The sequence below is a fragment of the Bacteroides zhangwenhongii genome, assembly GCF_009193325.2.
GTDB classification, from domain to species: domain Bacteria; phylum Bacteroidota; class Bacteroidia; order Bacteroidales; family Bacteroidaceae; genus Bacteroides; species Bacteroides zhangwenhongii.
Genome location: NZ_CP059856.1, coordinates 4,897,713 through 5,128,398, shown reverse-complemented (window position 1 = coordinate 5,128,398; position 230,686 = coordinate 4,897,713). Strand labels below are relative to the sequence as shown.

The following is a 230,686-nucleotide window of genomic DNA, read 5'->3' as shown; positions in this document are numbered from 1 at the left end:
AGATTTACGCTAAAAACAATCATCACCTGTTGAGCATTATTCATGATAAATTACAGCCGCTTGGTCTGGCTCGTACTGAAACATTAATATCTTTCCATGAAGCCATCAAGCGACAGATGCCGATAGATATAGACTTTGATGATGAAGATTAGTCAAATCATCTCATCAACCGATAGTGACAGATGAGATGATAAGATTGCGCTAAGCGGAAGTCAGTTATTTCCTTGTGTAATCGACAAAAGCATACGAGCAGAGATGTTTCTCGTCCGCAGGGTGAGTCTCTCTGCTTTTTTCTTGCCACACGGCCGGAGAGACCTCCGGGAAGTACACATCCGCTTCGGGAGCCGTACTGTCTATTTCCGTCAGACAAAGTTCGTCGGCGAATGGTAACGCTTGTTGATAGATACTTGCTCCTCCTATGATATATACGTGTTCATCTTCTTTGCAACTCTGCAAAGCGGCGGTGAGCGAAGGAAACACTTCCGCACCGGGACATTGCATTGCCGGATTGGAAGAGATAACTACATTTCTGCGATTCGGTAATGCACCTTTCGGAAGTGACTCAAAAGTTTTCCGTCCCATAACTATGGTGTTTCCGGTAGTCAATGCCTTAAAACGTTTCAAGTCGTTGGGCAGCCAGAACAAGAGTTTATTTTGGAAACCTATTGCTCTACGGCGGTCTACGGCAGCAATTATTGATATTTTACTCATATTGTCATACAGCTACTGCACCCGCTATGTGAGGATGCGGGTCATAATTTACTAACTCAAAGTCCTCGAATTTGAAATCGAAAATGCTTTTTACATCTGGATTGATGTTCATTTGCGGTAACGGACGAGGTTCGCGTGTAAGTTGTAGTTTCACTTGTTCCAGATGATTCAGGTATATATGAGCGTCCCCCAAAGTATGGATAAAATCTCCCGCTTTCAGTCCCGTCACTTGCGCCATCATCTGCAACAATAATGCATACGACGCGATATTGAAAGGAACACCTAGAAAAATATCGGCGCTGCGTTGATAAAGTTGCAGGCTCAATCGGCCGTTCGCCACATAAAATTGGAAAAAGGCGTGGCAAGGCGGCAAGTTCATGTTGTCTAAGTCCGCTACATTCCAGGCGCTAACAATGATACGACGTGAGTCCGGATTGTGTTTGATCGTTTCCACCGTTTCACTGATTTGGTCGATAAATCCCCCGTTGTAGTCAGGCCACGAACGCCACTGATACCCATAAATATGCCCTAAATCACCGTTTGCATCCGCCCATTCGTTCCAGATGCGCACTCCATGCTCTTGCAGATACTTCACATTGGTATCTCCTTGCAAGAACCAGAGTAATTCATATATAATTGATTTTAAATGCAATTTCTTGGTCGTCAGGCAAGGGAAACCGTCCTCAAGGTTAAAACGCATTTGATGACCGAAGACGCTGATGGTTCCGGTTCCGGTACGGTCACTTTTCTCTGTGCCTTCGGTTAATACACGATTTAATAAATCCAAATATTGTTTCATAATGAATAAATTTCAAATACTATACGTACGCTTGCGCAAAATTATATATACGTTCGCTCAAGACTATATACGCTTGCGCAAAATTACAAAAATGGAGTGAATAAATTAGCAAACCATCCTACGAACTTCTTCCAGGGCGAACGCTTTTTCCAGAATTCGGGAGTCAGCTGGGTGCAATCCCGGATGTCTTCGTGAAACATCGTGTTCAGTTCGCCCGTTATCCGTTTGTCAAAAATAAAAGCATTGGTTTCGTAGTCATACCGCAGGCTGCGGCTATTCAGATTGGCAGTCCCCACTGTGCAAAACAGATCATCGACCATCATGATTTTAGAGTGATGGAACCCGCCGTTGTACATATAGACCGTTGCCCCTCTTTTCATCAGTTTGTGAAGTTTGTAGAGTGCAGCGTCTGGGGTAAATGGAATATCGGAAGCGGAGGAAACCATGATTGTCACATCCACCCCCCGATCAATGGTTCGGTAAAGCGCCTTTTTGATTGAAGAGGTCGGCACGAAGTAAGGATTTACGATGTGAACGTTTTTTTGTGCCGAATAAATACTCATCGCATACGCATGGCTCAGCATTCGGCTGTTCTTTTTCGGAGTACGGTCGACGATTGCGACAATGATGTCGGTACTATCCGTCTTGCTCTCGTGGAGTGGAAAGTAGGCAGCTCCTCCTACATTTTGTTTGGTCTCTTTGTTCCAGATTGTCAGGAAGATTTCCTGTAAGTCATTGACCGCGCTTCCCTCTATGCGCATATGCATATCACGCCAGGTCCCTATTTTAGGCAGACCGTTGATATAGTAATCTGCTATATTCATGCCTCCCGTATAAGCTATTTTCCCGTCGATGACAGCTATTTTCCGATGGTCGCGGTGGGCAGCGTGGTTGATATAAGGGAATGTGAACGGATCGAACTTTACAATTTCAATGCCCTGCTCACGTATTTTCTTGAGATGTTTCTTTTTTAGAGGTTTGTTGTTAGACCAGTTGCCAAAAGCATCGAACATAGCACGTACTTCAACTCCCTCTTTCACTTTCTGAGCCAGCAAGTCGAATAGGGCATTGGCGATGGAATCGTTGCGGAAGTTAAAGTATTCCAGATGAATATGATGTTTGGCTTCCCGGATAGCTTCGAATAAATCGATAAACTTTTCCCGTCCGCTTTTCAGTAACTTTACTTTATTGTTGTCGGAAATGGGTATGCCGGACTCTTCCAGAAAACGCAATACAAGTGAGTCACTTGTAAGTCCGATCGAGTCTCTGGGTTGTGTCTTTAGACTGTCTATGATGTCTGCCTGAGCGTGTAATAAAGACAGGAACAGGAATAAAATAAATATACGTAATTTCAAAACTTTTCTCTCTGTTTTAGTTTACAGTTCAACAAAGATACGACATCTATGTTTGGGCTTGCTTGGGAGAAAGGGTATATTTATTATTGTTTAACAGACGAGGTGCTTTTATAACTCTTATGCTGCTGATAACTTTTATGCCTTTAATAATTCTTATGCCATCGATAACTTTTATGCCATCGATGCAACTTTTCGTGTCGCCATAAATGCCAGGACGACAGAGGCGATAATAATCGATTTCGGATCTAGCTCCGCAGTGCCTTGATTAATCATGCTTATGAACACTTCTTTGATTGTTCCCCAAGCAGCTTCCAAGCCGCCCATCCAAATGAAAAGCACAGCTCCCGCAACCACCACAGCAGCGTTCCAGATGCGTGCCAACCGATGACTACAATTGGGTAAGCGATGCATGACACGGCGGCTGAAGCCATTATCAGCTATTTCCTGTTTGTTAGCCGTGAAGAAATCCTTCAAAAGCTTCTCGTCATTTTCAATTTTTGTCATAACCGTTTTGTTTTAAATACGTTGCCAACTTTTCTTTTCCACGCGACAGATGGCTTTTCACCGTTCCTGTCGGTATTCCTGTAATTCCCGCAATCTTTTCGATGCTTAAATCTTCCATATAAAAAAGCGTGATGCAGGTTCTTTCTATTTCTTTAAGCGTCTTAAGCGATCGGTAGATATCCATCTTTTGACCGACGTTTTCCTGTTCGGCACTGTTGACGGCATCTATTTCTCTGGCGTCAAGGTCTGCCGTTTCTTTGCGACTGCGAATATAATCATAAAATATATTGTACGCAATTCGATACAGCCACGTGGAGAAACTGGACAAATTTCTGAAAGAAGCAATATTTGTATACGCTTTGATAAATGTGTCTTGTGCCAGGTCGTCACTCAATTCGCTGTCTCCGCAAGTCAGATTCAGGAAGAACCGCCGGACCGGTGATTGGTACTTCTTCACCAACTGGTCGAAGGCCTTAGTGTTTCTGAACACCACGACCTGCGCGACTAGCGATATATCATTGAGTTGATTCATCTTTGACTGTCATTCTCTTGATTTTCATCTTTCTTTCTACCGATGATCCACTGCCCGATTCCCATGAAAGTGATTAGCAGACCGATAGTGCCGATTGAAAATTCACCGGTAATAGCCCAGAGGAAGATGAAAAGTCCGATTCCTGTAAAGATGTTTTTGATGCCTTGCGTACGCGGATCATTCGGCTTGTCCTCTTTGAGAAAATCTTCCGGAAGCGGCTGTCCGGCAGCAAGAGCCTGTTCGACAAGGCGATAGCGTGCTTTCCGGTTCTTGTAGCGGAAGAAGAAAATGATGAATAGGATAAACACCGGAAAACCGAAGACTGCAATGATTGCGATGATAGGAATCAGAACATCCTCCATCGCATTGGATAGGCTGTACAGAACACTATGATTACTTGTGTCCGTAGCAGTAACATTCTCTTTGGCGATAGAGTCGGTTGTGTCTGTGTCAACTACCAGAGTCGGTTCCGCCTGACTGATGGAGTCGTGGGCAACAGGATTCTGATTTTGAGCGACAGCCAGTGTGCAAGTGGTCAATACAACCATCAAAGCAAGTAGAAAATTTTTCATATAGATCGTTTTTTAATTTGTTTCTTTGTTTGTTAGACGTAGTTAATGACTTAGAAAGTTGCAAAGAGACGAAATATTTTTGATATTTGCGGAAATTAATAAATGAAAAATGGAATTACCCGCTTCTTTTGTAGACTATACCCGCTCTTTATTAGGTGAAGAAGAATATGAAAAACTGGCCGTTGCCCTGCAGCAAGAACCACCTGTCAGTATCCGCTTTAACAATGAAAAATGGAAAATGCAGGATGAAGGGTTATCTGCTGTCCATTCTCCCTTCGGCCGAGTTCCTTGGTCGTCCGAAGGGGTTTATCTGGACGAACGCCTGACTTTTACATTCGATCCGTTGTTTCATGCCGGTTGTTTCTATGTTCAGGAGGCCTCCTCGATGTTTGTAGAGCAGGCATTACGCCAATACATCAAAGAACCGGCAATAATGTTGGATCTTTGCGCCGCTCCCGGTGGAAAGTCTACCCATGCCCGTAGCGTGCTGCCCGAAGGAAGCCTGCTGGTGGCTAATGAAGTCATACGAAACCGTTCACAGGTTTTGGCGGAAAATCTTGCGAAGTGGGGACATCCGGATGTGGTGGTTACCAATAATGATCCGGCGGATTTCGCGGCTTTACCGTCTTTTTTTGATGTCATTCTTACCGACGTTCCCTGTTCCGGTGAAGGAATGTTTCGCAAAGACCCTGTGGCAATAGAAGAATGGACTCCGGAGAATGTAGAGATTTGCTGGCAGAGACAGCGGAGAATTATTGCAGATATTTGGCCTTGTCTGAAGCCCGGAGGCATTCTTATATATAGTACCTGTACATTTAATACAAAAGAAGATGAAGAAAACGTACGCTGGATTCAGCAAGAGTTCGGGGCGGAACTGTTGCCGTTGGAAGTTCGGGAAGAATGGAATATAACAGGAAATCTGTTGAAAGATGAATCGACCGGGACCGTTCATTGGGAGGACATTCCCGTCTATCACTTCTTTCCTCATAAAACGAAAGGAGAGGGATTCTTTCTGGCTGTTCTTCGGAAACCGTGCATAGAAACAGATGAAAACGAAACGAAGAAGGTATGGGAAACCATCAATTCAGAGAAGTCTGCAATCTCAAAATCTACGATAGCGCGAGCTGCAAAGAAAAAAGGGAAACACGCTGGGAAAGGAGTCCCGTCTGTCGCTAAAGAGTTGATGGATGTAGCCCGGAGCTGGGTGAGGGACATCGGCAACTATTCTCTTCTGACCGATGCAGAAACCGTTTACGCCTTTCCCAATGCTCGTCTGGAAGAGTTGGAAGCACTTCGACAGAATTTGAAAGTGATCCAGTCCGGTGTGTCGGTGGGTGAAGTGAAAGGGAGAGATTTGGTTCCCGCTCATGCGCTGGCACTGTGCCCTGTGCTGTTGCGTGACGGCGCTTTTGTCGTTGAGGACATTAGCTATGAGCAGGCGATAGCTTATTTGCGCAAAGAAGCTATTGTACTTCCTGCTACGGTGGCTCGCGGGTTCGTGTTGCTTACTTATAGAGGCGTTCCGTTGGGCTTCGTGAAAAATATCGGTAACCGGGCTAACAATCTTTATCCGCAGGAATGGCGCATTCGTAGCGGCTATCTGCCGGAGGAACTTCGGATACTGTAAATTTTTCGGCACAATTAAAGCAAAAGCCTGTTTTAATTTTCCTTATTAAGTTTCTTCCCAATTAAAACAGGCTCTTGTTTAGGTACGTTGTATTTATTCGCCTAAGGCAAAATCCCTACCGGCATTTCAATTTCGGAAAATGCAAAGATGACCTTGCTCGTTTCGCTTTCTTCAATGCTGTTGGAAGCGGGAGGAGTGACAGGAGAAGTGCGTGTACTGTTTAGCGGTGGTGTCCCCCAATTCAGTGCCAGATTTTTGTCGAGTCGGTGAAGGCCGTATGCATTGCATCGCAGGGTGTATGTATAGCGTTTGGTGGCGGCATTCCCTTCTTCTTCCGGCAGGACAAAAGCGAGTGAAACTTTCTCATCTGCCTCCTGTGCTAGTTCGTAAGTACCTTTAACGAGGAGTTTCAATCCGGAAGAAAAAGCCGTCTGTTCACCCCGTTCAAAGAAGTAAGCTTCACGGCTCGGAGTGTTGATCAGAAAGATAAAATCTACCCCCTGCAACGGTTGGGGCGTTGTGATACCTTCCTCGCCTAAATAATCGGCAGGAAGCAACTGCAACGCTTCGTAATTGTCCACCACTTTGATATTGAGCACACAACTCTCCGAAGTCGCATAGTCCGTCACCCGCAGGCGAGTTTTCCCGGTGAGGTAGCCGCGCACATATATATTCGTGCCGTTTGGCACTCCGCTCCAACCTTTTTCAATTCCCGCGGCGGCAATTTGTGTGTGCTCCATCTCCAGATTGTAATCACCGTTTCCGCTTTTCGGACCAATATACCGTATACCGCCCATAGGTACTTCGTAGTAACTGTCATAAAATTCGAGTGGCTGGTTGTCCTCGTCTTTACAAGCATTCAATGAGGCTAAAAGACAAAATAATGTAGCTAAGTAGTAGAGTTTTCTTTTCATGGCAATTTAGGTTGTGTATTAGGTGCAAATATAGGGAAATAATTAAAAAACAGGATAAGATCAGTTCGATAAATCTTATCCTGTTTACTTTCATAAGTAGATAAATACCTCTTATATTTATAATTTGCTCTTGTAGATCCGCGCCATTGCCTTCTGGTATTGATTCTCCAGTTGCAGATAATTCTGGTGGCTCTGATAGAGCACGGACACCTCCACAAAGTACTCAATCATGCTGATTTGTCCTCCGGTCAAGGCCTGTTTGAGCAAGGCAAGATCTTGTTGCGACCGGAAAGTCCTCGTGTACTCCTCCATAGAAGCATGAAGCGTTTTGGCTTCCCGGTAAAGCTGTGCCAGTTCGGATTCTACCTGCAAGGCGGCATTATCCCTTTGCAGATCTATGTTCAGAGCCTGTGCTTTGGCAATCTTCACCTTGTTCCGGTTTTCAAAAAGAGGGAAAGAGAATCCCACCACTAGGCCGTTGAAAGGAGTACCCGATTCCGTGTTCCGGCGGTAGCCCAGCTCCAGTTTCGGCAACCATTGCGACTTGTTGACAGCAATTTGTTTGCGGGCGACGAGGCTCTCGTTGCCAAGCGCCATCAACGTGCGGTCTGCCGATAACACCTCCGATTTCAGTATCTGATAATCAGTCGGGAAAGGCACGGCCGGGTATTGGCTCTCCTCGAAAACAACCGGAAGATTTCCGTTCAACGTACTCAGTTCCTGCAATTTATTGCGCAGCGCCGTTTCGTTCAGAGACACTTCTGTCTTGACATTCAGCAACTCCAGATTGATCTTGTTCGTTTCGAGCGCATTGGCATCTCCTGTCTGCAGGCGTTTGGCGTACATTTTAGCAAGTTCTTCCGCATTGCGCAGGCGTTCTTCTAAAATCTGCTTCTGCTGGCGAAGCATGATGATGTCCAGGCAAAGCTCCTTTGCCTGCAATAACTTCTCCTGCCGAAAAACATCCGCCTGGCTGTCGTAAGCTCCGATTTTCAGACGGTTCAGCTTGTTGCGCGTGGCATATAAGCTGGGGAAGTCGAAGCTCTGCGAAACCACCAACTCACCGATTGTTTCACTTTTATCTTTCGAACCCCAGAGGTGTGCATAGGAAAGCGTGGGATCGGGCAGATTGTTGTCCGTTCTAGCCTCCAGCTTTTGCGACTGAATCAGCTGCTTGTTAGCCTGCAACTCCTTGTTGTTCGTTTCGATATTTCTCAAAACCTGCTCAATGCTGTTTTGGGCTTGCGCACTGCCTGCGGTCAGGAGCAGAAGTGCCGCGCCGATAGTTATGATTTGTTTCATTTTCATCTTCTTTATTGGTTGTAAATTGCAATTACAGACTTGCTGAAGCCTTCTTGCGGTGCATCATCAGATAAACAATCGGGACGATGAATCCGTTCAGGAAAGTAGAAGTTAACAAGCCTCCCAGAATCACTTTTGCCATCGGACTCTGAATCTCGTTGCCCGGAAGATCACCTCCCAGAGCCAGCGGAATCAATGCCAGAGCAGAAGACAAAGCCGTCATCAGGATCGGGTTCAGACGGTCGAGCGAGCCTTGCATCACGCTGTCGTACACGTTCAACCCCTCCACTTGCTGGAGATGATTGTAATGGCTGATGAGCAGCATACCGTTACGGGTAGCAATTCCGAACAGAGAGATGAACCCGATGATAGCGGGTATACTAACTTCCCCCGTTGTAAGTACCAATGCGAAAACGCCACCGATCAACGCGAGCGGCAGATTCAGCAGGATGACTCCCGACTCCTTGACGCTGCGGAACTCATGGTAAAGCAATAGAAAAATCACAACGATGCTGATAAATGAAGTCAGCGCTAATGTTCTGCTCGCCGCCTGTTCGCTCTCAAACTGCCCGCCGTATTCGATGTGGTAGCCTTCGGGCAATTGCACGGATGCGTCGATCTGCTTCTGGATGTCGTTTACCACACTGCGCAAGTCGCGGTCGGCAACGTTGGCGGAAATCACGATTTTCCGTTTCACGTTCTCACGGTTGATGGTGTTAGGCCCCATAGCCGATGTCACTTCCGCCACATAGCTTAGGGGGACTTTGCGTCCGTCGTTCGTGTCCACCATCAAGTTGCGGATTTTCTCCATCTCGTCACGGGCGTCGTTCTTCACCTTCACAATCAGGTCGAAACTCTTGCCTTGTTCGTACACCTGCGAGATCACTTTTCCCGCCAGAGCGACATTCACGTACTCGGAAAACTCCGGCAGTGTGATTCCGAACTTGGCCAGCATTTCGCGTTTGGGCTGTATTTTTAACTGCGGACGTTCGATCTGCTGTTCCACATTCAGGTCGGCAATGCCGGGAATTGCGCCGATCGCCTCTTTGATCTGATTGCCGATGGAAAACATCTTGTTCAGGTCGTCGCCGAATAGCTTGATGGCAATATTTGCTTTCGTACCGGACAACATGGCGTCAATCCGGTGGCTGATCGGCTGTCCGATTTCAATGTTTGCTCCTGTAATTGTGCCCAGCTTTTCACGTACATCCGCCACCAGTTCGCTGCGCGAGCGCTCGCCCAGTTCAAACGGAGCCTCAATTTCGGACACGTTCACACCCAATGCGTGCTCATCCAGTTCGGCACGTCCCGTTTTGCGGGCAACGGTTTGTATCTCCGGAATGGTCAACAGCAACTCTTCCGCGCGCTGTCCCATTTTGTTGCTCTCTTCCAGCGATATACCCGGCAGAGAACTGATATTGATTGTGAACGAACCTTCGTTGAAAGAAGGGAGGAAGCTACGTCCCAGCGTGAAGAACACACCGAGCGCCACGACGAAGAGAGCGATAGTTCCACCCAGTGTCACCCGTTTGTGCGCCAGCACCCAAGACAGTGCCTTTTCATAAATCCCTTTCATCCAGCGGGCTACGAAAGATTCTTTCAGTTCCTTGTTCGTCTTGTTGCTTCCCAACAGATAAGAGCAGAGCACCGGAGTCAGTGTCAATGCTACCACCGTCGAGGCGAATAACGCCACGATGAAAGCAATGCCCAGCGGGACCAGCATTCGGCCTTCCATGCCACTCAGGAAAAATAGGGGAACGAAACTGACTACAATAATTAAAGTTGAGTTCAAAATCGGCATACGAACCTCCTTCGAGGCGTTGAACACCACTTCGAGCGTGCTCAATCTTTCCGCTTCCGCTTTCAGCCGGTTTTCACGCAAGCGCTTGTATACGTTCTCCACGTCAACGATGGCGTCGTCCACCAGCGAACCGATGGCGATTGCCATACCTCCGAGACTCATAGTGTTGATAGTCAGTCCCATATAATGCAGTGTCAGGATCGATACGAGCAGTGAGAGAGGCAGTGTCACCAGCGAAATAAGCGTAGTGCGCACATTTGCCAGAAACAAGAACAGAACGATAACGACAAAGATACCTCCTTCAAAGAGCGATTTCTTCACGTTGCCGATAGAACTTTCGATGAAGCGGCTTTGGCGGAAAATGTCCGTAGAAACCTTTACATCCGGTGGCAGGTTCTTCTGAAGGTCTTTTAGCGAAGCCTCCAGCTTGTCCGTCAGTTCCAGTGTACTGGTGGCGGGCTGCTTGGTCACAGTCAGCAGGACGGCAGGTTTTCCCCGTTCCGAAGCCGTACCCAATTTCGGCGCTTTGGGGCCTATCGCCACGTCTGCTATATCTTCCAGAGTGACCGGAAAGTTGTTCACCGTCTTTACCACCGCCTTGCCGAGCTGTTCCGTCTGAGTGGTGGAAAGCACGCCTCGCACTATATATTCATTTCCGAACTCGTAAAGCACTCCGCCGTTGGCGTTCAGGTTCATGTCTTGCGTCACCGCCATCACCTCACCCATCGAAACACCGTAGTGGCGCATCCGCTCGGGATCAAGCTGAATCTGGTACTCTTTGATGTCTCCTCCGAGCACCGCTACTTGCGCCACTCCTCCGGTAGACAGCAGACGCGGACGGATAGTCCAGTCGGCAATCGTACGGAGGTCGAGCATGGAGGTAGAGTCGGCCGTCAGCCCGACAATGAGCATTTCGCCTAGAATAGAAGATTGCGGGCCGAGTGTCGGTTTTCCAACGTTGACCGGAAGCGATTCACTGACTACAGCGAGCTTTTCACTCACAATCTGTCGGGCAAGATAAATATCTGTTCCCCAGTCGAATTCCACCCAGACAACAGAAAAACCATTGGTGGAAGAAGAACGGACACGGCGTACACCGGTAGCTCCGTTTACGGCGGTTTCCACAGGGAAGGTCACGAGTTGTTCAACCTCTTCGGCGGCCATACCATTGGCTTCGGTCATGATGACAACCGTAGGCGCGTTGAGGTCGGGAAACACGTCTACTTCCGTGTGCATGGCAGTGTAGCTCCCCGCAATGAGCAGAAGAATGGAGGTGCAGAGCACCAGCAATCGGTTGTGCAGGGAATAATGTATGATTTTATTAAGCATCTTTTTAAATTAAGAATTATGAATGAGGAATTAAGGATGAAGATTCATTCTTCATTTAATCAGTGTTCGTGGCTGTGTGCGGGGATGGCATTGCTTGCACTGGCCAGTCTTACCTGGTACGCTCCTTCGGTCACAACGCGGTCGCCCGCTTTCACGCCGGATAGGATCTGGACATTTTTTCCGTTGTCGGCTCCTACGGTCACTTCCTGTTTCTTGTACCCTTCCTCATCCAGTTGCAGATATACAAAGTAGATCCCTTGTTCCTCCGTCAATGCGGTGCGTGGAAGGGAAATTACGTTTTCCATTGGCGACGAGAGCAGGAAAACCTCTACGAATGAGCCGGGAATCACTTCACCTTTGTTATCGAACTCGAAGGTGACAGGCACGTAGAAAGAATTGTCTCCGGCAGTTTTCCCGAAAGACAGGAGTTTGCCGTTGAGCGCTTGCAGTTCATATACCTTATTATTATAAGGAGTCTGGAAATTGGCGGAGCTGATTGTGTGGAGGTACGGGTAGTACTTTTCCGACACTTCGGCGCGGAGGAACAGACGGCGGTTCTGCGTCACGCTAACCAGTGGTTGTCCGATGGTCACGTAGTCCCCCTCTTTCACCAGTATACTTTTCACATAGCCTGCGATGGGAGCTGTGATATTTTGTCCGATAGCCGAATGGTTCTTCGAAAGGGCCTCGTAGCTGATGCGGGCGTTCTCGTAATTCTGCTCCGCCTGTGCAAATTCCTTGTCGGATACGATTTTGTTTTTGACAAGGGCTTTCATCCGTTCGTACTCTTTCTTCGACACTTCGTAGGCGATGCGGGCACGTTGCACCGGGTCACCGTCGGCTATATTGTTTGAAGAAATGGTGACCAACGGTGTGCCGCTGCCGACGCTCATTCCTTCCGTCACTTTTCCACGAAAAGAAACAACGCCGGCTACGGTAGCTACGGCAACCGATTCGTCCCCCTGAGCAGCAAGTACTTGTCCGCTGGTTTTAATGACCTGTTGGAAAGGAGCGGGCTCGATGATACTAGCCTTTACTCCGGCTGCTTCGGCTTTCACTTTCGGAAGGATGATCTCGTCACTATGCGCTTCGGCCGTTTCGAGGTGGCTGTCTGCTGTTTCGTGACTGTGCCCTTCACCGGATTCATTCCCGTGGGCGCTGTGGTCGTGATCTTCTGTGGCATGATTATGTCCTTCCGCCTCATGATCATGCTCGTTGTGTGTATGTGTGACGGTACTATTACAAGAGGCAAGGATAAATAAACCCAGCACTCCGAAAAAAATAAGTTTCTTCATAAATGATATTTCCTACTTAAGTTTTTTGTTTTCTTTTTGTTGTTGCAGATTCATACTGCAAAAATACGGCAAGGTTCTTGCAACTGACTTGCAAAGATGAATTGACGTTCCAACTGACTTGCAAAGATTAGCTACAACGCCTTTGCAACTGACTTGCAAGAGCGTTTTTAAGCGAAAACAGAGTAGGGAGGTGCGCGAAGCGAGGTGGCACGGTAGAAATCCGTGCCATGCAGAGAGTCTCGGAAGACGTAATAGTTCTTTACCCGTTTCTCCTGCGGGCGTAGTAAATGTTCGATAATGACATCGGTGAACAGCGTAGCGATAAATACATAATCCGGACTGCTATAGCTGTGTATGGATGGGATGGACGACTGAAAGCGTGTCAGACACTCGCTGTTGCAACAGGTGTCGCTTCCCGGATGATGATGATGCTTGGGGCATTGTTGCTCTACGGGCAAGTCCTGCTTCATGCAAATCATTCCGTTAGGGTGGTGATGATGGGGAATAACGGCTGCCACCAACATGATAATGTTGATAAAAAACAGCAGAGTTACTATGATTCTTTTTTTCCCTTTCATCCTGCGCAAAGATACAAATTCTTTATCTTCTCCCGGAAGCCGACCCCTTCTTTTTATTATTTATTATTTCTTTTCCAGCTCTTGCAACGAATCCATCTTTTTCTTTTCGAGGAATTCATAGATACCGCAGAGGTGTTCCGTCACCTTCTGATTGCCAAACTCATAAACCTTTGATACCAGTCCGTCGAGGAAATCACGGTCGTGCGAAACGACAATCAGCGTGCCGTCAAAATCGAGCAACGCCTGTTTCAGGATGTCCTTTGTTTTCATGTCGAGGTGATTCGTCGGCTCGTCCAGAATGAGAAGGTTGACCGGCTCCAGCAATAGCTTGATCATTGCCAGGCGGGTACGCTCTCCACCCGAAAGCACTTTCACTTTCTTCATCGACTCTTCCGGACCGCCAAACATGAAAGCACCCAGCAAGTCGCGGATCTTGTTTCGGATTTCCCCTTTCGCTACGTCGTCAATCGTCTGGAACACAGTCAGATTCTCGTCCATCAGTGAAGCCTGATTCTGTGCAAAATACCCGATTTGTACATTATGTCCCAGCGTCAGCGTGCCATCGTGCTCTATTTCCCGCATGATACATTTGACAAGCGTAGACTTACCCTCGCCGTTCTTGCCGACGAACGCCACCTTGTCTCCGCGCTCAATCGTCAGATTGGCGCCCTTGAACACCACCTTCTCTCCATACGTTTTCCCAACATTCTCCATGATGACCGGATAACTGCCCGAACGGGGGGAAGGCGGAAATTTCAGACGCAAAGCGGAAGTGTCCTCTTCGTCCACCTCCAGCAATTCCAGTTTCTCCAGCATTTTCACACGGCTCTGTACCTGCAAGGTCTTCGAGTACGTCCCCTTGAAACGTTCGATGAACTCCTTCGTCTCGGCGATGAACTTCTGCTGCTCATCGTACGCCTTCTGTTGCTGTTCGCGGCGTTCCTTGCGCAGTTGGAGATATTGTGAGTAGTTTACTTTGTAGTCGTAGATGCGCCCCATCGTCACTTCGATGGTGCGGGTCGTGATGTTGTCGACAAACTTGCGGTCGTGGCTGATGACAATTACCGCCTTGCCGTTATTGATCAGGAAATCTTCCAGCCATTGGATAGACTCGATGTCAAGATGGTTCGTCGGCTCGTCGAGCAGCAGCACGTCCGGTTTCTGCAACAGCAACTTCGCCAACTCGATGCGCATCCGCCATCCGCCACTGAAATCACTCGTCTGACGTCCGAAGTCTTCCCGGCGGAAACCGAGTCCGAGCAACGCTTTCTCTACATCCTCCTCGTAGTTCGTGGCGTCGATTGAATAATACTTCTCGCTTAGGGAGGACACTTCCTCGATCAGAGCCATATAACTGTCGCTTTCGTAGTCCGTCCGTGTTTCCAACTCCTTGTTCAGTTTCTCGATTTGCGCTTCCATCTCGTGCAGATGCGCGAAAGCCTGTGCCGTTTCGTCGAACACCGTGCGTCCGTCCTCCGTCATCAAGTGTTGGGGCAGATAGGCCACCACGCACTCTTTCGGTGCAGAGACCTTGCCGCGTGTAGGTTGCCTCACGCCTGCCAGAATCTTGAGCAGTGTACTTTTTCCCGCTCCGTTTTTCCCCATCAGGGCGATGCGGTCTTTTTCATTAATAACGAAAGAGATATCACTAAATAAAGTCGTGCCGCCAAATTCTACGGCCAGTCCGTCTACAGAAATCATATTATTCTTTTAAATTGAGGCGCAAAGATAGCGAAATATATGAATATTTTTTATATCTTGCGGGCTGAAATAGGATATTAACTTGTTGAGACAGGATATAAGCTTGTTGAAATAGGATGTTGGCTTAAAAAGATATAGATGGAAAATAATATACTAAACAATATGGAAGGTACGCAAACATATGAATTCAGACCGCTTATACTTGTGGCTGAAGACGACGACAGTAACTTTAAACTGATTAAAGCGATCATAGGTAAAAAATGTGATATCATGTGGGCACGGAACGGAGAAGAAATGGTAAATTTATTTCAAACACACGGGGAAGATGCCAAAGCGATGTTGATGGACATTAAAATGCCGCTGATGAATGGGCTGGAAGCGACGAAAATTATTCGTGAGTCCAACACTACGATTCCCATTATCATGCAAACTGCCTACGCTTTCAGTTCGGATAAGGAAAATGCGATGAAGGCGGGAGCTACGGAAGTGCTGGTGAAGCCGATTACGCTAGGGGTTCTTCGCGGTACACTGAGTAAATATCTGCCCGATTTGCAGTGGTAAATGAATAATAAAACGCAGATTAACGCAAATTATCATAGAAAAGATTCTATAAGTCATTGATTAATATGTCAATTGAATATCAATTGACATATTAATTGAAATGAATTAGTCAAGACTTGGAGTCTGTTTAAATAATCTATGCTAACTTGCGTTAATCTGCGTTTTGATATATCCCCCCCTTTTTTTGAGGGGGGAGAAATCAGTTCTTATGGTTGAGAGCCGGATGCATCATCGTCAGTAGTAATAGGTTCAACCCACGTTTCATCGTCATCCCATCCGGTGCGGCGGAAGCCTTTGATGGTGTACGTTTTGCCTTCCAGCGTATATTTCACTTCGATGCCGTCCGCTTTTCCGTTTGTCGGAGTCGTAACGCTTTCTAAAGTGACTTTTCCGGAAGTGACTGTAAATTCCCCTACGGGAGTCGTTCCGTCGGCAACCATATTGCCTGCTGTCCCGTTAAAGGTGAGTTCTTCCACATTACAACTGATTTTGCCTAGAATACCTTGTTTGAAAAGGCTTGTATTCGGCAACTTGATCCACAACTTGTCCTTATCATTATCCGCTGTATTGTACAGATACATATAAATTCCGTAGACGTTGTATGATTCGTCATCGTCCTCTATTGTGCTCATAACCAGTTCCTCATTGTTCTCGTCCAGCACTTTGACGTAATATTGTCCGCTCAGCGGGTATATAGGGGCAAACTCCTGCTCGTAGTCTCCATAAGTGTCGCATGACACGAAAGTGACCATTGCGAACATCAGGACTAATAAATAATTAATAGGTTTCATGTATATATCCTTTCTTTCTATTGTTCAATATCCTTATTATTTTTTATGCCACCACAGCGGTTCGGTAATTGCCGGAACTTTCGTAGGCGCATTCGTATTATAGTCCAATGACTCTTTTGAGTAGATGAAGCGGTGAGCAAACTGACCCTTAGCTAACGAACTGTTGGGGTTATATGCCAGTGTACCCAAAACGTAATCATCCGGATCACCGTCTGTTGTGTACTCGCTGACTTCCGGAATACCGGTGCGGTTGATATCGAACCATGCATCCCAAGCCTGGCAACGGGTGCTGGCAATCCATTTTTGGGTAAGGATACATTTCAGCATACTTTCTTCGTCGGCGTCTTGGAATTCGTAAGGTTTTCCAACTGCAATAAATTCATCGATTTCATTGTCATGGTTCCATCTAGCGAAAGAGAGTTCAACAGCATCGTCATAGTGAGTCTTTGCATTATCTTTGTCTCCCAACCGTGCATAGCATTCCGCCAACAGGTATTCGGCTTCAGCCGCTGACATATAATAAACAGGATCGGTAGCACCGATTACGGCACGCGAAGTTGCTGAAATGCTATATGTACTGGAAGTTCTGTTCCCATAAGGAATCGCTTGGTATTTGGTTCTATCAGTTGCGGCAGTCTTCTCGTAAAAATCTCCAATGCGCGGATCGTCATATTCGTTTAAAAAATTATACAGCGTCGTACAAGCGCGTACATTATTTGTCGTATTCAACTGTCGGCGGTCATTTTCATAGAACGGATTGGACTTATTTACGACGTCCTCGAAGCAGTGTACCGTTGCGTCGTCTTTCAAGAAATCATCGGCAGCGAGCAGGGTTTCTATCTCCGCCTTATTCGTGTCAAAGTCTCTCATGAGCAACTTCAACTTTAAAGTTTTGGCAAATCTGATCCATTTCGCGATATCCCCGTCATAAATATAATCTTCCACGTTCATGGTTTTCAGACCTTTGGCAGAGGCTTCCGCTTCCTTGTCGATAGCGTCGTTCAGCATTTTGATAATGCCGGGATAAACCACCGTTTTACTATCATCGTATTTGCAGTTCTGACCTTTCAGAGCTTCGGTGAAAGGAATATCTCCATAAGCGTCGGTGAGCACGTGATAAGTAAACGCGGTCATGATTTTTCCGACCACCCAATAGTTCCACGCACCTTCCTCTTCTGATTTCTTGATAACGAGATCGAGATCAGGCAAAACGTCCGCGTACGGAATTCTCCACAGACGGAGGTCGCTGGAAGAAGTCATTGCATAGTTGACCAGCGTGATATATTGGCTGGATGACGGATTCTGCGTGTAGTGCTGTGACCACATAGAACCGTAGAGTTGGTACAAATACCCCATTACGGCAGCCGAGCCGGTGAATGCGGACGGCAGTAACGTCGTTACCGTCACTTGTGATTCGTCCGGATAATTCGGATTCTTGTTGACGTCCAGATAGTCCTCGCAAGAGGTGAACGTGCCGGACAGGATGGCGCTTAATACACCTATATATAAATACTTGAATTTTTTCATCTTCGATCGTTTTTTTAGAATACAACTTTAATACCTCCACCTATATTGCGCGTAGAAGGCAAGGCGGCAAATTCTCCCAGTTCGGAAGCGATATCGTTACCGAAAGTTGTGGTTTCCGGGTCTACGTAATTGTTAGCTTTCGGAGTCCACATAAAGAGGTTGCGTCCGATCAGGCTCAGGTCTAGCTGCTGGATACCCAGTTTGGAAATCCATGCTTTCGGGAATGAGTAAGACAAGACCAGTTCCCTCAGTTTCACATAACCTTTCGGGATGATGAAGTTCTCGAACTGGCTGTCCGAGTAAGAGTCGCTGTAATAACTGCTCATGTTGTCGCTGGTCACGGGACGGTTGTTTTCGGCGTAGCCTCCGTCCTTGAGGGCGATTACGGAGTTGGGCACGACGAACGGTTCGCGGTTGTTGAACAGCGAGCGGGTAGTGTTGCCGACGAAGTGCATCAGCTGTGCGGTGTAGGAGTACATATAACCGCCTTTACGCCAGTCGGCCACAGCGGAAAGGGTGAATCCTTTGTAGCTCACGCGGGTGTTGAAGCCCATATTGAAGTCGGGAGCGGACGAACCGATCGTCTTCATTTCGCTGTTGCTGGTAGTCGGGATACCGTTGGCATCGACAATCACTTTGCCGTAGTAAGGGCTGTTCTCGTCCTGTACGGTAGCGAGGGCGGGCACTTGGAAGATTCCGAGCGGTTCGCCGACTTTGGCAACGAAGTTAGCGCTGTAAGCCGTTTTCAATACGTATTCGGTCACAGGCTTGTCCCCCTCGTTCCACAACTTGTTCACCTTGCTCCAGTTCTTGCTGAAGGTGACTCCCAAGTCCCATTCCACCTCTTTGGTGCGGATCGGAGTCAGGTTGAGGGCGATTTCGATACCTTTGTTGGAAATTTCGCCAACGTTGCGCACGGCACTGGTGTAGCGTGTTTCCGGGGCGACGTCTGCCGCGATGATCTGGTTTTTGGTCAGCTTGTCGTAGTAGGCGAAGTCAATGCCGATGCGGTTGCTGAGGAAGTTGGCGGTCAAGCCCAATTCCCATTCGGAAGTCTTCTCCGGTTTCAGGTTGTTGTTGGGCTGGCGGTTGTATTCGGTCAGTCCCAGCGCCCCGTTCAGCGGAGTGTCCAGATAGCCGTAGCCGGATGAAATATGATCGGGGATGTAGTATGCCAGCGTTCTGTACACGTCGGCGTCGTTACCCGTCTGTCCCCATGCGGCGCGCACTTTCAGGAAGTCTATCACGTTGTTTTTCAGCGAGGGGAACATATCGGTCAGGATGACGGACGTGTTGATTCCTCCGTAGAAGAAACTGTTGTGGTGGATAGGCAGTGTAGACGACCAGTCGTTGCGTCCGGAAAGGTTGACAAACCAGAAATTCTTGTACCCGAATTCCACCTGTGCGAAGGCTCCGATTGTTCTGCGCAAATCGCTGTAATTGGTGCTGACGGGCTTGTCGGTCCCGTTCTGCAGATTGTACCATCCTTCCATGAACAGCCCTTCGAGAAACGACTTCAGATAAGACGATTTCCGTTGGTTGAGGTTCCATCCCGCCGTACCTCCGAGAGTGATGTCCGTGCCGATATTGTAGTTGGCGCTCAGAAAGAGGGTCGCGTCGATCTGGTCGTAATTGTCGGTACGTTCGGTATAAGTACCCTTTTCTTCGGATTTGCCTCCGATGCTGCTGTACGAATTGTCGGCGTACGTCAGTTTCGCCGTGCGCAGCTTCTGGCGGGAGTTGGTGAAGTCACCTCCGAGACGTCCTACGGCCTTCAGACCGGGAATGACCTCGTAAGACAATTCCAGCTTACCGTAGATGCGGTCGTCCTGATAGTTGTTCTTATTGTTGGCGAGTACCCAGTAAGGGTTCTGCGCGTACCACGTGTAATAGTTGTCTCCGTTGAACCGTTCGTCGTTGAAATCCTTCATGACGGAATAGTCGATGTCCACCGGGTGCTGTATCAGTTCCTGCTGCATGGTGGCTCCCGCGTTTCCTTGTCCGGCGGCGGCTTTCGTCATGTCTTTGCGGATATACGTGATGCTGGCGTCGGCGGCGAACTTGCCGAATTTCATGTTGCCGCGGAATGACAGGGTGTTACGTTCATATTTGTCGGCATTGTTGGGCAGCACGCCGTTAGAGGAGGTGTTGCCGTAAGAAAGCATCAAGCCCATCTTTTCGTTGCCGGTGCGGACGCTGATGTTGTTGTTCATCTCGAATCCGGTGGTGTAGAAGTTGCGGAGATTGTCTTTCACGAACGAGTAGTGCTTTTTCATCGGGGTAGTCAGTTTGCTGGAGCCCCATTCGTTGAGCCGGCCGTCCAATGCAGGTCCCCACGATCCGTTCTCGCTTCTGTCCCACGTTCCCCAGCCTTGTCCGAACTTGTCCTGTTCCTGCGGCACGCGGAGCACGTTGGAAGCCATGAAAGAGCCGTCGTACGAAACGGTCAGTTTCTCTTGTTTGGCGCGTTTGGTGGTGATCATCACTACACCGTTGGCGGCACGCGAGCCGTAGAGAGCGGTGGCTGAGGCGCCTTTCAGTACGGTGACGGATTCCACGTCGTCGGGGTTGATGTCGTTTGCCCCGTTACCGAAGTCGATAGCGTCGCCGGCCGCAATGACACCGTTGCCCTGGTCGTTGGAGAGGCTGGTGTTGTTGGACATCGGCACGCCGTCGATGACGTATAGCGGCTGGTTGCTGGAGAAAGAGGAGTAACCGCGCACGATTACTTTCTGTGAGCTACCGGCCGTTCCGGAGCTGGAAATGTTTACACCGGCTATTTTTCCGGAAAGTCCGGACATCACGGAACCTGACTTGGCTGCGACCAAATCGTCATTTTTCACTGTAGAAGCGGCATAACCCAGTATTTTCTCGCTTCTTTTGATACCTAAAGCGGTAACGACCACCTCGTCCAGCGCCTTCGCGTCCGAACGCAGCACGATGTTTAAAATTCCTTCTTTGATTGTCACTTCCTGGGGGATCATTCCCACATAAGAAACACGTAAGGTTTTGGAGGAACTTGGTACGTTGCTGATTGTAAATTTACCGTCAATATCGGTGATTGTACCAAGAGTGGTGCCATTGACTAATACTGAAGCACCTACGACAGGCTGTCCATCTTCTTCGGATGTTACCAATCCGGTCACTTTGGATGTCTGCGCTGTCGCCAGACCTATGCCTATAAATAGGAAGGTCATGAAGAACATCAATTTTCTTTTCATAAATTCTCTCTTAAGTTAAACTAAAAACACATTCTCTCTAACAGGATGCAAAGATAATACAAATTATAATAATCTAAGAAAAGTAATGCGTTTTTAACTAAATGCTGTCATATTGAAAGTGAATTTTGGATTTGATGTAGGAGTTTGAAATGTTGTATAGATTATTTGCTTGCTTTTAGATTATTTGACGTGTCATAAAGAAAGCGCTGCGAACGTTTGTTTTGATAATAAAATATCATTGATCCCGCAAAATGGGTGGCTTTTTATTATTTTAGCTCCTTCCCCTCACCATTTACATGCAGACGCCGTAAAGAGTAGATTATTGTTTGTGGAAAAATGAAGCTGGCTCGCTTAGTATTTGTAAGTGAAGAGATGAAAAAATCCCCCTTACTATTACCTTAATCCGTTGTGATATTAAGGAATGGTAAGGGGGGATTTTTTTGTGGAGAAATCAGATCAGTCGGTCTCGATCTGGAACTTACGGCTTACTTTCATTAGATTGATGGTGTAAGTCACCACGTTTTGGGCTTCCTGAACCATCGTCAGGTATACCATGCTGACGCGGATACTTCCCGACTGGCTTTGGATGCGCTGCAGTTCTTTACGTTTCAGCAGCGAGAGTTGTCCGTTAAGGTCGTTGGCGCGGCGGATTTCTTCTTCCATGTTATTGTAATCGTTGTTTTCCAGTTTTCTGCGACATTGCTGGATCAGGTAAGTGATGTCTTCGGCCGTGTCGCTGAATTCGCCTTTTTGGATAGCGTCCAATGGGTTGAAGTTGTTGTCGATGTGCTCCAGACACGGTTCGCAGAGACGGGAAATGCTGTACACCAGTTCGCTGGCGAAGTCGTTGCCCTGGTAGTAGTAAAGCCCTTTTTCGAGCACGGTGTTGTTGTCGAGACGGCACATGGCGACGGTTCCGGTACGCTTCATCTGCTTGACGAGCTGCTTCTCGAATTTGGTGGAGCCCATCGCGCGACGCAATCCTCGCAGGTTTTCGTGGAGGAAGGAGGTGACGGTGAGTTCGAAGTTCGTTTCCGCGTATTCCAACACTTTGCCGAGCTCTTCGCGGGTGTGCTTGCGCATCAGTTGCAGAGCTTCTTCGCTGTCGGTGGTCTGCATCAGTTGTTTCAGGGTCTCGTTGCCTTGCTCTTTCGCTTTGCGTTTCTTGTACATCACTTGGCTGCGTATCAGGATGAACACGGCGATGCCGATGAGGGCGATGATGGAAATGTTTCCTCCGTAGTGAAGTACGAGGGCGACGAAGAAGCAGATGGTGAAGGCGGCTCCGGCGGTGATGAACCAGCCGCCGATGACGCTCAGTACGCCTGTGATACGGTAAACGGCGGAGTCACGTCCCCAGGCACGGTCGGCCAGTGAGGTTCCCATAGCTACCATGAAGGTGACGTAGGTGGTGGAAAGGGGAAGTTTCAGTGATGTTCCTAAAGCGATGAGCAGGCCTGCCAGCACGAGGTTGACGGAGGCACGGACAAGGTCGAACGCTGCACCGTCGGCTATGATGGCTTCGTCTTTGCGGAAGCGGGTGTCGAGCCATTTCTTGGTGCTGTTCGGAGTGATTCGTGAGATTCCGTTGGCGAGCGCCATGCTGAAACGGACGATTGTACGGGCTATCGGGGTGCTTCCGAAGGTTTCTTCGCCTTCGTCTTGGCGGGAGAGGTCGACGGAGGTCTTGATAACGGCGTGCGCCTTTTTGGAGGTGCAGAGTGCGTAGACCATGATTGCTCCGGCTCCGATCAGGAAGTACCACGGGGTTTTGGCGGGTCCTAGCAGGGAGGTCATCAGGAAGTTGTCCGGGTTGCCCGATCCGTTGGCGGTGTAGTCTATGAAGGAGGAGAAACCGGCGAGGGGAACGCCGATGAAGTTGACGAGGTCGTTGCCGGCGAAAGCGAGGGCGAGGGCGAAGGTGCCCATCAGCACGACTACTTTGAAGACGTTGACTTTCAGCCAGTGGAGGACTTGCATCAGCAGGGTGAAGAATACGAAGAACACGGTGATGAGCGGCAGGGTGTTGTCTTGTATCCAGTGTTTGTTTTCGGGTGTCATGAAGGAGCTGTCTTTCAGCCCTTTGATGAGCATGAAGTAGATGATGGAGGTGGCGGCGATGCCTCCGAAGAGGGCTATGCTGTACTTCATCTTTTTAGTGTAGTTGAAGGTGAATATCACACGGGCAATCCACTGCACAAGCATTCCGAAGAAGAAGGCGATGGCTACGGATACGAAGATTGCCATGATGACGGAAAGGGCTTTGTCGGTGTTGATGAGGTCGCCCAGCGCGAGGGTGTCGCTGTTGTGCACTTTGATGAGCGCGAGGGCGAAGGTTCCTCCAAGTAGCTCGAAGACTAGTGAAACGGTGGTGGAGGTGGGCATGCCCATTGAGTTGAAGACGTCGAGAAGCACTACGTCGGTCAGCATGACGGCAAGCAGGATGCACATGATTTCGGCAAAGTAGAAGTGCTCGGGCTGGTAGATGCCGTGACGGGCTATGTCCATCATCCCGTTGGACAGGGAGGCGCCGATGAAAATGCCGACACCGGCTATGAACAGGATGGTCTTGAACGATGCGGCTTTGGCGCCTACCGCGGAGTTCAGGAAATTGACCGCGTCATTGCTCACGCCGACAATGAGGTCGAACACGGCAAGGACGAACAGGAAAATGAGGATGCATAAGTAAATTGTCTCCATAAATGTATGTAGTATGTAATTTCGACCGCAAAGGACGGAATTCGAGGTTGCAGGGAAATGTCATAGATGTTACATTTGTGTTACAATCTTCTTTCTTTTGTCTTGAAACAAAAGAAAGAAGCAAAGAAAAATTCAAGGCTTACTTTTTTCTCCTACTCGCTTCCTGCACTCCGCTGAAGGGCAGAAACTCGCTTCGCTCAAACAGTCTGCCCTTCTTTACGCTCCGTTACGGGAGCTCGCTTGACGGAGAAAAAAGTAGGCCGGGGGAAACCATGCGGATGGGGTGGGGAGGAGACGGGGCATGGTGCTGGTCTTTGGGGTTGCTGGGTGTTGTTGGGCATGGCTGGGGTGGTTTTTTTGGGGGGGGACTGGGTGTTATTGGGGCATGGCTGGTTGGTCTTTGGGTTGCTGGGTGTTATTTGAACAAAGCCAGTTATATAGGGTGTATTGCGCTCGGATGGCGGGTGTTCCGGGTGTTCTTTTTTTGAATATGTTTTGTAGCTTTGCGTCTACTCGGCAGGCTTTTTGGTTGTCGGCGAGTTGGATGGTAAGCATTTCGATCAGGCTGTTGCGCAGGTCGGGGTCGAGGACGGGGGTGATGGCCTCGATGCGGCGGTAGAGGTTGCGACGCATCCAGTCGGGTGAGCCCATGAAGACTTTGGGATTGCCGCCGTTGCCGAAGTACCAGATGCGGGCGTGTTCCAGAAAGCTGTCTACGATGCGGGTGATGCGGATGTTGCGGCTGTACGGCTGGTCGGGGATGAGGCAGCAGATTCCGCGAATGATAAGGTCTATCTGCACACCGTGTTCGGAGGCTTCGTAGAGGCGGTCTATCATGGTGGGGTCTTGAAGGGCGTTCATTTTTAGGATGATGCGGGCGGGTTTGCCTTGATCGGCTAGGGCAATCTCACGGTCGATGAGGCGGTTCAACTCTGGGATGAGGTTGAAACGGGCGACAAGGAGGGTGGTGAACTTCGGGGCTTCTTTGCCTTGAAGGGTGCGGAAGAGGTTGTAAAGGTCGTTCACTATTTCTTTGCGACAGGTGAATAGTCCGCAGTCGGCATAAAGTGTGGCGGTTTTCTCGTTGAAGTTGCCGGTGCTGATGTAGGCGTAGCTGGGGATTTTCTCACCGTTCAGTCCATGACGGCGGATAAGGGCTACTTTGGCGTGCACTTTCAGACCGGGAATGCTGTATATGATTTTTATGCCGACAGCTTGCATCATTTCGGCCGTGGCTAGGTTGTTCTCTTCGTCGAAACGAGCTTTCAACTCTACAAATACTGTGACTTTCTTGCCGTTCTGGGCTGCGGCTATCAGGGTGTTGATGACGGCGGAGTTCTCCGCCACACGGTATTGCGTCACCATGATTTCACGGGTTTCCGGATTGTGCACGGCTTCGTAAAGGAAGTGGATGAAGTGCTCGAAGGAGTGATAGGGGTAATAGAGCAGCAGGTCTTTCCGGGCGACGTAGTTGAAGATGGATTCTTTTTCGTCGAGGATGGTGAGTTTCATCGGCTTCGGCTTTTCGGGGCTGTGGAGTGACTTGCCGCCGGAATTAGGGGACGATTTATCATTGCTAGGAAGTGATTTGCCTGTACTAGGAAGTGGTTTGCCGGTGTTGGGAAGTGACTTGTTGGGGCTGGGGAGATGACGCAGGTCTTCCAGGTTCAGGTGTTTGTCGCCGGGAACGAGTTCGTCGCGGTGAATGTGAAACGCGTCTACGAGAAAATCCAGAAAGTCGTGCGGCATGGCACGGTCGTAGACGAAGCGGCAGACGTCTCCTATTTTACGCTTCTTTACTTTCTTCTTGAGCTGGGCTACGAGGTCGGCACTGCTGGCGGTGTCGTCAATTAATATGTCGGCGTCACGGGAGATTTTTATACTGTAACACGACTCGACATCATAACCGGGAAAAATTAGATTGAGGTTCGCCTTGATGATGTCTTCGACAAACATCAGGTAATGATTTTTTTCATGACACGGCAACTCGATGAAACGGGGGACTTTTGCGTAGGGCTGCTTCATCACGAAGTAAAGAGGAGGACGGGAGGATTCGAGGATGGGGAATCCTTTTTTTTCTATTCCTTCTTTTGCTTCTATTCTTTCTCTTTCTTTTCCTTCTTCTCCTTCTTTTCTTTCTTCTTTCGGATAGAGTCGGATAGCGAGATAGAGTCGGTTATCTCGTAAGAAAGAGACGATTTTGTCTTTGGAAACGGGTACGGGTTGCAGGTAGGGGAAGATTTCTTCTTTGAAGAAGTCTTTGATAAACTGCTGATGGAACGGTTCTACATGGCTGTCTTGATAAAAGATGATGTGGTTCTTTTGTAGGGCAGGCAATATTTTTTGTTCGTAGATGCGCACACGGTCATCTAGTTGCCGGTTGACTTCCCTGTTGATTTCCTCTACAAGTTCGCGGGCGGATTGTACGCTTTCTTCATCACTTTCCGTTGCGCCGGAAGCAACAGCTTTGTGGTCTGCTACACGGATTTTATAAAATTCTTCGAGGTTGGAAGAGTAGATGGAAATAAAGTTGATGCGTTCGTAAAGGGGGAGACGCTCGTCCAAAGCCTCCAGCAACACGCGGTAGTTGAACGATAGCCAGCTGATATCTCGCTTGAAATATTTATATTTGTTTTCCATGTGCTTTAAGATTTTTCCAAATATAACACCTTTATAGGATTAAACAAAAAAATAAAGATGAAAAACAAGAATCCTATTCTTTTGTTTGTATGAATATAGCAGGATGAAGGATAAATTGATGAAATAAATTGTTTATTGAGGATTAATTCGTATTTTTGCATAAAAATGAAGCCGTTAAAACGATGACAATTAAGAAATTTAAATCGAAAGAGGAAGCGGTAAAAGCTATTAAAGAGGCTGCTACACGCAAACGTATTTGGACTGAACAGGTTCAAAGCGGACGCTCTGTGTCTGAATTGAAGGACAAGGATTTCAAGTTGGTTAAGTTCTGCTGATGTATTGCCTTTCCATAGAACAGATTAACCGAATCTCACCTTACAAAGTAGAAATTGCAAGCGATGGTAACTCACTGCTATTCCATACCCCGATATGGATTGGTGTATGAGGTGGGGTTTGTGGAGGATTATACTTTCTTTGATAAAAATACTTATCAGTTTTTTATTGTAGAGAAGAATGGAAGTCGTTTTCTCAAAGATCCACTGGTGAAAGAAACTGTATGGGCTATTATTGAGGTGTTCTTTCGGGAGAACAGTAATGTTTTGCTCTATGTTTGTGATACATCGGATGGTAGGCAGGCTAGTCGTGACCGATTGTTTGATATTTGGTTTTATGAATATGAAAAACAGGAGGAATATATACATTTGACTGCCAAAGTGGAATCGGATTCGATTTATTATTTTGCTTCTGTGATATTAAAAATAACTCATCCTCATTTGGATGAGATAAAAGAGGCTTTTGACGTTTTTACGGAGGATATGAAAGATAAACTTTCTTAAGGAGATATGATAAGAATTGGATTATTATCCGATACCCATGCTTATTGGGATGAGAAATACCTGGAGTATTTTGAGCCGTGCGACGAGATTTGGCATGCCGGCGATATCGGTTCGGTGGAAGTGGCGGAGAGGTTGGCGGCGTTCCGTCCTTTCCGGGCAGTCTACGGAAATATTGACGGACAGGCTATCAGGAAGCTGTATCCGCAGGTGAACCGTTTTACGGTGGATGACACCGAAGTGCTGATAAAACACATAGGAGGTTATCCGGGAAAGTATGATCCTTCGATAATTGGAAGTCTGATGACACGCCCGCCTAAGTTGTTCATTAGCGGGCATTCTCATATATTAAAGGTGAAGTACGACAAGACGTTGGATATGTTGCACATCAATCCCGGAGCTGCGGGGATGTCAGGATTTCATAAAGTGCGTACATTGGTGCGCTTTGTCATCGAGCGGGGGACGTTTAAGGACTTGGAAGTTATCGAGTTGGCGGATAAATAATTTTTCATATTATTTTTGTCATCTCGGATTTCTTTCCGACCTTTGCACTCAGTTTATGAATAACGAAGACGAACATGAAGGGAATTATTCTTGCCGGTGGTAGTGCCACTCGCCTCTATCCGCTTTCTAAAGCGATCTCCAAACAGATAATGCCTGTCTACGACAAGCCGATGATTTACTATCCGCTGTCTACACTGATGTTGGCGGGGATTCGTGAGATTTTGATCATCTCAACTCCGCGTGACTTGCCGATGTTCCGCGATTTGCTGGGGACGGGTGAGGAATTGGGTATGTCTTTCTCTTACAAAGTGCAGGAGCAGCCTAACGGGTTGGCGCAGGCTTTCGTGTTGGGAGCCGATTTCCTGAATGGAGAACCGGGCTGCTTGATTCTTGGAGATAATATGTTTTACGGGCAAGGTTTCTCCGCCATGCTTCGCCGGGCTGCCAATATAGAGAAGGGAGCTTGTATATTCGGCTATTATGTGAAAGACCCTCGCGCGTACGGCGTGGTGGAATTTGACGAACAGGGAAAGGTTATTTCGCTGGAAGAGAAACCGGCAGTGCCGAAAAGCAATTACGCCGTTCCCGGATTGTATTTCTATGATGCCACCGTGACGGAAAAAGCGGCGGCTCTTCGACCCTCAGCACGTGGAGAATACGAAATAACAGACCTCAACCGCCTGTATCTGGAAGAAGGCACTTTGAAAGTGGAACTTTTCGGACGCGGATTCGCGTGGTTGGATACGGGAAACTGTGACAGTCTGCTGGAGGCGTCCAACTTTGTTGCCACCATCCAAAACCGACAAGGTTTCTATGTCAGTTGTATTGAAGAGATAGCCTGGCGTCAGGGGTGGATTCCGACCGAACAACTGCTGCTGCTGGGACAACGCCTCGAAAAGACCGAGTACGGCAAATATTTGATAGAACTGGCGAAACAATCCTAAAATCAACATAAAAAGTAAAATATGAAAACTTATCTAGTGACCGGTGCCGCAGGTTTTATCGGTGCAAATTACATCAAATACATCTTAGCGAAGCATAGCGATATAAAAGTCGTGATATTGGATGCATTGACGTATGCAGGTAACTTAGGGACAATTGCGAAAGACATTGACAATGAACGTTGTGTCTTTATCAAAGGTGATATCGGGAGCCGCGACGTGGTAGACAGCCTATTTGCTGAATATCGCTTTGATTATGTGGTGAATTTCGCTGCCGAAAGTCATGTTGACCGTAGTATTGAGAATCCGCAACTGTTCCTGATAACCAATATTTTAGGAACACAGAACTTGCTGGATTGCGCACGCCGCGCATGGGTGATGGGTAAGGATGAACAAGGATACCCCACTTGGAGAAAAGGAGTGCGTTATCATCAAGTGTCTACCGACGAGGTGTATGGCTCGCTGGGAGCCGAAGGGTATTTTACGGAGACAACTCCGCTCTGCCCTCATAGCCCGTACAGCGCATCCAAGACGAGTGCGGATCTGTTTGTGATGGCTTATCACGACACTTATAAAATGCCGGTAACGATTACCCGTTGCTCCAACAATTACGGTCCGTATCATTTCCCGGAAAAACTGATTCCGTTGATTATCAAGAATATACTTGAAGGAAAACATCTGCCTGTTTATGGCGATGGAAGTAATGTGCGCGACTGGCTTTATGTGGAAGACCACTGTAAAGCTATCGACCTTGTTGTGCGTGAAGGACAGGAAGGCGAGGTGTACAACGTGGGTGGGCATAACGAGAAGACAAACCTCGAAATCGTGAAGTTGACAATTTCTACTATTCATCGGCTGATGACGGAACATCCGGAATATCGCCAGGTGCTCAAGAAACGGGTGAAAGATGAGAACGGGGAGATTTCCATCGATTGGATCAACGAAGAACTGATTACCTTCGTCAAAGACCGTTTGGGACATGACCAACGTTACGCCATTGACCCTACAAAGATAACAAACGCACTGGGCTGGTATCCCGAAACGAAATTTGAAGTCGGCATCGTGAAAACCATCGAGTGGTATCTGAACAACCAAACTTGGGTGGAAGAAGTGACCAGCGGAGATTATCAGGGATATTACGAAAAGATGTACGGAAAGTAGATTAAAAGAACTGATTAAATGGGGAATGATCTCGTTTTCAAAGAATCATCCCGATAGCTAAAAGAATTCCCATAAACAGCATATTACGTGAGGTCTCGCCTAATATGCTGTTTAATTTTTTACCGCTGTGTATTTTTACCATTCGCCTCCAGGTGAGGACGTGGGGAACCAGGTAAAGTTGTGGAAGAAGGGCAGCGTAAATATGTCCTTCGCGTAAGAAATATAGGCAGAGTAGGGAAGCCGAAATGCCTAGCAGCAGATAGAAATAGCGTCCGAACTTCTCACCGAAACGGACGATGACGGTCCGTTTTCCGCTACGTGCATCCGCTTCGCGGTCTCGATAATTATTGACAACTAACAGTGTGTCGATTAATAGTCCGCAAATGATGGAGGCGATGGTGACATCCGGTGTCCACGTCAGTGCCTGCACGTAGTAAGTTCCGCCTACGGGAACAAATCCGAAGAAAATGATGACTAACACGTCTCCCCAACCGTTGTAGGAGAGGGGATAAGGTCCGGTAGTGTAAAGGAAGGCGAATAATACACAAAGCGCTCCTATGATGATCAACTCCCATCCGGCAAAAAGTAATAGCGTGCAGCCGATCAGGCAGGCAAGTGTGACGGTAACGGCAATTCCGGTTTTCATTGCCTGCGGTGAGATCCATCCTTGTGCGCAAGCACGTTCGGGACCCAACCGGTCTTCACGGTCGGTTCCTTTGAGGAAGTCGAAAAGATCGTTGATGAAATTCGCGGCTATTTGCATCAGACCGGCAAACAGGCAGCAGACAAGGGCAGGCAACCAATGGAAACGTCCGTCCATTGCCGCCAGGGCTGTACCGATTAAAACCGGAGTGATAGCTCCTGTGAGAGTCTTAGGCCGTGCGGCTAATAACCATGCTTTCAGTGAATTACGCTTTACTTCTTCCATGCTTTAATATTTTATAAAGAGTTTTGACGGACAAAGATACATGATTTTTCGTATCTTTGCACCCCTAAAAACTTCAAACTAAGAGAAGATGAAGAAATCTATTTATCCGTTTCTACTGCTGACGCTGCTTTTACTTGTTTCCTGCAAGTCGAAAAAGAGGATGGTAGCAACCTTGCCGCGTCCTGTTTTGAACACAGACTCCATTGTTGCGGATACGTCCAACGTCATAGCCGGACTGTTTGCTCCGGACCACTCGCAACTCAAAGATCTGAACGTTTCGAAAGGCAGGAAACGCAGAGCCAAGAAAGATAAATCTTCTGCTGATGCATATAAATCGGAGGATTGGGTACTTCGCGGTACGAAAATAACTTCTTCCGAAGTGGACGTTTCCTCCGTCTATTCAGGGGTGGATCGTGTCGTGAAATATGACTTTACCCACCGGGACGTTCCCGAAGCCTTCGAGGGTTTTCGCATCGCTTTTATCTCCGATTTGCATTATAAGAGTTTGTTGAAAGAGAAAGGGCTGAATGATTTGGTTCGTCTGCTGATTGCCCAAAAAGCGGATGTACTCTTGATGGGCGGCGATTATCAGGAAGGTTGTGAGTATGTAGATCCTTTGTTTTCGGCGCTTGCACGGGTGAAGACACCGATGGGGACCTACGGGGTGATGGGGAATAACGATTACGAGCGTTGTCATGACGAGATTATCCGCACGATGAAGCATTATGGAATGCATCCGTTGGAACACGAAGTGGACACACTCCGCAAGGACGGTCAGCAAATTATCATTGCCGGTGTGCGCAATCCTTTTGACTTGGGGCAGAACGGAAAGTCCCCCACGTTAGCCCTTTCTCCCAGAGATTTCGTTATCATGCTGGTGCATACTCCGGACTATGTGGAAGATGTTTCTGTAGCCAATACAGATCTCGCTTTGGCAGGGCATACGCATGGCGGACAAGTACGTGTGTTCGGGATTGCTCCGGTGTTAAACTCGAATTACGGCACACGTTTCCTCACCGGCCTGGCTTATAATTCGGCTAAAATTCCTTTGATTGTAACCAACGGGATCGGAACCTCCCAATTACCGATCCGTATCGGTGCTCCGGCGGAGGTTATAATGATTACTCTGCATCGGTTGAAGGAGTAAGTACACTTTCTATTTGCTCCCACACCTTCGGATGCAGGAAATACCGGACATCCTTTCCCGCCTTCAGCGCCTCACGAATGAATGTGGAGCTGATTTCAAACACTGGGGAATGGACGAGGCGGACAGTTTCCGGCAATTCTTCCGCTGCTACGGGAAAGCCGGGACGGGGGTAAATAATGATGTGGTTCTCTTTAATGATGCGCTCCGACTGAAACCAGCGGTCGAAACGCGCCCAATTGTCCGAACCGATGATGAGGTGAAACTCACGGTCGGGATAGGCTTCGCGCAATTTTTCGAGCGTATATACACTGTAAGAAGGACGGGGAAGATGAAATTCAAAATCCGAAGCACGGAAATGGGGGTAATCGCTGATACACAGTTCTACAAGCCGGAGACGCAGTTCGTCACTCCACAGTTCATCCTGCGTTTTCAGAGGGTTTTGAGGAGTAACCATGAACCAGATTTCATCCAAGCCTTCGTACTCGCAAAGGTAATTGGCCAATGCGAGGTGTCCGATATGAATCGGGTTGAAAGACCCGCTGAATATTCCGGTTTTCAGTCGATGGCTTTTTTTCATTGGTTGCTTCCTTTCATCAGTTCCTTCCTTTCGTTGGGTTCCTTCCTTGTTATAAACTACTTTTTCCATTGGATTGGTAACTGGAACTCCCTTTTCCAACTTTAGTTTATTTCTCCAGAAACTCCTTAATCACTTTCAGCGTTTCGGCTTTGGCCGTTTCTAGGTTATCATTCACGATGATGCAGTCAAATTGCGGAGCGAAGCTCAATTCATATTCCGCTTTGGCGATGCGGCTTTCTATCACTTCGGGAGTGTCCGTACCTCGTCCTTCCAACCGGCAACGCAATTCCTCCACCGAAGGCGGCTGGATAAATACCGACAACGCACGCTCACCGTAAAACTTCTTGATATTGCATCCGCCTACCACATCAACGTCGAACACAACATTCTGTCCGGCTTCCAATTGCTTTTCCACCTGCTCTTTCAGCGTCCCGTAGTAACGGTCTTTATACACTTCCTCGTATTCCAAAAATTCGTTGTTCTCGATGCGGCTACGAAACTCTTCCGGAGTAAGGAAGAAATATTCCACCCCATGCTGTTCCGTTCCGCGTGGAGGACGGCTGGTGGCGGAGATAGAAAACGCAAGATTCAAATTCTGCGTCAGCAGATAATTGATGATTGTAGATTTCCCCGAACCCGACGGAGCGGAGAATATAATTAATTTGCCAGTCATAGTTAAATTAAGAATGAATAATTAAGAATTAAGGATGAAGGATGAGAGATGAGAGACGTTCGTCTACATCACGTTCAGTACCTGTTCTTTAATCTGTTCCAGTTCATCTTTCATCTGAACCACGATTTTCTGCATTTCGGCATGATTGGACTTGCTGCCCAGCGTATTGATTTCACGTCCCATTTCCTGAGCGATAAATCCCAATTTCTTGCCTTGTCCGTTGCCGCTTTCCAGCGTACTGATAAAATATTTCAGATGGTTGCTGAGGCGTTGTTTCTCCTCGTTGACATCCAGCTTTTCGATATAGTAAATCAACTCCTGCTCCAGACGGTTTTTGTCGTAGTCCACACTCAGCGTCTTTTCGAGAGCGTCTGTGATACGTTCTTTCACCTTTTCCACACGTTCTTTCTCGTAAGGAGTAATCTTTTCGAGCAGGCTTGTGATGTTGGCAATCTTCTCGCGGAACTTCTTTTCCAGTGCAGCCCCCTCCTGTTTGCGGAAATCCACCAGATGTCCGATCGCTTCCGCTACGGCAGCGTGCACCGCTTTCCATTCTTCCTCCGTAAGTTCCTGAATTTCAGTCTTCGTCATCACGTCCGGCATGCGGAGCAATGTCTGAAACCAGTCGGCAGGAAGAGGAATATTAAGATTTTCCGAGATAGCCAGAATCTGTTTGTAGTAGCCCTCTACAAGAGCCTGATTGATAGGAGTAGCGCTTTCCGCCCCCTCTTTCTTCTCGATCCACAGGCTGAAATCCACCTTGCCGCGTTCCAGCACTTTGGAAATCTCGTTACGGATTTCGATCTCTTTTTCACGATAAGCCGGAGCGATGCGAGTGGAAAGATCCATAGCCTTGCTGTTGAGCGACTTAATTTCTACATTTATTTTTTTATCAGGGAGTTCGGCTGTAGCTTTGCCGTAACCTGTCATCGATTGTATCATAAATCTTAAAGTTTTGTGCAAAAGTACACGATTATTTTAAGAATTGGAAATTATCATGTAAATTTGCGACAATTTAATAAGCTGATTTTTATGTCGTGTATACTGAATATTGAAACCTCCACCTCCGTTTGCTCGGTGGCAATCAGTGAGGACGGAATGGTTCCGTTTGTGGAAGAAGACCTGAAAGGCCCTTCACACGCCGTTTCTTTAGGAGTTTTTGTCGATGAGGCATTGTCATTTATCGACAGTCATGCTATCCCGTTGGATGCGGTTGCGGTCAGTTGCGGGCCGGGATCTTACACCGGACTCCGGATCGGGGTTTCTATGGCGAAGGGAATTTGTTACGGACGCAACATTCCGTTGATCGGGATTCCGACGCTTGAGGTGCTGTGTGTTCCGGTCTTGCTGTATGAGAATCTTCCCGAAGACGCTTTGCTCTGTCCTATGATCGACGCCCGCCGTATGGAAGTTTATGCAGCCGTTTACGACCGTGCCTTAGATGTGAAGCGTGCCGTTGCAGCTGATATAGTGGACGAAAATTCCTATCTGGAGTTCCTGAACGAACGACCGGTTTATTTCTTCGGTAACGGAGCTGCCAAATGCCGCGAGAAGATAACGCATCCCAATGCGCATTTTATCGACAAGGTGCATCCGTTAGCCAAAATGATGTTCCCGCTTGCAGAGAAGGCAATAGCGAAAGAGGATTATAAGGACGTGGCCTACTTCGAACCTTTCTACCTGAAGGAATTCGTTGCTTCCACACCGAAGAAACTCCTTTGATGAATTGGTGATGAGCAATTAATTAGTTAATGAACGATTGGTAATGAACGATTAGTTAATGAATGATTGGCAATTAGCAGTAACTTGATTGGCAATTAGCAATAACTTGATAAGCAATAAACAATTAATAATGGACGAAAGTGATTTTCAACTTTCAACTTTTTAAGATTATGCAATATAATACCCAACAGAAAAGAATGCCGCTTCCCGAATACGGGCGCAGCATACAAAATATGGTTGACTATGCGTTGACTATACAAGACCGTGCGGAACGTCAGCGTTGTGCCAACACGATTATAAATATCATGGGCAATATGTTCCCTCATTTGCGTGACGTGCCCGATTTCAAGCATAAACTTTGGGATCATTTGGCCATTATGTCCGGTTTCGAGCTGGACATCGATTACCCTTACGAGATTATCCGCAAAGACAATCTGGTGACCCGTCCGGAACACATACCTTACTCTACTACCCGTATGCGTTACCGTCATTACGGTCACACTTTGGAGATACTGATCAAGAAAGCCATCGAATTTCCCGAAGGAAATGAAAAGAGGAACTTGATAGCCTTGATCTGTAACCACATGAAGAAGGATTACATGGCGTGGAACAAAGACACGGTGGACGACCGGAAGATAGCCGAAGACCTTTATGAACTGTCCGACGGCAAACTCCAGATGACCGATGACATCATCCGCCTGATGGCTGAGCGTTTGAGCCAGAACTACCGCCCGAAGATGAACTACAATAACAATCGTCAGAATAACAAGAGACGATATTAAAAAATTTAATACCCCGAACATCAATGGCTTCATTTGTAATCGAAGGAGGACACCGGCTCTGTGGCGAGATTCATCCGCAAGGTGCCAAAAACGAAGTTTTGCAGATCATCTGCGCTACGTTGCTGACTGAAGAGGAAGTGACGGTGAACAATATACCTGACATTTTGGATGTCAACAACTTGATTCAGCTCTTGCGTGAGATGGGAGTGACGGTTGCAAAGAAAGGCATTGATACTTATAGCTTTAAGGCCGAAAATGTAGACTTGGCTTATCTCGAAAGCGATGAGTTCCTGAAGAAATGTTCCAGCCTGCGGGGTTCTGTCATGCTGATAGGTCCGATGGTTGCCCGTTTCGGCAAAGCGCTGATCTCCAAACCGGGAGGGGACAAGATTGGTCGCCGTCGTCTGGATACCCACTTTGTCGGGATTCAGAATTTAGGGGCAGACTTCCGCTACGATGAGGAGCGTGGAATCTACGAGATTACCGCCAAACAACTTCGGGGCAATTATATGTTGCTGGACGAGGCTTCCGTCACCGGAACAGCCAATATCGTGATGGCTGCCGTGCTTGCCAAAGGCACTACCACTATTTATAATGCAGCCTGCGAGCCTTACGTTCAGCAGCTTTGCCGCTTGCTCAACCGGATGGGAGCGAAGATTAGCGGTATCGCGTCCAATCTGCTTACCATCGAAGGGGTGGACAAACTGCATGGCACACAGCACACCGTACTGCCCGATATGATTGAGGTCGGCAGCTTTATCGGTATGGCAGCCATGACGAAAAGTGAAATCACCATTAAGAATGTTTCTTACGAGAATCTGGGAATCATCCCCGAGAGCTTTCGCCGCTTGGGCATCAAGCTCGAACAGAGAGGCGATGATATTTACGTTCCCGCACAGGAAACATACGAGATAGAATCTTTTATCGACGGCTCCATCATGACGATAGCCGACGCCACCTGGCCGGGACTCACTCCGGACTTGCTGAGTGTCATGCTCGTTGTGGCGACACAAGCCAAAGGCAGCGTGCTGATTCATCAGAAAATGTTTGAAAGCCGCCTGTTCTTCGTAGACAAGCTGATTGATATGGGAGCTCAGATTATTCTCTGCGACCCTCACCGTGCCGTAGTCATCGGCCACAATCACGGCTTCAAGCTGCGCGGCGCCCGCCTGACTTCACCGGACATACGTGCCGGTATCGCCCTGCTGATTGCCGCCATGAGCGCCGAAGGAACTAGTACCATTAGTAACATCGAACAGATAGACCGTGGTTATCAGAACATCGAAGGGCGTCTGAACGCCATCGGAGCCAGAATCACCCGAATATGATAAAGAAAGAAGAAGTATATAAAATAGGATTGTTCAATAAGCCGCACGGAATTCACGGTGAGTTGCAGTTTACCTTTACGGATGATATTTTTGACCGTGTGGACTGCGACTATCTGGTCTGCCTGCTCGACGGAATTTTTGTACCCTTTTTCATTGAAGAGTACCGTTTCCGTTCCGACTCCACCGCTTTGGTGAAGCTGGAGGGGGTCGATACCGCCGAACGTGCCCGGACGTTTACCAATGTCGAAGTCTATTTCCCTGTGAAGTATGCGGAAGAAGCCGGAGACGGTGAATTGTCCTGGAACTTCTTCGTCGGTTTCCGCATGGAGGACACTCGTCACGGACTTTTGGGTGAGGTGGTGGAGGTGGATACCGCTACCGTCAATACCCTTTTCGTAGTCGAGAAAGACGGTGAGGAACTGCTGGTTCCCGCCCAAGAGGAATTTATCGTAGGCATAGACCAGAGACGGAAACTCATCACCGTAGAGCTTCCCGAAGGGTTGCTCAATTTGGAAGATTTGGACGCGGATGATACGGATTGTCCCATATAATCCGTATCTGAAGAGGAACATAAATCGGTCCTCCTTTTTAATTTTTAATCTTTAATTTTTAATCTTTAATTTTTAATTGTTCAAATGCCAAAGAGAAGACGAAGCAAAGCTTTCTGGAAAAATTTCAAGTTCAAGTATAAACTGACGATTGTCAATGAAAACACGCTTGAAGAGATTGTCGGGCTTCGTGTGTCCAAGCTCAATGGCCTTTCCGTGTTACTCAGCGTACTGACGGTGTTGTTTCTGATCGCAGCCTGCATCATCGCTTTCACCCCTTTGCGCAACTACCTTCCGGGTTATATGAACAGTGAGGTCCGTTCCCAAATCGTGGGTAACGCCTTGCGGGTGGACTCTCTGCAACAGGTGCTCAACCGGCAGAACCTCTATATCATGAACATTCAGGACATTTTCAGCGGCAATATACCCGTCGACAGTGTGCAGACGCTCGACTCGCTGACTACCGTCCGCAAAGACACCTTGATGGAACGCACCAAGCGCGAAGAGGAATTCCGCCGTCAATACGAAGAAACAGAGAAATACAACCTGACTTCCATCACCTCCCAGCCGGATGTGACGGGACTTATCCTGTACCGCCCGACGCGGGGAATGGTTTCCGACCGCTTCGATGCGGAAAAGAAACACTACGGAACGGATATTGCCGCCAATCCCAATGAAAGTGTGCTGGCAACGATGGACGGAACCGTTATTCTGAGTACCTACACCGCCGAAACAGGCTACCTGATCGGTGTGCAACATAGTCAGGATTTGATATCGGTTTATAAGCATTGCGGCTCTCTGCTCAAGAAAGAGGGTGACCGTGTGAAAGGGGGCGAAGCCATCGCTTTGGTGGGTAACAGTGGAACTCTCAGCACGGGTCCGCACCTGCATTTCGAGCTTTGGTACAAAGGCCATCCGGTGAATCCTGAGAAGTATATCGTTTTTTAGTGAGGAGAATATATAAGAAATGAATATAGAAACTAATAAAAAGAAGAAACAAATAGCCATTTTAGGCTCTACCGGGTCTATCGGCACACAGGCATTGCAGGTGATAGAGGAACATCCCGATCTGTACGAGGCATACGCGCTGACGGCCAACAATCGTGTGGAGCTGCTGATAGCTCAGGCGCGGAAGTTTCAGCCGGAAGTTGTCGTGATAGCCAACGAAGAGAAATATACCGAACTGAAAGAAGCTTTGAGCGACCTGCCTATAAAGGTATACGCGGGAACTGACGCCATCTGCCAGATAGTGGAAGCCGGTCCGATTGATATGGTATTGACGGCGATGGTCGGCTATGCCGGACTGAAACCTACCATGAATGCGATTCGGGCAAAGAAAGCCATTGCATTGGCGAATAAGGAGACGTTGGTCGTGGCGGGAGAACTGATTAATGAACTGGCACAGCAATACCGTACACCGATTTTGCCGGTGGACTCCGAACATTCCGCTGTTTTTCAGTGTTTGGCAGGAGAAGTCGGCAATCCGATAGAGAAAGTCATACTGACCGCTTCGGGGGGACCTTTCCGTACCTGCACGCTGGAGCAGCTTAAGTACGTGACCAAGACGCAAGCCTTGAAACACCCCAACTGGGAGATGGGGGCCAAGATTACCATCGACTCCGCTTCTATGATGAACAAAGGTTTTGAGGTTATCGAGGCGAAGTGGCTGTTTGGCGTTCAGCCCAGCCAGATTGAAGTCGTGGTGCATCCGCAATCCGTGATCCACTCTATGGTGCAGTTTGAAGACGGGGCGGTGAAAGCGCAGCTCGGTATGCCTGATATGCGTCTGCCTATCCAATACGCCTTCTCCTATCCGGACCGTATCAGTGCCTCTTTCGACAGGCTCGATTTCTCCAAATGCACGAACCTGACGTTTGAACAGCCCGACACGAAACGGTTCCGCAACCTCGCTCTCGCTTACGAAGCGATGTATCGGGGAGGGAATATGCCTTGCATCGTCAATGCGGCCAACGAAGTGGTAGTCGCTTCTTTCCTGAAAGACGGTATCAGCTTTCTCGGCATGAGTGATGTGATAGAGAAGACGATGGAACAGGCTACGTTTATAGCCAACCCCACGTACGATGACTATGTAGCGACCGATGCGGAAGCGCGGCGAATCGCTTCCGGACTGGTGGGTCGGCAAAGTCTTTAGTTCCTCCCCGAAAAACTATTCATTCGTGTGGATAGTAAAAAGTAAATAGTAATTCGTAAAATATAAATTGTAATATAATAAACATGGAAACATTTTTGATTCGTGCCCTCCAATTGATTATGAGCTTGTCTTTGCTCGTTATCATTCATGAAGGCGGGCATTTCCTTTTTGCCCGTCTGTTTAAGGTGCGTGTAGAAAAATTCTGCTTATTCTTCGACCCCTGGTTCACTCTGTTTAAGTTCAAACCCAAGAAAAGCGAAACGGAATATGCCGTAGGCTGGCTGCCGTTGGGCGGTTATGTGAAGATTGCCGGTATGATTGACGAGTCGATGGATACCGAGCAGATGAAGCAGCCTGAGCAACCGTGGGAGTTTCGTTCCAAACCCGCTTGGCAACGCCTGCTCATTATGGTTGGCGGGGTGCTGTTCAATTTCCTGTTGGCGCTGTTCATCTATTCGATGATTCTTTTTGCATGGGGCGACCAGTATATAAAGGTACAGGAAGCTCCTCTCGGTATGGACTTCAACGAGACCGCCAAGTCTGTCGGCTTCAAAGACGGTGACATACTGCTTTCTGCCGATGGTGTTCCTTTCGAGCGATACGACGGTGATATGTTGAGCCAGATTGCCGACGCCCGCGAAGTAAGCGTACTGCGCAACGGTGCGAAAGCTTCAGTCTACATTCCCGAAGACTTTATGCAACGCCTCCTGGTGGACAGTGTCCGTTTTGCCTCCTTTCGTTTTCCGTACGTTGTAGATAGCGTCATGGTCAACTCTCCTGCCGCGCAAGCGGGTATTTTGCCGGGCGATAGTATCATTGCCCTGAACGGAACGCCTATCTCTTTCTCCGATTTCAAGGAAATGATGGCGGAACGTAAGAAAAACGAGGCTGCGCTTCTCAATGACAGTATCGACCCGCGTTTGATCACCCTCACTTATGTACGTGGCGGCGTGGAGGACACACTGAGTATGCGTGTGGATTCCGCTTACCTGATGGGTGTGACCGCTTGCGTGTTGACCGATCGTTTGTTGCCGATGGTGAAAAAGGAGTATGCTTTCCTCGAATCTTTCCCCGCAGGTATCTCACTCGGTGTCAAGACGTTGGAAGGCTATGTCGGAAATATGAAGTACCTCTTCTCTAAAGAAGGAGCCAAGCAACTGGGTGGCTTCGGAACGATTGGCAGTATTTTCCCCGCAACGTGGGATTGGCATCAGTTCTGGTACATGACAGCTTTCCTGTCCATTATTCTGGCTTTCATGAATATACTGCCTATTCCCGCATTGGACGGTGGTCATGTGCTCTTCCTCTTCTACGAGATGATAGCCCGTCGCAAACCGAGTGACAAGTTTATGGAGTATGCCCAGATGACTGGTATGGTCCTGCTCTTCGGTCTTCTTATATGGGCGAATTTCAATGATATTTTGAGGTTCTTCTTCTGAATCTCTTGAAGGAAATCCTGTTTTCATGAAGTTGCGATTTCAGCAACTTCATGAAACTTTATAAAAGTGGAAATACCTTCCGATTACAGGGAATCAAGAGCGTATTTGTATAGCAAATAGCTTATAATCAGTGAACTAACATACCCGTTCTCTTGAATACAAAAAAGGCGTTTTAACACTGTGTTAAAACGCCTTTTTTGTATTCAAGGAACCGCCTTTTCTCTCTACCAAGAACCGCCCTTTCTCCATTTCCCTTCCCGCCTTGTCCTGCGAAAAGCCGGACTCTATGTTAAAATTTAACGGTTCAGCTTCAGAATCCTTTGATTACTGCTTCCTCTGAACTCCAGATAGGGAGAGAAAAGCGACTGCTCAAAACGTCCGTCCACCAGTACGTCGATATAGGTTAGTATTGCCTTCAAGCGGGGTTGTTCCTGAATCTCTTCGTACGTATAACCAGTGTAGCACCATACGTTCATCCCGGTTTCCTCCTTCACCCGCCTGACGAGCGACAGGAATGCTTCCGGATCATAGAACGGATCTCCACCGGAGAATGTCACCCCATCCAGCAGCGGATTGGCTTTAATCTCCTTGATAATGCTTTGAATCTTCTCCTCTGTCAACCGTTCCCCCGCTTCCGGATTCCAGCTTTCCGGATTGTGGCAGCCGGGACAGTGATGAGAACATCCGGCAAGGTAAATAGAATACCGGATCCCCTCACCATCTACTATCGTCTCCGGATAGACCGTTAATAAGTTGAGAGTGGAGAGTTGAGAGTTGAGAGTTTTCATAATTGGTTGAGATAAAGTAATTTAAATAAAAAAAAGTGGGAGATAAGAGTTAAAAGCTAAGGGTTAAGAGCTAAGAACTTGTAGAAGTTGAGAATTAAGAGTTAAGAGTTGAGAGTTAAGAATTAAGAGTTAAAACATCATCTCCCTTCACTCTCAACTCTCCCCTCTCAACTCTCCCCTTCTACAAGTTCTTTACCCGGTCCTTTTCTTCTGCTCGTTTGGCAGAGTTCCACGAGCTTAAATCACCGGTCAGATAGCCTGTGATGCGACGCATACGGAGGATGCTTTCGCTTTGGCAAACCGGGCATTTATCAAAAATCACCCCTTTGTAACCGCAGTTGTGGCACGTATCCACCGGATGATTGATCGAGCCGTAGCCGATTCCCTCGTCGTGCATCACTTTCACGATTTTGGCGATGGCGCGTACATTTTTCTGTGCTTCGCCGTCCAGTTCTACATACGTGATATGCCCACCGCGTGTGATGGCGTGGAAAGGAGCTTCGCACTTGATTTTCTCTACAATGCTAATCTGCTCTTTTACATCCACGTGGAAAGAGTTGACATAATAATCCCGATCCGTCACTCCGGGAATCTTCCCGTACTTCCGTCTGTCCATTTTGGTGAAACGTCCGGAGAGTCCTTCAGCGGGAGTAGCCAGAACAGAGTAATTCAAGTTGTATTTCGCTTTGTATTCGTCTACTACCTTATTCATTTCCATCACCGCTTCGTACAACGTGTCCCATGCCTTCCGGCTATGTCCGTGACCCTCTCCGTAGAGTGCCATCATCGCGTTGTGTCCGCCGATGAATCCGATTCCCAACGTTCCGCTGCGCAATACGTCGCCCACCTGCTCGTTCGGGTTCAAGTCCGCACCGCCTTTCCATACATTATTCCCCATCATGAAAGGGAACTGGCGTGCAAGAGCTGTACGTTGGTACTGATAACGTTCGTAAAGCTGGTCTGCCACCAAAGCAGCCATAGAGTGCACGGATTCAATGAAAATCTCCTTCGCCTTCTGTTCTATGGCAGCCGTGTTGCGTTCGTCCTCTATCAGATTCTCCGCCTTGATGCGGGCTTCGATGGCGAGTCTCGGCATATTGAGCGTGGTGAAAGACAGATTGCCTCGTCCCAATGATGACTTTTCTCCTACCACGTTTTCAAACACACGGGTGCGGCAACCCATCGTTGCCAACTCGTAGATGTACCGTTTCGGATCATCCGCTTTCCATTTCTCGTTCGTGTTGAAAGGCGTGTCGAGGAACATGAAGTTCGGGAACAACGCTTTTGCGGTTGTCTGGCAGGCTTTCAGCAGCAGATCGAAGTTGGGAGCTTCGTAACGGTCGTTCATGGCCTCTTCTATGTTTTCCGCTTTCATAGCCTTTTCAAAATCCTTTTCCGAGTAAGACACCCCGTCCTTCACCTTGAAAATCTGAATGGGGAAGACGGGCACTTCGCCTCGTGTGCCCAGTCCCTCGATTGTGGCTTTCAGTAACTCTTCAATTACCATGCGGCCTTCGGCGGAAGTGTCCGTACCGTAGTTTATCGAGCTGAATACCACCTGGTTACCTCCGCGAGAGTGCATCGTGTTCAGGTTGTGGATAAATCCCTCCATCGCCTGATGCGTGTCCTTGCGAGTCTGCTGATAAGCCTTTTCCACAATTCTTGCGAGGTGTTCCTTGTCTATGATGATCTGCAAGGCTATCAGAGCGATGCGTAATGTCTCACGTTCGGTTTCGGTGGACTTGATGGAGGGAAGATACTCCTCGATCAACGTGCGGATAGCCTTTTCGTCCGCCTGGCTTCCGTTTTCCATCGCCACGTAGAAGTTGATGAACGAAGCCAGATGTTTGCGGAACGACTTCGCTACTCCTTTCGCCATGAAGAAATCGAAGGCGGGGATTGCCTGTCCTCCGTGTTGCTCGTTCTGGTTGGTTTGGAAAATGATGGTTGCCAGCGTGGCGTAGCTCTGAATGCTCTGTGGCGTGCGGATACTTCCGTTCTTGGTACGGAATCCGCGTTCAAAGAGGTCGTCCATGTCATACTGGATGCAGGTCGTCGTCTTTGTCGGATAGTAATCCAAGTCGTGGATGTGGATGTCGCCCAATTGGTGTGCTTCCGCAAAACGTTTCGGCAACAGGTATTTATAGGTATAATCTTTGGTCACTTCGGAGGCGAAAGTCATCATTTGCCCGGCAGGCGTGTGGCTGCTCATGTTGGCGTTGCTCAGATTGACATCGTTCTTGTCGATGGCGACGATACCGTCCATCACGTGCTTCATCTGGGTTTTCTTGTCCCGTTCCGTGTTCCGCCATTCGCGATAGATAATGTACTTCTTCGCTACTTCAGGGCGCACCTTCATCAATGCTTTTTCCACCAAGTCCTGAATCTCCTCTACGGTAATGGTAGGGGTGGCAAATTGGCTGATTACGTTCATCGTGATGTCAGCCACCAACTGCTGTTCATCCTGGATACCGGTTGCATTGAATGCCTTACTGATCGCATTCTTGATCTTACTGATAGAGAAATCTTCTCTTTTACCATCACGTTTGATGATACAAATTTCCGCGTAGTTCATAACTTTAACTCCCGAAAGTGATTAATAATAAGTTGATTCTGATTCCGGCAGGTCTTCTGACTTATCCCTCCCCCGCAACACCTTCCCACATCCGTTGTCGATGCAGTGGCTTACCGTGCGGATTCTTAGAGAATTACAGCAGCGGGTACTGTCGCCGATTTGCACAGCGTTCCCTCATTGACTAAACCTCTTTTTAGTTCCGAAACCGGATACAAAGATAGAAGATAATCCAATAGCTTGGTTCGCTTTTAACATTAAATTTTGGGAAACTTTTCTTTCTTGCTGATACAGAAAGTTTTCCGTTTTGGAAAACTTTTCTTTAAGTTATTCTTTAAAAGTTGTGTGAAACTCTCCGTTGTTCTTCTTGTCTATATTATGATGGGCCATTCGTTAATTTTTAGATTTAACTACGTTAAATGTTAACGAATATCTGATATCTATTAAACCGTGTTATAAATGTTCCTGCTTTGCCTCGAAAATTTGGAGATATGAGGAAAGTCCGTATCTTTGTAGTGTGTTTTTCATAGTATTAGATTTAAGGTTAATAAAGATTGGCTGTCTGGGATAGATGGCCTTTTTTTTTGTCCGTATGCGTCCTTTATAAAACCAGCCAGATCGCCACGATGTGCCCTACGCTTCCGCCGAGACAGAACAGATGGAAAGCGGCGTGCATATAAGGCTTGCGCAGCGAATAGAATACAGCTCCTGTAATGTATGAAATGCCTCCGCCTATCAGCCACCAGAAAGCGGGGGAGGCACCGGTCATTTCCAACTGATCGAGAAGAGGCTTCATTGCCACCAGTATACATGCCCCCATACCCACATAACAAACCGTTTCGAGATTGCTATGTTCTTTCAGCTTTTTGAAACTAAGGATGAAACCGGCAATGGCGGACAGCCAGACAAATGCGAAAATACCCCATCCCCAACCGCCTGCATGGCGCAAGACGAGTAGTGTGAACGGAGTATAAGTGCCTGCTATGTGCAGATAGATGGCTCCGTGGTCAAATTTACGGAGCTGTTCTTTCAGTGCTCCCGGACGACTGCCGTGATACCAGGTAGAACTGACGTAAGAAGAAAGCATTCCCGCCAGATAGACAATCACGCAGGGCACTGCCCATTGCGGATCAGCAGCAACGGAAGCTTTTCGCAGTAAGAAATATCCTGCTACGATTCCGAGAAGAATGCCTGCCCCATGGCTGAGGGTGTTCGCCCATTCTTCCCGGTTGCTATATCGTTTGTTTTTCAATGTCGCTCGACTAAACCCGACTACACCAAATGTCCGATCCACTCTTCGCGGTCGCCCGGAAGGAGGTCGATTACCGGAATTTCTACCATTGTGTAACATCCCGGTTGCTGTTTCATGGAAGCGCGCGCCACGCACACCAATACCTGTGCGGTCAGTGCGGGGTTGTTGATACGCATATTGAATTCGAACAACTGGTTCTGGGTTTTGCCGGATACGCCCTTGCGGGTCAGGTTCACGCCGTGTCCCATGTCGAGCAGGGCGTCTACGCTCGGAACGAGTTTCACGTGTGTTTCATCGTTCACAAAGTAAGGATCTGCTTTGATGGCAGCAGCTACTTCTTCGAATTTATATCCCTCTTTCAGTTCGATGTATACCATACGGCGGTGGATTCCCGTTCCGGTCGGAATAGTCATGGAAAGGGCAGCCTTCACTCCGTCAATCGCTTTCACGGCTACGGTGTGTCCCATGCTCATACCCGGACCGAAGTTCGTGTACGTGATGCCTTTCGGAGCGATCGCTTCCAGCATGGTGCGTACGATGGAGTCACTTCCCGGATCCCATCCGGCAGAGATGATCGATACGGCTTTATGCTCTTTGGCGGTAGCGTTTAGTGTACGGCGCAAGTCTACGATGCCGGTATGGATATCGAAACTGTCCACTGTATTAATGCCCATCGCCAAGTATTCTTTGGCATATTTCTCTACGCTGCGGGTCGGCGTGCAAAGAATAGCTACGTCTACCTCTCCCAGCTCTTTTATGTCCTTCACTACTGCGTAGTTTGCTAACTCTTCCGGTTTGTTCTCTGCTCCGGCACGGCGAACGACTCCGGCTATTTCGAAATCAGGTGCTGCCTGAAGCGCTTCAAGTACATAATGTCCAATGTTGCCATAACCAACGATGACAGCTCTTACTTTTTTCATTCTTTTCTTGGTTTTAATGAACAAATTTCTTTCTTTTGCCTGCAAAAGTAAACAATTTACTACTAACTTTGGTTCATCTGCTTTAATATTTTTATTTTTTTCATATTCTTCGTATCTGATGTACAAAAGAATAATCTGTGAGAATCAGTGTAATCTGTGGTGAGAAAGTTTTATCTTTGTACCCGTTATGATAGAATACATTAGAGGCGAGCTTGCCGAACTTAGTCCGGCAACCGCAGTGATCGACTGTAACGGGGTGGGCTATGCCGCCAATATATCTCTGAACACCTATTCGGCCATTCAGGGAAAGAAAACCTGTAAGTTGTATATATATGAAGCCATTCGTGAGGACGCTTATGTGCTCTACGGATTTGCCGAGAAGCAGGAGAGGGAGATTTTCCTGTTGCTGATTTCCGTGTCGGGCATTGGCGGGAATACGGCGCGTATGATCCTCTCCGCCCTTTCGCCTGCCGAGCTGGTAAACGTCATCAGTACCGAGAATGCGAACTTGTTGAAGACGGTGAAGGGAATCGGGCTGAAGACTGCGCAACGGGTGATTGTCGACCTGAAAGATAAGATAAAGACAATGGGAGCGTCCGCTGCCGGTGGAAGTGCCGTTGGCGGTATGCTGCTGCAGGCTGCCAACGCGGAAGTGCAGGAGGAAGCTGTGGCTGCATTGACGATGCTTGGCTTTGCTGCTGCGCCTTCGCAGAAGGTGGTGCTGGCTATCTTGATGGAAGAGCCGGAAGCTCCGGTGGAAAAGGTTATTAAACTGGCTTTGAAACGATTATAATGATGAGGCAATCAAAGATTTATATGCGCCCGTGGCTTGAGATTCACCACCGGACGAAGAAAACGGATACGGACGAGTGGTACATGGGGTTGGCCAATGAGCTGTTGCCGTTGGTGATGACTTTCCCTTTGTATGAAGGAAACCCGGACGTAGCGGAAGACCAGCGTCGGTTGGCTCTGACGTGCGCTCTGTATCTGGAGGACTGCGTGGCGGATGCGGGAAACTGGCGGGAGTTTATCCATTGGCATAAGAGGAGTTATGGTCGTTATCTGCCGTTCTATTCGTTGACGGAGGATTACTTGCCGGACGAGATTAACCGTGAGGATATCGCTTTTCTTCTGTGGGCGCTCAGTTCGACGAGCAGTGACAGTTTCCCGTTCAACGACGTGGAGAATCCGTTGGATGAGACGTTGCTTGAGTTGGCGGACGTACTTTACGAACGTCTGGATGCGGCTTTCGAGTCGGCTCCTATCAGTGATGAACTGGCTTCGAACTGGATGATGGACAGGAGGCTGATGGAAAAGGAACGTGAACCTCTGCCTGAGATTGTGCCGGGAGCGGCATTGCCGGCGGATGTGGAACATTTTCTGGAAGCCGGTAAGGGCGAACCGCTCATGTTCTTTGACTCGTATGATGCCCTGAAGTTTTTCTTCGTCCATTCTCTGAAATGGGAAGACGATGAAGAGGCTTTGTTGCCCGAACTGGCGGAGTTTGACAACTTTGTTGTCTATGGCAATCTGAAAGGCGTGCTGGTGGCTCCGGATGTTGCCAAATACTTTGCAGCGGGGAATAATCCGTTGTATGACGCTGCGACAACGGAGGAGGAAGCATACGAGATGTTCTGTGAAGGGGGATTGTGCCCGTTCGATTTGTTAAAGTATGGCATGGAACATAACTTGTTGCCGGAGGCGCAATTCCCGTTTGAGAACGGAAAGGCATTGCTTCACGACAACTGGGACTTCGTGGCTCGCTGGTTCCTGAGAGAATTTTATGAAGGGGACTAATAGGTAGCGTTATGCCGATCAAGAAAAGTAACAACCCTTTTGCCGGAAAGGCTAATAATCAATTGAACAGACGGGTGAAGTGACCCGTCTGTCTTTTTATCTTAGAGTGATGGCTTTCATTATTTATCCGTCGGTTCTTCCTGTGCTTTCCGTTCTTTCTTCTTATTGATAAATCCGATTTTCAAGTTGGCGGCTTCCTGTTCTTTCTTTATCTCCTGCATGGCGGAGAGGATTTGCGCCAATTCGTAGACATTTGCCGCAGCCTGGCGGTCGGTCGGGCTCATAGTCGTTTTATAGGAGCGGTCGCCGATAAATTCCACACGGATATTCTTGTCCTTGTTGAAGTTGATGAAGCCGATAACGTTACCGTCCTCCCCCAGTTTATAGTCCGCTTTCTCTATTTTCTCGTTCATGTCGGCTGTCTCGTAGCTGTCTTTGGAGGCGGGAGTTTCTGCGAAGCTGCCGTCGGGAGCAATCACTTTGACCCCTACGTGATGGATGTTGCCGGAACCGCAGTAGATGGAAGTCATGCTCATCTTGCCCAGTTCGTCCACCTGAAAGCGGAGGAAAGAACGGTGCATGTTTTTTTCGACAGTCTGCGTAGGCCATAGATAATTGCCCACCTGTTGGTATTCCGCATCTTTCTCAAGGATGAATTTGTCTTTGATGGCGTTAAACTCCTCAGTCTTGGCCCGGAGGGCGCTGTCCAGGTAAGCAAGCGTTTTCTGCTGCGCTTTCGTCTCTACATCCAGCATCAATGCCTGTCCCGCTTTGCGTGCCTCGAACGCTTTGGGATACAAAATCTTGATACTGTCGATCTGCGACTTGGCTTCTTCATAGTCGCCACGTTCGTAGGCCGCTTGGGCGACCATCAGTTTCTCATTGGCTTTTTTCTCGATTCCATTTCCGCAGGCAGCCAGTGCCAGTGTTCCGCAAAAGAAGATTGTTAGTTTTTTCATCACAAATTCTGTTTACTATTTGGTTATTTAGGGCAAAAGTACGAATATATCCCTTATTTTTGTAATTTTGTCCCCTCAAAACTTATAACTAAGAAGAATGATAGAGTTGACTCAAGAGGAATTGAAGCAGCATTTTAGCGAGCCCATCTTCGGGAAGATAGCCGAAACGGCCGATACGCTCGGTCTGGAGTGTTACGTCGTAGGCGGCTATGTTCGTGATATTTTTCTGCAACGTCCCTCTAAAGATATAGACGTGGTGGTGGTAGGCAGTGGGATAGCGATGGCGGAAGCGCTCGGAAAACATCTGGGACGCGGCGCTCATGTCTCTGTCTTCAAGAACTTCGGAACAGCACAGGTGAAATATAAAGGTACGGAAGTGGAATTTGTGGGGGCGCGCAGAGAGTCCTACCAACGGGATTCCCGCAAGCCGATTGTGGAGGACGGGACGTTGGAAGACGATCAGAACCGTCGTGACTTCACAATTAATGCCCTCGCCGTCTGCCTCAATAAGGGACGCTTCGGTGAACTGGTAGACCCGTTCGGAGGACTGGAGGATATGAAGGAGAAGACGATCCGCACTCCGCTCGATCCGGACATCACCTTCAGTGACGATCCGTTGCGGATGATGCGTTGTATCCGTTTTGCTACGCAGCTGGGATTTTATATTGATGATGACACGTTCGATTCTCTTTGCCGCAATAAGGACCGGATTGAAATTATATCGCGTGAGCGTATTGCCGACGAACTCAATAAGATAATTCTTTCACCGATTCCATCGAAAGGTTTTATCGACTTGGACCGTAGCGGACTGCTCCCGTTGATTTTTCCGGAGCTGGCTGCCTTGCAAGGGGTGGAAACCCGGAACGGGCGTTCGCATAAGGATAATTTTTATCATACGCTCGAAGTGCTGGATAATATCAGCAAAAAGACCGACAATCTTTGGTTGCGTTGGGCTGCCTTGCTGCACGACATTGCCAAACCTGTGACTAAACGTTGGGAACCGAAGGCGGGGTGGACTTTCCATAATCATAATTTTATCGGTGAGAAGATGATTCCGAATATTTTCCGGAAGATGAAGTTGCCGATGAATGAGAAGATGAAGTATGTGCAGAAGATGGTCAGTCTCCACATGCGTCCTATCGTGATAGCGGATGATGTGGTGACGGATTCGGCTGTCCGCCGTCTGCTTTTTGAGGCGGGGGATGACATCGACGACCTGATGACGCTCTGTGAAGCGGACATCACTTCTAAAAATATGGAACGTAAGCAACGTTTCCTGAATAACTTTCAACTGGTGCGGCAGAAGCTGAAAGACCTGGAGGAAAAAGACCGGATTCGCAATTTCCAGCCCCCTGTGAGCGGTGAGGAGATCATGGAGACTTTCGGATTGCAACCGTGCCGGGAGGTGGGGACTCTGAAAAGTGCGATAAAGGATGCGATTCTGGATGGAGTGATCCCGAATGAATATGAAGCTGCCCGCACCTTTATGTTGGCACGGGCAAAGAAGATGGGGCTGACACCGGTTATCGGCTAGGTTTCGCTGTTTAATAAAAAAAAGAGGGAAGTGAGTTGACTACAAATTGTAGTCAACTGAAAATGAAATTGGCTGACGGGAAGATGTATTTGGCTGATGTTGTGACGCAATTACTGCGTAGGTAATGTTACCGAAAAATGCGGATTCGGAGTATGTTGCTCAAAGATGATGGCTTTCATCTTTTTTACAATGTCCGGGTGCTGGAGGGCTATATCGTTGTCTTCGTGAATGTCCGTCTTCAAGTTATATAATGAAGGACTTCCTTTTTTTACGATTAGCTTCCAGTCGTTCATGCGCACTGCTATCTGGTCTGTCTCGTCGAATTCCCAGTACAGGAATTTATGTTGTTTTTGCTTTTTCTTTCCCAGTAATGTCGGCGCAAAAGAGATTCCGTCAAAATAGTCGGTCTCCTTCTTTTTATTGCGGTATTTCTTTTCATAATTCTTGATACCCGCCACTTCGCAGAAAGTAGGCATTAAGTCATAGAAAGCGCAGATGTGGTCGCTCACTTTACCGGCGGGCACACGTCCCGGCCAACGGGCTATGAACGGAATGCGGATACCGCCTTCGTGGCACTGGCGTTTCAATCCGCGCAGCTTTCCGTCTCTACCGAAGAAAGTAGGGTCGGCTCCACCTTCCTCATGAGGACCGTTGTCGCTGGAGAAAATGACTAATGTGTTCTCGTCCAGTCCTTTCTCTTTCAGCTTTTTCAGTACTTCGCCTACATAATAATCCAGACGGGTAATCATGCCGGCGAATTGAGCGTGCGTATGAGTAACCGCATTATAACGTGACCATTTACTACCTTTGAAAATTTTATCAGGACTAAACTCCGCTTTGTATTCGTTCAGAATCGAGTCCTCCGGCTGTACAAGTTCCGCATGGGGAAGAGTGTAGGTGAATATGCCGAAGAACGGTTGCTTGCCATCTTGTCTGTTCAGCCATTCCAAAGCTTTTTGATGGATAATGTCGGCGGAATATTGAGGACGTTTCCGGTATTCGGGACCGAACATCGGATACTTGATGTTTTCGTCCATAACTACGCGTACCACTCCGGTATCACCCAATGCTTTACTGTAACGGTTTAAGAAATTAGGATAGTAGAGGTGCGCTTGAAACTGGCAGATGTAGCCATAGTATTCGTCTATACCCCGTTTGTCGGGAGTGGAGCAGGAGCCCTCATAGCCTCCTGCCCATTTACCGAACATTCCTGTAGTATATCCGTTGTCTTTCATTATTTCCGGCAGTATGATGTGCTCCGGATCGTATGGATGTTGCCCTACTACTGCGTATTCTTTATTGTCCCCATACATCACGGTGGGAGCATTTTTCCAATATTCTTTGTTTCCCCGCACTTCGCAATGACCGCTGTGTTGTCCCGTCATGACTGAAGCTCTTGAAGGTGCGCTGACAGGGCTACCGGCATACGCCTGTGTGAAGCGCATCCCTTCATTTGCCATAGCGTCGATATGAGGGGTGCGGATAAACGGTTGACCGTAGCAGGCCAAATCTCCATATCCCATGTCATCGCAGAGAATAAATAAAATATTCGGTTGGGCGTTCCTTTGCTGCGCATGGATGGATAATGCAGGCAAAAGTAAAGCACTGCCGATGAATGAAACAGATATGTAATTCATTTTATTGGGTTGTTTGAATAAGGTTTGTGTCCGGACGAGTTTAACTCAGCTCAATGATTTCTTCACGGCAGTTCGTCAGTTTCTCGATGCCTTCGTTCGTCACCACCCAAGAGTTTTCTATACCTACAGGACCTACTCCCGGAAGTACGATTTTCGGTTCGAGGGCAAACACCATGCCCGGTTCGAGTTCCTGCTTCATGCGGGGGGCCAGTACGGGAGCTTCGTTGATTTCGAGGCCGATGCCGTGGCCGATAAACTTCGCTTGCTGGTTGGTTCCCATGAATTTGTCTCTGAATCCGGCTTCCGTCGCTATTTGGATGGCGGTGTCATACAGTTGCTCGCAGGCAACACCCGGACGGGCAATGGAAGCTATCTTTTCCTGAATATCCAGACAGACCTGATGTGCCGCATAAGCTTCTTCCGGCAGTTTCCCGATAGAGAACACCCGGCTCATGTCGCCCATATATCCGTTGAAGTTGCCTCCTAAATCGACCATGACGCTTTGTCCTTCTTTCAACGGAGTCTTGTTGGCTCCTCCCGGCAGGGCAGGGTCGAGACCTTGTCCGCCCAGTGCGAAGTCGTATGGAGAAGGATATCCGGCGTTGTCTCCCGTGAGTACGCTGCCCATGAAGATTTCCATGCTGCGTCCGAACACCCGGAAAATGCCCAGACACCCTTGCAGGCGCATCAGACGTTCTATCTCGATAGAGAATTCTATATCCGTCATTCCCGGACGGTATACGCTCGGAATCTGTTCGTAAGCTTTCGCATGGGCAATGCCCGAACGGCGTAACATTTCGATTTCAACCGGTGTCTTCACACTACGCGCCTGACGGATCAGCGGAGTGCCGTTCACCACTTCGGTTTCGGGGAAAAGACTTGCCAGACGGCAATATTCCGTGTAAGGAAGTTCGTCGCCCTCCAACATCAGCTTGGTCGGCATGGGCAATCCGTTTTCTTTCAGCAGATCGACAATCTGTTCCGGTTTGCGGATAGGGAACGAATGTTCGCCTGTGATATTATTGGGACGTTTGAAAAACAACAATGCGGGTGAATGGAGCGGAAGATAAAGGTAACCGCTGACAACGCAGCCGTATGTATAAATCAGATTTGTATTACAAGTAATGAGCGCAGCGTCAATGCCCTGCAACGCCATCAGACTGCGAATCTTATCGCGACGGAATTTTAATTCGGGTTGTAGCATTTTTATTTAGTTATTTATTTATTCGATAATGCCGCAAAGATAATTAATTCCCATCGAAAATAACGTTAATCTCATAAAAATAGCGCCACCCGCGTCCTGTCACAGGAGGCGAGTGGCGCAAACCACAAATACAAATACAACTAAACAAAGTCTTCTAAATGAATCTAGAAATTAAAAATTAGAAACTAAAAATTAAATAATTTGTGAATCCCAAGCCAACCAGCTCCCGTCCACCTTCTATTTTTCTGCCTTTTAATTTTTAATCTTTAATTATCAAATGACGCCTTGTCCCATCATTGCATGGGCTACTTTCATGAATCCGGCAATGTTGGCTCCCTTCACATAGTTAATGTATCCGTCGGGCTCCGTGCCGTATTTCACACATTGGGCATGGATGCCGTGCATGATTGCATGAAGCTTTTCATCCACTTCTGCGGCACTCCAGCTGAGGTGCATGGCGTTTTGAGACATTTCCAGTCCGGATGTGGCAACACCGCCTGCGTTGACTGCTTTACCCGGTGCGTACATCTTTTTATGCTCGATGAATAAATCGATGGCTTCCGGCGTACAGCCCATGTTGGAAATTTCTCCGACACAAAGTACGTCATTTTTTATGAGATTTTGTGCATCTTCTCCATTTAATTCATTCTGAGTTGCACAAGGAAGTGCAATATCAGCTTTTACTTCCCACGGACGCTTGCCCTCGACGAAGGTCGCACCCGGATATTTTTCCGCGTATGGAGCAACTATATCATTGCCCGAAGCTCGAAGCTCCAGCATGTAGTCTATCTTTTCGCCACTGATGCCGTCGGGATCGTAAACGTATCCGTCCGGTCCGGAGATTGTAATCACTTTAGCACCCAGTTCGGTGGCTTTCGTGGCTGCCCCCCAAGCTACGTTTCCGAACCCGGAGATAGCGACGGTCTTACCTTTTATATCAATTCCTTTTGCCTGTAACATCTGATTCACGAAATACAAACCGCCGAAACCGGTAGCTTCGGGACGAATCAGAGAACCGCCGAACTCCAATCCCTTGCCGGTGAAAGTTCCTGTAAATTCACGCGTCAGCTTCTTGTACATACCGAACATATAACCCACTTCGCGTCCGCCTACGCCGATATCACCGGCGGGAACATCCATATCCGGACCCAGATGACGCCACAGCTCCAGCATGAACGCCTGGCAGAAACGCATGATTTCAGCATCGCTCTTACCGCGTGGTGAGAAGTCGGAACCGCCTTTGCCGCCACCCATAGGCAGAGTGGTCAGTGCGTTCTTGAAAGTCTGTTCGAAGCCGAGAAACTTCAGGATGGAAAGATTGACGGAAGCATGGAAACGGATACCGCCTTTGTACGGGCCGATAGCGTTGTTGAATTGTACGCGGTAGCCGAGATTGGTCTGCACTTCGCCTTTATCGTCCACCCACGTCACACGGAAAGTAAAGATACGGTCGGGTTCGACCAGTCTTTCTATGATTTTGGCTTTTTCAAATTCAGGATGTTGATTGTATATATCTTCAATGGACAGAAGAACCTCTTTGACAGCTTGAAGATACTCAGATTCACCGGGATGTTTTGCCTCCAGAGAGGACATGATTTTTTGGATGTTCATGATACTATAGTTTAAAAGGTTAATTCTGATAAAATGTCAACTAACTATCTGCAAATATAGGGAAATATTTGAAATGCGATTATTTTTAAGGCGTTATTTTGATTAAATAATGATAAAATGATAGTTTTTGGGTCCAAGAAGCGCAAAGCCCCGCCACCTGTGATGTAAAAAACAGGTAACGGGGCTTCTATGTGTTCGCAAATAGAAAGCCGGTCTTTAGAATTTCGGTTTCATGCCCAGATTATACATGATGAATCCGTAAATGTCGGCTTGCTCTTCCAGTACCTTTGCCATAGGTTTGCCTGCACCGTGTCCGGCTTTGCTGTCGATGCGGATCAAGGTCGGATTGGTCCCGTCATTGTCGGCTTGCAGGGTAGCGGCAAACTTGAATGAGTGGGCGGGGACTACCCGGTCGTCATGGTCGGCAGTGGTTACCAGAGTTGCCGGATATTTTGTGCCCGGTTTCAGGTTGTGCAATGGAGAGTAACCTCTGAGGTATTCGAACATCTCCTTGCTGTCTTCACTGGTGCCGTAATCGCTGGCCCAGTTCCAGCCGATGGTAAACTTGTGGTAGCGGAGCATATCCATCACACCTACTTGCGGGATGGCTACACGGAAGAGGTCGGGACGCTGCGTCATACAGGCGCCTACCAACAGACCGCCGTTGGAACCGCCGACAATCGCTATCTTGTCTTTATCGGTGTATTTCTGGCTGATGAGATATTCAGCGGCCGAGATGAAGTCGTCGAACACGTTCTGTTTCTGCATTTTGGTTCCGGCTACGTGCCAGTCCTCACCGTATTCGCTGCCGCCACGCAGGTTGACTTGGGCATAGATACCGCCGTTTTCGAGGAACGGGATACGGTTGGAGCTGAAGCCCGGATTGAGACTGATACCGAAACCTCCGTACCCGTAGAGGAATACCGGATTTTTGCCGTCTTTCTTCAAGTCCTTCTTATAAGTAAGGAACATCGGAATCTTCACACCGTCCTTGCTGGGGAAAAACACCTGTTCCGTTACGAAGTCGTCCGAGTTGAACTGCACTTTCGGGGCACGGTACAGTTCGTAGCTGTTCTTGTCCATATCATATTTATAGGTAGCGCCGGGAATGGTGAACGAGGTAAATCCGAAGAAGCATTCCTTGTCATCCTTGTTGCCGCTGAATCCTACCGAACCGAGTGAGGGCAGTTCGATTTCCTGCAATTGCTTGCCGTCGAGGTCGTAAACGTATGCGTGATTGGAGGCGTCTTTGTCGTATGTGAGGAACAGTTTGCCACCGATCACTTCCGCGTTGGAGAGCACTGCTTCCGATTCGGGCACGAGCTCTTTCCAGTCTTCCAGTTTCGGATGGTTGATGTCCGCCACCATAATCCGGTTTTTCGGTGCGCCGTAGTTGGTGTAGATATAAATCCGGTCGCCGATTACTTCAATTGGGTAATATTGGTAATCGAGGTCGGTGGTGAGCTGGATGAAAGGAGAGGCGGGCTTTTTCAAATCCCGTATGAACAGGTTGTTCCCTCTTCCGGCTCCGGATTCGGTCAGGAATAGAATACGTTCATCCTCGCTGGTGCCGGAGGTGTAGAAACGTTTCGGATAAGCCGGATTCTGGTAAATCAGCTTGTCTTTCGATTGGGGTTCGCCGATCTTGTGGTAATAGATCTTATGATTCTCGTTCACGTTGGAGAACTCTTTTCCTTTGGTCGGAGCATCGTAAGCGCTATAATAGAATCCGTCTCCCTGCCAGGCAGCGTCGGTGAATTTGGCCCATTCGATGTGGTCTTCGAGCAACTTGCCGCTTTCGGTGTCCATCACGTAGATTTCAGACCAGTCGGAGCCGCTTCGCGAGATGGTGTACGCGGTGTATTTGCCGTCGTGTGAGAAATAAAGTCCCGTGAGGGCCACTGTGCCGTCGTCCGACAATTTGTTGGGGTCGAGGAACACGCGAGGCTCGCCGTCCAATGAATCTTGTACGTAGAACACGCTTTGATTCTGCAAACCGTCGTTCTTGCTGAAATAATATTTGCCGTGTTTCTTGACAGGAGCGCTGATCTTCTCGTAATCAGCCAGTTCCGTCAGCCGTTTCAAGAGGTTCTCCCGGAAAGGTATTTGGCTCAGATACTCGTTTGTCACTTTGTTCTGCGCTTCTACCCAAGCGGTGGTAGCTGCGCTGGTATCATTTTCCAACCATCTGTAAGGGTCGGGAACTTGCGTACCGAAGTACACGTCTACAGTGTCTACTTTTGCCGTCTCGGGGTAGACCGGCTTTTTTTGTTGGGGAGCGCATGACATTACCATGATTCCACTCATTAATAAAGTTACTTTTTTCATGTAAATAAAAAGTCTTTTTGAATAAACTTATTGGTACAAAACTACAAAATAATAAGAGATAAACAAGTAAACTTTATAAAGAAGATGATGGAAAATGAGATTTAAAGAATTAACTTTGCAAAATGTGATTTTGAAACAAGACGATTTGGTATAAGAAAGGAGAATAATTCTATGCTTAGTAAATATAAATTAAACCAGCTTTACTTCAAAGATACCCAGTTCGCCAATTTGATGACCCGGCGAATTTTCAACGTGCTGCTGATAGCCAATCCGTACGACGCTTTCATGCTCGAAGATGACGGACGTATCGATGAGAAGATTTTTAATGAATATACTTCGCTCTCTCTGCGTTATCCGCCCCGTTTCTCGCAGGTGTCTACCGAAGAGGAGGCATTGGCGCAGTTGGAAAGTATGTCATTCGACCTGGTGATTTGTATGCCGAGTACGGGAGATAATGACAGTTTCGACATCGGACGGCATATCAAGGAGAAATATGAACACATTCCTATCGTCATTCTGACTCCTTTCAGTCACGGTATTACCAAACGGATTATCAATGAGGATCTGAGTGCTTTCGAGTACGTTTTCTGCTGGCTGGGCAATACCGATTTGCTGGTTTCTATCATTAAGCTGATGGAGGACAAGATGAATCTGGAGCATGACGTGCAGGAGGTAGGAGTACAGTTGATACTTGTTGTGGAAGACGGCATTCGCTTCTATTCTTCCATTCTTCCCAATCTGTATAAGTTCGTGTTGAAGCAGAGTCAGGAGTTCTCTACAGAGGCTCTGAATGCGCACCAGCGTACGCTTCGTATGCGCGGACGGCCTAAAATCGTGTTGGCGCGTACGTATCAGGAGGCAATGAATATTTACCGTAAGTATCAGAATAATATATTGGGGGTGATCACGGATGTACGTTTCCCGAAGGTGGAGCGGGGAGAGAAAGACGGTCTGGCGGGTATCAAGCTGTGTGCCGAGATACGTAAGAATGATCCGTTCGTACCCTTGATTATCCAGTCGTCCGAGTCGGAGAATGCTTCCTATGCGGCAAAATACGGCGCCAGCTTTATTGACAAGAATTCCAAGAAGATGGATGTCGACCTGCGCCGTATCGTTTCCGATAACTTCGGTTTCGGTGATTTTGTTTTCCGTAATCCGGAGACGGGGGAGGAGATTGCCCGTGTACGGAATCTGAAAGAGTTGCAGAATATCCTGTTTGCCGTTCCTGCGGAATCATTCTTATATCACATTAGCCGTAATCATGTGTCCCGCTGGCTTTATTCGCGGGCTATGTTTCCCGTGGCGGAGTTCTTGAAACCGATTACATGGAGCAGTCTTCAGGATGTGGACGCCCATCGCCGTATCATTTTTGAGGCGATCGTGAAATATCGCAAGATGAAGAATCAGGGAGTCGTTGCCGTCTTTAAACGGGACCGTTTCGACCGTTATTCCAATTTCGCGCGTATCGGTGACGGTTCGCTCGGAGGTAAAGGGCGCGGACTGGCTTTCATAGATAACATGGTGAAGCGTCATCCGGAGTTTGATGAGTTTGAGAATGCACGGGTAGCCATTCCCAAGACGGTGGTGCTTTGTACGGATGTGTTCGATGAGTTTATGGACACGAACAATCTGTATCAGATTGCCCTTTCGGATGCGGATGATGATTTGATTCTGAGGTATTTCCTGAAAGCGAAGTTGCCGGACCGGTTGGTGGAAGACTTCTTTACTTTCTTTGATGTGGTGAAGTCACCGATTGCCATCCGTTCTTCTTCTCTGTTGGAAGACTCCCATTATCAGCCGTTTGCGGGGATTTACAATACGTATATGATTCCTTATCTGGACGACCGCTATGAGATGCTGCGTATGCTTTCCGATGCCATCAAGGGAGTGTATGCTTCGGTATACTTCCGTGACAGCAAGGCTTATATGCAAGCTACGTCGAACGTGATAGACCAGGAAAAGATGGCTGTCATTTTGCAGGAAGTCGTTGGTAACCAATACGGAGAACGTTATTATCCTTCCATGTCCGGTGTGGCACGCTCGCTCAATTATTATCCGCTAGGTGATGAAAAGGCGGAGGAAGGAACGGTGAATCTGGCTCTTGGATTGGGAAAATATATTGTGGATGGCGGTATGACGCTTCGTTTTTCTCCTTATCATCCCAATCAGGTGTTACAGACCAGCGAGATGGAAATAGCTTTGAAAGAGACTCAGACCCGTTTCTATGCGTTGGACTTGAAGAATGCAGGGCATGACTTTTCGATCGATGACGGCTTTAATCTGTTGAAACTTCATGTGAAAGAGGCGGAAAATGACGGTGCTTTGCAGTATATCGCTTCTACATACGACCCGTACGACCAGATAATCCGGGATGGCTTGTATCCGGGAGGACGCAAGGTGATCACGTTTGCTAATATCCTGCAACATGATGTTTTCCCGTTGGCTCGTATTTTGCAGTTGGTCTTGAAATACGGGGAGCAGGAGATGCGTCGTCCGGTTGAGATTGAGTTTGCGGCAACGTTAAGTCGTGATCAGGATAAGACGGGTACTTTCTATCTTTTGCAGATCCGTCCGATTGTGGATAGCAAGGAGATGCTGGATGAGGATTTGAACGATATACCGGATGATGAGGTGATTCTTCGCTCGTATAATTCGCTGGGACATGGCATTATGAACGAGATTCAGGATGTTGTCTATGTGAAGACGGACGGCTACAGTGCTTCCAATAATCAGGCTATTGCTTGGGAGATAGAAAAGATCAATCAGCAGTTCTTGAACGAGGGGAAGAACTATGTGCTTGTCGGTCCCGGACGTTGGGGAAGCAGCGACACGTGGCTGGGTATTCCGGTGAAGTGGCCGCACATCTCGGCAGCCCGTGTGATAGTGGAGGCGGGACTGACTAATTACCGCGTTGATCCCAGCCAGGGTACGCATTTCTTCCAGAATCTTACCTCGTTCGGAGTGGGTTACTTCACGATCAATGCCTTTATGAATGATGGTGTCTACAACCAAGAGTTCCTCAATGCGCAACCGGCTGTGGAAGAAACGAAGTTCCTCCGCCATGTCCGCTTTGAGAAACCGATAGTGGTCAAGATGGATGGAAAGAAGAAACTTGGGGTGGTGCTGATGCCAGGAGTGTAGAACCCTGCATCTCTCATTCTTTCTCGATTCATCTCTCATGATATCCCGGAACTGGGATATAGATTGTTGTGTAGGTTTCACAGACCTTTTTCATCGTGTTTTCTGCCTCTAATTTAATAGTGGTTTATATGTCAGTTTACTTATGTTGTTGGCATATTTAGCCTTTGTTTTTGGATTATTTTACCAACATCATAACCTTCCACTCTAGTGAACAGTTTTGTGTACTCTAGTGAACGGAACTGTTCACATTAGTGCACAGAACTATCTACTGTAGTGGAACGGTTGTGATATCTTGTAGAAAATGTGACGTTATATGCTGAAAGACAGGAGATTAAACGGTAGTCTTTATATAAAATCCCATTAGTTGTTTTGCAAAATACGGCTTACGATGAGAGGTGTAAGGCGAAAGCATGAGAGATATAGCGAGAAAGCATGAGAGATGCGGGGCGAAAGTATGAGAGATGTATAATAAAAAAAGATCTCTCATAATGTAAATGTTTGGTAATCTGATGTTTATGTTGCTTTTATGAGAGATGAAAAATACTTTTCTAGTATGAATCGGTGCATTGTTTCTATGAAATATTTGCAGTACATTTTTCTTTTCCTAGAATTGATCATGTTGGATTGGATGAATTTTTAATCTCTTTTTGTTTGAATAAGTAGGTTTTTATTTGAAACATGAGATGGAAACGTTCTGTTTTTCATCTAAAAAGCGGAAATCTTTTGTTGTATGCTTAAAATTATGGTCTTTTTTTTAGGTCAAGCAAACAAATTGTGTTCTCATTTTCAGATTTCGGGATAAATCTTTCTTTGGATACTTTATTATAAAGAAAGAAAACTGTACTTTTGCGCAAAGTTTTAGAGAGGAAGAGTACAAAAGAAGATGTCACAAGGAGAAATAGATATATTTATTCCGGACTAATTTAGAGATATAAACCAATATGAGAAAAGTTTTTAGAGTATTGTTGTTGATGGCAATAGTACTGTCTGCTTGTGAAAGCGAACAAAAGCGATCCAATATGGCAACAGGTATGCTTGCTTTGAATCTGGCTACTAGTCAGGATGTCATTGACGCTACTACTACACGTGCTGAGGTCGGTGATAGTGGAGAAGAGAATACAGAGGAAGATGATTTAGTACCTGATGTTGGAGACTTTACGATTGCTTTGATGGATGGAAATGTCGTTAAAACTTCGTGGGATAAGTTTAGCGAGTTTCCTAAATATGCTGTTGTTCCGGTGGGGACTTATACATTGAAAGCGTATTGCGGTAATCCGGAAAAAGAGGGCTTTGAATCTCCTTATTATGAGGGAACGCAAGAAATTACGGTGGAAGATGATGAGACTGTTGAAGCTAGTATCACCTGCTATTTGACGAATGTGAAACTGTCTGTGGAATACACAGATGCATTTAAAAAGTACTTTTCTGATTATTCTACTGTCATCCAGTCTGATGGCGGAAGTTCTATTACTTTTGTTAAAGATGAAGTGCGTGCGGCTTATGTGAAGCCGGGCGTTATTACTATATATGCCGATGTCGTGAATCAGAACGGGCAGACTGCCAAGTGGGAAGTTGGGGAAATTGATGAGGCCAAGCCTCGTGAGTTTTATCATATAAAATTGGATGTGGATGCGGGGAGCGCTACATTGAAGATTTCATTTGACAAAACTACTGTGGAGAAGCCGGTGGAAATAGATGTCTCTGATGAAGCATTGAACATACAACCTCCATTTTTTACTCGTTCCGGATATGAATCCGGTGTGGTGCAGGATGTGAAAGAGGGTAGTACGATTTTTCCTCTTTCTACGCTTGTTACTGCACGTAATGGGATTAAAAAGTGTGTGTTGACTACGGTGTCGCCTTCTTTACTTGCACAAGGTTGGCCGACTTCTGTAGATTTGGTCAATCTCGCCGGAGAAACATTAGAGAAATTGAAATCATTAGGCTTGTCCATGCGGGGATTGAGTACTAATGTGGAAAAGATGGCTACGTTGGATTTTGCTGAGGTAATACCCTATTTATTGAGTGATGATGGTGAAGTCTCTTTTTCTCTTGTGGTGACTGATAAGGCAGGAAGAGTCAATGCTGTTGATGAAGTCATAAAGGTGAACGTGCAGGATAATCAGTTTGCAGTAGGGACTGTGGATAATGTAAATGTCGGACTTCAAGCAATTACTATTCCTGTTACGTTGGATGGAGATATTTCCAGAGTTAAGTTCCAATATCTAAAGGAGGAAGTCTTAACGGATATAGATGTCTCTGGTGTACTTACAGACGGTATTCAACATCAAGTAACATTAGCTTTACCTTTTATAACGTCGCATAACTTCCTGGTTTATGTGACTTGCGGTGTGCGTACTTTATCTGTTTCTGTTGGAGTCAATCCTCCTGTATTTGGTCTGGAAGCTTCTGAAGGGGATGTATGGGCAACAAAAGCTACTATACATGTTGTAGGGAAAGATAAGGAGTATATGAAAACTCAACCGATTGTTATTGAGTATATTAAGTCTTCGGAGTATGAAACTGGAACATGGGTGACACCTACTCAAACAAAAGATGGTGATGTCATTGAAATAACGGGATTGCCTGAAGATCCTCTAAATACTAATAAATATACGTTGAGAGCTGTATCGGGAGATGTGAAAGCGGAAAATGAGTTGGAGATAACGACGGAAGTCGCTGCACAAATACCTAATAGTGATTTTGAGGATTGGACGGGAAAACAGGTTTGGTATAAGACTATTGTGCTCAGTGGTGGAGAAAAAGTATGGGCTTTTTATCCGAGTGCTACTAGTTGGTGGAGTTCGCGTAATGATAAAACAACTCAATCGTATGATGGAGTTGCTTCTTGGTTCTATGCATCGTATCCAAGTACAGTACCCACATCGTACGATGGTTGGACGGCTTATAATCATCTTAATAAATTTGGAGGGCAATCGTTAACAATCGCATCACATAGAGGAACGTCTGCAATGGAAATTTCGACAGTCGGTCATGGGGCTAATAATTGGCTGAGTCAAGAAAGTGCTCAAGAGGATGTAGACTATAGAACGGCAGGATCGTTGTTCATCGGTACTTATGACCGGGCATCTCAGAAAGAAACTTTGGGGCATACCTTTAATTCTCGTCCTTCCGCAGTTGAGTTTTATTATAAATATTATTCATACAATAATGAATCCGCGAAAGCTTATGCTGTGTTATATAATGCAGAGAAGAAAGAGATAGCTAGAGGAGAATTGCTTATATCGAATCCTGTGGATACTTATGAGAAAGGTACTGTTTCTATAGCTAAGACAACAGAAAAAGCTGCTTATATAACTGTTGTCTTTTTATCCAGCAGTTTGGATTCTCCTGCGACATTAGCTATTCAAGGAAGTAAAGGTGCTTGGAGGGCAGGCTATGGCGATTCTCGCCATGTCGGTAGCGTATTGACAATTGATGATGTAAAATTGATATATTAAAACAACGAAATATGAAAAAGGTAACATACATACTGTTTATCGCATTGGCAGTAATTCTTTCTTTTACAGCTTGCGATCGTGAGAAGATGGATAATGATACAGTAGAATTGGGTGAGGGTTCTGTGAATCTGGCTTCCTTGAAAGGCTTGTCGGTTGAGGTTTCCTCTTCTACTCCTATCACTCGTGCGTCCGAAGTAAATACGGATAATTATTTGATTCGTATTTACGATGCGGAACAAAATTTGGTACGTGAATGGAAATATAGCGAGTTGCCTGAGATATTTACGCTCAGAGTAGGGAGCTATACAGTACAAGCTTTGTCACACGAGGTGCAACCGGCAGAGTTTGAAGTTCCTTTTTATTATGCCGAAGAATCTTTCACTATTGAGGCTAATAAAGTAAAGGACTTGGAACCATTGGTATGTAAGTTGAATAATATCAAGGTGTCTGTGACATACGATGATAAGTTGAAAGAAGTGATGGGCGAGGATGTGAAAACCACTGTTACTGTGGGAGACGCTTCCTTAGCATTTGCGTATGACGAAACCAGAAATGGATATTTCAAGTCGAATGCAGATGGCAATAATATTATGAAAGCGGTGATGACCGGAACTATTGATGGGGTGGCAAGGGAAGTGCCTTATCCGATTAAGAATGTAAAGCCTGGTCAACATCGTCTCATAAAATTCTATTTGAAGTATGTCAATGATGATGGCTATATTGAGGGAGGATTCACTAAACTCAAACTGGTGATTGTTGCAACGTGTACAGTAATAGAGAAAGGATTTACAAATAGAGAGGAAGAAGAAACGATAATAGATCCGAATCCGCCTACGCCTAGCGGAAAAGCGCCGACTATTGTGGGAAACGGGTTCGATATCGATGAGAGTTTGGATGTGCCTATCAAGAGAGATGAAGGTGGAAATCTGATTGGTATTACGGTGGTTGTAAACATTGAAGCGGAGAATGGATTCTCGAATCTTAAAGTGAAGATTGATTCGGAAACATTGACTCCGGAGCTATTGGAGGAAGTTGGACTGGCTTCTGAATTTGATTTGGCCTATCCGGGAGATTTGAGAACGGGATTGGAATCATTAGGCTTTCCTGTAGGTGACCAGGTTTTGGGCAAAACGACTTTGAAGTTTGATATTACTAAATTCACGCCACTACTTGGCATTTATGGTCCGGCTACTCACAAATTTATTATTACGGCTATCGACCAGTCCGGAAATAGTGTAGAGAAAACATTAACATTGATTTCGGTAGCGGAAGGAGAATAAGGATGAGGAACGCTTACTATATATTGGTGTTTCTGACGTATGTGCTGTTAAATGGATGTACGGAAACAGAACGTTTGGACGGAGAGGGAATACTACGTATGAAAGTCAACGTGGATTCGTCCATTAAAGTAGTAACTTCGCGCACTGTGACCGATGATGAACAGGCGGAGTTGGAAAAGAATTGTGAGGTTCGCCTTTATAATGGCAAGGGGCTGATTCGTTATTATAAAGGACTTTCTGAAGTACCCGAAGAGCTACAATTGAAGTCAGGAGCCTATAATGTTAAGGTTACCGCAGGAGATTCGGTCCCTGCTTCTTTTGATAAAACTTATTATAAAGGGATGGTTCCGTTCGAGATAACGAATGGAACTGTGACGGAGCAGAATGTGAAATGCAGTATTGCCAATGTATTGTCTACAGTAAGTTTCAGTGATAATGTGAACGAATTATTTAAGAATTATACGATGACCGTATACACAAAGTTCGGTTCATTGGACTTTACGCAGGAGAATGTCGGTGCTATAGGTTATTATATGTTGTCTGAGGGGGACAGTTCGTTGAAGTGGAAGTTTACCGGAGTGTTGCAGAATGAAAAAGAATTTGAGAAAGAAGGTGAAGTTTTGGCAGAATCAGCTACGCACTATACTTTCAAGCTGAATTTTGTGGATGATATTGAAGATGGCGGTGCTAGTTTGCAAGTGACTGTGGACGAGACTCCTTTGGAGACGATAGAAGATGAGGTGGAGGTTAAGCAACGTCCGTCTTTTAGAGGAGTAGGCTTTGATTTTGGTACACCTTATATATATGCTTTGAATGCGGCTAGTGAACTCTCTTTTAAAATAGCGGTCACTTCAGCTTTAACGGAGGCTACTCTTGCCTGTGATAAACTGACCGAATGGGGATTTTCGGGTAATACGCTTCAATTGGCTAATCTTGGTGAAGATGAAATATCTGCTTTAGCCGCTAATGGACTGCAGATTGTTTCTGCTTTTGATGAGACTACAAAAGCTGGGGTGTTGACATTGACATTGACATCTTCTTTGGTTGGAAAGATGACAACCGCAGAAACTTCCTATGCTTTTGCTTTGAGTGCGATTGATGCGGAAGGGTTGAGCAATACCGGGATTTTGTCAATCGTTGTTTCTAACGCTTCTGTTCTAACAAAGGATGTAGTAGTGGGAGACGTATGGAGTTCAAGAGCCGAATTGAGAGGAGAAATCATACATGAGACAACGGAACCCTTGAGCTTTAATTACCGGAAGAAAGGCGAAAGTAATTGGACTAATGTAGAGGCGGTAAAAGGGGAAGATGGAGTAACTTTTACAACAAAACTTACTGGATTGGAAGACGGTACAGAGTATCAGTATCAAGCATTGGCCGGTAATACTCCTTCGGCTGTGGTTTGTTCGTTTACAACGGAAGAAGCTGCGCAATTGCCGAATAGCGGCTTTGAAAACTGGTCAGGAAGTTCACCTTTGTGGGTTTATGGAGAAGGTGAAGCAATGTTCTGGGATAGTGGTAACAAAGGCTCTTCAAAGATGAATATAAACGTGACTACTTATATTGACAGGGTAGGATTGAATGGTGGAAAACGTGCCGCTCAATTAAAGTCGCAATTTGTGAGCTTCTTGGGTATTGGGAAGTTTGCTGCAGGGAATTTGTTTACCGGAAAATTTGTTGGTGTAGAAGATGGGACTCAAGGTATTCTTGATTTTGGACGTGAATTTGCATCCCGCCCTTCGGAACTTTCTATCTGGTATCGTGCGACTTTAGGCACTATTGATTATTCCGAAACGGTTGATGCGCCTAAGGGTATACAGGATACTGCTATTGTATATGTAGCATTAACTGATTGGGATAAACCCATTGTAGTGCATACTAAGGATAAGACAACATTGTTCAGTAAAGACGATTCTAAAATAATAGCTTATGGAGAGTTGATTATTGATGGTAATGTAAATGCCTGGACTGAACATAAGATAAAACTAGAGTATAGACGGAAAGATGTTAAACCTAAGTATATTCTTGTAGTTGCGTCAGCTAGCAAGTATGGAGACTATTATACCGGAAGTACAGGCAGTACGATGTGGTTGGATGATTTGGAATTGATTTACGAATAAAATAAAATACGTGAAAAAAATAGCTTTTATCTTGTCACTTGTGTTTTTAGGCATATTCAGTGTTCGGGCGCAAGACTTCAAAAGAGATATTAAATTGGGAACCTTTATACCTAAGGGACAGTGGATTGTAGGTAGCTCAGTTTCATATTCGGAACATAATGAGCAGAACTATCAGTTTTTGGTACTTGATGGATTTAATTCTGATGGGTATACTTTTAAAGTCAGTCCGATGGTCTGTTATGCGTTTAAAGATAATATGGCTGCCGGAGGGCGTTTTGCCTATGGACGGACATTAACAAAGTTGGATGGATTGTCTATCAATTTGGATGAAGAAAATCAGTTTGACGTAGACGATCTTTATCAGTTGAAACATTCGTATTCAGCAATGGCTGTCCTCCGTAATTATGTGACATTGGGAAGTAGCAAACGTTTTGCACTCTTTAGTGAGACACAATTGGGAATGGGGGGAAGCCAGTCGAAAGTAGTAAATAAGGGAGGTGATTCCGTTACCGGAACCTATTCTACAACTACAGATTTCAGCATTGGTGTAGCTCCCGGTATTGTAGCTTTTATTAATAACTATACGGCGGTAGAAGTTAGTATTGGTGTGCTTGGGTTGAACTTTAGTAAGGTGAAACAAACTACAGATCAAGTCTATGTTGGTGAACGGTCGTCTAGTAGCGCTAATTTTAAAATTAATTTGTTTTCTATCGGCTTGGGAATTGCCTTTTATTTATAAATGAAAATGTACAAAGTATTATATATATGTATATTGGGCTTGTTGGTCGGGATACCGGGTATACAGGCACAGCAACGCGATACTCTCCGTACGATGGATGGAAGGGATTCTTTAATTGTCGAAAGGGTTATTGTTCGTGATACTGTTTTTCTTCTGAAGGAGGAATACGAAGAACAGCTGGATTCAACAGATATTATTCATACGAGAGCTATCGGACGTTTTGATCGCGGAATCAAAAATTACCGTTTCATTCCGAAAGGTAAATGGATTGGAGGTTTGACTTTCTCGTATGTCAATTTTGATAGTGACGACAGTCGGTTATTGTTTTCTATTCTGAAAGATTTTGATTGTAACTTCCGTACCTTCTCCGTCAAGCCTTTCTGGGGCTATGCAATTCGGGACAATTTGGTAGTAGGTATGAAGTTGGGATATAACCATACAATTGCTCAATTGGATAATGTTTCCCTTGCAGTTGAAGATTTGGATGTTTCTTTGAAAGATATGCGTTATGCGGAAGATACCTATTCGGCTGCAGTCTTTCACCGTTCTTATGTCGGCTTGGATCACGGTAAGCGTTTCGGTTTATTTAATGAAACTACTCTTTCTTATAATAGAGGTACATCTAGTTTTTCTCGTGGAACGGGAGATAATTTGAAACGAACGGAAACGACGTTAAATGAACTTCATTTGGGGATAAATCCGGGTTTGGCGGTGTTTATTATGCAGAATGTATGCGCTGAAGTCTCATTTGGAGTTGTCGGATTTAAGTACCGGATAGAGAAGCAGAAGAATAATTTGGGAGAAACTGGTAAGCGGAGGAGCAGTGGCGCTAACTTCAAGATTAATCTGTTTAATATCAACATTGGTATTACTCTTTGTATGTAATTTTAGAAACGTATGAGAAGAATATATATAAATGGCTTAATGGTGGGGATGATGTTGTTAATTACATCATGCATAGAGAATGATATAGATTATCCGGTCGTTAAGTTACAGTTTTTAGATATTGTTGTGGAAGGTCAATCCGGTAATGCTATTATTAATACGGAAACCAATACGATAACATTGAATTTGGATGAAACTGTTAACCTGAAAAAGGTGAAAGTTACAAAGCTTGAACTAACAGAGGGAGCTAAAACCGATTTGGCAGTTAATTCAGTTCTGGATTTGACAAAGCCTCGAAAGGTTACTCTGTCTTTATATCAAAATTATGAATGGACAATTGTTGCCCGACAGACGATAGAACGTCGGTTTGTCGTAAATGATCAGATTGGAGAGCCCATATTTGATGTTGAAAATCGTTTAGTGGTAGCTTATGTGACCACTTCTACTAGCCTGCGTACTATTCAAATAGAGGATCTGAAACTAGGTCCTGAAGGATGTACGATGGCACCGGATTACTCAGCTTTGCATGATTTTATGTCCGGTCAGACGGTCACTGTGAGCTATCACGACATAACGGAGGTTTGGACTTTATATGTGTCGCCTACTAGTGATGACGTTGTTACGTCTTCGGCTGATGCTTGGACAAATGTGGTGTGGCTGTCCGGACAAGGGAAAAAAGGGGCTGTTTTCGGATTTGAAATCAGTGAGGTCTCAACAGGAGAATGGAAAACTGTGGATGAGGCTTATATAACGGTAAATGGGGGAACTTTCACCGCACGCGTTCCCCATTTGAAAGCTTCTACCGCTTATAATTGCCGTGCAGTTGCTAACGATAAATATGGCGAAATTCTAACTTTTACAACGGGAGAAGCGGTAGTATTGCCGGGAGGTTCTTTGGATAATTGGCACCAAGTTGACGATGTCTGGAATCCATGGGCTGAAAATGGTGAGCAGATATGGGATACAGGTAATAAGGGAGCAACTAAAATGGGGGATAGTAATTCTATACCGACTAGTGAAACTTGGAATGGAAAAGGACAGGCTGCAAAACTGTCTTCTAAATTTGTAGGTTTGGTAGGGATCGGAAAGTTTGCAGCAGGTAACTTGTATGTCGGCAAATACTTAGAAACGGTAGGTACAAATGGAAAGTTGGAATTTGGTAAACCGTTTACGGCAAGACCTACAAAGTTGAAAGCGTATTATAAGTATACAACGGCTCCGATTGATAATTTGCCGAGTGAGAAGAATGCCCCGCTTGATTATAAACGTTTTGTTTCTTATAAAGGTAAGCCTGATACTTGTGCTATATATATAGCACTAGGTGATTGGGATAGTCCGGTAGGAGTTTATACTAAATATTCTGAAAGGAAACTGTTTGATAAGAATGATTCTCATGTGATTGCCTATGCTGAATTTAATACAGGAAGGACGGTAAGTGAATATCAAAAGCTTGAATTAGAACTGGAATATCGAGCAGTTAATCGTAAACCGAAATATCTTCTGGTCGTATGTTCTGCCAGCAAGTATGGCGATTATTTCACTGGAGGGGAAGGTGCTACTCTTTGGGTGGATGACTTTAGTTTGGAATATGACTATGATGATTAGTTTTATCTCTTATTCAATGTATTCCTTCCGGTTGTGAACTGTAATAGTGCGTACCTTTTATTGCAAAGATAGTTGTGACGACACCCGGGACTCATGTATACTGAGATTCGGGTGCCGTACAAGTTGCTTGTGCATAAAATGTGAAAGGGATTCGGTGGAAACTCTTGTGGTACTCTATGTTATCATTTTCTCATTATCCAATTCTCTGTCTTAATGTTGGGAATACGTGATAGATGCTTTAGGTTTTCTGAAACTAGAGTCATTTTATTGGCTACTGCTGTGACTCCGATTAATATGTCAAAATCATCAATTAACTGTCCCTGTTTGCGCAATTCTGCTTTAGATTCAGCAAAAAATGGTAATATTGGATAAATAGGCAGGACAACAAACAAGTTTACAAATTCGTTGACTTGGGCGAGATGTTCTTCTTTTTTGCTACTACATACAGCACCATACAATAATTCTCCCACTGTTATTTCTGAAATATAACAGTTTTTTCGTCCTATTTCTTTTATACGTGCAGGAACGTTATATTTTCCTTGCAGGAAGAATATACAAATATTTGTGTCTAATAAATATTTGGTCATTCGTCAAATGGTATCAGGTTACGTGTCTTATTACTTCTTCGCCCTGTCAAGACAGATTTCTCTATTCTGTCAATATCCGGATCGTTAGCCCATATGCCAGCCAATTTATGGAAAGCATTATCTTTCTCAGCTTCTTTAATTTTTTCAGTTTTATCAGCACTATTTATTAAGGATTCTGTTAGTTTATTCACCAAATACAACTTTGCTTTATCACTCAGAGAATTGAGGATAGAAAAATAATAATCAGCTAAGTGTATATTTACATCAAACGTTTTCATGATCTGTTCCTTTCTTTTATGTACTTGAGTATTACAAAGATAACTATTTGCGCTATACCGACAATTCTTTTTGTGCTTTTTATCTTATTTATTGATAAAAAAACTCCCGTTCTTCCTTTCGGAAGGCGGGAGTTTTTAACTATAGCTTATTTATATCTGTGGCTGATTATACGATACCTTGTGCCATCATTGCTTTGGCAACCTTCATGAATCCGGCTACGTTAGCACCTTTCACATAGTTTACGTATCCGTCAGCTTCAGTACCGTATTGAACGCAAGCTGCATGGATATTCTTCATAATGCTCTTCAACTTCTCGTCTACTTCTTCAGAGCTCCAGCTCAGTTTGATAGAGTTCTGAGTCATTTCAAGACCGGATACTGATACACCACCTGCATTGGCAGCTTTACCCGGAGCATAAAGGATTTTGGCTTCTTGGAATACGCGGATAGCTTCCGGAGTAGAAGGCATATTAGCACCTTCGGATACAGCTATCACACCGTTAGCAACCAATTTCTTAGCATCGTCACCATTCAATTCATTCTGAGTTGCAGAAGGCAGAGCGATATCTGCTTTCTCACCCCAAGGACGAGCACCTTCTACATATTTGCAGCCATATTTTTCTGCGTATTCACGGATACGGCCACGATACAGATTCTTCAATTCCATGATGTAATCCAGTTTCTCACGGTCGATACCGTCCGGATCATAAACGTAACCGTCAGAGTCAGACATAGTCAGAACCTTACCGCCGAGTTCAAGAACCTTTTCTGCAGTGTATTGAGCAACGTTACCGGAACCGGAAATCAAGCAAGTCTTACCTTTCAAGTCAGTACCTTTGGTTTTCAGCATTTCCATCAGGAAGTAAATGTTACCGTAACCTGTCGCTTCCGGACGAATCAGTGAACCTCCGAATTCGCGGCCTTTACCTGTGAATGTTCCAGTGAATTCGTGAGTCAGTTTCTTGTACATACCGAACATGAAACCTACCTCGCGGCCACCTACACCGATATCACCGGCAGGAACGTCCGTTTCAGGACCGATGTGACGCCACAATTCCAACATGAAAGCTTGCACGAAGCGCATTACTTCTGCGTTTGATTTACCACGGGGAGAGAAGTCGGAACCACCTTTACCGCCACCCATAGGCAATGTAGTCAGTGAGTTTTTGAATGTCTGTTCAAAGGCAAGGAACTTCAAGATAGAAAGATTCACGGATGAGTGGAAACGGATACCACCTTTGTACGGGCCAATCGCGTTGTTATGTTGAACACGGTAACCCATGTTAGTCTGAATGTTACCTTTATCATCCATCCAAGTCACGCGGAACTGATATACTCTATCAGGGATACACAAACGTTCGATCAAGTTTACTTTATCGAACTCAGGGTGTTTGTTGTATTCTTCCTCAATAGTAGAAAGTACTTCTTCTACTGCCTGATGATACTCCGGTTCATTGGGAAATCTTCTTTTCAGATCGTCTAATACCTTTGCTGCATTCATAATCTTTTTTTCTTTTATTGGTTGTTTAAAATTCGATTATCTATTTCTCTTATGCGGTTGCAAAAGTAAAGATAAAAATTAAACTAGCAAACATTTTATAAAGAAAAATGCGATAAAACATCAAATTTGATATTTTATCGCATTAAAAATGGGAAAAAAGATATTTATTTATTCCTTTTTATCGACTTATAAACAGGAATGAATACTAATGCTGCCGAAATGACAAGCATTACTACTGTCATCCCATCAATTCGTTCGGCTTTTGTGAGAACTAAATAGCAAAGCGCCAACCAAAGCAGGCTGATGCAAACTATTTGTGATTTGGATAACGGTCTTCTCATTAGCCTTCTTTTTTCTTCTTGTCTACGATAGCGTCAATTACTGCTACAGCTGTAATATTAACGATATCACGTACAGAGCTTTCGAAATCGGTGAAATGAATCGGTTTGTTCAATCCCATTTGGATAGGGCCGATAAATTCCGTATCCGGATCCATTGCTTGCAGCAGTTTGTAACCGGCATTTGCTGAACTCAGGTTCGGGAAAATCAATGTATTCACATCTTTTCCTTTCAGACGGGTGAACGGATACTTGGTATCACGCAATTCGCGGTTCATGGCGAAGTTTACCTGCATTTCACCGTCGATAGCCAATTCCGGATATTCTTTCTGCATATAGTTTACGGCTTCATGCACTTTTACGGGACTTCCTGTTGTATCAGCACCGAAGTTTGAGTAAGACAGCATGGCCATTACCGGAGTATGGTTGAAGAAGCGGACTGTTTTGTCGGACAGTTTGGCAATGTCAATCAATGTGTCGGTATCGGGGTGACGGTTAATTAATGTATCTGCCAGGAAGTAAGTACCCTTCTTGGAGTTCAGTATGTGCATGGTTCCGAAATGTTTAAATCCCGGTTGGATGCCGATCACTTCTTTGGCAACCTTGATTGTGTTGCTGTATCTTGTATAAAGTCCGGTGATGAACGCATCGGCGTCTCCGGTTTCTACCATCATCATACCGAAGTAGTTGCGCTCGAACATTTTATCGTTGGCTTCTTCATAAGTAAAGCCTTCGCGTGCACGTTTTTCGGCTAAAATACGGGCATAACGTTCGCGGCGTTCCGACTCGTCCGGATGGCGGAGATTTACAATCTCGATACCCTCCAGACTCAGATCCAGTTCCTCTGCTAATTTTCCGATAGCCTCATCGTTTCCTAATAAGATAGGTTGGCAGATACCTTCCGATTTTGCTTCAACGGCAGCTTTCAGCATATTGGGGTGGATTCCTTCTGCAAATACGACACGTTGCGGGTTGCGGCGGGCAGTATCATATAGTTGGCGGGTCAGTTTGGATTCGTAACCCATTAATTCGCGCAGATGTACACAGTATGCGTCCCAGTCCTTGATTTCCGTGCGGGCTACTCCACTTTCCATCGCAGCTTTTGCTACAGCGCAAGACACCTCTGTGATGAGGCGTGGGTCTACCGGTTTCGGGATGAAGTATTCCGGACCGAAGGAAAGGTTGTTTACATGGTAGGCCGCGTTAACAACGTCGGGTACCGGCTGTTTTGCCAGATTGGCGATGGCGTGTACGGCCGCAATTTTCATTTCTTCATTGATGGCTTTGGCATGAGTGTCCAATGCACCACGGAAGATATACGGGAAGCCGATTACATTATTTATCTGGTTCGGATAGTCGGAACGTCCGGTTGCCATCAATACATCGGGGCGGGCTGCCATAGCGTCTTCGTAGGAAATCTCCGGAGTCGGGTTGGCCAACGCGAATACGATAGGCATAGGAGCCATGCTACGTACCATATCCTGACTCAATACGTTCCCTTTTGACAGGCCGAGAAATACGTCTGCACCTTTGATAGCTTCTGCCAGTGTATGTATGTCCGTGCGGTCAGTTGCGAAATATTTCTTCTGTTCGTTCAGGTCAGTACGTGTTTTGCTGATAACGCCTTTACTGTCCACCATGACAATATTTTCGAGACGTGCACCCAGTGACACATACAGTTTAGTGCAAGACACGGCAGATGCACCGGCACCGTTCACAACGATTTTTACATCTTCGATTTTCTTTCCGGCTACTTGCAGGGCGTTTACCAATCCGGCACTGGAGATGATAGCGGTACCATGCTGGTCGTCATGCATCACAGGGATATCCAGTTCTTCTTTCAGACGGCGTTCGATTTCAAAGCATTCCGGAGCTTTGATGTCTTCGAGGTTGATACCGCCGAAGGTGGGAGCGATAGCCTTTACGGCTGCAATGAATTTCTCCGGGTCTTTTTCATTGACTTCGATATCGAATACGTCAATGCCGGCATAGATTTTGAAGAGCAGGCCTTTACCTTCCATTACCGGTTTGCCGCTCAATGCGCCTATGTCACCTAGTCCGAGTACGGCTGTACCGTTAGAAATAACAGCAACAAGGTTACCTTTCGCAGTATATTTGTATGCATCTTGTGGGTTCTTCTCAATTTCGAGGCAAGGTTCTGCCACGCCGGGAGAGTATGCGAGTGCTAAATCTGTTTGTGTACTATACGGTTTGGTAGGGACTACCTCGATCTTACCAGGTTTGCCCTGTGAGTGATAGAGCAAAGCGGCTTCTTTGGTTATTTTAGCCATAGTATCTGTATTTTTTATTAATAAGTTATCATTTGGCTGCAAATGTAGGAATAAAAGTTATATATTGTAGTCTCTTGTTGGTAATTTCTATTAATTTTATAGCAAAATGGCTGAAGTTATAATCTGATATGTATTTATATCCTATTTTTTTTAGGTGCTATAATATTAATTTATTGAAATTTCAATAAATACTTTATCTGTTAATTTAGTTATTTCGCTATTTTTGAATCGATATATGATTTAACCTTATTTTATAATGATTACCACCCAGCAACTTCAATTATTGAAAGAAGGAAATAAAAATGCTTTTGAAGCATTGTATCGTGGATACAATGCGCGCATTTATAATTTTGTCCTTTCTATGGTGAGCAATGCCGGGGTGGCGAAAGATATCACACAAGATATTTTTCTCCATATCTGGGAGAGGCGGCTTAATATCGATCTGGAAGGGAATTTTGACGGCTATCTTTTTAAAATATCCCAAAATATGGTATATCATTATGTAAGGCGCGAACTCCTGCTTCAAAATTATGTAGACAAGCTTTCGAATGAGTCATCTGACGAATCCGTAGAGATGGATGAAGAACTGGATTATTTGTTTTTGGAAGAATATATCCTGAAACTTTTAGAAGAACTGCCTCCAGCTCGCCGGGAAGTTTTTATGCTTTACTGGAAATCAGGGTTGAACTATCGTGAGATAGCTGACCAGCTGAATATCTCGGAAAAGACTGTTGCCACGCAGGTGCACCGTTCTTTGGATTTCTTACGTGACAAACTGGGAATAATTGCCTTTTCAGTCTCTCTCTTCTTGCATGATATCTAACGTATAAACTTTAATAAAAGTTAATATCTGAATTATTTCGATTTCTTTGTAGTCCTTTTCTGTCTCTCAAGACTAGTATAAATAGAACAGGAAAATTATGGAGCAACACGATTACATAGTACTATTGGAAAAATTCTTCAAGAAGGAGGCCTCTTCTGAAGAAAGAAGGATACTTATTGAATGGATTCGCAAACCCGGAATTCGTGATGAGTTTAATCTGCTTTGCGAGCAAATGTGGAAAGAAGCCGCCGTTGAAATTGATAAAACGATGGAAGAAGAAATGTGGAATCATCTGCAGAGGAATCTGGATGAATCCAAGATACTGTCTCCGAAGAAACGACGCTGGCAACCTATTATATATAAGGTGGCAGCCACCATCTTATTACCGGTTTGTTTGGGACTGGCCACTTACTTTGGGGTAGAACATATAAATAAGGTATCACAAGACCCTTTCATGATGGCCGTAGATTATGGACAGAAAGCGAATCTGACTTTGCCTGATGGAACAAAAGTCTGGTTAAATTCGGCCACTCATCTTTCTTATGATGCGGAGTATAATAAATCCGACCGGAAAATCTATTTGGACGGAGAAGCCTATTTCGAGGTGGCGAAAAACAAAGAAAAACGTTTTATCGTCTGTTGTAATGATCTGGAGATAGAAGCGTTAGGAACTACCTTCGATGTGAAAGGCTATCGTGACGATCATTCGGTCACGACACTGCTGGCAGAGGGAAGCGTCAGGGTTTCTAATAAAACGGATGCTGCCTTGTTGAAACCCGGGGAAAAGGTAGAATACCATAAGAACAAGCAGACATTTACTAAATCGGCAATTTCGGATATGCGTGAAATTGACTTTTGGCGGAACAATATGTTGATTTTTAATTCATCATCTTTAGCGGAGATCGCGACTACGCTGGAGCGGATGTACGGAGTGAAAGTCGTGTTTGATTCCGAGAAACTGAAGAACGTGCCGTTTTCCGGAACCATCCGGAACAGCAGCTTGCATAATGTATTTTACATTATAAGCCTTACTTATCCTTTAACTTATGAGTTAGAAGGAGATACGGTGAGAATAGGAAGTAGTATTAACTAAAAAAGACAATTTATGGAAGACACCTCATAATAAAATAAAGAGGGTAGAATTATGTAGCAGCATAATTCCACCCCGAAATCAAATACGGTTTATACATGATAGTAAAAAAGAAATTTTCCTTATGTGGATAAGGGAAAGGGAATCCTTTTTGCTTCACGATTTCACAAAGATAATAAAAAGTCTAATTTTCAGACTTATATTTTAAAGAATTTAAAGCTAATTACTAATGAGAAAACAATTACATATCATATTCAGGCTTGTTATGTTCAGTTGTATCTTGTTGTTTGTGTCTCAAGAGGCAAGTGCACAGATCACTTTCTCTGTGAAGAATCAGACGATACGCCAGACGATACGAGTGATTGAAAAGAAGGCCGATTACAGCTTCTTTTATACGGATAAGCTTCCCGGATTGGATCAAAAAATTTCATTGACAGTGAACAATGAAAGTATTGATGCGGTTTTAGAAAAAGTTTTCAAAGGATCATCTATTAGTTATAAAATAGAATCGGGTAAGCAAGTGGTGCTTACTTTGAAAAGTGAACAGAACGCCCCCCAGAAAGGCGATAAGAAAACAATCACCGGTGTTGTGGCCGACCGGAGGGGAGAACCTTTGATTGGTGTCACAGTGAGAGTGGAAGGAGAGAATATTGGAACTGCTACTGATATAAACGGTCGTTTCTCTTTGGAGGCTCCTGTGGGGGCAAAGGTCAGCTTTTCCTATATCGGTTATGTCTCCCAATCTCATACAGTCAATAAGCAGAATGTATACAATGTGTCATTGAGTGAAGATTCGCAGGTATTGGAAGAGGTAGTTGTAGTGGGATACGGTTTTATGAAACGGAAAGATATTACGACTGCGGTATCTGTCGTTTCCACGGCAGATATTGAAGAACGTCCGATTATGACAGCTGCACAGGCTATTCAGGGAAAGGCAGCCGGTATTCAGGTTGTACAGCCGTCGGGTATGCCGGGTTCCGGAGTGACAATCCGGGTGAGAGGAGCCACTTCGGTACAGGCATCCAATGAACCGTTGTATGTGGTGGACGGTTTGCCGTCGGATGACATTTCGAATATCAGTCCGAATGATATTGAAAGCATGCAAATTCTGAAAGATGCCTCATCGGCAGCTATTTACGGAGCACGTGCGGCAAACGGAGTAGTGTTGATTACGACTAAAAGAGGAAAGATCGGTGCACCGCAAGTGAAAATGAGTGCTTATGTGGGTTTCTCTAAATTAGGGAAAAAAATAGATGCGTTGAATACAGAACAATATAAAGACTTGATGAAAGACTTGAAAGCAGTTTCGGATGTTGCCCCCAATATCCCCGAAAGTGAAACGCGCTATGTGGACTGGACTGATTTATTCTTCGGTACGGGTGTCAATCAGAACTATCAGTTGTCTGTGGCAAATGGAACCGAGAAACTGCAATATTTTGTTTCCGGAGGTTATTCCGACGAACAGGGTATCGTGGAGAAAGCACATTTCAATCGGTATAATTTCCGTGCAAACCTGGATAGTGAGCAGACCAAATGGCTAAAGATGGCACTCAATTTTGCATATTCGCATACAGGCGGACAATGGGTGAACGAAAGCCGTAGTTCTTTGCGTGCCGGTTCCATCTTATCCGTTGTGAATACTCCTCCGTTTATGCAGAAATGGAATCCGTATGATCCGAACGAATATGACGAACAGGCTTACGGTGCACGTATTCTGAATCCGCTGGCTGCCAATGCTGCAGATAGTAACACGAATACAGACCATATAAATGGTTCACTCGGCTTCACAGTTGACATATTCAAAGGACTGAAGTTTAAAACCACTTTTGGCATTGAACTGACCAATGAACATTGGGACTACTATCTGGACCCGATTTCAACTTCGGACGGACGGGGCACAAAAGGACGTGTGGAAGAGAGTTTCTCGCGAAACTTTGAATGGCTTTTTGAAAACTTGCTGACCTATGATTGTTCATTCAATAAACATAACCTTTCTATTTTGGGAGGGGCTACCCAGCAGCGTGCACAATATAACGGTTCGTGGATGGCAGGTTTCGACCTGGCAGAGTCTTATCCCGATATTCATTCCATCAGTGCAGCCAATCAGCTAGATAAGGATGCTTGCGGTTCTTCTGCTTCCGCATGGACGCTGGCCTCTTTTCTGGGTCGTGTAGCCTACAATTACGACAGCCGTTATTTACTGACGGTTAACTTCCGTGCAGACGGTTCTTCTCGTTTTGCCCCGGGACATCGTTGGGGTACTTTCCCTTCTGTTTCTGCAGGTTGGAGAATTTCAGGCGAAAAGTTCATGCAACCTTTGCAAGACATTGTTACCGACCTGAAATTACGTGCCGGATGGGGTATGAATGGTAACCAAGGCGGTTTTGGAAACTACGCTTACATGGCTTCCATGAGCGTCAGTAAACTGCCCGTTTCGGAGGGAAACTTATATCCGGGACTTGCCATTAAACCCGGCTCGGCAGCCAATAAAGAACTGACCTGGGAAAAAACAAGCCAATGGAATCTGGGACTCGACCTGACCATGTTTGATTCCCGCTTATCCTTCTCGGTTGATGCTTACTACAAAAAGACCACCGATTTACTATTGACAGTCAGCCTGCCGGAGAATGTGGTGCCGAGCAGTGTGACAAGAAACGACGGTGAGATGGTGAATAAAGGTATGGAGTTCACTCTCTCTTCTCAGAATTTTAAAGGTAACTTTCAGTGGAATACCGATTTCAATATATCTTTCAACCGGAATAAGCTGACGAAACTCGGTTTGAATAAAGTCTATTATTATGCTGAAATGTACGAATCCAAGGAGAAAGCCGTCATCCTGAAAGAAGGTCTTCCGTTAGGCACATTCTTTGGTTACATATCAGAAGGCGTTGATCCGGAAACCGGAGATATTATCTATCGTGACTTGAATGGTAACGGTTTTATCGATCCGGAAGATCGCACTACTTTGGGAAATGCCCAGCCCAAGTTCATTTACGGTATGACGAATACATTTTCGTATGCCGGTTTCGACCTGTCTGTATTCTTGCAGGGAAGTCAGGGCAATAAGATTTTTAATGCATCGCGTATTGATATGGAAGGCATGACAGACTTTAGAAACCAGTCGGTTCGTGTGTTGGATCGTTGGAAACGACCGGGTATGATTACCAATGTCCCCCGCGTTGGTAATACAGAGAATAATCATAACTCCTCCCGTTTTGTAGAAGATGGATCTTATCTGCGCCTGAAAACAGTCACTTTATCCTATAATTTTCCTAAGAAATGGTTGAATAAGATACATCTGTCCAGATTGCAGGCTTACGTCACCGGACAGAATCTCTTCACACTGACAAAATACAAAGGATACGATCCTGAAGTAAATGCTTTTGGCGGAGACTCCGTTGCTCAAGGGGTGGACTATGGTACTTATCCTCAATCGAGGGCGGTAATTTTTGGTTTGAATGTTGAATTTTAATAGCTGCAAAAATGAAAAACATAATAAATTTAGTGTATGTCGTACTCTGTACATTAGTCGTTTCATGCAGTAGTTTCCTAGATGAGAAACCGCAATCGGATTTTATGCAGGAAGGTACCGGAACGGAAGATCAGGAGTCTAAATATGGAAGTCTGGCAGATGCACAGGCCGAGTTGCAGGGTGCGTATGAGAGTTTTAAAGCAGATATATTCCAGTCGGAAAATTATACTATTGGAGATGTGCAGTCCGATAATTGTTATATCGGCGGAGATGGTGTGGCCGAACAGGAGTTTGATTTGTTGAAACTGACCTCTACCAATTATAAAGTAGAACTGGTCTGGTCACAGTATTATTCGATGGCGGGCACTGCAACCAGTGTAATTGAAAATACGAAGATGATGGATCCTACTTCTACCGTAGCAGAAGAACGTAATCGTGTTATTGCAGAAGCCAAGTTCTTGCGGGCATGGGCGTATTTTGATATTGTCCGTTTATGGGGTGATGCCCCGATGGTGCTGGATTTGATTCCGACCATTACAGCCGAAAACCTCGATAAATGGTATCCGGTGATGTATCCGGAACGTTCTGCCACAGATAAAATATATGACCAGATCCTGGACGACCTGAATGAAGAAAATACCATTCGTTACCTGGTAAGCAAGAATAAAGGAATTTTCCAGGCAACCAAGGGAGCAGCCTATGCTTTACGTGCCAAAGTGTTAGCAACGAGAGGGGAGAAATCAACACGCGACTATACCAAAGTGGTTGAGGCTTGTGACAAAGTAATAGCAGAAGGCTATACGCTGGTCAGTAATTTTGACGAGTTGTGGCAACCCGATAAGAAATTTTCTTCAGAAAGCATCTTCGAAGTCTATTACACCTCCGATGCACCCAACTGGGCTTACTGGGTATTGCTGAAAGAAGATGACGGATCAGTAACCTGGCGACGTTATTGTACACCTACTCATGATCTGGTTGCTAAATTTGACAAAGAGAAAGATACCCGTTATGCATCCAGTATTCTTTGGAAATCAGTGCCTTATGATACCTATTGGCCGGCAGACAGTTACCCGTTGTCTTATAAGATTCGCGAGAAGACTTCCAATATCATTTTGATGCGGTTGGCAGATATACTGCTGTTGAAAGCCGAAGCACTGGTAGAGTTGGACCGCACCCCGGAAGCCATCCGGATTGTAAACAGCATTAGAGAACGTGCCGGTTTTGCTCCTTCTTCTTTAGATGAAAATATGGGGCAGGCTAGAGGACGTCTGGCGGTAGAGAACGAACGCCAATTAGAGTTGTATATGGAAGGTCAGCGCTGGTTCGACCTGGTACGCAATAATCGTTTGCTGGAAGTGATGCAGAAGCATAAAGACAAAGACGGCAGATTGCTGTTTGCAGGTTTGCAGGCTTTTCGGCAGTTGTGGCCGATTCCTCAAGGAGAGAAAGATAAGAACACCAATCTGACTCAAAATGAAGGCTATTAATGAAAAGAGGAACGTAAAACTTTAAAAGAAAAAATGATGAAACACAATAATCTGTTTTTATGGCTGCTGGGGCTGACTGTTTGTTGGCTGGCTTCATGCAGCGAAGAAGATGGCCGGGTGACGTATCCATATTCGTGTCCCGAAATATCGGAACTGCAATTCTCAACTACCGATCAGACACCTGCTGCCGATTCTCTTTATTTTTCTGTGAAGATTCACGATCCGCAGACTCCTTTGTCTACGCTGGAAGTGAAATTGATGACAGGTGAAACTTTGGTCAGTTCGCAGTCGATCCGTACGAAAGGCACTGATGTTTCGATTGTTGAAAAAGGGATTTATATCCCGTTTGAAGCCGGACTTGAAGAGAATCAGGAAGCGAAGGTGATTCTGACAGCCATTAATGTGGAAGGTAGTGAAGTCACTCAAACATTTGATTTCCATATAACCCGTCCGCAGATTCCCGAAGTGCTTTATCTTCACTATAACGGTGAGGTGGTAGAAATGAACCGGAGTGAGGACAATCCTTACCTGTACCTCACGGAAGTTTCCGATTCGGAAGAGGGTTATCCGATGGAATTATCCGGAAAGATCTCTACCGCAGCATCATTGGACGATGCAAAACTGATTTGGGGAGCTGCTGAAGCAAGCAATACGGCAGTCCTTATTGAAGCGTCGGGACCCAGCTTTGCTTTTGATTACCGGGATTGGTTTGTCGAACAAATCACTTTCAATGTGATGACTTTTGAATTGGGAGTAGTCGGCTACCAAAAGAACCTGAAAATTAAAGAAACCGAGTTGATAGCCAGTGAGGGATTTTTCCGTGCACAGATTAGCTTTACGCAGGGGGAAGAGTTCGAAATGAGTGGATTTGAAGATGTGGAACACGCTTACAATCGCGACTTCTTTAGCTATAATCCGGATAATGGCAAGTTTACCTTCTTGCGCAAATCAGGGACCTGGGAGATTTATTATTCTTCTAAGTATAATTATATCTGGGTGGCACGGATGGGTGATACGGCTCCCACTTGCTTCTGGCTGGTAGGACATGGATTTACATGCGCACCCGTTTGGAATGAAGCATATAATAGTGGAGGCTGGAATTTGGAAGACATATCACAGTTAGGATATATTGTGCCAATCGGTGAACAGAAATACCAGACCACCGTGTATTTGAGTAACACTCATGAATGGGAATCCTTCGAAATTGAAATTTACAGCGATTTGCAATGGAATAAAGATAAAGGCATGCTACTGCAAGAGGGTTCATTGTCCGGCGATACGGATGGAATTGAACTGTCTGGTTCCAATGGAATAACGAGTGGCGACGGTTTCGTTCCCGGCTATTATCGTCTGACTTTCGACGCCTCGCAGGGAGTAGGCAAAGAAACTTTGCACATCGAACGATTGAGTGATTAATACCTAAAAGAATGATATCTAGAAAAACAGGAAAGCCTATGAGAAATATGCTATATACAATATGGGGAAGTCTGTGCCTCCTGCTGGTCATTTCCGGTTGTAAATCGACTGACGGGGCGAAAGCCCCCATGTCATTGACTTGGAAGATGGGAGCTGTGGAAGTACAGCCCGGTTACTATGAGAATTCATTTGTCCTGAAGAACATCTCAGATGTTCCTTTAGGAAAGGATTGGATCATCTATTATTCGCAGCTGCCTCGTGAGATTCTGCAGGAAGAGTCTGCTCCGGTCAAAGTGGAAGTGGTGAATGCGAACTTCTTCCGGATGTATCCGGCAGAAAATTTTCAATCACTGGCTCCGGGAGATTCGCTGACCGTCAAATTCTGTTGTACCAACGGATTGAAAAAAATGTCACATGCTCCCGAAGGCACTTACTGGGTGAGTCAGTCAGGCAGTAAACAAGGTATTCCTTTGCCTGTCGGACTGACCATACAGCCGTTGAAAGGAATGGAGACAGAAGACTGGTATCCCGCACCTGATAAGATATATGCTTCGAATTTGGCGTTGGAGACTACAGCCCAGTTGCAGCAAACAGATATTTTTCCGTCAGTGAAAGAAGCGGTACCGGCTATCGGCAAAGAGGGTTTTGCTATAGAAAATAAAGTAAAACTGACTTTCCATCCCGATTTTGCCAACGAAGCTGAATTATTGAAAGAAAAGCTGGCAACCATCCATGGCCTGGAAGTTGTATCCGAAGCACCGGTAACAGTTCATCTGGATTATTTGCCGGAACGGGAAACAGCAGTGAACGGCGAATATTATCGGATTGATACGGGAAACGGGCTGATAAATATTTCAGCTTCCACTTCACATGGCATTTTCAATGGGACGCAAACCTTGCTCTCCCTGTTGAAAGGTCAGGAAAAGCCGTTTCGTTTGGAAGCTCTCTCCATCCGTGATTATCCCGATTTGCCGTATCGTGGGCAAATGCTCGATATTGCCAGGAACTTTACGACTGTTGAATATCTGAAAAAGCTGGTAGATGTAATATCTTCTTATAAACTGAACGTACTGCATTTCCATTTTTCGGATGATGAAGGCTGGCGTCTGGAGATTCCCGGCCTGGAAGAATTGACATCGGTCGGCGCACGCCGGGGACATACCACGGATGAACTGGAATGTTTATATCCGGGCTACGATGGCAACTATGATCCGTCTGCAGCTACCTCCGGCAACGGATATTACACCCGTGAAGAATTTATCGATTTACTGCGTTATGCAGCTCAAAGACATGTGCGTGTGATTCCGGAGATTGAGTCTCCGGGACATGCCCGTGCGGCAATCGTGTCCATGAAAGCGCGCTATCATAAGTATGTGAATACTGCCCCTGAAAAGGCCAACGAATATTTATTAAGTGACGCACAAGACACTTCCCGTTATGTTTCCGCGCAGTCTTATACGGATAATGTCATAAATGTAGCATTGCCTTCTACATACCGGTTTATGGAAAAAGTGATTCGTGAGTTGATAGCCATGTATGAGGAAGCGGAGGTACCTTTGACTACGATTCATTTAGGTGGCGATGAAGTACCCGAAGGAGCCTGGATGGGTTCTCCTGTCTGCCGGACGTTTATGGATGAACACGGGATGACAAGTGCCCACGAACTGTCTGAATACTATATTACGAAGATGGCAGACTATCTGCAACAACATCATTTGCAATTCAGCGGCTGGCAGGAAGTAGCGTTGGGACATCCGGAAACAACCGATCGGCATTTGAACCAACTTGCAGCAGGAGTGTATTGCTGGAATACGGTTCCTGAATGGGAAGCGGATGAAATACCTTACCAGATAGCCAACAAAGGATATCCGGTGATTCTCTGCAACGTGAACAATTTCTATCTGGATTTGGCCTATGACGCTCATCCCGACGAAAGAGGTCTTTCGTGGGCGGGATATGTCGACGAGTCCAAGGGATTCTCCATGCTTCCATATAGCATTTATCGTTCTTCGCGTACCGATATGGCAGGCAATCCGGTCGATCCGGACATCGCGGGAAAGGGAAAAACGACTTTGACCGCTTTCGGAAAGGAATATATCCAGGGAGTGCAGGCACAATTATTTGCTGAAACCATCCGTGATTTTGAATGGGTGGAATATTACACCTTCCCCAAAATCCTCGGATTGGTGGAACGCGGTTGGAATGCTTTTCCCGCCTGGAGCACTTTAGCAGGAGAGAAAGAACGTCAGGCTTTCAATAAAGAACTGGGTCTGTTCTACTCCAAAGTGAGTGAGAAAGAAATGCCTCACTGGGCGTCCCGAAGTATCAATTTCCGTTTACCTCATCCCGGACTTTGCATCAAAGAAGGGCAACTCCACGCCAGTACTCCTATCCGGGGAGGTGAAATACGCTATACGACCGATGGCACGGAACCGACCCTTCGTTCGGAACTTTGGAAAGCTCCCGTAGCCTGTGATGCTTCCGTTGTGAAAGCGAAACTGTTTTATTTAAATAAAGAGAGTGTGACAAGCACTCTCAAAGTAGATTAATCCACAAAAGTAGATAAGTTATGAACTATGATAAGATAAAAAGAACCGGAATATTATTCTTGTTGGGAATAGGTGCGATCACATCGTTGTCGTGCAATGATAATGATAACGGGAACTACCCGGAGCGAGTGCCCACCCGCCTGTCGGTGATGCCTTTGCCGGAAAGAGTCGATTATAAAGAATCGGTTGTCTCTCTTCCGCAGAATGTAACAGTCAGCCAGAACATTCCGGCTTCCACGTCGCAACTGTTGAAATCCACCCTGGAAGAGAAACTTTCTCTTTCCGTCAGTGATGCCTCCAACGATCGTGCCTTTATCCGTGTGAAACAGGAATCGGATTTGGCAAAAGAGGCTTATCGGCTCACCGTTACCAAAGAGGGAGCCTGCGTTTATTATTCAACGGAAACCGGACTTCTCTGGGGAATCCAGACATTGAGACAAGCGCTCGAACAAGCAAATTTCTTCACTTCCGGAAGTGCTAAATATCTTCCGATGGTCGATATAAAAGATGCTCCCAAATATGATTGGCGCGGATTTCATATCGATGTAGTCCGCCACATGTTTACGGTTGATTATCTGAAAAAGGTGATAGACTGTTTGTCTTTCTACAAGATAAACAAGCTTCACTTGCATCTGACGGACGATCAGGGTTGGCGCATTGAAGTGAAAAAATACCCATTGCTGACGCAGGAAGGCAGCTGGCGCGACTTTGACGAATATGACAAGAGATGCGTAGAACTTTCCCAACAGGATTATAACTATGAGATAGATCCCCGTTTCGTGAGAAACGGTTCTCAATATGGCGGTCATTATACGCAGGAAGAGATGAAAGGTTTGGTAAGCTATGCGTTGGAAAGAGGTATCGATATTGTACCCGAAATTGACATGCCAGGTCATTTCTCGGCGGCTATCAAAGTCTATCCCGAGTTGTCGTGCACGGGAGAAGCCGGATGGGGAGAAGAATTCTCTTATCCTATCTGTCCCTCGCGTCCGGAGAACTATCAGTTTGTGCAGTCCATCATTGATGAGATGGTCGAGATTTTCCCTTCGGAATATTTCCATATCGGAGCTGATGAAGTGGAGAAAGATAACTGGGAACAGTGTGAAGTTTGTCAGCGATTGATGCAGCAGGAAGGTTATCAGAAAGTGGATGAACTGCAAAACCGTTTTGTGAAGATCATGACAAGCTATGTGAAGGGTAAAGGCAAGAAAGTGATGGGATGGGACGATGCTTTTCTTGAAAAAGAGCCGCAGGATTTGATTTATACTTATTGGCGTGACTGGCTGCCCGATCAGCCGGGAAAGATTACCCAGAAAGGTTATCCGATTATATTCATGGAATGGTCCCGTTTCTATTTGAGTGCAACGCCTTCAGACGAAGGATTAAGCTCTTTGTATAACTTCGAGTTCGAACCCCAGTTTCCCGGCATCGTGAAGCAAAATGTATTAGGTTTCCAGGCTTGTGTATGGACGGAGATGATTCCTAATGAACGGAAGTTTGGTCAGCACGTGTTTCCCTCTCTTCAAGCATTTTCGGAGTTGGCGTGGGGAAGTAGCCGTAACTGGATTGATTTTACCAATCGCCTGAAATGGCATGTTAAATGGTTGAATGCGAATGGATTCTATTTCACCAAACCGGGATTTCTTTAATCCCGGTACACTAAGAACAATATGAAATCAGAACGTTTACTTTCATTAGATATACTCCGGGGAATCACCATTGTCGGAATGATTTTGGTGAACAACCCCGGAACATGGGAATCCATTTACGCACCCTTGCGACATGCCGAATGGAACGGACTGACTCCGACTGATTTGGTCTTCCCGTTCTTCATGTTTATAATGGGCGTTTCCATGAGTTTTGCCTTATCCCGGTTCGACCATCATTTCAGTCGCAGTTTTATCATCAAACTGGTACGGCGCACGGTGATCTTGTTTTTGTTGGGACTTTTTCTTTCCTGGTTCTCGTTGGTGTGCACAGGAGTAGAACAACCTTTCTCGCACATACGTATTCTGGGAGTGTTGCAGCGGTTGGCATTGGCTTATTTCTTTGCTTCCTTGCTGATTGTGGGTGTCCGGCGTCCGGCAAATCTGGCATGGATCTCCGGGATCATTCTGGCAGGCTATTCCATCTTGCTGGCTTTGGGACACGGATTTGAACTTTCCGAACAGAATATTATTGCCGTTACAGATCGCACACTGTTCGGAGAAGCCCATTTGTATCGGGAGTGGTTGCCGGACGGCGGGCGTATCTTTTTCGATCCGGAAGGCCTGTTGAGTACCTTGCCGTGCATTGCGCAAGTGATTATCGGTTATTTCTGCGGAAATATTTTGCGGGAGAAGACTGAAATCCATCACCGGCTGTTGCAGATCTCCATACTGGGTATTGCCCTTTTGTTTACAGGATGGTTGTTGAGTTACGGCTGTCCGTTGAATAAGAAAGTATGGAGTTCGACTTTTGTTCTGGTGACTTGTGGTTTTGCTTCCTTGTTTCTTGTATTTCTCACTTGGCTGATTGATATTCGTAAAAAGCAGAAATGGGGATATCCTTTCCATGTTTTTGGTACGAATCCATTGTTTATTTATATAGTGGCCGGTGTGTTAGCTACTTTGCTGGAAGTAATTACGGTTGCGGGGAGTAGCTTGCAGGAGAAGATTTACACTTCCATTTGGAGCGTTCTTCCCGATGCTCATCTGGCCTCTCTGATTTACGCCCTTCTGTTTATCGGATTCAATTATCTAATTGTATGGGTGCTGTACAAAAAGCAAATATTTATAAAGATATAGATTGGATGAGATAGAATCTATATTGATAATATCAATGAAAAGAGGTGGGTACGGATGAGGTGTTCACCTCTTTATTTTTATTGAGTATGTTTTTGAAATACATCTTATTTCAGAGATAGCGGTATTTAAAAGCCGTCAAATGTTAGGTTAAAAATGTTTTTTTTGTACTTTTGACCATTACAAATCAGATGTAGCATGTTCATAGCAGACGACAATATATTAGGCAGACTGGAAAATGATGAAAAAGCATTTAAAGAATTGGTGGATGCCTACTATACTCCTCTCTGTGTTTATTCGGTACAGTTTACGGATTCTTTGGAAGTTTCGGAAGATCTTGTGCAAGATTTTTTCGTGCGTTTTTGGGAGAAAAAACTTTATCGTACAGTCAATGGCAAATTGAAGCAATATCTGTTTAATTCCATCCGTAATGCTTCTATTGATTATCTGCGTAAACATCAGTCTTTCGTATTTACGGAGATAGAAGAACACGTCTATATTATGGATGTAAATCCGGACGACGAAGTGCCGGAAGAGCAACTTGCACGGTTGCGTCATTATTTGCTGCAACTTTCTCCACAGGAATATAGAATATTGATGGAAGTTGTCGTACATAATAAAAAGTATAAAGAAGTAGCTGCAGAATTGGGGATATCTGTCAATACCGTTAAAACTCATCTTTCTCATGCATTGAAATATTTGAGAAGTTGCAAGTTTATTACTCTATTTTCACTTTTTTCTCTTTAAAGGCTAAAGTTTTTCACTTTTCCCTCACCCATTTTACAGTCTTTTACGTCATGGTTGTAAAAGAATGAATAAATATGTTATCAGAAGAAGAATTTATAGAATTATGCAGTAAGTACAAGACACACGAATTGACTGAGGCGGAATACCGGAAACTTCGGATGTGGGTGGATGGTTCGGAGGAAAATTATCGCTTCTTTTCGAACTATGTGAAATTATACAAGGCTGAGATGCGTGCGGAAACGTACCGACAGGCGGATCCGTCCAAAGGCTGGCAAGCCATCGAGCGTAAAAGAAAAGCTTATCGTTTGCGGCAACGTCTTTACAGGGTGGTTATTGCCGCTTGTCTGCTTACTGCTGTTATACTAGGTGCATTCTATTTCAATTCCTACGATGAGACTCCCGTTGTGGAGAAGTCTGTAACTTTGGCGGAGGTTTTTCCCGATCTGCCTAAGAATAAGGTAACATTGACCTTAAGTTCCGGTCAACAGATTGTGCTGGATAAGGACAGTGTGCAGGCTATTTCTGATAACGGTTTGGCAATAGCCAGCGGTAGTAATACCTCTCTTAACTATCAAAAAGTAGCTGCTAATAATGTATCAGTACCCCAATACAATACAGTGACCGTTCCCGAAGGGAGTACCTTTACGCTGACTCTTTCCGATGGAACGCAGGTTACGTTAAATTCCTCTTCTGTCTTTCGCTATCCTGTTACTTTCAAGGGAGACCGTTGTGTGGAGTTGATAGGAGAGGCCTATTTCGATGTGACACATGACGGAACTTCTTTTGTGGTGAAAGTAGATAATAAAGAAGTGGAAGTACTGGGTACCAGTTTTAATGTTTCCGGATATAGCAAGAAGAGTATGATTACTACTTTGGTGAAAGGAAAAGTAGAGGTGAAAAGTGGCGGGCGTAGGAGACTGTTGTTGCCCGGAGAACAAGCTACGGTGGATGATGAGAAGGGAGTGATTGATATAGCCAGCGTGGATACGGAACTTTACACATCATGGGTGTCCGGTAAATATGACTTTACAGAAACTCCATTGAGCAAGATTCTGAGACAGTTGGAGTTGTGGTACGGAGTGAGAATCGTATATAAAGATCCGCAAGTTCGTGATTTACATTTTGACGGAACTGTATTTCGCAATAAACCTTTGGGCTTCTCGTTAGAAATTATCCGGCAAGTTTCCGATGTTCGGTTTGACAGAGAAGACGGAGTTGTTTTTGTTAGCCTGCACAAATAGCTTCCTTATAAGAAAATACACATAGATATGTTTCACTTATACAATATAGAATAGTATGCAAAAGAATGAGAAAAGAGGTTTTCTGCTATCTGAACAAATCCGGATTCCGGTTGTCGTTTTAGCATTGTTGTTTGCATTTGCATTGCCTTCTGTGGCAAATGTTTTTGATGATGCAAAGCTGATAACCATTGTCAATCGTGACATTTCGGTAAGGGAAGCTTTGGAACAGGTGAAAAAACAGAGTGGAGTGTCATTGATGTTCCAGTCCGGTATTGTGGAGAACAAACCGCATTTGAGTTTGGATTTGCGGAAGGTAACATTACAAAAAGCGTTGGATGTGATTTGTCCCGCAGCGGGTTTACAGTATGTGCTGAAGGATGATTACGTACTGATAACGAAAGTGAGAACGGAGAAGCAGGCATTACCCAAACAAAAGATAACCGGTATCGTTACGGATGAGGCGGGAGAACCGTTGATTGGTGCTGCCGTTTATGTTGAAAACGGGAATCATGCGAAAGGAGTGATAACGGATTATAACGGTCGTTATGAGATTAAGGCGGCTCTTGACGAAGCGTTGGTCTTTTCGTACGTCGGTATGGCAAAGCAGGTGCTTGCCGTCAGCGGGAATGTGATGAATGTCACGCTGAAAGAGGAATCCAAAATGTTGGGAGATGTAGTGGTGACCGGTTATCAGACGATTTCCAAAGAACGGGCAACCGGTGCGTTCGACATCATTAAAGAAAAAGCGTTGGAGAAACCTTCGGTGACTATTGCCGACCGTCTGGTAGGTAAAGTGGCAGGTGTGCAGGCTACTACAACTGTTGATGGAGAGATTTCCCTCAAAATTCGTGGTAACGGTACGTTGCAGTCCGATGCGGAACCGCTGATCGTCGTGGATGGTTTTCCTATTTCCACAGGTTTTGCCTCCATCAATCCGAATGATGTGGCGAATATCTCGATTTTGAAAGATGCTGCCGCTGCTTCTATCTGGGGAGCTCGTGCTTCGAATGGCGTGATTGTAGTCACGACGAAGAAAGGAAACAAAGCCAAAGGTCTTACGGTGGAAGTGGATGCCCAGTTGCGCATCGGAAATAAGGTGGATATTGATTACCTGCGTAATATGATGTCCAGTACGGAGAGTATAGAGTATCAGAAGAAGACTTTCGGCACATATTTGGCTGATCCGGTGAGTCCCTCGTCCACACCGGCTTCATTCCCTGAATTTTCCAGAGCATATCAATACAGATATAATCAGGCTGCCGTACTGTATAATAAGTACTCAAAGAATGAAATCTCCGAAAGCGAATATAACACGGGCCTTTCTTCTCTTGCTGCTTTGGACAATAAGCGGCAAATCTCGGATGAACTGCTGAAACGTCCTATTTACCAACAGTATAATGTCACTTTATCTGGTGCTACGGCACGTATGACCAATTATGTTTCCATGCTTTACGCTTATGATACTACCCGTTATCAAGGGTCTGATTCACGGAAATTCCAGTTCGATTATCGGGGAAATATAAAGTTGTTGAAGTGGTTGGAAATGGATGTGTCTGCTATGGCTTTATATCGTAAGAATAACACTTCGGGTGCAACGGCCAGTGATATTGCAGAGCTTGCACCTTACGATATGGTATTGAATCAAGATGGCAGTTACACTGATATGAGCTATATTATGCAATACGCTGATGGTATAAATCATATGCTCAATCAATATGATTTTCCTTATTCCGATTGGAGCTATAATTTGCTTCGTGAGGTGAATGGGCGTAGTATGTCCAATAAAACCATGAACAATCGTTTTCAAGTAGGATTGAGAGCTACTATTCTTGAGGGATTGTCAGTGAGTACTAAATTCCAATTGGAACACGTGCAAAAAGATTCACGTCAATTATACACGGATGAAACGTATTATGTACGCGATGTAGTGAATCGTTTTACTACACTCGATTTAAAGAAGAAGACAGCTACGGCACACATTGAGAAAGGTAGCATTTTGAATGAAGGTAAATATGCGACAGATGCATATAACTGGCGTAACCAGTTGGATTTTAACCGCACTTTTGCTGAACGTCATGCAATCAATGCGGTAGCAGGTGTGGAAGTGAGCCAGAGTAAAATAAATAACCGTACTTTTGCTCCTATTTATGGCTATGATGATAATTATCTGACTTCCAGACCTATCCAGGAAGTGGTGGTGACGAATTGTTTCAATGAAAGAAAAGTTTCCATTCCGGTAAAGTCGATGTTCCGATATAGCTTACAACGGTACTTTTCGGCTTTTACAAATCTGGCTTACACTTTTGACGACAAGTATTCGATTTCGGGTTCTTTCAGAACGGATGCTTCCAATTTTATCACAGATGATCCTAAATATCGTTATTCGCCCTTCTGGTCGGTTGGTTTTAGCTGGAACATGATGCACGAAGATTTTATGAAATCTCAGCATTGGCTGGATTATTTGACACCGAGAATAACTTATGGATGCAATGGTAATGCCAATACTACCACTTCTATGGTCCCGTTGATTACGATGGCGGGTGTCAGTGATATTACACAGGAACAATATGCACGTATCTCTTCTTATGGAAATCCGCAAATGAGCTGGGAGCAGACACATGTGGTTAACTTCGGTATCGATTGGTCTATGTTTGGAGGTAAGTTCTATGGTAAAATAGATGTCTATAACAAGAAAGGAACAGACATCATGGCCGATGTGTCTGTCCCTATTGCTTCCGGGCAGCTAAAACCCGGATTTAATATTGTAGACGCTAAGATTACAGCGAATGCGGCAGAAGTGACAAATCGTGGCCTTGAAATGGAATTGGGCAGTAGCCAGGACTTTGGCGCAGGTGTACATTGGGATGGAAATGTAACGCTGGCATATAATAAAAACAAAGTAGACAAACTCTATTTGGGTTATGTTGGTCATGATAAGATGCGTGATCCTATTCCAATAGAAGGTTATGATATCAATGGTTTGTGGGCATATCAGTATGCCGGGTTGAGAGAACGGACTGATGATGAAGGAAATACTTATAAAGTTCCCAATATTTATGTGGATAACGAAGGCGGCACATCTCCGATTGATAACATCTTGGAAAATACGGATGGCAGAAAAGCTATGAAATATATGGGTACTACGGTGGCTCCGTGGACTGTGGGAATGAGTCATTCTTTCGAATATAAGGAATGGGCATTGTCATTCACGATGATCGGTAAGTTTGGGCATAAGTTCCGCCAGACCGGATTTAATTATGCTGATCCGTTGGTGACTATTCCTAACCGCCAATATACTCAGTTGCAAGATGAGACTGTGATGCCGATGCCGGATAATAAGTTTATCAACTTGTCCCATTATTCCAGCATTTCTCCCTATATGGATTATAATGTAAAGAGTGCTAATCATGTGCGTATGCAAGAATTGACATTGTCTTACTCTTTGCCCCAGGTATTGTTGAGAAAGTGGGGAATTAGCCGTTTGACTTGTTATTTGCAAGGCAACGATCTGTTTACCATAAAGGCTACTGATGAAGATCCGGAATATGCCTATGGTGGTTTTCGTTTACAACCGACCTACACCATCGGAGTGAAATTTGCATATTAAGAATTCTAAAACAAGATAGATTATGAAATATATAGATAAGATAGGTTTGACTTTGCTGGTTACGTTGATTGTAAGCAGTTGTAATGATTTTCTAGATGAGAAGCCTAAGAAAGGTGACGGGATAGAACTGGAGACTTTTGAACAATTGGAGGCTTTGCTTGCCGCAAGGATGGAACCCATAGACCGCTCGGCTATATGGGATTGCAATGCCGCTCAACGTTATATGAGCGATTGTTATGAAATGCCGATGGATATTGCGATGGGAATGGTTGCTTTGGCTGATTATACGGCTTTGGAATTGAATTGCTTCCAACCTAAATATACAGCGGAAATACAATCTTCCAATTCTCTTTGGTTATGTGCTTATAAGAATATTTTTATGGCCAATACCGTGCTGGCTTATCTGGATAAAGTAACGGGAGGTACTTCTGCACAACGGGCCACTTTAGCGCAACGGGCACATTTTATACGTGCCTATAACTATTATGAACTAGTCAATTGCTACTGTGTGCCTTATTGCGAAGCCAATCTGAAAGAATTGGGAGTTCCTATAAATATCAGTATAGAATATAATGAAAATTATTCGCGTGGAATCTTAAAAGATGTGTATGACCTCATAGAGAGTGAATTGGCACAGGCTTTGCCTCTTTCCGTACCATTAATAGAAGGTGGTGAACGTAAAATCTGGCGTGAGAATAGCGCAGCCGTCAATGGTTTTGCCGCCCGACTCTATCTGACTATGGGGGATTATGCCAAAGCCAAAGACTTTGCAGAAAAGGCTTTAGCTTGTGATAGTGAATTGGCGGATTATAATACAGATATTGAACCGGTTGAGGAATTTGAAGACGGTAATGGAGAACTTCGTACTGTGACTACATGGTATGACGAATCGACGTTTGATATGACAGGTCTATTACCGGGAATTAATCAGAAGTCTTATTATAGACGTTATCATTTTACAGATTCATGGGCCATTCCAAGTGCCAAATTGCGGGAGGCTTTTGATACGGACAATGACCTGCGTTACAAATATTTTTATTATGAGGAGTATATTTCCTTATGTATAATGGGGATGGGAGTTGAGTATTTTGAAGATGAAGCTCCGGGTTACAGTTATTATAATGGAGATGATTTCGATTCCGGACCTTGTGTCTCGGAAATGCTGCTTATCAAGGCAGAAGCTATGGCTCGTCAGGGACAGTGGAGTGATGCGTTGACGTATCTCAATACAAATTTCCGTCCTTACCGGATTTCAAGTGAAGCACCGGCTGACGCCGTTAATCTGACTGCTGCTAACAAGGATGAGGCGATTGATGTAATATTGAAAGAGCGTATGCGGGAATTTCCGTTTACTTTGCGGTGGCATGATATCCGCCGTTGCAACTTTAACGACGACCCGAATGATGATGTGACTATTACGCGTCGATTCTATAAGTTGAGCTCTACCGGTGCTCATTCTCCTATATTTGATGATGAAACTGTAGAATATACCCTTACCCCGAAAAGTGATAAATATATCTATACAATGGCTATTCCGTCAACGGAAGTAACGGTAAGCAATGGGATGATCGAACAGAATAAATATGAATAATAACATAATAAATAACAGTAATGATGAAACTGAAAATTTATAAATTAGCTTCAGTAGCTTTGGTCTTAGGAATGATGGGAGCATGCAAACCGGCTCCGGCTATTCTGACAGGAGAAATAAAGGACTATCGGGGAGGGATGACCGAATGCATGATAAAGACAGATACTGATGTTATTGAAGATAGTTTGCAAATGAATGCGGACGGCACTTTCTCTTACACCCGTGATTTCCCCGAAGGAGCCGAGATATGGCTGACGTCGGAAGATGCACAGGGATTTGTCCGTCTTTATCTGAAAAATGGTGATAAACAGCATGTTATTCTTACTGCCAGTGCCGATTCTATCTATGGCCGTTGCGATGTAATTTTCAGCGGGGATACCAAAAGTTCCGAGTATTTATGGGCATTTGACCATGAATTCGGAAGTTTGGCAAAGTGGACTGTCAGGGAAGCCGGCAAGTATCAATCATTTAAGGAATATAAAGCGGCTATTGATGCGACTGCCGATCAATTGAGAACACAATTGGAGGCTACGAAAGATAAGAAGTTCATAGCATACGAGCAGAAGAAACTGGAAAAGAAGCAGTTGGCAATTCCTTTCCGGTTTGCTTGGGCAAAGATGAGCAATAATGAACCGACAGATATGGATATGGACTTTGTTGAATACATTGAAAGTCTGGACTATAACACAATGGAAAGTGCGAAGGCCGGTTTGATAAATATGTATATCAAGTGGTATTTGTCTTGTCATACAGATTCGGTTATGACGCCGGGAGAACAGTTCTTTATAGTTCTGAAGGATAAAGTTTCTGACCAGGCGATTATTGATTATGTGGCTGATAGCTATATGGCCACCTATATGGAAAATGGAGCGGATGCCTATCTTGAGTCTACATTCGAGGCCTATAAAAATACTACGACCCATCAGGATAAAGTAGAGGAACTACAATCTCTATATGATAAGATTATAAAGATTCTGCCGGGAACTACAGCACCTGATTTTGCGTTGCAGGATGTCAATGATAAACCTCTTAAGTTCTCTGACGTGATAGGAAAAGGGAAAGTTGTTTATCTCGATGTGTGGGCTACATGGTGTGGCCCGTGTTGTGCTGAGATTCCTCATGTGGAAGCGTTGGTGAAACATTATGCAGGCAATCCGAATATTGAATTTGTCAGTATTTCGTTGGATGACAACGTTGCCAAATGGAAGAATAAGCTGAAAGCGGATAAACCGGAATGGAGGCAGTTTATAACTACTGATGGTATGAAGTCTGATCTGTGTAAGGAATATCAAATAAATGGGATCCCTCGTTTTATGCTTTTTGATAAAGCGGGCAAGATTATAACGACCAACGCTCCACGTGCTTCGGACAGCGAGATTCAGAATTATTTGGATAATGCGATGAAATAACTGATGTAATGCAGGAAAAGATTTATACAATAATATTTGCTTAAGAATTATAAAATCAATAACTTTGCGCCTGAATAGAAAAACATCTCATTTATATGAAATATTTATCTCACATATTGGCTTTATGGGTGCTGTTGTTGTCAACGGCTCCTTGCTTTTTGCAAGATAAATGTTTGTTTCAGTGTGTAAATAACATGGAGGAAACATGTTCGGATGATGGATGTTCTTGCGCAGATTGTTGTTCTCCTTTCCTGCATTGCAATACTTGTACGGGATGTCCGGTTCCGAGACTTTTTCACTTACCTTTCGTTCTGGAAATCCCGTTGAATGATAATCTCCTTTCGTTTTATAAAGAGAAACTGATTCCTCAGTTTTCTTCTTCCATCTGGCAACCGCCTAAGCTTATTACTCTTTGAGATAATTTTTTGGGGGTAAAAGTCTTTTTACTACGGAGTTTTTCTCCCTCTTTGATTAATTAATTATTTATAGATGAGGTTTCACACTTCATCATAGAATTGTTATCTATTTATTTGTACGGAATAAATAGATAGCGTAAAATTATCAATTACAGAAAATGAGTATAAGATTAGTTATGCTGGCAATATTTGTGTTGTCAGTACAAAGTGTAGTAGCACAAAACATATTTAAGGCAGTTGTAAAAGACGGAGATACAAAAGAAGTGTTGGTTGGCGTAAATGCTATAGTGGAGAAGACAACTTACGGAGCAAGTTCCGATGCGAACGGGACTATTATCATCAAAGATATTCCGGATGGAGTTCAGCGTATAAAATTCAGTTATCTTGGCTATGAGACGGAAACAAAATCCTTTACGTTCCCTTTAGCTTCCGATACTCCTGTCGAGATCTTCCTGGAACAGGACGAGGAAGCATTGGAAGAAGTTATCATTTCATCTACGCGTGGAACCCGGACCATTCAAAATATACCGACCAGAGTCGAATTTATTTCCGGAGAAGAACTTGATGAAAAGGGGAGCATGAAACCGGGAGATATTCGTATGTTATTGAATGAAAGTACAGGTATTATCACCCAGCAGACATCTGCAACATCAGGAAATGCCGCTATACGTATACAAGGATTGGACGGTCGTTACACCCAGATCTTAAAGGATGGATTTCCGGTCTTTGCAGGAGCAGCAAGTGGCTTGGGACTGTTGCAGACTCCTCCTCTCGACTTGAAACAAGTGGAAATAATCAAAGGTTCCACATCAACCTTATATGGTGGTGGGGCAATAGCCGGATTGGTGAACCTTATTTCAAAAACTCCGGAGGAAAAGAGAGAGCTGAGTCTACACCTTAATGGAACATCGGGGAAAGGTTTGGATGTCAGTGGGTTTTATGGACAGAAGTTTGAGAAAGTGGGTACCACTATCTTTGCTGCATATAACAGAAACTGGGCTTATGATCCGTCAAATACGGGATTTACGGCTATCCCACAATTTGACAGATATGTCTTTAATCCTAAGTTATTCCTCTATTTGACGGAAAATACCGAGATGAGTATCGGGCTCAATACAATGTTTGAGAACCGCTTGGGAGGAGACATCGAGTATATTAAAGGAAAGGGAGATGATGTACATTCTTATTTTGAAGAAAACAAGACGCAAAGACATTCTACCCAACTGACGTTGGAACACCGTTTTAACGAGAAACACAGGCTCGATTTTAAGAATAGCGTGACCTATTTCAAAAGAGAAATAGGAGTGCCGAACTATACTTTTGAAGGTACCCAACTATCCAGTTTCAGTGAATTATCATATACATATACGGAACAAAAAACGGAATGGGTAGCCGGATTAAATCTGTGGACAGATAAATTTGATGAAAAGAAACGGTCTGATTTTCAGTTGAGAGACTATAATCAGACAATTGCCGGAGTGTTTGTTCAGAACAATTGGAATTTGACAAATTGGTTGAATCTTGAAACCGGTTTGCGGACCGATTATGTTGCCGATTATGGGGTAGCTGTGCTTCCGCGTATTTCTGCTCATTTTAAGATAACGGACAAGTTCTCTTCCCGGCTTGGTGGCGGTTTCGGTTATAAGGCACCTACGGTTTTCACGGAAGATAGCGAGAAAAGGCAATACCGGGATGTGCTTCCCATTGATAAAGACAAGAATAAATTGGAAAGAAGTTATGGTTTGAATTGGGATTTTAATTATGTCACTTCGTTTGGCGGAGGTAATGTAACTTTCAGCGTCAATCAGTTATTCTTTTATACTTATCTTGATAGTCCTCTTTTGCTGCAACCTGCAACGGGAGGAATGTATCAGCTTAATAATATCAAAGGTCATACAGACAGTAAAGGGGGAGAGACGAATGTAAAAATAGGATATAAAGATTTTCATTTATATCTGGGCTATACCTATACAGATATCGAAACAAAAGAGAATGCTATAAAATATGAAAACATATTGACTCCCAAACATCGGTTGAACAGTATCTTGATGTATGAAGTAGAAGACCAATGGAAAATAGGATTGGAAGCCTATTATTTCAGTCCGCAGAAACTAGGTGATGGTCTGAAAGGCAAATCATACGTTGTGTGTGGCTTCATGATAGAGAAGATTTGGGAAAAGCTTTCTTTATATGCCAACTTTGAAAACTTTACGGACAGGCGGCAAACCCGTTTTGATACTATTTATACGGGTAGTATATCCAACCCTGATTTTCGTGATATTTATGCACCGCTTGACGGGTTTGTCATGAATGCCGGTATAAAGTTGAGGTTTTAAGCGATAAAAGCTTTTCAGATTGATTTCCGTATAGAAGAAAAACAGGAAAGATGTACATCTGCCGGTACGGTCTTGTACTTGAGTGCATACACTCTTGTACTTGACTGTTCCGGCAGTTGTACAATATAGTAGTGGTTGTAGTACTTCTGTTTTTGATTGCTTTTACTCTAATTTGTTTTCATCGAGTATTTGTTCTGATATTCCTTTGGTGACATTCCTTCGTGCCTTTTGAAATATCTGCCTAAATATGATTGGTCAGGGAAATGGAGTCGGTCGGCAATTTCCTGCACTGTCAGTTCGGTTGATTGAAGCAACACTTTAATCTCCAGAATGGCAAAGTCGTCAATGATCTTTTTAGCGGAATCACCAGTGACAGCTTTGCAGATACCAGTCAGATATTTGGTAGAAATGCACAGTTTGTCGGCATAGAAGCTGACTTCCCGTTGAGAGGCACAATGCTCGTGTACAAGCGATACGAAACTTTTGAAGATTTCATCCTGTCGGGTACCACCTTCTATTTTATGCTTGCCGAAATAGCGGTAGCATTTATCATAAATGTCGAACATGAAAGACTGGAGATGGTTTCTGGCTATCTGGTTCCGGAAACGGTTTTCACGGTCGTTATATATCGCTGTTGTGGCTCGTATCAATCCGTTGATGGCTCCGGTATTTTCTTGGGGGAGAACGTAGCAAGGCTGTTCTTTGATGAACCGGAAAAATATAGGCTCAAACCGCATGCAGGCTTCCATGAACATCTCTTTTGGAAATCCGAAAAACGAAGCGGTGAAGTCGCTGCTGCAACCATTGATGCGGATAATGGTACCGGGAAGAAGTACTACCTGTGTGTTTTCTACAATTTCATAATCCTTCAAATCGATTGTGGCGTGTGCCCATCCCTTACGGCAGAAGTAAATGGCACCTCCTTCCAACTTCCATAAATGATGCATGACCGGAGACAGATTTTCGTCGGTCCCGGCAATAAAAGGTTCGCGGAGTATAGCAAGGCTGGAGTTTTTTTCTTTCATATACATTTCTCTTTTCGCGGACAAAAATAGGACTATTTTACTAAATATTAGCTTTTATATTCCGAAAATGAACAAAACTCAAAACAGTATGACCAGTTTTCTATACTAAAAAGAGCCTATCTTTGCCGCGTTCAAAAATTTAATAGGTAACATAATGAGTAGAAAGATTAGTAAAGTTAAGCAAGGGCTGTTATTGCTCTGCTGTCTGGTTGCTGCTACGGGATGTAAGCAAGCTCCACCTGCACAAATGGAAACAGGATATGAAGTTATGACCGTCGCTCCGGCGGACCGTATGATTCTGAGCACATATTCGGCGACAATTCGTGGACGCCAGGATATTGATATTTATCCGCAGGTGAGCGGAACGCTGACAAAAGTATGTGTGACGGAAGGACAACGTGTAAAAAACGGACAGACATTGTTCATTATCGACCAGGTGCCCTACGAAGCCGCATTGCAGACGGCGGTGGCAAATGTGAAGTCTGCTGAAGCTGCTCTTGCTACGGCACAGCTTACTTATGAAAGCAAAGAGGAACTGTATAAGGAGAATGTGGTTTCCGCATTCGATCTGAGCACGGCAAAGAATTCTCTTCTGGCAGCCAAAGCACAGCTGGCACAGGCGAAAGCACAGGAAGTAAACGCCCGCAATAACCTTTCATATACGGTAGTGAAGAGTCCCAGCGACGGTGTGATAGCTATGTTGCCTTACCGTGTCGGAGCATTGGTAGGACCAAGCATTCCACAGGCTTTGACTACGGTTTCCGACAATTCGGATATGTACGTTTACTTTTCTCTGACCGAAAATGAATTGCTTTCTTTGATTAATCAGTATAAAAACATGGACGAAGCATTGAAGAATATGCCGGAAGTAGAATTAAAACTGATTGACGGTTCGGTGTATGGCGAGAAAGGACGTGTGGAGTCTATCAGCGGTGTGATCAACCGTCAGACAGGAACGGTAGGTGTCCGTGCAGTGTTCCCTAATGCTTCGGGTATTTTGCACAGTGGCGCTTCGGGCAGTGTCCTGGTTCCCAACTCCTACAAAGGTGTTATTGTTATTCCTCAGGAAGCTACGGTGGCAATGCAGGATAAGATTTCCGTATATAAAGTTGTGGACGGAAAAGCGACTTCAATGTTGATTACTGTAGCTGCCATCAATGACGGACGCGAGTACATCGTTCTGGACGGGTTGAAAGTCGGGGACGAGATTGTGTCACAAGGTGCCGGACTGCTTAGAGAGGGAACGCAAGTAAAATAAAGCTGTAAGATACAAAAAATGAAAGGAAATGTATTTATAAAGCGACCGGTGATGGCTATGTCCATTTCCGTGTTGATTATGATTGTCGGATTTATTTCGCTTTTCACCTTGCCGGTGGAGCAATATCCCGATATAGCACCGCCTACGGTGATGGTGTCCGCCACTTATACGGGGGCAGACGCTGATGCGGTGATGAATAGTGTGATTATGCCATTGGAGGAGAGTATCAATGGTGTTGAAAATATGATGTATATCACTTCTAATGCGACCAATTCTGGTACTGCCACTATCCAAGTCTATTTCAAGCAGGGAACAGATCCGGATATGGCTGCGGTCAACGTGCAAAACCGTGTATCGAAGGCCCAAGGGCTGTTGCCTGCCGAAGTTACCAAGATCGGTGTAACGACGAGTAAACGGCAGACCAGCTTCTTGCAGATTAATTCATTGGTAAGTACGGACGACCGTTACGATGAGACTTTCCTTGCCAATTATCTGGATATTAACGTTATTCCGGAAATTAAACGTATCGAGGGAGTCGGTGACGTGATGGAGTTGGGAGATACTTATAGTATGCGTATCTGGCTGAAACCGGAATTGATGGCACAATACGGATTGGTTCCGTCGGATGTGACGGCAATACTGGGTGAGCAGAACCTTGAGGCTCCTACCGGTTCTTTAGGTGCGGATTCTAAAAATGTTTTCCAGTTCACTATGAAATATCGCGGTCGTCTGAAGAGTGTGGAAGAATTTCAGAACACTGTGTTGCGTGCAGAGGATGATGGTTCTACACTTCGCTTGAAAGATGTGGCCGAGGTGGAATTGGGAGCGTTGTCTTACAGCTTTCATGGTAAGACAAACGGACATCCGGGCGTGACGTTTATGGCCTTCCAGGTGGCGGGAGCAAATGCTACTTCGGTAAACGAAGCCATAACGGACAAACTGAATGAAATGTCGAAAGACCTGCCTGCGGGTACGGAATTTCTTTCGATGATGAGTTCTAACGACTTCCTGTTCGCTTCTATTCACAATGTGGTGGAGACATTGGTCATCGCTATCATCTTGGTTATCCTTGTGGTTTACTTCTTCTTGCAGGATTTCAAAAGCACGCTGATACCGTCTATTTCCATCATTGTCTCTTTGGTCGGTACGTTCGCCTGTCTGACGGCAGCCGGATTCAGTATCAACATTCTTACGCTTTTCGCTCTGGTGCTTGCCATCGGTACGGTAGTTGATGACGCTATTGTAGTGGTAGAGGCAGTGCAGGCAAAGTTTGATTCCGGCTACACATCTCCTTATCTCGCCACCAAAGATGCGTTAAGTGATGTGACGATGGCGGTAATCTCTTGTACGTGTGTATTTATGGCGGTATTTATCCCTGTTACTTTTATGGGCGGTACTTCCGGTATCTTCTATACGCAGTTCGGTATCACTATGGCAACTTCCGTTGGCTTGTCCTGTATTTGCGCCTTGACTCTTTGTCCGGCATTGTGCGCTATGATGATGCGTCCGGCTTCGGGCACTAAGAGCGCGAAAAGTATCAACGGACGTGTGCGTGCCGCTTATAATGCTTCTTACAATGCTATGCTGGGTAAATATAAGAAAGGAGTGATGTTCTTTATCCACCACCGTTGGATGGTGTGGACTTCTTTGGTTTGCTGTATAGCTTTGCTCGTTTATCTGATGTCAACAACCAAAACCGGTCTGGTTCCTCAGGAAGATCAGGGAGTTATGATGGTGAATGTCAGTGTGGCACCGGGTAGTACGCTGGAAGAGACCAACAAAGTAATCGATAAAGTAGAAGCTGTGATAAAGAGCACTCCGGAGGTAAAACAATATACTACTGTCGCCGGCTACGGACTGATTGCCGGACAGGGTGTTTCGTACGGTACGGTTATTATCCGTCTGAAGGACTGGAGCGAACGTAAGGGCAGCGAACACACGGCTGATGCGGTGATGACACGTCTGAACGGACAATTCTATATGATTAAAGAAGCACAGATTTTCTGCTTCCAGCCGGGTATGATTCCAGGCTACGGTATGGGTAACTCTATCGAGCTGAACCTTCAGGATAAGACTGGTGGGGATATGACTACATTCTATAACAATGCGATGAAGTTCCTCGGTGCGTTGAACCAGCGTCCGGAAGTGGCAATGGCATATACTTCCTACGCCATGAACTTCCCCCAACTGTCGGTAGAAGTAGATCCGGCGAAGTGTAAGCGGGCAGGTATTTCGCCCTCTACGATATTGGATGCACTGGGTAGTTACTGTGGTGGTGCTTACATATCCAACTATAACCAGTTCGGTAAGGTATATCGTGTTATGATGCAGGCTTCACCGGAGTATCGCTTGGATGAGCACGCACTCAAGAATATGTATGTCCGTAATGGTACCGAAATGGCTCCTGTCAGCCAGTTTGTGACGATCAAGAAGGTAATGGGAGCGGAAGTTGCCAATCGCTTCAACCTGTATAGCAGTATTACAGCCAACGTGAATCCGGCTGCCGGATACTCATCCGGTGAGGTCCAGAAAGCCATTAATGAGGTTGCCGAACAGACCTTGCCTATGGGATACGGATACGAGTATGGAGGAATGGCGCGTGAAGAGGCCGGCAGTGGCGGTGCAAAAACGCTTTTTGTGTATGGTATTTGTATTGTTTTGATCTTTCTTATTCTGGCTTGTTTGTATGAAAGCTTTCTGATACCGTTTGCCGTTATCTTTTCCGTACCGTTCGGCTTGATGGGATCTTTCCTCTTTGCCAAGATTTTCGGTTTGGAGAATAATATTTATCTCCAGACGGGTGTGATTATGTTGATCGGTTTGTTAGCGAAGACGGCTATTCTGATTACAGAGTACGCAATCGAACGGCGTCGTAAAGGGATGGGAATTATCGAGTCGGCCTACAGTGCGGCGCAAGCTCGTTTGCGACCTATCTTGATGACAGTTCTTACGATGATTTTCGGTATGTTGCCGTTGATGTTCTCCTCCGGTGCAGGTGCTAACGGTAATTCATCATTGGGTACAGGTGTCGTAGGAGGTATGGCTGTGGGTACATTGGCATTATTGTTTGTAGTCCCGGTATTTTACATTGCATTTGAGTTCTTGCAGGAAAAAATCCGTAAGCCGATGTATGAGGAGGCGGATCAACAAGTAGAATTGGAGAAGGAAAGAAGCTTGGCGGAACGCAGTGTGTTTAACGAAGATAAATAACTCAAATAGAAAAGTAAAGTATGAGAAAAATCATCATATTATCCGTAGCAACACTGGTACTGAGCAGTTGCGGTATTTACAATAAATACAAACCGGTGTCGGAAGTTCCGGAGGGACTTTATGGTAGTGAGCCAGTCGCTGCCGCCGATACGGCAAACCTCGGTAACCTCTCGTGGAGGGAGGTTTTTACCGACCCGTATTTGCAGACTTTGATCGATTCGGCTTTGGTGCGGAATACAGATATGCAGACGGCTCATCTGCGTGTGAAAGAAGCGGAAGCTTCACTCTTGACGTCCAAATTGTCTTATCTGCCTACCCTGTTTTTGGCGCCCGAAGGGGCTGTCAGCAGTTTAGACCGTGCGAAAGCCACACAGACCTATTCTTTGCCTGTCACGGCTTCGTGGGAGTTGGATATCTTTGGAAAGGTAACGACAGCCAAACGTCGTGCGAAAGCTGCCTACGAACAGAGTAAGGAGTATGAGCAGGCCGTGAAAACACAATTGGTGGCTGCTATGGCAAATGCCTATTATACATTGCTAATGCTTGATTCGCAATATGAGATTGCTGTTGCTACCGAAGCGGCTTGGAAGGAAAGTGTGAGGACTACCCGTGCCATGAAAAATGCCGGTATGGTGACTGAAGCCGGGTTGGCGCAGACAGAGGCTACCTATTATAATATATGTACGACTGTGCTTGATCTGAAAGAGCAGATCAATCAAGCTGAGAACTCGTTGGCGTTGTTATTGGCGGAAACTCCTCACGCGATTCAGCGTGGAAAACTGGGAAATCAGCGGTTGCCGGAGAACTTCTCAGTAGGTGTTCCTTTGCAAATGCTTGCCAATCGCCCCGATGTTCGTAGTGCGGAATTTTCATTGGCTCAGGCTTTCTACACAACGAATGCAGCTCGTGCTGCTTTCTATCCCTCCATCACTTTGAGTGGTAGTGCCGGGTGGACAAACAGTGCCGGTAGCATGATTATCAATCCGGGGCAATTCCTTGCTTCTGCTTTAGCATCCCTGACTCAGCCTTTGTTTAATAAAGGACTGAATATCGCACAACTCAAGATTGCGAAAGCACAACAGGAAGAAGCACGCCTTAGTTTTGAACAGACTTTACTGAATGCGGGCGTGGAGGTGAACGAAGCATTGGTACAGTATCAGACGGCTCGTGAGAAGGCTGTTTTCTATGATAAGCAAGTAGCTTCCTTACAGACGGCCGCGAAGAGCACAAGTCTTTTGATGAAGCATGGCAACACCACTTATCTGGAGGTATTGACTGCACAACAAACGTTGCTTAATGCACAATTGTCTCAAGTAGCCAATCGCTTTACCGAAATCCAGGGTATGATTACTTTGTATCAGGCGTTGGGGGGAGGCCGGATGTAAGGAGGTTGTTATTCTAAAGTCTTAAGTATACTCACTGTGATGAGAGGGAATCTCATTGCAGTGAGTATTTTTTTTATTCTCTTTTTCTATTTTTCTACGAAAGTATTCAGTGAATGAGGTTGTAAAGTGATATTTAAATAGCGGTTTCCTAATTTAACGGTTATATCTTTCGCTTTTTCGTTGAAATTTCCGGTTATAACCACTTGTTTCTTTTGAGGAGTCATAACGACAAGTACCGGAGTTTTGTCTTCTTTGCCGGTTTTATAAGCTAAGATTTTTGAACCGGGCGTTATGTAATGGCTGTAATGTTGTACTGCATAATACTCAGGAGTATAGGTTGCCGTTCCTGCTTTTGAATCTACATGGATTAACGCGTTTTGTTTCCATCCCCATCCGCTGAAACCACCATCATACAATATAGCGTTCCAAAAAGTATATTCTTCGCAACCATTACCCAGATAGTGATTCATCAATCCGAAGGTATGCTCGGCTGCTTTCCAATCAAAAGAGCCCCATCCGCATTCACTTTCTGTTTGTACATATTTATATTGCGGATATTTGGCACGGAGTTTCGGTAAGATCTGTCCGCCTTCCCATTGGAAACCGACGCCTTGTATCGTTTCCGGCATACGTGGATCAGAAAGGACCTGATCGATAACATCGTAGCGGTTGGTGTTGATTGTTCCTAAGTATAATTTAATTTCCGGATGTTGTTTCTTTAGGGTAGGAGCGAGATATTCTGTGTTGAAACGGATGATACCTTCTGCCGTCCATGCACAACCCGGATAGTTGGTGTAGCTCCATGATTCATTTTGGAACATCACCATTGAAATGGCAATGCCTTGTTGCTTGTAAGCATCGATGAATTTGCAAAAGTAATTGGCGTAGGTTTGCAGGTAACGTGGGTCTTGGATAAAATAATCATTCACGGCTAGCTGTTGCGGGAAAACCTTCGTGTTTTTCTCTTTACTGCCTTCAAAGAGGGCTACATCCGACAAGGGAGACATTTGATTTTGATTACGGTCACTGCGTACCGAATAGTAATGATTGATTTTCATCCATGAAGGGGGTGACCATGGGGACATCCAGAAAGTCATGTTGGGATTATACTGTTGGGCGGCTTTGATAAAAGGAATCAAAGTTGTTTTGTCACGGTTGATATTGAAGTATTTTAATTGGAAATCACCGGGCACTTCGTCACAGCTGTACCAGTCACGTGCATAGTCGTTGGCATTCATGGAAAAGCGTCCCATTGTGAACCTCAGCTCTCCTTTGGGAGAGAAGAGTTTGTGAAGAATCGTTTCCTGTTCCTTACGGGGAAGCATATTGAGTGCATCCCATCCTAATTCGTTGAAGCAAGTTCCCCAAGCTTTGAAAACAGTCCCTTCTTCCGAACCGCTGACATCCAATATGGGAGTTTGTGCGGCATTCGTTTGTAGCTTGGCTTTCGATTTTTGCCAGGTGTTACCTTCCGTACTGCTGATCCATTCGAAAGATTGGGCATACATGGAGTTTGCTGATAGTGCGAGGACTAAACTACTTACCAAAGTGGTTTTCTTTACAATGTTTCTCATGTCTTTATTCAAAGTGTTATTTATTAGTTGACTGGTGACAAAGGTAAAAAAGAAGAGGGAAATGGAGGAACAAATATGTAACAGATACTACGACTGATGTAACAAAAAAGAGCAGGTGTCAGAATAATTAAAGCCGGCAATTGCTGGTTTTAATTCTGACACCTGCTCTTTTTTTAGGTTGTTAGGTATGTTTATGCGTTCAATGCCTGTTCAATATCCGCGATGATATCATCTGCGTTTTCGATTCCTACGGATAGACGAATTAGGTCAGGCCGTACACCTGCTTCCATCAACTGCTCGTCCGACAACTGACGATGTGTGTGGCTTGCAGGATGGAGCACGCAACTACGTGCATCGGCAACGTGAGTGACGATAGCAATGAATTCCAGTGAATCCATAAACTTGATGGAAACATCGCGTCCCCCTTTCAGGCCGAAGGAGATTACTCCACAAGAACCGTTCGGCATATATTTTTGTGCCAAAGCGTAATATTTGTTATCCGGCAGGCCACAGTAATTGACCCAAGCCACTTTCTCGTTCTTGGAAAGGTATTCGGCTACTTTCTGCGCATTGCGGCAATGCTGTGGCATACGGAGGTGTAGTGTTTCGAGTCCCAGATTCAATAAGAATGAATTTTGCGGGCTTTGGATGCTACCCAAGTCACGCATCAGTTGTGCGGTAGCTTTGGTGATATAAGCGCCTTTGCCAAATGCTTTGGTATAAGTCAGTCCGTGGTAGGATTCGTCAGGGGTACAAAGGCCCGGAAATTTATCTGCATGAGCGTCCCAGTCGAAGTTACCGCTGTCAACTACACAACCGCCTACGCTGGTAGCGTGTCCGTCCATATATTTGGTTGTGGAGTGAACAACGATGTCGGCACCCCATTCGAACGGGCGACAGTTGATGGGGGTAGGGAAAGTATTATCCACAATCAAAGGTACTCCGTGACTGTGAGCGATACGGGCGAATTTCTCAATATCCAGCACTTCGAGAGAAGGATTGGAAATAGTTTCACCGAACAATGCTTTTGTATTTGGCTGGAAGGCTGCGGAAATCTCTTCTTCGCTGGCGTCCGGATTGACGAAGGTAACGTCTATGCCTAGTTTTTTCATTGTCACGCCGAACAGGTTGAAAGTACCGCCGTAAATAGCGGAAGAACAAACAAAATGATCTCCGGCCTGGCAAATATTGAAAATGGCGTAAAAGTTGGCTGCCTGACCACTGGAAGTCAACATGGCGGCTACACCACCTTCGAGAGCGGCAATCTTGGCGGCAACAGCGTCATTTGTCGGATTCTGCAGTCGTGTATAAAAGTAACCGCTATCTTCCAAATCGAAAAGGCGGGCCATTTGTTCGCTGGTATCATATTTGAAAGTTGTACTTTGATAGATGGGCAATACGCGTGGTTCGCCCTTTTTAGGCGTCCACCCTGCCTGTACGCACAGGGTTTCGGGCTTGAATTGTTTTGCCATAATGTTATCGGGTTTTAGTGATTTATTCCAAAAAATGTTTTAATGGCGCAAAAGTAGGGAAAATAATTGTATTTTTGTCCTGTTTATGAGTGAAATGATAGTCACATGAAGGAGATAATTGTGCAGATATGAAAAATAAACTCTATATTCTTTTATTCTTAGCTTTTCTTTTCTCAGGAACAGCACTTTGGGCGCAGCAGAAAGCGACTCCGAAGGCGGGTGAGGGTATCTCTGCTTTTCTATTGAGACATAACCGTTCTCCAAAAAAATATATGGATGATTTTATAGAGCTGAATAAAAAGAAACTGGGGAAAAAGAATGTACTTAAAGTAGGGGTGAGTTATATTATTCCTCCCAAAGAGAAATCAAAAAACACAAATTTGGGAACTACTATTAACGAGCCTTTGTTCGGTAAGGAATTGGCAAATGTCAAGGTTACTTCCAATCGTCTTGCCGGTGCTTGTTTCTATGTGGTCAGCGGACATGGCGGTCCCGATCCCGGAGCTATCGGACGGGCAGGAAGGCATGAGCTTCACGAAGACGAATATGCATATGATATTGCTCTTCGTCTGGCGCGTGTTCTGATGCAGGAAGGTGCTGACGTGCGTATTATCATTCAGGACGCCAAGGATGGAATTCGTGATGAATCGTATCTGTCCAACAGTAAGCGCGAAACTTGTATGGGGGATCCGATTCCATTGAATCAGGTACAACGTCTTCAGCAGCGTTGCAATAAGATCAACGCTTTATATCAGAAAGACCGTAAAAACTATGCCTATTGCAGGGCTATCTTTATCCATGTGGATAGTCGAAGCAAGGGAAAGCAAACTGATGTCTTTTTCTATCATTCGAACAAGAAAGCGCATAGCAAACGGTTGGCGAATAATATGAAAGATACATTTGAATCGAAATATGATAAGCATCAGCCCAACCGAGGCTTTTCCGGCACTGTGAGTGGTCGTAATCTGTATGTGCTTTCCCGTACCACTCCCGTTTCTGTCTTTGTGGAGTTGGGCAATATTCAAAATACTTTCGATCAACGCCGGTTAGTGATAAATTCCAACCGACAGGCATTGGCTAAATGGCTGATGGAGGGCTTTTTAAAGGATCATAAAGAGAAAAAATAAGTAGAAGAGTCTGTTTTTTATGAACAAAACATATAACTGCTTGTTTTAATAATGCAAATCACCTGATAAAGCTTCTTATGGGTATGCGAATATAGATAAGTCAAGCAAGATATGCCTCCCCGGCATAACAGGAAGATTGCATAGTAGTTTTGTCGTGTTTTATTTTGTGTTTGTGTTGTGACGGTGCTGCGATGTGAATCGGAGTACCGTTTTTTAGTAATGTCCGGTTGTGTTCCCTTATTTTTTTTGATTTCTCATGAACAAAACATATAACTGTTTGTTATAATAATGCAAATCGCCTGATAAAGCTTCTTATGGGTATGCGAATATAGATAAGTCAAGCAAGATATGCCTCCCCGGCATAACAGGAAGATTGCATAGTAGTTTTGTCGTGTTTTATTTTGTGTTTGTGTTGTGACGGTGCTGCGATGTGAATCGAGGTGCCGTTTTTTGGTATTGGTCGGAAAGAACCTTTCGGGAATAAAAAACGGACTTACGAAAGTCCTGATATGATAGTAGGATATTCCGTAAGTCCGTTGGGCTGGTGCTGCCTTGCACAGCACCTTATCTAGTTGTTATAAGGGCATATTACCGTGTTTTTTAGGCGGATTTGTCTGCATCTTATTTTCTGTCATCTCCAGTGCCTGAATCAGACGTTTACGAGTCTGCCTCGGATAAATAATTTCGTCAATATATCCCAATTCGGCAGCTTGATAAGGAGTTGCGAATTTTTCTTTGTAAGCTTCCAGCTCTTTAGCTTTCGTTGCTTCGTCAGCCTTACGGAACAAGATATTGATGGCACCGTCTGCTCCCATCACTGCGATTTCGGCACTTGGATAAGCGAAGTTTACATCGGCTCCTGTCTGCTTGGAGTTCATGACGATGTAAGCGCCACCGTAGGCTTTGCGGGTAATGACGGTGAGTTTGGGAACGGTAGCTTCCGCAAATGCATAAACGATTTTTGCTCCGTGACGGATAATGCCGTTATTTTCCTGTGTATATCCCGGAAGGAATCCCGGAACATCTTCAAAGGTAATCAATGGGATATTGAAACAATCGCAGAAACGGATGAAGCGACTTGCTTTGTCACTGGCGTCAATATCAAGTACTCCGGCAAGGTAGGCGGGTTGGTTGGCGACAATGCCTACCGAACGTCCTGCCAGACGAGCAAAACCGATAATGATATTTTTGGCGAAGTTCGGCATGACTTCAAAGAAATAACCGTTGTCTACCACTCGCTCGATAATATCTTTCATATCATACGGAACATTCGGATCTGTGGGGACAATGGTATCCAAAGTGGTGTCTTCATGATTTATTTCATCTGTACAGTTCTGTTTTCTGGTCTCGTCCATATTGTTCTGAGGCAAGAACGAAAGCAGCTCACGTATGCTCATCAGTAGCTCTTCTTCCGTGTTGCACATGAAATGAGTAACACCGCTCTTACTGCTATGTGCCATAGCACCACCTAGTTCTTCTTTGCTCACTTCCTCATGAATGACGGTTTTCACAACATCGGGACCGGTCACGAACATATGGCTTTGTTCTTTTACCATAAATATAAAGTCGGTAAGGGCAGGAGAGTAGCAGGCGCCTCCGGCACAAGGACCGAGAATAGCTGAAATCTGCGGAATCACACCGCTCGCCATCGTGTTCTGATAGAAGATGTCCGCATAACCGGAAAGGCTCTCGATGCCTTCCTGGATACGTGCGCCGCCTGAATCGTTCAGGGCGATAATCGGAGCGCCGTTCTTCAAGGCAAGTTGTTGGACTTTTACAATTTTTTTTGCGTTGGAAGCCGATAGAGAACCGCCGTAAACGGTGAAGTCATAGGCATAAACGAACACCTGACGTCCGTCTATCTTTCCATAACCTGACACGATACCGTCTCCCGGAATTTTATTCTTGTCCATGCCGTAGTTGGTGCAACGATGAACCATCAGTTTGTCCAGTTCCACAAATGTACCTTTGTCCAACAGCATATCGATACGTTCGCGGGCAGTCATCTTCCCGCTTTCGTGTTGTTTCTCTATTTTGGCAGCGCCTCCACCGAGTGAAGCGATGCGGTCACGTTCTTCAAACGTGGCGTATGCTTTATTTTTTTCTTCCATTTTTTAATCGATTGTTTCAAGAGTTATTAATGTCTGGTCACCGGTGATGTTATCTCCTTCCCGGACCAGTATTTCTTTGATGCGGCAGTCGGAAGTTACCTTGTAGTTGCTCTGCATCTTCATGGCTTCGATAACGATAACCGTATCTCCAGCTTTCATTTCCTGACCTACTGTTACGGGGATTTTTACTACTTTGCCCGGCATTGGGGAAATGATACTGTCGTTTTGTTCTGCTTCCCCTTTCTTGCGCATACGCAGGTATTTTGCTTGACTGTCTACGATTTCGACATTAAAACTGCTATAATGAGTGTTTACTTTATAGCTTTTCCCGTTTTCACGTCGAATTAATTGGGCATTTGCACTGCGGCCATCCATCAGAATGTTGCAGGTCCCGTTTTCCGCCATCACAACATCAGCCTCGAAAGGCTTCCCGTCAATGGTGAGTACCACTTTGTTATCTTCTTTGCTGACCAATTCTATTTCGGCCACACGGTCTCCTATATGAATTTCCATAATCGAATTCTCTGCGTTATAATTTAGATTCTTAATACACCTTTGTGCAACCCGAATTCCTTCCATTTACTGATAGGACGGTTATCCGTTGCATCACCTTTGTTCTCTTCGAGATTCATCAGGTAGTCTATGTATGCGGCAATCATGGCAATGTTTTCAGCACGTTCGCTGGTGCGCATGATACATTGTTTCAAGTGTTCGCCATTCTTGGCAATGAATCCTGTGTCATAGTGACCTTCCACGAAATCGGGAGTGTCCATGATGGCACGCAGATAGCTGATATTGTTTTTCACACCGGTCAACTTATATTCGTGGAGTACGCGGCGCATCCGCTCGATAGCGTATTCGCGGTTGGTAGCCCATACAATCAGTTTACCGATCATCGGGTCGTAGTAGATTGGAATTTCATATCCCTCGTACACATAACTGTCGATACGTACACCGATACTGTTCGGCTCTGTAATCTGTTTGATGATGCCCGGGCTCGGCATGAAATTCATTTCTGTATCTTCGGCACAAATACGACACTCAATAGCGTGTCCGCGTTGCTGAATATTTTCTTGTTTCAGTTGAAGCACCTGTCCGTCGGCAACTTTAATCTGCTCTTTCACCAAATCTACCCCAATCACTTCTTCCGTAATCGGATGCTCCACCTGTAAACGGGTGTTCATCTCAAGGAAATAATAGTTGCGGTGTTTGTCAACAAGAAATTCGATAGTACCCGCACCGATATAGTTCACCGCTTTAGCCGCAGCTACCGCCTTTTCACCCATATCTTTCCGCAGTTCGGGAGTGACGAAAACCGAAGGAGTCTCCTCTACGATTTTCTGGTTACGGCGTTGCACGGAACATTCGCGTTCGCACAGATGAATGACATTTCCATGTTTGTCACCAAGAATCTGGAACTCGATGTGATGAGGCTCTTCAACGAACTTCTCCAGATAAACCGTGTCGTCGCCAAAGGAAGACAACGATTCGCTCTTGGCAGTGGTATAAGCTTCTTCCACTTCTTCGGCACTGTGGATGAGGCGCATACCTTTTCCACCACCGCCCATAGAAGCTTTCAGCATCACCGGATATCCGATCTTATTGCAAAGCTCTATGGCTTCTTCCACACTTTTCAAATTGTCTTGTGTGCCGGGAACAACGGGTACTCCCGCCTCGATCATTTTGATACGGGCAGCAATTTTATCCCCCATGGCTTCCATTGTTTCCGGATTAGGTCCGATAAAGATGATTCCTTCTTCCTGACATCGACGGGCGAAGGTAGCATTCTCGGACAAGAAGCCGTAACCCGGATGGATGGCGTCCGCATGAGCTGCTTTCGCCACTTCGATGATTTTTTCTATATTCAGATAACTCTCTTTGGATGCTGCCGGCCCTACGCAATAAGCTTCGTCTGCATAAAGCACGTGCTTCGCGGTCCGGTCTGCTTCGGAAAAGATAGCGATACTCGTTATCTCCATCTCCCGGCAGGAGCGCATCACCCTTACGGCAATTTCACCGCGATTGGCTACTAAGATTTTTTTTATCATACTTTTTTCAATTAAGTACATACTTATTAATGTCTTCCTATCTAATGGACATACTCCACCCGACGAAAAACAGTATTTTTTTGATTTGGGGCTTAACAAGTGATGCTCTTTCTCCTAACCCACGAGGAGGGGAGCGTCTTACACAAAATGGCAGGTCTTCTGACTGACTCTTGTCTTATTTGCCTTCCCGATTAACATCAGTGGCGTTAAATTAGTTCAATTATAAGACATTGAACAGAGCTTCACAGCAGCGGGACTGTCCGGGACTTACACCCGATTCCCTATTAATCGTCGTCCGTTGGATACGGATTCTGAACCATTTCGGGGGGCAAAGATAAATAAATATTAAATAAGATGTTCCTTTTTTGCACGAAAGTTTCATTTTTGTGCAATGCTTATCTTTAAAACGGGGATTTGTCTTCGATTAAGAATATTGTATATCTTTGTAATGTCATTAATTATATAGTAAAAATGAAATATTTAAATGAACCCGTCAGGCGCCAGGATCGTCTGCTGGAAGAAGAAAAAGCTCTTCGTTTATTACAAACTGCAGAATACGGAATATTGTCGATGCAGGCAGTAGGAGGCGGCGGTTATGGAATTCCTGTCAATTATGTGTGGGATGGTGCTCGTTCTATTTATATTCATTGTGCACCCGAAGGAGAGAAACTGCGTTGTATCTCTGCTTGTGAGAGAGTTTCTTTTTGTGTGGTAGGAGCCACTCATCTTGTTCCCGACAAGTTTACGACGGGGTATGAGAGTATTGTACTGACAGGGACAGCCCATACTGGACTTTCGGAAGCCGAACGGATGAAGGCGCTTGAACTGCTGTTGGATAAACTCTCTCCGGAAGATAAAGTGGTAGGAATGAAGTATGCGGAGAAGTCTTTCCATCGCACGGAGATCATTCGTCTGGATATTGATAACTGGTCGGGCAAATGTAAACGGGTTTGATTCTTTAATTAGTGTGTAACCTTGCTACTTTTCTAAACTATATTTCTCCTGATATTGTTAAGTTGATAATAATTAATAAAAAAGGAGATATTCGTATGAAAGAAAAGAAAATAGCTCGTGAAGAAAGAAATCAGGAGAAACTGGCTAACGGTGATTGGGTAATGGCAGAGTTTTATGCAACGTGGTGTCCTCATTGCCAACGTATGAAACCGGTTGTTGAAGAATTTAAGAAACTGATGGAAGGAACATTGGAAGTGGTATTGGTAGACATCGACCAGGAACCTGCCCTTACAGATTTCTATACGGTTGAGTCGACTCCTACCTTTATTCTTTTTAGAAAAGGACAACAGCTCTGGAGACAATCCGGCGAATTACCTCTGGAAAGACTGGAAAGAGCAGTGAAAGGATTCAAATCCTGAAAGGTTTGGATCTGATTGCCATAGCTTTTATTACTATAGTCACAGATAGTATAGAATAAGAACATACCTGCAGCATTTTTTTATTAATACTGCTATGAATAGAGTTGTGTTGATTAAGGTGATAGCAAGTTTTATCTACTAGCTTTCGGACTTTGGCCAAGTTTGATAGAATTGCTATCATTATATCCACTTTTTTAGTGTATTCTGAAAAAAAACTGCTATCTTTGTACTGTCGTAATAAGTAGAGAAATGGTTATTGAGTTTGAAAAGGAATATCTTTCAGAACTTTATTATGAAGGTAAATGTAGCGATAAGAAGCATCGTTTTCAACCTCAAGTAATAAGGAATTATGTGAAGCGAATTGTCATTTTGGCTGAAGCGTTGAATGTAGAAGCACTTTATCCTTTGAATTCGTTGAATTATGAAGTCTTGACGGGAGTTAAAAAAGGTATTTCATCTATTCGGATCGATAAACAATATCGGCTGGAATTTAAAATATCGACTACGGATTCCGAACCCATCATAACTATTTGTTCTATAATCGACATAACGAATCATTATAAATAAGAATAGTATGTCTAATTTAGGGTATTCTTTTGTTCCAGTACATCCGGGAGAGATTATAAAAGAAGAATTACAATCTCGTGGAATATCGCAGAAACGATTTGCAGAGGTGGTAGGAGTGTCGTATACGATGCTGAATGATATATTGAATGGGCGTCGTCCTGTATCTACGGATTTTGCTTTGTTGATTGAAGCTGCTACCGATATAAATGCGGAGTTGCTGGTGAACATGCAGACGAGATATAATATGCAAATTGCCCGAAAGGATAAGAATGTGATGGCGCATTTGGAGAATTTACGGAAAATATGTGCAACATTGTTATAATTTAGTTGAGTCTCAACTCATACAGGCAAGCCTGTACCTCTTCAAGGCTGCCGGTATGTTTTCCTTCATCATCAGACAGTTTGATACATTCTCTCCATTCCTGATTGACATTCATCTTACATTGTGTCAGTTTCATCACGATGTTCGAAGGCTCGAATCCGGTATCATTGGTAAGGTTGGTACCGATTCCGAAAGAGCAGCGTATTTTGTTCTGGCAGTATTCCTGAATATCCAATGCCTTTGTAAAGTCGAGGGCATTGCTGAAAACGATGGTTTTGGTCGTCGCATCAATTCCCAACTCTTTATAACGGGCAACCAGCTTGTCGATAAACTCAAACTCATTACCGGAATCGCAACGCACTCCGTCAAATAGTTTAGCCTGTTTGCGGCTAAGGTTACTAAGGAAGATACCGGAAGTATATGTATCGGAAAGTGCGATACCCAAATCCCCGTCATAAACATTCACCCAGTTTTCGAGTGCCATATAGTTGGCATGTTTATATCCGAACTGTGCTCCGTGAAACATAAACCATTCATGTGGATGAGTCCCCATCATTTTCATTCCATATTTCATTGCAAAGTTACAGTTGGAAGTTCCGGTGCAATAATGTGCCGTCTCATTCAGCTTCTTGATAACCGTTTCCTGCACATCAATGGAGAATCTTCTCCGTGTGCCGAATTCGGAAAAGCGGAGCTGATGTTGATTCGATAATTCTATTTTCTCTGACAGCTTGCAAAGAATCTCGTTCATGTCTGCTACATTGCCAAAGAAACGGTTTTTGATTTCAGAGACAATCGCGAGCAAAGGCACTTCATACAGCGTCACTTTATAGAGCAAATCAGTCACCTCAATGTGAAGATGACAGGCTTCATCCAGATGAATATCAATCTTATTCGGGTCGAAACGAAAAGAAGATAACCACTCCCAATAGACCCTCGGAAGGAATCTGCAGTTTTTCGTCATATATTCCAGCTCCTCTTCCGTAAATCTCAACTGACTAAGATTCTTAATCTCTGTCTTGAGTGCCTTCAGGAAATCTTCGGTATATTGAGTTTCATTCCGGTCGTTGAAACTAAACGTGCCCATTGCATAGGGAAACAGTTTGATATAAGCATACGATGTGGTAAACTTATAAAGATCGGTATCTAGTAATGTCTTAACAATCATTTCGTTCGCTCTTTATATTTTATAACGTCGTAAAGTTAGTATTTGTTGAATAATATAACGACTTAATCATTAATAATTATGCCTTTTTTTATTCGAGGGGAATAAAGCCAGGATCTGAATATATATTCTGTTCGCAATGGCAAATTCCTTATCTCTTATTATACTTACCTCAATAAGTCAAGCCGATTTTCAGCGTAATGGAATGGTGCGACAATTCTTCCTTAAACGTCGTATGGAAATACGGATCTTCCTGTTTCTTTGTCCGTTCCAGTTTCTGGAGTTCATAACCTGCCATCAAATTCAGTTTAATTTTCCGGTTGACTTTGAATTGTGCACCGATGGAAGGAGAGAGGTAAAAGCCTCCGTTTGCTTCTCTGTCTGTGGCAAAAGACCCACCGATATGACATTCCAGATAAGGAGTCAGTCTCCTGGGCTTCGTTATATAAAATTGCGCACTGGCATAAAGCGGGATAAGCAACTTCTCGTAAACAGAAAGTCCGCTGCCCGCACCGATGGCAAACCGTTGACTGATGTGGTAATGACTGACGATTTGCCAGTTGAAAGGCGTGTAAGAAGGCTGATTCATAGAAAAACCTGTCCCGATATATGTAGTGTAAGAGAGACGTCTGCTGTCTGTTTGTCCGTCGGCACATACAGTAATGAAAGATAGCAGTGCAAAGATGAATATAAATTTCTTCATAATGATGCAAGGATAGAGTCTGATAATACGATGGTTAGCTGCTGCTATTGCACATACACGGTTATGCTTTTAACGATATGCAATGCAGTTGTGAGTGAAGAAGTATCTCTGGTAAGATCTCCATTACTTCCATCCGGGCTGCTGTGTCCGATCAGTTTGGCTGTAAATTCTTTCTTGCCGGAAGTCAAATCCACTTCTGCTGCGTAGACAAGGGCAGGCTGTCCGCTCCCTTCTTTTCCACCGGAGTAATTGGCGTCTCCTTCTTTGGCCGATTTCGGATATGCATCATTGAAATCTGTAGAATGATTGATTTCAATTTTGACTATAAACTTCTTCTGTTTTCCGGTTGGCGACATCTTCACATTAAAACTACCTTTCGGAGTAGCTCCGCTGATACCGTCCGTCAACGGTTCCTTTTTGCTAGGAAGATATAACCCGTCTTCATATTGGATTCCCCGCTGATAACACCAATGCGGCAGCGCTTCCTTTCGGCGGTTACCGCCGGAGGCTTGCCAGGATTGAGTGGCTATTTTGTGTGTCACATACACGGTGGACAGATAATTCCCTTCCATGTCTTCAGTCCAGATTGCAATCTGGGGCGGATTTTTGATGTTGATGCCTAGAAACAAAGGAAAATTATGCAACCACTCTTCCCCTTTTTCAATAGATATTTTAAGATCGTTACTGTCGTATTCTACTAAATCCCGGTTGCATCCACTATTTATCAATAGAGAAAGAAACCATATTCCCATTATTGTCATTTTATTCATTTGATTAGAGTTGTTTTTGTAACCAGAGGTCTACTAATAGATTGATGCCTTCTTCCAATTCCTCCCAGCCGCTTTCCTGCTGAATCTTGAGGCCGTTGTAGACCGGGCAGTTTTCTTCGAGCAATGCCAGATAACTGATGGCTGCGGTGATGATGGAAGCCATAGCGGCAATCTCTTTTTTCGGATGTTTTGAAAGTTTGATGACTGCCTCTACCAGCCAGATTCCTTTCTCTTCCCGTTTGTTGCGCAACTCTTTCACAAACTTATTGTCCGTTGTCAGTTCCCAGCGATACAGGCGTTTCAATGTATAATTCTCCCGTAACCGCATGATTTGTCTTTTGAATATCTGCTTGATAAATGCGGCTAAATGAGCCTGATCCGGTAACTCTTCATCGAAATTAATCCAATAGTCGTTCTGCTGAATGTAGGCTGCTATCAGTCCATCCAGCGAATTGAAATAACGGTAGATAAGCATTTTTGAAACTTTGGCCTTGGCTGCTACCGCATTGATGCCCAACCCCTCGAAGCCGCTTTCTTCAATGATGTCGTTGACGGCTTTAATCAGGGTCATTTCCGTAGCCTGTCTGTTTTTAGTAATCTCTTTTTCCATACTTTGATACTTTTGTTACTGACTGGTCACAAAGATATGTTTCCTATCGGTAACATCAAGGAAAAAGAGATTATTTTTTGTAATGGTTGCCGGTTAATAACCTATCATCTTTACCGATAATACGTTATCCGGTCGTTTTATGATAACGCCACTGTCGGATTATGAACGGTCAGTCCGCCATCCACCACAATCGTTTGTCCGGTGATGTATCTGGCATCGTTCGAAGCCAGAAAAGCGATGGTAGCTGCAACATCCTCCGGTTCTCCCAGATAAGGAGTGGCACATTGACCGAGGAAGATATTACGTACATCCTCATTCAGGTTGTCCAATGCAGCGGGAGTAAGTACCAGTCCCGGAGCTACGGCGTTGCAACGGATGTTTTTCTTTCCCATTTGAGTAGCGATATATTTCGTCAGGTTGATGACACCCGCTTTGCTGGCGCCGTATAAAGTGCCGTTGGCATCAGCCGTAAGTCCGCTTATGGAAGCTACGTTGACAATGTTTCCGCCGCCATTGGCAGTCATGATAGGAATGACCTGTTGGGAAAGATACATCGTGCAGCAGAGATTCAGATGGAATACTTCGTCAAAGTAGTTGATGTCCAGCTTTTCGATGCTAAGGTCACGTTTGGGATCAGTTCCTCCTACATTATTAATCAGTACGTCTATTCTTTGATATTCATTCATGGAAAAATCAATCAATTCTTTGCAACTCTGGAGTTCGGTGGCGGAGAAATAGACATGACGCACGTCAGCCCCTGTGTGCGTGAGTTCGTTGGCAAGCTGCTCCGCTCTTTTCTCGGAATGGTCAGCGATGACTACTTTGCCTCCTTCGGAGACAATGCGGCGTGTGGTTGCTTCGCCGATACCACCGGCGGCACCGGTGATGACAACTACTTTATTTTCGAATCTGTTCATATAATGGGAATTTGATGGTTATCTTCTATTTAGAAACAGCTGGCAGAGGAATTTGTTAGCCCTCATAAACTCTCTTTAATAAGATAAGGTGTTCGATTCGAAAACTTTTGCATCTTTTCCAGTTTTACGCTCTGATTATTTAAGAAAACTGTTAAATGTTAATGCCTGGCCACTCATTTGTTAATACGGCTCTGATTCTATTAAACCATGTTATAAGATACGCTGCTTTGGCCTCAAAATTTGGAGATAACCGAAAAGTCCGTATCTTTGTACTGTGTTTTTCATAGTATTAGATTTAAGGTTAACAAAAGATTGGCTGTCTGGGATAGATAGCCTTTTTTTATGCCTGTAAGTCAACTGTAGACCGAAGAGATTAAAACAACGAATATTGGTTATCCCGCAGGCTTTTCATCTCCCGTTCCTTTACGATATCATCTTCGGATAAATGGCCGATGAGTAGCGGTGAGTTTTTATCATGTTTCCTCCTATTATATACTGCCGTGTTATAATTGCCTTTGATGGCATAACAATAAATACATCCGTTCAGGCAACTTTCATAAGTTCCGATATCAATGCTTTCAATGCAGTTGCAGATGTTACGCTGGTTTTTATCCTTTTGGGCGAGGATAGGATAACCGATGATCTTTTCTATCAGATCCTTATCAATACACAGGCCACTCGGAATACCTAAATGTCTTAAATCCACTTTTACAGTACAAGTATCCAGCTGTATGTCGGGATAAACGTCGATTGTTTTTTTAAAGGAGACAGCCATTTCTTCTATTTCCTCTTGAGTTAGCGGATGGATGTTGAATGACCGTACAGAGTTCCGGATATGCTGGTAATGATCTATGAATCCCAGCATACATTTGGCAGTGTGGTCTTTGAGCCCGTCGGCAATCCGGGCAAATGCTTCCTGGTGGAAAGAAACATTATATTCCTCGTTCGTCAGTATCGGATCATATCTCCAGATCACCCTTTCCCTGCCGATTTTATCAGCCAGCTTTTTAAAGGTATCCATTCGTTTATCGATGGAGGGCAAATGATTTTCCAGCTTTTCTCCGTAGGGGTTAAGTGTAAATTGGAAGTAATAGTTGTAATCCTGCAATTTCTCCAGTTGGTTGAGCATAGGTGCCGGGTTCTTGGTCCAGAAAACAAAGCAATCTACTACAGCAGGAGATAGAGAGATCTTGCTAATCATTTTCGGATGATATGGATTGGGCACTAATACATATCCTTCTTTAATCCGGTTGAAAAACCACTGGGAATAGAATGCCGGAATATCTGTCCGGCGGCTGGCACTGATTATCATAGTTCAAAGTTACAAAAAAAAGACGATGTTGTTTCAATGATTCCCTCTTTTTTGTATTCTTACTTACCCAAGAAGTAACTTGTGTGAATGAATATGTTAAATGTTAACGTGTGAAGTCTGAAATGTTAATACGCTTCCCAGAGTATTAAACCCTGTTATAATATGGGCTGTTTAGGCTCTAGAATTTGCTATTTACCTGAAATATGGTACCTTTGTACAGTGTTTTTTTCATAAGTATTAGATTTAAGGTTAACAAAAGATTGGTTGCTCGTGATGAGTAGCCATTTTTTGTTTTTATACACTATGATTGTTTATTCCTTAATCATAGTCAACAGCATCTTAAATCTCTCCACTGCTGTAAGGGCATGCGGCGCATTCGCCGGAAATACGATACTTTCTCCTGCTTTTACGGTGAACAGAGTTCCGTTTACAGTAATATTCGCTACCCCTTCCAATACCTGCACGAGCGCATCAAACGGGGCACGATGTTCGCTTAACCCTTCTCCTTTGTCGAAAGAAAATAAAGTGATATTTCCTGCCGGACTTTTGATTAACTGTTTGCTGATAACGCCTCCTTCAGTATATTCAATGAGAGAAGCCAAATGGAGCACAACTCCTTTTTGAAATGATTGTTCCATATTTGTTTTATTTTTAAGTTCATTGCTGTCCCATTAAAATCTAAAATAGTTCTTTGAAATATTTGAAATTTAGTTAGTTACAGAGGTTTTTCGAGCGAACGGACTTGAATTCGTAGCTTTGTATCAGATTAATCTGATAGCACATGTTCCAAGACAAATACGTTTTTGCTCAGTTGGCTTCGTTTCTGAATCGAAGTAAGTTTAACCGCATTGTTGCCAAGTATGATGGCGACAAATATGTGAAGCATTTCACCTGCTGGAATCAACTACTTGCTTTGATGTTCGGTCAACTTTCTAATCGTGAAAGTCTGCGAGATTTAATAGTTGCGCTTGAAGCCCATCATTCCAAATGTTATCATTTAGGAATGGGTAAAAACGTATCAAAGTCATCGCTGGCACGAGCAAATCAAGATAGGGACTATCATATCTTTGAAGAATACGCTTACTACCTAGTTAGCGAAGCACGAGAAAAGCGTGTTACTCATATTTTCAAACTTGGTGGCAACGTTTATGCTTTCGATTCGACAACTATTGACCTGTGCCTTTCAGTCTTTTGGTGGGCTAAATTCCGCAAGAAGAAAGGTGGTATCAAAGTGCATACATTATATGATATAGAAACACAGATACCTGCATTCTTTCATATCACGGAAGCATCCGTACACGATTCTAAAGTAATGAATGAGATTCCTTATGAACCAGGCTCTTATTACATCTTTGACCGCGGTTATAACAACTTCAAGATGCTGTATAAGATTCATCAGATTGAAGCCTACTTCGTTGTCAGAGCAAAAAAGAACCTCGGGTACAAATCCATCAAATGGAAACGTAGGCTGCCTAAGAATGTGTTTTCAGACGCGAGCATACTTCTAACTGGATTCTATCCTAAACAATATTATCCGGAGCCACTTAGATTGGTTAAATATTGGGATGAAGAACAAGAACGAGAATTTACATTCATAACCAATGCCATGCATATATCTGCACTTCAAGTTGCTGAACTTTATAAAAATCGTTGGCAGGTAGAGCTGTTTTTCAAGTGGCTAAAGCAGCACCTTAAAATCAAAAGATTTTGGGGGACTACAGAGAATGCTGTTCGAATACAGATATATGCTGCAATATGCACTTACTGTTTGGTGGCAATCATTCAACACGATATGCAACTGGATAGAAGTACATACGAAGTGCTACAAATATTGAGCATCTCATTGACTGATAAAACTCATCTGAGAGACCTCTTTGATAAAACTAAATTTCAAAATGACAAAGAACGATTCGGACCAAATGGGCCAAGTTTATTTAATTTTTAATTTGTCCCAATTTTAATGGGACACTAGTGTTTTAAGTTAATATCATATAGAGAACACTTTTCGAATATGCATTGTTTGTCTATAACAAAAAACGATTTTTATTGTTATAGTACGAAAGACTCAATAAACTAACCATTATTATGAAGAAGAATATCTTATTGTTTGGAGCACTGATAGGTGCTTTCTTAATGGTTTCCTGTTCGGGAGGAAACAAGAAACAGGCTGCGTCCTCCGTCACTCCGGAGGAATTGGATAATGCCAGTAAAGTGATAAACTATTATCATACATCGCTCATCGTGTTGAGGCATGTAGCTAATGCAAAAGACGTAAATGCGGTCTTGGGATATATGGAACAGACAGGAAAAGTTCCTGAAGTATCTCCGATAGCACCGCCTGAAGTATCTGCCAGAGACACTGCGGAATTGATGGATCCGGGAGATTACTTTAATATACAAGTCCGTCAGAATCTGAAGCAGAGTTATAGAGGACTTTTCAGTGCACGGGCGCAATTCTATGATAATTTTAATAAGTTTCTCTCTTACAAGCAGGCCAAAGAGACAGCCAAGGCTGGCAAGCTCTTGGATGAAAACTATCGGCTAAGTGTAGAAATGTCCGAATATAAACAAGTGATTTTTGATATTCTAAGCCCTCTCACGGAACAGGCTGAAAAAGAACTTCTTGCCGACGAACCGTTGAAAGATCAAATCATGGCTATGCGTAAGATGTCCGGCACTGTGCAAAGCATAATGAATCTTTATTCTCGCAAACATGTACTGGAGGGTGCTCGCATTGATGTGAAGATGGCAGAATTGAAGAAAGAACTCGAAGCTGCAAAGAAACTTCCTGCTGTCACAGGCTATGATGAAGAGCAAAAGAATTATTATAGCTTCCTGTCTTCTGTGGAATCGTTTATGAAAGATATGCAGAAAGCAAGAGACAAAGGCGCATATTCCGATGCAGATTACAATGCGATGTCGGAAGCCTACGAATATGGACTTTCCGTTATCTAAAGAATTCTTCCTCTGTTTGAATGAGTTGCAATCATGCTTCTTCAAGCAGAGGATGCTTTTTTTATTAAGTAAAGAAGTCCTTTTTTTACTATCCCCTTTTAAACAGGAGTTTTACTTTTGCATTTGGATTAAGAAATAATATCTTTGTTATATGCAATCATTTCAACTGATAAAACCCTGTTTTGCACTGGCTCCCTATATACGGCATTATTGGATATTGCAAGACGACTCAATAGCTCCTGTCTCCGAACGGACTCTGCCTATTGGCTGCATGCAACTGGTATTCCATAAAGGGAAACAACTTCTTTTGTTGGGTGAGTCGGAGCTGCAACCCCAATCCTTTATTTCCGGACAATCGGTCGGTTTCTCGGATGTGATGTCTACAGGCAGGATAGAGATGATTACTGTTGTTTTTCAACCTTATGCGGTAAAAGCATTGTTTCATATACCCAGTCATTTGTTCCGTGGGCAGACTGTAGATACCGATGCGATGGAAGATGTAGAACTGTCGGATTTAGTGAAACAGGTCACGGATGCTTCTGATAATGCAGTTTGTATTCGGTTGATAGAGCAGTTTTTTCTTCGTCGTTTATACACTCTTCCCGAGTATAATCTCAAGCGGATGTCTGCTGTCTTTCATGAAATAAACCTCCGGCCGCAAATCAATATTTCTCATTTGTCGGAAACAGCCTGTTTGAGCAGTAAGCAGTTTGGGCGTATCTTCGCCGATTATGTCGGCACTACTCCCAAGGAATTTATTCGTATTATCCGTATGCAACGGGCGTTATCCATGCTGCAACAGGATGCTACGATTCCTTTTGTACAAGTGGCTTATGAATGTGGCTTTTCCGATCAGTCTCACATGATAAAGGAATTCAAACTCTTTTCCGGTTATACCCCTGCGGAGTATCTTTCTGTATGCGCCCCTTATTCCGATTATTTCTCAGAACTCTAAAGATGTCTCTTTTTTCCTATCGGGCTTCCTCGTGTTACCCTACTTTTGCAATGTCTTTGCAAAGGCTTAGTAGTAACCATAAAAAAGAAACGAAATGAAAAAATTAATTGCATTTTTTGAGATTCCTGCTACCGATTTCCGTCGGGCTGTCGATTTTTACGAAACCGTGTTGGGTGTGCAACTTCCGACTTTTGAATGTGAAACAGAGAAAATGGCTTGTTTTACGGAAGAAGGTGAAACCGTCGGTGCTATTTCTTATGCTTCAAATTTCGACTTTCTTCCTTCAACGCATGGCGTACTTATCCATTTCAACTGTGAGGATATTGAACAAACGTTGGAAAAAGTGCTTCTGAAAGGAGGGAAAGTTGTCATTCCCAAAACAAAGATTGAGGCAGACGATAAAGGATGGTTTGCCGTATTCACGGATAGTGAAGGAAACAGGATTGGCGTCTATGCTGAAAAATAACAGGTAGGGAAGAGGGAACAGCCTGTCTGGAAGTGACTGCTGTTCCTTCGTCCCCTTATCCGGATTATTCTACCGGAATATAGATCTCCGTCAACAACTCTTCGGGGGGAGTGTCACATGGATTGTTCAGATAGCGTTCAGCACTGGCTTCATCACGTATCGTACATTCCATTTCGGGCAGATACTTTCCGTAAATCGTATCGTACACAGCTTGCAGATTGTCATACGGGCCTTTATAAAGGAAAATAGCATAACGTCCGGCTGGGATAACCTTGAATCCCACATCACTTTTGGGGGCAACCTTTACAGGCATTACCATGCATACATCTGTACGCAGTTTCTCGGCTGGCGTCACTTTCGGATCATCGTGGTAGATGCAAAGCGGGCTGAAATCTCCCATCGGCAGTTTTTGTTCTTTGATGAATTGGAATAAACGGCCCCAAGTGCCACCATAATCATTCAGTTTGTAGTCGCCTGTAAGGCGGATATAAATCACATTCCGTTCGGAGACATTTCTGATCTCTTTTTTTAGTTCCAGGTCTGGCCTGATAATCGCTGGTTTCATAATTACAAAGTTTTTATTGTTTCTATATTCTAAAGGTGAAATGCCATAAAATTGCTTGAACACTTTCGATAATGAAGAAGGGGATGCGTAACCAATCCGGTAGGCGATGTCAGCAATCGGAATATCCGAGTAGCGGAGTAGGCGTGCGGCAGCTTCTGTCCGCGTCCGGACAATAAACGTACCAATCGGTTCACCGAGAAAAGCTTTCATGATCCGGTGAAAGTAAAAAGGAGAAAAGTTTGAAATTCTGGCCAGAGATTTTAAATCAATATCTTCTCCTAAATGTTGGATGATGTATTCCACTACAACATTTACGCACTTTTGATATTCCTCTTTCGTTGTTTTTTTCTGTTGCATAACTAATTTTGGTATTTCACTTCGCAAAGGTATTGGTAAAAAAGCGAAATGACTTGTCCGATATTGCGGAAATGTCAACTTTCTATTTTCTTTCTATGGTTGCCCTATACTTGTTTTGAGAATTTATTTTGATATATAATGTACCTTACAGTGGTGTTATGGTGTGAACTATGACCGATTTTTTAACCGTTAATTGAGAAATTGATTTTCTTGTTTTAAATAATGTCAAAAACTAAAATAAAAAAGTTAGTTTTGTTATAAACTATTATTAAAATGACTATATTGTAACCGAATTATTAATAAAAATAGCCATGGATAAAACAATTGTAGGGAACAATGCCGGAAAGGTCTGGTATGCCCTGAAAGAAATTGGTGAAATTTCAATACCTGAATTGGCGAGAAGATTAAACCTAAGCGTAGAAAGTACAGCATTGGCCGCCGGTTGGTTGGCACGAGAGAACAAAATTTGTATCCAACGGAAAAATGGATTAATTGCTTTATCTGATGAGAGCGCTTTTCCCTTCAGCTTTGGATAATAGCAGGTTTTGTGAGTGAATATCTTTGAAGTTCCGTTAACTTATCAGTAAGAATATGTCCGTATAAGGTATCACAAGTTAAGTTTGAACTTAAGAAGTTTTATATTTAAAAGAGTTGCTCAATAATAGGGCAACTCTTTTAACGTATAATGAATGTATAAAAATGTCTGTTTATTATGTGTGATAGATAAAATATATATACTTTTGCCTTCGAGTTATAATTGCTTAATAGATTAAGAAGAAATTTATGGGTAAATTTTTGCTTATATTGGGACGGGGAGTGGGTCAGGTGATGTTTCAGAATAATGCACTGTCGGGGGCATTGCTTTGGGAGACAAGACATGGAGCGGGGGAGTGTATGCCGTATTCTCTGTGTTATTATCTGTTTTTCTTCAACTTTTGGGAATGAATGTCGGGATTACTACACTGACTGCTCCGTTTGTTCTTTCTGTATGGATTACGATAGGAATACGGTATCTGTTGCTTACCCTGTTTCCTGCTAAGCAGAAAGTTGCCTGAAAAATTGTTGTGATAATAAACGGATGACTTTGAAATGACTGAAGATATAAAGAACAAGCTATTGATGTGTGCGGAAATTTATCATTGTGCCGGTTTTATAGAAAGTGATCCGGTGCAGTTCCCTCATCGTTACACACTGAAACAGGACATTGAAATTAGCGGTCTGCTGACGGCGATAATGAGTTTTGGTAATCGTAAGCAGATACGGAAGAAAGCAGAGGAGCTACATGGATTAATGGGGGATTCGCCTTACCGATATGTATTATCATGCCGTTGGAAGGACGATTTCCCTGCGGGAGTGAAGAATAGTTTTTATCGAATGCTGTCATATGATGATTTTTATGGATATTTTCAGCGTTTGTATACAGCTTACTCCTGTTTTGACAGTTTAGAGGAAGCTTTAAATGTGTATACCGGAATACCGATGGAAAAGTTATGTGCTTTTCTTGAGGTTTCTGCAAAAAGTCCACAGAAAAAACTGAATATGTTTTTGCGTTGGATGATTCGTCGGGATTCGGAAGTCGATTTTGGAATCTGGGATAGTTTCGACCAAAAAGATCTGATCGTTCCTTTAGATACACATGTTTGCCGGGTAGCTCATTATTTAAATTTGACGGATTCGGAAACTTTCTCTTTGAAGAATGCCCGTCAGATTACTGTTGCTTTGGCAGAGGTATTTCCTGATGATCCTTGTTTGGGGGATTTTGCATTGTTTGGGTTAGGAGTAAATGGGGAAATATCAATCAGTCGGTAATGTAAAAATTGATTATAACAGAAAAAGTAAGGGTTTAGGTACTTACCTTTCAGTTATTTATCAATATTTTAAGTATTATCTTACTTTTCATTCTGTAAACGTAGTTTAGGGGATCATATATTTACCAATCTATCTCCTTTATTCCCTTGCTCTGTAAGAAAGCGTTCGCTTTGCTAAAATGTTTGCAGCCAAAGAAACCATATTCCGCTGAACGGGGAGATGGATGAACAGTTGTCAATACTAGATGCTTGTTGGTATCTATCAAGGATAGTTTCTCTTTTGCGTAACTTCCCCAAAGCATGAAAACTAGATTTTCTCGTTTATCACTTAACTTTCTGATAACTGCGTCTGTGAATATTTCCCATCCCATATTTCGGTGTGAACCTGTTTCGTGTGCACGTACGGTAAGAACGGAATTCATGGGAAATACCCCTTGTGTTACCCAACGGTCCAAATTGCCGGAGGTAGGGATTGGCTTTCCCAAGTCTTGATTTATCTCTTTAAAAATATTGGCTAATGATCCGGGAATGGCTACTCCATCCGGAACGGAAAAGCAGATTCCATAATATTGTCCCGGATTGGGGTATGGATCTTGTCCTAGAATAACGACTTTGACTTTCTCGAAAGGGCAGGAATTGAATACATGGAATATTTGATGTCCGAGAGGAAGGATATGTGCCCTTTCATATTCACTTTTGACGAATGCAACCAGCTTTTCAAAGTATGGTTTATTGAATTCTTCCTGTAATTGTTGTCTCCAACTTTCTTCTATTTTGACATTCATTGGTCACTGAAAAATTGTACAATGACAAAGGTAGGCATATTGTGATAAAATATCAAGAATAAGGTTATGGCATTTCTCCATTTGACACTAATTGTGTGCTAATAAATGATAATAAACGTCTTTCTTATAAAAAAGAATGGATGTAAACGTACTTATTTAATTTATTGCATTACCTTTGTACGCAGAGTTTGAGTTACGAATTATTATCGTATAGTTCTTCTTTTAATATAATATTAGTAAGTAGTCCTCTTCTTTAATTATCCTCCTCACTCCAATTTAGTATTTATTTTAATAAAAGTTTTTAGATGAACATTTACATTGCAGGTTTAAGTTATCGCACAAATGATGCGGACTTAACAAATTTATTTGCAGAGTTTGGAGAAGTTTCTTCAGCTAAAGTTATTATGGATAGAGAAACCGGTAAGTCCAGAGGATTCGCTTTCGTGGAAATGACAAGTGATGAAGAAGGGCAAAAAGCAATAGACGAATTAAACGGCGTTGAATACGACCAAAAGGTTATTTCGGTAAGCGTTGCACGTCCTCGCGCTGAAAAACCGTCATACGGTGGAAGCCGCGGAGGTTATAGTAACTCCAGAAGATATTAATATCCGGACTTTAGGAAAGCGGAAGAATTTATATTTCTTCTGCTTTCTATAAAGTCTTTGTATCCGCCTTTATGATTTATCTGCGGAGGCTTTTATAAAAACGGATAGCCGGAAAAGAAAATCATCTAACAATTAAGTTCTGCTAATTCTCACTCCTCCGTGTAGTGCAATAAGGATATCCTAAATCCTGATCTTTTCATGTCTAAAGAAGAATTATTAGGCTTTACTACAAATTTTAAAAAATTCTATTTATGACATTTAGAGATTTAAATATAATCGAACCGATTTTAAAAGCAATTGAAGAAAAAGGATATACTGTCCCAACATCTATTCAAGAAAAAGCAATTCCTGCCGCATTGGCGAAAAGAGATATATTAGGTTGTGCGCAAACAGGAACAGGAAAGACCGCTTCGTTTGCAATTCCTATTATCCAGCATTTGCAGGCAAATAAAGAGACAGATAAACGTCGGGGTATCAAAGCGCTGATATTAACGCCTACCCGTGAGCTTGCTTTGCAAATCAGTGAGTGCATTGATGATTATTCAAAATATACCCATGTGCGTCATGGAGTTATTTTTGGTGGTGTGAATCAACGTCCTCAGATTGATATGTTACACAAAGGAATTGATATTCTAGTGGCAACTCCGGGCCGCTTGCTTGATTTGATGAATCAAGGGTATATCCATCTGGCTAATATAGAATATTTTGTGCTTGATGAGGCAGATCGTATGCTCGATATGGGTTTTATACATGATATCAAGCGAATATTGCCGAAACTTCCGAAAGAAAAGCAAACGCTGTTTTTTTCAGCAACAATGCCGGATAGTATTATTGCTTTGACAAAGTCGTTATTGAAAAATCCGGTGAAGATTTATATAACGCCGAAGTCATCAACAGTAGATTCAATCAAGCAAATTATTTATTTTGTGGAGAAGAAGGAAAAAAGCCAGCTATTAATTTCGATTCTGCAAAAGGCGGAAGACCAGTCTGTGCTCATCTTTTCACGAACAAAGCATAATGCTGATAAAATTGTTAGAATATTAGGTAAGGCAGGGATTGGAAGTCAGGCTATTCACGGAAACAAAAGCCAAGCAGCGAGACAGTCTGCATTGGGGAACTTTAAATCGGGGAAGACGAAAGTAATGGTGGCTACCGATATTGCTTCCAGGGGTATTGATATTAATGAATTGCCGTTGGTTATTAATTATGATCTTCCTGATGTTCCCGAAACTTATGTACATCGTATCGGTCGTACGGGAAGAGCTGGAAATGAAGGTACAGCACTTACGTTTTGCTCGCAGGAAGAACGGAAATTGGTTAATGACATTCAAAAATTGACAGGAAAGAAACTGAATAAAGCTGATTTTGCTATTTGAAATCAGCGAATTATAATCCTTTAAAATATAAATATTAAATTAAATATAGATTCTATGGCAAAATCCATGACAGTTGGTAAACGTGAAAATGAAAAGAAAAGACTCGCTAAACGGGAAGAAAAACTCAAGAAGAAAGAAAGCAGAAAATTATCAGGTACCAGTAGTTTCGATGATATGATTGCTTATGTAGACGAGAATGGAATGATAACTTCAATTCCGCCCACTGATGATATTAAAAAGGAGGAAATTAATCCGGATGAAATAATCATAGCAACTCCAAAGAAAGAGGAAACAGAGCCGGTAATTTTGAAAGGTCGAGTTGAATTCTTTAATGAATCGAGAGGCTTTGGCTTTATAAAGGACCTTTCAGGAGTTGATAAGTACTTTTTTCACGTGAACAATGCTGCACCAGGTATTGCCGAAAATGATATTGTGACATTCGATTTGGAACGTGGAGTGAAAGGGATGAATGCGGTTAATATTTGCTTGGAAAAGCAGTAAAACTTTATCTTTCCCAACTTGTAATTAGGAATATTCGATAAACACCATTTGGGGGTGACCTACAAAAGAGCAAGCTTTCCTTTTCAAGAGGAACTTGCTCTTTATTTTTTCTTAATATTTGATTTCTGTTTTGCTGAAAATGTGGGAGCTTGAGGAAAAAGAAAATCCTTGAAATATTTAATTTTCAAGGATTTATCAAATTTGAAGTCTTTTAAAAGTGGTGTCACCAGGAATCGAACCGGGGACACAAGGATTTTCAGTCCTTTGCTCTACCAACTGAGCTATGACACCAAGATAGTTAACTTGATTCAGTTATTTCTCTTTTGCGGTTGCAAAGGTAGTGAAACTTTTGGAATACACAAATCTTCTGGAAATAAAAAACACTGATAAAAAGTTAGTAACCTTATTATCAGTGTTATATGGAATGAAAATAATTTTGTTATATACAGAGGTTTCTTATTTCTCCTCCTTTAATGGATTCCATCCTTGTGCTTTTAATTCAAATTCTTGTCCATCGCGGGTAATCAATGCACAACCTAGTTCCGTTTTGGTGATATGACCTATGAGACGGACACCTTCCATTTGCGAAACCTTCTCGTGGTCGGCGATAGGTACGGTGAAGAGAAGTTCATAATCTTCACCTCCATTCATAGCACATGTAGTCAAATTCATATTGAATTCTTCAGCCATAACAGCTGTTTGATAATCGATAGGGATGTGTTCTTCGTAAACACGGCAGCCGACATTACTTTGTTTGCATATATGCATAAGCTCCGAAGATAGACCGTCAGAGATGTCCATCATGGAGGTCGGGACAATATTTGCAGAAGCAAGTTTCTCAATGATGTCTTTGCGGGCTTCCGGTTTTAACTGACGCTCCAATAAATATTCTTTGCCGGAGAAATCAGGTTGTATGTCCTTTTCGCCTTTCAAAACATTTTTTTCCCGTTCCAATAGTTGTAATCCCATGTAGGCGGCTCCCAAATCTCCACTGACACAAATCAAATCTGTTTCTTTAGCCCCGTTGCGGTATACAACTTTATCTTTGTCTGCATCACCAATACAGGTTATGCTGATGGTAAGTCCGGTGAGGGAAGAAGTCGTATCCCCTCCGACAATGTCGACATTGTATTGCTGACACGCAAGTCGGATACCCGAATAAAGCTCATCCATATCTTCTACGCTGAAACGCTTAGAGAGACCGAGTGATACTGTTATCTGTCGGGGAGTGCCATTCATGGCATAGATATCGGAAAAATTGACTATGGCAGCCTTATATCCTAAATGTTTCAAAGGAACGTATGTCAAGTCAAAATGTACGCCTTCCAGAAGCAGGTCTGTGGTTATCAACACCTGCTTTTCGGAAGAGTAGGAGAGAACGGCAGCGTCGTCGCCCACTCCATATTTGCTGGATTCATTTTTCAGTTCGATTCCTCCGGTGAGACGGTCTATCAGGCCGAACTCACCGAGAGATGCTATTTCAGTTCTCATATAATTCGGGATAGTTGTTTAGGCACGGTTAATAAGTTCACGCATGATTGTAGTCATTTTCGGTTGAGCGGCGTCGGCAGCTTTCTGAACTTCTTCGTGCGTTACTTCAACGATTTTCCCTTCTACTCCCAAATCGGTAATGACAGAAATACCGAATACTTTGATACCGCAATGATTGGCTACAATCACCTCCGGAACGGTGGACATGCCTACAGCGTCAGCACCGAGAATGTGGAATAGCTTATATTCGGCAGGAGTCTCAAAAGTAGGACCTTGTGTACCGATATACACTCCATGCTGAACTTTGATTCCTTTTTCTTTAGCAATCTCGTCCGCTTTACGAATCAGTTCTTTACTGTATGCTTCACTCATATCCGGGAAACGGGGACCATAAGGAATATTCTTTCCGCGAAGCGGATGTTCGGGGAAATAATTGATATGGTCAGTAATAATCATCAAGTCACCGATTTCGAAATCTGCATTGGTACCACCACTCGCATTAGATACAAACAAGGTTTTGATACCCAATTCACGCATTACACGTACAGGGAAAGTTACTTCCTTCATAGAATAACCTTCATAATAGTGGAAACGACCTTGCATGGCCATAATATCTTTATTGCCAAGTTTGCCGAAGATCAGTTTGCCACTGTGCCCTTCGACCGTAGATACCGGAAAGTTCGGGATATCCGAATAATTGATTTCATACTTCTCGGTAATTTCATTGGCCAGACTGCCAAGCCCGGTGCCAAGTATGATGGCGGTTTCGGGACTGGTATGCATCTTACCTTTCAGATAAGCTGCGGTTTCTTGTATTTTCTCTAACATAATCGATAATATGTTGGTTAAATTTATCTTGTTGATTCTGTAAAATCTCTATTTCAATAGGCAAGGCATAGATATATGGTTTTAAAGCCTCGTCCAAAGCCGGATGATTGATCAGGCGTGTCGCATCCTTCTCGGTAGTGATAATCAACCGATGTTCTCCTTTCAGTTCATTGAACCGTTCTTTGATACGCTGCATATCCCGGCTACTGAAATCGTGATGATCATTGAACTCCAATAAATCTATCTGCTTTGCACTGTCTTTCAGCTTTTCGAGGATAGAAACGGGTGAAGCGATACCGGTCATCAATAATACATTCGTATCCGTTAATGCGGATAATGGAATCTCTTTGTTCACCAAAGCCATCTCTGCATCCGTTATCTGGGCTGGAAATACCGGTTGCAGATTACCATATCGGAACGAAGAAAAGAATAACTGCTGGTAGGGATAAAGGTTCAGACGTTTTGCGATAATATTGTAATCAATGGGCTTGATATCCTGCGGACATTTGGTCACAATGACGATTTGTGCCCGGTTTTTGCCGCCGACAGGCTCACGTAACCTACCTGCGGGAAGTAATGTGTCATCACAGAATAAGCGATGATAATCTGTTAATAGGATGCTCATTCCCGGCTTGACATAACGGTGCTGGAAAGCGTCATCCAGCAGGATGACATCTATTGAAGGCTTTTCCAATGCAAGCAACTCCTCTATGCCATGACAACGTTTTTCATCGACCGCTACTGTGACGGATGGAAACTTCTGATGTATCTGGTAAGGCTCATCACCGATACTTTCTGCTGTACTTTCCGGAATGGCAAGCACATAACCTTTCGTGTGCCGTTTATATCCCCGACTCAATACAGCTACATTATATTGATTACAAAGAAGCTTTATCAGATATTCGGTGTGGGGAGTTTTTCCTGTTCCTCCTACGGCTAGATTACCTACACTGATGACAGGTATATCGAAATTCTTTGATTGGAAAAAATTCCAGTCAAAAAGCTTGTTTCTCACCCTTACCGCCATTCCATAGAGCCAGGAGGCAGGATAAAGCCATTTATGTATCTTGATAAAGTGATCGTCCATGTTTGCGCTTTATTTAATATTCAGTTCAAACGGAACACGTGCCTGAATCATAGATTGTTCTTTCAGGTTCGTTAGCAGACCGAATTGCCGGTAATATTCGCCTAACTTACTTTTCAGTAATTGTGATTCTACGTAATTAGTCGGCTTCGTATCAAGCAGAGAAGACAATACGTCTTTTTTCTCCGGATAAGACACAATGGTGTATCCTCCGACTCCGGCTTTGGCAACAGCAATCTCCAATGCTTTATCGATTCCCCCCAATTCATCTACTAATCCCAGTTCTTTGGCGGCCTCACCTGTCCATACACGACCTTCAGCGATCTTTTCTATTGCCTCTTTGGTTGTATGGCGTCCTTCGGCACATCGGGTTATGAAAGTGTCGTATCCTTCGGCTACCATCATTTGGAGCAATGCTTTTTCACCTTCGCTGAACGGACGCATGATATTGCCGAAATCCGCATATTTATTCGTTTTCACTACATCATAGCTTAAACCGATTTTATCGGTCAATTCTTTTACATTGGGAACCATACCGAAGATTCCGATGGAACCGGTCAGCGTTGTTGGCTCTGCTACGATTGTGTCGGCACCACAAGAAATGTAATAGCCTCCTGATGCGGCATAGTCACTCATGGAAACAATTACCGGCTTCTTTGTTTTCAGTTCTTTCACCGCATACCAGATTTGCTCGGAAGCAAAAGCACTGCCACCCGGTGAATTGACGCGGAGAACAACGGCTTTCACATCATCATTTTCTTTCAGCTTGCGAAGGTCGCGAATGACTTTGGAGCCGACAATACCCTCTTCTGAAGTTGCAGAGCCCGGATAATCTGTAATTTCACCACTGGCATAATAAACAGCTATAATATTCCCGCTTTTATCTTTCGGTACATTTTTCCTTACGTTTATCATATCACCCAATCCTAATAAAGAAAGATTGTCGTCTTCGTCCATATCTACCAACCTTTTAAGGTAATCGCGTACATCATTGCGATAAACCAACGTATCGGCCAATCCACATCTGACGCTCTCTTCTGCCGGATAGAACATTAACATACGGTCGGCATAGGCATTTAATGAATCTATGGGAATATTTCGGGAAGCGGAAACGCCTTCGGTAACTTGGCTCCAGATAGAATTGATAAATGCCGTGACCTGTTCACGGTTAGCCGGACTCATCTCTGTAGCGGTGAACGGCTCTACGGCGGATTTGTATGTTCCTACCTTGAATACTTGCATTTCTACTCCAATTTTCTGCAATAAGTCTTTGTAGAACAAAGGGGTGGAGGCAATACCCCGCCATTCAATCATTCCTTTAGGATTTAGCAGAACCTTGTCGGCTGCACTGGAAAGATAATAAAGCCCTTGAGTGTAAGAGTCGGCATAAGCGATGACAAATTTGCCACTTTCCTTGAAGTCGAGCAGCGCATTACGAATCTCTTGTAGAGAAGCGTATGATGTCCCCAACGAATTTGCCTGCAGATAAATCCCTTTGATATCCTCATTTTCTTTAGCTTTCTTGATAGACGAAAGAATGTCGTCCAGTCCATACGTGTTGGAATCGTCGTTGAACAACTGTGATAAAATGCCTAGTGGGTCTTCTTGTGTGCGTTCCACCAACGTTCCGTTCAGGTCGAGTATCATAACGGAGTTCTTTTTGACTATCGTTTCCGTATCCGAAGCAGCCATGATACCAAACAGCGTTACCATGCTGATTATAAATAATACAATACTTGACAAAATGATACCTGTCACTGTGGCAAGTGTAAATTTCAAGAAATCTTTCATTATACTAATTGTTTTTTCGCCAGCTTGTTATTAAGCTAACAAAGATAAATAATTGAGTTGATATTTATTCAATAAGTCGTGCGAATTTTTGTTTTATCACAATGAATCTGTATAAATCGGAGTTTCTATCCTTTGAAATTTAAGTATATTTGTCTGTATCCTGTCTTCCTAAATGGGAATAATTCTTTATTTTTGCAACATTACTTTTAATGCGACATTAACTTAACATTATATTTACCATGAAAAGAAAAGCACCCTTTATGGCTATAGCTTTAACAAGCTTGTTTTTGTATTCTTGTACACCAACAGAAAAACAGGAAGTCAAGGATTATACTCAGTACGTTAATACTTTTATTGGTGCCGCTGATAATGGGCATACCTTTCCCGGAGCCTGTTGCCCTTTCGGAATGATACAGACTAGCCCCGTGACGGGAGCAGTCGGTTGGCGGTACTGTTCGGAATATGTTTATGAAGATTCTCTGGCATGGGGATTTACACAGACACATCTGAATGGAACCGGATGTATGGACTTGGGAGACATTCTCGTCATGCCGGTAACGGGTACACGTACTCGTGCATGGGATGCTTATCGTAGCCGCTTCTCTAAAGATAAGGAAGCTGCTACTCCGGGTTATTATACAGTTGAACTTTCCGATCCTCAAGTGAAAGCGGAGCTGACCGCTTCTATCCATGCAGCCCTTCACCGTTATACTTATCATAAAGCCGATTCCGCTTCTATTCTGATAGACTTGCAGCATGGTCCTGCATGGAGAGAAGAACAATATCACTCACAGGTCAACAGTTGTGAAGTAAACTGGGAAGATGCGCAGACACTGACCGGGTACGTCAATAACACAGTATGGGTGGATCAGGATTATTTCTTTATCATGAAATTCAATCGTCCGGTAGTCGATTCGCTTTACCTGCCGATGGGAAAGACAGAAAAAGGAAAACGCATCATTGCGACTTTCGATATGCAACCGGGAGATGAGCTGATGATGAAAGTAGCCCTTTCCACTACCGGTATAGAAGGTGCCAGAAAGAACTTGGAGGCGGAAATTCCCGCTTGGGATTTTGAGGGAGTGAAAACTGCCGCTCATGATGAATGGAATAATTATTTGAGTCGTATTGACATAGACGGTACGGATGATGAAAAGACAAATTTCTACACCTGTTTCTATCATGCATTGATTCAGCCTAACCAGATTTCGGATGTAGACGGTATGTATCGCAACGCTGCCGATTCAATAGTAAAAGCGGGAACGGGTGCTTTCTATTCTACCTTCTCTTTGTGGGATACCTATCGTGCTGCCCATCCGTTCTATACATTAGTGATCCCCGAACGTGTGGATGGTTTTGTCAATTCGTTGATCGAACAAGGTGAAGTGCAGGGTTTCTTGCCTATTTGGGGATTATGGGGTAAAGAGAATTTCTGTATGATTGGTAATCATGGTGTATCAGTCATTGCCGAAGCCTATCGTAAAGGATTCCGTGGCTTTGATGCTGAACGTGCTTTCAATATAATAAAGAAGACGCAGACGGTGTCTCATCCGTTGAAATCCAATTGGGAAGTTTATACAAGATATGGCTATTTCCCGACAGACCTGATAAAAGCTGAATCTGTATCTTCTACTTTAGAGTCGGTATATGATGATTATGCAGCTGCCGATATGGCACGTCGTATGGGTAAAGAGGAAGATGCGGCATATTTTGCAAAGCGTGCTGATTATTATAAAAATTTGTTCGATCCGCAGACGAAGTTCATGCGTCCCCGTAAGGCTGACGGAACTTGGAAGGCTCCATTTAATCCAAGTGCGTTAGGACATTCTGAAAGTATCGGTGGAGATTATACAGAAGGAAATGCATGGCAATATACTTGGCATGTACAACATGATGTACCGGGACTGATCAGTTTGTTTGGTGGTGAAGTGCCTTTCCTGAATAAGTTAGATTCATTGTTTACCGTTAAGTTGGAAGGCGAAAGTCTGTCAGATGTAACCGGACTGATCGGTCAGTATGCTCATGGTAATGAGCCTAGTCATCATGTAACTTATTTATATGCACTGGCAGGTCGTCCGGAACGTACACAAGAACTGGTTTGTGAAATATTCGATACTCAATACAAGAACAAACCTGATGGACTTTGTGGAAACGATGATTGCGGACAGATGTCTGCCTGGTATATGCTTAGTGCGATGGGATTCTATCCGGTAGATCCGGTGAGTGCAGAATATGTATTCGGTGCTCCACAATTACCCAAAATGACCTTGCATTTGGCCGATGGCAAGACATTCACAATCATTGCAGAGAATTTATCGGAAGAACATAAATATGTAGATAGTATTACATTGAACGGTGAACCTTATACGAAGAAAACAATCTCACACGAAGATATTGTAAAAGGTGGTACACTGGTGTATAAAATGAAATGATAAATGTGTTTCTGTATAGTTATTGGGTGATTATTTTTTGTATTTGGGATAGCTTCCTCAATCTGGATACATGAGGATTAATTTTAATTATCAGTTGAGTATGAATACATTCGTAGTATTGCGTTTTTATTAAATTTTTCATATTTTTGCAGAGTATTTTTTGAATATTTGTGAAGACATGAATCGTTTTGTAAAAATGAAAAGGCTTTTGTTGTTTATACTCCTTTTCATTAATGCTACTGTAAGCAAAGGGCAGATTTATAAGTACATAGGACTGGAAGATGGTTTGAATAATCAGAAAATATACCATATCCAGAAAGACCGAAGAGGATATATGTGGTTTTTGACCCAAGAAGGGGTCGACCGTTACGATGGCAAACATATCAAGCATTACACCTTTTCAGACGATAGCATGAAGTTGGATTCGCGGATTGCCTTGAGTTGGCTCTATATGGATAGAGAGGATGTCTTATGGGTGATTGGTCAAAAAGGAAGGATTTTCAAGTATGATTCGAAACATGATAAGTTCGACTTGACATATGTACATCCGGAGCTGATTAGAAATAAGTCGCAGGCGTTTCTTAATTACGGTTATTTGGATAGGAATGACCATATTTGGCTATGTTATAAAGACGCCCTTACTTGGTATGATATCCGTACAGGAAAAACACTACATTTGTCAATGCCGGTTCATGAGGAAATAACTGTTATTGAACAGACGGATAGTAACCAGTTTTTTATCGGTACGGGAAGCGGTTTGTTTCGTGTTAGAGTGGAAGGGGACGAACTGAAGTTGGTTGCTGATGAAGTAGTGAAAGGTATTGCTGCACCTGTACATGAGCTTTATTATCATGCCGTTTCACAACAGCTGTTTGTGGGAACCTACAAAGAGGGAATACTTATATATGACATGGTTGGAACAGGAAAAATCATTCCTTGTCAATCCCCCAATAATGTAGAGGTTAACCAAATTGTAGCTTTGAACGCTCATGAACTTCTGATAGCCACAGGTGGAAAAGGGGTATACAAACTGGATGTGAATACAGCCATGAGTGAACCCTATATAACAGCTGATTATAGTAGCTATAATGGGATGAATGGAAACAATATCAATGACATTTATGTGGATGAAGAAGAGCGTATTTGGCTTGCCAATTATCCCACAGGTATCACAATCCGTAATAATCGTTATCAGAGTTATGACCTTATAAAACATTCCCTCGGCAACAACCGGTCTTTGGTGAACGATCAAGTACATGACGTGATGGAGGATAGTGACGGTGATCTTTGGTTCGCAACCAGTAATGGTATCAGTCTCTATCAGACTAAAACAAAAGAATGGCGCTCTTTTGTAAGTTCGTTTGATCCGGCCATGGAAGATGAGAATCATATCTTTTTAGCACTCTGTGAGGTCTCTCCAGGTGTGATATGGGCTGGTGGTTTTACCTCCAATATTTATAAGATAGAAAAAAAGGGGTTTAAAATAAGTTGTTTTTCTCCTGCTTCTATTGCGGGAATACGTCCTGACCAATATATTTTTGATATTAAAAAAGATTCTAACGGTGATATTTGGTCCGGTGGATATTATCATTTGAAACGCATCAATCTTGAGAGTAAAAGTGTGCGTTTGTATTCAGGAATAAGCTCCATTACTACCATTTTGGAGAAGGATGTCCGGCGGATGTGGATTGGTACAAGAATGGGGCTCTATCAGCTTGATAAGCAATCTGGAATTTATCAGTACATTGACCTGCCCATTGAATCTCTTTATATATGTGCATTATGTCAAAGAGAAGACGGCATTTTGTACATTGGCACTCGTGGAGCTGGACTTCTGGTTTATGATAGCAATAAAGGAAAATTTGTGCATCAGTACCGAACTGACAATTGCGCGTTGATTTCCGACAATATTTATACGATTCTTCCACGTCAGGACGGTAAACTCTTGATGGGGACGGAGAACGGCATTACGATCTATTCTCCCGAGGAACATTCTTTTCGCAACTGGACGCGGGAGCAAGGATTGATGAGTGTTAATTTTAATGCAGGCTCTGCTACTGCTTATAGTAATAGTACGCTTGTTTTTGGAGGTAATGATGGTGCTGTTAGGTTTTCGACAGATATACAGATACCGGAGCCCCGTTATTCGCGTTTATTACTACGTGACTTTATGATAGCCTATCATCCTGTATATCCGGGTGATGATGGATCTCCTTTGAAGCAGGATATTGATGAAACTGACCGGTTGGAATTAGCCTACGGACAAAACACATTCTCCCTTGATGTAGCTTCTATCAATTATGATTATCCTTCCAATATTCTTTACTCATGGAAAATTGACGGTTATCATAAAGAATGGAGCCGTCCGAGCTATGATAATCGAATTCTTGTCAGGAATTTGCCTCCCGGCAGTTACACGTTACAGATTCGCGCCATATCTAATGAGGAGAAATATAAAACTTATGAGACGAGGAGTATTCAGATTGTTATTACGCCTCCGGTATGGGCTAGTGTGTGGGCCATGGTGGGGTATGCAATTCTGTTGGTGCTGGTTATGATTATCATATTCCGTATTATCATGTTGCACAAACAAAAGAAGATATCGGATGAGAAGACACGGTTCTTTGTTAATACGGCCCACGACATACGTACGCCGCTTACATTGATAAAAGCACCGTTGGAGGAAGTTGTAGAAAATCATTTGGTGGCTGAAAAAGCGTTGCCACATATGAATATGGCTCTTAGAAATGTGGATACATTGCTTCAACTGACGACCAATCTGATAAACTTTGAGCGAATCGATGTTTATTCTTCTACCCTTTACGTCTCTGAATATGAGTTGAACTCCTATATGAATAATGTTTGTGCCACTTTCCGCAAATATGCCGAAATGAAACATATCAGATTTGTTTATGAAAGCAACTTTGACTATCTGAATGTATGGTTTGATAGTGATAAGATGGGGTCCATTCTGAAAAATATTTTATCCAATGCATTGAAATACACACCGGAAAACGGTAGCGTGTGTATTTATGCTTCTGAGGAAGGGACCACTTGGAGCATTGAGGTAAAAGATACGGGAATCGGTATTCCTTCATGTGAGCAAAAGAACTTGTTTAAGAACTATTTCAGGGGCAGTAATGTTGTCAATCTGAAAGTGACGGGCAGTGGAATCGGACTTATGCTGGTATACAAACTGGTCCGGTTGCATAAGGGAAAGATCCAAATTCAAAGTGCCGAGCAGCAAGGAACTTGTGTGCGGATAATGTTTCCGAAAGGAAATAAACATTTTCGTAAAGCTAAATTCATTTCTCCTAAAGAGATGGATGAATGTCCGGAAACTATCGTGTCGGGTGAAGTCTCGAACTTGCCGACCACGAAATCTTCACAGATGAATAAATCTTCACAACGTGTTTTAGTAGTAGAAGATAATGATGAATTGCGCAATTATCTTGTTGGTATGCTTACTGCTAGTTATAACGTTCAGTCTTGTTCTAATGGAAAGGACGCACTTGTCATTATACGGGAATTTAATCCGGATCTTGTCATATCTGACATAATGATGCCGGAGATGAGTGGGGATAAACTATGTTCAATTATAAAGACTGATATTGAGATGTCTCATATTCCAGTTATTTTGCTGACCGCGCTAGGGGATGAGAAAGATATACTCGGAGGACTGGAAATAGGAGCAGATGCTTATATCACCAAACCTTTTAGTGTGGGAATACTCAAGGTTACTATAAAAAACATACTTGCGAATCGCGCTTTGCTTCGTCATGTTTATAATAGTATTGAAGATGAAGAAGAGGATTTGCCAGCTAATTGCTCCAATACCTTGGATTGGAAATTTATAGCTTCAGTTAAGGAATGTATCGAGAAGAACATGGGGGATTCGGACTTTAATGTGGAGATGCTTAGTAGTCAGCATCATATGAGCCGTACGAGTTTCTACAATAAATTAAAGATATTGACCGGTTATGCCCCGGCTGATTATATCCGGATGATACGTTTGCAATATGCTGCACAATTGCTAAAACAGGGTGAACATACAGTAACGGAGGTTGCTGATATTGTTGGATTCTCGGATGTCAAATACTTCCGTGAAGTATTTAAAAAGTATTATGATGTAAGTCCAAGCAAGTATGCAGAAGTGGGGAAAGAGGTGTCTTCTTCGACAACTGATGATATGGAATAGTATATGGGAGAGAATAAACATTATTTTATCTCTGGTTGTTATGTGTTGCAAATAGAAACAAATTATGCCGGATGAAAACGATAATGATATTTTTAGCTGTTCTACTTTTCCCTGTTGCTTCTCTACTTGGACAAAGTGAAATTCAGAAATATGCAGGTACGGCCATGCCATACCCTTCAATAAAGGAACTTCCCATTTTAAATCATGAGGGTATGGTTCCTTTTTATATTAACCATTTGGGAAGACATGGAGCACGATTTCCAACTTCAGGAAAAGCGTTAGAGAAAGTTAGAAATGGGCTTATACTGGCGAAGCAGGAGAAAAGATTGACTGCAAAAGGACTGGAACTACTTGCTACGATATTACAACTGTCCAACAATTTTAAGGATCAATGGGGAAAGTTGTCGCCAATAGGAGAACAGGAGCAAAAAGAAATAGCAGAACGTATGTTATCACGTTATCCGGAACTATTCGTAGATTCGGCTCGGATTGAAGCCATAGCTACCTACGTTCCTCGTTGCATCAACAGTATGGATGTTTTTCTTTCCAGTATGAAGAAGTGCGATTCCTCACTGGTCATACGGCAAAGTGCAGGGGAGCAATATAATACTCTTCTCCGTTTTTTCGATTTGAACAAACCTTATATTCATTATAAAGAGAAAGGAGATTGGATTCCATTGTATGAATCATTTGTCCGGGATAAAATGACGGTTACTCCTGTCATGAAAAGAATTTTTCTTACTTTGGGGCAAGAAACAGAATTGGAAAGCCGGGAATTTGTCATGGCTTTGTTTTCAATAGCGGCAATCCTTCCTGATACGGGCTTACCTTTTGATATGAAAGACCTTTTTAGAAATAAGGAATGGTACAATTATTGGCAAACGCAAAATTTACGGCAATATATGACTAAAAGTGCGGCACCGGTAGGAGGAATGCTGCCGGTTGCAATTGCGTGGCCGTTACTTTCTGAGTTCATTCAAACTACAGAAAGGGTAATTCACGGTCAATCAGATAACCGGGTAAATCTCCGTTTTGCCCATGCGGAAACTGTTATCCCTTTGGTGGCTTTGATGGGGATAGGGAAAACTGACATACAGATAACGACGTCCGATTCTGTATCCATTTATTGGAAAGATTATGAGATTGCTCCCATGGCTGCCAACGTGCAATGGGTTCTTTATCATGATCAAAACGGTCTGGTCTGGATTAAAATACTTTTGAATGAAAAAGAAGTAGCTATTCCGGTGGCAACATCTCGTTTCCCGTATTATCAGTGGGAAGAAGTCCGCAAATATTTTGAACAGCGAATAATGATGTCAAAAAAGATACTTTCTAATTCTCTAAACGAGATAGATTAACCCCAAAAAGCCCTGTAAGAATGTTTTTTCTTGCAGGGCTTATCTTTATGGAAAAGAAATTATTTATAGCAATTTATTGGAGCCAAGTATAATCAACATGGTATATCCCAGTATTAGTCCGATAATTCCCATAATGATACCGACTTTTTCCATATCCTTCTGTTGAATCATACCTGTAGCATGTGCCAGTGCGTTGGGAGGAGTACTGATGGGCAATATCATTGCTAATGATGACCCGATTGCTACCCCGATCAATAAAGTTTCGACTCCACCTAATGAAAATAGGTTTTCACGCATACTGCTTCCCGCAATAGCAAGAATAGGGACTAGCAATGCCGCAGTAGCCGTATGCGAGATGAAATTTGCCATGGCATAACAAATCAGTCCGGAGCCGACAATCATTAGTACAGGAGGCCATGTGTTGAAGGGAATAGCTTCAATCATATGTTTGGCCAGTCCTGTTTCTTGTAGGGCAACACCCAGTGCGAACCCACCGGCTACCATCCAGAGTACACTCCAACTGATTTCTTCCAGGTCACGTTTGGTGATAACCCCTGTTATACAGAATACGGCTACTGGAATCATGGCTACAACATTGGAATTCACTCCTGTCACTTTGTCAAACATCCATAGGACGACAGTGATAGCGAAAGTAATATAAACTACAATGGAACGCCAGTCTTTTTTGGCTTCGCCTTCGATTTGTAATTCAATGTTTTTTTGTTTAAAAGGGAATAGTCTTAAGAGAATAAACCACGCAATAAACAATACAATAATGGTATAAGGCAACATAAAACTCATCCATTCTCCAAAACCGATGTTCAGGTTCAGCCCTTCCGGATCATTCAGGTATTTTAAAGCAATGGCGTTAGGTGGTGTACCGATAGGAGTTCCCATACCGCCTACATTGGCCGCTACAGGAATAGCCATGGCCAGTCCTATTTTCCCCTTACCGTCTGCTGGCAGTACTTTTAATACAGGAGTAAGGAAAGTGAGCATCATGGCAGCTGTAGCTGTATTGCTAAGGAACATAGAGAAGGCGGCCGTAACGAGAATGAATCCTAATAGTACATAGCGTGACTGTGTTCCGAAAGGTCGCAGCATGACACGTGCCAACAATACGTCCAGTCCGCTTTTGGTTGCTGCGATGGCAAGTATGAACCCACCTATAAATAACATAATGATAGGATCGGCAAAGCAGTGCATAATGGACTTATATTTGACTGTCTGCCCTAACTCATCAGCTGAAATATTTTGCGTGAGGAACCATAAGCTACTGTCTGAAACGGTAAGTAATAGTAATACAACAATCAATACGGAGGTTGTCCATGCGGGGATAGCTTCGAATACCCACATCAGTGTGGCAAAAATAAAGATGGAAATAAGTCTTTGTTCTATGACGGTTAATCCTTCTATTCCAAATGTATCAATAGGGAGGAACCATAAAATAAGGGAGAGAGTAATAGCCACGGTTAACTTTATGCATCGGGTTACTGTCCGGTTTTTTGCCAACCGTTTGGCTTTTTTCAAATCCTGATAAGCTTCCACTAAATGAAAGCCGTGAAAAATCTTGTACATAATATTAGATTAAGATAAAATTAAAAAACGGTGCAAAAATAACTTTTTATTCCATATATAGTTATTCGGAGATAATTTTTTTCTTTATTTTTCTAGTTGAAGTGTCCGGCAGATATATCAATATAGATAATTAGGTCGTTTGCGACAAATTCTCTAAATTTGTGCCATTAACTTGACTAATACATTTATGGAGCATACTGAAACTTTAATAGTGGAGCAGTTGAAGACAGGCAATGAAGATGCCTATCAATACATCTATGACCGTCATTATGCCCTGCTGTGTCATGTCGCAAATGGCTATGTGAAAGATCACTTTCTTGCGGAAACCATCGTTGGGGATACAATTTTTCATTTATGGGAGATTCGTGAAACGCTGGAGATTTCCGTTTCCATCCGTAGCTATTTGTTGAGAGCCGTCCGTAACCGTTGTATTAACTATCTTAATTCAGAATGGGAAAAGCGTGAGATTTCGTTTTCATCTCTAATGCCCGATGAGATAACAGACGATAAAATGATGATATCCGATTCGCATCCGTTGGGAACATTGTTGGAACGTGAACTGGAAGAGGAAATATATAAAGCCATTGATAAATTGCCGGACGAGTGTCGTCGCGTATTCGATAAGAGTCGTTTTGAAGGAAAATCATACGAAGAAATTTCTCAAGAGTTGGGTATCTCTGTCAATACGGTTAAGTATCATATAAAGAATGCATTAGCATCTTTACAAAAGAATCTGAGTAAATATCTGATTACTCTACTTTTATTTTTTTTCGGGTAAAAACGAAAAAGGTCATATTTTGACTACCCTCAATTAAAAATCTACTGTCTCCTTTATAGAATGCAGAAAAATGGAAGAAGAAAAGAAACATATTGATGAATTGATTGCAACCTATCTGACCGAAGGTTTGGACAAAAATGCTTTAGCCGAACTGAAAGCATGGATAGCTGCATCACCTGAAAATGAGGATTATTTTATTCAGCAACGGGAAGTCTGGTTCTCTGCCGTGAGCCGTGAAGCCGCGTCGAAATACAATAAAGACAAGGCATTCGATACATTTAGGAATCGTATCGGGAGCCGGAAGCAAGTGGAGAAAGCTCCTCGCCGGGAATTCCGTTTGTCGACGTTGTGGCGTTATGCCGCGATTATCGCACTCATACTTGCAGTAGGATGCTTCTCATATTGGCAGGGAGGAGTGAATGTAAAAGACACTTTTGCAGATATATCCGTAGAAGCTCCTTTAGGATCGAAGACCAAACTTTATTTGCCTGATGGTACATTGGTATGGCTGAATGCAGGTTCACGAATAATCTATTCACAAGGCTTCGGGGTAGATAACCGTAAAGTAGAATTAGAAGGCGAAGGATATTTTGAAGTCCGGCGGAATGAGAAACTGCCTTTTTCCGTTAAGACCAGAGATTTACAGTTGCAAGTATTAGGCACAAAATTCAATTTCCGCAATTATTCTGAAGATCATGAAGTTGTCGTTTCTTTGCTGGAAGGCAGGGTAGCGTTGAATAACTTACTGAAAAGTGAGAAGGAAACTTATCTTGTCCCTAATGAAAGAGCCGTGTTAGATAAGTCGAACGGGCTTATGAAAGTAGAGTCGGTAACGGCTTCCAATGCTTCGCAATGGACGGACGGTTATCTGTTTTTTGATGAAGAACTTTTACCGGATATTGTGAAAGAATTGGAACGTAGCTACAATGTGAATATCCACATAGCTAATGATTCATTAAATAAATTCCGGTTCTACGGTAACTTCGTCCGTCGGGAGCAAGGCATTCAGGAAGTATTGGATGCGTTAGCATCTACAGAGAAAATACAATATAAAATTGAAGAGCGCAATATAACTATCTATTAACCGGTTACCAGAGATTTATAATACTATGATTGTTTAACCTTGTAAATTTAAGAATATGAGTAAGGAAAATAATACTGAATAGTCTTTATCGAAATGAAAGGAGAGAAAATATAAAAAACCGGAAGATCTCGAACATCTTCCGGCCCCTGAATCTCCTTTTCAACAACTTTCAAGTGTGAATATGTTTTCAAGAGAGATGGTGCAAAGTTAGCAAAATACATCTCTTTTAAAACGGGTTATTCGAGTTTTAATTAAATAATTTGTTTATTTTATGAATTACAGGAAGAAGGCCATATTAATGGTCGTGGCTCTCTTTTGCCTTAACGTAGCAATGCTGGCCCAAGCTATTTCATTGAAAATGAATAACGTTTCGGTGAAGGAGGCGATGACTCAATTGAAAAATAAGAGCGGATATTCTTTCGTATATAAGGTCGGTGATCTGGATACCCGAAGGATTGTGAGTGTAGAGGCAAAACAGTTGAATGAAGCTGTCGATCAGATTTTGTACGGACAAAATGTTGTCTATGAGATAAAGGGTAAAAATATAATAGTTCAGAAAGGACAATCCCGTCAGAATACTTCAAAAGACAATAAAAAACATCGGATTACAGGTATTGTGAATGATATGAACGGTGAACCCATTATTGGTGCCACAGTGAAAGAAAAGGGAAGTTCCAACGGAACGGCAACCGATTTGGATGCAAGATTCTCGTTGGAAGTATCACCGGATGCAATATTGGAAATTTCCTATATCGGTTATCAAACACAAGATGTCAGTGTGAAGAATCGGAGCAGCTTGATAATCACGTTGAAAGATGATACGCAGGCACTGGATGAGGTGGTTGTGGTTGGGTTTAGTACGCAAAAAAAGATAAACTTGACAGGTGCGGTAGAGAATGTATCATCAGATGTATTTGAAAATCGTCCGGTGGCCAATGTCACACAGATGTTACAAGGAGCTGTCCCTAATTTGAATATTTCGCTTGCCGACGGTAAGCCTAATCAGTCAGCTTCGTATAATATCCGTGGTGTGACATCCATCGGAGCAGGTGGCAGTGCATTAGTCCTGATAGACGGTGTAGAAGGCGATCCGGCCATGCTGAACCCGAATGATATAGAAAGTGTGTCCGTATTGAAAGATGCAGCTTCGGCGGCCATATACGGTTCACGTGCTCCGTATGGCGTTGTCTTGATTACAACGAAAGATCCCTCGAAGCAAAAAGATAAGTTCACTATCAATTATACGGGGAACTTTTCTTATGAAACTCCGTATGCAGTGCCGGATGTGGTCGACGATGGTTATGTTTGGGCATATCTGTTCCGTGAGGCAGAATTTAATTATCGCGGGATAGAACCTACCAGTATTAATAAGTCGCAGCCTTTTTCAAAAGAATGGCTGGAAACTTTCCGGCAGAGGAAATTAGCGGGCAACACATTACAGACAGCAGTGGGACCTGACGGCAAGTACACATATTATGGAAATGAAGATTATTATGATGCGCTTTATAAAGACCACACATTTGCTCAGTCACATAACGTATCCATTAGTGGTTCTAATGGAAAAATCAGTTACTACACTTCCGCCCGTTTGTACGATTACGATGGTCTGTTCAATTATAACTCGGACACCTACCGTACAATGAATATGCGTACCAAAGTCAGTGCACAAGTATTCGATTGGTTGAAAATTTCTAATAATATAGATTATACTCATGACAAATATTCTCAACCGCTAGGGTACATCGGACAGAATGAAGGTCTGGTATGGAAAGGTATCAATATGGAAGGGCATCCGTCCGAGCCGATTTTTAATCCTGACGGAACTTTAACCCATTCCGGAGCGCGTTCTGTTGGCGGATTAGTGACGGGGGACAACTGGATAAAGCGTACGACGAAAACTTTAAAGAATACAACTACCCTGAACGTAACGCTGCTGGACAATAAATTGCGGTTTACGGGTGACTTTTCTTTTCGTACAAAAGATTTTATAGAGGATAAGAAAACAACTGCTGTCCCGTATAGCGATTATGAAGGGGTAATTAAGTATTTGGGAACACCGGAGACCGATGATGAAATGTCGGAGAAAGTGCAACAGACCACTTATATATCCACCAATGTGTATGCTGAATATGAGAATACATTTGCAGGCAAACATTATGTGAAAGCTTTGGTTGGATATAACTATGAACAACAGGATTATAAAGCAATCTCTTCGGAGCGGAATGGATTGTTAATGCCTGATGTGGAAAATATCAACTTTGCTATGGGAGACAATATGTCTATAAAAAGTGATGGTAACCGTTGGCGATACGCCGGGGCATTTTTCCGGTTGAACTATTCTTATGATAACCGTTATCTATTCGAGGTGAACGGACGTTACGACGGCTCGTCGAAGTTTCCCAACAACTCGCAATGGGGATTTTTCCCTTCGGCTTCGGCAGCATGGCGTTTTTCGGAAGAAAAGTTCTGGAAAGTAAATCCTGATATTATCTCCAATGGAAAACTGCGTGTCTCTTATGGTGCATTAGGGAATAGCAATGTGAAACCGTATTCTTATCTGGAAAAGTTCACATTGAAGACTTATTCTACTACCGGCTCTTCGAGTGAGGGACGTTACCTGGACGGTAAGGCGCAACTACGTTATACGCTCAATCCGGATCAAATCCCAGATAATATCGGTTGGGAGACTTCACGAACCATAGACGCAGGTATTGATTTAGGGTTTTGGAACAACAAGATTACGCTGTCCGCCGATTATTATGTACGTAAGACTGTTAATATGTATACGGTGGGTCCGACGCTTCCCGATACGTTCGGAGCGTCATCACCCAAAGGAAACTATGCCGATATGAGTACCTACGGTTATGAAATTTCATTGGGGTATAATGATTCGTTCCGTTTAGCGGGCAAACCATTCAGTTTCGGTGTTAAGGCAACCCTTGCCGACTATCATTCGGTGATAGATAAATACAATAATCCAAAACGTGACCTCGATGATTACTATGTTGGCCAACGTATTGGTGAAATTTGGGGCTTTGTTTGTAATGGCTTGTTCCAGTCTCAGGAAGAAATTGATGCAGCCTTTGACGGAAAGGGCTACAAAAACAATCTGATGCAGACATCTGTCAATTACATCACTTATCCGGGTGATATGCGCTTCGAAGACTTGAATAATACAGGCACTATTGATAATGGGGCTAATACGGTAGACTCGCCGGGGGACCGGAAGGTTATAGGGAACACTGAACCCCGTTACATATACACAATCTCGCTCAGTGCCGACTGGAATAATTTCTTCTTGTCAGCCATGTTTGATGGTGTGGGGAAACAAAATTGGTATCCCAGCGGTGAAAGTTCTTTCTGGGGACAATACAACCGCCCTTACAATCAGGTTCCGTTATGGCATTTGAACAATTATTGGACAAAAGATCGGCCGGATGCCTATTTACCTCGCTATTCGGGCTATTATAATCCGTTGTATAAAGGTACGGCTAATACACGCTACTTGCAGGATGTATCTTATTTCCGGCTTAAAAATCTGCAGTTCGGTTATAACCTGCCAAGGAAGTGGATCGCAAAAGCAGGTTTCTCTAAAGTTTCCGTTTACTTCTCGGGTGAAAATTTATGGTCGTGGTCTCCACTCTATCGCCACACGAAAGATTATGATGTGACGGTTGTTACGAAAGGATCGGATACCGACCTTACCTCCGGATCAAAGGGGGATGGTTTTAACTATCCGACGATGCGGAATCTCAGTTTAGGAATATCTATCACTTACTAAATGGAAATAAAGAAGATATGAAAAAAATAAGTAATATACGTACTATCCTACTTCTCTGTGCTACGCTATTATTGGGAAGTTGTGACTTGACCGAGACGATGCAGGTGGAGGCTGACAAAGCTATGATTTTCGGTAGCGAGTCGGGGTTGCGTCTCTATGCCTATTCTTTCTACCGGGCATTACCAACACTCTCTACGGGTTACAATCAAGACGAAATGTGTGATATTGCTGCTGTCCGGCAGACAGATGTATTTATACAGCAGAATGCATATAATGCGGAGACAGCTACCAGTTGGAGTTGGGGTACGCTTCGGAACATCAATTATTTTATTGACGGCTGTCATTCAAAGGAATGTACGGTAGATGCTGCTACCCGTGATAATTATTTGGGTATTGCCCGTTGGTTCCGTGCTTGGTTCTATTACAATAAGTTGACCCAATACGGAGAAATTCCTTGGTTTGGTAGTGAAATCCAGTCCTATCAGTATGATATCATGTATAAAGAACGTGATAGCCGCGACGTTATTATCCGGAACATGATTGAAGACTTGGATTTTGCTTATGAACATATTCAGGCAACTTCTTCCGTCAACAGTTCTACGTTGACTAAGTGGGCAGCCGCCGCACTCAAATCCCGTGTATGTCTGTTCGAAGCCGCTTTTCGTCGTTATCATAAACTCACAGGGCTCGAAATTACTGCGGAAGAACTCTACGCGCAGGCTGCTGGTGCTGCCAAGCTGGTGATGGATAATAGCGGACTATCATTGAATATGGCGACAGGTACAAAAGGAGCTTACCGTGATTTATTCTACCTGGAGACCCCGATAACATCGGAAATCATTTTGGCGGTATGCGCCAATAGTGCATCGGGTATCTACGGAACCCAAAACTACTGGTATAACTCTCTTTCGTATGGTAAAGGTTGGAGCCTGGTTCGCCCGTTTGTCAATACATATCTGAATTTGGACGGTACTCCGTTCACTTCCGGAACCGGTTATGAAACTAAAAGCTTTGCTGCAGAAATGAAAGACCGTGACTTGCGGTTGGCTCAGACGGTTCGTGGATTGGATTTCAAACGGGATGGAAAAGCGACTGTAGCCGATATGACAGTTTGCCTGACCGGTTATCATGTGATAAAGTATTCGCTTGATGATACTAAGTATGATAATAATGAAAAGAATAACAACAGTATTCCGTTGCTGCGGTATGCCGAAGTCTTGCTCAACTATGCCGAAGCACAGGCTGAACTGAGGAAACTTACTGATACTGATTGGAACAATACTATCGGTGCTTTGCGTCGGCGTGCGGGGATCACAGGCGGAACGGAAAAACTGCCTACAACCGCAGATACTTATTTGCAGCAAACGTTCTATCCGGATGTCGCAGATCCTGTATTGTTGGAAATCCGTCGTGAGCGTGCTATAGAATTGGTAGCGGAAGGAATGAGATTTAATGATCTACGTCGTTGGAAATGCGGTGAGTTGATTGAACAACTTCCTTGGACGGGGATGCACATCACTGCATTGAATACGGATATTGACTTGAATGGTGATGGTACTCCGGATTGTTATTTTACCGACAACGGTACACAGTCGTCTAATAAAGACTGTAAAACGGTCAACGTGAAAAATGAAACAGGACTCTACGTTACTACGGCTCCTGCCGGTGGTTATGATTTGCAATACAATCCCGGTACGGGAAACCGCATCTGGTATAGTGATGACCGTCAATATCTCTATCCTATTCCGGCACAAGTAATCCGTGACTATGAAAGTGCCGGATATAAACTTTCACAAAACCCGAATTGGAATTAAAATAATAAAAGATTTACTATGATGAAATTTAGCCAAATATTGCCTGTGGTTGCTATTTATTTTATAGCATTAGGCGGATGTAGTAATACCGCCCCCGATTATTCCGAGTTTTATAGAGACCCTGAAACGGTCAAAGAAGAAGATCCCTCTTTGAATGACAATCAGATCAAGATTATGTCGTTCAATATACGTTATTATAATGCCAATGATAAAGAGGATAAAGCTTGGGATGTCCGTAAAGCTGCTTTCATACCGATGATTGCCGAACAAAGGCCGACAGTGATAGGCGTACAGGAAGCTCGTCCTCCACAACTGAAATGGTTGGAAGATAATTGGAAAGACTATGCATATATAGGCAAGGGGCGTCGTAACAATAATTCCAACACGGATGAATTTGTTCCTATCTTTTATCGGAAAAAAGCAGTTGAGTTGATCGATTGGGGGTGTTTCTGGCTTTCCGAGACACCGGATGTTGCGGCTTCTCAGGGGTGGGACAGCACCGTTCCCCGTGTTGCCACATGGGCAGTTTTCAAACACCTTGCTTCCGGTAAGAGATTCTTCTTTATTAACACTCATATTGATGTGGGGTCTAAAGTGGCACCGGTCAAGTCGATGGAAGTGATTATAAGTAAAATGTCGGAACTGAATCCCGAAAACTTGCCGATGTTGTTGACAGCTGACTTTAATAAACAGATTGACAGTGATATTTTTGACGGAGTTAAAAAGTTTATGACTAACGTACGCTTGTCGGCTCCGGTCACCGACTCGAAACACTCATATACAGGATTCGGAACAGCTACTCCTTATATCGTAGACCATATATTCTGTACCGGTTTCAAGCCTTTGAAGTTTGAAACGATAGATAAAGTCTACGAAAAAATCACCTATATCTCCGATCATTATCCTATCATCGGCAAATTGGAATATGTAAAGTGATGAATTGTTCATATTAAAATTACAGAAACGCAATGAAAAGAATATTATATGTAGTAGTCGCTGCAATCTGTTTGTTGACAGGCTGTGCTCCTGATGATGAATCTTGGGTACAGGCCGGATTTACCACAGACAAGGAATCTTATGAGATTGGCGACCAGATAACTCTTACGAATACCTCGACAGCCGGAAACGCCCAGATTGCAGTCTGCAAATGGGAGTTTATGGGTAAGGTGATGTATGACCTGGCTTCTCCTGCGCCGTTTTATGTGAATGAAGGAGGGGAATACTTGTTTCGCTTGACTGTTACGTCAGATCGTGGAGCTATCAAGTCGGTTTTTGAAAAGACAATAAAGATAATAGATGACGGTATCCGTCCCATTGCCGATTTTAGCTGGTCGCCCGAACAGATTGTGGCAGGTGAGGAAATTACCTTTACCGACCAGTCGAAAGTAGTGGAAGGACGTGAGATTGTTGCGAGAGAGTGGACGTTCGGGGCTATTCTTTCAACGGAAGAAAACCCGAAAATAACTTTTGGCTCGCATGGGAAAATTAACGTTTCACTGACTGTAACGGATAATAAGAAACGGAAAGATACCAAAACGGTTACAGTAGAGGTAGCCAAGAGTGCCGGTAGTCTTGGTGTGTTGTGGTCACATCCGTATGATGAGCAGGGAACGGTTATACATACTTCGCCGGCAACAAGTTCGGATGGGCAGTATGTTTATGTTTCATCCAGCAATTACAATCTGGTTTGTTTCTCTAAGTCTGGTGACCAACTTTGGAAATTTGATTGCGGACAGAATAATGAACCTAATAGAGGTTCTTCCTATCAGCATCCGACTCCTTCTGTTGACTCTGATGGAACGGTTTATGTGGCTGTCGGGGATAACACTTCTGCTGCAGACAAAAATAAGTCAGCCAGTCTTTATGCTATTGCAGGTGGTGCGGATGGAGGTGTGCAGAAATGGTTTACTCCGATTGGGGCTAAGTCGAGTATGCGTCCATTCGGTGCTCCGGTGGTTACAGACCGATACGTGATGATTTTGACAAATTCAGCTCCAAGTACCGATGGTAAGCATTTTCGTATTTATGATAAGACATCCGGTAGTTTGAAGTATGCCGAAAAAACATCTTCCGGAACCTACGGTGGCTGTGTCGGATTGAAAGATGGCAGGATACTTGTCAATACTGGTCAGAGTGGAGGTCGTTCATACGGTACTCATATATTTTTCCCGAATGGTGGTAGTTGGAATAAATCGACCAATGAACAGGACTATGCTCCAAGCGATCAGCCTAATGGAAGTCAGTTAGCTGTTGGCGCAGATGGAAAAGTCTATGTCCTTTGTCACAATCTGGGAGCTAAATTATCGACAACTGATACGCAAGCGTTGGTTTATTGTTATGATACAAAGAAGACGATCGAAGGGGCGGTGCCTACGCCTGAGTGGTATACGGCTGTCAAAGGAAGTAACAAACAAACTGGTTATGGCTTGGTAGTCGATGCTAAGGGAGTGGTGTACGTTGCTACGGACCAATATATAAGTGCGATTTCTTCTACCGGCTCCATCCTTTGGGAAACGGCAGTAGCAGGTACTGCTTATGGTGTTCCGGCTATAGATAATGAAGGATACATTTATTATAATGATACGGATAAAGGCTCACTTGTGAAACTCGAACCAAGTACCGGACAGGCGATAGCTTCACTTCAATTGGGTACAGAATTGAAGTCTTCTCCGACCATCTCTCCAGATGGTGTTATCTATGTGACCGGTATGCTGGACGGAAAGCCGACCCTATTTGCTGTTGAAGGCGCAGCGACAGGTTATGCAGCCAATGCGTGGTCGCAGATGGGCGGTAATCCGGGTAAGAGCGGATATATGTATTAGTTTTTTTATCCATACAGACTTTTAGTTAGCATGTTTCTTTTCTCATCGGAGCGGGTTTTGCCTTGCTCCGATGAGAAAAGACTGGCTATGCATTCATAAGAGGCTTATAAAATACAGATAAAATGAGAAAAAGAAACTTTTTAATATTACTGCTGTTGAGCGGGTTGTGCCCATTTATCGGTATGTCCGCACAAGATGTCTGGAAAATTACTGCAGAACAAATTGACCCCCAATCTTATTATGGAATAACTGTAGCTAATGGAATGTTGGGGTTAGTCTCTTCTCCCGAACCTTTGAAGATTTCCCGCGTCGTGTTGGGAGGAGTTTATGATATCTATGGTAAAGGGAGAGTCAACAATTTCCTGCATGGCATCAATATGCTTGATACGGAATTGCAGATAAACGGCTCTACGGTGAGGGCTTCCCAGATATCCGGTTACAAACAGACTTTGGATATGCGTCGGGGAGTGTTTTGTGGAGAATTTGATTATAAATCACTGGCCCGTGTTGAATATCAATATACATCATTGCGTCATTTGCCTTATTCATGTTTGTTGCGTGTGCAGATCATTCCGAAAGAAAACATAGAAGTATCCGTAGCGAATATAATGATGGTACATGAGTCACTGCGTAATCCGCAGGAATATTACAACCGGATTTTCAATGGAAAGACAGCGATTGACCTCTGCACGTCGGTAGCAAAATCTCCGGTCCGGGAATTTGAAATCGGGGCTTGTTCGTCGTTTGTCTTCGATGACTCCTTTCCTCGTCCGGAAGTCTGTCATCGAAGTGCACGGGGAGTCGGGGTACATACGCAAGAGTTTACGGTCCGTTTACAGGCAGGTCAACCCTACACTTTTTCGATTATAGGGACGACGCTTTCCTCTGTCACTCATGCCGATGTCAGGAATGAGGTGGAACGGCTGACGGCATTTGCTGCGATAGAAGGTGTCGAACGATTGTGGAGTAAGCACGAGGCTGCATGGGGTAAACTTTGGGAAAGTGATATAGTGATTGAGGGCGATCTTCAGTCGCAACAGGATATTCACAGTATGCTTTATCATACGTATGCTTTTGTGCGTGAAGGCTCGGGATTGTCCTGTTCTCCGATGGGACTTTCGGGCTTCGGCTATAACGGACACGTGTTTTGGGATGCTGATACGTGGATTTTTCCGGCTTTGTTACTACTTCATCCCGAATTGGCGGAATCAATGATAGAGTATCGTTATCAACGTCTGGACGCAGCCAAGCATAATGCTTTTATGCACGGTTACAAAGGAGCAATGTATCCATGGGAAAGTAGTGATAAGGGAAACGAGGATAATACGGTAACCAACATCTATGGTCCTTTCGAAAATCATATTACAGGGGATGTGGCTATGGCAACCTGGCAATATTATTCAGTGGTGCAGGATTTGGAATGGCTTCGCCAAAAGGGATTTCCCATCATTAGTGCCGCTGCCGATTATTGGGTGAGCCGTTCGGAACCGAATGAAGCAGGAGAGTATGAAATCAGGAATGTGATTGGAGCGGATGAATGGAATCAGAATCCTCAAGGGGGAAAGAACGTGAATAATAATGCTTATACAAACGGTGTCGCAAAATCTACTTTGGAAGCTGCCTGCAAAGCTGCCAAACTGCTGAATATGAAATCTGACCCGATGTGGGCGACTGTTGCGGGAAAACTCCGTTTCCGGCAACTGGCCAATGGAGTAACGGCAGAACATGATACGTATGACGGAGCTATAACGAAGCAGGCCGATGTTTGCCTGTTGGCTTTCCCTTTAAAGCTTGTTACGGATAAAGAGCAAATTCGAAAAGATCTCGAATACTATCTTCAGACTGTTCCGAGAAAGAAAACACCTGCCATGTCGAAGTCCATTTACTCCATTTTGTTTACTCGATTGGGAGATCGTGAACGTGCATGGCATTATTTTAGGGATTCCTATTGTCCCAATCTGAATCCGCCATTCCGGGTGATAGCTGAATTTGACGGTGGTACGAATCCCTATTTCCTGACAGGGGCTGGCGGTGTGTTGCAGTCGGTATTGATGGGATTTGGCGGACTGGATATTACGGATAAAGGGATTGTTGCCGGAAAAGGAACGCTTCCTGACGCTTGGAAATCAATTACCTTGAAAGGCATAGGAAAGGAAAAGAAAAATTATACGATCAAATGATGCGAAGGATATTTATTTTTATAGGAATGATATTGGGTGTGATAAACGTACCTGCTAAAGTCGTTTTATCTTCCCTCTTTACCGATAATATGGTTTTGCAACAGCAGACAGAGGTACAAATTTGGGGTGTGGCGTCATCTGGCGAAACGGTATTTATCTGTCCCTCTTGGGATAAGAAAACGTACGCAGCCCGTACCGATGCGACGGGTGCATGGCGTGTGAAGCTACAAACACCAGTAGCCGGTGGTCCTTATTCCATTCGTTTCAGCGAACGTGAAACGGGCTTGAATGAGGAAGAAACATTGACGCTTCATGGTATCCTTATTGGTGAAGTGTGGTTTTGTGCCGGTCAGTCAAATATGGAAATGCCGTTAAAAGGAAAAGCCAACCAACCTATTGATGAAGCGGTGGATATGATTGTTCATGCCCGTCCCTCACGGCCTATACGGATTTGTACTATTGGGCAGGAAGGGGCGCGGACGCCACAGAAAGAGTGTCAGGCACGTTGGTTGAAAAATACTCCGGAGGTAGTTGCGGAAACCAGCGCAACCGCTTATTTCTTTGCAAACTATCTTCAGGAAGTACTTGATGTGCCTGTCGGCATTATCATTTCCTCGTGGGGTGGAACGGCTATTCAAGCTTGGATGAACCGTGAGACGTTAACTTCTTTCGACACCTTCGATCTTGCTTTTCTTGACGATACAGCATTTATTGAACATCCGAAATATCAGCCTTGTATGCTTTACAATGCTATGATTGCTCCTGCCGAACGGTATACCATCAAAGGATTTCTGTGGTATCAGGGTGAATCCAACCGCAAAAATCCCGGTTTATATCGTAAGTTACATCCAGCCTTTGCCAAGATGTTGCGTGAGAAGTGGGGGCAAGGTGAGTTACCGTTTTATTATGTGCAGATTGCTCCTTTCGCATACGAAGGTGAAGAACTGGTCGGGAGTGCCTTGTTACGTGAGGCTCAGTTGCAAAACCTAAAAGAGATTCCGAACTGCAATATGGTGGTAACGATGGATATTGGAGATCGTGACTGTATTCATCCGGCTCGGAAACGTAGAGTGGGGGAGCGGTTGGCGTTGCTGGCTCTTTCCGGCAGTTACGGGTTCGGGGGATTTGTGCCGGACACGCCTGTTTGCCAATCAATGGAAGTGAGTGAAGGTAAAGCATACCTCACTTTTGATTGCGGTATCGAAGGACTTGCGCCGTTGGGGGCTACTTTCTCAGGTGTGCAAGTGGCTGGAGATGATCGTGTCTTTTATCCCGCTACTGCACAAATTGAAAAATACACAGGACGTCTGGAGGTGAGTTGTGACAAAGTTCCTTTTCCTGTGGCAGTCCGCTATTGTTTTCGAAATTATGAGAAAGGGACACTTTACAGTCGTTATGGCATACCTGTTTCCTCATTCAGGACTGATACTTGGGAGATAGAAGAATAGCTTTTGGCGTTACTTATATTTAGTATCTTCTGTTTCCTTATTCTCTTATGCATTTGAATAGACAAATCATCTGTCATCCTACACCAATCGCACCTTATATTGCTGAATACTAGTATATTAATAGGGTGTAGGATAGTGGTGTAGGATGGTTGCAGATGCGGTGTATCTTGCATGGATTTATTTTATCTGAAGTTTCTTATCATTTTCTAATGCTTTTGAAAACATTTGATAATTCTTATTCTTCTCCTGACACCATCCGGTTTCTGCATACGCTGCTATTCTAGGAAAGAGCAATCGATTCATACTTTCTACGGTCGGAGTAAATTCTCCCCACATCTGGCAACTGATACCTAACACATGGTTACGTTGTTCAGATGTCAACCCCTCGGGTATCGGATTAAACTGATATGCTTTTTTTAATGGAATCTTTTCATAACTATAATCGAGGTAAGTATATTCATGATAAGCATTTACTATATCATATCCTTTTTCAATGGTTTCTTTAATCAAAGAATAATCACCTTTCCAACAATGTACAATAGCATTCTTTGCTAATTTCTCATTTTGAACGGCAGTGTCTGTGGAAGACTGGTATTCGTGAAGTTTGTTACCAGTGATTTCATTCCATCCCATCATTCTTTTTCCTTTGGAGGACAACCAGTTTGAAATTCCATTAGTGAAATGCACCTGTAACTCAGCTGGTGTTTGTAGTGCATATTTTTGCATATAGGCTTGTATTACAGAAGATTCCTTCCAATGATTATATTTTACCTCGTCACCTCCAATGTGAATAACCGGAGAAGGAAACAGTTCAATGACTTCGCTTAGAATATCCTTTAGTGCATTCACTACCTTAGGGTCGGCTATATTGTATACATTATAATGAACGCCGAATTTTCCCGGTACACTAATAGGCGTGTTCTTTGTTCCTAGCCATGGATAAGAAGCGATAGCAGCACTAGCATGTCCGGGCATCTCAATTTCCGGAATAATATTAATATGTCGCTCATAGGCATATTCAATAATTTCCTTTATCTCTTTTTGAGTATAATATCCGCTGTGTGGTTTGCTATCAAATACATCACTTCCAAAATGATTTATTTCGCTGGAAGCACGATGAGAACCGATTTCGGTAAGTTTTGGAAATTTCTTTATCTCTATCCGCCAACCTTGATCATCGGTCAAGTGCCAATGGAATGTATTCATTTTCAGATAGGCCATTTGGTCAAGTAAGCGGCATACCACTTCTTTTCCTTTGAAATAGCGTGCTTCATCCAACATGAGAGCTCTCCAACTGAAAGCTGGATAATCGGTAATAGTTAATTGGGGAAGTATCCGGTTCGGATATTTTTCAACGAGTTGTCTTAGTGTTTGGATACCATAAAATATGCCGGTAGCCGAAGACGATTTAATCTGTATATTTCGATTTGAAATTTGCAGGATATATCCTTCTTTATGTGCAGGAAGAACAGTTTCGGATAGCTGTAGCTGAATCATTGCGTCAGATTTATCCATAGATAGTGCTGCAGTCAACCCTAATTCATGTAAATAGTTCTTTAGTAAAGATACTTCCTTGTTTAATTCTTTCGAAAACGAAATGGTAGCTGAACCATCCAGTCTGAATGTGCCGGATTGCATCAAAATCTCAGCAGGCTGTGGTATGAAACGAATGTTATCCGCCGCTTTAATAGGAAATAGAAAAACATTTGCTATTAGTAGGAAAATGAATATATATGGTATTCTCATACAGTTGTGTTTTTTAGAGAGATGGAAAATACGATGACTCTCCATCTCGTTTTTTATTTATTGAATAATTATATCATTAAGCAAAATCCAATCATTCTTCTTTTCTCTGTCTCTGACTGCTAATTTTATTCCCGGTTGCTGATTTTTAGTTTGGTCAACAATAGCCACTGCCCACTGATAAGTACCTTTGGGTACATCAGCCAAAGAAATAGAATAAGTATAAGAATGTTTTTCATTATGTAGCCAGTCCGAAGGTTCGGCACTGCCATCTACCCATGTTTGTACAAGATTCCCTTGCTGGTCAAATAATGCAAAGGCAGTATTTACAACCGATTATTACTCAATATTTTATAGATAATAAGTCAGAAATATGGTTGTTATTTTTAATTGCACATTCTAAAAGGTGAAGATTTAACGCTTTTATTGATTATTAACTCAAAAAGGACATCAACTTGGGTCGTTTCTTCTCTTTTCCTTGCTATTCGTTTCCGATATTCCACTTTTGTTTTGGTCTATCTCATATGTACTGCAAAGGTATTGATTTTTGTTTGATATTGCTCCTTGCTTGCTCCTTGTCGTAGATTAATTTTCACACAGGAATTTTTGTTCTCTTTCTATAGGGGCTTGAAACAATCCATTTATTGGAAACAATTAAAGACGGAGCTGGTTTGCCCCAGTGCTTTTTAAGAAACAGGGCAATTATTTTATCTCCACAAAGGCTCTTGTTCCCAATTATGAGGAAAGCCTAATAAACGAGTTCTTACTGATGGGTATTTCGATAAAAGCTGCTTGAAATCTGCAACAAAAGTGTTGCCCATAGAAATGGAGTTAAGCCAATACACCACATAGCAGAGTTGCGGATAAAGTGTTTGTTCACGGAACGAGAAATCCGTAATCCATGTGTTTGGCATACGCATAGGCATCATTGGCTTGACAGGAAAGACCCGATTTGACAGTCTTGAATGATGGGCGCAGCAATTACGAAGTACGGGTCTGGGTACGGATTAAAAGGCTAAGTGATTATTTCCAGTCATTTAGCCTTTTTAATTATCTAATTTTTCCCCACATTTTCCCCACAGCTGTCTATTTATATATTTTAGAAACATATTTTTCCGTAAAGTTATGTACCTTTGTCGGCAAATAAAGATATTCTCGTCAAACAAATATAAGAGGAGTTCTATAAATTAAAATATTGTAGTACAGTTGTTTATATGGTTCCAAGAGCGTAAATTTGCAGAAAATAAGAATTTTATAATGAACAAGTTATCCCGATACCGTAAGCTTCGTTATAATCAACTATTTGAGTCAGAGAATCGTGAATTGCGTTTGAATGAAATGGGCAATCCTCTTGAAGTGTTGTCTCAGTATGTTGATTTTGAGATCTTTCGTCCTACTCTTGAATCAGCCCTTTTTACCGGAGAGCGCAAAAGTAATGCCGGTCGTCCGCCGATAGACTGTGTGCTGATGTTCAAGGTCTTGTTTCTTCAGCGTTATTATGGTTTGAGTGACCATCAGATAGAGTATCAGATAGTTGACCGTACGAGTTTCCGCAAGTTTCTTGGTATTGAATGTGTTGACGATGTTCCTGACGAGAAGACGGTGTGGAAGTATCGCGAACTCCTGACAAATACAGGCGTTTATGACAAGCTTTTTTCGGAATTTCATAGTTTCATGGAAAGTAAGGGTCTGCAATTCAATGAGGGTCGCATCATTGATGCCAGTTTTGTTATTGCCCCTCGCCAACGTAACACCCGTGATGAAAATGAGCAGATAAAACAGGGAGCGGGTGATAAGTTGTGGAATGACAATCCCCACAAGAAGTGCCACAAGGATGTAGATGCCCGCTGGACAAAGAAGCGTGATGAGACTTTTTACGGCTACAAGCAGCATACTAAAGTTGAGAAACGCAATAAGATCATACTTTCTTATGATACCACGTCGGCAGAAGTGCATGATTCCAAAGGCTTTGAAGGACTGCTGGATGAAAAAGACGAAGGCAAGGACTTGTATTTGGACGCCGGTTATGTCGGACAAGAGGAGATTGTAAAACAGCATAAGATGAATCCGATAATTTGCGAAAAGGGCTACCGTAACCGTCCGCTTACCAAGGAGCAGAAATCAGACAATAGGAAAAAATCCAAGACACGTTGCCTTGTCGAGCATGTATTCGGGTTTGAGGAACAAACCATGCGTGGACTTGTGGTGCGTACAGTAGGGCTTATTCGTGCTAAAGCCAATGTAGCATTCACCAGTCTTGTGTATAACATCAGTCGTTACACGCAAATAATCAGGCTGAAACCTGAGTTGTTGGGGTGAATTATGCCTGCACATCCAATTTTTACAACAAACACAAGTTAATTATTGTAAAAATCGGGGGGGGGTAGAAAATATTCGCTAAATTTGCAAGACTAAAGCTCACAAATTGGGCAGTTAAAGAGTTCTGCTGTCTGATACAAGAGGATAAATTGAATTGATAGAACTCACCATAAATAATATAAACATGGAAAAAAACAGAAAAAAACAAATCGTAGTTTTGAGTATAGCTTTAGTTTGCATTTTCATCTTGGTATTTTCATTGTTCCATAAATCAGCGACAAAAGATAGCGCAAATCCTCCTTTAACAAATGTTTTGACTGATAGCATTTCTCAAATTGTCTCAGCTTGTCCTGGCGAAATTGGTGTGGCGGTTATTGTTAATAACAGAGATACGGTTAAGGTCAATAATAAGAGTGTTTATCCTATGATGAGTGTGTTTAAGGTTCATCAGGCATTAGCTCTTTGTAATGACTTTGACAATAAAGGAATTTCACTTGATACCTTAGTAAATATAAATAGGGATAAACTTGACCCAAAGACTTGGAGTCCTATGCTGAAAGATTATTCAGGGCCAGTCATATCATTGACAGTGAGAGATTTGCTGCGTTATACTCTTACTCAGAGTGACAACAATGCAAGCAACCTTATGTTTAAGGATATGGTTAATGTCGCTCAAACAGATAGTTTTATAGCCACACTCATTCCTCGTTCAAGTTTTCAGATAGCTTATACGGAAGAGGAAATGTCGGCTGACCATAACAAGGCTTACTCTAACTATACATCTCCTCTTGGTGCTGCAATGTTGATGAATCGTTTGTTTACTGAAGGTCTTATCGATGATGAGAAACAAAGTTTCATTAAGAATACGTTAAAAGAATGCAAAACAGGTGTAGATAGGATAGCAGCTCCACTTCTTGATAAAGAAGGGGTTGTTATAGCGCATAAGACAGGTTCAGGTGATGTTAATGAAAATGGTGTTCTTGCAGCTCACAATGATGTTGCCTATATATGTCTGCCTAATAATATCAGTTATACCTTAGCGGTATTTGTTAAGGATTTCAAGGGAAATGAATCACAAGCGTCACAATATGTTGCGCATATATCAGCTGTAGTATATTCTTTATTAATGCAAACTTCAGTAAAATCTTAAACTGCACTTGCTTTGATAATTAATGATAAACAATCTAAAAGCACTCTAATCGTTATCGGAGTGCTTTTAGATTACTAATCAAATTGCTTCTATTATAATTTGAATCCTCTACTTTTTCTTTCTTCCTGTTGCGGCACTCTTGCTCCATATCTAAGCCTGTGCCATTGCTCCCTGAACCAGTCGGCAATCGGCTTCCTGTTTATTGTCAGGTTCAGCCTGCTTTCATCGTCAGGGTCATTTTCCACCCTTAAAATATCATCCTTTATATCAAAGTTCCGCCTGTGTTGCTCGGAATAGATTTTACCGCTACATTTCAGGGCTTCTTTTTTGACTATAAGACTTTCAGTCATTTCTTTAGAGAATCCCAGCATGGCACAAAACTTTTCCATGCGCAGCATTTCCCTGAACATCGGAAACCACCTGAAAGCCTTGTCTATGATTCTGGCGAGCCGTGACAGTTCTTTTTCTTTCATGTCAAGTTCCTGCCTGTGCATTTCTCTGAGATTGTGGATTTGCGTATCATGCTGTTTCTGCATCTGCTGTACTTGGCTCTGCAATTTTTCAATATTGGTGTTCCGTTTTGAAACCTCGTCTTGCAGTTTTTCGTTGGCACGTTCCAGTTCTTTCAGTTTTCCACTCCCGAAAAGAGAAGCAACTCCACTAGTTATGGCTGTCGCTGCCGTGGTGGCTGTCTTCTTTAACTTGTCAGTGCGTATTTCTGATTTCACCTGTTTCAGTTCCTGCTCGGCAAGATTTATCTGTTCTTCTTTGTGCCGTTTGGCTGCATCCATGCGTTGCAGTTCAGCTTTCTGCTTCTCAATGATAAAGTCGTTCCGTTCCAGATGCTCCTTACCAGTGACAGCCTTTGACTGCCCGCGTTCCATCAGCAGGATGTCGGATGCAAGGGTCTGCATCTGCATCATGTCATCGTCATTGAGCTTTCGGCTCTTTCCTGTTTCGTGGTTCATCCAGTCGAAAACGATATGGGCATGATAGTTCGGCTTGAACCATCTGTCCCCGACTTTGAAGCTTTCCCTGTCTTCCGCTTCCGGCTGACCGTTCAGCCAATGCCCTTCATCCTTGTGCAGGAAGATTTGCAGCGGTGTGATTCCCCAGCGTCTTTGACACTCCTCACCGAATTTACGCACGTCTGCCAGTGTGGTGTCCGACCTGACAAGCAGCACTCCTTCACGTATGGGGGAGCATCCCGCAATCTTGACTATTTTACCGTTCTTGCCTTTGCGTTCACGCTCCTTTTCCTGCATGGCACGTCCGGTCTTTTCCTTTACCATCTGTCTGATATTGTCATAATGCATCCGCAAATCCGGACTGCCGAAGTCGGGATTTATCCACTGTTCGTTATCGGTGGATAGTTCAGGAACGACATAGATTCTGGACTCTCCGATGTGGCGCATGTATTCGGCAGTCCTCCTGTTGTGAGCCTCGCTCGATGCGATGTTGCAGGGCTTGATATGTATGCTTGATTTTGTTGCCATAGATACTTGTTTTTTGGTTTGTACTTTATTGTTTGCTTTTCCGCTGTCCGTAAACGCATGGGGTTCTTAGGGGTGCAACCCATAAGCGGAGATTGCAAAGAGAGGGTCACTCTTTGCTCTGGGTTCTCAGGGGAGAAACGCCCTGAGTGGGTCATTAGGGTAAAACCCTAATCCCCTCGGGAGAGCCCACAACTACGTAAGCGGAGCGTGTAGTTATAGTGGGCTATATCAATGGCAAGCCATTGTCTGCAAACTCCAGCCTACGGCTTCCGCTCTCCTCCGTCAGGGAGGTTTTTCATCATCGTTGCCGATTGGAGATGCACCGACCAGCACAAGGTCTAAATCGTCTATCAGTTTTTGCAGGACGGGATTCTTCTCTATCATCCGCTGGAGGATTCTCTCAGCCTCGACCAAGTGGTTGGCTGTACTCATCACCTTGCCCTCCCGTATCTGAAAGATAATCCAATCGGCTATGTCGATATGGGCTTCTTTTTGTTTCGGGGTGGCATTCCTTTCGATGATGTCCGAAACCACCACCTTACAAAAGTACATGCTCTCGGCTCGCTGTTTCCACTCGGCATAAGCATCGGCATCGGGAAAGAGAAGCACGGTTCGCCCTGACAGTACACGGAGTTTCTCTTCTCTCATCTGACTCTTACCACCCGTAGCCAGCCATACATAATCGGGGAAGATAGCAGAACCGATAACGGCACTCTTCTCGGATTCCACCAAGACCACCACCTTGTCGGGATGCGTTTTCAACAAGTGTTCCCCGAAAAGGCATTGGGATAGTTGCCAATCCTCTGCCAACACACGCTGCTTTTTCAATATGCTGTGTATCCAGTTCACTGCCGATGTCTGTCCTCCCTTGATACGGTGTCCGTCTTCGGGATTGTACTGCATCACCTTTCCCGTGCGTACCTTGCCCGTCCTGTCTATCTGCCAAAAGATAACAGAGCCGTCACGGGTAGCCCCCAAACGGTATTCCTCCAACAACCGCTTCAACACCTCTTTCGCCTTGTCGCCATAGTAGGAAGTAAGGAGTGTGAAGAGGAAACGGAAGAAATTGCTACGCTCGCTTTGCGACTTCTCCACATAGTGAGGGGGAATATAGCCGATGGCTGTCGGCTTACTTTGCTGCTTCACTTTCTTCTGCTCTGCTCTTTGCCTGTCAAAAGAGAAATCATTGGTAGTTCTGTGTTCAGGATGCTCTTGAAAATACTCTTTCGGAGTGTAGTGATACCCACAACCGCTTTCGTGGTTACATCTGCCGACCGATGGATGCAACGGCACATTATTTTCGTCCACGTAATAGACGAAAGAATGCCTGTCTCCGCATTTGGGGCAGGTATGCCGTGTTGCCGTTCCTTTATACTTCTGTAATGAATAATTGCCCATAGCTTAGTCCGTTTTTGATGGTTGATTGTCGGCTGTCCCATCCTGTCCCATTGTCCCACACTCTAAGGGTTGGGACAGTGGGACACTTGGGACACCTGCGTTTTTACTCTCTTTGCTGCGCTGGATGATACGGTTTACGGTGGACTTGCCACAATTCACCTGTGAGGCTATCTCCCTGACGGACTTGCCCGATTGGGAGAGTTGCAGAATTTGGCAATCCCTTTGGCTTGATTCATTGTCGCCCAATTTTTTCAAGTGTTCCTTTTCCGTGGAATAGCCCCTGAACACGAACTGCAAGAAAGCATCCACCTTGTCAATCTCGTAAACGATTACATTATCCGCATCATGAGAGAACGTGCCATAGCGCACTTTAAGCTGCTTCACATAGCGAAGCCCTCCGTCTTGGGCACTTTTTCCAATGGTGAACACGCTGTCAAAGAAATTGTAGAGCCGTTTGCTTCCGGCAAGGTCGTTGGATGTGATGGGACAATCCAAAGAGCGTTTGGGCGTATGTGCTAGGACAAGGATAGAGAGCGCATATCTCTTTTTGAGATTGTTCAGCTGAATCATCAGCCGTCCTGCGGCATCGCCTTTCTCCATGGCGCAACACAGGTAGGTAAGATTGTCAATGATGAAAATCTTGCAGTCGGTCTGCACAGCCATCTGTTCAATGCCGCCTATGATAGCTTCCTCAAAGTTGGCATCCAAAAGCTGGTTGCAGTCAATAGACACCCGATAGAGTTTGTCGGGAAAGGTGTAGAGCTCTCCATGCTCGTTGGTATAGCGGAGCTGGAACTGCTTTTCGGACAGTTCAAAGTCCAGATACAGCACATTGTCGGTTCGGGCGATGCGGTCGGCTATCTGCACGGCAAGGATGGACTTGCCCACGTTGGAATCGGCAAACAAGCAGGAGAGTTCCCCCTCGTACCAAAAGCTGTCCCACAGCGCACGGGGCGTAGGCAATAACGATGCTTCAAGAATGGTTTGGTTTGCCGTCTTGATATTCATCATGCCTACACTGTCGGGCATACCGTTATGCGCTTGGGATGCTTTTGTGAGGTCGCCACGTATCAGGTTGATATAGTTCTTATCCTCTTCCATATCATTCACCAGTTACGTGGGTTGGGCTTGCGACGGTGGGAAGAGGATAAGGACTTGTTCAGTTCCTCGTCTGACAACGGTATGGGATTCTTTCGGGCGGTTTCCAGCCACTTGTCCAGTTCGTCACGGTAAAGGCAATAGCGTTTGCCGGGCTTGGTGGCAGGGATTGTCCCTTCTGACAGTTTCATGTAGAGCGTACCCTTAGGGATACCTAAATACTCTGCTGCCTCGTCCACAGACATGGGCACGTGGGTGTCCACCGTTTTGGCATTGTTCACACTGCGCTGCTCGGCGAGCAGGCTTTTCAGGCTCATCACTTCGTCTCGAAGCTGAGCGACAACCTCGGGGAGGTCGTTGAAGGTAAGAATTGATTTTTCCATTCGCGTACTCGTCTCTTTTGTAAGACTTGGCGCAAAGGACTGAAATGATATATCCGTGAATATCTCCACGACACGTCATTGCAAAATAATTCCCGAATAATTAAGCCCAGCCATAAATGACGGGTAAAATTACTCGGGAAACGATGTAAAACAGGCGGTTATGAGTTACCGGATGGTTGTCGTTGGTGTCGTGATTATCCTAATTCCGCACATAATCCTCGGGATAGTGGAAATCAAGTTTGCCGTTTTCGGGTTCATCAATGGGAATTTCCGTCTTTAACGGCTCTACCTTGAAATTCTTGATGGTTGATAAGTCTGTATCAGCAAACGATTTCGGGAAAAGGGCTTTGATGAACTTGGCACGGTTATCCCCATTGTAGTATCTCTTGTACAGGAAACGCTCAGAGATATTCCATACGAAGTGACGGAGTGGAATGTTGTTGATGTCTTTGGTAAACGGTCTTTGTATGGGCTTCGGGGTATAAGTGTTAAGATTCATCCATTTGTCCACCTCAGTACAGATGTGGTTCACGGTTTCTTGGTCGGCAATGCGAGGCAGGTAATAATGGCAATACTCCATGACCATGCGGATGCGCTCTTCCTTTTCCCGTTGCTCTCTGCTTGCGTAATTGGCACGGTTCTTTTCGTGAAGATCCGGGGCGATAGTAAGCTCTATCGGTTGTGTTTGGATAAGTGTCTCTTCTTTTGTCGGGGATGATTCGGGTACAGGCTCAGGGACTGATGTAGGTCCAGGCACAGATGTGGCTTCTTCAAGTGTATTTTGTGACAGTTCTTCCTGCACCTCTATGGCTTCGGCAATCGTTTCTTTCTTGCCGAACTTGATTTTGTAGATTTCGTATGTATCAAAGATAAGTGTCTGAAAGGAGAGATAGAGCAACCATCCCAACAGGTTACAGCATACGAATACTATCCACCTGACAAAGTTGTCTTGGTTGAAGCTGTCCGCTATTACCAGCGTGGCAATGGAAGATATTAGGACGATGGCGAAGCCGACAAAGCCCAAGATGATGTATTTGTCCTTGATTGATGATTCCATATTTCGTTGAGAGATTGAATGTTCCTGTATTATTTTGTGCAAAGTTAATGCTATTTTTCCCAATTACTGCCCGTTATTTGCGGTTAGAACGGTCTTTTTCAATGTATTTCACGAAATGTCATCATATCATACTCTGTTTCATACTCTGAGGGGCTTATAAATGGTGGCATCAAGCCAAAAACATAGAGGGGCGATTATAGCCTTGTAGCCATAACCGCCCCTCTGAATACCTGTCAATGTGAGACATTTATGCCTCCTTGCGCTTCAAGGTTATCTTGTCCACCACCTGACACATCTGCTGCGCTGCTATCTTGGAATAGATTTGTGTGGTGGTAATGTTCTTATGTCCGAGATAGGCTTGGATGACAGCCATGTCCGTTCCCATTTCCACGTGCAGGCTTCCGAAGCTGTGGCGGGTACAGTGAAAGGTGATTTTCTTGGTTATCCCTGCTGCCGTGAGCCACCGTTGGAGTGGTCCTTGCAGCATCTTGTCCTTGAAATCCTCAAAGATAAGTCCCTCGCCCCGTTCTCCCAGCAGTCCATAGGCTTCATCACTGATGGGGTTATGCACTATTTCTTTGGTTTTCTGCATACGGGTGGTAACGAACATCCTGCCGTTGGTGTATGGTTGTATCTGCTGCCACGTGAGCTGTCTGATGTCGCTCTTTCTCAGTCCCGTAAGACAGGCGAAAAGAAAAGCTTTTTTCAAGACCTCCTCCTCACAGGGTGTTTCGGCAAGCCGTATCAGTTCCTCTTGGCTCAAATGCTCCCTGATGGTGGGAATGCACTCGATGCGGTCTAAGAAGCCGTTTGGGTTCTCCTTTATCTTCCTGTCACGGTAAGCGGTGTGCAGCACGGCACGGAAAGTTGACCAATAGCCTGCTGCGGAGTTGATGTGCAGCTTTTGGTTGGTGTGGATGGATTGGGGTGCATCAAGCAGGTATTCCATGAACTTGCGGCACAAATCCACATCCACCTCCTCAAAGGTGCATTTGCCGTTCACGAACCGCTGGAAATGCTTGTATACGTGCTGCCACTTGATATTCTTGCGGTCAGCCAGTCCTTTGAAATAGGCAAGGAAATCGCCCTTCATCTTGGTCTTGTCAAAAAAGCCGTTGTTTTCATTGAAAATGGCTTCGTAGCGCTGGTTGCGCAGGATGACCGCTTTCTTCATCATGCGTGCGTTGAAGTCCCGTTCCTGCTGGTTTGCAGGTTTGGCGAAGATGTAAATTCCTAAGGCTTCACGTGTAATCACTCTCATGGTGACATTGTCACGGTAGCCGGGATAGTAGTCAAGGCATAGTGAATACTGTGTCCCGTTCTTAATCTTGCGCTTACGCAAGGTAACTGTTTTGCATTTACTCATAATAATTATGTTTTAATTGGTTGTATACATTTTGGAGTTGTATCCATGTTTCCGATGGCAAAGGAACAACGTGAAATATCCGTGAATACCTCCACGATACATCATTTTGAAATAATTTTCGATAATCCCGATTTTTCACGGTTATTTGTTCCTTTCAGCCATGACACGCTCCACATCTGAGCGCAAAAGCAGGTTTTTCACACCCACCTTTATCTTTTCGATGTGCTTCACCTTGACGATATGGCAGATGTTGGCTGACGAAAGACCATAGATTTGCTGCACCTGCTCAACGGTATAGTAGCGTTCATCGTTCACAAGGTCAGTTCTGCGGAGTTCGTTCAAATGTGATTTGGAGTAATAGGTACGCCCGTACTCTCTTTTAGTGGGTATCTTATGGCGATAGGTGTAGGCACGGAGTGCGGTCGGCTTCATGCCGAACAGTTCCTCCACCTCCTCGGTCAGTAGCCAGTCGGTAATTTCGCTAATATCAACTGCCACACCGAAAAACTCGTCAATATGCTTCTTGCTGTAATAGTTCTTTCCTGCGATACGGCAGATGGGGATATGGTTACGCTTGGCGGAAGTGTAAAGCCATGACTGCTTTACCTTAAAAAGGGACATCACCTCCTCGCCCGAATAGAAGTCCAACACTTCTTCGCTTTCCTTTTCCCTTTTTTCTCTTTTGGCAGGTAAGGAAGATGAAGATGATTTCCTTGGTGTGGAGGTGTTGCCGGGCAGGATGCGGTGATAGGGATTGCCCTCCAACATCTGCTCGATGTCGGCTCTGCGGATGAATGCCATGCGGTTGCTGATGCGTGAGGCTTTCAGCTTGCCGATGGCTACAAGTTTGTAAATGTACTGTCGGGAACAGCCCATGAGGATGGCTGCTTTGGAAAAGGTGAGATACTCCTGATGCTGTATCTCCATCAAGGGTTGGGCGACTTTGAAGAGGTTGTTCTTCTGCATCACTCTGGCTCGTTTGGCTTCTGCCTGACAAGCCTCACTGCAATATCTTTGCATACCGCTTCGGGTTACAAAGGACTTGCCGCAAAAACTGCATTTTCTGGTTGCTTTCATACCGTTTTATCGTTTAATGGTTCATTTCTTCAATCCTATATCTCTGAAATGGTAAACGGATGTGAACGGAAGTCAACCATTGTCGCTTTTCTACACAGTGTGACTGTTTCCGCATATCGGGGCGGTTATTGTCGCTTGTCGTAAACGGTTGTAAACCCTTGTCAACTGTCTGCACGGTGTGACAAAAAACAAGCCCCGCAAATTCTCCACGTCAGAAATACGTCTCAAAAATATGTGGAAATTTGGGAAGCGACAAATGGCAACCGAAAAGTGTTAAATTTTAGAATATGCTGGTAATTAAAGATTTACACTCGGATATTTCTGATTAGTTTTGGTTGTTCTATGGTTATAAATACATTATAAGGCTTATATTTATAATTCCAATTAGGCATATTATTAGGTAGATAACCGTTCCCTGAGTTTTTCCACTCATGTGTGATATTGACTCTCGAATTCGTTTTAGCCTGAACAGGTAATGATACGCTACAAGGATGGATTCGGTAGCCACCTCGAACGATGAACTTCTGGACTAAGTCATTAGCTTTCTCTGTCCATCCTTTCGTTTCCGGAAGTTCTCTCAAATCCAGTGTGTTGAAATGACCTTCAATGGCATGCTGAAAGGTTTGTTCATAGACATCTCTCCATGAATTCATTTGATAACGTGTATCCGAGCGGAATGGAGTGCAATCGTCAGAAGAACATCCCCAATAGCAGGATTCTCCGATAAGAAGTGTTTTTCCATACATATCCGTTACTATTCTTTTTTCCTCATCACTGAACCACATACTGCCCAACCCATCTCTTCTCATGCCATAACCTTTGCCGTCAATAGCAATCCTCTTTTCGATATTAAAACCGATCTGACTTCCAAAGGGGAGAGCGAGAATAACGCGTCTAAAGCGGGTTGAATATAAAGTTGTAAACCAGTCGAATACTTGTTCGAACTTCTCTTGATCTTGAAGAACTACATGATGGCATTCTCCCCACCAGCCTAGACTGTATCCATCTATAAAGTCTACTATATCCGGATTATCATATTCCTTGGCAAAGGCTTCGATAAATTTTTCCAACTTTTCCTGAAAAACAGAGTCATCCGGATAAGGGGTCCAAAGATCCCCTTTCAATCCTTTCACTGTATAACCTTTAGCACCGGCATGTCGTACGTATTCCGGAGTCCCGGCACGCAAATTATCTTGCCCGTTATTATAGATACGGAAACATAACTTCAATCCGCGATCCAAAGCACCTTGTATTAGCTTTTTGTAATTTTCATCGTATATCCAGGCATACTTACCCTCTTCCGGTTCCATATCCGACCATCTCCATCTTACATATAGGAACGACGCATATTGACGGGCTGCCCTGTCTTGGGCAGCCCAGTAAATATCCGCATTTTGCACTTCATCATTGGCATCATCATATACTCCCCAACCCATACACGGATTGCGGAGTAATGACACGCTGTCTTCCTGGATTTCTACTTTCTGATATTGCTGTGAACATCCGGATAAGAAAGCAGATAAGAAGACAGATATAAATAGATATATGTATCTCATGACTAATTAATTTAGTTGACAGTCATATTACTGATAAACGTCCATCCGTCCTTCTTCTCTTTATCTTTGACGCTGATATTGATGCCGGGTTTGTTATCTTTAGTCTTATCGATAATAGCTACCGCCCATTGATAGTTACCTTTGGAAATTCCTTCTAAAGACACTTCGTATGTATAGTTCTTACGTTGATTGGATAGCCATTGGGATGGTTCGGCATCTTCATCAATCCATGATTTTACCAGATTACCGTTTTCATCAAACAGAGCGAAAGCCGGTTTATATTTATAGTTCCAATTCCTCATATTATTGGGTAAATATCCGTATCCGGTGTTCCGCCATGAATGAGAAATGGAAACAGTCTGTCCTGATGAGGCTTCATAAGGCATAATTACATAAGTCGGATATACTCTGTATCCACCATTCAGAACGAATTTGCGAACAAGTTCGGGAGCTAGCCCCGTCCATCCTTTAGTTTCGGTAATCGTCCTTAGATCAAGAGTGTTAAAATGATAAGTTTGGGCATGGTCAAAACTTTGATTATATACATCCTTCCATGATTTAAAGGAGTATTTTGTATCATCTTTGAAAGGCTCATAAGCAGCTGTATATCCTCCCCAGTAGGCACATTCGCCAACCATTAACACTTTACCATACATTTCATTTGCCACTTTCTCATCGTTTTCAGTGAACCACATACTTCCTAAACCGTCTCTGCGTAATCCATATCCTTTCTGGTCAACAGCGATTTCCTTTTCCGTACCGAATCCGATCTCACTATTATATGGTACTACTAGAATGATGTGCTTGAAGTTTTTATAATACATCGTCGTAAACCAGTCGAATGTTTCTTTCTTTTTATCTGAATTCAGGTATTCGATATGTGAACCTTCGCCCCACCAGCCCAAAGAGTATCCGTCAATAAAGTCTACGATATCCGGATTATCATATTCTTTGGCAAATGCGGCGATAAACTTTTCATATTTCTGCTGAAAGATAGGATCGTCGGCATAAGGAGTCCATAGTTTGACTCCGTTTTGTCCGTTGACTTCATATCCTTGGGCGCCTGCGGTACGGACATATTCGGGAGTACCCTGACGAATGTTATCTTGCCCGTTATCATAGATACGAAAACATAACTTCAATCCCCGGTCGAGTGCACCTTGAATCAGCTTTTTATAATTCTCGTCATATATCCAGGCGTATTTTCCTTCCTCCGGTTCCATTTCCGACCAACGCCAGCGTATATAGAAGAAAGATGCATAGTTACGGGCAGCTTCGTCTTGTGCGGCCCAGTATTCTTCTGCGTTGGCTACATTACCGGCGGCATCGTCATAAAGTCCCCAGCCCATGCAAGGGTTACGTAAAAGGCCGCTTCTGTCTTGTTGCAGGTCAATCGCTCTTGAACCTTTGGGTATGCCATTCTGACCCGCTTCAGAGTCAGCGTCTGAACATCCGGCAAATAGTGTCAGGCAGTACACTAATATAATTTGAAAGTAATATCTTTTCATAATGATTCATGTTTTATTGATTATTCTATATAGATATAGCGCATGACGGTTCCTTTAGCCCAAGATACCCATAATGTTTCGCTGTTATCGTGGATGAGAGCCCTCCAGGGATCATTCCACGTGGCAGGATCCCCTAGGTCAGAGGCCATAAAGTAGAACTTCTCTTGAGCCAGTTCGATTGCATCCCTATCCAAATTCCATGTACCTGCTGAAGTAAAGCTCAGTCCCCATTCGTTCAAATGTTCCTGACCGGTAGGATCCTTATAATAATATACAGGATCTTTGAGAACATTATATCCGCCATTTTTTCCGGCTTCGGAGAATAAATAATTCCATTCGGCTTCTGTCGGTATTCTCCAGCCTTTCGGGATAATCCGGTCACGAATCACGAAACTGTAATATGTACCGATTGCTTTGATCCAGTCTTCTCCAAGGGATTCGGGAGCATATCTGTAGTATTCGGATTCGATATCCGTTCCGTCCGGATATTTGGTAGTATTCAGGTTTTTGGCTGTCCACACTTGTGAACTTCCGTCGGAGAATGTCACGCGGACTACAGGATAAGTTATCGTTTCATTTCCGCGTGTGTCTACAAGGCGCATCATATCGTTTGTGTACAATGTATTGGCAACACGAGAAACGAGTGACTGGTTTGTATTGTCACGGACATTCCAATAGATCGTATTGGTCCGGTAACGTTTGATAGATAGTTTTTCGATTGTTTGTTCCATTTCTTCATGGGTAATCGAAACACTTCCTGTACCTTTTGTCGGTAGTTCTACAAAGTTGTCCATTTCCGGATTCAGAGAAAGGAGTACTGTACATTCTGTATCTTTACCGATTACTGAGGCATCCCATTCAAATTTTATTTTGGTTTGTGTGGCATCTGCCAATAAAGTGGCTGTCGCCATGTCTTCAGGAGTGAGCAAGACACTTTTCATTCGTCTGGCTTGTAATGTACGGACTTCTGACGCGGCGGCAGTCTGATTATTTTTATCTTTCACAGTCCAGTATATGAGTCTCTCATTCCCGGATTTAATATCCAACTTAGATAGTAATTGGTTGATAGTTAATGCTGAAATGCTACAGCTTGTCCCTGTCCCTGCTTCAATAGTAACTTGTTTCACAAGGTCTTTTGTAGTACTGAATATCAGTACTGAACCGTGTTCCGGAGCCTTATCCCATGTAAACTCATATGAATCTTTACTTTCATCATTTAAATCCATAATTACTCCTTCAGCGGGAGAATTTAGATATATGCCCGACATTGGAATTGTGATGTCGGTTTTATAATCTTCTTCGCAACTGGCGAACATTACTAGTCCGATGATGCTATAAATTAACTTTTTCATGTTTTTTCTTTTCAATTATTAATAACCGGGATTTTGCTCGATTACTCCCTTACCTTCATCAATAATACTCTGTGGAATCGGAAAACGGTGACGGTTCTCATCCACAAGTGTTTGTTTACCCATTGATTGAGCCTTCTTTTTAATCGTTTCCACAAATATTCCATAGCGGATTAGATCCTGGCGGCGGTTTCCTTCGAAGTATAATTCCCAACCTCTTTCGTCCAGTACAGCTTTCAAGAATTTATCAACACTGTTCAAATCTTGCAAACTATACCCTTTGCCGGGAAGTGAGCGGGTACGTACCTCATTAAGTAAATCAACAGCTTCCTTCGTAACCGCATTCTTGTTGCGTACGATAGCTTCTGCTGTCAAAGTAAGTACATCGGCATACCGATAGATAATCCAGTCTATCTGTGAATCTTCTCCCGTGCAATCCGGATCAAATTCATATTTCAGTGGAACTGCTCCGAGATATAATTGTGCTGAGGGATCCTGACTGTCATTCTTTTCATTATGTACAACTCCATCTTTACTGGTGTATTCAGATGCAATTGTCAGCAAGCGTTTGTCTTCAGGATCAAAGGTATGCATAAAACTCCACGAGATCTTATACCCGTTCCATTTGGTCATTTTGTCCAAATAGGGAGTAAAGTTATAATCGTTAGGTAATACATGAGGTTGCCATTTGTGTTCTTGATATCCTTTGGCACATTGGCAGGCCCAGATAATTTCCGGATTCTTTTCATTTGCCAGTGTGAATATATCTTTGTATTCGGGCACAAGTTCGAAACCGTATTCTGGTTTCATCAATTCTCGTCCTTCTGCTTCTGCCTTATCCCACTGTTTGGTAAGCATATAAAGTTTTAATAAAACGGTATGTGCCAGTCCGGCTGTAAAACGTCCATAGTTCTTATCCCCCTTTTTGTAATTGGCAGGCAATATTTTACTTGCTTCCGTAAGTTCGGTTTCAATGTATGTCTGCATTTCCTCTTCGCTGAGCCGGGGTAGGATTTTTTCCGCCATAGGATCCTTGAGAGTTTGTAGGTCGGCAATGGTAATCGGTCCGTAGAAATCGTAGAGAAGATAGGCCAGCCAACCTCTACCCAGACGAAGTTCAGCAATATATTGTTGCTTGAGGGTCTCATCCATTTCAATATTGTTGAGCCGGTCGATAGTCAGGGTCATTTTACTGATGTCATTCACATAAGCATAACTTTCAACGGTCAGCCAACTGCCGGCACCGGATATAGTGAGCGTGTTCCAATTGGCGTAATTGATGTGGTCCCATCCCCAGTTGCACATTCCATAATCACCGGCTTCATCGCTGACTATCTGTATGCCGGTTGCCACATTGAATATACCACCGTAGAAGCTGTTTTTAAAAGTGGCGTATGCAGCAGATGTTGTGATAGCGTCAGCATCTTCTGCCGTTTTCGGGAAGATACTGGTATTGATCTCACCATAGTTTTCGGAGACGAGTTCACAGGAAGCATTCAGCCCTGCGATGAGACAGCTTCCGAAAGCAAGATATATAAGTTTTGTAATTCTTTTCATGTTCAATTCTTTTAGGTTTATTTAGAATGAAATATCTACTCCGATGCTAAAGCTTGTGACGTTGGGATAAGCATTCGTGTTACTGTCCGTTTCCGGATCCTGCCCTTTCCAGTTGGTCCATACACATGGATTGTTGACGTCAGCATATACTCGCAGGCGGTTACAGATCTTTTTACTGATTGGGACAGTATAGCCTAATGTGATATTTCTGATGCGCAAGAATGAAATTTTTTGGAGAAACAGATCTCCGGTACCATAGGATGACTCGATAAAGCTGGGACGTGTACTTGTCTGATTGTCTGAACTCCAGGCATCCTTGAAAGAGATGGGCACGTTTTGCCCTAGTTTGATACGGTTTCCGTAAGATCCCCAAGCATCGTAATAACTGTTTGCTCCTGCTATTTTTCCTACCTGTCCGTACATATATATATTAAGGTCGAAATTCTTATAAGAAAAATTGTTGTTAAAGCCAAATATGAATTTAGGATCATTACGCCCAATTAAAACCATATCTTCCTCATCCAGTTTATCGTCTCCATTTATGTTTTTGAGTTTCACTTGTCCGGGAAGAAGTTGCGGTTGGTGGGCGGGGGCTTCCTCACCAGGTTGCAGCAAACCGTCGGCGACATAGGCAAAGACTCCGCGAATAGGATCTTGTTCTTTTTGATAGGCGGCAGGTTTCCAGTTTGGATCACGTTCTTTCCAGCGATCGTTATAAGTTGAGAATGTTAAATCAGTACTCCATGTAAACTGTTTAGTCTGTATATTTTGTGTATTCAGAGTCAGTTCCACACCATTACTTTGAGTCGAACCGATATTGGCTGCGATACTTTTCACTTCATTGTAGTGAGGGATAGCTTTGTCACTCACCAACAAATCGGAGATGGTACGCTGGAAATATTCGGCAGTCAGGTTGATTCGGTTATTGAAGAATCCCAAGTCCAGACCGATATTAAATTCGGTTGTCGTCTCCCAAGTCAGATTTGGGTTACCTAATTGTGATACATAGATTCCTACGTGTTGTGAATCACCAAATTGACTACCGTACCACGGATCTGCTCCATAATAGTCGAGGGCTCCGTTACCTACATTATAGTTACCGGTTTGTCCCCAGCTTAAACGCAGTTTCCCATTGGAAAGAATAGTGGAAGATAAACTGCTCAGGAATTTTTCTTCTGAGAAACGCCAGCCTGCAGATACGGAAGGAAAATATCCCCATTGATGTCCTTTGGCAAAGTTGGAGGCACCATCGGCGCGAAGAGTGGCAGTGAGCAGATATTTCTCTTTCCACGAATAATTGATACGCCCAAAGTAAGAACTCAAACTGCTGACTGAAGCATACGAGCCTACCGGGGGACGATTATAATTCCCTGCTCCCAGGTTATTGTACAAAAATGAGTCATTGATAAAATCCTGATTACCCGCATTCATTCCTTCAGTGTTGAACTTTTGATAGGAATAACCGAAAAGGATATTGAAGCTATGTTGCCCGAATACCTTTTGGTAATGGGCTGTCAAGTCCATTAAATAGTCGTTATTATCTTCTTGACCCAAGTATGCCTGACCGTTAACTGCCGCACCGTATTGGGTGGTTTTGGGGAGATAAGTTTTTCGTTTCTGATATTTGCGGTCGATACCCAAATTAGCTTTCAACTTCAGTCCTTGGATAGGTTCCACTTCTAAATAAGCCGAGCCCAACAATCGTTCCTTCACAGTTTTATCATTAATTTCGAGGAGAGAAACCGGGTTCGGGAGTTGAGGCATCTGCGGATTGGCCGAGTAATTTCCTTCTTCATCTCTAACGGGAACAGTCGGGTTGAAAGCAACGGCAGCAGTAATGATACCGGAATTTTCATTTTCGCCGTTTCCCAAAGGTACATTATCGTAGTTATTACGGCTGATATTGAAAGACAGTCCGGCCTTTACATACTTGGAAATCTGCTGGTCCAGATTTATTTTTGCAGTGAAGCGTTCCATGTCGTTGTTCTTCACTACACCTTGGTGTTTGAGGTAGTTGATAGAAGCCATATACTTTGTCTTATCTGTTCCTCCGTTTATAGAAACATTATGCTGGTGCATCAATCCGGTACGTGTAATTTCATCAAACCAGGGAACTGTCGGTGCATTGAGTATCTGATCATTTGAATATTTGGGTTTAAAGTCTGCGGCATCATCATTCGGTATCATATAATCTTCGTAAATACCTTCTCCTTTTTCTTTCAGCCATAGTTCGTGATAATATCGGTTGGTTTGATACATATAATCCTGTCCGTTCAACATCTTGAATGAGTTTTTCATTTTTTGCACAGAGACATTGGCGGAGTAGTTGACACTTGCTTTTCCTTCTTTTCCTCGCTTCGTAGTAACGATAATCACACCGTGTCCGGCTCTTGCACCGTAGATAGCGGTAGAACTGGCATCTTTCAGAACCTCTATTGACTCAATATCATTCGGATTGATGGATTCAAGGATATTATCAGTTTTACCGGCATCATAACGGTTGCCCGAACCAAGTGTAGAACTGGAAGAAACGGGAAAACCGTCGATGATGATAAGCGGATCATTTCCGGCACCGACAGAAGCAGCACCACGTATGTTGAAACTACTACCACCACCTACCTGTGCACTCGTCTGCACTACTTGTAAACCTGCTGCTTTCCCGGCTAACGCATGACTCACAGTCGTAAAGGTTTGTACGGGAGTTTCATCCATCTTGATAGAAGAAATGGCACCGGTCAAATCTCTTTTTTTCATTGTTCCGTATCCCACTACGACGACTTCATCCAATGCCTGTGCGTCTTCTTTCATTGTAATAGCTAGGTGCGCTTTATTTTTAGTGCTCACTTCCTGTGACAAATACCCTAAGTAAGATATTAGCACGTTACTACCTTCGTCAACGGTGAGTTGAAATTTTCCGTCAATGTCCGAGATAGTCCCATTTGTACCGTTCTTTTCTTTGATATTGGCACCGATAATGGGTTCTCCGTAATTGTCTGTAATTACTCCGCTGATTGTACTTTTTTTCTTTTGTCGAGTGGCTTGATTACTTTTCTTCTTTATAATGATATCTTTACCTTGAATTGTATAACTAACATTTTGTCCTATTAAAATCTGTTCTACTACCTTTTCTATGGGTAGGTTTTTGGCTGTTACTGTAATAATCTTTTGGGTATTCAGGTCACTTGCTGCAAATGTAAACGAATATCCATTCTGTTTCTGTATTGTTTCGATGGCTTGTTTTACTGTTACGTTTTTCAACTGTACGTTGATTTGCTGGGCAAAAGAGTTCAGATGAAGGCATAACATGAGCAGGACCATGAAAAAAACTTTTTTCTTAGTTTTCATAAGTCAATGAATAAATAATTGATAAATAAGATGAAAAGTTTAGGAATTTGTTTATATTTGCCTAAGCTTTCATCAACAAAGTCACAGTGGCTTTTAAGATAGAAGGTCAAAAGGGTCAGGGGGGCAAAGGAACCTGACCTTTTTTATATCTATCAGTGAGAGTAAAATCATGTCTTTTCAAAGTTGCTTCTCATATTTTTTAATTTTAAAAGGTTTCACAATCGGTTCATTTAGGAAGTGTGATCACAATATTTTTCCCATTAATGGTATAAGTCATTTTCTCGGTAGACGATAGTATTTCCATGATTTCCTGTATATTCTGTTCTCTTCTGCGGAAGTTTCCATAGAATCGAACCGAATTTAGGGCATCGTCTGCAATTGTTATTTTTATGTTGTAGCTTCTTTCAAGCTCTTTCGCAATATCAGGAAGTAGTGCTTCGTCAAAATAAAGACGATCGTTTGTCCATTCGGCACTATAAGCGGCCTTTGTCTTTGAAATCAATAACTTTCCGGTCTTTTTGTCTAATAACGCTTGCTGGTCCGGATGTAGTATTGTTTCTTTCTGCTTAGTATTGAGGGCTACTTTTCCTTCAAGCAAACACACTTTTGCTTCGAGGTCGTCCTCATAGTTCCTGAAATTAAATTTCGTGCCTAATACTTTGACATCCAATTCGTTGGTGTGCACTTTAAAAGGGATTTTTTTATTTTTGATTACCTCGAAATAAGCTTCTCCAGTAAGGCTCAATGTTCGTTCATTGATGCCAAAATTCTGTGCATAACTCATTTTTGAGCCGGCATTCAGCCAAACAAGTGTGCCGTCCGGCAGATATAGTTTGGTTTTCGAACCATAAGGCGCTTCAATGGTGATCTGAGTTAATTGATTTTGAATAACGCTTTTACCTGTTTGGAAAGCAATTGTTACGCATAAGAAAACGACTATCACCATTGCTGCGGCATACATCCATGGGCGTATCCGGAATACTTTACGTTGCTTGATACATTGCTGTGCGGCAACTTCTGTTTGTTTTAAGAATAGTCGGTAGGCTTTTTCTTTGTCGAAGTCCATGTCATTCGTTTCGTCCGATGCAGCCATCCATACTTCTTGCATATCGGAAAAATACTTTCTGTTTTCTTCCGTAGCATTCAGCCATTTTTGCAACGATTGCATCTCTTCCGGTGTCAGACTGTTTGTCAGATAACCGATAATCCAATCGTTGATTGTATCTGTATGTAGTGAGTGTTCATTCATAAGTAATGATTGTCTTTATATATACTACAGTTTTTTCTTATAAGAGGGTAGGGTAGAAAGCGAAAATAATGCATAAAAAAGTTCCAAGTTCCTTTTTTAATATGACTAATGCACTCTTTATGTGGTATTTAACGGTATTAATAGAAATGCCTAATTCTTTTGAAATTTCTTCGTAGCTCATTTCCCGAAAACGGCTCATAGTGAATACTTGTTTACATACAGGAGGAAGTTTGTCTATCGCCTCTTGAATCTTATTTTCCAATTCTTGTTTTAATAGAATACCCAAAGGCTGTTGATTATCCGGAATAATATTTTGTAGTTGAATGCCCCCTTGCTCTATGGAAGAAAAACGTATTTCTACTTCTTGCTGTTTGAGTGCTAGATAATTAAGACATTTATTACGTACGGCCGTTATTAGATAATTGCGAAGGGGAGGAATGAGCTCTAAATTATCTCTAATTTCCCAAAGATGAAAAATAACATCGCTAACTATACTCTCAGCTTGTGTTTTATCTTTCAGTATGTAATAACTAAATTTGCAGAGAGCTACATAATGAAAGTCATACAAATACTTGTATGCTTCATTATCTCCCGCTTTTAGCTTTGTGATTATGATTTTTTCATCAATTGGATTCATGTGCGTGTCTTTTCATCTTTGCAATATTCGGATAATATATTGAAAAATGCAAATTAATTGCAGAAAAAATACTCTTTCCCTTTTTCTCGTTGAAGAAGCATTGTTATCCGAATAATTCTCTTAATTTGTGCCATTAACTTGACTAATACATCCATGGAACACACTGAAACTTTGAATAGACAAATCATCTGCCATCCTACACCAATCGTACCTTATGTTATTGAATATTAGTATATTAATAGGGTGTAGGATAGTGGTGTAGGATGGTTGCAGATGCGGTGTATCCTACACCTTTCCCTCGCTCATCCTTATGCTTTGCTTTACTTATCCTTACACACTGTCCTTGCCATCCTGCTTTTCGCCAATTATTTCCTGCGTATGAAACTTTAGTTTCACCCGCTTGAAACTTTTGTTTCTCCCGCTTGAAACTCTAGTTTCATCTGCCTGAACCTTTAGTTTCATTTGCTTGAACTTCTAGTTTCCTGTGGTGAAACAACATTTTCTGTTACTTGAAACTGTCTGTTCTACCGCTCTCTTTCGGCTCTTGATACTTGCTCTTCAGTCATTACTACCTGTCTTCTCAGCCGTTAATAGCCTATGTATTGAGTATTAACACCCTGTATATAGGTTGTTAATATCCTATATGTGAGTTATTAATATCCTATATAATTGGTTATTCATATCCTGTATTCAGGTTGTTAATGTGCTGAATATCTATTGTTTATGCTTTTTACCCATCATCTGCCGCCCGGTGATAGGCGGGTGATAGGTGACAGGTGTGGTGATAGGTTGCGGATAACCTATCACCATGCCTTAAACCCCGATGAACAGGGACGCTTATGATTACAGGTGATAGGTGATAGAGGAAAGTGCGAAAAACTTCTGTGTGTATCCGCCCTGCCCGCTTCCTTCTTTTTCCCTTCGCGCACACACATACGCACGCATGAATACAATAATGTATCCTTTCCCTCGCTTCCATTGTCCTTTTCTCCCGCTGTTGAAAAAATATGTTCTACAACATCGTTATGATTCAGCTAGTTAGCATATATCTTTAAAAAAACTTCAAAAAAACAGTGGAATATATTTGGAGTATATCCGAAAAGCGAGTACTTTTGCACCCGCTTTCCAGGAGAGGATAGCCTTGCGGAATTGACATGATGACAAAGCGTAGGACCGCCTAACTATAAGAACAAAAAAGATCCGGAAAAGTTTGGATTATAATAAATAAAGTTCTTATCTTTGCAGTCCGATTCGCAAAGAAACGCGGTTTAGCGTTTTTCGTTTTCGTCCCTTCTTTCCCTTTCGCCAAGAGAGCCTGAGAAACGAACCGAAAAAGAAAAACGAAAAAAAACTCCCGAAAAGTTTGGCGGTTAAAATAAAACCCCTTACCTTTGCACCCGCTTTTGAAAACGAAGCGCAAGTTCTTTGAAATATTGATAAACAATACAAGTAGTACAAGTTAAAATAGAACCGTCAATGCTTATATAAATATAGGTATAGGAATAGAGTCAATAAATTGTACGGCATCCTGAACAGAGCAAAACGCTATCCTTAGGGATAGATGAACAATACTTTTACAATGAAGAGTTTGATCCTGGCTCAGGATGAACGCTAGCTACAGGCTTAACACATGCAAGTCGAGGGGCAGCATTTCAGTTTGCTTGCAAACTGAAGATGGCGACCGGCGCACGGGTGAGTAACACGTATCCAACCTGCCGATAACTCCGGGATAGCCTTTCGAAAGAAAGATTAATACCGGATGGCATATGATTATCGCATGATAATCCTATTAAAGAATTTCGGTTATCGATGGGGATGCGTTCCATTAGTTTGTTGGCGGGGTAACGGCCCACCAAGACCGCGATGGATAGGGGTTCTGAGAGGAAGGTCCCCCACATTGGAACTGAGACACGGTCCAAACTCCTACGGGAGGCAGCAGTGAGGAATATTGGTCAATGGACGGGAGTCTGAACCAGCCAAGTAGCGTGAAGGATGACTGCCCTATGGGTTGTAAACTTCTTTTATACGGGAATAAAGTTGTCCACGTGTGGATTTTTGTATGTACCGTATGAATAAGGATCGGCTAACTCCGTGCCAGCAGCCGCGGTAATACGGAGGATCCGAGCGTTATCCGGATTTATTGGGTTTAAAGGGAGCGTAGGTGGACAGTTAAGTCAGTTGTGAAAGTTTGCGGCTCAACCGTAAAATTGCAGTTGATACTGGCTGTCTTGAGTACAGTAGAGGTGGGCGGAATTCGTGGTGTAGCGGTGAAATGCTTAGATATCACGAAGAACTCCGATTGCGAAGGCAGCTCACTGGACTGCAACTGACACTGATGCTCGAAAGTGTGGGTATCAAACAGGATTAGATACCCTGGTAGTCCACACAGTAAACGATGAATACTCGCTGTTTGCGATATACAGTAAGCGGCCAAGCGAAAGCGTTAAGTATTCCACCTGGGGAGTACGCCGGCAACGGTGAAACTCAAAGGAATTGACGGGGGCCCGCACAAGCGGAGGAACATGTGGTTTAATTCGATGATACGCGAGGAACCTTACCCGGGCTTAAATTGCATTTGAATGATCAAGAAATTGGTTAGTCGTAAGACAAATGTGAAGGTGCTGCATGGTTGTCGTCAGCTCGTGCCGTGAGGTGTCGGCTTAAGTGCCATAACGAGCGCAACCCTTATCTTCAGTTACTAACAGGTCATGCTGAGGACTCTGGAGAGACTGCCGTCGTAAGATGTGAGGAAGGTGGGGATGACGTCAAATCAGCACGGCCCTTACGTCCGGGGCTACACACGTGTTACAATGGGGGGTACAGAAGGCAGCTACACGGCGACGTGATGCCAATCCCAAAAACCTCTCTCAGTTCGGATCGAAGTCTGCAACCCGACTTCGTGAAGCTGGATTCGCTAGTAATCGCGCATCAGCCATGGCGCGGTGAATACGTTCCCGGGCCTTGTACACACCGCCCGTCAAGCCATGAAAGCCGGGGGTACCTGAAGTACGTAACCGCGAGGAGCGTCCTAGGGTAAAACTGGTAATTGGGGCTAAGTCGTAACAAGGTAGCCGTACCGGAAGGTGCGGCTGGAACACCTCCTTTCTGGAGCGATGCCGTAATAAGTTGAGAGTTGAGAGTTGAGAGTTGAGAGTTTACTCCCATTATCTGGACTTGCTTTCTCACTGAAAAAAATGATGACTTTAAAGGTTCTGTTTTTGTACTACTGGTACTTGTTTATTTATAGATATAGATCAACCATCTATAGCATTATAGATAGAGATAAACAAGAGAAAAAAGAAGCCGAGTCTAACATATACAGGTAGACAAGGTTGAACTAGTCCTATAGCTCAGTTGGTTAGAGCGCTACACTGATAATGTAGAGGTCGGCAGTTCAACTCTGCCTGGGACTACCAAGCTCAAGAACGACAGTAATTCTTGATAACCTCTTGGGGGATTAGCTCAGCTGGCTAGAGCATCTGCCTTGCACGCAGAGGGTCAACGGTTCGAATCCGTTATTCTCCACGATCTCTGAAAAAGAGAAACGATCTTTGACATGATGATACAAAAAGTAAAATTTTAGTAAGAGCTAAAAGTATATATCGAACCGTACGTTCGCGGTATATAGACTAGCAATAGTTCAATATGCCGGGAAGTCAGTTTGAAAGAAAGTAAGCAAGGGCGCATGGCGGATGCCTTGGCTCTCGGAGGCGATGAAGGACGTGATAAGCTGCGATAAGCTTCGGGTAGGTGCAAATAACCCTTGATCCGAAGATTTCCGAATGGGACAACCCGACATTCTGAAGGAATGTCATCCATCCTAGATGGAGGCTAACACAGGGAACTGAAACATCTTAGTACCTGTAGGAAAAGAAAATAATAATGATTCCCCAAGTAGTGGCGAGCGAACGGGGATCAGCCCAAACCATTGTTGTTACGGCAACAATGGGGTTGTAGGACCACGATGTCGCAAGACATTTCATGAGTAGAACTCTCTGGAAAGTGAGACCATAGACGGTGATAGTCCGGTATACGAAGTGAAACGAAGCGTAGTGGTATCCTGAGTAGCGCGGGACACGAGGAATCTTGCGTGAATCTGCCGGGACCATCCGGTAAGGCTAAATACTCCCGAGAGACCGATAGCGAACCAGTACTGTGAAGGAAAGGTGAAAAGCACTTCGAACAGAAGAGTGAAATAGTCCCTGAAACCATGCGCCTACAAGCGGTCGGAGCTGCGCAAGCAGTGACGGCGTGCCTTTTGCATAATGAACCTACGAGTTACTTTTTCCGGCAAGGTTAAGCATTTCAAAATGTGTAGCCGAAGCGAAAGCGAGTCTGAACAGGGCGATTAGTCGGAAGGAGTAGACGCGAAACCAAGTGATCTACCCTTGGTCAGGTTGAAGGTTAGGTAACACTAACTGGAGGACCGAACCGATAAGCGTTGAAAAGCTTCCGGATGAACTGAGGGTGGGGGTGAAAGGCTAATCAAACTTGGAGATAGCTCGTACTCCCCGAAATGCATTTAGGTGCAGCCTTGTGAGTTACTAATGTGAGGTAGAGCGACTGATAAGATGCGAGGGCTTCACCGCCTATCAAGTCTTGATAAACTCCGAATGCGCATTAGTCCTATCACAGGAGTGAGGGCATGGGTGCTAAGGTCCATGTCCTAAAGGAGAAGAATCCGGACCATCAGCTAAGGTCCCCAAATAGATACTAAGTTGAACTAACGAAGTCAGATTGCTAAGACAGCTAGGATGTTGGCTTGGAAGCAGCCATTCATTTAAAGAGTGCGTAACAGCTCACTAGTCGAGGAGTTTGGCGTGGATAATAATCGGGCATTAAGTATCTTACCGAAGCTATGGGATGTGTAAACATCGGTAGGGGAGCATTCCACTCCGCGTCGAAGGTGAGGCGTGAGCCTTGCTGGAGCGTGTGGAAAAGCAAATGTAGGTATAAGTAACGATAAAGGGGGTGGGAAACCCCCTCGCCGAAAGACTAAGGTTTCCTGATCAACGCTAATCGGATCAGGGTTAGTCGGGTCCTAAGGCTCAGCCGAACGGTGAGGCCGATGGCAGAACAGGTTAATATTCCTGTACTACCTTAAGGAGTGACGTGGAGACGGAGGAGTGACAGCGCCGCGGACTGACGGAATAGTCCGTTGAAGGGTGTAGATATTGATCTTTGCAGGCAAATCCACAAAGAGAGTCGAACCTGATAGTATACCGCGTTCTTCGGAACAAGGTAATAGTGCGTGTAAGCATACTCCCGAGAAAATCCGCTAAACTTAATCCTTAAGGTACCCGTACCGCAAACGGACACACGTAGTCGGGTTGAATATACTAAGGCGCTTGAGTGATTCACGGTTAAGGAACTAGGCAAATTGACCCTGTAACTTCGGGATAAAGGGTCCCAACGAGAGTTGGGCGCAGAGAATAGGTCCAGGCAACTGTTTAACAAAAACACAGGGCTGTGCCAAATTGAAAGATCACGTATACAGCCTGACACCTGCCCGGTGCTGGAAGGTTAAGAGGAGATGTCATCGCAAGAGAAGCATTGAATTGAAGCCCCAGTAAACGGCGGCCGTAACTATAACGGTCCTAAGGTAGCGAAATTCCTTGTCGGGTAAGTTCCGACCTGCACGAATGGTGTAATGATCTGGACACTGTCTCAACCGTGAGCTCAGTGAAATTGTAGTATCGGTGAAGATGCCGATTACCCGCGATGGGACGAAAAGACCCCGTGAACCTTTACTATAGCTTAACATTGAATTTGGGTAATTGATGTGTAGGATAGGCCGGAGACTTTGAAGCAGGTACGCCAGTATTTGTGGAGTCGCTGTTGAAATACGGCCCTTTGATTATTTGAGTTCTAACTCCAGGATTGGAGGACACTGTTTGGTGGGTAGTTTGACTGGGGTGGTCGCCTCCAAAACAGTAACGGAGGCTTCTAAAGGTGCCCTCAGGACGATTGGTAACCGTCCGCAGAGTGTAATGGCATAAGGGCGCTTGACTGGGAGACATACAAGTCGATCAGGTAGGAAACTAGAGCATAGTGATCCGGTGTTTCCGCATGGAAGGGACATCGCTCAAAGGATAAAAGGTACTCCGGGGATAACAGGCTGATCCCTCCCAAGAGCTCATATCGACGGAGGGGTTTGGCACCTCGATGTCGGCTCGTCACATCCTGGGGCTGGAGAAGGTCCCAAGGGTTGGGCTGTTCGCCCATTAAAGTGGCACGCGAGCTGGGTTCAGAACGTCGTGAGACAGTTCGGTCTCTATCTATCGTGGGCGTATGAAATTTGCGTGGCTCTGACACTAGTACGAGAGGACCGTGTTGGACTGACCTCTGGTTTACCAGTTGTGCCGCCAGGTGCATTGCTGGGTATCTAAGTCGGGATTGGATAAGTGCTGAAAGCATCTAAGTACGAAGCCAGCCACAAGATTAGATTTCTTAGGGTCGTCAAAGACGATGACGTTGATAGGATGCAGGTGTACAGGTGGTAACATCATAGCCGAGCATTACTAATTGCCCGTCCACTTTCTTCTCAAGCTTGTACGGATCGCGATATATACGTTTAGCGGATTACCCCCGGAAACGGGTAATACACTGAGATTTTACTTTTCATCATGTCATAACCTTATTCAGGTGGTTATAGCACGAGGGTTCCACCTCTTCCCATTCCGAACAGAGAAGTTAAGCCTCGTCACGCCGATGGTACTGCGTAACAGTGGGAGAGTAGGTAGCCGCCGTTTTTAAGAAGCCCCTTGATTCAGCAATGAGTCAAGGGGCTTTCTGTTTTCCGCCACTTCTGAAAATCACCCGGCTAATGTAGCTTTCTCTACTACCTATCAGTGATATATTTTAGGTAATATCCGCTTTAAACTTATGAAATGAAATTTTATCTGATAAAAAAGTAACGTTTTATTTGGTGGTAACGAAATAATCTATACCTTTGCACCGTCAAACAATAAAAGAGACGAAAAATGAATCAGATGTTTATACATATTCTACTATGCGGTATTATTATTCTACTATCAAAGGTTAGTGGAAGTGAGTGCTGCGCGTAAATGTGTATAATGAAGATATACGAAAGCCTTTCTCACTTCCATGTGTGAAAGGCTTTTTTAATGCAAATAATTACATAATATAATAAGAATATGGACAATAGGTTATTTATTTTTGATACCACCCTGCGGGATGGCGAACAGGTTCCGGGTTGCCAGTTGAATACAGTGGAAAAGATTCAGGTAGCAAAGGCATTGGAAGCATTGGGGGTAGATGTGATTGAGGCAGGATTCCCTATATCGAGTCCGGGTGATTTTAATTCGGTAATTGAGATTTCTAAAGCAGTGACTTGGCCTACGATTTGCGCTTTGACCCGTGCTGTCCAAAAAGATATTGATGTAGCTGTGGATGCACTGAGATTTGCAAAGCATAAACGTATTCATACGGGTATCGGTACTTCCGATTCACATATTAAATATAAATTCAATTCGAATCGTGATGAGATTATCGAACGTGCGGTAGCAGCTGTAAAATATGCACGTCGCTTTGTGGACGATGTGGAATTTTATGCAGAAGATGCGGGTCGTACGGATAATGAATATTTGGCACGTGTGGTAGAAGCCGTAATCAAGGCAGGTGCTACTGTGGTAAATATACCGGATACGACGGGTTACTGTTTACCATCGGAATATGGTGCTAAAATCAAATATTTGATTGACCATGTAGACGGTATTGACAGAGCCATTCTTTCAACTCATTGCCACAACGACTTGGGAATGGCAACAGCCAATACGATCGCTGGTGTTTTGAATGGCGCCCGTCAGGTGGAAGTGACTATCAACGGTATCGGTGAACGTGCCGGAAATACAGCACTTGAAGAAATAGCAATGATCATCAAGAGCCATCATGAAATAGATATCCAGACAAATATCAACACGCAGAAGATTTATCCGACCAGCCGCATGGTTTCCAGTCTGATGAATATGCCTGTACAGCCGAACAAGGCTATTGTTGGCCGCAATGCTTTTGCGCACTCTTCAGGTATTCATCAGGATGGCGTATTGAAGAATGTTCAGACTTATGAGATTATCGATCCGCATGATGTGGGTATCGATGATAATTCGATTGTATTGACTGCTCGTAGCGGACGTGCTGCATTGAAGAATCGCCTTGCTATTTTGGGGGTTAACTTGGAGCAGGAGAAACTGGATAAGGTATATGAGGAATTCTTGAAATTGGCTGATAAGAAAAAAGATATCAATGATGATGATATCTTGGTATTGGCAGGTGCCGACCGTAGCCAGAACCATCGTATTAAATTGGACTATTTGCAAGTGACGAGTGGTGTTGGGGTTCGTTCTGTAGCTAGTTTGGGGCTGAATATTTCCGGTGAGAAATTTGAGGCTTGTGCCAGTGGCAACGGTCCGGTAGATGCAGCTATCAAAGCATTGAAGAAGATTGTGGATCGGCACATGACACTGAAAGAATTTACTATTCAGGCTATTAGTAAAGGAAGTGATGATGTAGGTAAAGTTCACATGCAGGTGGAATATGATCATCAGGTGTATTACGGTTTCGGAGCCAATACAGATATTATCGCAGCTTCGGTAGAGGCCTATATCGACTGTATCAACAAGTTCAAGTCGTAAAGAAGAGATTAACTGAAATATAAATAGTAATTAGTAAAATAGTAAATAAACAGATGAATACGTTATTTGATAAAATATGGGATGCCCACGTAGTGACTACTGTGGAAGACGGTCCTACCCAGCTTTATATAGATCGTTTGTATTGTCATGAAGTAACGAGTCCGCAGGCTTTTGCCGGGCTGCGTGAACGTGGAATCGGAGTGTTGCGTCCGGAAAAGGTGTTTTGTATGCCCGACCATAACACACCGACTCATGATCAGGATAAACCGATTGAAGATACTGTTTCCAGAACTCAGGTGGATACTCTGACAAAGAATGCGAAGGACTTCGGTCTGACGCATTATGGCATGATGCATCCGAAGAATGGCATTATCCACGTGGTAGGTCCGGAACGTGCTTTGACCCTGCCGGGAATGACGATTGTTTGTGGCGACTCACATACGTCTACTCACGGTGCAATGGGAGCTATCGCTTTCGGTATCGGAACGAGTGAGGTGGAGATGGTACTGGCTTCGCAATGTATTCTCCAGTCGAGACCGAAAACAATGCGCATTACTGTGGATGGTGAGCTCGGTAAAGGAGTGACTGCAAAGGATGTGGCTCTGTATATGATGTCTAAAATGACAACAAGTGGTGCTACAGGTTATTTTGTGGAATATGCGGGTTCGGCTATCCGCAATCTGTCGATGGAAGGGCGCCTTACTCTTTGTAACCTTTCTATCGAAATGGGTGCGCGGGGAGGAATGGTTGCTCCGGACGAGGTGACTTTCGAATATATCAAAGGCCGTGAGAATGCTCCGCAGGGAGAAGAATGGGAGAAAGCGGTAGCGTATTGGAAGACTTTGAAGAGTGATGATGATGCAGTGTTCGATAAAGAGGTTCGTTTTGATGCAGCCGATATCGAACCGATGATCACTTACGGAACGAATCCGGGAATGGGTATGGGAATTACTCAGCATATTCCCACGACCGAAGGTATGGGAGAGGCTGCTCAAGTATCTTTCAGGAAATCACTGGATTATATGGGATTCAAACCGGGTGAGTCTTTGTTGGGAAAGAAAATAGATTATGTATTTCTAGGTGCCTGTACGAACGGACGTATTGAAGACTTTCGTGCATTTGCCTCTATCGTGAAGGGACGTAAGAAAGCGGATAATGTAATTGCCTGGCTGGTGCCGGGATCGTGGATGGTAGATGCGCAGATTCGTAAGGAAGGTATCGACAAGATATTGACTGAGGCAGGTTTCGCTATTCGCCAACCGGGATGTTCCGCTTGTCTGGCGATGAATGACGATAAGATTCCTGCCGGAAAATATTCGGTGTCTACCAGCAACCGTAATTTTGAAGGCCGTCAGGGACCGGGTGCACGTACATTGCTGGCCAGTCCGCTGGTAGCGGCTGCTGCGGCAGTGACAGGGGTGATTACCGATCCGAGAGGACTGATGTAGTTTCAACCGTAAATAGTAAATTGTAAATCGTTAAATAGTAAATGTAAAGATGGCTAAGACAAAATTCAATATAATAACAAGTACTTGTGTACCTCTTCCTTTAGAAAACGTAGATACCGACCAGATTATTCCGGCACGTTTCCTGAAAGCGACTACTCGTGAAGAAAAATTCTTCGGTGATAACCTTTTCCGTGATTGGCGTTATAATGCTGACGGTTCTCTGAATAAGGATTTTGTACTGAACAACCCTATTTATAGTGGACAGATATTGGTGGCTGGAAAGAATTTCGGTTCCGGTTCGAGCCGTGAACACGCAGCTTGGGCAATTGCCGGGTATGGCTTCCGGGTTGTGGTATCCAGCTTCTTTGCCGATATTCATAAGAATAATGAGTTGAACAACTTTGTACTTCCGGTGGTTGTCACAGAAACGTTCTTGCAAGAGTTGTTCGATTCGATTGAAGCCGATCCGAAGATGGAAGTGGAAGTTAACCTTCCTGAGCAGACCATCACCAACAAGGCTACGGGCAAAAGTGAACATTTCGAAATCAATGCTTACAAGAAACATTGTTTGATGAATGGATTGGACGACATCGACTTCTTGTTGAGCAATAAAGATAAAATAGAAGAATGGGAAAAGAAGGCGTGAAAATAGAAATCATGGACACAACGCTCCGTGACGGTGAACAAACCAGCGGAGTGTCTTTTGTGCCTCATGAGAAGCTAATGATCGCCCGTTTGCTATTGGAAGATTTGAAAGTAGACCGGGTGGAGGTTGCTTCGGCACGAGTATCGGAAGGCGAGTTTGAAGCCGTGAAGATGATTTGTGACTGGGCAGCCCGTCGTAATCTGCTTCATAAAGTTGAGGTGCTGGGATTTGTTGACGGTCATACTTCGGTCGATTGGATACAGCGTACCGGTTGCCGCGTTATCAATCTTCTGTGCAAAGGTTCGTTGAAGCATTGTACGCAGCAATTACATAAAACTCCGGAGGAACATTTGGCGGAGATCATCGATGTGGTGCGCTATGCTGACGAGCAGGATATAACCGTCAATGTCTATTTGGAAGACTGGAGTAACGGCATAAAGGATTCTCCCGAATACGTATTCCAGCTGATGGATGGATTGAAAGATACGGGTATCAAGCGTTTTATGTTGCCTGATACATTGGGTATCCTGAATCCGTTGCAGGTGATAGAATATATGCGGAAGATGAAAAAACGTTATCCGCAGACCCATTTCGATTTCCATGCGCACAATGACTATGATTTGGCGGTAAGCAATGTACTGGCAGCTGTGTTGAGCGGCGTTAAAGGGTTGCACACAACGATAAACGGACTGGGCGAGCGTGCGGGAAATGCCCCTCTCGCAAGTGTGCAGGCAATCTTGAAAGATCATTTTAATGCTGTGACCAATATAGACGAGAGTCGTCTGAATGATGTCAGCCGGGTGGTTGAATCCTATTCGGGAATCGTGATACCTGCCAATAAACCGATTGTGGGAGAGAACGTCTTTACACAAGTGGCAGGGGTACACGCCGACGGAGATAATAAGAATAATCTTTATTGCAACGACCTGCTTCCCGAACGGTTCGGACGGAAACGTGAATATGCGTTGGGGAAGACAAGCGGTAAGGCGAACATTCGCAAGAATCTTGAAGATCTCGGGTTGGAGTTGGATGAGGATGCAATGCGGATGGTGACGGAACGCATTATCGAGTTGGGTGATAAGAAAGAATTGGTCACACAGGAAGATTTGCCGTACATAGTGTCTGATGTGTTGAAACATGGAGCGGTAGGTGAGAAGGTCAAGTTGAAGAGTTATTTTGTAAACCTGGCTCACGGACTGAAACCGATGGCGACGCTGAAAATAGAAATCAACGGAAAAGAGTATGAGGAGAGTTCGAGTGGCGACGGCCAGTATGATGCGTTTGTGCGTGCACTGCGTAAGATATATAAGGTAACGTTAGGGCGTAAATTCCCGATGTTGACCAATTATGCGGTGACCATTCCTCCCGGTGGACGTACGGATGCTTTCGTGCAGACGGTGATCACATGGAGTTATGACGAACAGGTGTTCCGTACGCGCGGACTGGATGCAGACCAGACGGAAGCTGCCATCAAGGCCACTATGAAGATGTTGAACCTCATAGAGGATAAAATTAACGATTAACGTAATAAACTAAATAATATGGATTTTAAAATAGCTGTATTAGCAGGCGACGGTATCGGACCGGAAATCTCTGTACAAGGTGTGGAGGTGATGAGTGCCGTTTGTGAGAAATTTGGTCACAAAGTAAGTTATGAATATGCGATTTGCGGTGCGGATGCAATTGATAAAGTAGGCGATCCGTTCCCGGAAAAGACCTATCAGGTTTGTAAAGAGGCGGATGCGGTTTTATTCTCTGCCGTAGGCGATCCGAAGTTTGACAATGATCCTACTGCCAAGGTACGTCCGGAGCAAGGGTTGTTGGCTATGCGTAAGAAACTAGGACTTTTTGCCAATATCCGTCCGGTGCAAACATTCAAATGTCTGATTCACAAGTCTCCGTTGCGTGCGGAATTGGTGGAGAATGCGGACTTTATTTGTATCCGTGAACTGACCGGAGGTATGTATTTCGGTGAAAAATACCAGGATAATGACAAGGCATACGATACGAATTATTATACCCGTCCGGAAATAGAACGTATTCTGAAGGTTGCTTTCGAGTATGCAATGAAGCGCAGAAAGCACTTGACAGTGGTCGATAAGGCGAATGTTCTTGCTTCGTCTCGTTTGTGGCGTCAGATTGCACAGGAGATGGCTCCGAACTATCCGGAAGTAACTACCGACTATATGTTTGTGGATAATGCTGCGATGAAGATGATTCAGGAACCGGCATTCTTTGACGTGATGGTAACGGAAAATACTTTCGGGGATATCCTGACCGATGAAGGTTCTGTCATCAGTGGCTCTATGGGGTTGCTTCCTTCCGCCTCTACGGGTGAAAGTACTCCGGTATTTGAACCGATTCACGGCTCATGGCCGCAGGCGAAAGGGCTGAATATTGCCAATCCGTTGGCGCAGATCCTTTCTGTGGCTATGTTGTTCGAGTATTTCGACTGCAAAGAAGAGGGTGCATTGATTCGTAAAGCTGTAGATGCTTCTTTGGATGCAAATGTGCGTACACCGGAAATCCAGGTTGCCGGTGGTGACAAGTACGGAACGAAAGAAGTAGGACAGTGGATTGTTGATTATATCAAGAAGGCTTGATAAACCCGGATGAAAAGTAAAAGCCTGGCATCGGAAACGGTGTCAGGCTTTTACTTTCCAGTTTGAAATAGTGTCGTTGTGTTCTACCAGCTTTTAATAGTGGAATAGATAATGATTCCGAGTACGGTCAGTAATCCTACATAAATAGTTACTGACCATTGTTTGAGTTCTTTTCTCTTCATACAGGTGGAAGGTTCCAGATAGATGGCTGCTTTATGGGCAATGGTAGCGAACAGCCATCCGCCGAATCCGCCGATAATTCCTCCGACAAGCAAATCACCCGGATAATGCACCCCTAGATATACGCGTGTGTAACAATTGAGGAGGGCCCATGCGATAATGAAAATGCTTAGCCAGCGTTTGCGGAACATGAAGACCACATACATGGCAAGACCGAATGAATTGGCTGCATGGCACGATGGGAAACCGTAGCTTCCACCACGATAATTGTTGACGATATATACCATATCTACAATGGGACTTTCCGGATTGGAAGGGCGCAGGCGCGCCACGACCGGGCGGATGATACTGCTGCACATTTGGTCGGCGAAGGTGATGATAAGTGCAATAGCGGCTACATAACACAGAACGGCTTTCCAATGGAAGTTCTTTAGTAATATGTATAGGATGCTGGCGTACATCGGTACCCAAATTATTTTTCCTGTAAAGGAAGTCATGAAATAGTCCCAAAAGGGAGAGTGGATACCATTGAAATATAGGAAGACATTTGTATCTATTTCCGAAAGATATTGGATGATGTCAGTATGTACCATCTGGTTCTGTTTTTATATTTTTACTGTGATTATTCAGTTGTTCTCCGGCTTTATCGTTTGGCAAGGTCATCGTAGAGCTTTTGGAGGAAAGCTTTTCCTTTCTCCAGATTGGCACCTTTCTCTGTACCTTCGTCAAGTTGTACGGTATTTGCATCCAAGTTGTATACCAACTGGTTTTCGGGAGTAACCATGCCGAAGAAGTTCGGTCGGGTAAAATATCCGAAATGCGGAGATGACGGGTTCAGTATGTTTTTGCTGAACGTAAAGTCGTCGTGTGGCAGCCCCAGCTGTGCGAGCAAGGTGGCGGCAATGTCAATTTGTGAAGCATACGTATCTATTACACGAGGCTCTTTGATTGCTCCGCCAAGCAAGATTAACGGGATGGTCTGCCCGTCCAGCGGATTCTCTATCGGATACGGATAAGCTCCCTGATGATCGGGAACAAGTACAAACAGGGTGTTTTTCCAAAGCTGCGTCTCCTTATATTGTTCAACGAAATCTCCCACGCAACTGTCCGCATAGGCAAAGGCATTGAGTATTTTATCGTCCAGTCTGTGGAACGGAACTTCAAAAGGTTCATGACTGCTTGAGGTTTGCACGAGTTTAAGAAAAGGCTCTTGCTGTTTTTCCTCCTTGATGTCTTTCATCAGACGTTGGAATAATACATGGTCCTGCGCTCCCCATTTTCCGGTACGTTCGGACAAAGGAAAATCCTTATCGCATACAATTCTCTCAATGCCGGAGGATACCAAATAAGAACGCATATTCGTAAAGTCGGCGTCCCCTCCGTAATAATATTCTAGACTGTATCCCGCATTTCTCAAACTTCGCGGAATAGAAGGAAGTTTGTCCGTCTTTTCGGGATATTTCATAATGCTGGTGCTTGGCTGTCCGGGATAACCACTGATGATGGAAGCCAGCCCACGATCGGTACGGAAGCTGCTGGCGTAGAAATTGCTGAATAATATGCCTTCTTTGGCGAATTTATCCATATTGACAGCTACGTTCGGATGTCCGCCGAAAGTTTCCATCAGATGTGTGGAGAAACTTTCGAGAATAATAAAGATAATATTCGGGCGTTGTGTATTTAATAATTGGGGAATGCTGTCGGCAGTTACGGCAGGTTTGTCTACCATTTCCGCAAACAATTCGTCGGCCTTTTGAGGGTCCATGAACCGATATTGTTTCTCAAAATTATTCTGATGGGTAGCAGAATACATGAAACTGAATGCCGGATTGATGGCGGCATGATTCATTCGCTGATCCTGACTGTAATAGACTTTACTCAGATTCATGGTCGACACGGTGAACCCGCCACGAATGGGGATGAAAAGTGCGGCGGTGAGCAATAACAGCGCGAATGAGACATTTTGCCGACGATAGGGTATCTTTAAAGGTTTTCTTTCACGGATCAGTACGATATAAAAGATAGAATATAAAACAGCTGCATAGACCAACATTGCTAATATTCCCAATAAAACGAACCAGAAACTGACGCTTGCGATAGCATCTTTGGGTGAGGAGAAGAAATAGAAAATGGGGGTGGCGTCAAGACGGAATCCCCAGAAACCGTATAGACCGAGATCGACAATAAAGATACATGCCATGACAAATGCTATCAATCCGAAATAGACTTGCCGGATGCGGCGGAGTATAGACGAATCCGTCCAGGCGGAAGCGATAAGTATCAGGCCGGGAATGGCGGTGAGGTAGCCTGCGAGTGATAAATCCAAAGGTAAGCCGTGCCACATGACACTGAAATAATCACCGAAAGAAACATCGGCGTATAAATCATGGTAGTAGACCATGAAGAGCGGCTTTTGGAGAACAAACAAGAGGACAAATAAAAAGTATGTCGTGAGAAATTGGATAATTCTCTTTTTCATAATGTGTAAACTTAAAATAATTGAACGGATACAAAGTTAGTATACTTTTCGTTATCTTTCTCATGATGTAATATAAAACATCTCTTTTTTTCCATATCTTTGTCGTGTATGTGACAAAAATTAAGTAATGAAATGGCTAAGATTGCGAAGAAACTAACAGATTTAGTGGGGAATACTCCTCTGATGGAGCTTTCCGGTTATTGTGGAAAGTATGGTCTGGAACAAAATATTATTGCCAAACTGGAGGCTTTTAATCCGGCGGGAAGTGTGAAAGACAGGGTGGCTCTTTCGATGATTGAAGATGCGGAGGCACGTGGGGTATTGAAGCCCGGTGCAACGATAATCGAACCGACAAGCGGAAATACAGGTGTCGGACTGGCAATGGTCGCTACCATCAAAGGATATCACTTGATATTGACAATGCCTGAGACGATGAGTCTGGAACGGCGTAACCTGCTGAAAGCACTCGGTGCGGAAATTGTTCTGACAGACGGCTTGGGCGGAATGGCGGCTTCCATTGCAAAGGCTGAGGAATTGCGAGACAGTATTCCCGGTTCGGTGATTCTGCAACAATTTGAGAATCCTGCCAATGCGGCGGCGCATGAGCGTACGACAGGAGAAGAGATATGGCGGGATACAGATGGCGAAGTAGACGTTTTTGTTGCCGGAGTCGGTACCGGAGGAACGGTTTGCGGTGTAGCCCGTGCTTTAAAGAAACATAATCCCGATATTTATATCGTAGCGGTAGAACCGGCTGCGTCTCCTGTATTGGAAGGTGGACAGGCGGCTCCACACCGTATTCAGGGAATCGGGGCCAATTTCATTCCGAAACTTTATGATGCTTCTATGATAGACGAAGTTATCGGTGTGCCTGATGATGAAGCGATTCGTGCAGGGCGTGAACTATCGGCAACGGAAGGCTTGTTGGCCGGAATTTCTTCGGGGGCGGCTGTGTATGCAGCCCGTCAACTGGCACAGCGTCCGGAATTTAAAAACAAAAAGATAGTGGCGTTGTTACCTGATACGGGAGAGCGTTATTTGTCGACGGAATTGTTTGCATTTGACGCATATCCGTTGGACTGATTTTGATTTATAAATACTAAAAAGACCTGAGCCATGGTAAGAACGATTATTGCTTTATTTTTCTGTTTCCCGGTTGCCTTGTATGCGCAAACTTATCAGCAATTGTCCGAAAGGGCTATTGACTGTATCGAAAAAGACAGTCTTCCACAAGCGGAAGAACTTTTGCTTCGTGCTTTGAAACTGGAACCGAAAAATGCGAAGAATGCGTTGCTTTTTTCCAATCTGGGATTGGTACAACGTCGTTTGGGAGAGTTTGATAAGGCACTCGAATCTTATTCTTTTGCCTTGAACTTTGCTCCATTGGCAGTTCCTATTTTGTTGGACCGTGCCGCCATCTATATGGAGATGGGAAAGACAGATCGCGCTTATACGGATTATTGTCAGGTGCTTGACGGGGATAAGCAGAATAAGGAAGCCTTATTGATGCGTGCATATATTTATGTACTCCGCAGGGATTATCCGGCTGCCCGTATTGATTATAATCGTTTATTGGAACTTGACCCGCAGAGTTATAGCGGTCGGCTGGGATTGGCTACGTTGGAGCAGAAAGAAGGAAAGTTCCGTGAAGCTCTTGCCATTCTGAATAAGATGATTGTGGAATATCCTGAGGATGCGACACTGTATATAGCCCGTGCCGATGTAGAGCGTGACATGAAACATGAAGATTTGGCACTGGTTGATTTGGAGGAAGCGATCCGGTTGGATGCTTCGTCGGCTGATGCTTATTTGTTGCGTGGAAATATCTATCTGGTACAGAAAAAAAAGGCATTGGCAAAATCGGACTTTGAGAAAGCCATTTCGCTGGGAGTACCTCCTGCCGATTTACACGAGCAGTTGAAACAATGTAGATAACCATTTCAATTTCGATACTTATTCCCTGCCATCGTGTGACTGGCGGTAACCGTGCATTGACCGGTTATGCGGGTAGGCTGCCGGCAAAAAAGACTTTACTGGATTGGGAGGCGGATGTCAGGTGAACTGCCGGATTAGGTTGACGAAATCTTTACCATATTTTTTCTTCTTATATTCTCCGATACCGCTGATAGATCCGAATTCTTCAATGGTGGTAGGTCGTGAAATGCTGAGCAGATGTAATACTTTGTCCGACAATACGATATAGGCGGGCAGACCTTCCTGATCGGCTAATTGTTTTCTTAATCCGCGCAGTGCTTCGAATAAATCTTCGCTTTCGCCGCCTGCCAGGCCGAAAGGAAGTTCTTTGGCTACCACTACTTTCTTCTTTTTCCCTTTTCGTGTAGCGGTCTCTTCGTGACGGATAACTGCCAATGTGGCTTTTGCTCTCCCAAAAAGAATGTCACTCCCGCTGGGCGTGATTTTCAGATGATTGTTCTCGTTATAAGCTATTTCAAAATAGCCGAGTTGCAACATCTGAAGAAGGTAATCTTGCCAATCGCGAGGGGGAATATCACGTCCGACACCGAATGTCTTGAGTTCTTGGTACCCTTTCGCTGTCACCTCTGCCGAATAGCTTCCCCGCAGAATGTCGATCAGCAGTCCTGTCCCGATCTGTTGTTCCGCACGTGCAATGGCGCTTAGTGCTTTTTGTACAATGACCGTCCCGTCAAAACGCTGGGGGGGATTCTTGCAGACATCACAATTTCCGCAGTCCTCTGTGGCTGTCTCTCCGAAATAGCTCAATAAGATGCGTCTCCGGCAGATGTCAGCTTCCGCATATTGTTGCATTCGTTGAAGTTTCTCGAGGTTGATCTTTTGTTGATTACTTTCCGATGCGAATTTGGTCAGTAGTATCAGATCGCCTAATGAATAGAATAATACAGTATCGCTGGGCAGGCCATCCCGTCCGGCACGTCCGATTTCCTGATAAAAGCTTTCTATACTTTTGGGCAGATTATAGTGAATCACCCAGCGTACATTCGATTTGTCGATTCCCATACCGAAAGCGATGGTGGCACACACTACCTGAATGCGGTCGTTGATGAAATCATCTTGTGTCTCGTCACGTTGCTGTGCGGATAAACCGGCATGATAGACCCCACAACGGATACCTTGCTTTAGCAGCATTTGGGCTACTGTTTCTGTCTTGCTGCGGCTCATGCAGTAGATGATTCCGCTTTCTTTTCCATGTCGTTGGATGAATTCTATGATGGCTTTATTTTTTTCTTTCGCCTGAAATCCCCGTTTGACTGTCAGGCTGATGTTGGGGCGGTCGAAAGAAGAAATAAACGTACGTGGTCGGATAAGATGTAGCTGACGGATGATATCTTCGCGGGTGATTTTATCCGCAGTGGCGGTTAAAGCGATGATGGGCACTTGTGGGAATTGTTGATGGAGGACTCCCATCTGTGTATACTCCGGACGAAAATCGTGTCCCCATTGAGAGATACAATGAGCCTCGTCTATGGCAAATAGAGAAATGTTCATATCCCGTAGCAGGTAGTCTTTTTCCGCCAACAACTTTTCAGGAGAAATATAAAGCAGTTTCAGCTTCCCCGCAACGCAGGAACGCCGTAAATTGGCATTTTCCGTTTCGTCATTACTGCTATTCAGGGCTCCGGCGGCAATGCCGTTTGCCTGTAACGCTTCCACTTGATCTTTCATGAGTGAGATAAGCGGAGAAACCACGATGGCAGTACCTTCGCTGAGCAAAGCAGGCAGTTGATAACAGATGGATTTTCCTCCACCTGTGGGCATTAGAACCAGTGCATCCTGTTTATTCAGAATGTGCCGGATGATTTCTTCTTGTAGCGGACGGAAACTGTCGTATCCGAAATATGTTTTTAGGGTTTCTCTCATTGGGCGTTCATTTAAACTTGTTGCAAAGGTACATTTTTATTCGTCAATTATGATAATGAGTGGATTTCAGTTTCCGATATGAAACATAAAAAGGTTAAAGTTTCTTATTATTCGAGCTTAATCCCTCTTTTTCAAGACTTTTGATTGTTTATTCAGAAAAAAAACGCACAAAATAATTGTGTGTTTAAAAAAAAAGTAAGACATTTGTAACATGTAACGTTGCGAGTATGCAACTTACTAACAAATGAACAAACCCTAACCAGTTAATTCAATGAGTGATTTAGAGAACAAAACATCGGAAGAAACTCCGAAAAAACGCCCTTACAATTTGAGGGAGAAGAAAGAAAAGAAGGCTGCATATAGGTCGTTAATCAGACCGGAATTGGCAGATGAGTTGTATGACAAGATCTTGAATATCATAGTCGTACAGAAAAAGTACAAGGATCCTGATTATTCAGCAAAAGACTTGGCGAAAGAATTGAAAACGAATACTCGTTACCTTTCTGCAGTAGTGAACTCACGTTTCGGTATGAATTATTCTTGTTTGTTGAACGAATACAGAGTGAAAGATGCTTTGCATTTATTGACTGACAAACGTTATGCCGATAAGAATGTGGAAGAAATTAGTGCCATGGTTGGTTTCGCAAATCGTCAATCTTTTTATGCCGCATTCTACAAGAATATAGGTGAGACTCCTAACGGATACCGCAAGAAACATTTGGAAAGCAAAAAGTAATAGCGTGTTCCGGAATTAGCCAAAAGGAATTACCTCTAAATGAAAATGTTTGGAGATAATTCCTTTTCTCATTTTAATTGATCAACACTAGCATTATGAAGAAACATCTTATTTCAATGACTATTGCCGCCACGCTTTTGACGTCGTGCGGAGGAAGTAAAACAACAACTGCTGATGCAGAAAAATTTGATTATACAGTGGAACAATTTGCTGATTTACAGATTTTGCGTTACAAGGTTCCCGGATTCGAGGAACTGACGCTGAAACAGAAAGAACTGATTTATTACCTGACACAGGCTGCTTTGGAAGGAAGGGATATTCTGTTCGACCAGAATGGAAAATACAATTTGAGAATCCGTCGGATGCTCGAAGCGGTATATACGAATTATCAGGGGGATAAGACAACTTCTGACTTTAAGAACATGGAGATTTACTTGAAAAGAGTATGGTTCTCCAATGGTATTCATCATCATTATGGCTCGGAGAAATTTGTACCGAATTTCTCACAGGACTTTTTGAAACAAGCTGTGCTTGCCCTCGATGCCAAGCAGCTTCCGCTTGCAGAGGGGCAGACTGCCGAACAGCTTTGTGATGAGTTGTTCCCCGTGATCTTTGATCCGGCTATTATGCCGAAACGGGTGAATCAGGCGGATGGTGAGGATCTTGTGCTGACTTCGGCTTGTAACTATTACGATGGGGTGACACAACAGGAAGCGGAGGCTTTCTACGGAGCGATGAAAGATCCGAAAGATGAGACTCCCATTTCTTATGGCTTGAATAGCCGTCTGGTAAAAGAGAATGGAAAGTTGCAGGAGAAAGTATGGAAAGTCGGCGGGCTTTATACACAGGCTATTGAGAAGATTGTGTATTGGCTGAAGAAAGCGGAAGCGGTGGCTGAGAATGATGCACAGAAAGCTGTGATTGCCCAACTGATTCAGTTCTATGAGACCGGTAGCCTGAAAGATTTTGATGAATATGCTATTCTTTGGGTGAAAGACCTTGACTCGCGAATTGATTTTGTGAATGGATTTACAGAAAGTTATGGAGATCCGTTAGGCATGAAAGCGAGCTGGGAATCTTTGGTCAACTTCAAAGACCTGGAAGCTACTCGCCGTACGGAAATTATCAGCAGCAATGCCCAATGGTTCGAGGATCACTCTCCGGTGGACAAGTCTTTCAAGAAAGATGAAGTGAAGGGTGTGTCGGCTAAGGTGATTACCGCCGCTATCCTTGCCGGTGATCTCTATCCGTCAACTGCTATCGGTATCAATCTTCCGAATGCCAACTGGATTCGTGCGCATCACGGTTCTAAATCGGTGACTATCGGTAACATTACGGACGCTTACAATAAGGCGGCTCATGGAAACGGGTTTAATGAGGAATTCGTTTATAGCGATATGGAAAGACAGCTGATCGACGCTTATTCCGATCTGACGGACGAACTTCACACGGATTTGCATGAGTGTCTGGGACATGGTTCCGGGAAGTTGCTTCCGGGAGTAGATCCTGATGCGTTGAAGGCTTACGGCTCTACGATTGAAGAAGCTCGTGCCGACTTGTTCGGATTGTACTATGTGGCCGATCCGAAATTGGTGGAACTGAAACTTCTTTCCTCTCCGGAAGCTTATAAAGCTCAATATTACACGTATCTGATGAATGGTCTGATGACTCAGTTGGTACGTATCGAACCGGGAAACAATGTGGAGGAAGCTCATATGCGTAACCGTCAGTTAATAGCCCGTTGGGTATATGAAAAAGGAGCTGCCGATAAAGTAGTAGAATTGGTGAAGAAGGATGGAAAGACGTATGTGGTCATCAACGATTATCCGAAGGTACGCGAACTTTTCGGTGAGTTATTGGCTGAGATCCAGCGTATCAAGTCGACCGGTGATTTTGAAGGTGCCCGTTCATTGGTAGAGAATTATGCGGTGAAAGTAGATCCGACTCTGCATGCTGAGATACTGGAACGCTATAAGAAGTTGAATCTGGCTCCTTACAAAGGCTTTGTAAATCCTAAATATGAACTGGTGACGGATGAAAACGGTAACATTACGGATGTCACCGTATCATACGACGAAGGTTATGCAGAACAGATGTTGCGTTACAGCACCGAAAACTCTCCGCTGCCTTCGGTAAACAACTAATCTGAAATGGATATTAAAGAACAACTGAAAGATATCAAGACACAGCTCCGTCTCTCAATGAACGGGGCTGTGTCCCAAAGTATGCGTGAAAAGGGGTTGGTATACAAACTGAATTTTGGTGTCGAACTGCCCCGTATCAAAATGATTGCAGGGAATTACGAGAAGAATCACGACTTGGCGCAGGCCTTGTGGAAAGAGGATATCCGCGAATGTAAAATATTGGCCGGACTGTTGCAGCCGATTGATACTTTTTATCCTGAGATAGCCGATATTTGGGTAGAGGATATCCGGAATATAGAGATTGCGGAACTGACGTGTATGAATCTTTTTCAGAATCTGCCGTATGCCCCTGCCAAGTCTTTCCACTGGATAGCCGATGAACGGGAATATATACAGACTTGTGGATTCCTGACTGCTGCCCGGCTTCTGATGAAAAAGGGAGATATGACTGAACGGGCTGCCGGTGAGTTGCTTGACCAGTCTATTTGTGCCGTTCACTCCGAAAGTTATCATGTACGCAATGCTGCTTTGCTGGTGATTCGTAAATATATGCAGCACAACGAAGAGAATGCTTTCCAGGTATGTCGGTTGGTAGAAGGAATGGCCGATTCCAATATGGAAGGAGAGCAAATGCTTTATAATATGGTAAAGGCGGAGATGGAATAATAAGCCTGTGTACTTTTAATTGGTATATTGGCATAGGAGCAAATTGATAATTTATTAAAATCCTTTTGCGTTCCGCAAAAAAGGCTTAACTTTGTTCGCGCTAATTCTGGCTGATGATGGAAACTCAAAACGTGAAAGATACAGTAAGGCAGATATTCACGGAATATCTCACTGCGAACGGGCATCGTAAGACTCCTGAACGCTACGCCATACTCGATACAATTTATTCTATCGACGGTCACTTCGATATCGATATGCTTTATTCACGAATGATGGATCAGGAGAATTTCCGGGTGAGTCGGGCTACTCTTTACAATACCATTATTCTTCTTATCAATGCACGGCTGGTCATTAAGCATCAGTTCGGTACTTCTTCCCAATATGAAAAATCATACAATCGTGAAACGCATCATCACCAGATATGTACGCAATGCGGTAAAGTGACTGAGTTTCAGAATGAGGAATTGCAGCATGCCATTGAAAATACGAAATTAAGCCGCTTCCAGCTTTCGCATTATTCCTTATATATATATGGGATATGCAGCAAGTGCGACAGAGCCAACAAACGGAAAAAAGTCAATAACAACAATAAAAAAGAAAGATGAAAGTAGATGTTCTATATACTACTTTAAAAGGCTCAATTATTGAGCCTTTTTTTGTTTTTTATTTGCCTATAAATGAGTGATTTATTATATTTGTGGTTGATTTATAGCAAGTTGTGAATATGACTTGTTTTTGGTATAAAGAATTTGATTTGTCACCAATTTGTGTCACCACTATGATTGAGAATTGTTTTAATTCACTGAACGGAAAGGTTACTCAAAGGGTAAATTTTACCCTAAAAGGGAAGGAAGATAAATTGCAGCAAATTTATTTGAATTTGTCGATTAATAAAAAAAGGTTGAGATGGTATATTGGAGAAAGAATATATCCTATATATTGGGATGCTAATGCTTGTAGGGCAATAATTAATAATACATTTACCCGAAGACAAAATGCGGCAAATAGACAGGTAAATGCTATTATCGAGAGAACACTCCTCAAAATCGATGAATTTGTTCACAAATTTGATTATTCGGAGGAAGATGATATAAGTTTAAATTTTACGGTTGAGGCTTTAAGGAGATTTTTGGATGATGATGATACGTATAGTAATCCATTAAATTATTTTAGAAATTTAGTAGATACTATTACGCAAAAGGTGAATAAAAAGACAAATTTGAATAATACAATATCTACGAAAAAATCCTATAATTCTGTCTTAAAACGTCTTGAGGACTTTTATACTGCGTATGGTTATAAGTCTGATTGGAATTTTTTTGGTGAGAAATTTGAGAAAGATTTTCGTACCTATTTAACTACTGGTAAGAGATATTCATTCAATACAGTCCAATATACTTTTCAGGTGTTGAGGATTTGGTTGAACGAGGCGTATCGAGAAGGTTATATAAAGAATGATAAGTTTAGAACATTCCACTGTACTCCAAAAACGGATAATGATAGTATATATTTAAATTTTGAGGAATTAGATAAATTGTTTAATTTAGACTTGTCTGAAACTCCCAAATTGGCTATAAGTCGTGATTTATTTATTGTCGGTTCATTCACAGGGTTACGTTGGTCTGATTATTCAAAGTTGAATGCTATTAGGAGTGAAGATACGTTTATTTCTGTTGTAACGGAGAAAACAAAAAAGAAAGTTCAGATTCCCATCTCTAGATATATACGAACGATATTAGAGCGATATAATTATGAATTGCCTAAAGCATTTAGTACGCCTGTTACTATTGAACATTTACGAAAAATTTGTAAAATGGCAGAAATTGATGAAGAGGTTAAAACAAGTGAGATAAAAGCAGGAGAAATGATTGAGATGGTTTCTCCAAAGTATGAGTTATGTGGTACGCATACTGCACGACGCTCTTTTTGTACAAATTTTTATTTACTGGGGGTTGATGTCGTTACGCTGATGGCAATGAGTGGGCATTCTTCGCAGGAGCAATTTTTTAAGTATATTAAAGTGACTCAGGAACAGCAAGCTAATATTTTTTTAGAGAAAATGAAAGAGGCTGATTTGGTCTGAATAGGATGTAGTAGGGGTAGCCCCCCCTACTTATGTACCCTGTTATTTATACATGAATTGAAGTAAGTCCATTTCGTTCATACTGTTGGCTTTGCATCTTTGGGATATTTTTTATTGAGCTACAACTTGATATGCTTCTTTAAATTTAGGTACAATGTTTAATATCGCTTTCTTTACTTCTTCTCGTGTAAGTTCATTACTCCAAGATTTGAGCTCAAAACAGATGTCTTCAATATTTGGTCTTTCTTGCCTGAATTGAGAAAGTATATCTTTTAAAACTGCATGTTCCTTATCTGTGAAATATGTTTTGTGTTCATAGCATTCTTCAAAAACAATACATCTAAATATATCTAAAATCTCATTTTCACTGTTGTCACAAGTTTCTTTTCTTGTAAATTCAGGCAAATAACAATTAGGTGTAGTAGTGCAATTTGCACTATCATTATTATTAATATCTTTATCTATAGTATTTATTATATCTGATTTATTTAAAGTAGTAGTGCAATTTGTTTCATTTTTTGCATCCAATTTGGAATAGGTATAGGTAAGCGTTTCTTTACGTGTAACCTTATGTATTCTCATTGCGGGATGATTCAGTTCTTCAAGAGATAGTTTGTCATAGGCTAATATAGTATTCCAATTTATTCTATATTTATTGCTTTCTTTTTTGGATGAAGATGGAATTATATCTATCATGTTGCCTCTAAATAATCCTTCAATCGTTTCGTTCACTACATTCCTTTTGTAACCGATTCGGCTTTCAATTTCTGCATTAGCTGTATAAAAAAAGCCATTTGAATCTAAACGTCCTTTTTCCTTCCAATAACTTTCTTTCTGTATAAGTATAGTTAATACAGCCAAACATAATGCGTCACAAACATAGGTAATTTTGTATGGGACCGCTACAAAATGATAATCTATTTTTTCTGTCATAATTTCTTTTTTTCAAACGTATATATTTTTTTATTAAAAAACAAATAATTGTCAATTGATTACTATTTATAGAAAAGAGGAAGTACTTGAAGTAACTTTATTCCTTTTTAATAAATATGTATAATAGCAAAAAAATCATGGAAAATAAATATTTAACTCAATCTTATGCAGAGATGATAAATAAGCAATCACAGAAGAAAATGGGTAGTTTGAACCCAATGTGTGGGAAATCTCATTCTGTAACGACCAAGAAAAAAATAAGTGATACTCAAAAAGAACGATGGAAGGTAATCAAACAAGCTATTAAAGAAAAATCAGGAGAAACTGATGTGATAGCTCGTAAAGACTTGTTAAATCAGGCTCTTAATACAGATACTATTTCATTTAAAGATGTTCAGCAAGCTCGTAATTTTATTGCAATAATGACTGATAAAGATAGAAGATTGCTTGAAAATTATCTAAAATCTATTGTAGATAAGATAATTAAAAATTGTATAGACACGTCTAGTATGTAAAACGTAATAGATTTATTGTTGATAATCAGCCAATTACTATATATAATACGGTTTGCTTTGTTTGTTGTTGTATTTTTATAAAAATATGAATTGATATTAGGGATTATTTTTTTTGTTCTGCTTTGAAACGATTGATGAGGTTTTCTAAATCTTGAAAAGATGTGATTTTGAAAATTTCACCTCCAATTTCAATATAACCATTAACATTTTCATTTTTGTCTTTTACAAATAGTTCTTGTATGGGGACTTCTAATGCAGTAGCAATTTTGGTTAGTACTGCAACAGATGGATTTCCATTAATATGATTGGAGAGCCCTACTCTGTTAATTTCCATTTTATCAGCTAATGTCTGAACAGTCATTCCTTTCTCTTTGATAACTTCTTTTATTCGTAGTACCATAACTCTTCTTTTTATTATATATGCAAATATACGTTTAGTTTTAAATTGTATATTGATTACAATACATAAAAGAAGTTAATGTAGCTCTAATAATATACACTTTTGTTTTGATATATATATCGAAAGCGCTACATTTGTAACGAGATAAGTAATTAATAGCACTACAAATTATGAGACGATACAATAAGCAACAAGTAATGAGAGATGCCCATAGATTATATGGTAGTGAGTTTCACAGAAGAGGTCGTTCTTGGAGTGACTGTCTGAAAGCAGCTTGGATTTGGGAACATGATGCTGTTAGAGCTCGTGAAGAAAAAGCAGCAAAACTGGATGCTATGATTGCGGCGAGCTGGATTGCGCATAAAGAGGGAGCAAACCAAAGAAACGATGAAAGAGCTTGGGAAAAAGGTTTCACAAGTGATGAAATTTCAAAAGCAATGGGTTATGGTACTGGTCGATATTGTGGAGATTGAAATATTCACTTCTGTAACTTTTGAATATAATTTGATTATCAATGTTTTAGTAATACAGAGTTTTATAATAGATTCAAAAAACATAAAACTTACATATAAGAGAATATTATGAGTTTGAAGAACAGTAATGTAACAAGTGACTATATAGAATGGAATTTAATGTTATCCTTAGTACGAAAATTGTATAGGGACAGAGAATATCGCTTGTCTCTATTGATTGGGTGTGGTAGTTTCTTTGGGCTGCGCATTTCTGATTTATTGACCTTGACATGGAGTATGTTATTGGACAATGATAAATTCATGCTCATTGAGAAAAAAACAGGAAAAAGAAGAGAAATTAAAATTAATAGCGATTTTCAAAAACACATAAAAGAGTGTTACAAGGCACTAAGTATAACCAATAGAGGGGAAAAGTGTTTTCTTAGTCGAAAAAAGACAGTCTACAGCACACAGCGCATCAATGTTTTATTGAAAGAAATAAAATCGAAATATGGACTAAAAGTAGAACATTTTTCAACTCATAGTATGCGCAAAACATTTGGTAGAAAAGTTGTTGAGGCAGCTGGTGAGAATTCTGAATTTGCATTGATTAAACTGTCAGAGCTATTTAATCATAGCGATATAATGACTACCCGTAGATATTTAGGTTTGAGAACCGAAGAGTTATTAGAGACGTATGATATGTTAAGTTTCTGATTAAAATAATACCTTTGCAAAAAAAACAGCTCACTTATAGACGTTCTTTCTAAACTTTTCTTATTTTTGCAAAGTCACAATAGTGACAGACATAAATTGGAAAGCGTTTAGCTTATTCTTTGTCAGAGAATCTGGACAATTCTTTATGCAACAAGAATAGAAAACGTTCTTTCTTTGGTTTGTTATATATGATTGATATATATAGCCAAAGAGGTGAGCTGTATCTTTATCTGTTGCGTGGCAGTCCAGAGCCTTCTGACAAGATATAAGACTAACAGGCTCACCTTTTTCTTTTATGCCTTATTTATATTTTGTTGAATCCACATATAGAGCCTAATGTGATTAATTGATTTAGTTTATGGCTTTAGTAAAATGTCGTCAGTGTGGACATGATATGTCCGACAAAGCGGAATGTTGCCCGAAATGTGGTTGCCCTGTAACGCCAAAAGGCGATAATTCAGATTTGCAGTCTCCCCAAAAAGAAACGGAAGTTGTTGTATGGAAAGCTTGGTTAGCTCTTATTGGTGGTATTTTTTTAGTAATTGGAAGTATATGGGCGTATTTTATACTTGAATCAGAAAAATTTACGACTTCTAAATTTATTTTTGGGCTGGTAGGAGGCTCTTTATTGGTTTATCAATCTATTCAAAAAATAAACAAATAGTAATATTGTTATGAGGATGTTATAGACAATGTTGATTAAGTGTTTTAAATGTCAATCCACAATATCGGACAGGGCTGTATCTTGTCCGTATTGTGGGGTAGAGATTTCATATAATTATCGTACCCAATATAGAGCCTATATAAAAAGTCCTATTTCTGAAAAGTTTCACCCTAAATCATGGCTTCTTGAATCATTGTTGTTAGTGTTGGCATCGGTATTATTATTTACAATTTGGTGTCTTCCGTTTGCTGTAGCTAGTTGTATTTATGCAAATCGTGTTGAAGGATTATGGAAGAGTGGAGATATTGATGGTGCTATACTAGCATCAGAAAAAGCAGGTAAATATTATAAAATAGGTTTGTGGATTGGTATCGGAACATGGGTAATTATTATATTGATATTTTGTTTACTAATTATTCTGATTTTAATTAATATATGGCACTAGTAAAATGTACTGAATGTGGACGGGAAATTTCTGATAAAGCGGAAAAATGCCCTAATTGTGGGAATCCTGTTGAAAGAAGAGTTATTTGCGACGAATGTGGAGAATCAATTCCTGAAACATATTTGGAATGTCCTAACTGTGGAAACCCTTTAAAAGATATTGCCTTTGAGAACATTAATAAAGGACAAATATATAACTCTGCTAATGTTTGCTTATCTCAAACAAGTAATTCTTTTGTTACATGCTTTGCAATACTTTCATATATCTGTATAGCTTTTACTTGTATAGAATCACTTAAAACATATTATATTGATGATTTTTATAAACCGTCTTTCAAAATATTAATGCTTGTTACATCGTCTTTATTATCTTTTTTGGAAGTCATTTTATTTGTCGTATGGATGTATCGGATTTCCAAGAATATGAGGATTCTTAATTCTTCTTATGAATATAAAGATTATTGGGCATGGTTAGCTTGGTTTATACCTGTAATTCATTTATTCAAGCCATACCAAATAATGTATTCAATATGGGAAAAATCAGGTTTGTTAAATAAGTCTACACGTATGAGTCAAATTTTACAAATATGGTGGGCTAGTCATGTTGCCATATATATAATGTCTTATTGGCAATTGTATGTATTCTTTACATATGGTGAAAATGATGCTTTAATTGCCGCTTTTATATCATCTATGGCTACAATTCTTTCCTATTTTATGGATATATATGTAATGAGATTATATCAAGAAAAAGAAAAATCCTTATTATAATAAAGAAAGTATGGGAATGATAAAATGTATTGAATGTGGACATACTATATCTGAAAGAGCCAAAAAGTGTCCCAAATGCGGTTGTCCTGTAGAGAAAGATATAGAGAAAAAAATGTGTCCTGAATGTGGGCAGTCCGTAAATAAAGATTTAGATAAATGTTCTTATTGTGGCTATCCTTTCGATTTGGTACAATCTATAGATGACACCAATAGTTCCGTAAATAAAGTATGTCCTGAATGTGGGCAGTCCGTAAATAAAGATTTGAATAAATGTTCTTATTGTGGCTATCCCTTCGATTTGGTGCAATCTGTAGATGATGCTAATAGTTCCGTAAATAAAGTATGTCCTGAATGTGGGCAGTCCGTAAATAAAGATTTGAATAAATGTTCTTATTGTGGCTATCCCTTCGATTTGGTGCAATCTGTAGATGATGCTAATAGTTCAGAAAACAAAGTATGTCCTGAATGTGGGCAGTCCGTAAATAAAGATTTGAATAAATGTTCTTATTGTGGCTATCCTTTCGATTTGGTGCAATCTGTAGGTGATGCTAATAGTTCAATAAATAAAGTATGCCCTGAATGTAGGCAGTCCGTAAATAAAGATTTGGATAAATGTTCTTATTGTGGCTATCCTTTTAATTTGGTACAATCTGTAGATGATGCTAATAGTTCAGTAAACAAAGTGTGTCCTGAATGTGGCAAGTCATTTGATGATAAATGTGATGTATGTCCTCATTGTGGGTGTTTTTATAGTTATCAGCATATAAGTCAATTTGAAAATGTTGAGTTGAATAAGGCTAATATAGAATCGAGTGAACCCAAACAGGAACATCAATCAACTACAGATATTAGGAAAACTCTCTTAAAGCGCAATAAAACCACGATAATAAGCTTGTCAATGCTGACTATTTTAATTGTTGTTGGGGGACTGTTATATTATTTTCTTGTTAATCATTCTGAAAAGAATGATTGGAATAAGTTTGGATTAAAGGGAAGTGCCTGTGTATTACGTGTTATTATCAGTACGCAATATGGTGATAATACTGAACTTGTTAGAAACGAAAAAAAATATTATTTCTCGGTAAATGGTTATTTGGAGAAAGAAGAAATTGATTATACTTATCATTGGGGATATAGACAATATGTAAAAGGTAAAATTGTGGAAGAGAAAGATTTTAATGGAATAACTTATCATTACACTTATGAAAATCCATTAATAGGTATATCCGAAGATAACAGAGAGTATCATTACGATAAAGAAGGACGTCTCATTTTTTCTGTGTTATATGGTGATAGTACAGTTTATCGTTATGACGACGAAGGTTTTTTAAAAGAAACGGAGGTCTTGAATTTTCAAGGATTAGATGGATGTGAAATACAAACATATAGTAACCCTTTGCACGTAGATGGTATTACTAAAGTTGATGAATACGGGAATTGGATAGAGCGAAAATATGAATATGAAGGTGAAGGGGGAATGATATATGTTACTGAAAATAGAGAAATAGAATATTATAGTGAAAGTTCTCAAGTTGGTAACTATGGGGAAGCTATAAGTGAAGTTTCTATTGAAGAATATCCTTCTCAATTACCACAAAACAGAAAAGAAGCTTTGGATATTCTTAATTTAGTTTTAATCAATTCATATAAAGTAGAAGAAGATTGTGAATCAGAATATGCGATACCCGTAAGAATTGAAGGTAATGCAGAAATTGTAGGAATACAGAGAAAAGGATATAAAGATGGATATTTTCCCTTTACCATTTATAGATTAAGGCAAATAGCTAATCATTGGCAAATTGTTAATGAGAAAACCATAAATGAGAATGAAATGGATGGCCAAGTATTAATTTTTTCAGCAAAAAGATTTGGCTTGGCAGATGAAAATATGCCCGAATTAGTAAGAATAAATAACAAGGACTATTTCTATTTTATTTATCGTATTGCAGAACTGGGAAATGGCTGTGCTGGTTGTGGCTATTTAAGATTATGTTTGTATAATTTAGATTCTCATGATGTCTTGTCATTGAATTATGCAGTATATGGAGAGATAAATGAATTATTGAAAGGAGAATTTGTGGATTTAGAAAAGTTGGAAAGTTATCCAGATGAAAATAGGTTTTTACAGAAAAAGGCTACTGAATTAACTTGCATATATCGTCCATCCGAAGAAGATTTAGATATGGATAATCCTAAAAATTCTGTCAAAAGATGGTTGTTGGATAATCCAGGGAAATATGAACCTCAAAATACAACTATAAAATACACATATTACAACACTTCTATTTTTGACTGGGACAATTACAATGATGAAAAAGAAAATAGAATAGAAAATGATTCTTTTATTGTTGTGCATGATTGGAGAGGAAGTGTATATGCCTATGATAAAGAGAAAAAAAGGTATTTTGTAATATATGGAATAGAAATAAATGGTGGAGCTAGAAAAGTAAGCTGGGATAACAGGGCTTCGGATGTAGTTGTTATTGATACAGATTGGTGTGGAATGAGAATAAATCTATTGTCGGGAAAGATGGAGTTGTTGGAGTAGACTCAATTTGAATTAATTAGATTAATGCGGATTGTTTGGATAAGAGAATTAGCCAGACAATTCGCATTTTTATATTCACAAAGAATAGAAGTGAATATTAGAAATGAAAGTAATGTGTTGTATATCAGCGATTTGCTTTGTTTGTGGGAAATTGACTAAAAAGTGACATTCATTTTTATGAATTTATTATTGTTTTTGAATATTGGAGTCTGATTTTGTTGCATCATCTACGAATGAAGAAATTATATTAAATATATCTTTTTATCTTTGTTTTTATCTTTATCTTTGCAACACCAATGGTTGATATGAATTTGGTTGTCACCAGTTTTTGTCACCATTAAATAGATAAATAATGTAAAGTGTTGATAACTAATAAAATAATAAATATAACATGAAAGTAGATGTTCTATTAGGATTACAATGGGGCGACGAAGGTAAAGGAAAAGTAGTCGACGTTTTAACACCTAAGTACGATGTGGTTGCTCGTTTTCAGGGCGGCCCGAATGCCGGTCACACACTTGAGTTTGAAGGACAGAAGTATGTACTTCGCTCTATTCCTTCCGGTATTTTTCAGGGAAATAAGGTAAACATCATCGGCAATGGTGTGGTACTTGACCCGGCGCTGTTCAAGGCAGAGGCTGAGGCTCTTGAAGCATCCGGCCATCCGTTGAAAGAACGTTTGCATATTTCAAAGAAGGCTCACTTGATTCTTCCGACACATCGTATCCTTGACGCTGCCTATGAAGCTGCCAAAGGGGATGCCAAAGTAGGAACTACCGGTAAGGGTATCGGTCCTACATATACAGATAAGGTTAGTCGTAACGGTGTTCGTGTTGGAGATATCCTTCATAATTTCGAACAGAAATATGCCGCAGCGAAAGCCCGTCACGAACAGATTCTGAAAAGTCTGAATTATGAATATGACTTGACGGAGCTGGAAAAGGCTTGGCTGGAAGGTATTGAATATCTGAAACAATTCCATTTCGTAGATAGTGAACATGAAATAAACAATTTGTTGAAGGATGGTAAGAGCGTACTTTGTGAAGGTGCCCAGGGTACTATGCTTGACATTGACTTCGGTTCATATCCGTTCGTAACTTCTTCTAATACGGTTTGTGCAGGTGCTTGTACAGGCTTGGGCGTAGCTCCTAACCGTATCGGGGAGGTATATGGTATCTTCAAAGCATATTGTACACGTGTAGGTGCAGGTCCGTTCCCTTCGGAGTTGTTTGATGAGACAGGCGACAAGATTGGCGCATTGGGACATGAGTTTGGTGCTGTGACCGGCCGTAAGCGTCGTTGCGGATGGATTGACTTGGTAGCATTGAAATATTCCGTAATGGTAAACGGAGTTACTAAGTTGATTATGATGAAGAGCGATGTGCTCGATACTTTCGATACCATCAAGGCTTGTGTAGCTTACAAGGTAAATGGTGAGGAAATCGACTATTTCCCGTACGATATCACAGAAGGCGTGGAACCTGTATATGCGGAACTTCCCGGTTGGAAGACAGATATGACTAAGATGCAGAGCGAAGATGAATTCCCGGAAGAATTCAATGCTTATCTGACTTTCCTGGAAGAACAGTTGGGTGTACAAATCAAGATTGTATCTGTAGGACCGGACAGAGCGCAAACTATCGAACGCTATACTGAAGAATAACAATCTGACAATTTAATAATAGGGAAGGCGGAGAATTTTTTATCTTCGCCTTTTTTATCAGATTCCCTTTGTTTATCTATTTAAAATACACATAAATAATAAATAGCACTTATGAAAACACATTTTCTCTCCTTCTTCTTCTTGCTTGTAATGAGCGCTAATACCTTGTTTGCCCAGTCTTCTTCTTATCAGCCTACCGACGAGAATCTCAAAGCACGTCAGGAATTTCAGGACAATAAGTTTGGTGTTTTTCTTCATTGGGGGTTGTATGCGATGCTTGCTACCGGTGAGTGGACGATGACAAACAACAATCTTAATTATAAGGAATATGCCAAACTGGCAGGCGGATTTTATCCTTCTAAGTTTGACGCAGACAAATGGGTGGCGGCTATCAAAGCGTCGGGAGCTAAATACATCTGTTTTACCACCCGGCATCATGATGGATTTTCAATGTTTGATACGAAATTCTCGGATTATAATGTCGCCAAAGCTACTCCTTTCAAAAGAGATATTGTAAAAGAATTGGCTGCCGCTTGTGCGAAACAGGGAATCAAACTTCATTTCTATTATTCACATCTTGACTGGGTGCGTGAGGATTACCCTTGGGGACGTACAGGGCGGGGGACAGGACGTCCGGACGAAAGAGGTAATTGGAAAAGTTATTATCAATTCATGAATAATCAGTTGACGGAATTATTGACGAATTATGGTTCGATAGGTGCCATTTGGTTTGACGGATGGTGGGATCAGCCTAAGACTTTTGATTGGGAATTGCCCGAACAGTATGCATTGATTCATAAGCTTCAGCCGGGATGTCTGATCGGCAATAATCATCATCAGACTCCTTTTGCCGGAGAGGATATACAGATATTCGAGCGTGACCTGCCCGGTGAGAATTCGGCAGGATTTTCCGGGCAGGATGTGAGCCATCTGCCATTGGAAACTTGTGAAACGATGAATGGGATGTGGGGGTATAAAATCACAGACCAGAATTATAAATCTACCAAGACCTTGATTCATTATCTGGTAAAAGCTGCCGGTAAGAATGCTAATCTTTTGATGAATATCGGTCCTCAGCCAGATGGGGAACTTCCTGCCGTAGCGGTAGAACGTTTGGCTGAGATGGGAAAGTGGATGAAGCAGTATGGTGAAACCATCTACGGGACGCGTGGCGGTTTGGTTGCTCCGCATGACTGGGGAGTGACAACGCGGAAAGGGAATAAGCTTTATGTGCATATCCTCAGTCTGAAAGACAAAGCCTTGTTCTTACCTTTGGCGGATAAGAAAATTAAGAAGGCGGTTTTGTTCAAGGATCAGTCTCCGGTTCGCTTCACGAAGACGAAGTCCGGTGTTTTGCTTGAGTTTGCCGAAGTTCCGAAAGATATTGACTATGTAGTAGAGCTTACAATTGACTAATTTTTAGCTAATTCTTCATAAAAGCAAGGGGAAACTATTCTGACATTGATAGTTTCCCCTTATTTTTGGCAAACAATTTGTTTATAGAGATATAGAGTAATAATTAAAATGAAATGAATATGTCTTATTGGGTATTATTTATAGGAATAGCCGTAGTAAGTTGGCTGGTACAAATGAATTTGCAGAGCAAATTCAAAAAGTATTCTAAGATTCCTACAGGAAATGGAATGACAGGACGCGATGTAGCTATCAAGATGTTGCATGACAATGGAATTTATGATGTACAGGTGACGCATACGCCGGGTCAGTTGACCGATCACTATAATCCGACTAACAAAACGGTGAATCTGAGTGAAGGAGTGTACGAAAGTAATAGTATAATGGCGGCTGCCGTAGCGGCTCATGAATGTGGTCATGCCGTGCAGCACGCGCGTATGTATGCTCCTTTGAAGATGCGTAGCGCGTTGGTTCCGGTAGTTAACTTTGCCTCTTCCATTATGACATGGGTATTGCTGGGTGGTATCTTGTTGGTGAACACGTTTCCGCAGTTATTGCTGGCAGGTATTATTTTGTTTGCCATGACTACATTGTTCAGTTTTATCACGTTGCCGGTGGAAATCAATGCAAGTAAACGTGCATTGGTATGGTTGAGTTCATCCGGCATTACTAACTCGTACAATCATGCACAAGCTGAAGATGCTCTTCGTTCTGCTGCTTATACCTATGTAGTTGCTGCATTGAGTTCATTGGCTACGTTGGTTTACTATATCATGATTTTCATGGGTAGAAGAGACTAAGTCTTTCCGAAGACTATGGAGGATTTTTTCGTATATATGTAAGCATTGCTCGGAAATTTGCAGTAAATTTGCGCAATTAAAATTATAAACAGCAATATCATGGCAGCAAAACCAAGTATTCCTAAAGGAACTCGTGACTTCTCGCCGGTAGAAATGGCGAAGCGTAATTATATATTCAATACAATTCGTGACGTATACCATCTGTATGGTTTTCAGCAGATAGAAACTCCCGCGATGGAGATGCTTTCTACATTGATGGGAAAGTACGGTGACGAAGGTGATAAACTCCTTTTTAAGATTCAGAATTCGGGTGATTACTTCTCAGGAATCACAGACGAAGAATTATTGAGCCGTAATGCCGCTAAGCTGGCAAGTAAGTTCTGTGAGAAAGGATTGCGTTATGACTTGACAGTACCTTTTGCGCGTTATGTAGTGTTGCACCGTGACGAAATCACTTTCCCTTTCAAACGTTATCAGATACAGCCGGTATGGCGTGCCGACCGTCCGCAGAAAGGACGTTATCGCGAGTTCTATCAGTGTGATGCAGACGTGGTGGGAAGTGATTCCTTGCTGAACGAAGTCGAATTGATGCAGATTGTCGATACTGTATTCAGCCGTTTCAACATCCGTGTGTGCATTAAAATCAATAACCGCAAGATTCTTTCCGGTATTGCCGAGATTATCGGTGAATCGGATAAGATTGTCGATATCACTGTTGCCATAGATAAGCTGGATAAAATCGGTTTGGACAATGTAAATGCCGAACTGAAAGAGAAAGGTATCAGTGATGAGGCTATTGCCAAGTTACAACCGATCATTCTCCTTAGCGGAACGAATGCGGAAAAGTTGGCGACGCTGAAAAATGTGTTGGCTGCCAGTGAAGTAGGATTGAAAGGGGTAGAAGAGAGCGAATTTATTCTGAATACTTTAGAGACAATGGGATTGAAGAATGAAATCGAACTTGACCTGACATTAGCTCGCGGACTGAATTATTATACCGGTGCTATTTTTGAAGTAAAAGCATTGGATGTGCAGATCGGCAGTATCACAGGTGGTGGTCGCTATGACAACTTGACCGGTGTATTCGGCATGGCAGGAGTATCAGGTGTCGGTATTTCCTTTGGTGCAGACCGTATCTTTGATGTGCTGAACCAACTCGACCTTTATCCTAAAGAAGCTGTGAATGGAACCGAACTCTTGTTTATTAACTTCGGTGAGAAGGAAGCCGCATTCTCTATGGGCATTTTGTCGAAAGTACGTGCTGCCGGTATCCGTGCGGAGATTTTCCCCGATGCGGCTAAGATGAAGAAGCAGATGAGCTATGCCAATGCAAAGAACATTCCGTTTGTAGCTATCGTCGGTGAAAACGAAATGAGTGAAGGCAAAGCGATGTTAAAGAATATGGAGACAGGAGAACAGAATCTTGTTTCGGCGGAAGAATTGATTGCCGCTATAAGATAAGAGATAGTAGGAATATAAAATAAGTAAGGTGTCGTTGACTTCACAATCAGCGGCACCTTATTTTTTCTTTTCGTGTGTACTGTTTAATATTCTATTTGGTCAAGTATTCCGTTGAGGTAGGCGATAGCCACTCCATAATTTGTCATGGGGATGTGCTGCTCCCGTGCACGTTCGATGCGGCTTAGCACATATTTGCGGTTGAACATACATGCTCCGCAATGGATAATCAAGTCGTAAGGCGTGAGATCCTGAGGGAAATCCGTTCCGCCTACAATGTCGATTTGTAACTTTTCGCCAATTCGTTTGCGTAATAGGCGGGGAAGTTTCACTCTTCCTATATCTTCGGTAAGGGGAGCATGGGTACAGGCCTCCGCAATCAATACGCATGAATCCTCCGTCAGGCTTTCAATGACGGCGGCGCTTTCTACGTAGTAATGAATGTCTCCCTTATAACCGGCAAAAAGTACCGAAAAAGAGGTCAGTTTACTTTCTTCCGGTTTCTGTTCATAAACAGCCTTGAAAACTTGCGAGTCGGTGATGATTAGTTTCGGAGGACGGACGAGAGCTTGTAATGTCTCTGTCAACTTGTCGGTAGTGCAACTCACAACAAGGCATTTCTTGTCCAGCAATTCACGGATTGTTTGCACTTGCGGCAGGATAAGTCTGCCTTTGGGAGCTTGGATATCCTGCGGCATGACAAGAAGAACAAGATCATTCTCTGCGGTAAGCTCTCCGGTAATGCTTTGCTGACCGAAATCCGAAGGCAGTTTTTCAAGAATTGCCTGCCGGATTTGCTCGATTCCTATCTCTTCTTTTGCACTGACGAGCAACGGACGTATTTTACATTCTTTCTCAATGTATGTAGCTAAGCTATCATTGTTCTCTCTTATATCTATTTTATTCAATACCGGAATGACAGGGATATTCTTCTCTTTCAATAGTGCTAGCATCTCTTTTTCATGAAAAAAGGTAGTATCCCCACATAGCAGCAATGCAATATCCGTTTTCTCAATAGCCTTTAAAGTCCGACTGATACGCAGCTCTCCCAGCTCTCCCTCATCATCGAACCCCGGAGTATCTATAAACAAACACGGACCAATACCTTGCATTTCCATAGCTTTGGATACAAGGTCGGTAGTCGTTCCCGGAGTATCTGAAACGAGGGCGGTATCTTGTCCTGTCAATGCATTGATAAGAGAAGATTTACCGCTGTTCCGTCTGCCGAAAAGGGCTATATGAAGTCTGTTGGCATTTGGAGTATCTGTCAGGCTCATAAGCGAAAATCTCTTTTACCGTTGGAAATTTCTTTTAAGTTACGGATAGCTATTTCTCTGATTTTGGGATTGGGAATTCGTTCCGTTTCTTTGGAAATCAGCTCCAATCCTTTCCGACGGGTATCTTCGGAGGCATAGTCTTCCAGATACTCTTTCAAGGTCATCAGAGCGTTCGGTCCGCAGCAATTTGCTATCTGACCGGATTTGACTAATGACATGAAGCGGTCTCCCGTCCGTCCTTCCCGGTAGCAGGCAGTGCAGAAACTAGGGATATAGCCTAGTTCGAGTAGCCAGTTGACCACTTCGTCCAATGTCCGTGTGTCGCTGACATCAAATTGAGCGGAGTTGTTTTCGGGCAATTCTGTTTCGGCATAACCGCCTACACTGGTACGTGAGCCGCCACTGATTTGCGAGATACCCAGTTCGAGAACTTTTTTACGGGATTCCTGTGATTCACGGGTGGAAATAATCATTCCCGTATAAGGAACGGCAATCCGAATCACAGCCACAATCTTGCTGAATATTTCATCTGAGATGGCATTGGGAAAATCTCCGGCGTCAATATCATCTGCCGAACAGATTCGGGGGACGCTGATGGTATGTGGTCCTACACCGAACTTAGCTTCCAGGTGTTCGGCGTGCATTAACAATCCTACAAAATCATACCGATAAGTATTCAGACCGAAAAGAACTCCAATCCCCACATCGTCAATACCTCCTTCCATTGCACGGTCCATTGCTTCCGTATGGTAAGCATAGTTACTTTTCGGTCCGGTAGGATGGAGGGTTTCGTAGTTTTCCTTGTGATAGGTTTCCTGAAATAGAATGTAGGTACCGATACCCGCTTCTTTCAGTTTACGATAATTTTCTACCGTAGTAGCAGCGATGTTGACATTCACCCGGCGGATGGCACCGTTCTTATGTTGAATGCTATAAATTGTTTTTATGGACTCCAGGATATATTCTATCGGATTCAGCGATGGATGTTCTCCGGCTTCAAGAGCAAGACGCTTGTGCCCCATGTCTTGTAAGGCGATCACTTCCCGGCGAATCTCTTCCTGTGTCAGTTTCTTGCGGGTAATTGTCTTGTTCTTGGCGTGATACGGACAATATGTACAACCGTTTACACAATAGTTCGACAGATAGAGTGGCGCGAACATCACGATGCGGTTACCATAGAATTTTTGCTTGATTTCTTTAGCAAGATGAAATATGCGTTCTATAAGGTCGGGCTGGTTGCATTCCAGCAACAGGGCTGCTTCGCGATGGCTCAATCCTTTACAATGGGAGGCCTTTTCAATCAGCTGCTCGATAAGTGCACGGTTGTCTTTATTGTTTTTAGCGTATTCCAGTGTATCCAGAATTTCTTCGTGGTGGATAAACTCTTCTGCTTTTGATGAATCTTTTTGGTATATCATATATTTTCTCTTTTTTCATTTTCACCACAGATTACACGGATTTTCACAGATTAAGAATGAATCGAAATAAATCTGTGAAAATCCGTGTAATCTGTGGTGCACTGTATAAAGTCCCCTCTTTCAGTGGAAATCTCGTAGCCGATGGCATTCAGCTGTTTTTGTAGGGCAATCAAGCCTTCGGCGGATTCCGCTCCGAGTGAAGCTTTGTCATTATATAACTCATATTTCTTCCGTTCCTCGTGCGGAGAGAGGTTAGGCATTACTACATTGGCGCCTGCCAATATTCCCCGTTCTCTTCCGTCGGAGGCAAGAGTCGCTAAAGCCGTTGTTGCCGGAATCAATGCAGATGGATGCATCAGGCGGAAGATGGATAATAGGAGAACTGTCTGTGCCACTGTTCCACTTGGGTATTGGGCAAAAGGGGTATCGTGATGCGGCAAGAAAGGACCCATGCCGATCATTTCCGGACGGAGCTGTTCTATAAATAAGATATCTTCGACAATATCTTCTACTGTCTGTCCGGGACTGCCGACCATAATTCCGGTTCCTGTCTGGTAACCGATGTCTTTTAAATCTTGCAGACATTGCAAACGCCGCTTGACGGACATCTCCGTCGGATGCAGCTGTTGGTAATGCGCCTCGTTGTAAGTTTCGTGGCGTAGCAGATAACGGTTGGCGCCTGCTTTGAAAAAACGTTCATACGTATTGCGGGACTTCTCTCCGAGTGATAATGTAATGGCACAGTCCGGGTATTCTTGCCGGATGTTTGTGACTATCCTCTCTATCTTATCATCTGTCAAAACGGGATCTTCTCCACCTTGCAGGACGAAAGTACGGAAACCTGACTCATATCCCTGTTTGCAACAGTCCAATATGCTTTCCTGCGTCAGACGATAACGCTCGATGTTTGGATTACCTTTACGAATGCCGCAGTAATAGCAGTTGTTCCGGCAGCAATTACTGATTTCAATCAGTCCACGGATATAAATCTTGTTTCCAAAATGAAGGAGACTGACTTCCTGCGCCTGTTTGTTGATGTAACGCAGCAGTTCTGCGTCACATTCAGTCAACAGTTGCCGGAACTCTTCCGGTCGGAGGGTTCTTTCCCGCCGTAGCCTATCGATCCATTGTTTCATAGCTCTCTTTGCGTTTGAGAAGCTCTTGTACCAGTTGGCGACGTCCTGAAACAATATCGTTATGCGTACTTGGACCGGTGATACATCCGCCTTCGCAAGCCATCACTTCGATGAATTGTCCGGCAGCTTTTCCCGTCTTGGCGCAAGCGCGTAACAGAGCGATATTCTTCTTATTGATGTCCGATACCTGTATTGCGTTGATTTTCTCCGCTTCTTCTTTCAAGTAAGCCTTGACAGCCCCCATCACGCCGCCTGCTTGGGCAAACCCGTGTGCTTCGCGGACGGAAGTGTGCAGAATGGAAAATTCTTGCATTTGTTCCAGTTGGATATCGAATCCATCAAGAATAGAACCTATTTCCTCAAATGTCAGAATGTAGTCTACCGCTTCGTCGCGTCGGACTTCTTTACGCTTGGCTATACAGGGGCCGACGAATACGATTTTTGCGTCCGGGTGTTTTTCTTTGGCGATCCGTGCGGCATAATACATGGGTGAACCGGTGGAAGATACGTATGGTTTCATTCCCGGAATATGTTTTTCGACTAACTCTATGTAGGAAGGGCAACAAGAAGTGGTCATGAATTTCTGTCCCTCTTCCAACTTCTCCAATAACTCGTGAGCTTCGTTGCTGGTAGTCTGCATGGCACCTTCAGCAACCTCAATGACATCGGCGAACCCTATTTCCTTAAATGCCCCGTATACCTTTTCTATGGTTGTGTTGAACTGCCCGAGAATGGACGGTGCAACGATGGCAACCAACTTTTCTCCTTTACGGATATGCTGCAGGACATCGAATGTCTGTGAAATCTCAAAGATTGCACCGAACGGACAAGCGTTCAGACATTTACCGCAATAGATACATTTACTTTCGTCGATATGCTCTATGCCATGTTCGTCTTTGCTGATCGCTTTTACCGGACAAGACTCTTCACATGGCACGGGGATATACACAATGGCATGATAAGGACAACTCTTATGGCAAATACCGCAACTGACGCAAGTGTCATGGTCAATCATCGCCTGACCGTTCTTTTTGAAGCGTATAGCGTCTTTGGGGCAGTTCATATAGCAACTGCGGGCTACGCATCCGCGACAAAGATTGGTAATCTCATAGTTGATTTGGACACAGGAAGAACATGCTTCGTCAATCACACACATGATATTTTCCTTATTCGGCTCGGGGCGGCTCAATGCCATACGCGCATAATCAGAAAGGGGAGCGACTTCATCATGTTCATCCGTCATATCCAATCCCATCAAAGGAAAAGTCTTATATCTCCATACCGCCCGTTCTTTATGTATGCAGCAACGTCCC

174 protein-coding genes, 3 tRNA genes, 3 rRNA genes, 1 pseudogene and 2 riboswitches (2 of these 183 only partly in view) are annotated in these 230,686 nt (G+C 43.5%); of the genes and pseudogenes, 100 read left to right on the top strand and 81 right to left on the bottom strand.

Going from position 1 to position 230,686, the window contains the following annotated elements; genetic code table 11:
* Nucleotides 1–152 carry the 3' portion of an Lrp/AsnC family transcriptional regulator gene (locus GD630_RS20250; protein WP_007766776.1) on the top strand. Its footprint begins 328 nt before the window's first position, so the window shows 152 of its 480 coding nt (coding positions 329–480); its start codon lies off the left edge, out of view; the stop codon is at nucleotides 150–152.
* A 64-nt stretch (nucleotides 153–216) separates the two neighbouring features.
* Here GD630_RS20250 and GD630_RS20245 read toward each other — a convergent pair whose 3' ends face one another.
* The 6 genes from GD630_RS20245 to GD630_RS20220 form a co-directional block, all read right to left on the bottom strand.
* Nucleotides 217–711: a dihydrofolate reductase gene (locus GD630_RS20245; protein ID WP_143865020.1), complete on the bottom strand. Its 495-nt coding sequence runs from the start codon at nucleotides 709–711 to the stop codon at nucleotides 217–219.
* A 4-nt stretch (nucleotides 712–715) separates the two neighbouring features.
* Nucleotides 716–1,510 (bottom strand): thymidylate synthase, encoded by a 795-nt coding sequence (locus GD630_RS20240; protein ID WP_007751620.1) that lies wholly within the window; start codon nucleotides 1,508–1,510, stop codon nucleotides 716–718.
* A gap of 83 nt (nucleotides 1,511–1,593) precedes the next feature.
* The gene (gene cls, locus GD630_RS20235) at nucleotides 1,594–2,865 is read right to left on the bottom strand and encodes a cardiolipin synthase (protein WP_182505675.1); all 1,272 of its coding nucleotides are present in this window, start codon (nucleotides 2,863–2,865) and stop codon (nucleotides 1,594–1,596) included.
* Between the two features lie 171 nt (nucleotides 2,866–3,036).
* Nucleotides 3,037–3,369 carry a DUF5056 domain-containing protein gene (locus tag GD630_RS20230; RefSeq protein ID WP_143865021.1) on the bottom strand — a complete coding sequence of 111 codons (333 nt, stop codon included), beginning with the start codon at nucleotides 3,367–3,369 and terminating at the stop codon, nucleotides 3,037–3,039.
* Nucleotides 3,356–3,901: an RNA polymerase sigma factor gene (locus tag GD630_RS20225; protein WP_143865022.1), complete on the bottom strand. Its 546-nt coding sequence runs from the start codon at nucleotides 3,899–3,901 to the stop codon at nucleotides 3,356–3,358. Before GD630_RS20225 ends, GD630_RS20230 begins: the two co-directional genes overlap by 14 nt.
* Nucleotides 3,898–4,473, bottom strand: coding sequence for a DUF6249 domain-containing protein (locus GD630_RS20220; RefSeq protein ID WP_143865023.1), 576 nt, complete (start codon nucleotides 4,471–4,473; stop codon nucleotides 3,898–3,900). Before GD630_RS20220 ends, GD630_RS20225 begins: the two co-directional genes overlap by 4 nt.
* A 109-nt stretch (nucleotides 4,474–4,582) precedes the next feature.
* Between GD630_RS20220 and GD630_RS20215 the strand changes: the two genes are divergently transcribed.
* Nucleotides 4,583–6,100 carry a methyltransferase RsmF C-terminal domain-like protein gene (locus GD630_RS20215; protein ID WP_143865024.1) on the top strand — a complete coding sequence of 506 codons (1,518 nt, stop codon included), beginning with the start codon at nucleotides 4,583–4,585 and terminating at the stop codon, nucleotides 6,098–6,100.
* Nucleotides 6,101–6,201: 101 nt separating this feature from the next.
* On the opposite strand, the gene GD630_RS20210 is transcribed toward GD630_RS20215, so the two are convergent.
* The 6 genes from GD630_RS20210 to GD630_RS20185 all read right to left on the bottom strand — a co-directional run bounded on the left by GD630_RS20210 (nucleotide 6,202) and on the right by GD630_RS20185 (nucleotide 15,020).
* Complete coding sequence (locus GD630_RS20210) at nucleotides 6,202–7,014, bottom strand: hypothetical protein (protein WP_143865025.1); 813 nt, start codon at nucleotides 7,012–7,014, stop codon at nucleotides 6,202–6,204.
* Between the two features lie 117 nt (nucleotides 7,015–7,131).
* Complete coding sequence (locus GD630_RS20205) at nucleotides 7,132–8,316, bottom strand: TolC family protein (protein WP_143865026.1); 1,185 nt, start codon at nucleotides 8,314–8,316, stop codon at nucleotides 7,132–7,134.
* A 31-nt stretch (nucleotides 8,317–8,347) separates the two neighbouring features.
* Complete coding sequence (locus tag GD630_RS20200) at nucleotides 8,348–11,446, bottom strand: efflux RND transporter permease subunit (protein WP_143865027.1); 3,099 nt, start codon at nucleotides 11,444–11,446, stop codon at nucleotides 8,348–8,350.
* A gap of 59 nt (nucleotides 11,447–11,505) precedes the next feature.
* Nucleotides 11,506–12,741, bottom strand: a complete 1,236-nt coding sequence (locus tag GD630_RS20195) for an efflux RND transporter periplasmic adaptor subunit (RefSeq protein ID WP_143865028.1) — start codon at nucleotides 12,739–12,741, stop codon at nucleotides 11,506–11,508.
* Nucleotides 12,742–12,908: 167 nt separating this feature from the next.
* The gene (locus GD630_RS20190; protein WP_143865029.1) at nucleotides 12,909–13,319 is read right to left on the bottom strand and encodes a DUF6769 family protein; all 411 of its coding nucleotides are present in this window, start codon (nucleotides 13,317–13,319) and stop codon (nucleotides 12,909–12,911) included.
* 63 nt (nucleotides 13,320–13,382) lie between these two features.
* On the bottom strand, nucleotides 13,383–15,020 hold the full coding sequence (locus GD630_RS20185; protein ID WP_007751596.1) for an ABC-F family ATP-binding cassette domain-containing protein: 1,638 nt from the start codon (nucleotides 15,018–15,020) through the stop codon (nucleotides 13,383–13,385).
* A gap of 162 nt (nucleotides 15,021–15,182) precedes the next feature.
* On the opposite strand from GD630_RS20185, the gene GD630_RS20180 reads away from it, so the two are divergent.
* Entirely contained in the window at nucleotides 15,183–15,581 is a 399-nt protein-coding gene (locus GD630_RS20180; RefSeq protein WP_143865080.1) for a response regulator, read from the top strand.
* Between the two features lie 206 nt (nucleotides 15,582–15,787).
* Here GD630_RS20180 and GD630_RS20175 read toward each other — a convergent pair whose 3' ends face one another.
* The 5 genes from GD630_RS20175 to ppk1 all read right to left on the bottom strand — a co-directional run bounded on the left by GD630_RS20175 (nucleotide 15,788) and on the right by ppk1 (nucleotide 26,460).
* The gene (locus GD630_RS20175) at nucleotides 15,788–16,372 is read right to left on the bottom strand and encodes a lipid-binding protein (protein WP_143865030.1); all 585 of its coding nucleotides are present in this window, start codon (nucleotides 16,370–16,372) and stop codon (nucleotides 15,788–15,790) included.
* A gap of 36 nt (nucleotides 16,373–16,408) precedes the next feature.
* Nucleotides 16,409–17,899 carry a SusD/RagB family nutrient-binding outer membrane lipoprotein gene (locus tag GD630_RS20170; RefSeq protein WP_143865031.1) on the bottom strand — a complete coding sequence of 497 codons (1,491 nt, stop codon included), beginning with the start codon at nucleotides 17,897–17,899 and terminating at the stop codon, nucleotides 16,409–16,411.
* A 14-nt stretch (nucleotides 17,900–17,913) separates the two neighbouring features.
* Entirely contained in the window at nucleotides 17,914–21,120 is a 3,207-nt protein-coding gene (locus GD630_RS20165) for a SusC/RagA family TonB-linked outer membrane protein (protein WP_143865032.1), read from the bottom strand.
* A gap of 456 nt (nucleotides 21,121–21,576) precedes the next feature.
* Nucleotides 21,577–23,820 (bottom strand): inorganic phosphate transporter, encoded by a 2,244-nt coding sequence (locus GD630_RS20160; RefSeq protein ID WP_143865033.1) that lies wholly within the window; start codon nucleotides 23,818–23,820, stop codon nucleotides 21,577–21,579.
* A 375-nt stretch (nucleotides 23,821–24,195) separates the two neighbouring features.
* Nucleotides 24,196–26,460 (bottom strand): polyphosphate kinase 1, encoded by a 2,265-nt coding sequence (gene ppk1, locus GD630_RS20155; protein ID WP_143865034.1) that lies wholly within the window; start codon nucleotides 26,458–26,460, stop codon nucleotides 24,196–24,198.
* 182 nt (nucleotides 26,461–26,642) lie between these two features.
* On the opposite strand from ppk1, the gene GD630_RS20150 reads away from it, so the two are divergent.
* From GD630_RS20150 to rfbB, 5 genes are all read left to right on the top strand, one after another.
* The gene (locus GD630_RS20150) at nucleotides 26,643–26,795 is read left to right on the top strand and encodes a hypothetical protein (protein ID WP_153260233.1); all 153 of its coding nucleotides are present in this window, start codon (nucleotides 26,643–26,645) and stop codon (nucleotides 26,793–26,795) included.
* A gap of 63 nt (nucleotides 26,796–26,858) precedes the next feature.
* Nucleotides 26,859–27,296, top strand: coding sequence for a DUF6169 family protein (locus GD630_RS20145; protein WP_238482948.1), 438 nt, complete (start codon nucleotides 26,859–26,861; stop codon nucleotides 27,294–27,296).
* 6 nt (nucleotides 27,297–27,302) lie between these two features.
* Complete coding sequence (locus GD630_RS20140; protein WP_007751491.1) at nucleotides 27,303–27,797, top strand: metallophosphoesterase family protein; 495 nt, start codon at nucleotides 27,303–27,305, stop codon at nucleotides 27,795–27,797.
* 74 nt (nucleotides 27,798–27,871) lie between these two features.
* Entirely contained in the window at nucleotides 27,872–28,741 is an 870-nt protein-coding gene (rfbA, locus tag GD630_RS20135) for a glucose-1-phosphate thymidylyltransferase RfbA (protein ID WP_007766688.1), read from the top strand.
* A 21-nt stretch (nucleotides 28,742–28,762) separates the two neighbouring features.
* On the top strand, nucleotides 28,763–29,899 hold the full coding sequence (rfbB, locus tag GD630_RS20130; RefSeq protein WP_143865035.1) for a dTDP-glucose 4,6-dehydratase: 1,137 nt from the start codon (nucleotides 28,763–28,765) through the stop codon (nucleotides 29,897–29,899).
* A gap of 37 nt (nucleotides 29,900–29,936) precedes the next feature.
* Here the strand turns inward: rfbB and GD630_RS20125 are convergent, their stop codons facing one another.
* Nucleotides 29,937–30,827 carry a 1,4-dihydroxy-2-naphthoate polyprenyltransferase gene (locus GD630_RS20125; protein WP_143865036.1) on the bottom strand — a complete coding sequence of 297 codons (891 nt, stop codon included), beginning with the start codon at nucleotides 30,825–30,827 and terminating at the stop codon, nucleotides 29,937–29,939.
* A gap of 88 nt (nucleotides 30,828–30,915) precedes the next feature.
* On the opposite strand from GD630_RS20125, the gene GD630_RS20120 reads away from it, so the two are divergent.
* The gene (locus GD630_RS20120; protein ID WP_143865037.1) at nucleotides 30,916–31,974 is read left to right on the top strand and encodes a metallophosphoesterase; all 1,059 of its coding nucleotides are present in this window, start codon (nucleotides 30,916–30,918) and stop codon (nucleotides 31,972–31,974) included.
* Here the strand turns inward: GD630_RS20120 and nadD are convergent.
* From nadD to GD630_RS20105, 3 genes are all read right to left on the bottom strand, one after another.
* The gene (nadD, locus tag GD630_RS20115) at nucleotides 31,949–32,551 is read right to left on the bottom strand and encodes a nicotinate (nicotinamide) nucleotide adenylyltransferase (protein WP_143865081.1); all 603 of its coding nucleotides are present in this window, start codon (nucleotides 32,549–32,551) and stop codon (nucleotides 31,949–31,951) included. The genes GD630_RS20120 and nadD overlap by 26 nt on opposite strands.
* A gap of 106 nt (nucleotides 32,552–32,657) precedes the next feature.
* Nucleotides 32,658–33,224, bottom strand: coding sequence for a guanylate kinase (gene gmk, locus GD630_RS20110; RefSeq protein WP_007766676.1), 567 nt, complete (start codon nucleotides 33,222–33,224; stop codon nucleotides 32,658–32,660).
* Between the two features lie 63 nt (nucleotides 33,225–33,287).
* Nucleotides 33,288–34,166 (bottom strand): YicC/YloC family endoribonuclease, encoded by an 879-nt coding sequence (locus GD630_RS20105; RefSeq protein ID WP_007751476.1) that lies wholly within the window; start codon nucleotides 34,164–34,166, stop codon nucleotides 33,288–33,290.
* Nucleotides 34,167–34,256: 90 nt separating this feature from the next.
* On the opposite strand from GD630_RS20105, the gene tsaB reads away from it, so the two are divergent.
* From tsaB to rseP, 7 genes are all read left to right on the top strand, one after another.
* A complete protein-coding gene (gene tsaB / locus GD630_RS20100; protein WP_007766672.1) occupies nucleotides 34,257–34,946 on the top strand; it encodes a tRNA (adenosine(37)-N6)-threonylcarbamoyltransferase complex dimerization subunit type 1 TsaB in 690 nt (229 codons plus the stop codon).
* Between the two features lie 170 nt (nucleotides 34,947–35,116).
* Nucleotides 35,117–35,728 (top strand): DUF4290 domain-containing protein, encoded by a 612-nt coding sequence (locus tag GD630_RS20095; RefSeq protein WP_017142868.1) that lies wholly within the window; start codon nucleotides 35,117–35,119, stop codon nucleotides 35,726–35,728.
* 23 nt (nucleotides 35,729–35,751) lie between these two features.
* The gene (gene murA / locus GD630_RS20090) at nucleotides 35,752–37,056 is read left to right on the top strand and encodes a UDP-N-acetylglucosamine 1-carboxyvinyltransferase (protein WP_007766667.1); all 1,305 of its coding nucleotides are present in this window, start codon (nucleotides 35,752–35,754) and stop codon (nucleotides 37,054–37,056) included.
* Nucleotides 37,053–37,607, top strand: a complete 555-nt coding sequence (gene rimM, locus GD630_RS20085; RefSeq protein ID WP_007766666.1) for a ribosome maturation factor RimM — start codon at nucleotides 37,053–37,055, stop codon at nucleotides 37,605–37,607. The genes murA and rimM overlap by 4 nt, the downstream gene beginning before the upstream one ends.
* A gap of 84 nt (nucleotides 37,608–37,691) precedes the next feature.
* Nucleotides 37,692–38,552: a M23 family metallopeptidase gene (locus GD630_RS20080; RefSeq protein ID WP_143865038.1), complete on the top strand. Its 861-nt coding sequence runs from the start codon at nucleotides 37,692–37,694 to the stop codon at nucleotides 38,550–38,552.
* 19 nt (nucleotides 38,553–38,571) lie between these two features.
* Nucleotides 38,572–39,756, top strand: a complete 1,185-nt coding sequence (locus GD630_RS20075; protein WP_007766650.1) for a 1-deoxy-D-xylulose-5-phosphate reductoisomerase — start codon at nucleotides 38,572–38,574, stop codon at nucleotides 39,754–39,756.
* Nucleotides 39,757–39,839: 83 nt separating this feature from the next.
* On the top strand, nucleotides 39,840–41,195 hold the full coding sequence (gene rseP / locus GD630_RS20070) for an RIP metalloprotease RseP (protein ID WP_143865039.1): 1,356 nt from the start codon (nucleotides 39,840–39,842) through the stop codon (nucleotides 41,193–41,195).
* Nucleotides 41,196–41,491: 296 nt separating this feature from the next.
* Here the strand turns inward: rseP and nrdG are convergent, their stop codons facing one another.
* The 4 genes from nrdG to GD630_RS20050 form a co-directional block, all read right to left on the bottom strand.
* Nucleotides 41,492–41,983 carry an anaerobic ribonucleoside-triphosphate reductase activating protein gene (gene nrdG / locus GD630_RS20065; protein WP_143865040.1) on the bottom strand — a complete coding sequence of 164 codons (492 nt, stop codon included), beginning with the start codon at nucleotides 41,981–41,983 and terminating at the stop codon, nucleotides 41,492–41,494.
* Between the two features lie 181 nt (nucleotides 41,984–42,164).
* Nucleotides 42,165–44,558: an anaerobic ribonucleoside triphosphate reductase gene (locus tag GD630_RS20060; protein ID WP_143865041.1), complete on the bottom strand. Its 2,394-nt coding sequence runs from the start codon at nucleotides 44,556–44,558 to the stop codon at nucleotides 42,165–42,167.
* Between the two features lie 29 nt (nucleotides 44,559–44,587).
* Nucleotides 44,588–44,777, bottom strand: a riboswitch (cobalamin riboswitch).
* A 379-nt stretch (nucleotides 44,778–45,156) separates the two neighbouring features.
* On the bottom strand, nucleotides 45,157–45,807 hold the full coding sequence (trhA, locus tag GD630_RS20055; RefSeq protein ID WP_143865042.1) for a PAQR family membrane homeostasis protein TrhA: 651 nt from the start codon (nucleotides 45,805–45,807) through the stop codon (nucleotides 45,157–45,159).
* A 20-nt stretch (nucleotides 45,808–45,827) separates the two neighbouring features.
* A complete protein-coding gene (locus GD630_RS20050) occupies nucleotides 45,828–46,727 on the bottom strand; it encodes a diaminopimelate dehydrogenase (RefSeq protein ID WP_143865043.1) in 900 nt (299 codons plus the stop codon).
* A gap of 187 nt (nucleotides 46,728–46,914) precedes the next feature.
* On the opposite strand from GD630_RS20050, the gene ruvA reads away from it, so the two are divergent.
* Together ruvA and GD630_RS20040 are read left to right on the top strand one after the other, a co-directional pair.
* The gene (gene ruvA, locus GD630_RS20045) at nucleotides 46,915–47,520 is read left to right on the top strand and encodes a Holliday junction branch migration protein RuvA (protein WP_143865044.1); all 606 of its coding nucleotides are present in this window, start codon (nucleotides 46,915–46,917) and stop codon (nucleotides 47,518–47,520) included.
* A 2-nt stretch (nucleotides 47,521–47,522) separates the two neighbouring features.
* Entirely contained in the window at nucleotides 47,523–48,524 is a 1,002-nt protein-coding gene (locus GD630_RS20040) for a DUF3843 family protein (protein WP_182505784.1), read from the top strand.
* Nucleotides 48,525–48,643: 119 nt separating this feature from the next.
* Here the strand turns inward: GD630_RS20040 and GD630_RS20035 are convergent, their stop codons facing one another.
* Entirely contained in the window at nucleotides 48,644–49,483 is an 840-nt protein-coding gene (locus GD630_RS20035; protein ID WP_007766627.1) for an outer membrane protein assembly factor BamD, read from the bottom strand.
* 97 nt (nucleotides 49,484–49,580) lie between these two features.
* Here GD630_RS20035 and GD630_RS20030 point away from each other — a divergent pair, with 97 nt between their 5' ends.
* Entirely contained in the window at nucleotides 49,581–51,017 is a 1,437-nt protein-coding gene (locus GD630_RS20030; protein ID WP_007751415.1) for a CCA tRNA nucleotidyltransferase, read from the top strand.
* 110 nt (nucleotides 51,018–51,127) lie between these two features.
* Here the strand turns inward: GD630_RS20030 and GD630_RS20025 are convergent, their stop codons facing one another.
* The 4 genes from GD630_RS20025 to GD630_RS20010 all read right to left on the bottom strand — a co-directional run bounded on the left by GD630_RS20025 (nucleotide 51,128) and on the right by GD630_RS20010 (nucleotide 57,797).
* Nucleotides 51,128–52,654: an arylsulfatase gene (locus GD630_RS20025; protein ID WP_143865046.1), complete on the bottom strand. Its 1,527-nt coding sequence runs from the start codon at nucleotides 52,652–52,654 to the stop codon at nucleotides 51,128–51,130.
* Nucleotides 52,655–52,694: 40 nt separating this feature from the next.
* Entirely contained in the window at nucleotides 52,695–53,858 is a 1,164-nt protein-coding gene (locus GD630_RS20020; RefSeq protein WP_007766608.1) for a M24 family metallopeptidase, read from the bottom strand.
* 273 nt (nucleotides 53,859–54,131) lie between these two features.
* A complete protein-coding gene (gene gdhA, locus GD630_RS20015; protein WP_007751409.1) occupies nucleotides 54,132–55,469 on the bottom strand; it encodes an NADP-specific glutamate dehydrogenase in 1,338 nt (445 codons plus the stop codon).
* Between the two features lie 216 nt (nucleotides 55,470–55,685).
* Nucleotides 55,686–57,797, bottom strand: coding sequence for a prolyl oligopeptidase family serine peptidase (locus tag GD630_RS20010; RefSeq protein ID WP_143865047.1), 2,112 nt, complete (start codon nucleotides 57,795–57,797; stop codon nucleotides 55,686–55,688).
* Nucleotides 57,798–57,968: 171 nt separating this feature from the next.
* On the opposite strand from GD630_RS20010, the gene GD630_RS20005 reads away from it, so the two are divergent.
* The 7 genes from GD630_RS20005 (at nucleotide 57,969) to GD630_RS19975 (ending at nucleotide 71,028) form a co-directional block, all read left to right on the top strand.
* Nucleotides 57,969–60,938 (top strand): PEP/pyruvate-binding domain-containing protein, encoded by a 2,970-nt coding sequence (locus tag GD630_RS20005; protein ID WP_007751404.1) that lies wholly within the window; start codon nucleotides 57,969–57,971, stop codon nucleotides 60,936–60,938.
* Between the two features lie 941 nt (nucleotides 60,939–61,879).
* The gene (locus GD630_RS20000; protein ID WP_143865048.1) at nucleotides 61,880–64,399 is read left to right on the top strand and encodes a DUF4493 domain-containing protein; all 2,520 of its coding nucleotides are present in this window, start codon (nucleotides 61,880–61,882) and stop codon (nucleotides 64,397–64,399) included.
* 11 nt (nucleotides 64,400–64,410) lie between these two features.
* Nucleotides 64,411–65,679: a DUF4493 domain-containing protein gene (locus GD630_RS19995; protein ID WP_143865049.1), complete on the top strand. Its 1,269-nt coding sequence runs from the start codon at nucleotides 64,411–64,413 to the stop codon at nucleotides 65,677–65,679.
* Between the two features lie 2 nt (nucleotides 65,680–65,681).
* On the top strand, nucleotides 65,682–67,799 hold the full coding sequence (locus tag GD630_RS19990; RefSeq protein WP_143865050.1) for a DUF4493 domain-containing protein: 2,118 nt from the start codon (nucleotides 65,682–65,684) through the stop codon (nucleotides 67,797–67,799).
* Nucleotides 67,800–67,809: 10 nt separating this feature from the next.
* Nucleotides 67,810–68,538 carry a hypothetical protein gene (locus tag GD630_RS19985; RefSeq protein WP_238482947.1) on the top strand — a complete coding sequence of 243 codons (729 nt, stop codon included), beginning with the start codon at nucleotides 67,810–67,812 and terminating at the stop codon, nucleotides 68,536–68,538.
* Nucleotides 68,539–69,423: a hypothetical protein gene (locus tag GD630_RS19980; protein WP_394368242.1), complete on the top strand. Its 885-nt coding sequence runs from the start codon at nucleotides 68,539–68,541 to the stop codon at nucleotides 69,421–69,423. It abuts the gene before it with no gap.
* 12 nt (nucleotides 69,424–69,435) lie between these two features.
* On the top strand, nucleotides 69,436–71,028 hold the full coding sequence (locus tag GD630_RS19975) for a PCMD domain-containing protein (RefSeq protein ID WP_238482946.1): 1,593 nt from the start codon (nucleotides 69,436–69,438) through the stop codon (nucleotides 71,026–71,028).
* A 182-nt stretch (nucleotides 71,029–71,210) separates the two neighbouring features.
* Here GD630_RS19975 and GD630_RS19970 read toward each other — a convergent pair whose 3' ends face one another.
* From GD630_RS19970 to GD630_RS19950, 5 genes are all read right to left on the bottom strand, one after another.
* Entirely contained in the window at nucleotides 71,211–71,615 is a 405-nt protein-coding gene (locus GD630_RS19970; RefSeq protein WP_143865052.1) for a type II toxin-antitoxin system VapC family toxin, read from the bottom strand.
* A complete protein-coding gene (locus GD630_RS19965; RefSeq protein WP_143865053.1) occupies nucleotides 71,612–71,893 on the bottom strand; it encodes a hypothetical protein in 282 nt (93 codons plus the stop codon). The genes GD630_RS19970 and GD630_RS19965 overlap by 4 nt, the downstream gene beginning before the upstream one ends.
* 166 nt (nucleotides 71,894–72,059) lie before the next feature.
* Nucleotides 72,060–73,394: an NADP-specific glutamate dehydrogenase gene (locus tag GD630_RS19960; protein ID WP_007751388.1), complete on the bottom strand. Its 1,335-nt coding sequence runs from the start codon at nucleotides 73,392–73,394 to the stop codon at nucleotides 72,060–72,062.
* A gap of 164 nt (nucleotides 73,395–73,558) precedes the next feature.
* On the bottom strand, nucleotides 73,559–73,735 hold the full coding sequence (locus tag GD630_RS19955) for a hypothetical protein (protein WP_007751385.1): 177 nt from the start codon (nucleotides 73,733–73,735) through the stop codon (nucleotides 73,559–73,561).
* A complete protein-coding gene (locus tag GD630_RS19950; RefSeq protein ID WP_007766577.1) occupies nucleotides 73,735–76,023 on the bottom strand; it encodes an NADP-dependent malic enzyme in 2,289 nt (762 codons plus the stop codon). Before GD630_RS19950 ends, GD630_RS19955 begins: the two co-directional genes overlap by 1 nt.
* Nucleotides 76,024–76,279: 256 nt before the next feature.
* Between GD630_RS19950 and GD630_RS19945 the strand changes: the two genes are divergently transcribed.
* From GD630_RS19945 to GD630_RS19880, 14 genes are all read left to right on the top strand, one after another.
* Nucleotides 76,280–76,846: an RNA polymerase sigma factor gene (locus tag GD630_RS19945; RefSeq protein ID WP_117935340.1), complete on the top strand. Its 567-nt coding sequence runs from the start codon at nucleotides 76,280–76,282 to the stop codon at nucleotides 76,844–76,846.
* Nucleotides 76,847–76,943: 97 nt separating this feature from the next.
* The gene (locus GD630_RS19940; RefSeq protein WP_143865054.1) at nucleotides 76,944–77,939 is read left to right on the top strand and encodes a FecR family protein; all 996 of its coding nucleotides are present in this window, start codon (nucleotides 76,944–76,946) and stop codon (nucleotides 77,937–77,939) included.
* Between the two features lie 226 nt (nucleotides 77,940–78,165).
* Complete coding sequence (locus GD630_RS19935) at nucleotides 78,166–81,408, top strand: TonB-dependent receptor (protein WP_143865055.1); 3,243 nt, start codon at nucleotides 78,166–78,168, stop codon at nucleotides 81,406–81,408.
* 11 nt (nucleotides 81,409–81,419) lie between these two features.
* Nucleotides 81,420–82,895 (top strand): RagB/SusD family nutrient uptake outer membrane protein, encoded by a 1,476-nt coding sequence (locus GD630_RS19930; RefSeq protein ID WP_120490098.1) that lies wholly within the window; start codon nucleotides 81,420–81,422, stop codon nucleotides 82,893–82,895.
* Between the two features lie 33 nt (nucleotides 82,896–82,928).
* Nucleotides 82,929–84,311 (top strand): DUF5016 domain-containing protein, encoded by a 1,383-nt coding sequence (locus GD630_RS19925; RefSeq protein WP_004310091.1) that lies wholly within the window; start codon nucleotides 82,929–82,931, stop codon nucleotides 84,309–84,311.
* A 38-nt stretch (nucleotides 84,312–84,349) separates the two neighbouring features.
* Nucleotides 84,350–86,860, top strand: coding sequence for a family 20 glycosylhydrolase (locus GD630_RS19920; protein ID WP_122136963.1), 2,511 nt, complete (start codon nucleotides 84,350–84,352; stop codon nucleotides 86,858–86,860).
* Nucleotides 86,861–86,880: 20 nt separating this feature from the next.
* Nucleotides 86,881–88,509: a beta-N-acetylhexosaminidase gene (locus GD630_RS19915; protein WP_143865056.1), complete on the top strand. Its 1,629-nt coding sequence runs from the start codon at nucleotides 86,881–86,883 to the stop codon at nucleotides 88,507–88,509.
* A gap of 21 nt (nucleotides 88,510–88,530) precedes the next feature.
* Nucleotides 88,531–89,646, top strand: a complete 1,116-nt coding sequence (locus GD630_RS19910) for an acyltransferase family protein (RefSeq protein ID WP_143865057.1) — start codon at nucleotides 88,531–88,533, stop codon at nucleotides 89,644–89,646.
* Between the two features lie 195 nt (nucleotides 89,647–89,841).
* Nucleotides 89,842–90,390: an RNA polymerase sigma factor gene (locus tag GD630_RS19905; RefSeq protein ID WP_143865058.1), complete on the top strand. Its 549-nt coding sequence runs from the start codon at nucleotides 89,842–89,844 to the stop codon at nucleotides 90,388–90,390.
* A gap of 74 nt (nucleotides 90,391–90,464) precedes the next feature.
* Nucleotides 90,465–91,631 carry a FecR family protein gene (locus GD630_RS19900; RefSeq protein ID WP_143865059.1) on the top strand — a complete coding sequence of 389 codons (1,167 nt, stop codon included), beginning with the start codon at nucleotides 90,465–90,467 and terminating at the stop codon, nucleotides 91,629–91,631.
* A 55-nt stretch (nucleotides 91,632–91,686) separates the two neighbouring features.
* The gene (locus tag GD630_RS19895) at nucleotides 91,687–95,238 is read left to right on the top strand and encodes a SusC/RagA family TonB-linked outer membrane protein (RefSeq protein ID WP_143865060.1); all 3,552 of its coding nucleotides are present in this window, start codon (nucleotides 91,687–91,689) and stop codon (nucleotides 95,236–95,238) included.
* A 22-nt stretch (nucleotides 95,239–95,260) separates the two neighbouring features.
* Nucleotides 95,261–96,829, top strand: a complete 1,569-nt coding sequence (locus GD630_RS19890; protein WP_143865061.1) for a RagB/SusD family nutrient uptake outer membrane protein — start codon at nucleotides 95,261–95,263, stop codon at nucleotides 96,827–96,829.
* Between the two features lie 20 nt (nucleotides 96,830–96,849).
* On the top strand, nucleotides 96,850–98,238 hold the full coding sequence (locus GD630_RS19885) for a TlpA family protein disulfide reductase (protein ID WP_143865062.1): 1,389 nt from the start codon (nucleotides 96,850–96,852) through the stop codon (nucleotides 98,236–98,238).
* Between the two features lie 574 nt (nucleotides 98,239–98,812).
* On the top strand, nucleotides 98,813–100,990 hold the full coding sequence (locus GD630_RS19880; protein WP_143865063.1) for a TonB-dependent receptor: 2,178 nt from the start codon (nucleotides 98,813–98,815) through the stop codon (nucleotides 100,988–100,990).
* A 167-nt stretch (nucleotides 100,991–101,157) separates the two neighbouring features.
* Here the strand turns inward: GD630_RS19880 and GD630_RS19875 are convergent, their stop codons facing one another.
* Nucleotides 101,158–102,015 carry a helix-turn-helix domain-containing protein gene (locus tag GD630_RS19875; RefSeq protein ID WP_143865064.1) on the bottom strand — a complete coding sequence of 286 codons (858 nt, stop codon included), beginning with the start codon at nucleotides 102,013–102,015 and terminating at the stop codon, nucleotides 101,158–101,160.
* Nucleotides 102,016–102,169: 154 nt separating this feature from the next.
* Here GD630_RS19875 and GD630_RS19870 point away from each other — a divergent pair, with 154 nt between their 5' ends.
* The 3 genes from GD630_RS19870 to GD630_RS19860 are packed head-to-tail and all read left to right on the top strand — an operon-like array spanning nucleotide 102,170 to nucleotide 107,868.
* Nucleotides 102,170–103,273 (top strand): efflux RND transporter periplasmic adaptor subunit, encoded by a 1,104-nt coding sequence (locus tag GD630_RS19870; RefSeq protein WP_143865065.1) that lies wholly within the window; start codon nucleotides 102,170–102,172, stop codon nucleotides 103,271–103,273.
* A gap of 18 nt (nucleotides 103,274–103,291) precedes the next feature.
* Nucleotides 103,292–106,483 (top strand): efflux RND transporter permease subunit, encoded by a 3,192-nt coding sequence (locus tag GD630_RS19865; RefSeq protein WP_143865066.1) that lies wholly within the window; start codon nucleotides 103,292–103,294, stop codon nucleotides 106,481–106,483.
* A 20-nt stretch (nucleotides 106,484–106,503) separates the two neighbouring features.
* Complete coding sequence (locus tag GD630_RS19860; protein WP_143865067.1) at nucleotides 106,504–107,868, top strand: TolC family protein; 1,365 nt, start codon at nucleotides 106,504–106,506, stop codon at nucleotides 107,866–107,868.
* A gap of 86 nt (nucleotides 107,869–107,954) precedes the next feature.
* Here GD630_RS19860 and GD630_RS19855 read toward each other — a convergent pair whose 3' ends face one another.
* Together GD630_RS19855 and GD630_RS19850 are read right to left on the bottom strand one after the other, a co-directional pair.
* On the bottom strand, nucleotides 107,955–109,442 hold the full coding sequence (locus GD630_RS19855; protein ID WP_143865068.1) for a glycoside hydrolase family 30 protein: 1,488 nt from the start codon (nucleotides 109,440–109,442) through the stop codon (nucleotides 107,955–107,957).
* Between the two features lie 191 nt (nucleotides 109,443–109,633).
* The gene (locus GD630_RS19850; protein WP_007766560.1) at nucleotides 109,634–110,914 is read right to left on the bottom strand and encodes an O-acetylhomoserine aminocarboxypropyltransferase/cysteine synthase family protein; all 1,281 of its coding nucleotides are present in this window, start codon (nucleotides 110,912–110,914) and stop codon (nucleotides 109,634–109,636) included.
* 128 nt (nucleotides 110,915–111,042) lie between these two features.
* On the opposite strand from GD630_RS19850, the gene GD630_RS19845 reads away from it, so the two are divergent.
* The gene (locus GD630_RS19845) at nucleotides 111,043–112,041 is read left to right on the top strand and encodes an N-acetylmuramoyl-L-alanine amidase family protein (RefSeq protein WP_143865069.1); all 999 of its coding nucleotides are present in this window, start codon (nucleotides 111,043–111,045) and stop codon (nucleotides 112,039–112,041) included.
* Between the two features lie 575 nt (nucleotides 112,042–112,616).
* Here GD630_RS19845 and GD630_RS19840 read toward each other — a convergent pair.
* From GD630_RS19840 to accC, 3 genes are read right to left on the bottom strand one after another with little or no spacing between them, the layout of a single operon-like run.
* Nucleotides 112,617–114,152 (bottom strand): acyl-CoA carboxylase subunit beta, encoded by a 1,536-nt coding sequence (locus GD630_RS19840; protein ID WP_143865070.1) that lies wholly within the window; start codon nucleotides 114,150–114,152, stop codon nucleotides 112,617–112,619.
* A gap of 3 nt (nucleotides 114,153–114,155) precedes the next feature.
* The gene (locus tag GD630_RS19835) at nucleotides 114,156–114,665 is read right to left on the bottom strand and encodes an acetyl-CoA carboxylase biotin carboxyl carrier protein subunit (RefSeq protein WP_143865071.1); all 510 of its coding nucleotides are present in this window, start codon (nucleotides 114,663–114,665) and stop codon (nucleotides 114,156–114,158) included.
* 23 nt (nucleotides 114,666–114,688) lie between these two features.
* The gene (gene accC, locus GD630_RS19830) at nucleotides 114,689–116,200 is read right to left on the bottom strand and encodes an acetyl-CoA carboxylase biotin carboxylase subunit (RefSeq protein WP_143865072.1); all 1,512 of its coding nucleotides are present in this window, start codon (nucleotides 116,198–116,200) and stop codon (nucleotides 114,689–114,691) included.
* Between the two features lie 132 nt (nucleotides 116,201–116,332).
* Nucleotides 116,333–116,536, bottom strand: a riboswitch (cobalamin riboswitch).
* Nucleotides 116,537–116,671: 135 nt separating this feature from the next.
* Between accC and GD630_RS19825 the strand changes: the two genes are divergently transcribed.
* The 4 genes from GD630_RS19825 (at nucleotide 116,672) to GD630_RS19810 (ending at nucleotide 118,462) form a co-directional block, all read left to right on the top strand.
* A complete protein-coding gene (locus tag GD630_RS19825; protein ID WP_143865073.1) occupies nucleotides 116,672–117,154 on the top strand; it encodes a pyridoxamine 5'-phosphate oxidase family protein in 483 nt (160 codons plus the stop codon).
* A 95-nt stretch (nucleotides 117,155–117,249) separates the two neighbouring features.
* Entirely contained in the window at nucleotides 117,250–117,573 is a 324-nt protein-coding gene (locus tag GD630_RS19820; RefSeq protein ID WP_004296832.1) for a thioredoxin family protein, read from the top strand.
* A gap of 249 nt (nucleotides 117,574–117,822) precedes the next feature.
* A complete protein-coding gene (locus GD630_RS19815) occupies nucleotides 117,823–118,140 on the top strand; it encodes a type II toxin-antitoxin system RelE/ParE family toxin (RefSeq protein WP_007766544.1) in 318 nt (105 codons plus the stop codon).
* A 7-nt stretch (nucleotides 118,141–118,147) separates the two neighbouring features.
* Complete coding sequence (locus GD630_RS19810; RefSeq protein ID WP_143865074.1) at nucleotides 118,148–118,462, top strand: HigA family addiction module antitoxin; 315 nt, start codon at nucleotides 118,148–118,150, stop codon at nucleotides 118,460–118,462.
* Between the two features lies 1 nt (nucleotide 118,463).
* Here the strand turns inward: GD630_RS19810 and pncB are convergent, their stop codons facing one another.
* From pncB to GD630_RS19775, 7 genes are all read right to left on the bottom strand, one after another.
* The gene (pncB, locus tag GD630_RS19805) at nucleotides 118,464–119,630 is read right to left on the bottom strand and encodes a nicotinate phosphoribosyltransferase (RefSeq protein WP_122138740.1); all 1,167 of its coding nucleotides are present in this window, start codon (nucleotides 119,628–119,630) and stop codon (nucleotides 118,464–118,466) included.
* Nucleotides 119,631–119,799: 169 nt separating this feature from the next.
* Complete coding sequence (locus GD630_RS19800; RefSeq protein ID WP_008998719.1) at nucleotides 119,800–120,330, bottom strand: hypothetical protein; 531 nt, start codon at nucleotides 120,328–120,330, stop codon at nucleotides 119,800–119,802.
* A 44-nt stretch (nucleotides 120,331–120,374) separates the two neighbouring features.
* The gene (locus GD630_RS19795; protein WP_143865075.1) at nucleotides 120,375–121,100 is read right to left on the bottom strand and encodes a hypothetical protein; all 726 of its coding nucleotides are present in this window, start codon (nucleotides 121,098–121,100) and stop codon (nucleotides 120,375–120,377) included.
* Between the two features lie 4 nt (nucleotides 121,101–121,104).
* Nucleotides 121,105–121,710, bottom strand: a complete 606-nt coding sequence (locus GD630_RS19790; protein WP_143865076.1) for a TetR/AcrR family transcriptional regulator — start codon at nucleotides 121,708–121,710, stop codon at nucleotides 121,105–121,107.
* Nucleotides 121,711–121,847: 137 nt separating this feature from the next.
* Nucleotides 121,848–122,627 (bottom strand): 7alpha-hydroxysteroid dehydrogenase, encoded by a 780-nt coding sequence (gene hdhA, locus GD630_RS19785; protein WP_143865077.1) that lies wholly within the window; start codon nucleotides 122,625–122,627, stop codon nucleotides 121,848–121,850.
* 373 nt (nucleotides 122,628–123,000) lie between these two features.
* Nucleotides 123,001–123,939, bottom strand: a complete 939-nt coding sequence (locus GD630_RS19780; RefSeq protein ID WP_143865078.1) for a DUF1848 domain-containing protein — start codon at nucleotides 123,937–123,939, stop codon at nucleotides 123,001–123,003.
* A gap of 311 nt (nucleotides 123,940–124,250) precedes the next feature.
* A complete protein-coding gene (locus GD630_RS19775) occupies nucleotides 124,251–124,577 on the bottom strand; it encodes a cupin domain-containing protein (protein WP_008998716.1) in 327 nt (108 codons plus the stop codon).
* A 143-nt stretch (nucleotides 124,578–124,720) separates the two neighbouring features.
* On the opposite strand from GD630_RS19775, the gene GD630_RS19770 reads away from it, so the two are divergent.
* The 4 genes from GD630_RS19770 (at nucleotide 124,721) to GD630_RS19755 (ending at nucleotide 128,315) form a co-directional block, all read left to right on the top strand.
* Nucleotides 124,721–125,884 (top strand): IS4 family transposase, encoded by a 1,164-nt coding sequence (locus GD630_RS19770; protein WP_182505674.1) that lies wholly within the window; start codon nucleotides 124,721–124,723, stop codon nucleotides 125,882–125,884.
* A gap of 140 nt (nucleotides 125,885–126,024) precedes the next feature.
* Nucleotides 126,025–126,894, top strand: a complete 870-nt coding sequence (locus tag GD630_RS19765) for a DUF6845 domain-containing protein (RefSeq protein ID WP_117935251.1) — start codon at nucleotides 126,025–126,027, stop codon at nucleotides 126,892–126,894.
* A gap of 151 nt (nucleotides 126,895–127,045) precedes the next feature.
* A complete protein-coding gene (locus tag GD630_RS19760; protein ID WP_143868744.1) occupies nucleotides 127,046–127,849 on the top strand; it encodes an AraC family transcriptional regulator in 804 nt (267 codons plus the stop codon).
* 94 nt (nucleotides 127,850–127,943) lie between these two features.
* Entirely contained in the window at nucleotides 127,944–128,315 is a 372-nt protein-coding gene (locus GD630_RS19755; RefSeq protein WP_004296844.1) for a VOC family protein, read from the top strand.
* Between the two features lie 64 nt (nucleotides 128,316–128,379).
* Here GD630_RS19755 and GD630_RS19750 read toward each other — a convergent pair whose 3' ends face one another.
* A complete protein-coding gene (locus tag GD630_RS19750; protein WP_004296845.1) occupies nucleotides 128,380–129,237 on the bottom strand; it encodes an AraC family transcriptional regulator in 858 nt (285 codons plus the stop codon).
* A 311-nt stretch (nucleotides 129,238–129,548) separates the two neighbouring features.
* On the opposite strand from GD630_RS19750, the gene GD630_RS19745 reads away from it, so the two are divergent.
* The 3 genes and pseudogenes from GD630_RS19745 (at nucleotide 129,549) to GD630_RS19730 (ending at nucleotide 131,046) form a co-directional block, all read left to right on the top strand.
* Nucleotides 129,549–129,773, top strand: a complete 225-nt coding sequence (locus tag GD630_RS19745) for a winged helix-turn-helix domain-containing protein (protein WP_004296847.1) — start codon at nucleotides 129,549–129,551, stop codon at nucleotides 129,771–129,773.
* A gap of 321 nt (nucleotides 129,774–130,094) precedes the next feature.
* A pseudogene (locus GD630_RS19735) lies at nucleotides 130,095–130,292 on the top strand (urea transporter); the annotation flags it as partial.
* Between the two features lie 34 nt (nucleotides 130,293–130,326).
* Nucleotides 130,327–131,046 carry a TIGR02757 family protein gene (locus tag GD630_RS19730; RefSeq protein WP_143868742.1) on the top strand — a complete coding sequence of 240 codons (720 nt, stop codon included), beginning with the start codon at nucleotides 130,327–130,329 and terminating at the stop codon, nucleotides 131,044–131,046.
* A gap of 121 nt (nucleotides 131,047–131,167) precedes the next feature.
* Here the strand turns inward: GD630_RS19730 and ung are convergent, their stop codons facing one another.
* Nucleotides 131,168–131,830: a uracil-DNA glycosylase gene (gene ung, locus GD630_RS19725; RefSeq protein ID WP_143868740.1), complete on the bottom strand. Its 663-nt coding sequence runs from the start codon at nucleotides 131,828–131,830 to the stop codon at nucleotides 131,168–131,170.
* A gap of 305 nt (nucleotides 131,831–132,135) precedes the next feature.
* Here ung and GD630_RS19720 point away from each other — a divergent pair, with 305 nt between their 5' ends.
* The 3 genes from GD630_RS19720 (at nucleotide 132,136) to GD630_RS19710 (ending at nucleotide 134,312) form a co-directional block, all read left to right on the top strand.
* Complete coding sequence (locus GD630_RS19720) at nucleotides 132,136–132,435, top strand: RNA recognition motif domain-containing protein (RefSeq protein ID WP_007766506.1); 300 nt, start codon at nucleotides 132,136–132,138, stop codon at nucleotides 132,433–132,435.
* Nucleotides 132,436–132,686: 251 nt separating this feature from the next.
* Nucleotides 132,687–133,811: a DEAD/DEAH box helicase gene (locus GD630_RS19715; RefSeq protein ID WP_143868738.1), complete on the top strand. Its 1,125-nt coding sequence runs from the start codon at nucleotides 132,687–132,689 to the stop codon at nucleotides 133,809–133,811.
* 54 nt (nucleotides 133,812–133,865) lie between these two features.
* Nucleotides 133,866–134,312, top strand: a complete 447-nt coding sequence (locus GD630_RS19710) for a cold-shock protein (RefSeq protein ID WP_007751279.1) — start codon at nucleotides 133,866–133,868, stop codon at nucleotides 134,310–134,312.
* A 218-nt stretch (nucleotides 134,313–134,530) separates the two neighbouring features.
* Here the strand turns inward: GD630_RS19710 and GD630_RS19705 are convergent.
* The 5 genes from GD630_RS19705 to sppA form a co-directional block, all read right to left on the bottom strand.
* Nucleotides 134,531–134,603, bottom strand: a tRNA-Phe gene (locus GD630_RS19705).
* Nucleotides 134,604–134,768: 165 nt separating this feature from the next.
* Nucleotides 134,769–135,803: a thiamine-phosphate kinase gene (gene thiL / locus GD630_RS19700; RefSeq protein WP_143868734.1), complete on the bottom strand. Its 1,035-nt coding sequence runs from the start codon at nucleotides 135,801–135,803 to the stop codon at nucleotides 134,769–134,771.
* An 18-nt stretch (nucleotides 135,804–135,821) separates the two neighbouring features.
* Nucleotides 135,822–136,631, bottom strand: a complete 810-nt coding sequence (locus GD630_RS19695) for a purine-nucleoside phosphorylase (RefSeq protein WP_007766496.1) — start codon at nucleotides 136,629–136,631, stop codon at nucleotides 135,822–135,824.
* Nucleotides 136,588–137,718 carry a tetraacyldisaccharide 4'-kinase gene (gene lpxK, locus GD630_RS19690; protein WP_143868732.1) on the bottom strand — a complete coding sequence of 377 codons (1,131 nt, stop codon included), beginning with the start codon at nucleotides 137,716–137,718 and terminating at the stop codon, nucleotides 136,588–136,590. Before lpxK ends, GD630_RS19695 begins: the two co-directional genes overlap by 44 nt.
* 9 nt (nucleotides 137,719–137,727) lie before the next feature.
* Nucleotides 137,728–139,506, bottom strand: coding sequence for a signal peptide peptidase SppA (gene sppA / locus GD630_RS19685; protein WP_143868730.1), 1,779 nt, complete (start codon nucleotides 139,504–139,506; stop codon nucleotides 137,728–137,730).
* A 260-nt stretch (nucleotides 139,507–139,766) separates the two neighbouring features.
* Between sppA and GD630_RS19680 the strand changes: the two genes are divergently transcribed.
* The 3 genes from GD630_RS19680 (at nucleotide 139,767) to GD630_RS19670 (ending at nucleotide 147,494) form a co-directional block, all read left to right on the top strand.
* Entirely contained in the window at nucleotides 139,767–141,938 is a 2,172-nt protein-coding gene (locus GD630_RS19680; RefSeq protein WP_394368241.1) for a GH92 family glycosyl hydrolase, read from the top strand.
* Between the two features lie 178 nt (nucleotides 141,939–142,116).
* Nucleotides 142,117–146,136 (top strand): hybrid sensor histidine kinase/response regulator transcription factor, encoded by a 4,020-nt coding sequence (locus GD630_RS19675; protein WP_143868726.1) that lies wholly within the window; start codon nucleotides 142,117–142,119, stop codon nucleotides 146,134–146,136.
* A 71-nt stretch (nucleotides 146,137–146,207) separates the two neighbouring features.
* Complete coding sequence (locus tag GD630_RS19670; RefSeq protein WP_143868724.1) at nucleotides 146,208–147,494, top strand: histidine-type phosphatase; 1,287 nt, start codon at nucleotides 146,208–146,210, stop codon at nucleotides 147,492–147,494.
* A 63-nt stretch (nucleotides 147,495–147,557) separates the two neighbouring features.
* Here the strand turns inward: GD630_RS19670 and GD630_RS19665 are convergent, their stop codons facing one another.
* Nucleotides 147,558–149,072 carry an SLC13 family permease gene (locus GD630_RS19665; RefSeq protein WP_143868722.1) on the bottom strand — a complete coding sequence of 505 codons (1,515 nt, stop codon included), beginning with the start codon at nucleotides 149,070–149,072 and terminating at the stop codon, nucleotides 147,558–147,560.
* Between the two features lie 187 nt (nucleotides 149,073–149,259).
* On the opposite strand from GD630_RS19665, the gene GD630_RS19660 reads away from it, so the two are divergent.
* The 8 genes from GD630_RS19660 to GD630_RS19625 all read left to right on the top strand — a co-directional run bounded on the left by GD630_RS19660 (nucleotide 149,260) and on the right by GD630_RS19625 (nucleotide 162,979).
* Nucleotides 149,260–149,850: an RNA polymerase sigma-70 factor gene (locus GD630_RS19660; protein ID WP_143868720.1), complete on the top strand. Its 591-nt coding sequence runs from the start codon at nucleotides 149,260–149,262 to the stop codon at nucleotides 149,848–149,850.
* A gap of 70 nt (nucleotides 149,851–149,920) precedes the next feature.
* The gene (locus GD630_RS19655) at nucleotides 149,921–150,934 is read left to right on the top strand and encodes a FecR family protein (RefSeq protein ID WP_143868718.1); all 1,014 of its coding nucleotides are present in this window, start codon (nucleotides 149,921–149,923) and stop codon (nucleotides 150,932–150,934) included.
* 298 nt (nucleotides 150,935–151,232) lie between these two features.
* Complete coding sequence (locus GD630_RS19650) at nucleotides 151,233–154,715, top strand: TonB-dependent receptor (RefSeq protein WP_143868752.1); 3,483 nt, start codon at nucleotides 151,233–151,235, stop codon at nucleotides 154,713–154,715.
* A gap of 17 nt (nucleotides 154,716–154,732) precedes the next feature.
* Complete coding sequence (locus GD630_RS19645; protein ID WP_143868716.1) at nucleotides 154,733–156,529, top strand: RagB/SusD family nutrient uptake outer membrane protein; 1,797 nt, start codon at nucleotides 154,733–154,735, stop codon at nucleotides 156,527–156,529.
* An 18-nt stretch (nucleotides 156,530–156,547) separates the two neighbouring features.
* Nucleotides 156,548–157,465, top strand: a complete 918-nt coding sequence (locus tag GD630_RS19640; RefSeq protein ID WP_229118813.1) for an endonuclease/exonuclease/phosphatase family protein — start codon at nucleotides 156,548–156,550, stop codon at nucleotides 157,463–157,465.
* Nucleotides 157,466–157,497: 32 nt separating this feature from the next.
* Entirely contained in the window at nucleotides 157,498–159,351 is a 1,854-nt protein-coding gene (locus GD630_RS19635; protein ID WP_143868714.1) for an outer membrane protein assembly factor BamB family protein, read from the top strand.
* Between the two features lie 122 nt (nucleotides 159,352–159,473).
* A complete protein-coding gene (locus tag GD630_RS19630) occupies nucleotides 159,474–161,531 on the top strand; it encodes a glycoside hydrolase family 65 protein (RefSeq protein WP_143868712.1) in 2,058 nt (685 codons plus the stop codon).
* The gene (locus tag GD630_RS19625) at nucleotides 161,531–162,979 is read left to right on the top strand and encodes a sialate O-acetylesterase (protein WP_143868748.1); all 1,449 of its coding nucleotides are present in this window, start codon (nucleotides 161,531–161,533) and stop codon (nucleotides 162,977–162,979) included. The genes GD630_RS19630 and GD630_RS19625 overlap by 1 nt, the downstream gene beginning before the upstream one ends.
* A gap of 177 nt (nucleotides 162,980–163,156) precedes the next feature.
* On the opposite strand, the gene GD630_RS19620 is transcribed toward GD630_RS19625, so the two are convergent.
* Nucleotides 163,157–164,725, bottom strand: coding sequence for a beta-N-acetylhexosaminidase (locus tag GD630_RS19620; protein ID WP_143868710.1), 1,569 nt, complete (start codon nucleotides 164,723–164,725; stop codon nucleotides 163,157–163,159).
* A 1,254-nt stretch (nucleotides 164,726–165,979) separates the two neighbouring features.
* Here GD630_RS19620 and GD630_RS19615 point away from each other — a divergent pair.
* Both GD630_RS19615 and GD630_RS19610 read left to right on the top strand, forming a co-directional pair.
* Nucleotides 165,980–167,041, top strand: coding sequence for an IS5-like element IS1169 family transposase (locus GD630_RS19615; protein ID WP_008777670.1), 1,062 nt, complete (start codon nucleotides 165,980–165,982; stop codon nucleotides 167,039–167,041).
* Nucleotides 167,042–167,225: 184 nt separating this feature from the next.
* Nucleotides 167,226–168,191: an extended-spectrum class A beta-lactamase CfxA3 gene (locus GD630_RS19610; RefSeq protein WP_004348227.1), complete on the top strand. Its 966-nt coding sequence runs from the start codon at nucleotides 167,226–167,228 to the stop codon at nucleotides 168,189–168,191.
* Nucleotides 168,192–168,283: 92 nt separating this feature from the next.
* Here GD630_RS19610 and GD630_RS19605 read toward each other — a convergent pair whose 3' ends face one another.
* The 15 genes from GD630_RS19605 to GD630_RS21465 form a co-directional block, all read right to left on the bottom strand.
* Nucleotides 168,284–169,687, bottom strand: a complete 1,404-nt coding sequence (locus GD630_RS19605) for a hypothetical protein (RefSeq protein ID WP_004292734.1) — start codon at nucleotides 169,685–169,687, stop codon at nucleotides 168,284–168,286.
* 282 nt (nucleotides 169,688–169,969) lie between these two features.
* Entirely contained in the window at nucleotides 169,970–171,085 is a 1,116-nt protein-coding gene (locus GD630_RS19600; RefSeq protein ID WP_004292742.1) for a DUF6371 domain-containing protein, read from the bottom strand.
* A gap of 3 nt (nucleotides 171,086–171,088) precedes the next feature.
* Nucleotides 171,089–172,186 carry an AAA family ATPase gene (locus GD630_RS19595; protein ID WP_004348225.1) on the bottom strand — a complete coding sequence of 366 codons (1,098 nt, stop codon included), beginning with the start codon at nucleotides 172,184–172,186 and terminating at the stop codon, nucleotides 171,089–171,091.
* Nucleotides 172,187–172,191: 5 nt separating this feature from the next.
* Nucleotides 172,192–172,566 carry an excisionase family DNA-binding protein gene (locus tag GD630_RS19590; RefSeq protein ID WP_004338328.1) on the bottom strand — a complete coding sequence of 125 codons (375 nt, stop codon included), beginning with the start codon at nucleotides 172,564–172,566 and terminating at the stop codon, nucleotides 172,192–172,194.
* A gap of 199 nt (nucleotides 172,567–172,765) precedes the next feature.
* Nucleotides 172,766–173,623: a transposon Tn4555 protein TnpC gene (gene tnpC, locus GD630_RS19585; protein WP_004339687.1), complete on the bottom strand. Its 858-nt coding sequence runs from the start codon at nucleotides 173,621–173,623 to the stop codon at nucleotides 172,766–172,768.
* 247 nt (nucleotides 173,624–173,870) lie between these two features.
* A complete protein-coding gene (locus GD630_RS19580; RefSeq protein ID WP_004338318.1) occupies nucleotides 173,871–174,989 on the bottom strand; it encodes a tyrosine-type recombinase/integrase in 1,119 nt (372 codons plus the stop codon).
* Nucleotides 174,990–175,130: 141 nt separating this feature from the next.
* Nucleotides 175,131–176,066, bottom strand: coding sequence for a transposon Tn4555 protein TnpA (tnpA, locus tag GD630_RS19575; RefSeq protein WP_004292844.1), 936 nt, complete (start codon nucleotides 176,064–176,066; stop codon nucleotides 175,131–175,133).
* Nucleotides 176,067–176,371: 305 nt separating this feature from the next.
* Nucleotides 176,372–177,622 carry a hypothetical protein gene (locus tag GD630_RS19570; protein WP_238482944.1) on the bottom strand — a complete coding sequence of 417 codons (1,251 nt, stop codon included), beginning with the start codon at nucleotides 177,620–177,622 and terminating at the stop codon, nucleotides 176,372–176,374.
* A gap of 11 nt (nucleotides 177,623–177,633) precedes the next feature.
* On the bottom strand, nucleotides 177,634–179,130 hold the full coding sequence (locus GD630_RS19565) for a DUF4832 domain-containing protein (RefSeq protein ID WP_143868708.1): 1,497 nt from the start codon (nucleotides 179,128–179,130) through the stop codon (nucleotides 177,634–177,636).
* A 20-nt stretch (nucleotides 179,131–179,150) separates the two neighbouring features.
* Nucleotides 179,151–180,482, bottom strand: a complete 1,332-nt coding sequence (locus tag GD630_RS19560; protein WP_143868706.1) for a SusE domain-containing protein — start codon at nucleotides 180,480–180,482, stop codon at nucleotides 179,151–179,153.
* A gap of 18 nt (nucleotides 180,483–180,500) precedes the next feature.
* Nucleotides 180,501–182,036 carry a RagB/SusD family nutrient uptake outer membrane protein gene (locus tag GD630_RS19555; protein ID WP_143868704.1) on the bottom strand — a complete coding sequence of 512 codons (1,536 nt, stop codon included), beginning with the start codon at nucleotides 182,034–182,036 and terminating at the stop codon, nucleotides 180,501–180,503.
* Nucleotides 182,037–182,057: 21 nt separating this feature from the next.
* A complete protein-coding gene (locus tag GD630_RS19550) occupies nucleotides 182,058–185,381 on the bottom strand; it encodes a TonB-dependent receptor (protein ID WP_143868702.1) in 3,324 nt (1,107 codons plus the stop codon).
* 226 nt (nucleotides 185,382–185,607) lie between these two features.
* Complete coding sequence (locus tag GD630_RS19545; RefSeq protein ID WP_143868700.1) at nucleotides 185,608–186,630, bottom strand: FecR family protein; 1,023 nt, start codon at nucleotides 186,628–186,630, stop codon at nucleotides 185,608–185,610.
* 37 nt (nucleotides 186,631–186,667) lie between these two features.
* Entirely contained in the window at nucleotides 186,668–187,267 is a 600-nt protein-coding gene (locus GD630_RS19540; protein WP_143868698.1) for an RNA polymerase sigma-70 factor, read from the bottom strand.
* Nucleotides 187,268–187,597: 330 nt separating this feature from the next.
* Complete coding sequence (locus tag GD630_RS21465; RefSeq protein ID WP_262890826.1) at nucleotides 187,598–187,729, bottom strand: hypothetical protein; 132 nt, start codon at nucleotides 187,727–187,729, stop codon at nucleotides 187,598–187,600.
* Nucleotides 187,730–188,843: 1,114 nt separating this feature from the next.
* Here GD630_RS21465 and GD630_RS19535 point away from each other — a divergent pair.
* The 10 genes from GD630_RS19535 (at nucleotide 188,844) to leuB (ending at nucleotide 200,618) form a co-directional block, all read left to right on the top strand.
* Nucleotides 188,844–190,372, top strand: a 16S ribosomal RNA gene (locus GD630_RS19535).
* A gap of 234 nt (nucleotides 190,373–190,606) precedes the next feature.
* Nucleotides 190,607–190,683 (top strand) — tRNA-Ile (locus GD630_RS19530).
* 35 nt (nucleotides 190,684–190,718) lie between these two features.
* Nucleotides 190,719–190,792, top strand: a tRNA-Ala gene (locus tag GD630_RS19525).
* A gap of 140 nt (nucleotides 190,793–190,932) precedes the next feature.
* Nucleotides 190,933–193,812: ribosomal RNA gene (locus GD630_RS19520) — 23S ribosomal RNA — on the top strand.
* A 96-nt stretch (nucleotides 193,813–193,908) separates the two neighbouring features.
* A 5S ribosomal RNA gene (gene rrf / locus GD630_RS19515) occupies nucleotides 193,909–194,019 on the top strand.
* Together the 16S, 23S and 5S rRNA genes with 2 tRNA genes alongside form the textbook arrangement of a ribosomal RNA operon.
* A gap of 405 nt (nucleotides 194,020–194,424) precedes the next feature.
* Complete coding sequence (locus GD630_RS19510; RefSeq protein ID WP_007758452.1) at nucleotides 194,425–195,921, top strand: 2-isopropylmalate synthase; 1,497 nt, start codon at nucleotides 194,425–194,427, stop codon at nucleotides 195,919–195,921.
* 53 nt (nucleotides 195,922–195,974) lie between these two features.
* Nucleotides 195,975–197,369, top strand: a complete 1,395-nt coding sequence (leuC, locus tag GD630_RS19505; RefSeq protein WP_143868072.1) for a 3-isopropylmalate dehydratase large subunit — start codon at nucleotides 195,975–195,977, stop codon at nucleotides 197,367–197,369.
* Nucleotides 197,370–197,418: 49 nt separating this feature from the next.
* On the top strand, nucleotides 197,419–198,015 hold the full coding sequence (gene leuD, locus GD630_RS19500; RefSeq protein ID WP_143868070.1) for a 3-isopropylmalate dehydratase small subunit: 597 nt from the start codon (nucleotides 197,419–197,421) through the stop codon (nucleotides 198,013–198,015).
* Entirely contained in the window at nucleotides 197,997–199,538 is a 1,542-nt protein-coding gene (locus tag GD630_RS19495) for an alpha-isopropylmalate synthase regulatory domain-containing protein (protein WP_182505672.1), read from the top strand. The genes leuD and GD630_RS19495 overlap by 19 nt, the downstream gene beginning before the upstream one ends.
* Nucleotides 199,539–199,556: 18 nt before the next feature.
* Nucleotides 199,557–200,618: a 3-isopropylmalate dehydrogenase gene (gene leuB, locus GD630_RS19490; RefSeq protein WP_007758461.1), complete on the top strand. Its 1,062-nt coding sequence runs from the start codon at nucleotides 199,557–199,559 to the stop codon at nucleotides 200,616–200,618.
* An 83-nt stretch (nucleotides 200,619–200,701) separates the two neighbouring features.
* Here leuB and GD630_RS19485 read toward each other — a convergent pair whose 3' ends face one another.
* Both GD630_RS19485 and GD630_RS19480 read right to left on the bottom strand, forming a co-directional pair.
* Nucleotides 200,702–201,391 (bottom strand): phosphatase PAP2 family protein, encoded by a 690-nt coding sequence (locus tag GD630_RS19485; RefSeq protein ID WP_143868068.1) that lies wholly within the window; start codon nucleotides 201,389–201,391, stop codon nucleotides 200,702–200,704.
* Nucleotides 201,392–201,441: 50 nt separating this feature from the next.
* Nucleotides 201,442–203,277 (bottom strand): LTA synthase family protein, encoded by a 1,836-nt coding sequence (locus GD630_RS19480; RefSeq protein WP_182505671.1) that lies wholly within the window; start codon nucleotides 203,275–203,277, stop codon nucleotides 201,442–201,444.
* Between the two features lie 132 nt (nucleotides 203,278–203,409).
* On the opposite strand from GD630_RS19480, the gene cysK reads away from it, so the two are divergent.
* The 3 genes from cysK to GD630_RS19465 are packed head-to-tail and all read left to right on the top strand — an operon-like array spanning nucleotide 203,410 to nucleotide 205,337.
* Nucleotides 203,410–204,360: a cysteine synthase A gene (cysK, locus tag GD630_RS19475; protein ID WP_007758469.1), complete on the top strand. Its 951-nt coding sequence runs from the start codon at nucleotides 203,410–203,412 to the stop codon at nucleotides 204,358–204,360.
* 33 nt (nucleotides 204,361–204,393) lie between these two features.
* Nucleotides 204,394–205,212 carry a tetratricopeptide repeat protein gene (locus tag GD630_RS19470; RefSeq protein WP_007748578.1) on the top strand — a complete coding sequence of 273 codons (819 nt, stop codon included), beginning with the start codon at nucleotides 204,394–204,396 and terminating at the stop codon, nucleotides 205,210–205,212.
* The gene (locus GD630_RS19465; RefSeq protein WP_143868080.1) at nucleotides 205,209–205,337 is read left to right on the top strand and encodes an MGMT family protein; all 129 of its coding nucleotides are present in this window, start codon (nucleotides 205,209–205,211) and stop codon (nucleotides 205,335–205,337) included. Before GD630_RS19470 ends, GD630_RS19465 begins: the two co-directional genes overlap by 4 nt.
* Here the strand turns inward: GD630_RS19465 and recQ are convergent.
* The gene (gene recQ / locus GD630_RS19460) at nucleotides 205,330–207,135 is read right to left on the bottom strand and encodes a DNA helicase RecQ (RefSeq protein ID WP_143868064.1); all 1,806 of its coding nucleotides are present in this window, start codon (nucleotides 207,133–207,135) and stop codon (nucleotides 205,330–205,332) included. The two genes, GD630_RS19465 and recQ, sit on opposite strands and share 8 nt — an antisense overlap.
* A gap of 271 nt (nucleotides 207,136–207,406) precedes the next feature.
* Here recQ and GD630_RS19455 point away from each other — a divergent pair, with 271 nt between their 5' ends.
* The 5 genes from GD630_RS19455 to GD630_RS19435 all read left to right on the top strand — a co-directional run bounded on the left by GD630_RS19455 (nucleotide 207,407) and on the right by GD630_RS19435 (nucleotide 212,764).
* The gene (locus GD630_RS19455; RefSeq protein WP_007748573.1) at nucleotides 207,407–207,871 is read left to right on the top strand and encodes a helix-turn-helix domain-containing protein; all 465 of its coding nucleotides are present in this window, start codon (nucleotides 207,407–207,409) and stop codon (nucleotides 207,869–207,871) included.
* Between the two features lie 95 nt (nucleotides 207,872–207,966).
* Complete coding sequence (locus GD630_RS19450; protein WP_182505670.1) at nucleotides 207,967–210,015, top strand: dipeptidyl-peptidase 3 family protein; 2,049 nt, start codon at nucleotides 207,967–207,969, stop codon at nucleotides 210,013–210,015.
* 6 nt (nucleotides 210,016–210,021) lie between these two features.
* Nucleotides 210,022–210,681: a DNA alkylation repair protein gene (locus GD630_RS19445; protein WP_143868062.1), complete on the top strand. Its 660-nt coding sequence runs from the start codon at nucleotides 210,022–210,024 to the stop codon at nucleotides 210,679–210,681.
* 116 nt (nucleotides 210,682–210,797) lie between these two features.
* On the top strand, nucleotides 210,798–211,286 hold the full coding sequence (locus GD630_RS19440; protein ID WP_007758474.1) for a Fur family transcriptional regulator: 489 nt from the start codon (nucleotides 210,798–210,800) through the stop codon (nucleotides 211,284–211,286).
* 173 nt (nucleotides 211,287–211,459) lie between these two features.
* Entirely contained in the window at nucleotides 211,460–212,764 is a 1,305-nt protein-coding gene (locus tag GD630_RS19435; RefSeq protein WP_182505669.1) for a tyrosine-type recombinase/integrase, read from the top strand.
* 111 nt (nucleotides 212,765–212,875) lie between these two features.
* On the opposite strand, the gene GD630_RS19430 is transcribed toward GD630_RS19435, so the two are convergent.
* The gene (locus GD630_RS19430) at nucleotides 212,876–213,697 is read right to left on the bottom strand and encodes a hypothetical protein (protein ID WP_143868058.1); all 822 of its coding nucleotides are present in this window, start codon (nucleotides 213,695–213,697) and stop codon (nucleotides 212,876–212,878) included.
* A gap of 137 nt (nucleotides 213,698–213,834) precedes the next feature.
* Between GD630_RS19430 and GD630_RS19425 the strand changes: the two genes are divergently transcribed.
* A complete protein-coding gene (locus tag GD630_RS19425) occupies nucleotides 213,835–214,212 on the top strand; it encodes an NUMOD3 domain-containing DNA-binding protein (protein ID WP_182505668.1) in 378 nt (125 codons plus the stop codon).
* A gap of 103 nt (nucleotides 214,213–214,315) precedes the next feature.
* Here the strand turns inward: GD630_RS19425 and GD630_RS19420 are convergent, their stop codons facing one another.
* Nucleotides 214,316–214,612, bottom strand: a complete 297-nt coding sequence (locus GD630_RS19420) for a helix-turn-helix domain-containing protein (protein WP_143868054.1) — start codon at nucleotides 214,610–214,612, stop codon at nucleotides 214,316–214,318.
* A gap of 170 nt (nucleotides 214,613–214,782) precedes the next feature.
* On the opposite strand from GD630_RS19420, the gene GD630_RS19415 reads away from it, so the two are divergent.
* The 10 genes from GD630_RS19415 to hisS all read left to right on the top strand — a co-directional run bounded on the left by GD630_RS19415 (nucleotide 214,783) and on the right by hisS (nucleotide 225,545).
* Nucleotides 214,783–215,085 (top strand): hypothetical protein, encoded by a 303-nt coding sequence (locus tag GD630_RS19415; protein ID WP_143868052.1) that lies wholly within the window; start codon nucleotides 214,783–214,785, stop codon nucleotides 215,083–215,085.
* Nucleotides 215,086–215,193: 108 nt separating this feature from the next.
* Nucleotides 215,194–215,781: a tyrosine-type recombinase/integrase gene (locus GD630_RS19410; RefSeq protein WP_143868050.1), complete on the top strand. Its 588-nt coding sequence runs from the start codon at nucleotides 215,194–215,196 to the stop codon at nucleotides 215,779–215,781.
* A 358-nt stretch (nucleotides 215,782–216,139) separates the two neighbouring features.
* Nucleotides 216,140–216,445, top strand: coding sequence for a hypothetical protein (locus GD630_RS19405; RefSeq protein ID WP_143868048.1), 306 nt, complete (start codon nucleotides 216,140–216,142; stop codon nucleotides 216,443–216,445).
* A gap of 28 nt (nucleotides 216,446–216,473) precedes the next feature.
* Nucleotides 216,474–216,890 carry a CD225/dispanin family protein gene (locus tag GD630_RS21630; protein WP_143868046.1) on the top strand — a complete coding sequence of 139 codons (417 nt, stop codon included), beginning with the start codon at nucleotides 216,474–216,476 and terminating at the stop codon, nucleotides 216,888–216,890.
* The gene (locus tag GD630_RS19395; protein ID WP_143868044.1) at nucleotides 216,881–217,660 is read left to right on the top strand and encodes a DUF4328 domain-containing protein; all 780 of its coding nucleotides are present in this window, start codon (nucleotides 216,881–216,883) and stop codon (nucleotides 217,658–217,660) included. The genes GD630_RS21630 and GD630_RS19395 overlap by 10 nt, the downstream gene beginning before the upstream one ends.
* Before the next feature lie 10 nt (nucleotides 217,661–217,670).
* Nucleotides 217,671–220,208, top strand: coding sequence for a double zinc ribbon domain-containing protein (locus tag GD630_RS19390; RefSeq protein WP_143868042.1), 2,538 nt, complete (start codon nucleotides 217,671–217,673; stop codon nucleotides 220,206–220,208).
* A 391-nt stretch (nucleotides 220,209–220,599) separates the two neighbouring features.
* Nucleotides 220,600–221,871 (top strand): adenylosuccinate synthase, encoded by a 1,272-nt coding sequence (locus GD630_RS19385; protein ID WP_007748562.1) that lies wholly within the window; start codon nucleotides 220,600–220,602, stop codon nucleotides 221,869–221,871.
* Nucleotides 221,872–221,982: 111 nt separating this feature from the next.
* On the top strand, nucleotides 221,983–223,287 hold the full coding sequence (locus GD630_RS19380; protein ID WP_143868040.1) for an alpha-L-fucosidase: 1,305 nt from the start codon (nucleotides 221,983–221,985) through the stop codon (nucleotides 223,285–223,287).
* A gap of 119 nt (nucleotides 223,288–223,406) precedes the next feature.
* Entirely contained in the window at nucleotides 223,407–224,084 is a 678-nt protein-coding gene (locus tag GD630_RS19375) for a zinc metallopeptidase (protein WP_022275614.1), read from the top strand.
* A gap of 99 nt (nucleotides 224,085–224,183) precedes the next feature.
* Nucleotides 224,184–225,545 (top strand): histidine--tRNA ligase, encoded by a 1,362-nt coding sequence (hisS, locus tag GD630_RS19370; RefSeq protein ID WP_143868038.1) that lies wholly within the window; start codon nucleotides 224,184–224,186, stop codon nucleotides 225,543–225,545.
* An 83-nt stretch (nucleotides 225,546–225,628) separates the two neighbouring features.
* Here hisS and hydF read toward each other — a convergent pair whose 3' ends face one another.
* The 4 genes in view from hydF to GD630_RS19350 are tightly spaced (at most 50 nt apart) and all read right to left on the bottom strand, a layout consistent with a single transcriptional unit that may run on beyond the window.
* The gene (gene hydF / locus GD630_RS19365) at nucleotides 225,629–226,819 is read right to left on the bottom strand and encodes a [FeFe] hydrogenase H-cluster maturation GTPase HydF (protein ID WP_143868036.1); all 1,191 of its coding nucleotides are present in this window, start codon (nucleotides 226,817–226,819) and stop codon (nucleotides 225,629–225,631) included.
* Nucleotides 226,816–228,237, bottom strand: a complete 1,422-nt coding sequence (gene hydG, locus GD630_RS19360) for a [FeFe] hydrogenase H-cluster radical SAM maturase HydG (RefSeq protein WP_182505667.1) — start codon at nucleotides 228,235–228,237, stop codon at nucleotides 226,816–226,818. The genes hydF and hydG overlap by 4 nt, the downstream gene beginning before the upstream one ends.
* A 50-nt stretch (nucleotides 228,238–228,287) precedes the next feature.
* The gene (gene hydE, locus GD630_RS19355) at nucleotides 228,288–229,373 is read right to left on the bottom strand and encodes a [FeFe] hydrogenase H-cluster radical SAM maturase HydE (protein ID WP_055173733.1); all 1,086 of its coding nucleotides are present in this window, start codon (nucleotides 229,371–229,373) and stop codon (nucleotides 228,288–228,290) included.
* Nucleotides 229,354–230,686, bottom strand: partial view of a 4Fe-4S dicluster domain-containing protein gene (locus GD630_RS19350; RefSeq protein WP_007748547.1) — the 3' portion only. Its footprint extends 137 nt past the window's final position; 1,333 of the gene's 1,470 nt are visible here — the last part of the coding sequence; the start codon falls outside the window, past its right edge; its stop codon occupies nucleotides 229,354–229,356. Before GD630_RS19350 ends, hydE begins: the two co-directional genes overlap by 20 nt.

Excerpts from the sequence above, each read along its gene's own strand:
- GD630_RS20245 (WP_143865020.1), bottom strand. The coding sequence starts at position 711 with ATGAGTAAAATATCAATAATTGCTGCCGTAGACCGCCGTAGAGCAATA.
- GD630_RS20240 (WP_007751620.1), bottom strand. The coding sequence starts at position 1,510 with ATGAAACAATATTTGGATTTATTAAATCGTGTATTAACCGAAGGCACA.
- GD630_RS20230 (WP_143865021.1), bottom strand. The coding sequence starts at position 3,369 with ATGACAAAAATTGAAAATGACGAGAAGCTTTTGAAGGATTTCTTCACG.
- GD630_RS20225 (WP_143865022.1), bottom strand. The coding sequence starts at position 3,901 with ATGAATCAACTCAATGATATATCGCTAGTCGCGCAGGTCGTGGTGTTC.
- GD630_RS20220 (WP_143865023.1), bottom strand. The coding sequence starts at position 4,473 with ATGAAAAATTTTCTACTTGCTTTGATGGTTGTATTGACCACTTGCACA.
- GD630_RS20215 (WP_143865024.1), top strand. The coding sequence starts at position 4,583 with ATGGAATTACCCGCTTCTTTTGTAGACTATACCCGCTCTTTATTAGGT.
- GD630_RS20210 (WP_143865025.1), bottom strand. The coding sequence starts at position 7,014 with ATGAAAAGAAAACTCTACTACTTAGCTACATTATTTTGTCTTTTAGCC.
- GD630_RS20205 (WP_143865026.1), bottom strand. The coding sequence starts at position 8,316 with ATGAAACAAATCATAACTATCGGCGCGGCACTTCTGCTCCTGACCGCA.
- GD630_RS20200 (WP_143865027.1), bottom strand. The coding sequence starts at position 11,446 with ATGCTTAATAAAATCATACATTATTCCCTGCACAACCGATTGCTGGTG.
- GD630_RS20195 (WP_143865028.1), bottom strand. The coding sequence starts at position 12,741 with ATGAAGAAACTTATTTTTTTCGGAGTGCTGGGTTTATTTATCCTTGCC.
- GD630_RS20190 (WP_143865029.1), bottom strand. The coding sequence starts at position 13,319 with ATGAAAGGGAAAAAAAGAATCATAGTAACTCTGCTGTTTTTTATCAAC.
- GD630_RS20185 (WP_007751596.1), bottom strand. The coding sequence starts at position 15,020 with ATGATTTCTGTAGACGGACTGGCCGTAGAATTTGGCGGCACGACTTTA.
- GD630_RS20180 (WP_143865080.1), top strand. The coding sequence starts at position 15,183 with ATGGAAGGTACGCAAACATATGAATTCAGACCGCTTATACTTGTGGCT.
- GD630_RS20175 (WP_143865030.1), bottom strand. The coding sequence starts at position 16,372 with ATGAAACCTATTAATTATTTATTAGTCCTGATGTTCGCAATGGTCACT.
- GD630_RS20170 (WP_143865031.1), bottom strand. The coding sequence starts at position 17,899 with ATGAAAAAATTCAAGTATTTATATATAGGTGTATTAAGCGCCATCCTG.
- GD630_RS20165 (WP_143865032.1), bottom strand. The coding sequence starts at position 21,120 with ATGAAAAGAAAATTGATGTTCTTCATGACCTTCCTATTTATAGGCATA.
- GD630_RS20160 (WP_143865033.1), bottom strand. The coding sequence starts at position 23,820 with ATGGAGACAATTTACTTATGCATCCTCATTTTCCTGTTCGTCCTTGCC.
- ppk1 (WP_143865034.1), bottom strand. The coding sequence starts at position 26,460 with ATGGAAAACAAATATAAATATTTCAAGCGAGATATCAGCTGGCTATCG.
- GD630_RS20150 (WP_153260233.1), top strand. The coding sequence starts at position 26,643 with ATGACAATTAAGAAATTTAAATCGAAAGAGGAAGCGGTAAAAGCTATT.
- GD630_RS20145 (WP_238482948.1), top strand. The coding sequence starts at position 26,859 with ATGGTAACTCACTGCTATTCCATACCCCGATATGGATTGGTGTATGAG.
- GD630_RS20140 (WP_007751491.1), top strand. The coding sequence starts at position 27,303 with ATGATAAGAATTGGATTATTATCCGATACCCATGCTTATTGGGATGAG.
- rfbA (WP_007766688.1), top strand. The coding sequence starts at position 27,872 with ATGAAGGGAATTATTCTTGCCGGTGGTAGTGCCACTCGCCTCTATCCG.
- rfbB (WP_143865035.1), top strand. The coding sequence starts at position 28,763 with ATGAAAACTTATCTAGTGACCGGTGCCGCAGGTTTTATCGGTGCAAAT.
- GD630_RS20125 (WP_143865036.1), bottom strand. The coding sequence starts at position 30,827 with ATGGAAGAAGTAAAGCGTAATTCACTGAAAGCATGGTTATTAGCCGCA.
- GD630_RS20120 (WP_143865037.1), top strand. The coding sequence starts at position 30,916 with ATGAAGAAATCTATTTATCCGTTTCTACTGCTGACGCTGCTTTTACTT.
- nadD (WP_143865081.1), bottom strand. The coding sequence starts at position 32,551 with ATGAAAAAAAGCCATCGACTGAAAACCGGAATATTCAGCGGGTCTTTC.
- gmk (WP_007766676.1), bottom strand. The coding sequence starts at position 33,224 with ATGACTGGCAAATTAATTATATTCTCCGCTCCGTCGGGTTCGGGGAAA.
- GD630_RS20105 (WP_007751476.1), bottom strand. The coding sequence starts at position 34,166 with ATGATACAATCGATGACAGGTTACGGCAAAGCTACAGCCGAACTCCCT.
- tsaB (WP_007766672.1), top strand. The coding sequence starts at position 34,257 with ATGTCGTGTATACTGAATATTGAAACCTCCACCTCCGTTTGCTCGGTG.
- GD630_RS20095 (WP_017142868.1), top strand. The coding sequence starts at position 35,117 with ATGCAATATAATACCCAACAGAAAAGAATGCCGCTTCCCGAATACGGG.
- murA (WP_007766667.1), top strand. The coding sequence starts at position 35,752 with ATGGCTTCATTTGTAATCGAAGGAGGACACCGGCTCTGTGGCGAGATT.
- rimM (WP_007766666.1), top strand. The coding sequence starts at position 37,053 with ATGATAAAGAAAGAAGAAGTATATAAAATAGGATTGTTCAATAAGCCG.
- GD630_RS20080 (WP_143865038.1), top strand. The coding sequence starts at position 37,692 with ATGCCAAAGAGAAGACGAAGCAAAGCTTTCTGGAAAAATTTCAAGTTC.
- GD630_RS20075 (WP_007766650.1), top strand. The coding sequence starts at position 38,572 with ATGAATATAGAAACTAATAAAAAGAAGAAACAAATAGCCATTTTAGGC.
- rseP (WP_143865039.1), top strand. The coding sequence starts at position 39,840 with ATGGAAACATTTTTGATTCGTGCCCTCCAATTGATTATGAGCTTGTCT.
- nrdG (WP_143865040.1), bottom strand. The coding sequence starts at position 41,983 with ATGAAAACTCTCAACTCTCAACTCTCCACTCTCAACTTATTAACGGTC.
- GD630_RS20060 (WP_143865041.1), bottom strand. The coding sequence starts at position 44,558 with ATGAACTACGCGGAAATTTGTATCATCAAACGTGATGGTAAAAGAGAA.
- GD630_RS20050 (WP_143865043.1), bottom strand. The coding sequence starts at position 46,727 with ATGAAAAAAGTAAGAGCTGTCATCGTTGGTTATGGCAACATTGGACAT.
- ruvA (WP_143865044.1), top strand. The coding sequence starts at position 46,915 with ATGATAGAATACATTAGAGGCGAGCTTGCCGAACTTAGTCCGGCAACC.
- GD630_RS20040 (WP_182505784.1), top strand. The coding sequence starts at position 47,523 with ATGAGGCAATCAAAGATTTATATGCGCCCGTGGCTTGAGATTCACCAC.
- GD630_RS20035 (WP_007766627.1), bottom strand. The coding sequence starts at position 49,483 with ATGAAAAAACTAACAATCTTCTTTTGCGGAACACTGGCACTGGCTGCC.
- GD630_RS20030 (WP_007751415.1), top strand. The coding sequence starts at position 49,581 with ATGATAGAGTTGACTCAAGAGGAATTGAAGCAGCATTTTAGCGAGCCC.
- GD630_RS20025 (WP_143865046.1), bottom strand. The coding sequence starts at position 52,654 with ATGAATTACATATCTGTTTCATTCATCGGCAGTGCTTTACTTTTGCCT.
- GD630_RS20020 (WP_007766608.1), bottom strand. The coding sequence starts at position 53,858 with ATGCTACAACCCGAATTAAAATTCCGTCGCGATAAGATTCGCAGTCTG.
- gdhA (WP_007751409.1), bottom strand. The coding sequence starts at position 55,469 with ATGAACATCCAAAAAATCATGTCCTCTCTGGAGGCAAAACATCCCGGT.
- GD630_RS20010 (WP_143865047.1), bottom strand. The coding sequence starts at position 57,797 with ATGAAAAAAGTAACTTTATTAATGAGTGGAATCATGGTAATGTCATGC.
- GD630_RS20005 (WP_007751404.1), top strand. The coding sequence starts at position 57,969 with ATGCTTAGTAAATATAAATTAAACCAGCTTTACTTCAAAGATACCCAG.
- GD630_RS20000 (WP_143865048.1), top strand. The coding sequence starts at position 61,880 with ATGAGAAAAGTTTTTAGAGTATTGTTGTTGATGGCAATAGTACTGTCT.
- GD630_RS19995 (WP_143865049.1), top strand. The coding sequence starts at position 64,411 with ATGAAAAAGGTAACATACATACTGTTTATCGCATTGGCAGTAATTCTT.
- GD630_RS19990 (WP_143865050.1), top strand. The coding sequence starts at position 65,682 with ATGAGGAACGCTTACTATATATTGGTGTTTCTGACGTATGTGCTGTTA.
- GD630_RS19980 (WP_394368242.1), top strand. The coding sequence starts at position 68,539 with ATGAAAATGTACAAAGTATTATATATATGTATATTGGGCTTGTTGGTC.
- GD630_RS19975 (WP_238482946.1), top strand. The coding sequence starts at position 69,436 with ATGAGAAGAATATATATAAATGGCTTAATGGTGGGGATGATGTTGTTA.
- GD630_RS19970 (WP_143865052.1), bottom strand. The coding sequence starts at position 71,615 with ATGACCAAATATTTATTAGACACAAATATTTGTATATTCTTCCTGCAA.
- GD630_RS19965 (WP_143865053.1), bottom strand. The coding sequence starts at position 71,893 with ATGAAAACGTTTGATGTAAATATACACTTAGCTGATTATTATTTTTCT.
- GD630_RS19960 (WP_007751388.1), bottom strand. The coding sequence starts at position 73,394 with ATGAATGCAGCAAAGGTATTAGACGATCTGAAAAGAAGATTTCCCAAT.
- GD630_RS19955 (WP_007751385.1), bottom strand. The coding sequence starts at position 73,735 with ATGAGAAGACCGTTATCCAAATCACAAATAGTTTGCATCAGCCTGCTT.
- GD630_RS19950 (WP_007766577.1), bottom strand. The coding sequence starts at position 76,023 with ATGGCTAAAATAACCAAAGAAGCCGCTTTGCTCTATCACTCACAGGGC.
- GD630_RS19945 (WP_117935340.1), top strand. The coding sequence starts at position 76,280 with ATGATTACCACCCAGCAACTTCAATTATTGAAAGAAGGAAATAAAAAT.
- GD630_RS19940 (WP_143865054.1), top strand. The coding sequence starts at position 76,944 with ATGGAGCAACACGATTACATAGTACTATTGGAAAAATTCTTCAAGAAG.
- GD630_RS19935 (WP_143865055.1), top strand. The coding sequence starts at position 78,166 with ATGAGAAAACAATTACATATCATATTCAGGCTTGTTATGTTCAGTTGT.
- GD630_RS19930 (WP_120490098.1), top strand. The coding sequence starts at position 81,420 with ATGAAAAACATAATAAATTTAGTGTATGTCGTACTCTGTACATTAGTC.
- GD630_RS19925 (WP_004310091.1), top strand. The coding sequence starts at position 82,929 with ATGATGAAACACAATAATCTGTTTTTATGGCTGCTGGGGCTGACTGTT.
- GD630_RS19920 (WP_122136963.1), top strand. The coding sequence starts at position 84,350 with ATGAGAAATATGCTATATACAATATGGGGAAGTCTGTGCCTCCTGCTG.
- GD630_RS19915 (WP_143865056.1), top strand. The coding sequence starts at position 86,881 with ATGAACTATGATAAGATAAAAAGAACCGGAATATTATTCTTGTTGGGA.
- GD630_RS19910 (WP_143865057.1), top strand. The coding sequence starts at position 88,531 with ATGAAATCAGAACGTTTACTTTCATTAGATATACTCCGGGGAATCACC.
- GD630_RS19905 (WP_143865058.1), top strand. The coding sequence starts at position 89,842 with ATGTTCATAGCAGACGACAATATATTAGGCAGACTGGAAAATGATGAA.
- GD630_RS19900 (WP_143865059.1), top strand. The coding sequence starts at position 90,465 with ATGTTATCAGAAGAAGAATTTATAGAATTATGCAGTAAGTACAAGACA.
- GD630_RS19895 (WP_143865060.1), top strand. The coding sequence starts at position 91,687 with ATGCAAAAGAATGAGAAAAGAGGTTTTCTGCTATCTGAACAAATCCGG.
- GD630_RS19890 (WP_143865061.1), top strand. The coding sequence starts at position 95,261 with ATGAAATATATAGATAAGATAGGTTTGACTTTGCTGGTTACGTTGATT.
- GD630_RS19885 (WP_143865062.1), top strand. The coding sequence starts at position 96,850 with ATGATGAAACTGAAAATTTATAAATTAGCTTCAGTAGCTTTGGTCTTA.
- GD630_RS19880 (WP_143865063.1), top strand. The coding sequence starts at position 98,813 with ATGAGTATAAGATTAGTTATGCTGGCAATATTTGTGTTGTCAGTACAA.
- GD630_RS19875 (WP_143865064.1), bottom strand. The coding sequence starts at position 102,015 with ATGAAAGAAAAAAACTCCAGCCTTGCTATACTCCGCGAACCTTTTATT.
- GD630_RS19870 (WP_143865065.1), top strand. The coding sequence starts at position 102,170 with ATGAGTAGAAAGATTAGTAAAGTTAAGCAAGGGCTGTTATTGCTCTGC.
- GD630_RS19865 (WP_143865066.1), top strand. The coding sequence starts at position 103,292 with ATGAAAGGAAATGTATTTATAAAGCGACCGGTGATGGCTATGTCCATT.
- GD630_RS19860 (WP_143865067.1), top strand. The coding sequence starts at position 106,504 with ATGAGAAAAATCATCATATTATCCGTAGCAACACTGGTACTGAGCAGT.
- GD630_RS19855 (WP_143865068.1), bottom strand. The coding sequence starts at position 109,442 with ATGAGAAACATTGTAAAGAAAACCACTTTGGTAAGTAGTTTAGTCCTC.
- GD630_RS19850 (WP_007766560.1), bottom strand. The coding sequence starts at position 110,914 with ATGGCAAAACAATTCAAGCCCGAAACCCTGTGCGTACAGGCAGGGTGG.
- GD630_RS19845 (WP_143865069.1), top strand. The coding sequence starts at position 111,043 with ATGAAAAATAAACTCTATATTCTTTTATTCTTAGCTTTTCTTTTCTCA.
- GD630_RS19840 (WP_143865070.1), bottom strand. The coding sequence starts at position 114,152 with ATGGAAGAAAAAAATAAAGCATACGCCACGTTTGAAGAACGTGACCGC.
- GD630_RS19835 (WP_143865071.1), bottom strand. The coding sequence starts at position 114,665 with ATGGAAATTCATATAGGAGACCGTGTGGCCGAAATAGAATTGGTCAGC.
- accC (WP_143865072.1), bottom strand. The coding sequence starts at position 116,200 with ATGATAAAAAAAATCTTAGTAGCCAATCGCGGTGAAATTGCCGTAAGG.
- GD630_RS19825 (WP_143865073.1), top strand. The coding sequence starts at position 116,672 with ATGAAATATTTAAATGAACCCGTCAGGCGCCAGGATCGTCTGCTGGAA.
- GD630_RS19820 (WP_004296832.1), top strand. The coding sequence starts at position 117,250 with ATGAAAGAAAAGAAAATAGCTCGTGAAGAAAGAAATCAGGAGAAACTG.
- GD630_RS19815 (WP_007766544.1), top strand. The coding sequence starts at position 117,823 with ATGGTTATTGAGTTTGAAAAGGAATATCTTTCAGAACTTTATTATGAA.
- GD630_RS19810 (WP_143865074.1), top strand. The coding sequence starts at position 118,148 with ATGTCTAATTTAGGGTATTCTTTTGTTCCAGTACATCCGGGAGAGATT.
- pncB (WP_122138740.1), bottom strand. The coding sequence starts at position 119,630 with ATGATTGTTAAGACATTACTAGATACCGATCTTTATAAGTTTACCACA.
- GD630_RS19800 (WP_008998719.1), bottom strand. The coding sequence starts at position 120,330 with ATGAAGAAATTTATATTCATCTTTGCACTGCTATCTTTCATTACTGTA.
- GD630_RS19795 (WP_143865075.1), bottom strand. The coding sequence starts at position 121,100 with ATGAATAAAATGACAATAATGGGAATATGGTTTCTTTCTCTATTGATA.
- GD630_RS19790 (WP_143865076.1), bottom strand. The coding sequence starts at position 121,710 with ATGGAAAAAGAGATTACTAAAAACAGACAGGCTACGGAAATGACCCTG.
- hdhA (WP_143865077.1), bottom strand. The coding sequence starts at position 122,627 with ATGAACAGATTCGAAAATAAAGTAGTTGTCATCACCGGTGCCGCCGGT.
- GD630_RS19780 (WP_143865078.1), bottom strand. The coding sequence starts at position 123,939 with ATGATAATCAGTGCCAGCCGCCGGACAGATATTCCGGCATTCTATTCC.
- GD630_RS19775 (WP_008998716.1), bottom strand. The coding sequence starts at position 124,577 with ATGGAACAATCATTTCAAAAAGGAGTTGTGCTCCATTTGGCTTCTCTC.
- GD630_RS19770 (WP_182505674.1), top strand. The coding sequence starts at position 124,721 with ATGTTCCAAGACAAATACGTTTTTGCTCAGTTGGCTTCGTTTCTGAAT.
- GD630_RS19765 (WP_117935251.1), top strand. The coding sequence starts at position 126,025 with ATGAAGAAGAATATCTTATTGTTTGGAGCACTGATAGGTGCTTTCTTA.
- GD630_RS19760 (WP_143868744.1), top strand. The coding sequence starts at position 127,046 with ATGCAATCATTTCAACTGATAAAACCCTGTTTTGCACTGGCTCCCTAT.
- GD630_RS19755 (WP_004296844.1), top strand. The coding sequence starts at position 127,944 with ATGAAAAAATTAATTGCATTTTTTGAGATTCCTGCTACCGATTTCCGT.
- GD630_RS19750 (WP_004296845.1), bottom strand. The coding sequence starts at position 129,237 with ATGCAACAGAAAAAAACAACGAAAGAGGAATATCAAAAGTGCGTAAAT.
- GD630_RS19745 (WP_004296847.1), top strand. The coding sequence starts at position 129,549 with ATGGATAAAACAATTGTAGGGAACAATGCCGGAAAGGTCTGGTATGCC.
- GD630_RS19730 (WP_143868742.1), top strand. The coding sequence starts at position 130,327 with ATGACTGAAGATATAAAGAACAAGCTATTGATGTGTGCGGAAATTTAT.
- ung (WP_143868740.1), bottom strand. The coding sequence starts at position 131,830 with ATGAATGTCAAAATAGAAGAAAGTTGGAGACAACAATTACAGGAAGAA.
- GD630_RS19720 (WP_007766506.1), top strand. The coding sequence starts at position 132,136 with ATGAACATTTACATTGCAGGTTTAAGTTATCGCACAAATGATGCGGAC.
- GD630_RS19715 (WP_143868738.1), top strand. The coding sequence starts at position 132,687 with ATGACATTTAGAGATTTAAATATAATCGAACCGATTTTAAAAGCAATT.
- GD630_RS19710 (WP_007751279.1), top strand. The coding sequence starts at position 133,866 with ATGGCAAAATCCATGACAGTTGGTAAACGTGAAAATGAAAAGAAAAGA.
- thiL (WP_143868734.1), bottom strand. The coding sequence starts at position 135,803 with ATGAGAACTGAAATAGCATCTCTCGGTGAGTTCGGCCTGATAGACCGT.
- GD630_RS19695 (WP_007766496.1), bottom strand. The coding sequence starts at position 136,631 with ATGTTAGAGAAAATACAAGAAACCGCAGCTTATCTGAAAGGTAAGATG.
- lpxK (WP_143868732.1), bottom strand. The coding sequence starts at position 137,718 with ATGGACGATCACTTTATCAAGATACATAAATGGCTTTATCCTGCCTCC.
- sppA (WP_143868730.1), bottom strand. The coding sequence starts at position 139,506 with ATGAAAGATTTCTTGAAATTTACACTTGCCACAGTGACAGGTATCATT.
- GD630_RS19680 (WP_394368241.1), top strand. The coding sequence starts at position 139,767 with ATGGCTATAGCTTTAACAAGCTTGTTTTTGTATTCTTGTACACCAACA.
- GD630_RS19675 (WP_143868726.1), top strand. The coding sequence starts at position 142,117 with ATGAATCGTTTTGTAAAAATGAAAAGGCTTTTGTTGTTTATACTCCTT.
- GD630_RS19670 (WP_143868724.1), top strand. The coding sequence starts at position 146,208 with ATGAAAACGATAATGATATTTTTAGCTGTTCTACTTTTCCCTGTTGCT.
- GD630_RS19665 (WP_143868722.1), bottom strand. The coding sequence starts at position 149,072 with ATGTACAAGATTTTTCACGGCTTTCATTTAGTGGAAGCTTATCAGGAT.
- GD630_RS19660 (WP_143868720.1), top strand. The coding sequence starts at position 149,260 with ATGGAGCATACTGAAACTTTAATAGTGGAGCAGTTGAAGACAGGCAAT.
- GD630_RS19655 (WP_143868718.1), top strand. The coding sequence starts at position 149,921 with ATGGAAGAAGAAAAGAAACATATTGATGAATTGATTGCAACCTATCTG.
- GD630_RS19650 (WP_143868752.1), top strand. The coding sequence starts at position 151,233 with ATGGTCGTGGCTCTCTTTTGCCTTAACGTAGCAATGCTGGCCCAAGCT.
- GD630_RS19645 (WP_143868716.1), top strand. The coding sequence starts at position 154,733 with ATGAAAAAAATAAGTAATATACGTACTATCCTACTTCTCTGTGCTACG.
- GD630_RS19640 (WP_229118813.1), top strand. The coding sequence starts at position 156,548 with ATGATGAAATTTAGCCAAATATTGCCTGTGGTTGCTATTTATTTTATA.
- GD630_RS19635 (WP_143868714.1), top strand. The coding sequence starts at position 157,498 with ATGAAAAGAATATTATATGTAGTAGTCGCTGCAATCTGTTTGTTGACA.
- GD630_RS19630 (WP_143868712.1), top strand. The coding sequence starts at position 159,474 with ATGAGAAAAAGAAACTTTTTAATATTACTGCTGTTGAGCGGGTTGTGC.
- GD630_RS19625 (WP_143868748.1), top strand. The coding sequence starts at position 161,531 with ATGCGAAGGATATTTATTTTTATAGGAATGATATTGGGTGTGATAAAC.
- GD630_RS19620 (WP_143868710.1), bottom strand. The coding sequence starts at position 164,725 with ATGAGAATACCATATATATTCATTTTCCTACTAATAGCAAATGTTTTT.
- GD630_RS19615 (WP_008777670.1), top strand. The coding sequence starts at position 165,980 with ATGAACAAGTTATCCCGATACCGTAAGCTTCGTTATAATCAACTATTT.
- GD630_RS19610 (WP_004348227.1), top strand. The coding sequence starts at position 167,226 with ATGGAAAAAAACAGAAAAAAACAAATCGTAGTTTTGAGTATAGCTTTA.
- GD630_RS19605 (WP_004292734.1), bottom strand. The coding sequence starts at position 169,687 with ATGGCAACAAAATCAAGCATACATATCAAGCCCTGCAACATCGCATCG.
- GD630_RS19600 (WP_004292742.1), bottom strand. The coding sequence starts at position 171,085 with ATGGGCAATTATTCATTACAGAAGTATAAAGGAACGGCAACACGGCAT.
- GD630_RS19595 (WP_004348225.1), bottom strand. The coding sequence starts at position 172,186 with ATGGAAGAGGATAAGAACTATATCAACCTGATACGTGGCGACCTCACA.
- GD630_RS19590 (WP_004338328.1), bottom strand. The coding sequence starts at position 172,566 with ATGGAAAAATCAATTCTTACCTTCAACGACCTCCCCGAGGTTGTCGCT.
- tnpC (WP_004339687.1), bottom strand. The coding sequence starts at position 173,623 with ATGGAATCATCAATCAAGGACAAATACATCATCTTGGGCTTTGTCGGC.
- GD630_RS19580 (WP_004338318.1), bottom strand. The coding sequence starts at position 174,989 with ATGAGTAAATGCAAAACAGTTACCTTGCGTAAGCGCAAGATTAAGAAC.
- tnpA (WP_004292844.1), bottom strand. The coding sequence starts at position 176,066 with ATGAAAGCAACCAGAAAATGCAGTTTTTGCGGCAAGTCCTTTGTAACC.
- GD630_RS19570 (WP_238482944.1), bottom strand. The coding sequence starts at position 177,622 with ATGAGATACATATATCTATTTATATCTGTCTTCTTATCTGCTTTCTTA.
- GD630_RS19565 (WP_143868708.1), bottom strand. The coding sequence starts at position 179,130 with ATGAAAAGATATTACTTTCAAATTATATTAGTGTACTGCCTGACACTA.
- GD630_RS19560 (WP_143868706.1), bottom strand. The coding sequence starts at position 180,482 with ATGAAAAAGTTAATTTATAGCATCATCGGACTAGTAATGTTCGCCAGT.
- GD630_RS19555 (WP_143868704.1), bottom strand. The coding sequence starts at position 182,036 with ATGAAAAGAATTACAAAACTTATATATCTTGCTTTCGGAAGCTGTCTC.
- GD630_RS19550 (WP_143868702.1), bottom strand. The coding sequence starts at position 185,381 with ATGAAAACTAAGAAAAAAGTTTTTTTCATGGTCCTGCTCATGTTATGC.
- GD630_RS19545 (WP_143868700.1), bottom strand. The coding sequence starts at position 186,630 with ATGAATGAACACTCACTACATACAGATACAATCAACGATTGGATTATC.
- GD630_RS19540 (WP_143868698.1), bottom strand. The coding sequence starts at position 187,267 with ATGAATCCAATTGATGAAAAAATCATAATCACAAAGCTAAAAGCGGGA.
- GD630_RS21465 (WP_262890826.1), bottom strand. The coding sequence starts at position 187,729 with ATGAAACTAAAGGTTCAGGCAGATGAAACTAGAGTTTCAAGCGGGAGA.
- GD630_RS19510 (WP_007758452.1), top strand. The coding sequence starts at position 194,425 with ATGGACAATAGGTTATTTATTTTTGATACCACCCTGCGGGATGGCGAA.
- leuC (WP_143868072.1), top strand. The coding sequence starts at position 195,975 with ATGAATACGTTATTTGATAAAATATGGGATGCCCACGTAGTGACTACT.
- leuD (WP_143868070.1), top strand. The coding sequence starts at position 197,419 with ATGGCTAAGACAAAATTCAATATAATAACAAGTACTTGTGTACCTCTT.
- GD630_RS19495 (WP_182505672.1), top strand. The coding sequence starts at position 197,997 with ATGGGAAAAGAAGGCGTGAAAATAGAAATCATGGACACAACGCTCCGT.
- leuB (WP_007758461.1), top strand. The coding sequence starts at position 199,557 with ATGGATTTTAAAATAGCTGTATTAGCAGGCGACGGTATCGGACCGGAA.
- GD630_RS19485 (WP_143868068.1), bottom strand. The coding sequence starts at position 201,391 with ATGGTACATACTGACATCATCCAATATCTTTCGGAAATAGATACAAAT.
- GD630_RS19480 (WP_182505671.1), bottom strand. The coding sequence starts at position 203,277 with ATGAAAAAGAGAATTATCCAATTTCTCACGACATACTTTTTATTTGTC.
- cysK (WP_007758469.1), top strand. The coding sequence starts at position 203,410 with ATGGCTAAGATTGCGAAGAAACTAACAGATTTAGTGGGGAATACTCCT.
- GD630_RS19470 (WP_007748578.1), top strand. The coding sequence starts at position 204,394 with ATGGTAAGAACGATTATTGCTTTATTTTTCTGTTTCCCGGTTGCCTTG.
- recQ (WP_143868064.1), bottom strand. The coding sequence starts at position 207,135 with ATGAGAGAAACCCTAAAAACATATTTCGGATACGACAGTTTCCGTCCG.
- GD630_RS19455 (WP_007748573.1), top strand. The coding sequence starts at position 207,407 with ATGAGTGATTTAGAGAACAAAACATCGGAAGAAACTCCGAAAAAACGC.
- GD630_RS19450 (WP_182505670.1), top strand. The coding sequence starts at position 207,967 with ATGAAGAAACATCTTATTTCAATGACTATTGCCGCCACGCTTTTGACG.
- GD630_RS19445 (WP_143868062.1), top strand. The coding sequence starts at position 210,022 with ATGGATATTAAAGAACAACTGAAAGATATCAAGACACAGCTCCGTCTC.
- GD630_RS19440 (WP_007758474.1), top strand. The coding sequence starts at position 210,798 with ATGGAAACTCAAAACGTGAAAGATACAGTAAGGCAGATATTCACGGAA.
- GD630_RS19435 (WP_182505669.1), top strand. The coding sequence starts at position 211,460 with ATGATTGAGAATTGTTTTAATTCACTGAACGGAAAGGTTACTCAAAGG.
- GD630_RS19430 (WP_143868058.1), bottom strand. The coding sequence starts at position 213,697 with ATGACAGAAAAAATAGATTATCATTTTGTAGCGGTCCCATACAAAATT.
- GD630_RS19425 (WP_182505668.1), top strand. The coding sequence starts at position 213,835 with ATGGAAAATAAATATTTAACTCAATCTTATGCAGAGATGATAAATAAG.
- GD630_RS19420 (WP_143868054.1), bottom strand. The coding sequence starts at position 214,612 with ATGGTACTACGAATAAAAGAAGTTATCAAAGAGAAAGGAATGACTGTT.
- GD630_RS19415 (WP_143868052.1), top strand. The coding sequence starts at position 214,783 with ATGAGACGATACAATAAGCAACAAGTAATGAGAGATGCCCATAGATTA.
- GD630_RS19410 (WP_143868050.1), top strand. The coding sequence starts at position 215,194 with ATGAGTTTGAAGAACAGTAATGTAACAAGTGACTATATAGAATGGAAT.
- GD630_RS19405 (WP_143868048.1), top strand. The coding sequence starts at position 216,140 with ATGGCTTTAGTAAAATGTCGTCAGTGTGGACATGATATGTCCGACAAA.
- GD630_RS21630 (WP_143868046.1), top strand. The coding sequence starts at position 216,474 with ATGTTGATTAAGTGTTTTAAATGTCAATCCACAATATCGGACAGGGCT.
- GD630_RS19395 (WP_143868044.1), top strand. The coding sequence starts at position 216,881 with ATGGCACTAGTAAAATGTACTGAATGTGGACGGGAAATTTCTGATAAA.
- GD630_RS19390 (WP_143868042.1), top strand. The coding sequence starts at position 217,671 with ATGGGAATGATAAAATGTATTGAATGTGGACATACTATATCTGAAAGA.
- GD630_RS19385 (WP_007748562.1), top strand. The coding sequence starts at position 220,600 with ATGAAAGTAGATGTTCTATTAGGATTACAATGGGGCGACGAAGGTAAA.
- GD630_RS19380 (WP_143868040.1), top strand. The coding sequence starts at position 221,983 with ATGAAAACACATTTTCTCTCCTTCTTCTTCTTGCTTGTAATGAGCGCT.
- GD630_RS19375 (WP_022275614.1), top strand. The coding sequence starts at position 223,407 with ATGTCTTATTGGGTATTATTTATAGGAATAGCCGTAGTAAGTTGGCTG.
- hisS (WP_143868038.1), top strand. The coding sequence starts at position 224,184 with ATGGCAGCAAAACCAAGTATTCCTAAAGGAACTCGTGACTTCTCGCCG.
- hydF (WP_143868036.1), bottom strand. The coding sequence starts at position 226,819 with ATGAGCCTGACAGATACTCCAAATGCCAACAGACTTCATATAGCCCTT.
- hydG (WP_182505667.1), bottom strand. The coding sequence starts at position 228,237 with ATGATATACCAAAAAGATTCATCAAAAGCAGAAGAGTTTATCCACCAC.
- hydE (WP_055173733.1), bottom strand. The coding sequence starts at position 229,373 with ATGAAACAATGGATCGATAGGCTACGGCGGGAAAGAACCCTCCGACCG.